Genomic DNA, 230,686 nt, shown 5'->3' with positions numbered 1-230,686 from the left:
ATCGACCACGTGCTCGTCACCCCGGGTTTCACCGGAAAGGACCAGGCCAACCCGGATGTCCCGTACTCCGACCACCGTCCGGTCGCGATCACCCTGGTCGCCGGGCCTTGATCGAGCTCCGCTGGGTAATGTCAGTCGCATGACGGGACAACCTGTACTGGTCTTCGACGGCGACTGCGGTTTCTGCACGACGAGCGTCCGGTTCGCCGAGCGCCGCGTCGGGGTGCGCGCCCGGGTCGTCCCCTGGCAGTTCGCGGACCTCCGGGCGCTGGGCGTGACCCGCGAGCGGGCCGAGCGCGAGGTGCTCTGGGTCGAGAACGGCCGGGTGTACGGCGGGGCGCAGGCGGTGGCCAGGCTGCTGATCTCCGCGGGTCTCCCGTGGAGCCCTCTGGGGCTCGTGCTGCGGATCCCGCCGTTCCGGTGGGTGGCCCGGGGGATCTACCGGCTCGTCGCCGCCAACCGTCACCGCCTGCCGGGCGGCACCCCCGCCTGCGCCCTGTCCTCGCGGCCCTCGCGGCCCTCGCGACCCTCGCACTCCGGGCCCGCCGGCTCCCCGGTGATCTCGGCCCCCGCGCCTTCGGAGCACCGATGAAGGGCGTCCTGCTCACCGGGTTCGAGCCACTCGACGGCGCCGGCAACCCGTCGTGGGAGGCGATCAGGCTCGTGCCCGGGGTGCGTACCGCGCTGCTTCCCTGTGCGTTCGGCGGGGCGCTGGAGCACCTGCGCGCGGCGGTGGCGGAGCACGATCCGGCGGTGGTCGTGTGCGTCGGGCAGGCCGGAGGGCGGCCGGACGTGACGGTGGAGCGGGTGGCCGTCAACCTCGACGACGCCCGCATCCCCGACTGCGCGGGACACCGGCCGATCGACGAGCCGGTGGTGCGCGGCGGCCCCGCCGCCTACTTCTCCACCCTGCCGGTGAAGGCGTGCGTGGCGGCCGCGCGGGCCGTCGGGGTCCCGGCGAGCGTCTCGCAGAGCGCCGGGACGTTCCTGTGCAACCACCTCTTCTACGGCCTCATGCACATGATCGCCACCGAGAGGCCGGCGATCCGCGGGGGGTTCGTGCACGTGCCGTTCAGCCCCGAACAGGTCCTGGACGACGCCAGGCCCTCCATGCCCGTCGCGGTGGTCGCCCAGGCGCTCACCGCGATCGCGACCACCGCCGTCTCGGTCTCCCTGGGCGGCGACCTCCGCCTGGTCGGCGGCTCCCTGCACTGAAGGCCCTTCGTGGTGGCCGGCCCCGGGGTCCGCGCCGGGGGTGACCTCCGCCCGGTCGCCGGCTCCTTCCGCTGGGAGCCGCCGACGGGGTGCCCGGTACCGGCCTGCCCGGTTCGGCCGTGCGGCCCCTCAGAGCGGCACGCCGTACACCGTGCGACGGCCCGCGAACTCGCTCACGCTCCACAGCGTCCTCCTGTCGCGGACGCAGGTCAGGTCCTCCGGGCCCACCGGGTAGGGCCGCCTGCGCACCGTGTCGCCGACCACGATCAGGGTGCCGTTCCCGGTGGAGCCCGCGGTCTGGCTGAGATACCAGGTGCCCTCGTGGGAGAGCGCGCCCTGGATCTTGCCCGCCGGCAGCGCGTGGGCGTCCACGGCCTTCACGACGCCGCCGGCGGGGGCGTTCAGGATTCCCGCCTCGGTCAGCGGCCAGCGGGCCACCCGTCCGACCGTGCCCGCGGTGTCGACGTACTCGCCGGAGATCAGGGTGTCGGGGGCGGTGCTGCGGTCGACGGCGGCGAAGGAGAAGCGGACGGTGCCGCTGGTGGTGGTCCAGGCGTCGGTCTGCGGCATCACGTACCGGTAGCCGAACGCCTCGTACACGTCGCCCTTCCTGCCGATGGTCTCCGTGCCGTCCCCGTCGATCTCGAAGATCTGCCGGGTGTCGAAGACCCGCAGGCCCCGGGTGGTGTCGGCGACGTACAGCAGGTCGCCGTACCAGGCGACGCCGCCGGCGTGGATGTTGATCGGCGCGATGTTCCCGTCGGCGCCGGCCCGGACGAGCAGGACGTGCCGGTAGCGGAGCGTCGCGGTGTTCAGGAAGCTCAGGCGCACGCCCCGCTCGGCCCCCGACTCCGGCGTGTGGTACCAGCTCACCACGAACGCGCTCCCGCCGATCCCGGCGTCGGAGGCGCAGGTCAGGCCCTGCGGGTACCACTCCCTGGTGGCGTTGTCCCCGGCGTCGAAGCTGTACCAGTCGACCGGTTTCGGCCTCATCGTGGCGAACGCCCCGGCGCCGGCCGGTCCCTTCCTGACCATGACGCGGTTGGCCCTGGCCAGGACGGTGTCGAGGGGTACCCGCTTGAGCTCCTTCTCCAGGATCTTGATCCCGGCCGCGAGGCCGCCACCGTCCCGTTTCAGCCCGAACGGCTCCGCCGACACGGCCTTCATCTGACTCATGAGGGGTCTCTCCCTGTCCGGTCCCGCCAGGATCGGCGGATCAAGATACGGAGTTCATGAGTATGCCGGTACTCAAATCCCTTTTGTAGTTAGAAAGGCCAGGTGTGGACGGGCTCCCCGGCCAGCGACAGCTCCCGGTACCGGCTCACCACGCGCGCCGCCGCGGCCTGGTCGCCGCCCTCGCGGGCCAGCGCCTCCCGCTGCCAGATGGCGCCGGTACGGCGGCGGACGACGCGTTCGCGCACGATGTCCAGCGCCCACCGGGTCTCGTCCGGGTCCACGCCCATCCTGTCGAGCCCGGCCTCGGCGACCGGGAGCAGATCCAGGGCGAGCCGCTCGGCCGGTATCTCCTCGCTCAGACCCGGCCAGCTCATCGGCGCGTTCAGACCGTGGATCGCGGCGCGGTAGAAGTTGCGGTAGGCCCCGGCGAAGGGGAACTCCTCCACCGGCCGGACGGCCAGGGCGGCGGTCAGCCCGAGCAGGAACGCGCTGTTGGCCGCCATGTCCGGCGCGCTCGGCCCCGCGGGCAGGGCGCGCATCTCCACCCGCAGGTGGCCTCCGTCACCGGGGTCGTAGACCGGCCGGTTCCACTGCCACACGGTGCCCTGGTGCAGCCGGAGCTCGGCCAGCGCGGGGACGCCGCCCGGCGCCTCCTCCACCGCCGAGGTCATCGGCAGCACCGGCTCGTAGTCGCGGACGCACGTCTCGAACATCTCCTCGATGCTCCGCACCCAGCCGGAACCGAACCCCACCCGGCGGTCTCTGCGGTCGAGCCGCTCCACGTCCCGGTCGTCGGCGGCCTCCTCGAACAGCGCGATCCTCGTCTCCTCCCACAGCCGCCTGCCCAGGAAACCGGGAGAGTTCCCGCTGACCGCGAGGACCGGGCCGATGGCCAGCTGGGCGGCGTTGTAGACGCGGGCGAAGTCGGTGGGGGTCGTGCGGAGATGGACCTGCCAGGAGGTGTTGGCGCTCTCCAGGATCACCCCCTCGACCTCCAGTTCCAGCAGCTCGACGCCCTCGACGCGCACCCGGAACGGCTCCGTGCGCAGCCGCCGCATGCCCCTGGCCAGCGCCCGGTAGCGGCCCTCGCCGCTCAGCGCCTCGTGGGTGAAGTCGAACTCGCTCAGCGACGGCAGGATCCCGATCGCCACGGCCTGCCCGCCCTGGGTGGCGGCCGCCGCGTCCACCACGGCCATGATCTCCCGCATCTCGCGCACCAGGGCGCTGAACGGCCGCCCGGCGATCGGCAGCGGGGTCAGGTTGGCCTCCAGGTTGAACCTGCCCAGCTCCAGCGTGAGCCGGCCGTCGTCCGCGGCGGCCTGCACCTCGTGGTTACGGGGAAGCGGCCGCCCCTCGGGGGTTATGAGGAACATCTCCAGCTCGGCTCCGATGGTCGCGGGACCGGCGCCGAAGCCAGGCCTCGCGAGCACCTCGCGGAGGGTGTCGAGCTGCTCCGCCAGTTTCGCCCTGAAACGGAGGAACTCCGCCTCGGAGTAGCGGTCCTTGTCGACTTTCTGCCCCATCACACCGTCCGATCCGTTGACCCTTGTGCCCTCCCTCTCTCCCAGGGTGCCCGTTCTAATCAGAACCTGCCGCCACCGGCGGCGCTCACGGGGTTGCCGGAGGTCGTACGGCCTCCGAGGCGGCCCGGGGCCGCCCGTCCGGACCGGCGCGTCGGCAGAATAGGCTCACCGGCCAGACGGGCCTGCCGGCGGAAGGCGCCGGGGGCCGGAGCGAGGGAGTGTGCGCGGATGCGAGCGGTGGTCTTCGACGCCTTCGGGGCCGAGCCGGAGGTCCGGGAGGTGCCCGCCCCCGAGCCTCCTCCCGGCGGAGCGGTGATCCGCGTGGAGGCCACCGGGCTGTGCCGGAGCGACTGGCACGGCTGGCAGGGCCACGACCCCGACATCCGGGTCCTCCCCCACGTGCCGGGGCACGAGCTCGCCGGGGTCGTCGAGGCGGTGGGTTCCGGCGTCGCCTCGTGGCGGCCCGGCGACCGCGTGACCGTCCCGTTCGTCTGCGCCTGCGGGTCCTGCGCGGCCTGCCTGTCCGGCGATCAGCAGGTCTGCGAGCGCCAGACCCAGCCGGGGTTCACCCACTGGGGTTCCTTCGCCGAGTACGTGGCCGTCCACCACGCGGACGTGAACCTGGTACGCCTCCCCGAGGAGATGGCCTTCGCCACCGCCGCCGGCCTGGGCTGCCGCTTCGCCACCTCGTACCGCGCCGTGACCGCCGTGGGCCGGGTGCGGCCGGACGAGTGGGTGGCCGTGCACGGCTGCGGCGGCGTGGGACTGTCCGCCGTCATGATCGCCGCCGCGGCCGGGGCCCGGGTGATCGCCGTGGACGTCTCGGCGGGCGCCCTGGAGCTGGCCAGGCGGTTCGGCGCCGTCGCCTGCGTCGGCGCCGAACCGCCCGAGGCCGACGTCGCCGCGCGTGTCAGGGAGCTGACCTCGGGCGGCGCCCACGTCTCCATCGACGCCCTCGGCGGTCCCGGGACGTGCGTGGCGTCGATCGAGAGCCTGCGCCGCCGGGGACGCCACGTCCAGATCGGCCTGCTGCCCGGGCTCACCCCGCTCCCGATGGGCCGGGTGATCGGCTACGAGCTCGAGCTCCTCGGCAGCCACGGCATGGCCGCCCATGCCTACCCGGCGATGCTGGAGGCCGTCGCCGACGGCACCCTGAGCCCGGACGCCCTGGTCACCCGCTCCATCGGCCTGGACGAGGCGGGAGCCGCGCTCGCCTCGATCGGCTCCGTCCCCGGGGTCACGATGATCCTGCCGTCCCGGAGCTGACGGGTCCACCGGGCCCTCGGTTCTCCGGGGGGTCAGGTCAGGCGGCGGACCTGGAGGCCGGCGCCCCACCTGCCGACGGCCTCGTCGTCGGCGAAGGCCAGGGCCCTGAGCATGTTCCCCCCGTCGCTGATCTCGACGTTGCGGCGCAGGCGCCGGCTCAGCGGCTCCGGCAGCTTGGTGGTGCTCGCCTCGATGGTGTCGCCGTAGAACGGGGCGAAGGCCACCCCGGCGAATCCTGTGCGGCGCAGCAGGGCCGGTACGGTCTCGGCCGAGTAGAACATCAGGTGGTTCTTCGTGAAGCCGTTCCAGCCGCTGCCGTACGCCTTGAGCTGCAGGGAGGCGGCGTTCACGGTGAGGACGAGCAGCACCCCGCCGGGGGCGAGCAGGGCGCGGAAGCGCCTGAAGTCGTCGAGCGGGCGAGGCAGGTGGGCCAGGACCGACCAGAGGGTGATGACGTCGAAGCCCCCCGCGGCGACCTCCGGGACGTCCTCGGGGGCCCCGAGGTGGGCCCTCGCGCCGGTGAGGCGCTCGTTGGCTGCGGCCACGGAGTCGGGTGAGAGGTCGATCCCGACCGCGTCGAAGCCGCGCTGCTCGGCGAGCTGCAGGAAGAGGCCGGTGCCGCAGCCGAAGTCGAGCAGCCTGCGCCCCTGCCCCGAGGAGAAGACGGGGCCGAAGGCGTCCATGGTCAGCCGGTAGCGCCGCTGCCGGTTGGCCGCGTACTTCCCGGTCAGGAAGCCGCTGTAGCCGGTGGCGTACAGGTCGCCCAGCCGGTCGGGCCGGATGTTGGGGTTGCGGTAGAGGAAGCCGCACGCCGGGCAGCGCACCACCCGGTAACTCCACCCCCGCCCGTCGCCGGCCGGCTGGAACATCGGCTGCTGGCGTGTCTCCCCGCACAGGTGGCAGGTGACGAACTCCTCGATCTCCCCCAGGGATATCCGTTCCCGGTAGTCCTGGAACCTCATGACGGGGGCCCGGCGAATTCTCAGGCGCCACTGGATCTCGCGGGCGAGCCTTTCCCCGGGGCGGACATAAACCCTCTGCCCCCAGGGGACCTGGTCGTAGCGGGAGCCGTACACGACCCGCGAGAACGTTCGTTTGACGGACACCACGGCCATCCCTTCACCAGGACCTTCCCGAAACGGAGGGTTCTTATCAAAAGTGACACGCCCCCATCAATGACTCAACCGTTGTTCCGTATCAGCACCTTCAGATATTCGAAGGGTCCGGACAAATAACTCCCTTCTCGAAAAGGACATAAAGCAATACGTATGCCATTCCTACCAGAGACGACATAGCGCTTTAAATGCCCTTATCAATGATTAAATGGGTGATAACGTGGTTGACCATGCGCCCAGAAGACCTCGCCCTGCTCAACGTCCCCGGCAGTGTCACGCTCCACGGCGACCTCCTCCTCGTCGACGTGGCCCGGCCCGACCCGGAGGCCGACGCCTACCGGGGAAGCCTGTGGCGGGTGCCGCCGGACGGTCCGCCCGTCCGGTTCACCTTCGGTGAGCGCGACAGCGCGCCGCGCATCTCCCCCGACGGCGCCTGGGTGGCCTTCCTGCGCGCCGGCGGCGACGGCGACGGCGCCCCGCAGCTGCACGTGATGCCCACCGGCGGCGGCGAGGCGAGACCGGTCACCGATCTGCCGCTGGGCGCGGGCGTCCCGGCCTGGGCGCCGGACTCGCGCCGGATCGCGTTCGTCGCCCGGGTCGCCGAGCCCGGCCGGTACGGCACCGAGGAGGGGGTGAGCGCCGCGGCCGAGGCGCCCCGCCGGATCACCGGACTGCGTCACCGGACCGAGGGGGTCGGCTTCACCTTCGACCGGCCGCAGAGCCTGTTCGTGGTCAACGCCCTCGCCGACGTCCCGCGGCCGGTACGGCTGACCGAGGGGCCCTACGACGTGGAGTCCCCCGCCTGGACGCGGGACGGCGAGCACGTGCTGGTCTCGGCCCCCCGCGACCTCGACGGCGAGAGCCTGCACACGGACGTGTACGCGGTCCCCTCCGGCGGGGGTGCCCCGATCCTCGCGGTGCGCAGCGACGGCTCCGCCGAGCATCCCGTCGCCCTGCCGGGAGGGGAGGTGCTCTATCTCGGTACGGAGTTCTCCGGCATCGACGCGGTCGCCCGCAACGCGGGCCTCTACCGCGCGCCGCTGCGGATCGGCGGTTCCGGCGAGGCGGCGGCCGGGACCCGGCTGACCGAGGAGGAGTCGGTGGACTGCGAGCCGCTGCCCCCCGTACCCCGGCAGGACGGCGTCCTGGTCGCGGTGCGGGTGCGCGGCGCGGTCGAGCTGCGCCTGGTCCCCGCCGGCGCCGTCGGCACGCCGCTGGAGAAGCTCGTCCTCGTCCTGGGTGAGCGGGCGCGCGTCAAGGCGTTCACCACCTGCGGAGAGCGGATCGTCGCGGTGCTGTCCACGCCCGCGAGCCCCGGCGAGGTGGTCACCCCCGACGGGGCGCTGACCGACTTCTCGGGCCCTCTTCCCGGGATCAGGCCGCTGCGCGAGATCACCGCCGTCTCCGCCGACGGCTACCCGGTTCACGGCTGGCTGGCCCTGCCCGAGGGCGACGGGCCGCACCCGGTCCTGCTGAACGTGCACGGCGGCCCGTTCCACCATCACGGGTGGGCGTTCCTGGACGAGACCCAGATATACGCGGGCGCCGGGTACGCGGTGGTCCTGCCCAACCCGCGCGGCTCCTGCGGGTACGGCCAGGCGCACGGCCGGTCGGTGGTCGGCGCGCTGGGCGGTGTGGACGCCGACGACGTGCTCGCCCTGCTGGACGCGGCGCTGGCCGATCCCGCGTGCGACGCCGAGCGGGTGGGCGTGATGGGCGGCTCCTACGGCGGCTTCATGACGAGCTGGCTGGCCGCCCGCCACGGGGAGCGGTTCAGGGCCGCCTGGAGCGAGCGCGCGGTCAACGCCTGGGACTCCTTCACCGGCTCCTCCGACATCGGCTGGTACTTCGCCGAGGCCTACTGCGGCCCCGACCCGGAGGCCCAGCGGGCGATGAGCCCGCTCTACCAGGCCGGCCGGATCACCCTGCCGTTCGCGGTGGTCCACTCCGAGGACGACCTCCGCTGCCCGGTCGAGCAGGCGCAGCGGATGTTCGTCGCGCTGCGCCGCAACGGCGTCCCCGCCGAGCTCCTGCTCTTCCCCGCCGGGGGACACGAGCTCACGCGCGGCGGCCGTCCGAGGCACCGCCTGCAGCGCTTCGAAGCCGTCCTGGAGTGGTGGTCGCGCCACCTGTCCTGACGTCGGCGCACGAGAGCCGGTGAGCCCGGGGCCCCGGGACCCGTGGGGCCGGGTCCCGGCGCCGGCCGGGACGAACAGGATCAGGCCAGGCAGGTCAGGGGCTTGCCACCGTTGTATTCGATCATCTCCAGCATCGCGGTGAACAGGTCGATCGGCTCACCCGGGGCCAGCCCGTCCAGCTCGGCGTAGGCCCGGTGCAGGTTGCCGACGATGCGCTCGGGGTCGAGCAGTCCCGCGTACTCCCCGAGGTCGGTCTCGCGCGCGGTCTCCAGCGGGGACAGCCCGGCCTGCCTGCCGCGTTCGGCGGTGGCGAGCACGAACCGCAGATAGCCCTGCACGTGGTCGATGATCTCCGGGCCGCACACCCCGCCGTGTCCCGGGACGATCGTCTCCGCGCCCAGCGCCCTGAGCTCGTCGAGCGCCGCGATGGACCCGGTCACCGAACCCATCATCACGAACGGCGTGCCGCCGTTGAACACCAGGTCACCGGAGAACAGCAGCGACCGCTCGGGGATCCACACGATCGAGTCGTTGGTCGTGTGGGCCGGGACGCCGATGTGCCGTACCTCGCAGCGCAGCTCGTCGGAGTGGACGGTCACCCCGTCGGTGTAGGTGAGGAACGGCGGACGGGCCTCCAGGTTGCCCCAGTCGACCTCGGTCCAGGCCAGCTTCAGGTAGTCGGGGATCCCCTCGGCGAGGATCATCTCCCTGGTCCGCTCGTGCCCGACGATCGTCGCCTCGGGGAAGGCGGAGTTGCCGAAGGTGTGGTCACCGTGGTGGTGGGTGTTGACCAGCGTCGTGACCGGCCGGTCGGTGACCGACCTGATGGCCTCGCGGTAGGCGAGCGTGCGGCGTTCGGTGGAGCAGGAGTCCACACTGATCACTCCGCGGCTGCCGACGAGGAAGCCCGTGTTGTTGATCCACCAGCTTCCGTCGGGCTGCAGGTAGGTGTAGATCCCGTCGGAGACCTCCTGGACGCGCGCCGGAGGCAGGGGATGGTCGTGTCGCGATGAACTCATACCTGGGATTGTCGGGCCTGTACCCACCACTAGTCATACCGAATGGGGTCTTTTGGGGTCTAAAGCCCGATTTCATCGGTAAAAATGCACGCTCGCCGCCCGGCCATCACGATCTTCGTACGGGCGGGGCGAGACAGGGCCCGGACGGTCGCACCTCGCCGGGACCGAAGGGCGGGAAGTACGGCTCGTCGAGGCGGATGACCCGGAAACCGACGTTCTCCGCGGCCCGGCTCAGCCGGATCCGACGTCCCCGCCCCCCGCCGCCGGGCCGGAGAAGGGCAGGGGACAGCACGGGCTGGTCGCGCAGGCCACCAGGTCGTCACACCCGGCCTCCATCGCCCGGACCAGCGACTCGCGGATCGACAGGAGATCGGCGATCTTCCGTTCCACCTCGGCCAGCTTGTCCCCCGCCCGCGCCCGCAGGCCGGTGTGCGCCGCGCCGTGACGGCGCCCGGCCACCTCGACGAGTTCCGACACCTCGTCCAGAGTGAACCCCAGGCGCTGCGCCACCTTGATCACCCGAAGCGCGGTCACCGTCTCCGGCGGATAGAGCCGGTGGCCGCCGTTGCTGCGCGGGGGCTCCTCCAGCAACCCGCGCCGGTGGTAGTAACGCAGCGTCTGCGCGCCGACCCCCGCCGCCTCCGCCACCTCCCCGGTGCGGAGCCACCCCCCGTTCACGAGGACACCCCCGGCGCCGCCGCGAGCGCCCGGGCCGACAGGCCGTCGAGCACCCCGCTGTGAACCGCGGGAACCTCCACGTCCAGCACCAGGTAGTCCCGGTCGCGGGTGAACGTGAAGGTGAAGAAGGAACAGCACGCCGTCTCCCGCGCCGCGAGGTCCCGGACGCTCTCCTCCAGCCGGTCCACCCGGTCCGTACGGTCGTGCGCCCGGGGGCCACCGCGCAGAGTGAGCCGCAGGCGAGTCGGGCTCACCCGCTCCAGCCCGTCCAGCGCCGAGGCGAACAACGCGTCGAACTCCGCCACCCGCAGGGGCCGCTCCCCGGTGGGAAGCACGCATTCAGCCGGTATCCACTCCATGAACCCTCCCGGGGCGAGGCGCCCGGCTCCGACGCGGGCGGCCCCACACCCCGACGGTAAGCCTGTACCGGGGTACCGGATGCAACCTGCGGATCACCGGCCCTCTCCGCGGCAGGGGGTCCAAAGGCGCAGTCACCCAGGTCCAGGAGGACGCGATGATGTACACCCATGCAGTACGTGACACCCACAAGCGTGTCGATCACGAGAATCCGCCATGCCCGACTCGCCGACGGTCTTCCCCGAAAGGATCTCGAAAGGTCCACAGGCATCACATGTCTGATCTTGATTGGCGGCGGCCGACGAGAGCATGATGCACACGCGTTTAACAAAAGGGCATCTCGGCGCCAAGCGGGAATCGTTCGGTTTCCCAAAAATCAACAAAGGCAAACCAGGAAAACTCAGCTTGCTTCATATCGATTACCCATGGAATAGACAATAGGTGTAAATGATATTTATTCATGACAATTCATACGATACCGTCGTTGTGTCGGCTTGAGTTGCCAAGTGATCAGCAGCGGCGACTCCCGACCTGAGAGGAGTGCCTATGCACGGTAAGCGACGCGTGGCCCTGCTTGGCCCCGCGCTTGTCGCCGGCCTGGTTCTCGGGGTGTCGGAAACCTCCCCGGCGTCGGCCGCTTCGAGTTCCGGGAAAACAGCGGCGGTCGTGATATCACCCGAAGTCACCGCCATCGACAGCGCCACCAAATGCAAGAGGTACAGAGGCCGAATCTGCTGCAAGAGGTACGGTCGCTGGACTTGCAAGAGGACGAGCAGAGAATGGCCGCGCGTAAAGACTCCTAGGTCAGAAGGCCGGGGTTCCTGGGAGCACTCAAGGGGATACGAAAGCTCGGACAGGGGTCACGGCCGTTCGCGGTAAGGGCCTCCAAGGGAAAGAGCACACGTAGAAAGCCGTTCGGGAGCGGCTCTGTTCGCTCTTTCCGTTGGCGAGCGGAGCCGCCGTCCCGACCCTCTCGGGTCAGACCTCCACGACACGAGGGGAGGACCAGCCACCCGTATGATCCCGACAGGACGCGTGGGGCGGTCATCGAGGAGGTCCTCCGGGCCCATGGCGCCATCGGTGTCGTCGGCGAGGTACGCCTGCCGGCAGGAGACACGCAGATCGAACGACACGCTGCGAGAATCGGTCATGAGCGGCAAGCCTACGATCATGAACTGACATTTCCTGGCACCGGACTCGCCGATGTCCCGCGATTGCCGCCGGTGTAAGAATCAAAACATGGCGGAACTCAACGGGACACCGGTGACCTCGGAAGCCTTGCAGTCGCTGGCCCTCCTCAACTACGGCCACTTCACGTCCATGCGTGTTCAGGATCAGCGAACAAAGGGACTTTCCCACCATCTGGATCGTCTCGCGAACGACTGCCGGCTCCTGTTCGACGTGAGCCTGGACAGGGAACGGGTTCGCGAATTCGTCCGGCACGCCGTCAGGGGGGAACGAGGGGCGTTCGTGGTCCGGGTGACCGTTTTCGACCCAGCTCTCGATCTTGGGCACCCCGTGTCCTCCGCGGAACCGAGCGTGCTGGTCACCACCCGGCCGGCCATGCCGCTGCCTCCCTCCCCGATTCGGGTGAGAACGGTCGGCCATCGGCGTGACCTGCCGGGGGTGAAGCACGTCGGACTACTGGGATCGCTGTGGCACCGGCGGCAGGTTCAGATGCGGGGATACGACGACGCGCTTTTCGTCGACGACGCCTCCTTCGTATCCGAAGGGGCGACGTGGAACATCGGATTCTTCGACGGGGAGCGAGTCGTCTGGCCGGACGCGGAAATGCTGCCGGGGATAACGATGAGACTGCTGGACCAGGTTCACGATGACACGACGACCGCACCGGTGAACATCCGCGACGTCCCCGTCATGCGGGCCGCGTTCGCCACGAACACGACGATAGGCGTGCGAGCGATCAGCGCCGTCGACGGAATGAACCTGGCCGACGACCATCCTGTTTTCGAGACACTCCGGAAAGAGTACGAGGAGATCCCGCCGGAACGGCTGTAGGGAGGCGAGAACGATCCCGGCCGTTCAGGTCGGCGGACTTTCACCTACAGCCGTACCGATCCCCGCCGGGACCGGCGGAGACCGGGACGAACCGGTTGAAGACAGCGGCCGTAGGGTGGAGTCCAGGGCATTGAAGATCCGGAGGTTTGACATGGAGTACGTGCGCCTGGGGTCCACCGGGATGAAGGTGTCGAGGGTCTGCCTTGGCATGATGAGCTACGGCGATCCCGCCAAATGGGGCGAGTGGGTGCTGGACGAGGCCGCCGCCGAGCCGATCGTGCGCCGGGCCGCCGACGCGGGGGTGACGTTCTTCGACACCGCCGACGTCTACTCCTTCGGCACCAGCGAGGAGGTCACCGGCCGCCTGCTCGCCAGGATCTTCCCCAGCAGGGACGACTACGTGCTGGCCACCAAGGTGTTCATGCCGATGGGCAAGGGCGTCAACGACGGCGGCCTGTCGCGCAAGCACATCCACTCCGCGATCGACGCCTCGCTGCGCCGCCTGGGCACCGACCACGTGGACCTCTACCAGATCCACCGCTGGGACCCCGACACGCCGATCGAGGAGACCATGGAGGCCCTGCACGACGTGGTCCGCGCGGGCAAGGCCCGCTACATCGGCGCCTCCAGCATGTACGCCTGGCAGTTCGCCAAGGCCCAGCACACCGCGGAGAAGCACGGCTGGACAAAGTTCGTGTCGATGCAGAATCATTACAATCTTCTTTACCGAGAAGAAGAGCGGGAGATGAACCCGCTCTGCCTCGACCAGGGCGTCGGGCTGATCCCGTGGAGCCCGCTGGCCCGGGGCCTGCTGGCCCGCGCCGGATCCGAGGAGAAGACCACCCGGGCGGGCAGCGACCCCCGCATCGAGTCCCTCTACGACGACGCAGACAACGACCGCCTGATCCTCGACCGGGTCGCCCAGGTGGCCAGGGAGCGCGAGGTCGCTCCCGCGCGGGTGGCGCTGGCGTGGCTGCTCCACCAGCCGGGCCTGTCGGCCCCGATCGTGGGCGCGACCAAGGACGTGCACGTGGACGACGCGGTCGCCGCGGTGGGCCTCTCCCTCACCGAGAAGGAGCTCGCCTTCCTCGCCGAGCCGTACCGCCCCCGGGTCGTCAAGCACTGACGTCTCCGGCCGGGCGGGGAAGGGCCCGTACCCCGGCGCTGAGGAATCCCGGCGCCCCACGATCCCGTCGCCTGACGGTTTCGGGACCCAACGGTCCCGGAACCGGGAAAGGCGGCCGGGTGTCAGGAGTCGGCGGGCAGTTCGAACTGGACGCAGGTCATGCCGCGCATGTCCAGCCATGCCCGTCCCTGCGCCCGTACGAGCCGGAAGACGACCTCCTCGCACCCGGGGCAGCGGGCCACCAGGCCCGGGGCGTGGGTGTAGAGGAGCGCCTCGGCCAGCGCGAGGGTCCGCGCGCAGCCGGAGCACCGGCCGGTGGCGGCGGTCAGGTCGACGGCGAACACGTCGCGCAGGGCTCCGCCCGCCGCGTTCCCGTCGAGGTGGTCCTGGCTCATCGTTGTCCTCCACTGGGGCCGAAGCGTTCCGTGCGGATCAGACGGGGGTCGTGCCCGGCGGAGACGAGCAGGGCCGCGGCGGTCTCGACGAAGCCGGTGGGCCCGCACACGAAGACGGCCGGTTCCCGCTCGGCGGGCCAGACGGCCTCGGAGAGCAGGGCGGCGTCGACCCGCGCGGGCGGGCGCTCCCAGCCGTCGGGCACCTCGCGCGTGTAGGCGTAGGTGACGTCCAGGCCGGAGCCGTCGGCGCTCTGGCGGTCCAGCTCGGCGCGGTAGAGGGCGGAGCGCGGCCCGCGCGCCGAGTACAGGAGCCGGAACGGCGTGCCGACCCCGGCCGAGGCGCGGGCGCGGATCATCGCCATGAGGGGGACGACCCCCGAGCCGCCCGCGACCAGCTGCACCGGCTCGGGCGTCTCGGGCCGCCAGACGAACCAGCCGCCGATCGGGCCGCGTACCTCCAGCGGGTCTCCCGGCGAGAGGACCCGCGCGAGGTACGGGGAGACCTCGCCGTCGGGCAGCAGCTCGACGGTGAGCTCCACGCGGTCCCCGTCGGCCGCCGAGGCGATGGAGTACGAGCGCTGCGTGGAGTAGCCGTCGGGGGCGGTGAGCCGTACGTCGACGTGCTGGCCGGCGAGGTGGCCGGGCCAGCCGGGGACGTCCAGGGTGATCGTGCGGGCTCCGGGGGTCTCGTCGCGCACGGCGGTGACCGTGGCGACCCTCCAGATCAGTCGCCCCAGTACCGTTGCTCGCGCCATGGGTCCCCATAGTTGTGGTAGCCGACGCCCTCCCAGAATCCCGGCTGGTCCTCGTCGAGGAGCCGGAGGCCGCGCACCCACTTGGCGCTCTTCCAGAGGTAGAGGTGCGGCACGAGCAGCCGGGCGGGCCCGCCGTGCTCGGGGGTGATGGGCTCGCCCTCGTAGCGGACGGCGATCCAGGCCCGGCCGTCGAGGAGGTCCTCCAGCGGGAGGTTGGTGGTGTAACCGCCGTAGGAGGTCGCCAGGGCGTACTCGGCGGACGTCTCCACGCCGTCGAGGAGGGTGTCCAGCGACACGCCCTCCCAGGTGGTGCCGAGCTTGGACCACTTGGTGACGCAGTGCAGGTCGACGGTGAACCGCTCCACGGGCAGGGCGTTGAGCTCCGCCCAGTTCCAGCGGACGACCTCGCCGGTCTCGGTGGTGACGCCGAGACTCCAGTCGTCGGTGGACACCAGGGGCGTGGGCCCGGCCGAGAGGACGGGGAAGTCCTCGGTGAGGTACTGCCCCGGCGGCAGGTCCGGGTTGCCGGTGCGGCGGCGGCCGAAGAATCCGGGCGAGACGATGCCGATGACGCCCACCTCCACTGTCCGGCAGATCACGACAGCCGCGACACGCCCCTCGAATCGATCACGAGCCGACGCGTCACGAGAACTAGATGAATCTCATCACATCCGGTCGCGTCTCACGTCACCAGGGCGGGGTCCGGCGGGTTTCCGCGCGCCGGTCCGGACCCCCGCGGGGCCGTGAAGGCCCGTGAGTTCGTCGAAGGCTCGCGCGGGACCCCTGACGGCCCGCGGCTCCCCCCTGTACGCCCGTTCGCGCGCGCGGCGGACGTGGCCCCTGCGCACGTACGCGGACACGGCGGGCACGGCGACCGGCTCCCCGGGGGTTCAGGTGCCCGAGGCGGCGATCACCTCGGAGACCAGGCGCGGGGAGGTGATCAGGCGGCTGTACTCGGGCTGGCGCAGCTCGCCACCCATGAACGGGTGGGGGTTGCGGTGCACGGCGGGGCTGGGCGCGTCGACCAGGGCCGCGAAGTGGATCTCGGAGGCTCCGGTCGCCTCGACCACGCGGTGCACGTTGCGGGGCGTGATGCCGCCGCCGGGCATGACGATCAGGTCGTCGCCCGCCCGCTCGACCAGGGAGGCGATCAGCGGTGCGCCCTCCAGGGCGGTGACGTCCTGGCCGGAGGTGAGAACCCGGTCGACGCCCAGGGAGGCGAGGGTGTCCAGGGCGGCGAACGGGTCGGCGGTCATGTCGAAGGCCCGGTGGAAGGTGACCGACAGGTCCCCGGCCGCGCCGATGAGGCGCTTGGCCACCTCGACGTCCACCTCGCCCGACGGCGTCAGCACCCCGATCACCACGCCCTGCGCGCCCGCGTCCCTGATCGTGGCCACGTCGCGCTCCATGGCCGCGACCTCGTACTCGTCGTAGATGAAGTCGCCGCCCCGGGGGCGGACGATCACGTGGACCCGGATCGCCGAGACCGCCGCGAGGGTCGCCTCGACGGTGCCGAGGGTCGGGGTCAGGCCTCCCTCGAAGAGGGCCGAGCACAGCTCGACGCGGTGCGCCCCGGCCTGCTCGGCCGCGAGCGCGCCCGCGGTGCTGTCAATGCAGATCTCATAGCTAAGACTCATTTTTCCTCCAAAGCATGGATTTCACCGACTGGTCGGCCTCCGCCCAGCACCGGAACGCTCGCGAAGTCCGCCGCTCCCGCGACGTCCCCGCCGGCCGCCCTGAGCGCGGCCAGCGCGATCGCGCTCGTGGCCCGCGGGCTCCCGTCGATGACCTTGACGGCCGCCGCGTGCCCGGTGGCGAGCGCGACGACGAGGACCCCCTCGGCCCCGCCCTTGGCCACCGCCCCCGGCAGCGCCCGCATCAGCGAGGTGTTCACGTGCCCGGTCCCGCCGACGTACTCGGGGTGCTCGCGCATCGCGTCGGCGACCGCGCGCGGCGGGGTTCCCGGCTCGGCGACGACCAGGGCCCGTACGGCCCGCGCCAGCCCGGTCAGCGACAGCCCGAACAGCGGGGCGCCGCACCCGTCGACGGCGACGTGGGCCGCCCTCTCCCCCGACAGTTCCTCGGTCACGGCACGCACCCGCCGCTGCAGGGGGTGGTCGGCGTCCAGGTAGGAGGCGGTCTCCCAGCCCGAGGCGGCGGACGCGGCGAGCATCGCGGCGTGCTTGCCCGAGCAGTTCATCCGCTCGCGCGAGGCTTTCAGGCCCGCCCGGATCAGCGTGTGCCGGGTGGCCTCGTCCTCCGGCCAGTCCTCGGGGCAGCCGAGGGCCTCGAAGCCGAGCCCGGCCCCGGCGAGGATGTCGGCGACCAGCCGCACGTGGAAGTCCTCGCCGGTGTGGCTGCCGGCGGCGATCGCCAGGCCGGGGCCGCGCAGGTCCGCCCCGGACAGCAGGCAGGCCAGCGCCTGGAACGGCTTGGCCGAGGAGCGCGGCAGCACCGGCGCGTCGACCGCTCCCCTGGCGACGGCCACGGCGCCGTCGGGCGCCAGGGCGACGGCGCTGCCGAAGTGCACGCTCTCCACGAATCCGGAGCGCACCACCTCCGCGAGCGGGACGAGTTCAGGCACGGGCGGGTCTCCTTCTGAGCCGTCGGGCCCCCGGGGTGTCGCGGGCGTCGAGGGTACGGGCGAGTTTGGACAGCGACGCGTTGACCACCAGGTAGATCAGCGCGACGACGATGTAGGTCTGGATGAGCAGGCCGTTGAAGGTCGCCAGGACCTTGCCGCTGTAGAGCAGTTCGGCGTAGCTGACCACGAAGCCCAGCGAGGTGTCCTTCAGCAGGCCGACCGACTGGCTCACGATCGAGGGCAGCACCCGCCGGGCCGCCTGCGGCAGCACGATCAGGCGCATGGTCTGGCCCTGGGTGAGCCCGACCGCGAGACCGGCCTCGCCCTGGCCGCGCTCCACGGACAGGATTCCGGCGCGGAAGATCTCCGCGAACGCCGCGGCGTTCGAGATCGCCAGCGGCACCACGAGCTTCCAGAACAGCGGCAGGTCGAGCCCGTAGCGGGGCAGCGCGAACAGCACGACGTAGACCAGCAGCAGCGCCGGGATGGTCCGCACGACCTCCACGTACGCGGCGGCGGGCACGCGGACCCACCTGCGCCGCGACAGCCGCCCGAGGGCGAGGGCGACCCCGGCCGCCATCGCGAGCGCGGCCGAGACGACGGCGGCGAGCGCGGTGGCCCACAGCCCGTTCAGCAGGTAGCGCCACATCGGCCAGGTCGCGTACGGCGACCAGCGGTCGGCGTCGAGCTGGCCGTTGGCGGCGAACTGGCGGAGCGCCAGCGCCAGCAGGGCGAGCACCGCGACCGCCCCCACCGCGGTCGCGATCCTTATCCTGCGGCGGGCGCGCGGCCCCGGCTGGTCGAAGAGGAGATTGCTCATCGGAGCACCGCCGTTCCGCCCGGAGCCGGGACACCTCTGTCGCCGGGAGGCAGATCGCTCACCGGACCACCACCAGCCGTCGTTCGAGCCGCCCGGTGACGAACCCGGCGCAGGCGGCGATCAGCGCGTAGGCCAGGCCCGCCCCGACGAAGATCGGGATGGGCTGCGCCTCCGCGAGGTTCACCCGGTTGGCCGCGGCGGTCAGGTCGACGACGCCGACCGCGGCGGCGAGCGAGGTGTTCATCGTCAGCGCGATGAAGATGTTGCCGACCGGCTGGATCACCGTGCGCAGCGCCTGCGGCAGGACCACGTGGCGCAGCGACTGGCCGAAGGTCAGCCCGAGCGCGCGGGCCGCCTCGCCCTGCCCGGCGGAGACCGCGTTGACGCCGGAGCGCAGGGCCTCGGCGATGTAGGCGGCCTCGTAGAGCGCGATGACGATCATGGCCGTCACCAGCAGGTCGGCCTTGAGTCCGATCTCGGGCAGGCCGAAGACGGCGAGCACCAGCAGCACCAGCAGCGGCAGGTTCTGGAAGGTCTCCACGTAGGCCGTGCCGATCCCGCGCAGGACGCCGACCGGGCTGACCCGCATGGCGGTGATCACCAGCCCCACGACCGCGGCGCCGGCGAAGGACGCCGCGGTCAGCTGGAGGGTCACGACCAGTCCCTGCCAGAACTCGGGCAGGTGGTCCAGGAGGGCGGACATCAGGACCCCGGCACCGATCCGATCTGCGGCGGGGCGGGAGCCTCACCCTGCACGACCGTGCCGAGGGAGTTCTTCCAGGTCTTCTGCCAGAGGCCGTCGGCCTGGATCTTCTTCAGCCAGTCGTTGACGAACTTCTTGAACTGTTCGTCACCGTGCTTGAGGCCGATGCCGTACGGGTCCTCGGTGAACGGGCTGCCGACGACCTGGACCGAGGGGTCCTTCTGCGCGTTGGCCACCAGGAGCGTCTCGTCCTGGACGTAGGCGTCGCCGCGTTCCTGCTTGAGGGCCTGCATGCACTCGGGGTCGCTGCCGAACGTCACGATCTTGGCCTGCGGGGCGAGCTTCTTGATCGCCGAGACGGCCGGGGTGTTGGCGCCGGCGATGACGGTCTTGCCGTTCAGGTCCTCGGGCTTGGCGATGCCCGTGGTGCCCTTCCTGACGGCGAGGCTCAGCCCGGAGGAGTAGTACGGCCCGGCGAAGGCGACCTGCTCGGCCCGCTCCGGGGTGATCGTGTAGGTCTGGAAGACGACGTCCACGGTGCCGTTGGAGAGCAGCGCCTCGCGGGTCTCCGAGGCCGAGTTGACGATCTTCACCTTGGGCTCGCCGATGATGTACTTGGCGAGCGCCTTGCCCATGTCCGCGTCGAACCCCTCGACCTCGCCGGTCGTCGGGTTCTGCTGCGACAGCAGCGGCGCGTCGAGCGACCCGCCGACGATCAGCTCGCCGCGCTGCTTGATCTTCTCCATCGTGGAGCCGGGCAGGATGTCCGCGGCGGCGGCGACCGGCGCCGAGGCGATCAGGTCGTTCCCCTTGGCCTCACCCGGTACGGCCGGGCTTCCCGAATCGGTACCGGCACAGGCCGAGAGGCCGAGCATGGACACAGCGGCGACAGCGGCCAGCCGCTTCATGGACACCATCGGGCCCACCATCCTTTTCGATCGATCTGATCAATGAGTGAGAACTTTGGCCAGGAAGTCCCTGGCCCTGTCTGTCTTGGGAGCCTCGAAGAAGGCGCCGGGCTCGCCCGTCTCGACGATCTGGCCCGCGTCCATGAAGACCACGCGGTCGGCGGCCCTGCGGGCGAAGCCCATCTCGTGGGTGACGACGACCATGGTCATGCCGTCGGCGGCGAGCCGGACCATCACGTCCAGCACCTCGCCGACCATCTCCGGGTCGAGCGCCGAGGTGGGCTCGTCGAAGAGCATCACCTTGGGCCGCATGGCCAGCGCGCGGGCGATGGCGGCCCGCTGCTGCTGCCCGCCGGACAGCTGAGCGGGCAGTTTTCCCGCCTGCTCGGCGATGCCGACGCGCTCCAGCAGCTTCCGCGCCGCCGCCTCGGCCTCGGCGCGGCTGTCGCCGCGGACCTTCATCGGCGCGAGCACGATGTTCTCCAGCACGGTCTTGTGCTGGAAAAGGTTGAACGACTGGAACACCATGCCGACGTCGGCCCGGAGCCGGGCCAGCTCGCGGCCCTCGACCGGGGCGGGCACGCCGTCGACGAGGATGTCCCCCGACCCGGCGGTCTCCAGCCGGTTGAGGCAGCGGCACAGCGTGGACTTGCCCGACCCCGAGGGGCCGACCACCACGACGACCTCGCCCCGCGCCACATCAAGGTCGATGTCGCGCAACACGTGGTGGTCGCCGAACCACTTGTTCAACCCTTTGACCTGAATCATTGCCATCTTCCTTCGAAATCGAAGATAAAGCGGAAGGTAACGGATGATTCTCACGCAAGTCAACACGTTGCCGTAGTAAGTACAGACGTGGTATTCCTCTAGTTCATGTCAGGCAAAGAGCGGCTGCTGGTGCGGGGAGCACAGGGTGACCTTCTGCGTCTCGTCGCCACCGGTCACGCCGAGTCGCGCGCCCAGCTGGCCCGCGTCTCCGGCCTGGCGGCGTCGAGCGTCTCCCTCCGCGTCGAGGAGCTGATCGACACCGGGCTCCTCGTCGAGGAGGGCTCGGGGACCTCCAGCGGCGGGCGGCGGCCCCGGCGGCTGCGGGTCAGCCCGACCGCCGGACTGCTCGCGGTGGCCGACCTCGGGGCGCACCACGCCCGCCTCGGCCTGCTCGACCTCAGCGGCGTCCCCCTCGTCGTCGAGGAGCGCGCCTGCGACATAGCGCTCGGCCCCGAGGCGACCCTCGACTGGATGGCCGCCGCGTTCGACGAGCTGCTGCTCTCCCACGGCCCGGCAGGCGTCCCGCTGCGCGGCGTCGGCACCGGCGTACCCGGCCCCGTCGACCCGGGCAGCGGCCGGGTGGTGTCCCCCTCGCGCATGCCCGGCTGGAACAACTTCCCCGTCGCCGAGCACCTCGGCGCGCACTACGACCTGCCCGTGCTCGTCGAGAACGACGCCAACCTCCTGGCCGTCGGCGAGGCCCGCTCGTGGCCGGGGTTCGACAACCTCATGGTGCTCAAGGCCGGCAGCGGCATAGGGTGCGGCGTGATCGTCGACGGCCGCCTGCACCGGGGCAGGGGCGCGGCCGGCGACATCAGCCACGTCCGGGTCAGGACCGACTCCTCCACCATGTGCTCGTGCGGCCACCCCGACTGCCTGGAGGCCTACGCGAGCGGCGCCGCGCTCATGGACGCCCTGTCCGGGCTCGGCATCGCGACGCGGCGCCCCGCCGACGTCGTCGCCCTGGTCGAGGACGGCGTGCCCGAGGCCACCGCCCTGGTCAGGAACGCGGGCCGCCTCATCGGCGAGGTGCTCACCGTCCTGGTCAACTTCCTCAACCCCGACGCCATCGTCGTCGGCGGCAGCCTCTCCACCGCCGAGCCGCTGATCTCCTCCATCCGCGCCGCCGTCTACGAGCGCTGCCTGCCCCTGGCCACCCGTGACCTGGAGATCGCCGTCACCCGGGGCGGCCCCGACGCCGCCCTCCTCGGCGCGGGCTCCCTCCTGCTGGACGCCGTCCTCAGCTGAGGGGCCACGGGCGGTACGCCCTGCTCAGGCGAGGGACCGCAGGCGGTACGCCCTCTTGCGAGGGACCACCGGCGGTACGGAGGAGGCGCGGCGGACCCCTTTACCCAACGGGGTTAAATGTGTCCTTTTAGCAGGTTTTACCACCAATAACGCCATATAGACCTATATGTGCGTAGATGAAAGGGAGGAAGGTACCAGCTCTGCCCGTGGATTGATCGACGGAGGATCCGATGGTTCGAATGATGATCATCCTGCTCGCCATCGTCATGGCCGCGATGGCCGGCACGGCCGGTGCCGCCGTCTCCCCCACCCCCCGGCCTGTCAGCCCGCAGGACTGGGAGTTCCTCATCAAGGCGCACCAGGGCAGCCTGGCCGAGATCGAGGCGGGCCTGGCCGTCAGGCGGAAGGCCGGCGAACAGGACGAGAAGGTCGGCCGGGCCGTTCGCGAACTGGGAGAGCAGCTCATCGTCGACCACATGAGACTCGACAGGCTCATCCAGCAGGTGGCCGGGGAGGTGGGCGTCAAGCTCCCCGACGAGCCCAGTGCGGCGCAGCGCAAGCAGCTCGAAGAGGTGATGGAGCTGGACGGAGCGGAGTTCGACAGGGCCTGGATCGACATGGAGATCGCCAGCCACCGCCACGGGGTCATCCTCGTGAGGCAGCAGGTGGAGAACAGCTCCGACCCCAGGATGAGGAAACTCGCCTTCGCCGTCGAGCAGGTCGTGCGGACCCACCTGAACATGTTCCTCCATGTCCAGGTGTCCCCCGCCCCCAGCCCCTCGGAGAGCTGAGGCGAGCCGAGACCCGTCCGCGGCCCGCCCTGGTCCGAGGGCGGGCGGGACCTGAGGAGCCTGTTCGAGGCGGGGCCTGTGCTAGACAGGGAGTCAATCAAAGGGAGCCCCATGGATCAGCTCAGCCTCGGAATCGTGTCACGATCACGCAAGGAGAACGAGCACCGGCTGGCGATCCACCCGCTGCACCTGGAGCGGATCGCCCCCGATCTCCGGGGGCGCGTCTACCTCGAACGCGGCTACGGCGAGCACTTCGGCGTCTCCGACGGGCAGCTGGCACCGTACGTCGCCGGCCTGCTCCCCCGGGAGCGGCTCCTCGCGGAGTGCGACGTCGTCCTGCTCCCCAAGCCGCTGGCCGAGGACCTCGAGGGGATGCGCGAGGGGCAGATCGTCTGGGGCTGGCCGCACTGCGTCCAGGACGAGAGGATGACCCAGCTCGCGATCGACCGGCGGCTGACGCTGATCGCCTTCGAGGCGATGAACCACTGGACCAGCGAGGGCGCGTTCAACCTGCACGTCTTCCACAAGAACAACGAGCTGGCGGGCTACTCCTCGGTCCTGCACGCCCTGGAGCTCATCGGGACGACGGGCGTCTACGGCCGGAGGCTGCGGGCGGTCGTCATCGGCTTCGGGGCGACGGGGCGCGGCGCGGTGACGGCGCTCAACGCGCACGGCGTGAACGACATCGATCTCCTCACCTTCCGGGACGTCACCGCGGTCGCCTCGCCGATCCACTCGGCGCGCATCGTGCGCTTCGAGCACGAGGCCGGCGACCCCAACCGCAGTTACGCGCTCACCGGGAGCGGGCGGGTACCGCTGGCGGCCTTCATCGCCGACCACGACATCGTCGTCAACTGCGTGCTGCAGGACACCGCCGCCCCGCTGATGTTCGCCGACGAGGGGGACCTGGCCGCCTTCGCGCCCGGCACCCTCGTCGTCGACGTGTCCTGTGACGAGGGGATGGGGTTCAGCTGGGCGCGGCCCACGACGTTCACGGACCCCATGTTCGAGGTGGGCGACAACGTCCACTACTACGGCGTCGACCACAGCCCGTCGTATCTGTGGGACTCGGCCACCTGGGAGATCAGCGAGGCCCTGCTGCCCCACCTGCGGACGGTGCTCGACGGCCGGGCGGCGTGGGACGCGGACGACACCATCCGGCGGGCCGTCGAGATCCGCGACGGCGTCGTCCAGAACCCCGCCGTCCTGTCCTTCCAGCACCGCTCGCCGGTTTACCCGTACCCGCGCGGGCAGAGCCCGGCCCCGGCACTCGCGGCCGGCGCTCAGCCGTGACCGGCTGAGCCCCCGGGCGGGGCGGTGGAGCCGCGTACCACCAGCTCGGTGGCGAGCTCGACGTGATGGGAGTCGACCCGTTCGCCCGCCGCCAGGCGCAGGGCCGTGCGTACCGCGACGCCGCCCATCTCCCGCAGCGGCTGGCGTACGGTCGTCAGCGGGGGCGAGGCCATCCGGGCGACCTGGGTGTCGTCGAAGCCGACGATGCTGAGGTCCTCGGGCACGCGCAGCCCCCGCGCCCTGGCCGCCTCCAGCACGCCGAGCGCGATGTCGTCGCAGCCGGTGAAGATGGCCGTGGGGGGCTCGGGCAGGTCGAACAGGGCCGCGCCGCCCGCGACCCCCTCCTGGTAGTGGAAGGGCCCCTCCCGCACGTGACTCGGGGGGACCGGGGCGCCCGCGGCCTCCATGGCCGCGCGGTAGCCGTGCAGCCGGGCCTGGTTGCAGGCGGCGGTGGCCGGTCCGCCGAGGTAGGCGATGCGCCGGTGTCCGAGCGCGAGCAGGTGCTGTGTCGCGGCCAGGCCCCCGGCGAAGTTCGTCGAGCCGACGCTGGTGACCCCCCTGGTCTGCGGCAGGTTCAGCGGGTCGATCACGACCAGGGGCAGGCCCGCGCGGGACAGGGCGGAGAGCTGCCCGGCGGTCAGATCGCTGGTGATGGCGATCACGGCCCGCCGTCCGGCCGTGGCCAGGCCGCGGGCCCAGGCTCCGGCGCGGTCGGCGGTCGTCCGGATGCTCACCACGATCGCCGCGTCGGCCTCGGCCCCGGCCCGCACCGCGCCCTGGACGATCTCGGTCGAGTACGGGTTGAGGTCGGCGTCGAGTTCCACCTCGATCGTGGCCGGCACGGCCGTGCCGCCCCGGTCGCCCCGGTCGCCCCGGCGGCGCTGCGGCGGCGCGACGTAGTCGTGCTGCTCCAGCAACGACTCCACGAGGGAGCGGGTCCCCGGGGAGACGTCACCCCGGCCGTTGAGCACCTTCGACACGGTCGCGATCGACACGCCCGCCGAGGCCGCGACCGTGGCCAGCGTGGCCCGTCTAGGACTGGCCGGCATCTGTTCCTCCCTGCTGTGTGGCGGAAGAGCCCGGTGCCGGTTCCACGTCCGCGCGGGTGACCAGCCGCCGGCCCACGCCGACGTGACGCAGCGGGCCGGTCAATCGTATGTGGCCCCGGCAGGGCAGGTCGGACGCCGACGCGCCGACGAACACCTCGAGATCCCCGGGTTCGACGACGCGCCGCAGGTCACGCCCGGTGAACGCGGTCCGGTCGGCGGGCACGGTGAAGGTCGCCACGGCGCTCGCGCCGGGCTCCAGCCTGACCCGGGCGAACCCGGTGAGCTGCCGCACCGGCCGGGTCACCTGGGCGAGCACGTCGCGCAGGTAGAGCTGGACGACCTCCTCACCCGCCCGGCCGCCGGTGTTGCGCACGCGCACCGACACGGTGAACTCGCCGTCGGTGGGCACCTCGGCGTCGCTGATCCTCAAGGAGTCGATCGCGAAGGTGGTGTACGAGGTGCCGTGCCCGAACGGGAACAGCGGGGTCGGGTCGAGGTTGCTGATGCCGTGGCTGTCGGCACCGAGCGGCGGCTGCAGGTAGGTGCCCGGCTGCCCGCCGGGGCCGCGCGGGATCTGCACCGGCAGCTTCCCGCTGGGCTGCACCCGGCCGGACAGGACCCCGGCGATGGCCGCCCCGCCCTCCTGGCCCGGCATGAACGACTGGACGAGCGCGGCGGCCGTCCCGGCCACGCCGCCCAGCGCGTACGGGCGGCCCGAGACGACGACCACCACGACCGGTGTGCCGGTGGCGGCCAGCTCGGCCAGCAGGTCCTCCTGCGCGCCGGGCAGCCGCAGGTCCTCGGCGTCGCAGCCCTCGCCCGAGGTGCCCAGCCCGAACATCCCCGCCAGGTCGCCGACGACGGCCACGCACACGTCGGCCTCGCGGGCCGCCCGGAGCGCGGCGGCGAAGCCGGAGCGGTCCTCGCCCCGCACGTCGCAGCCCCGCTCGTGGACCAGCTCGGCGCCGGGCAGCTCGGCCCGCAGCGCGTCGAGCAGGCTGGGCGCGGACACGCCGAGCCCGAGCCCCGGGTGACGGGGCAGCACGTGGTTGGGGAAGGCGTAGCAGCCCATGAACGTGCGCGGGTCGTCGGCGCAGGGGCCGACCACGGCCACCCTGCGCGGCTCGGGACGTCCCTCGCCGAGCAGCGGCAGCGCGGTGCCCGCGTCGAGCAGCACGATCGACCGCTCGGCCAGTTCCCCGGCCAGTGCCCGGTTGGCCGGCGAGTCCAGGTCCACGGCCCGCGCCCCGGCCACCGAGCTCTCCGGCGTCCAGTCCGGGTCCAGCAGCCCGAGCTCCACCTTCTGCGTGAGCAGGCGCCGGGCGGCCCGGTCGACCAGGGACTCCGGCAGCTCGCCCCGCCGCACCCGCTCGGCGAGGTGCCGGCCGAAGCCGAGCGTGTCGGGCAGCTCGACGTCGATGCCCGCGGTCAGCGCCTGCACCCCGGCCTCGTCGGTGTCCGCGGCGACCTGGTGCATCGTCGCCAGGAACGGGATCGCCCAGTAGTCCGACACCACCGTCCCGGTGAACCCCCACTCGTCGCGCAGCAGGTCGGTCAGCAGCCACGGGTCGGCCGCGGCGGGGACGCCGTCCAGGTCGGAGTAGGAGTTCATCACCGAACGCGCGCCGCCCTCGACGATGGCGGTCTCGAACGGCGGCAGGATCATGTCCATCAGCTCGCGCCGGCCCATCGGCACCGGCCCGTGGTTGCGGGCCGCCCGGGAGGCGGAGTAACCGGCGAAGTGCTTGAGCGTGGCGATGACCCCGGCGCCCTCCAGGCCGCGCACGTAGGCGGCGCCGAGCATCGCGACGAGGTACGGATCCTCGCCCATGGTCTCCTCGACCCGGCCCCAGCGGTAGTCGCGCACCACGTCCAGCACCGGCGACAGGCCCTGGTGGACGCCCACGGCGCGCATATCCCGCCCGATGGCGGCGGCCATCCGCTCCACCAGGTCCGGGTCGAACGTCGCGCCCCAGGCGATGGCCGCCGGGTAGACGGTCGCGCCGTAGGTGGTGAAACCGGTCAGGCACTCCTCGTGGACCAGCGCCGGGATGCCGAGCCGGGAGTGCCTCACCACCTCGGACTGCAGCCGCACCACCTCCGCGGCGCCCTCCGCCGCGGTCACCGGAGCGCTGCCGAACACCCGCGTCAGGTGGCCGAGCCCGTGGCGGATCGTCTCCTCGAAGGGCACCCGCCCCGAGGCCGCGAAGACGTCCTGCAGCGGGGCGACGTTCGCCGTGCCCTCGGACCTCTCCTCGGGCTCCCCGTCCCGGTCTGCCTGCATGGCGTTGCCGGGCCACCGGCTGCCGAGCTGGCCGATCTTCTCCTCCAGGGTCATCTCCGCGAGGAGGGCGTCGACCCGCTCGGCCACGGGAAGTGCCGGGTCCTGCCACGACCGGAGGGTCCGGCCGGTCGCGGGGGTCCCATCTAGCGCCGTCATCTGCTCTCCTCAAGAAAAACCCGCTCCGGCAACTTCTCGAAACATTTCGGTAAGTTGCGGTAGCTCTGCTCACATCCTGGCGCACCCGAGGTGACCAGGAAAGTCCCAGATGAGAGTACCCCAGGTCCTTCACATACCAAGCTCATGCCGACATGGAACCACCCCTTGACAGGTAGGTAGCTGAAATCTAAATTGACGTGCCACGCGGCCTGTTTCGGAAATGTTTCGACATGCTGGGCTCGGGGGGGACGGACGCCTGGTAGCAGAGGTGCCGATCCACGACCAGACGGCCACCGCCACTCATGTTTCACCTGAAGCCCCGCCCCGCCTCGGCATTCGACATACGGAGATCAGCGTGGAGTCAACGACACCATCCCGCCGCACCTTCCTCACCCTCTCCATGGGCATCCCCCTCAGCGCCGCGCTGGCGGCCTGCGGCACGTCCGGCCCCGCCCCGGCGGGCGGGGGCGCGACCAGCGGGAGCGGCGGGAACGCCGCGAACAAGGCCACCTACTGGTTCCTGTCGACCCAGCCGCAGGAGGGCGTGCGCACCAGGGCCGTGGAGCGCTTCAACAAGGCCAACCCCAACGGGCAGATCGAGTTCACGGCCATGCAGAACGACGCCTACAAGACGAAGATCAAGACGGCGATCGGGGCGGGCCAGGCGCCCACCATCATCTGGGGCTGGGGCGGCGGAACGCTGCGCACGTACGTGCAGGCCGGCCAGGTGGAGGACCTCACCCCGTGGTTCGAGCAGAACTCGGCGGTGAAGGACCGGCTGTTCGCCTCCTCCTTCGGGGCGGCCACGATCGACGGCAAGATCTACGCGATGCCGGCCGAGACCATGCAGCCCATCGTCCTGTTCTACAACAAGAAGATCTTCGACCAGGTCGGAGTGAAGCCGCCGGAGTCGTGGGGCGACATCATGGCCCTGGTCCCCAAGTTCAACGCCGCGGGCATCGCCCCGTTCTCGCTCGGCGGCCAGTCCCGCTGGACGAACATGATGTGGCTGGAGTTCCTCTTCGACCGCATCGGCGGCCCCGAGGTGTTCCAGGCCGTGTTCGACGCCAAGAAGGACGCCTGGTCCCACCCCGCCGCCCTCGACGCCCTGACCAAGATCCAGGAACTCGTCAAGGCGGACGGGTTCATCAAGGGCTTCTCCTCGATCACGGCCGACTCCAACGCCGACCAGGCACTGCTCTACACCGGCAAGGCCGCGATGATGCTGCACGGCGGCTGGACGTACGGCAGCATGTCGACCGACGGCGGCGACTTCGTCTCCGGCGGCAACCTCGGCTACATGAACTTCCCGCCGGTCGAGGGCGGCAAGGGCGACCCCGGCAACACCGTCGGCAACCCCGGCCAGTACCTGTCGATCTCCTCCAAGGCGACCCCCGAGCAGAAGGAGATCGCGAAGAAGTTCTTCGCGACCGCCGTGCTCAACGACGAGGACGTCAAGGAGTGGGCGGGCACCGGCGCGGTGCCGATCGTCAACGGCGCCGACAGCGCGTTCACCGGCGCCAAGGACGCGGACTTCCTGAATTTCGTCTACGGCATCGCCAGCAACGCCAAGTCCTTCGCCCAGTCCTGGGACCAGGCGCTCAGCCCCACCGCGGCCGAGGTGCTGCTGGACAACATCGCCAAGCTGTTCCAACTGTCGATCACGCCGCAGCAGTTCGTGTCCAACATGAACGCGGTCATCGGCAGTTGAGCGCGCTCGCCACCCCCGCTCGGAGAGGGACGCCGCCGGCCGCCGCGCGCAGGGCCCGCGGCGGCGTCCTGCCGTGGCTGGCCGTGCCGGCCCTGGTGATCTTCGTCGCCTTCGGGGTGATTCCGCTGGTCGGGGTCCTGTTCCTCAGCTTCACGTCCTGGGACGGACTCGGCGAGATCCAGATGTCCGGGTTCACGAGCTGGCGGGCCGTGCTCGCCGACCCCGGCCTCCCGCACGCGCTGTGGATAACGCTGCTGGTGATGGCCGTCTCCTGGGCGGTCCAGACCCCGATCAGCATCCTGATCGGGGTGTTCCTGGCCGGGCCGCAGCGCTACCGCTCGCTGCTGGCGGTGCTGTACTTCATCCCGCTGCTGCTCAGCTCGGCCGCCATCGCGATCGCCTACAAGGCGCTGCTCGACCCGAACTTCGGGCTCGGCGCCGGGCTGGGCATCGACCTGCTCGTGCAGGACTGGCTCGGCGATCCCGTCCTCGCCTTCAGCACCGTGATCTTCGTGGTGTCGTGGCAGTTCGTCCCCTTCCACTCGCTGATCTACCAGGGCGGCGTGCGGCAGATCCCGCGCTCCATGTACGAGGCCGCCGAGATAGACGGCGCGGGCCGCGTCCGCAAGTTCTTCAGCATCACGCTGCCGCAGCTCAAGTACACGATCATCACGTCCTCCACCCTCATGGTCGTCGGGTCCCTGACCTTCTTCGACCTGATCTTCGTGCTGACCGCGGGCGGTCCCGGCGACGCCACCCGGGTGCTCGCCCTGGACATGTACAAGCGCGGGTTCCAGGCCAACCTCATGGGACCGGCCAGTGCCATCGCCGTCATCCTCGTCCTCGTGGGCCTCGCCCTGGCGTTGCTCCTGCGCAGGCTCGGCGGCCGCGACGCCAACGCCAGCCAGATGGAAGGGGCCTGACCATGGGCGTGACCCAGACGACGAGGCCCAAGCGGGCCACCGCGGCCGGACCGGAGACCCACCGGCACCGGCGCCGGCCGCGGGCGGGCGGCGAAGCGCGGACCCGGGCGCTCGGCGAGCGCCCCAACTGGCTGGGCGGGGTCACGGGCTGGCTGTGGCTGGCGATCGTGATCGTGCCGATCTACTGGATCGTCATCACCAGCTTCAAGGCGCAGAGCAGCTACTACGCCACCAACCCGCTCGCGCCGCCCGCCGAGCCGACCCTCGACAACTACCGGCTGGTCGTCGAGTCCGACTTCCCGCTGTACTTCCTCAACAGCCTCATCGTCACCGTCGGCGCGGTCGTCCCGGCGGTCGCGGTCGCGTTCATGGCGGCGTACGCGATCGTCCGGGGCAGCACCGCCTTCCGCTTCCTGCGCGGGGTGAACGCGCTCTTCCTCATGGGCCTGGCCATCCCGTTGCAGGCGACCATCATCCCGATCTACCTGATCATCATCCGGCTGCGGCTCTACGACTCGCTGACGGGACTGATCCTCCCGTCGATCGCCTTCGCGATCCCGCTGTCGGTGCTGGTCCTGACCAACTTCATCCGTGACGTGCCCAAGGAGCTGTTCGAGTCGATGCGGCTGGACGGCGCGAGCGAGCTGGCGACACTCTGGCGCCTGGCGTTGCCGCTCACCATGCCGGCCGTGGTGACGGTGACGATCTACAACGCGCTGACGATCTGGAACGGGTTCCTGCTGCCGCTGATCCTCACCCAGAGTCCCGACAAGCGCACGCTGCCGCTCGCGCTGTGGACCTTCCAGGGGCAGTACAGCGTGAACGTGCCGGCGGTGCTCGCCTCCGTGGTGCTGACCACGCTCCCCATCCTGATCCTGTACGTGGTCGGCCGCCGCCAGCTGCTCAGCGGCCTGACGGCCGGTTTCAGCAAGTGACCGGTCACTCCCCGGCCAGGCCGGTGTGGGCGACGCCGCGAATGATCTGGCGCTGGAAGAACACGAAGACGACGAGCAGCGGCAGGCCGGCCAGCACCACGGAGGCCATGATCTGCGCGTAGCGCACGCCGAAGGTGCCCTGCACCACGTTGGCCAGTCCCACCGGCAGGGTCATCGTGTTCGGGTCGGTGGAGACCAGGAACGGCCAGAGGAAGTTGTTCCAGGTCGTGATGAACGTGAAGATCGCCACCGCGGCGAGCACCGGCCGCGAGAGCGGGAGCACGATGGTGAAGAACACCCGCCAGCGGCCGGCCCCGTCGACGAACGCGGCCTGTTCCAGCTCCGGCGGCACGGCCTGGAAGAACTTGTAGAGGATGTACACGATGACGGGCGCGGCGACCTGAGGCAGGATGATGCCCCACCAGGTGTCGACCAGTCCCAGCGCGACCATCTCGGCGAACAGCGGGGCGATCAGCACCTGCGGGGGAACGATGATCCCCGCGAGGATCACGGCGAGCAGCACGCGCCGCCCCCGGAACCGGGTGCGCGCGAAGCCGTAGGCCGCCATCGCCGAGAACAGCACGGTCATCACCGTCACGATGACCGCGGTGACGGTGGAGTTGATCGCCCACTTGACGAGGCCGCCGGTGCCCAGGACCAGCCGGTAGGCGTCAAGGGTGATCTCGCTGCCGACCCACTGCAGCGGGATCTTGTTGGTGTCGGCCTCGGGCTTGAGCGAGGTGGCGACCGCCCAGGCGAGGGGCGCGAGCCAGACCACGGCGAGCGCCCCGGTGACGGCGAGCAGGACCAGCTGGCCGGGGCCGAATCTCTTGGTCATCGGAGAGACTCCTCACGCTTGCGGAACAGCCGCAACTGCACCAGGGACACGGCGACGATCAGGACGAAAAGGATGTAGGAAACGGCCGAGGCGTAGCCGACGCGATACCCCATGAAGCCGATGTCGTAGGCGTACTCGATGATCGGGCGGGTGGAGTTCTCCGGGCCCCCGCCGGTCATCAGGTAGATCTGGTCGAAGACCTTCAGCGAGGCCAGCAGCTGCAGCACCACGATGAGGCCGGTGGTGCGGCGGAGCAGCGGCAGCGTGATCGAGCGCAGCTTGTGCCAGGCCGAGGCGCCGTCGATCGAGGCGGCCTCGTAGAGCTGCTCGGGGATGCTCTGCAGGGCGGCCAGGTAGAGCAGGAAGTTGAAGCCGACCGTCCACCAGACGGTGGTCATCACGACCGACCACATCGCCAGGTCCGGATCGCCCAGCCAGAGGATGTCGGTCCCGAACGTCCCGTTCAGCAGGCCGAAGCCGGGCTGGTAGATCATCTGCCGCCAGAGCAGCGCGACCACGGCGGAGGGCAGCAGGAACGGCGCGAAGAACGACAGCCGCCACAGCCAGCGCACGAAGCGCAGGTTGTGCACCAGCAGGGCGAACACCAGTCCCAGGACGACCAGGGGCACGGTGCTCAGCGCGGTGAACAGCACGGTGTTCCAGAGAGAGCGCCACATCCTGGGGTCGGCGAACGCCTCGGCGTAGTTGGCGAAACCGACGAACCCGGCGTTGGTGCCGGCGATGTTGACGCTGGACAGGCTCATCCTCAGGCCCAGCAGCAGCGGCCAGACGAGGAAGGCCACGTAGACCACGAGGAAGGGCGCGACGAACAGCAGCCCGTGCTGGGTCCAGCGGCGTCCCGTCCCGATCTTCGCGACCGGTGCGGCGGTGGCGGCGGGGGCTTCGACGCCGGTCGTCATCGGGGCTCCTCGGGGAAGGGGTTGGGGGTCTCCATGAGCCTGCGCAGGGCGGCCTTGGCCAGGGCCAGGCCCTGCTCGGGCGTCCGGGTTCCGCCGATCACCGGGGAGAACGCCTCACCGAACTCGATCCACAGCCTCGAGGCCGATCCGGTGAACCACACCTGCGGATCGAGCGCCACCTCGGTGATGACCGAGCGGTACTCCGACTGCGGGCTCAGCGCCAGGTACTCCGGCTCCTCCAGCGCGGGGAGGTACGCGGGCACGTGACCGGCCACCGCCCAGTCGGCGCTGTTCTTGACCAGGTAGGCGATGAACCGGTAGGTCTCCCGCTCGATCCGCGGATCGCGGTCGCGCTGGTGGGGCAGGACGAAGACGTGGCAGTCGCCCTGGGCCGAGGCTCCGCCGAAGACCGAGGGGAAGCGCGTCATGTTGAAGGGTGTCTTCGCCTGCTTGAAGGTCGTGATCTCCCAGTCGCCGTTCCACAGGAAGGCCGCGTCACCGCTCTGGAAGGCGGCGACCGACGACGCGTAGTCGGTGGTGGGGTCGCACAGTCCCTCCGCGCCCAGCGTGCGCATGAAGGACAGCGCCTCCAGCGCCTTGGCGTCGTCGATCGTGATCTGGGTGCCGTCGTCCGACAGGAGGGTGCCGCCGCTCTGGGGGTACAGCGACCACCACAACCGCCACGGCCCCACCGTCCCGAGGCCGAGCGCGTCGAAGGCCAGCGGGGGCTTGCCGCCGAGCGCCTCCTTGGCCTTGCGCAGCGACTCCAGCAACTGGTCGGCGCCCTTGGTCGCCAGCAGCTTGCCGTCGCCGCCGAGCAGCCCGGCACGGCCGCAGACGTCGGTGTTGTAGTACTGGACCATGGGGTGGGCGTCGAACGGCACCGCGTACAGCACTCCGTCGACGTGGGCGCGCTCCCAGATCGGGGGGCTGAAGTCCTCGGCCCGCAGGCCGTTCTCGGCGAGCAGGTCGAGGTTGATCGGGTCCAGGATCAGGCCGGGGCCGATGCCGGGCAGCCGGGCGAGGTGGAAGGTCGCGAGATCGGGGGAACGGCCTCCGGCTCCCGCCATAGCGACCTTGGTGTAGAAGGCCTCACCCCACTCGAGGACGTTCTCCTCGACGAACAGATCGGGGTTCTCCTTGGCGAACGCCCCGACCATCTCGTTCATGATGACCCCGTCGCTCGCGCCGAGGAAGTGCCAGTACCTGATGCGGGTCCGGGAGGAGCCCAGATCCACGGGGAGGGAGCATCCGGAGCCGAGGAACCCGAGGGCGAGGGCTCCGCCCAGCAGGTTCCTGCGGGTGATCCGGGACGGGGTCGGCGGAGTCCGGGGTGGGGTCGCTGGAATGTCGTCCACTGCTGTCTCCAGGGGGCGAGGCCGCGCCTCCCCTGACGAGCGCGGCCGGATGGATCTACGGGCGGATGAGACGGATCACGTTCCACGAGACGGCGGGCAGTGTGATCTGCAGGGTCCCGCCGTCGAGGCGGACCTCGGTGTTCGTGCGGGGCGCCACCGTGTCCGGGGCGTCGGCGGTGTTGCGGGCGTAGGGGTCGGGACCGGACAGCACCGTGGCCCCGGCGAGCGCCACCGGGCCGAGGGCACGCAGGTCGGCGGTGAGGGTGAGCGGCAGGTCGGTCGAGCGGTTGACGGCGAACAGCGTGGTGGCGCCGGTCTCCTCGTCGTGGGTGGCGACGGCGTCGAGGGCGGCGACCTGCCCGAACCTCGCGGTCTCGTGGGTGGGAGAGGCGGGCTCGACCCGCAGCACCTGGCCGGCCGCGTACCGGGAGGCCTGGGCGAACGGGTGGAAGGTGGTCTGCCTCCAGGCCCTGCCGCCCGGTTCGGTCATGATGGGGGCGATGACGTTGACCAGCTGGGCCAGGCAGGCGGACGTCACCCTGTCGCTGTGCCGCAGCAGCGAGATCAGCAGCCCGCCGAAGGCCACCGCGTCGGCCAGGTGGTAGTGGTCCTCGAGCAGCGGCGGGGCGACCGGCCAGTCGCGCGGCGGCTCGGCGTTCTGGAAGCGGGACAGGTACCAGACGTTCCACTCGTCGAACGAGATGTTGATCTTCTTCTTGCTCCTGAGCCGGGCGCCCACGCTGTCGGCCGTCGCCACCACCGCGTCGACGAAGTGGTCCATGTCCGCCGCCGAGGCGAGGAAGCTCGACAGGTCGCCGTCGTGCTCCTCGTAGTAGGCGTGGCAGGAGATGAAGTCCACCACGTCGTAGGTCTCCTCCAGCACGGTGGCCTCCCACGCGCCGAAGGTCGGCATGGCGGAACCGGAGCTCCCGCAGGCCACGAGTTCCAGGCTCGGGTCGATCATGCGCATGGCACGGGCGGTGCCGGCGGCGAGCCGCCCGTACTCGCGGGCGGTCATGTGGCCGATCTGCCACGGGCCGTCCATCTCGTTGCCCAGGCACCACATCCGGACGTCGTGCGGCCTCTTGGCACCGTGGGCGACCCGCAGGTCCGACAGGTGGGTCCCGGACTCGATGTTGCAGTACTCCAGCAGGTCCAGCGCCTCGGCGATGCCCCGGGTGCCGAGGTTGACGGCCATCATCGGCTCCACCCCGGCCTTGCGCGTCCAGGCGACGAACTCGTCCAGGCCGAACTCGTTGGTCTCGGTACTGTGCCAGGCCAGGTCGAGCCGCCGGGGCCGCCCGGCCCGGGGGCCGACGCCGTCCTCCCAGCGGTATCCGGACACGAAGTTCCCGCCGGGGTAGCGGGCCGTGGTGACGCCCAGCTCGCGGGTGAGCTCCAGCACGTCGCGCCGGAGGCCCTCCTCGTCGGCGGTGGGGTGACCGGGTTCGTAGAGGCCGGTGTAGACGCACCGGCCGAGGTGCTCGACGAACGTCCCGAAGGTGCGCCGGTGGACGGGGGCCACCCTGAACGCGGGGTCAAGGGTGAGGTGCGCGGACAGCACGAAGGTCTCCTCATGGGCGGCCCGCGCCGGCCTCCGGCGCGAGATCGCCAGGCTCGTGGATCAACGGGAAGTTGGGCGACTCCAGTTGTGAGCGTTAACACCAAAAAGGGCCAACCGTTACCTGGAGTGAGTGTTAACGCTCCCATCGTGGCGGGTCAAATCACGATCCGGTAACTACGAAAGATTCCCAGCTCATCGCACGTGCTGTCCGACCTGCCGATTTCACCTCCGCGCGCCGTGAACGATCCGCTCCGTCCCGGACACGCCAAGTGACCGGAACCCGACCCACGCCTCTCGTGCCCGAATAGAGGCAAGCGTTTACCGGGAAATCAGGGAAACCCTTGGGCTGCTGTTGACAGCGCTATCGAACGGGGTTCCGCTCAGGAACTGTTCCGAGTCCGGATCTCTGGGCGGAGCGGGGCCGGCGCTTCCTGCCGCAGCCCGGTCGTTTCCGCCCGTGGCGCGAAATCCTCCCGCGCTTCTCCATCCGCATCGGTAGGCTCGCAATGTCTACGAGGCGAGGGCGTGGAGAGAGCGATGCGGCCGGCGGCGGGTGACCCGTTGAGAATGTGCCCGGCCTGCGACTGCTGGGAATACGGCGGAGCTCCCGACTGCGCGCGTTGCGCCGCCCCCGTGGACGACATCGTCGAGGACACCTGGCGAGAGTTCTTGCGCGTGGAGATCGGCCCCGTTTCTCCCGGCGAGGAGAAGACCATCGGGGAAATGGTCGCCGATGAGCCTGACCGGCACGACTGGCGGGTCGTCGACGCGGCGCTCGACAGAATGGTGTGCCCGCGGTGCCACGGTGTTCTGAGCCGCGGGCCGGTCGGTTGCGGCCCCTGCGACCTCGCCCACGGCTTTCGCTACGTGGCGATCGAGACCGACCGGCCCGGAGTCCCCCGGTTGAACGAGCACGCGGTCCGCGTGAACGTCTCGGTCCTGCGCCGCCCCCACGCCGTCTCCGGCCCGGAACTACTGGCCCGCCGGCTGTTCCTGCCGATGCTGCTCGTGGGTGTCCTGCCGAGGACACAGGACGCCCAGAACTTCAGCGCGCAGGTCAAACAGGGTGCTGGTTACCGGGAGATGATGCCGAAGGTGCTCGCCATCATGAAGGCGGCCAACCATCCCTGCTAGGACTTGTACGGAATTCGATCTTTAGATGGGTTGAAGGTCTCGGATCCGCACGATGGCCTCCGGGATTCACCGTGATTGCAGCACCATGGACATGTAGGCCAGCAGGTCGGCACGGCGGCGGAACGGATCGCGATACAGCGGTGGGCCGCCGACCCTCAGGCGCAGCCCCTCCCGGATGATCCGGTGCCGGCGTTCGTCGAACACCTTCAGCGCGTACTCGCCCGCAGCCGTCTTGGAGGTGACCTCGCCCGCCGCGAGAGTTTGGTGGAGCCGGGTGACACCGAGCACCCCCCACGTGGTCTGGTAGCCGGTGAGAGCGGCCACTCCCCACAGCGACGCCGATCGGGAGCTGCGCTCGACCCAGCGCGTCCAGTAGCCGTCCAGGTTCTCCCGCGTCCGCTGGGCCAGGGTGTCCCAGTCGGTGTGGATCCCCAGCTCCGCGACCGCGGGCCCCCGCACCGCCACCCCGCCCTGGGCCAGCACGTGCCAGGTCACCAGATGCCGCTCGGACCTGCTCTCCTCCTCAAGACGCCACTCGTGCACGGCCGGCCCCGCCGGGGTCAGCTCAGGGTCGCGGCGCAGGTCGTCCCACGTGACGTAGAGACCGTCGAAGTACGGCTTCGCGTACCGGCTCTTCAACTCGGCATGCACCCTGCGCAGGATCCGCGCGTCAGGGGGAGCGCCGACCACGGCGACGAAGTCGATGTCGCTCTTGCCGGGCCGGTAGTCACCGAGGGCGATCGAGCCCTGCAGGTAGAGACCTTCGACCAGGCCCGGCGCGTACCGGTCGGCCAGCTCCAGGTAGGTCGCGCACATACGGGAGGGCATCTCGCCGAGGCTGTTCACCACTTTCGCACCTTAACCGCCGGGCAACGGATCGGACCTCGAAACGGACGCCACGACGATTCAGGAATGGGAGCCGGGGCGCCGCCCGCCGATGTCCCGGCGTGAGCCGGAGACGATCCTCTACGCTCTGCGCATGATCCACCGAGAGGAAGAGGGGACTTCCGTGGCGGAGGAACTGTCGAGGCTGACGGGCCTGCTGTACGAGATCGGCCTGCTCAAGCGCTACAAGCGCACGGGCTGGCTGGTCGCCGGGGTACGGGACCCCGAGAGCGTCGCCGACCACTCCTTCCGGACGGCGATCATCGCGAGCGTGATCACCGCGCTGGAGGGCGGCGACCCGGAGCGGGCGGCGTTCATGAGCCTGTTCCACGACACCCAGGAGACCCGGATCACCGACATCCACCACCTCGCCAGGCGCTACCTCACCGCGGCCTCCAACGAGGAGGTCACCGCCGACCAGGTACGCGGCGTCCCCGGGCCGGTGGCGCGGATGGTGAGCGGCGCGGTCGGCGAGTACGAGGAGAAGGCCAGCCTCGAGGCCGTCTGCGCCCGTGACGCCGACAAGCTGGAGTGCCTGATCCAGGCCATCGAGTACCGCGAGCAGGGACACCAGAACATGCAACCGTGGATCGACAGCTCACTCGCGGCGCTGAGGACACCCTCCGCCAAACGCCTCGCGGACGAGGCGCTCGGCACGGGCTCGCTGGAGTGGGTGAAACGCGTCCTCGACAACGAGGACCCGGACACCTGACATCGAACCGATCCCGGGTGACGAGACATCCCGTGGCCGACACCTGCGAGCCCGGTCAACGTCACTACGCGACGTCGGGCCGTGTCATCAGCGGCGACCGCAGATGCGACGCCAGGCTGGGGCCGGTCAGGGGCACGGTGTTCCACGTCGCCACCGCTGTCCCCGCCTCGGCGTCGACCACCAGCCGAACCCGGTGCGGGGTGGTGATGACGTAGAGCTCGGCGACGAACGTGTCGCCCCGCCAGGCGCCGGTCGCGACGACAGGGCGGCCGAGCGGCGAGCCTTCCCGCCATTCGCCGTGGCCGACCTCGACGTCGAGGAACGACCCGAATCGCAGCAGCCATCCACCGTCCACGGGATCGACGATCACCGTGGTTCCGTCGGGCAGAGCCGAATCCTCGGCGGAGGCGTCGAGTCTCGCCTTGACGGAACGCTCCGGGGCGGCCGAACCCGGCACCGGCGCGAACGACAGCCGCCGCAGCCGATCGGCGAGGACCTCGTCGTCCCGGGTGCTTCCCGCGTGGTCCGTGCCGGGCAGCAGGCACTCCCATATCGCGTCGAGCATTGCCTGTGCCTGCGTGTGGGCGCCGGTCACGGCGACCACGAGATCGTGCGACGGGACGACCACGCATTGCTGGCCGAAGGAGCCGTCACCGTGGTAACCGTGACGCGACATCCAGAACTGGTAGCCGTAACCGCAAAGGTAGTCGGCGTCCCCCGACCCGTCCTCGAATCGCAGCGTCTCGATGTGCCGTCTGGTCGCGAGCTCCACCCATTCGCGCGGGACGAGCCGCCGGTCGCCCCAAAGGCCTCCGCGCAGCAGCAGTTCGCCGAAGGCGGCGACGGCCTCGGTCGTGAGGTGCAGTCCGTGGAATCCGAAGGCGGCACCGCTCGCCACCCGGTCCCATTCGGCGTGGTCGACGCCCATCGGCGTGAAGAGGCGCTCGTCGAGCAGTTCCGGGAGGCCCCGGCCCGTGACCCGTTCCACCATCCGGGCCAGGACGAAGGTGGTCGGATTGTCGTAGGCGTGCCGTGTTCCCTCGGCCTCGGGAAACGGTACGCGCAGGAAGCCCTTCACCAGGTCGCCCGGTTCCAGGCGCCAGGCCTCGGCGAGGCTGTCCGTGCGGTGTCCGGCCGTCATGGACAGCAGGTGGTGAACGGTGAGGCGGCGTCCCCGCTCCGAGATGCCGGCCGGAACGTGGTCGGGCAACACGTCCACCACCCGATCGTCCAGCGAGAGCAGCCCGTCGGCGATCGCGAGCCCCACGGCGATCGAGGTGAACGACTTGGTCAGCGAGTAGAGAAGGTGCGGGCGCTCGGCCGAGTACGGCGCCCACCAGCCTTCGGCGACGACGTGACCGTGGCGTACGACCATGATGGAGTGACACTCGACGGATCGCGCTTCGAGCCGGTCCAGCAGCGCGGTGACCGCACGGGACGACATCCCCGAGGCGGCCGGTGTCGAGCGCGGCAGCAGGGCGCGCTGAGAAGGCATCCGGGCACCCTAACAAAACCGTCCGACCGAGTTACGAGACATGCCTCGGAGCCGCCGACTACGCGAGGCCCGCGCCGGGCGAACGCCGGTTCCCAGGGCTCTCGTTGCGATCCGACCCCGTTCGGCCCCGTTCCTGAGGGGCCGGCTGCGCCCGTCGGTCCAGGTGGAACCGATCTGAACGGGCAGGATCAGAACTGCCGACGCGGTTTGTTCTTCCCGCGCGACATCCAGTCGGTCATGACAGGAAGCGACCCAGAAGGTTCCGCTGGAGTGCGCCGCCTTAGGCTTGACGCATGCCGGGCTTTGAGATTGTCACGCATGTCATGGCGCCACCGGAACGAGTCTTCGACATCTCGCTGGACGTGGATGTCCACGCGGCATCAATGGTGGGATCTTCCGAGAAAGCGGTCGGAGGTGTGACCACCGGCGGCTTGAGACTAGGCGATACCGTTACATGGGGGGCGCGACACTTCGGCATCCGTTGGCGAATGACGTCTACGATCAGCGCCTACGATCGCCCTGCTCATTTCGTCGATGAGCAGGTGTCAGGACCTTTCGAGCACTGGTATCACGCTCACCATTTTCAGCCTTGCGGCCACGGCGGCACGGTGATGAGCGATGTCGTCGAATTCGCCGCGCCTCTCGGTCCTCTCGGAAGGATCGCCGAAATGCTGGCTCTCCGTCACTACATGCCGAAGTTGATCCGGGTTCGCAATCAGTACATCAAGCAGGTCGCCGAAGCCACGCTCACGGCTGATTGAGAATATCCCCGTTACCGGGGTGCAGAGGATATGCCGCGTGCAACGGGACCGCCGGCCCACGCTCCGGTGGTTACGACCCAGGACTCACCGTTGCCTCCGCGCGGGAACTCGTCGAAGCTCTCGCCGCCGCTCCAGCCACTGTGAGGTCCAGGGATCGGTGGCGTGCCGTCTACGTCGTCATGAAGCGGGTGTCTTACCCCGGAGGTGAGTCCGAGGTCTCGGGCAGTGGCGTCTTCCTTACACGCGACGACGCCGAAGACTTCCGAACCCTCGTCCAACAAAAAGTCACCGACTGCTGGATCGAGCAACTGCCGATCGCTGTCTGAGCGTCCGCGCGGGAGCAATGCTCAGAACCTGTGGATCGGCTCGGGAGCCTACCCTCCCGGGTGATCGGTTCGAAGGTCACCGAGTAGGCCGACGTCGGCACGTCGGCTGGGAGGGCACGCCCATGCTTGCCGTAGTCAATGCCGCTGGCACGGCGTCGAACGGTTCTTTGATCGATGAGATCGTCCGGGAGGGAGCAAGGCGGATGCCGGCCGCCGCCCTGGAGGCCGAGGTCAACTCCCATCTGGCCGGGTTGGCCGACGCTCGTGACGCCGATGGCCGTCGTCTGGTGGTGCGCAACGGGTTCCACGGCGAGCGGACGATAGCCACCTCGGCCGGATCGGTGCAGGTCAAGGCGCCTCACCTGGTCGCCCTGGCGCGTGCCGGAGCCCCCTTCGAACGTGACGAGGTCACCGCGGCATGACCGGCCATACCGAACGCCCGCTGCTCTTCCTCGACGTCGACGGGCCGCTTCTCCCGTTCGGCGAGGATCCGCAACGCGCACCGCGGGTTGCTGCACCGGACTCCCGCTTGGCGTGGCTCACCTCCGGGGTGGGGCGTCGGCTGGCGGCACTGCCCTGCGAACTCGTCTGGGCCACGACCTGGGAAGAGGAGGCGAACGCCGAGATAGCACCCCGGATCGGGCTGCCGCGACTGCCCGTCGTGAGCTGGCCGGAGCCAACCCGCCAGCATGAACGTGAGGACCAATGGTTCGGACTCTGCTGGAAGACCCGAACCTTGGTGAACTGGGCGGGCGGACGCCCGTTCGCCTGGGTCGACGACGAGATCACCGATGCCGACAGGGAGTGGGTCTCCGCGCACCATAGCGGCCGGGCTCTCCTCCACCACGTGGAGTCGTACCAGGGACTCGCCGACGAAGACTTCGCAGCCCTCGATCAATGGCTTCGAGCCCTGTGAATCACCCGCAATCCACAGGGTTTGCCAATCGCTCTCCACGCGGTCGCTCACCCGCTCGTCGCGATGACCGGGCTGTCCCGTCGCGCAACTCCGTTCGGTGAGAAGCGCTTGCAGGTTCCTCCAGTTCCACCGCGTACTGAAGGACGTTGTGGAAGACAGCCCGCTTACGCCGGATCGGGTTCGCAGCCGCCGCATCAACCCTGAGCCCGACAAGTCCCGACATCGCCTCCCAGCAGCGGCCCGTTCAAGACCTCCTGGGTCAACATGACACCGGTCAGTCGCGCCACGAGCATCAGGGCCCCGTCCACTCTCGGATGTCTGACGGTCCTCTCCTCATTGTCCTCGTCCGTCCCGTCTCCCGGCGCGTACGCAGGGTCGAAGCCCGCCTCCCTCATCAGGCTCACCAGCCGATCAGGATCGCTCCCGTACCGCCATGCGGGAATCATCGGGTTGAACGAGGTCACCACCTGCCCGTCAACCGCGTACGCGAAGCGATCGGCCGCGTAGTCATGCCGCAGAACCGACACGGCCTCCGACCCGGCCGACAGCGTTTTCACGGCGTCGAGCGCATCCCAGCCGGACTCCTCGATGAGCACGGCCCAATCGCCCAGACGGCCCGCCAGGAGCGTGTCGGGGAACAACCCCTCGTCGACCAGCTCCTCGTAGGTGAGTGGCCTGATGCTGCTTTCCTCGGCACCCACACGCCGAAGCGCCTCAGCCTCATCGAGCCCACGCACGAAGGTGAGGCACCACAGGTCGCCCAACCCGTGGTCATCGGCGAGCCAGGCGACATCGGCGTAACTGATCTCCACGTGTGTGCTCCCTGCGGATGCTCCGGATGTGCCGCCACGGTAACGCTCAGATCCGACAGCCACGCCACCCTTCAGGGCCCTACGACCTCGCGCGGCGTTCGCCTTGGTCGGGGCACCCGGGATCCGGGACGGACCGGCGGGCGAGGCGTACGCGTCCGCGCGGGTGAGGAGCCGGTTCGGGTCGCGGTCCGGCGCCGTCCCGTGCCGTTCCGGACGGACCGAGCGCGTCCGTTGGTCCGGGCCGAACCGATCGGGACGGGCAGGATCAGAGCTGCTGACACGGTTTGGCTAGCATCCATGCTTGCCGGACGGACACGATGGAGGACGGCGTGGTGATCGTGCAGCGGATCGTGATCCGGTGGACCAAGCAAGCGCGTGGCGCCGAGGAGGCCGCGCGCCGACGTGAGATTCCCTCGGCGTTCGAGCTGCCGCCGACGCCCGACGCGCCGCTGGTCGTCCACGATCTTCTCGCCGACGAGCGGACCGGATACGCGCCCACCGTCGCGGCCGACGGTCGTTCGTTCCCGGCGCAGCTCAACGGGCTGCGGTTCCAGCTGTCCGGAGCAGCGGTCGAAGTGAAGCGAACCCCGGTGTGGGCCGCGTACCCGACCAACCGTCACCCCGGCCGGGTGTTCCTGCTCCACCCGGGAGAGCGTGCGCGTTACCGGGCCAACTTCCGCTTCAGCGGCTACGGCACTCAGTGGTACTACGAGCAATGGACCGTCAACATCGCTCACGAGCCATGGCGGCGTGACCTTTTCCTGGCGGAGAAGGTAGACCATGACAAGGACGAGCGGGTTTCCTTGTACGGCGGGTACCGCTGACCCACGAGCGACATACCTCAGGACGCGTGAGCCGGCCAGATACCCGCGATACGCGCCGCCCCTGCCGGATCGACCGATCATCTCGGCCCCCATCCGTCTTTCGATCCGTAGGTTCAGGGGTCGGATCCCTGGCACCCCACTCCTGATGAATTGGGCGGACTTTCCGGATCCATGATCAGGAAACCTGCCCGAACTGCATTCACAGGCGCAAGGGGTGGGCCGCACACGCTTCAACCGGAATGTGGATCTCCGGGTGCGCGGGGTTGCCGTGAATTACCATGGAGGCGGCCGGTGGCCGTGAGGACCGGGAGGGCCCAGGATGGCGCTACAGGGAGTAGCCGTTCACGGCAGCGCACTGACGCTCTGTTCCGGGGAGTCCGCGGCGGAGGTCGCCGTCTTCAGGGATGAGCGGGGAGCCGTGCTGCGAGGGCGGCCCGGGGAGAACGCCTCAGTGCTGTTCGCGGTTCCGACGCTCACCGTGAAGCTGGGGCCGGACACCGGGGACAACTTCCGGTCACTGTTGCGGATGGTCTACGTGCTCTGGCGGGGAGAGGGGGCTCGGCCCACACGGGTGACCGTCAGTGACGGGCCGAACGTCGTGTACGTCGCGGACGTCGAGAATCTGGGCGAGAACGAGCACGACGGCGCGCTGCCGCCCGAATACGAGGAGAGCGATCCCGCGGACTTCGACATCGAGGCCGTGGTGCAGTCGAGCATGCGGCTGGGCGTCTCCCGGTGGCCCACCGCGCGCGCCGACGGGTCCAGCCCTTCGGTCCTGTGGGGCATCGCCATCCGGGTCGACGTGGTCTTCGAAGGCGCGGGCTCACCGGAGATCCTCTTCACCACGGCGGGGGCCGACTTCACCGTCCCCGATGAGTGATCGTCGCAGCCGGGGACCCGAGATCGGGTCGGTGACGGCCTCCGGCCGAGGCCTGGCCGTCGGCGCCAACTACGGGACCGTCCAGCAACTCTTCTTCCACGGCCAGTTTACGCGACTGCGCGACTCGACGGTCGCGCTCGACCCGCTCCCCAGCGACCTCCGGTTGCGCAATCCAACCGCCCCTGCCGACCCGCTCGGCATGTTCACCGGCCGGGGCTGGCTACTCGACCGGATCGACGCCTTCATCACACGGTGCGTCACCCGCGGGCACGGCGCCTACCTGCTCGTCGAGGCTGAAGCCGGGATGGGGAAGTCGGCCCTGGCCACCTATCTCGCGTTCGCCCGGGGATGGCCCACCCACGCGACGAGACTCGGCGTCGTCAGTCCCGAGGAGACTCGGACGAACCTGGCCGCCCAACTGATCGCCCGCTGGGGTCTGGCGGATCTGGCCCCCGAGGGGCTCCTCCCGACCGGCCACGACACGACCAGGTTCCTCTACAACTGCCTGATCGAGGCGGCCCGCCGCAGGGACACCGGCGAGCCGGGAATCCCGGTCGTCCTGGTCGTGGACGGGCTCGACGAGGCGCCGCCGCCGGAATCGGGCCAGATGCCCTTCGGCCTGCCCATGAGCCTGCCGCCGGGCACGGTCGTCATAGCGACGAGCAGGCCCGGAGTCCCGATCCCACGACGCCCGGGCCTCGAGGTGACCCGGATCAACGTGGAGAGCCAGTCCAACCGGGCCGACCTCATAGAGCATCTCGACCGGGTCACCCTGGGCGACCCGCTGGTCTCCGACGCGCTGGCCAAGGCGCGGGTCGACCGGGAGCGGTTCCGCCGGACCCTGGTGGAGCGCTCCGCCGGTGTGTGGATCTACGCGGTCTCCGTGCTGGACCAGATCCGGGACGGCGACCGTTCGCCTGCCGACGTGGCCGGGCTTCCGGATGGCCTCGCCGGCTACTACGCCGACAACATCGCCCACTGGCAGGCGCGACTCGCCGAACAGTGGGCGAGCATCGGCCTGCCGCTGCTCGCCACGGTCGCCGCGGTCCGCGACGCCCAGTCCGCCGCGACCCTCGCCGACTGGGCCGGGGTGCCACGGTCCGCTGCTCTCGCCCTGTTGAACGGCTCGTTCAAACCGTTTCTCGCGGTGCGTCCCGGCGGTGACCCGGACGTCTACACGATCCGCCACCAAAGTCTGCGCGACCTGTGTGAGGGACGGCTGCCGGCCGACACGCTCGACGACGGACTCCGCTTCCTCGGCCACGAACTGTCCGTGGCGACCCGCGAGGCCCACGAACGGATCATGCTGGCGCTGACTCCGCCCGGCTCCCCCGCCGATCGCGCCTGGCCCCGCGAGAACCGCTATCTAAGCGCCAACCTGGCCGAGCACGCCGCCGCGTGCGGACGCCTCGACGAGCTGGTCGGGGACCCCGAGTTCCTCCTGCTGTCGGGCGTCCCGGCGCTGCTGCGGCTGCGGCGGTCGCTGACGACGAGAGCCGGGCTGAAGGCGGTCTCCGCGCTGGAACTGGCCTCGAACTCCTGGGGTGAGCAGCACGACGACCAGCTGCACTGGATCGGCGTATCGGGCCGCAAACTTCGGGCTTCCGCGCTCGCCGACGCCGTCCACGCCAAGCTTCCGCGATCCTGGTATCCCGCCGACGCGGCGTGGTCGGGAACCAGCCATCGCGCGCTGTCCGGCCACACCAACCGGGTGACGGCGATGGCCCTGGTGCCGCGCGCGGACGGCACGTTCCTGCTCGCCTCGGCCGGTGAGGACCGCGTCGTCCGGCTGTGGGACCCCGAGACGGTCGCACCCGTCGCGACACTGACCGGCCACACCGGAGGCGTCACCGCACTGGTGGTGGTGCAGCGCATGGACGGCACGTCCCTGCTCGCCTCGGCCGGTGAGGACCGCGTCGTCCGGCTGTGGGACCCCGAGACGGTCGCACCCGTCGCGACACTGACCGGCCACACCGGAGGCGTCACCGCACTGGTGGTGGTGCAGCGCATGGACGGCACGTCCCTGCTCGCCTCGGCCGGTGAGGACCGCGTCGTCCGGCTGTGGGACCCCGAGACCGCCGCACCCGTCGCGACACTGACCGGCCACACCGGAGGCGTCACCACACTCGCGACCGTGCCTCGGCCGGACGGCACCGGCCTGATCGTCTCGGCCGGACTCGACCGTTCGGTGCGGCTCTGGGATCCCGAGACCGCTGAGCCGGTCGCCGTCCTGGGGGGGCACACGGGAAGGGTGACCGTGCTGGCCGCGCTTCGGAGGCCGGACGGCACCGCCTTCCTGGCCTCGGCGGGAGCCGACCGGACCATCCGCCTCTGGGACCTGGAGACGGTCACGCAGACCGCTGTCCTGACCGGTCACACCGACGGCGTCACCGCGCTGACGAGCGTCCCGCGGCTCGACGACGTCCCGCTGCTCGCCTCGGCGGGAGCCGATCGCACTGTCCGGCTCTGGAACCCCGGCACGGGCGAGCAGGTCGCGACGCTCACCGGCCACACCGGACGGATCCAGATGCTGACGACAATTCACCGGCTGGGCGGTGCCTGCCTGGTCGCCTCCGCCGGCACCGACCGGACGATCCGGCTGTGGAGTCCCGGCAACCCGAACTCCGTCGCCACCCTCACGGGGCACTCCGACAGCGTCGCCGTTCTCACCGAGGTGGAACGGCCCGACGGGACCCATCTCCTGGCGTCGGCGGGCGCCGACAAGGCGGTGCGCCTCTGGGATCCGGAGTCGATCGACCTGGCCACCCTGCTCAGCGGCCATACCGGCGGGATCGACGCCCTGACCGTCCTGACCGGGGTGGACGGCGCCCGGTTGCTGGCCTCCGGTGGCAACGACCGCACGGTCCGGGTGTGGAGCACCGGGCCCGTCGACGCGTTCGCCATCTGCTCCGGACACACCGGCAAGATCCGCGCGCTGGCGGCCGTCCCGGGGCCGGCGGGATCAGAACTGCTGGCCTCGACCGGCGACGATCGCACGGTCCGGCTCTGGAACCCTGGCACGGGCGAGCAGGTCGCGACGCTCACCGGCCACACCGGACGGGGAATGGCGCTGGCAGCCGTGCCCCGCGCGGGCGCCGGCGCCCTGCTCGCCTCGGCGAGCGGAGACCGCACGGTCCGGCTCTGGAACCCCGGCACGGGCGAGCAGGTCGCGGTCCTCACCGGGCACACGGGCGTCGTCACCACTCTCGCCGCGATCTCCGGGCCGGACGGTGGCGCCCTGCTGGCCTCGGGGGCGGAGGACCAGACGGTCCGGTTGTGGGACGCCGGGACCGCCGCACCCATCGCCGTCCTCAACGGCCACACCGGAAGGGTCACCGCGCTGACGGTGCTCACGCTGCCGAGCGGCGGGCGCGTGCTCGTCTCGGCGGCCAGCGACCGCTCGGTGCGCCTGTGGGACCCGGCGGCGGCCGCCGCGATCGCCGTGCTGACCGGTCACACCGACGGGCTCAACGCGCTGACCGTTGTGGAGCGAGCGGGTAGAGCCCCGCTGCTCGCCTCCGCGAGCGACGACCGCACGATCCGGCTGTGGGACCCCGAGAGCGCCCGTCCGGTCGCGGTCCTCACCGGCCACGCCGCCAGGGTGACCAGGCTGCTGACACTCCCCCGGCCGGACGAACCGCCGCTCGTGGTCTCGGCCTCCAGCGACCGGACCCTGCGCCTGTGGAACCCCGAGACCGCCGCACCGGTCGCCACGCTCACCGGCCACACTGGCGGGCCGAACGCGATGGCGACCCTCCCTGACGGCCACGGCGCCCCGCTTCTCGTTTCCGCCGGGGACGACGGAGTGATCATCGTCTGGCGGGGTTCTCGATGAACGGATCGTTGCCGACCCCGGAAAACCGCGCTGTACTGTTCTTCTGAAGGTCCGGCAAGGAGGCGGGATGTCGAGACAGTGGAAGGCCGCCTCGGGCGGCATCGTGGCGTTCATCGCGGCCGGTGTCGCGGGCGTGGCGGGCAATCAGCTCTCGGACTCTCCGCTGTGGGGCTGGCTCGGATTCGTGGGAGCCCTGCTCGTCGGAGCGGCTGCCACGGCCTGGATCGCGCTGAAGACCTCCGACGCCGGCCCCTCCCCGCAAGGCGCACCCTCGCAGGGCGACATGCGTGTGGGCACGGTGACGGCCTCGGACAGCGGAACGGCGATCGGCATCAACTTCGGCGAGGTCCGGACTTCGCGGCCGGATCCGGAGACGCCGCCGAACCCATGACCGCGCAGACCGTCGGCTCCGAGGTCCAGCACGCGACGGAGACGCTCACCATGGTCGGATGCGAGACCCCGCGGGCCGACGCCGAAGAGATCGTGGCCGCTGTCCTCGGGTGCGACACGGCCGGCCTGCATCTCGACGGTTACGTCTCCGGCGACGACGGCAGGCGTATCGCCGAGTACGTCGCGCGCAGGAGCGCCCGCGAGCCGCTGGCCTACATCACGGGCCGATGCCGGTACCGGGGGCTCGTGCTCTCTGTCGACTGCCGAGTCTGCGTCCCCCACCCGCAGAGCGGCCAGCTCGTGAACGTCGCGCTCCGGCTGCCGGCGGGCGCCCGCGTCCACGACGTGGGCACGGGAGCGGGGAACATCGCGCTCGCGATCAAAAACGAACGGCCCGACCTGACCGTGACCGGCTCTGACGTCTCCGCCGAGGCTGTCGGCGTCGCCCATGAGAACGCGGCGCGGCTGGCGCTGGACGTCGCCTTCATGGTCGCGGACGGGGTCCCCCCCGGCGACTACGACCTGATCGTCGCGGACCTCCCGTACGGAGACGACAGCGGGACTCTCGTCCCGCAGTCGCCCGAGAACCGGCACCAGCCGCAGGTCGCCCATTTCGGCGGCGCTCGCGGCCACGAGACCATCGCCGCCGTCGTCCGGAGAGTCCGTACGGGCACGGCTGTCGCCGTCCAGCACGCGGTCGGGCAGACCGACGAGGTGCGGGCGCTCCTCGCCGAGCCCGACACGTTCGGCGACGCCCGCTTCTCCGCCCGCTTCACCGTCGGCCGGGTCCGCTGAGGTGGCGGAGACGGCGGACATCCCCGGGCACCCCGGCGTCGTCATCGTCTCGCCGCATCTCGACGACGCCGTCCTCAGCGCCTGGAGCGTGCTCTCGGGGGCGACGCCCGTCCTGGTCGTCACCGTCTTCGCCGGCATCCCGGAGTCCGGGTTCGTCACCGATCTCGACCGCCGGCTGGGCGCCACCGATTCGGCGGAGAAGGTGCGGATCCGCCGCCGGAACGACGCGGCGATCCTCACCTCCGCAGGCGCCCGTCACGCGCATCTCGACCTGCTGGACGTCCAGTTCACGGCCTACGAGCGAGCGGACGTCCGGGCGCGCATCGCCGAACGCCCCTCCGACTTCGTCGAGCTCGTGGCAGGCGAGCCGGGAGCCTCCCCGGAATCGATCCTGGCGGGCCTCCGTCCCCACGTGGGGCCGGAGGCCGTCGTCTACGGGCCTGCCGGAATCGGCGGGCACCCCGACCACCGGGCTGTGAGCCGGGTGATGCTCGCGCTCGCTGGAGAGGTCCGGGAGCTCCGGCTCTACGCCGACAGCCCCTACTTCGTCAGGCACGGCCTTCCCAGCTGGATCGGCGGGGCGGACAACCCCGAGGCCGACCGGCTCGTCGCCCGGACGCTCGCAGAACTGGGCGTCGCCGGGGCCCGGCGGACGGTCACCGAACTGACACCACCCGAACTCGCGGCGAAGATGCGCGCGCTCCGCCGCTACACCACCGAGTTCCCCACGCTCGAAGCGCATTTCACCAGAGAGCCTGCCACCCCGGCCATGGCCGGATACGAAGTGTCCTGGAACGTCTCCCGCGAGTGAAAGCCGAGCCGGCAATGGTCCCTTCCTGGAGCCTGGTCGTCCCCGCACGCGATTCGGAACGAGACATCAAACATGTGGTGAGATGCGGCCGGAAGGCCGGCGCCCGGCAGATCGTCGTGGTGGAGAACGGCAGCGGCGACGCGACGGCCAGCCGGGCACGCGAGGCAGGCGCGACGGTCATCACCAGCACGCCGGGCAAGGGCCGCGCGGTGAAGGCGGGCCTGCGGTACGTGGAGCGGTTCGGCCACGACGCCGTCGTCACCTCCGACGCCGACCTCTGGGCGCTCGACTCCGATCTGCTCAAGCGGACGGCCGAGGCGGCTGCGGTGACGCCCGTTCGCGGCGAATGGGACCGGCCCGGCCGTGCGGGCGCCCTGCTCCTCCCGCTGATGGAGGAGTCCGGCATCGACACGGGAGGCGTCTCCCCCGCCGCCCTCCTGTCGGGCCTGGCCGGATACCCGATGCCGTTCCCCCTCCCCCTCGACACCCTCCCCGACGACTACGGCTGGGACCTCGCCACCGCCCTCGACCTCCTGGCCGCAGGCCGGCCGATCCGGACCGTCCCGGCGGGCCCCCGCCTCCACCGCCCCGGCGACGAATCCCGCATTTCGACGATAATGATTGACTTGGCTCAGGTCTGCGTTGCCCGCTCCCGCCTCGGCGACCAGATCCTGGATTGAGACGAGGCTTCGGGTGAACCGCTTCCGAACTCATCACAGGGGCTTGAACCAGGAGTTCTCCGGAGCGGCTGCGCAGCTCGGTGATACGCGTTCGTCGGCCCGCCGGAGTGGGTGACACGTCCTCAGCGGAGGGTGGGGCACCCGCTGCTCACCGGCACCACGCCCGTCCGGTTCGCCCGGGTACCAACGGTCATCCCGAAAGTGGCAGGTATTCGAACCAGTCGAAGGCGGCCGTGCTGGTGCTCGGGTGGCCGTTGGAGGAGGCGTAGAGGCCGATCATGGCGCCGGTGAAGCCTCCGGCGACGGTCGAGCCGAGGACGCGACCGTCCACCGGGGCCGCGAGGTCGGTCCACTCGCCGGGGCGCAGCGCGTAGCGGGCCTGGTAGTCCTGGCCGTGGGCCTCCACGCCCAGCCACAGCGGGCCGGACGGGACGACGTCGGCGCGGGCCAGGAGGGTGTCCGTGCCGCCGGAGCGGCGGGTGAGTTCCAGGCCGTGCGCGGTGAGGACGAGCGTGATGTGGAAGTCGTCGTTCTGGAACAGGACGAGCCCGGCGCACTCCTCCCCCCGCGGGCGGAACTCCATCACCGTGTGGGCCGCGAAGGCGATGTGCTGCTGCCGCCGGGCGACCAGGCTGGGCGCGGCCCGCTCGCGCAGGGTCTGCGGTCGCAGCCGCAGGGTGAGACGGCTGCCGGCCAGGTTCCAGTACGGTTCGCGGGGCGTGCGCAGGTGGTTCCACACCGGTGCGAGGCGCGGGGCGTCGAAGTGGTCACAGGCGGGGGTGGCGGGCCAGCGGCGCGCGGGGGTCGAGGGGGCCTGCGCGTACGGTTCGACCTGGTCGAAGACCGGCCAGTCGTCCTCCCAGCGGACGCGGGTGAGGAAGGTCTCGCGGCCCAGGTTGTAGCCCTTGGAGGCGCGGACGGCGGCCGTCGTGGACTGGTCGCCGGCGGATCCACCACGGGAGTCGCCGTCCGGGAAGCCGACGGATCCGGTGTGGGGACGACCCTCAGTGGGAACGGCGGGAGCGGCGGGAGCGAGAGGAGCGGGGAGAGCGCCGTAGGGGCGGGTGGCGAGGAGGACCGACCACCACTCGCCCTCCGCGTTCCGGACCAGGTCGGGGTGGCCGACGCTGGTGATGGGGTGGCGCAGCCCGAGGTGGCGGTGGGTGAGAACGGGGTTGCGCGGGTTGCCCAGGTAGGGACCGGTGATCCGCTCGGCTCTCGCGACCATCACGGCGTGGTCCTCGGCGGTGCCGCCCTCCGAGGTGAGCAGGTAGTAGAAGGCGCCGATCCGGTAGATGTGCGGGCCCTCGCACCAGACGCCGCCGCGCTGCGCCGCCTCCCAGATCACGTGTTCCTCGCCGAGCAGCTTGAGCGTGGCCGGGTCGAACTCGCGCAGCCAGATCTCGCTGTCGCCGTCGTAGCGCCCGTCGTCCCTCGGCCGGGTGCCGGTCATCCAGGCGCGACCGTCGTCGTCGAAGAACAGCGAGGGGTCGAAGCCCCGGGTTTCGGGGAACCACACCGGCTCGCTCCACGGCCCGGCCGGGTCGGTCGCGGTGACCAGGAAGTTGCCCGGCTCGTCCATCAACGTGGTGATCATGTAGAAGACGCCCTCGTGGTGCCGGATGGTGGGGGCGTAGATGCCGCCGGACGGCCGTACGCCGTCCAGGTCGAGCTGGGACGGCCGGTCCAGGACGTGGCCGAGCTGCCGCCAGTGCACGAGGTCGCGGCTGTGGAAGATCGGTACTCCGGGGAACCACTCGAAGGACGAGGTGACGAGGTAGTGGTCCTCGCCCACCCGGCACACCGAGGGGTCGGGGTGGAAGCCGGGGATGACGGGGTTGGTGTACACGAGACTCCCTTGGTGTCCGAATCTTCCTTCGAGGGTCCCGGTGACTCGGGGCGGGGTCGGCGTGGCGGACGTGTCAGGGACCTGCCCCGGGCCTTCGAGCGTCACGGAGGTTCCCCGGAGACGGGTGATCCTCCGAACCCGGGTTCCCGGAAAGGGGTGCCGGACCCCCACCCCCCTGAAGGCCGGGCCCGGCACCCCCCGGAGCCAGGCCCTGTCCCCCCGAAGGAGGACGGACCCGGCAGCATGGCGGTCGTGTCTACCTGGCGAGCCGGAGCACCTCCCGCCTCGACGTGTCGACGTGGCTCCGCCCGGCCGGGTCGCTCCAGGTCGCGGCCGTGCGGGTGGTGCCCGTGGCGTCGTCGGCCTGGACGGTGCGCATCTTCCCTGGGCTCCTCGGTCAGGTAGGTAGGAGTGGAACCCGCCTCAGGCGCCGCGCAGGTTCTCGGCGAGCAGGTCGAGCAGCGGCTGTCGCCGGACGCAGCGGGCGAGGGCGAAGGAGTCGGCCAGGGCGGTCAGTTCCTCGTCGGAGCAGCCGCGCAGCAGCTCCGCGTACTCGGGAAGCAGCGCCTGCGCGATGAGGATGTGCCGGATCAGGTCGTCGGTCTGGTAACGGGCGCCCCACGGGTAGGGGTCCCAGGACGGGAACTCGGTCTCCATCAGCCGGTGCAGCGGGGCCAGCTCGCTCGCCGACTCCTCCATCGTCGAGCCCCACCGGTCGGCGCCCAGCCGCCCCTTCTTGGCGATGAAGTCGCCGAACCGGCTCATGTACGGCTCACCGGCGCTGACCAGGCCCTGCAGCCCGACGTCCTTGTAGGTCCACAGCGACCAGCCGGCCTCGTAGGAGTCGAAGATCTCCAGCTGGTCGCGGAGGATCTGGTAGCGCTGCCGGTCGATCTCCGGGTCCCCGGTGTAGACGGGCCCGAACTCGCCGACCCAGATGGGGGTGCCGGTCTCGCGCTGGAAGACGGTCCGCCGCTCGAAGGATCGCTCCAGCTGCTCCCGGTCCACCCACTCGCCGCGGGTGTGGCCGGGGTAGGGGCCGCCGTGCGCGAACCCGGCCAGGGCGTAGTCGTGGCAGACGAAGACCGTGTTCTCGTACACCTCACGGAAGATCGAGAAGTCGGTGGAGTAGGTGTTGCCGTCCAGGAACAGCACGTGCTTCGGGTCGACGGCGCGGACGGCCTTGACCAGGCGGTCGTAGAAGGGGCCGACGACCCGCCCGCTCCGGTCACCCGGCTCGTTGATCGGGTTGTATCCGGCCACCCAGGGGTTGTCCCGGTACCGGTCGGCCACGACCTCCCACAGATGGACGGCGCGGTCCTGGAAGTGCCGATGCTGCCAGAACGCGGCGACGTGGGTGGGGTTGTCGGAGTGCCAGTGCTGGTTCTGCGCGCCGGGCAGGGCGTGCAGGTCGATGACGCTGTGGATGCCGTGCTCGGCGAGCAGGCCGATCACCCGGTCCAGGTGGCGGAAGCCGTGCTCGACGATCTCGAAGGGGCGGTCGTCGGACTCCAGGTGGCGGTAGTTGATCGGGATGCGGACGCAGTTGGTGCCGAGCCCGGCGAGCAGCGCGGCGTCGTCCGCCCCGAAGAACGAGGTGAGCAACCGGTCGAAGAACAGCTCGGCCCGGTCCTCCCCCAGGACCTCCCGGACGGCCTCGCGCATCGCGGACTCGTTGGCCGGGTAGCCGGTGATGAAGTTCTCCATGTTCAGCCAGCCCCCGAGGCCCACTCCACGCAGCCGTACCGGGGTGCCGGCCGAATCGACGAGACGCGATCCGGCGACACTCAGGGTCATGGTGTCTCACTCTCTACTCAGGCGATGAGATTCGGGTCAGCCCTTGGTGGCACCGGCGGTGAGGCCGCTGATCAACTGACGCTCGGCGACGGCGTAGAAGGCCAGAGCGGGCACCATCGCGACGATGACGTAGGCCAGGACCCTGGCGATGTCCGTCATGTACTCCCCCTGGAACTGCTGGACGCCGAGCGGCAGGGTCCACAGGCTGGGGTCGTTGAAGACCACCAGCGGAAGGAAGAAGTTGTTCCAGCTCGCCACGAGCGCCAGCACCGAGACGGTGGCCAGGGCGGGCTTGGCGATCGGCAGCAGCACCCGCCAGAAGAAGCCGAAGGAGGTGCAGCCGTCGATGATGGCGGCCTCCTCGATCTCCCTGGGGATGGACCGGAAGAACGTCCGCAGGATGATCACGGTGAGCGGAAGGCCGAACGCGGCCTGCGGCAGGATCACCCCGAGCGGGTTGTCCAGCAGGCCGAACGTGCGCAGCAGGACGAACAGCGGCAGGATCGCCACCGCGAACGGGAACATCAGCCCGATGGCGAACAGCGTGAACAGGAACTCCCGGCCCCGGAAGGCGAACCGGGCGAACGCGAAGGCGGCCATCGCCGACAGCCCCACGACCAGCACGGTGGTCGCGACCGCGATGAACAGGCTGTTGAGGAGCTGGCGCCAGAACGCGCCGGAGACGATCACGTCGGTGTAGTTGTCGGTGACCCACGGGGAGGGCAGGCCCAGCGGGTTGGTCGACAGCTGGCCGGAGGTCTTGAAACCGCCGAGCAGCCCGTACAGGAAGGGGATGACGATGAAGACGGCCGCCACCCAGATGACCGCGTGGATCGGGAACGTGCGGAGCCGGGCGATCATCGGCGGTCCCCCATGGTGGTGCTGGCCCCCTCCAGGTCCCGGCGCAGGACGAACCGCTGGTAACCGAGAGCGAAGACGAGACTGATCACGAACATGACGACGCTGATCGCGCTGGAGTAGCCGATCTGGGATCGTTTGAAGCCGTACTCGAACATGCTGACGGCCATGGTCTCCGAGGCGTGCGACGGACCGCCGCCGGTGAGGATCCAGACCAGGTCGAAGAGCTGGATCGTGCCGATGACGGACAGGAACGCGCTGACCCGGATGGTGGGGCCGAGCAGCGGCAGGGTCACGTGGCGGAACACGTTCCAGCCACCGGCGCCGTCGATCCTCGCCGCCTCGCTCAGCTCCTTGGGGATGCCCTGCAGTCCGGCCAGATAGATGATCATGTGGAATCCGAAGTACTTCCAGGTGATCACCAGGAACAGCGAGAACATCACGGTGTCGGGCTCGGACAGCCAGGTCCAGGGCTCCATCCCCCAGGAGACCAGCAGCTGGTTGGCCATGCCCGTCTCGGGCGACAGGATCATCGAGAACAGCACGCCGATGATCGCCTCGGAGAGCATGTACGGCGCGAAGAACAGCAGGCGGTAGAAGGCCCGCCCGCGGATCCGCTGGTTCAGCATCACCGCCAGGCCCAGCGAGAGCGGCAGCTGCACCAACAGGCCCAGCACGATCAGGATGGCGCCGTTGCGCAGGTCGCCGGCGAAGATGTCGCTCTGGAACAGCCGGGTGAAGTTGTCCAGGCCGATGAAGTTGCTCGGCGGGCCGATGCCGTTCCACTTGAAGAGGCTGGTGTAGCCGGCCACCAGGATCGGCAGCAGCACCAGGAGCGCGAACAGGATCAGCGCGGGGAGCACGAACAGGATCGCGGTGACCCAGCCGCGACCTCGGCGAGAGCCGCCCCGCCCCCGCCCCGCGGCGGGCCGATCGGGGTGAGGGGCCGGACGTGCGTCCGGCCCTGTCGTCGTCGTCACCGTTTTCATACCGGGCGGCTACTCCGACTCCGACTTGGCCGTCTCGGTGATGGCCTGGACGACCTCCTCCGGCGTCTTGGTGCCCCCGATCAGCTCGGCCACGACGTCGTTGACCTCCTGGCCGACGGCCGGCGGGTACTCCTGGTCGAGGTAGAGCTGGAAGCCGCTCGCCGCCGCGAGGGTCTCGGAGACCGTCTTGATGTGGGGGTCGGTGACGGCCGCCTCCTCACCCGTCTTGAGCACGGGCAGGACTCCTCCGGCCTTCACGGCCTTGCTGTGGTTCTCCGGCTTGAGCGCGAACTTCAGGAAGTCCAGCGCCGCCGGCGGGGCGTTGACGCTCACGGCGAGGCCGCCCCCGCCGCCGAACGCGTCGCCCGCGGCGCCCTTGCCCCCCTCCACCGCCGGGAAGGGGAAGAAGCCGAGGTCGTCGCCGAGGCCCTTGCCGGAGTCCTTCTGCACCGACGGGGCCCACTGGCCCATCAGCTCCATGGCGGCCTTGCCGTTCGACACGTTCGCGGACTGGCCGTCGGGGGTGGAGTAGTCGGCGCCCAGGAAGCCCTTCTGGAACGGCTGGAGGTCGACGAGTTCCTTGAGTTTCTGCCCGGCGGCGACGAAGTCGGGACCGGTGAAGTCGTTGGTGGTGCCGGCCTGCTTGAGCGCGTCCAGCCCGGCCACCCGCATGGCCAGATAGGCCCAGTAGTAGTGGCCGGGCCACTTGGCCTTGCCCGCGAGGGCGATCGGGGTGGTCCCGCTCGCCTTCAGCTTCTTGACCGCGTCCAGGTACTCGGTCCAGGTGGCGGGCGGGGTGGTGATTCCGGCCTTCTTGAACAGCGCCTTGTTGTACCAGAAGCCGACCATGCCGATGTCGATGGGCAGCCCGTAGGTCTTGCCGTCGAACTGGTAGGCGGCCAGGGCCGCCGGGGTGATGCCGCCGATGACGTCACCGGCCTCGGACGACAGGTCCTTCACCAGGCCCGCGTCGATGTGCTGCTTCAGGACGCCGCCACCCCAGGTGGAGTACAAATCGGGTGCCTTGCCCGACTGGGTGAGCGTGGCGAGCTTCGGCTTGTAGGAATCGTTCTCGATGGAGATGTTCTTGATCGTCACGTTCGGGTGGGCCGCCTGGTATTCCTTGATGGCATTGGCCCAGAACGTCTTCATGGGATCCGCCGTCGCCAGGTTCCAGAACTCGAAGGTGACCTTCTCCGAGCCGGTGCTCGCGCCTGCCTGGGCCCCCTCGCCGTCTCCGCTCGTACTGCAGGCTCCGAGAAGCAGAGCGGATGCCGCCAGAGCCACCACGCCTCGCCGACTCAGCATGGATATCCCCTTTCGGGAGTTTGCTTGAAATTTTCACATATTCCCCGAATATTTCGTGATCCGGAGAATAGGTAAACTCGTGGTTACGCGTCAATAGCCCCGTGGTAGTGATCCCGGACCGTGAGAACCACCTCCCCGGGAAAGCCTCCGAAAGGTTTCAGTTAGTATTCGCCGCATGCCAACCAAGCCGCGCGTGACGATCGCCCTGATCGCCGAGGAGGCCGGGGTCTCCGCGCCCACGGTCTCGAAAGTCATCAACGGTCGGCCCGAGGTCGCGTCCGAGACCAGGCAGCGGATCGAGCACCTGCTGCACAAGCACGGCTACCGGCGCAGGACCGGTCAGGGCGACGCCCCCGTCGGCCTGGTCGACCTGGTCTTCACCGAGATCGAGAGCCCGTGGGCGATGGAGCTGGTGCGCGGCGTGGAGACCGCCGCCCGCGAGGTCGACGCCGGGGTGGTCGTCTCGGTCCTGCACAGCCACGCGGGACCCGGCAGGGACTGGGTGGAGCGGATCGCCGCCCGGCGCACCGACGGGGCCATCCTGGTCGGCTCCCGGATCAGCGCCGACCAGCACGGCCAGCTGGCCGCCAGGTCCATCCCGTTCGTGGTGGTGGACCCGGAGGGCGAGCCGCCGCCCGGGGTCGCCTCGGTCGGCGCCACCAACTGGAACGGCGGCCTGGCCGCCACCCGGCACCTGCTGGAGCTGGGCCACCGCAGGATCGGGATGATCGGCGGCCCCGCCGACATGCTGTGCAGCCGGGCCCGCGTCGACGGCTACCGGGCGGCGCTGGAGACCGCGGGGATCGCGGTGGACGCGGCGCTCATCAGGTACGGCGACTTCCTGGTCGGCTCGGGCCGCGACCACGGCCACGCCCTGCTGTCCCTGGACGAGCCGCCCACCGCGATCTTCGCCGGCAGCGACATGCAGGCGTTCGGCGTCTTCGAGGCGGTCAGGCAGCGCGGCCTGCGGGTCCCGGACGACCTGTCCGTGGTGGGCTTCGACGACCTGCCGCTGGCACGTTCCGCGTGGCCTCCGCTCACCACCGTGCGCCAGCCGCTCCAGGAGATGGCGGCGCTGGCCACCCGGATGGTGCTCGGCCTCGACCGCGGCGGGCACGAGCCCCGGCGGGTGGAGCTGGCCACCGACCTCCTCGTCCGCGAGAGCACCGCCCGCCCGGCCGGCTGACCGCCCCGCGGCCCCGCCGCATCCGGCAGCCGCCTGCCCGGCGATACCGTCCGACCGGCCCCGCCCGGCGACCCCGCCCGCGCCGCGAGGGGCTGTTGACGACCGCTCTCGAAACATTTACGGTACTTGTCACGAAATGTCTCGGTAATCTTGTGAAACTTTCGGAAAGCGGGTTTCCGCATGTCTCGACGTCACAGGGCACTGCTGACACCGGTCCTCGTACTTCCTCTCCTCGGGTTCAGCCCTGCCCCTGCGGAAAGCGCTTCCCATGTTCGGGTGGACCATCACGGCGTTCTCCAGCGGATCGACGGCTTCGGCTTCTCGCAGGCGTTCCGGCGTAACGAGCTGGTCCGCGCGCTGCCCGCCGCCAAGCAGCGGGAGATCCTCGACCTGTGGCTCAGCCCGGAGAGGGGCGCCGGGCTCAGCATCCTGCGCCTGGGCATCGGCTCCTCCCCCGCCGGCAGCCCGTACGACCTGATGACCTCCATCCAGCCCGAGGACCCCGGCGGGCCGGGCGCGCCCCCGAAGTACGTCTGGGACGGCGACGACGGCGGCCAGGTCTGGCTGGCCAAGGAGGCCAGGCGCTACGGCGTGACCCGTTTCTACGCCGACGCCTGGAGCGCCCCCGGCTACATGAAGGACAACGGTTCCGACAGCAACGGCGGGAAGCTGCTCCCCGAATGGCGGCAGGCGTACGCGAACTACCTGGTCCAGTACGCGAAGTTCTACGCCACCGAGGGCATCAGGATCACCGACATCGGGTTCACCAACGAACCCGACCTCACCGTCTCGTACGCCTCGATGCGGTTCACCCCCCAGGAGGCCGCCGAGTTCGTCAAGGTGCTCGGCCCCACCGCGGCCCGTACCGGGCTCAAGGTGATCTGCTGCGACGCCGCCGGCTGGTCCCAGCAGCGCGAGTACACCGCCGCCATCGAGGCCGACCCCGTCGCGCGGCGGTGGGTCGCCACGCACGCCGGGCACCCCTACGTCAGCCCGGTGGACGGCCCGCTGCCCACCGACCGGCCCGTGTGGATGTCGGAGTGGTCGCCCAACGGGACCACCTGGAACGAGGCGTGGGACGACGGCAGCGGCTACGACGGCTTCGCGGTCGCCCAGCAGATCCACGACTCGCTCACCCTGGGCAGGGCGAACGGCTACGTCTTCTGGTTCGGCGCCTCGCGCGGCACCACCCGGGGACTGATCCAGATCGACGAGGCCACCGCGACCTACCGCGTCTCCAAACGCCTGTGGGCGCTGGCCGCCTACAGCCGCTTCGTCCGCCCCGGCGCGGTCCGGCTCTCCGTCGCCTCTGCCGACCCCGCGCTGAAGGTCACCGCCTTCCGCAACGCCGGGGGCTCGGAGGTCGTCGAGATCCTCAACACCTCCACCGCCCCCGTCACCACCAAGATCACCACCCGGCCTGGCCGGGCCACCGCCTACCTGACCGACGCCGAGCACTCGCTCGCCGCCACCCCGCTCCCCGGGCTGAGATCCGGCAGGACCCTCACCCTCGCCCCGCGTTCCCTGACGACGGTGGTCGTACGGTGACGCACCCGCCCGCGGGCGGTCTCCGGGCCTCCGGTCGCGCATCGTGCTCCCCGCGACCGGAGGCCGGGAGCTCGCCCGAGCCGTCCGGACCGCCCGGACGGCCCGGACGGCCCGGTTCCGGGTCGTCCACCTCCGGCCCCTCTGAGACGGAAGGACCGAGATGATCCGGGTGGCGATCGTGGGCACCGGCGGCATCGCGGGGATCTGCCACCTGCCCGCGCTGCGCGCCCAGGCGCACCGGGCGCGGGTGGTGGCCGCCACGGACGTGGACGAGGCGCGGGTCAGGGCGTTCTGCGCCGAGCACGCGATCCCGGGGGCGTACACCTCCCTGGAGGCGATGCTCGACGCGGAGCGGCCCGACCTCGTCCACCTGTGCACCCCTCCGCACCTGCACGCCGCCCAGGCGGTGACCTGCCTGAAGGCGGGCGCCTGGGTGTGGACCGAGAAACCCGTCTGCCTGTCGCTGGCCGAGTACGACCTGATCGCGGCGGCCGAGGGGCCCGGCCACGCCTCGGTCGTCTCCCAGCACCGGTTCGGCTCCGGCGCGCGGCACCTGCGCGCCCTCGCCCCCGAGCTGGGCCGCCCGCTCGTCGCGCTCTGCGTGACCACCTGGTACCGCGACCACGCCTACTTCGACGTGCCCTGGCGCGGCCGGTGGGAGACCGAGGGCGGCGGCCCCACGATGGGGCACGGCATCCACCAGATGGACCTGATGCTGTCGGTCCTCGGCGACTGGTCGGAGATCCGCGCGATGACCGGCACGCTGGACCGCCGGATCGAGACCGAGGACGTCTCGATGGCCGCCGTCCGCTTCGACTCCGGCGCGATGGCCTCGGTGGTCAACAGCGTGCTGTCCCGTCGCGAGGAGAGCTACCTGCGCTTCGACTACACCGAGGCGACCGTGGAGCTGCGCCACCTGTACGGCTACCGCAACGCCGACTGGACCTCCACCTCGGCGCGCTGGAACCCTCCCGAGGACCTGCCGAGCTCGCACGAGGCGCAGCTGGCGGAGCTGCTGGACGCCTACGAGCGCGGCGAGCGACCGCCCATGAGCGGCCCCGAGGGGCGCCAGGCGCTCGAACTGATCACCGGCCTGTACGCGTCGGCGTTCACCGGCCGGCCCGTGCTCCGCTCCGACCTCACCCCCGACCATCCCTTCTACCACCGGCTGGACGGAAACGCATGGAGCTGACCTTCACCGAGCGCGGCGTCGAGATCCTGCGCTACGTCTACCTTCCGGAGACCCCGGTCTTCGAGTCGCCCAAGCCGTACTTCCACCCGATCAGGACCCTGGCCGGAGACGTGGTCAGCACCTTCCGCCCGCACGACCACCGCTGGCACAAGGGCCTGCAGATGACCGTCTCGGACCTGTCGGGGGAGAACTTCTGGGGCGGCGGCAGCTACGTCCGCGAGGCCGCCGGGTACGTGGACCTGCCGAACAACGGGACCATGCGGCACGAGGAGTTCCTCTCCCCCGGCGTGGAGCGCCTGACCTGGCACACCCAGGGCGGCGAGCACTGGGTGGACGAGGTGCGGACCTTCGAGGTGCGGGACGTGCTGGACGACTCCTGGGCGCTGGAGCTGTCCACCTCGATCACCAACGTGCGCGGCGAGGACCTGGTCTTCGGCAGCCCCACCACCAACGGCCGCCCGATGGCCGGGTACTGCGGCCTGTTCTGGCGCGGGCCCCGCTCCTTCGAGCACGGGGAGGTGATCGCGGAGAGCGGCGAGGGACCGGAGATGATGGGCGGGGAGTCGGCGTGGCTGGCCTACACCGGCCACCACGACGAGGTGGACCGCTCGTCCACCCTGCTGTTCCAAAGTGCCCTGCCCACCGTCTGGTTCGTCCGCACGACACCGTTCGCGGCCGTCAACCCGTCCATCGCGTTCCACCGCGAGATGGTCCTGCCGCCCGGCGCGACGCTGCGCCTGAGCTATCGGATGGTCGTGGCCACCGGCGCGTGGGACCGTCCCCGGCTGGAGGCGTACGTCAAGGAGCACCCGTACCCGGAACCGGCGTGACCGGCCCGGCGCCGCGCGGCGTCCGGCGGAGATGCCCGGCGGAGATGTTCGGCAGGAGTGAGGAGCACCCGTGTTCGGCACAGGCGTGAGCGATCTGACCGTCTACGACTGGCCCACCGAGGACGGCCTGCGCGGAGGTTCGCCCCACCTGCACACGCTGTGCGCGGAGGCGTACGCCGTGGTGGCCGGTTCCGGCAGCGTGCAGACCCTGACCTGGAACGGGTACGAGGAGACGGCGCTGGCTCCCGGCTCCGTCGTCCGCTTCACCCCCGGCACGGTCCACCGCCTGGTCAACGGCGGCGGCCTGCGCATCGTGGTCCTCATGCAGAACAGCGGCCTGCCCGAGGCCGGGGACGCCGTCCTGACCTTCCCTCCCGACGTCCTCGCCGACCCCGCCCGGTACGCCGCCGCCGCGGGCTCGGCCCCGCGCGAGCGCCGCGACCTGGCCGTCGAGGGGTTCCTGCGGCTGCGCGCCGAGGGCCGCACGGGCTTCGCCGCCTTCCTGGAGGCCGCCGCCGGAATCGTCGCCCCCCGCCTGGACGCCTTCGAGTCCCGCTGGCGCGAGGGCCCGCTGCGCGCCGCCGAGACGACGGGCGCCCAGCTGGCCGCGCTGCGCGGCGGCGACCTCGCCCACCTGCGTGAGGCCGCGGTCACCCGGGTGCCCGCCGTACCCCGCGACGGCATGTGCGGCCACCTGATGACCTACCCGGCGGACTTTCAGGACCTCCCCGACCGGGGCGGGGCCTGAGGGAGCCGGGGGGCGTGGCACCGGGCGGCGCGGCGGCGCGCGCCGCCCGGTGCCACATGACGGCCGCGACCGGGAAATGTCGGTGCGATCTTCTAGGCTGGGGACATGGCACGAGCTAACGATGACGTCGCCGCCGCCCTGGAGGAGTACGCCGAGCTGTTCGCGATGAACGGCGGCGACGCGTTCCGGGTCCGCAGCTACCAGAAGGCCGCCAGGGCGATCGCGGGGTTCCCCGACGACATCACGACCGTGCCCGTGCGGAGCGTGTCCGGGGTGGGCGAGGCGATCGCCAAGAAGGTCGAGGAATACCTGGAGCGGGGCAGCTTCCGGCAGCTCGACGACCTGCGGGAGAAGGTCCCCCAGGGGGTGCGCCGGCTGACCCGGGTGACCTCGCTCGGGCCGAAGAAGGCCGTCTTCCTCTTCCAGGAGCTGGGCATCGACTCCCCCGAGGCCCTGGTTAAGGCCATCGGCGAGGGGCGCCTCGACGGCGTCAAGGGCTTCGGCGCCAAGACCGTGGAGAACCTCCTCAAAGGTGTCGAGCACCTGGCCGAGCACAGCGCCAGGATGCACACCGGGACCGCGATGGACCTCGCGGAGCGGGTCATCGCCTCGCTGCCGGGCGCCGAGCGGATCGCCTACGCCGGGTCGCTGCGCCGGATGAAGGACACCGTCGGCGACATCGACGTCCTCGTGGTCGGCCCCGAGTCGCTGATGGACGACTTCAAGGCCCAGCCCTACGTCGCGGAGGTCGTCGCCTCCGGGGAGAAGAAGACCTCGATCCGCACCGCCCAGGGCGTCCAGGTCGACCTGCGCCTGGTCCCCGCCGAGTCGTGGGGCGCCGCGATGATGTACTTCACCGGTTCCAAGGAGCACACCGTGCACCTGCGGGAGATCATCGTGAAGAAGGGCTGGAAGCTGTCGGAGTACGGCCTGTTCGACGGCGACCGGGTGATCGCGGCCGCGACCGAGGAGGAGGTCTTCGAGGCGCTCGGCATGGAGTGGATCCCGCCGACCCTGCGCGAGGACGGCGGCGAGATCGCCGCCGCGCTCAAGCACGAGCTGCCCGAGCTGGTCACCGTCGAGGATCTCAAGGGCGACCTGCACACCCACACCGACCTCACCGACGGCATCGCCTCCCTCGAGGACATGGTCGCCGCCGCCGCGGCCCGCGGTTACTCCTACTACGCGGTGACCGACCACGCGCCCGACCTGGCGATGCACCGGATGAAGCTGGAAAAGGCCCTGGAGCAGCGCGAGCGCATCCACGCGCTGCAGAAGAGGTATCCGAAGATGCGGCTGCTGCACGGCAGCGAGCTGAACATCGCCCCCGACGGCTCGGTCGACTGGCCGGCCGAGGTGCTGGAGGGCTTCGACGTGTGCGTGGCCAGCGTCCACTCGCACTTCAACCAGTCACGCGCGGAGATGACCCGGCGGTTCGTCGCCGCCTGCGAGAACCCCCACGTGCACATCATCGGCCATCCGACCACCCGCAGGATCGGCATCCGCCCGCCGGTGGACGCCGACTGGGACGAGGTGTTCCGCGCCGCGGCCCGCACCGGCACCGCGATGGAGATCGACTCCTTCCCCGACCGTTCCGACCTCCCCGCCGACCTGGTGCGGCTCGCGCACCACCACGGCGTGAAGTTCTCCGTCGACAGTGACGCCCACGCGGTCCCGCACCTCGACAACCAGCGGTTCGGCATCGGCGTCGCCCAACGCGGGTGGCTCACCACCGACGACGTGATCAACACCTGGCCGCTGAAGCGGCTGCTGGCCTTCCTCGGCCGCTGAGGCGACGACAGGGGGCGAGGGCGTGTCACCCTCGCTTCTTACCTAGTTATTTGGTAGGAAATACATGTAAAATGGGCGGCGCCGGACGCCCACGGACGGGTATCGCCTTCGGAAAAGATCGCCGGTATCACCCTGTCCGGAAGGCATGCCTACCGTGTGAAATGGGAAGGTTACGGAAAGTGATGATCGGCGGGCCTCCGCACCTCGCCAGAGAAAACACCCGAAAGACGCCGGAGGTCCTACGGAGGAAACGAGAGGGAAACGCGCCGACGTGATGATGGCAACACGTGTTCTCCGATTTCTCGCATTTTCCGCCAGGAGGCCCGACCGATGCGCCAGCTGACCGCGCTCGACGCGCAGTTCCTTCACGCCGAGTCGGCGACCACGGCGGCCCATGTCGCGGGACTGGCCATCCTCGACCCCGCCTGCTCCAGCCTCGGGGCCGTCACCCGCGAGTGCCTGGTCCGGCTGCTGCGCGAGCGGCTGCACCTGGCCCCGGCGCTGAGGCTGCGCCTGGCCACCGTGCCGTTCGGCCTCGACCGGCCGTATTGGACGGAAGACCCCGATCTCGACGTCGCCGGCCACGTCCACGAGGTGACCCTCGCCGGCCCCGGCGACGACGCCCAGCTCGCCGAGAAGGTGGCCAGGATCCACGAGCGGCATCTCGACCGGGACCGCCCGCTGTGGGAGATGCACCTCATCCAGGGCCTGACCGGAGGCCGCGTCGCCCTGTACGCCAAGGTCCACCACTGCGCCATCGACGGGGTGTCGGGGGCGGAGCTGCTCGCGGCGCTGCTGGACCTGACACCCGAACCCCGTGCCGTCGAGCGGCCCGCGCCCGAACCCCGGACCACCGCCCCCGGCCTGGCCGGCATGCTCGCCGGCGCCGTGGCCAGGACGGTGCTCCAGCCCGCCAGGACGCTGTACTCGCTGGGCCGCATGGCGGCCGAGCTCGACACGATGCCGCTGACCTCGGCGCTGCCCGGCGCCCGGCAGGTGGCCGCCGCCACCCGGCTGATCGCGGGAAGGGAGACCGAACCGCCAGAGGCGCCCATGCTGACCGCGCCGCGCACCCCGTTCAACGGCCCGATCGGCGCCGAGCGGCGCTTCTCCTACGGGTCGATCCCGCTCGCGGACGTCAAGCGGGTGGCCAGGAGCGCGGGGGCCAGCGTCAACGACGTGGTCATGACGCTGTGCGCCTCGGCGCTGCGCGCGTGGCTGCGCGAGCACGACGCGCTGCCCGACCGGCCGCTGATCGCCGCGGTCCCGGTCGCGGTCCGCACCGCGAGCGCGCGGGAGGTGGTCGGCAACCAGATCTCCGTCATGGTCACCCCGATCCCGACCGACCTGGCCTGTCCCCGCGAGCGCCTGCGCGTCATGGCGGGCACGATGCTCAGCGCCAAGCGGCGCTTCGCCGGCGCCCCCACGGCCTGGCTGGGCGAGCTGTCGTCGATGCTGCCCTCGGCCGTCACCGCGCTGGCGACCTCCGCGGTGTTCCGGCTGGCCTCGATCGTGCTGCCGCCGATCAACCTGATCGTCTCGAACGTGCCGGGGCCGCAGCTCCCGCTGTACCTGTGCGGGGCCAGGGTGCTCGCCTACCACCCCATGTCGGTGCTCACCGACGTGAGCGGCGGGGTCAACATCACCTGCTTCTCCTACGACGGCTCGCTCGACTTCGGCATCCTGTCCTGCCCGGACCGGGTGGCCGACGTGTGGCGGCTCATGGGCCACCTGCGGGAGGCCATGGACGAGCTGATGGAGCAGGTCGAGCCGCCCCCGGCCGGGCGGATCGACCCGGTGGAACCGCCCGTGCCGGCCAGGGAGATGGCACCCGTCTGAGAGCGGGGCGGCCGGCGGGGGCGTCTCCCGGAGAATCACCGCCGATGTCCCGCAACCGCGCGATTGGTCAAGAAATAGAGTTGGCCCATGAGCTTTTCTGAGCTGAACCTGTTCCCTCTCTGCCTCGGTGGCAACGTATTCGGCTGGACCGCCGACCGGGACGACTCGTTCGCCGTCCTGGACGCCTACGCCGAGGCGGGCGGAAACCTCGTCGACACCGCGGACGTCTACTCCGCGTGGGCTCCCGGGCACGTCGGCGGGGAGTCGGAGACCGTGATCGGCGAGTGGATGGCCTCTCGCCGCAACCGCGACCGGATCGTGGTGGCGACCAAAGTGGGCTCGCTGAGCGGCCGCGCCGGACTGTCGGCGGCCAACATCCGCGCGGCGGCCGAGGACTCGCTCCGGCGGCTCCGCACGGACTACATCGACCTGTACTGGGCCCACATCGACGACGCGGCCACCCCCCTGGAGGAGACCCTCGGCGCGTTCGACGAGCTGGTCACCGAGGGCAAGGTACGCAACATCGGCGCCTCGAACTACAGCGCCGAGCGGCTGGCGGAGGCGCTGTCGATCTCCGAGGAGGCCGGCCTGGCGCGGTACGGGGTGCTGCAGCAGCACTACAACCTGCTCGAGCGCGGCTACGAGGGGGCGCTGCGCGACGTGGTGACCGAGGCGGGGCTGACCAGCACCCCGTACTTCGGCCTGGCCCGCGGCTTCCTGACCGGCAAGTACCGTCCGGGCACCACCGTGGACAGCCCGCGCGCGGGCCAGGCGGCGAGGTACCTGGAGACGGAGCGCGGCCCGCGGGTGCTCGACGCCCTGGACAAGGTGGCCGCCTCCCACGGCGCCGTGCCGGCCACCGTCGCGCTCGCCTGGCTGGCCGCCCAGCCCACGGTGGCCGCGCCGATCGCCAGCGCCCGCAACGTCGAGCAGCTCCGGCCGCTGCTCGCGGTCGCCGACATGACGCTGTCGCAGGACGAGCTGGCCCTGCTGGACGAGGCGTCCCGCTAGGGACGACCGGCGCCCGCCGGGCGCGCATGACGACGGGGCCCGGCCGCGACGCGGCCGGGCCCCGGGTCCCCGCACTCCGCACACGGTTCGTACGGGGGGTCACAGTACGGGGGGCACGGTAGGGGTTTAGTGCGGGGTGGCCTTCTCGGCACCGATGCCGGTGAGCGAGCGGACCTCGATCTCGGCGTACTTCTCCGCGTTGTACTCCTTGCTGAGGCGGGCACCGATGAACCCGGCCAGGAAGCCGATCGGGATCGAGACGATGCCGGGGTTGCTCAGCGGGAACCAGGCGAAGTTCGCGTCGGGGAACAGCGCGGTGGCGCTGCCCGAGACGACCGGCGAGAAGATGACCAGGACCAGCGCGGAGACCAGGCCGCCGTAGATGGCCGAGACCGCGCCCGCCGTGTTGAACTTCTTCCAGAACAGGCTGTAGAGGATCGCGGGCAGGTTGCCCGAGGCCGCCACGGCGAAGGCGAGCGCGACCAGGAAGGCCACGTTCTGGCCCTGGGCGAGGATGCCGAGCCCGATCGCGACCGCGCCGATGACGAAGGCCGAGATCCTGGCGACCAGGACCTCCTCCTTGTCGGTGACGTTGCCGCGCTTGAACACGTGCGCGTACAGGTCGTGGGCGAAGGAGGAGCTCGACGCCAGCGTCAGGCCGGCGACGACCGCCAGGATCGTGGCGAAGGCGACCGCCGCGATGATGGCCAGCAGGACGGTGCCGCCCACGTCGCCGAAGATGGCCTTGCCGACCGCCTCGGCGAGCATCGGCGCCGCCGTGTTGCCCGCCTTGTCCTGCGCCACGATCGCCTTGCCGCCGACCAGGGCCGCCGCGCCGAAGCCGAGCACGAGGGTGAGCAGGTAGAAGGTGCCGATGATGCCGATGCCCCACAGGACCGACTTGCGGGCCTCCCTCGCGGTGGGGACCGTGTAGAAGCGGATCAGGATGTGCGGAAGGCCGGCGGTGCCGAGGACCAGCGCCAGGCCCAGGCTGATCAGGTCGATCTTGCCCGCGAGGCCCTGCGCCTCGGTGCCGTACTTCAGGCCCGGCTCCAGGAAGGCCGCGCCCTTGCCGCTCTGGGTGGCGGCCTCGCCGAGCAGGCCGGACAGGTTGAAGCCGTAGTGGCCGAGCACCAGCAGGGTGACCAGGGTCGCGCCGCCCATGAGCAGCACGGCCTTGACGATCTGCACCCAGGTGGTGCCCTTCATGCCGCCGACGACCACATAGACGATCATCAGGATGCCGACGCCGACGATCGTGAGCGCCTTGCCCGTCGGCGAGGTGACACCGAGCAGCAGGCCGACCAGCGCGCCCGCGCCGACCATCTGGGCCAGCAGGTAGAAGATCGACACCGTGATGGTGGAGACGCCCGCCGCCGTGCGGACCGGGCGGGGGCTCATCCGGAAGGCCAGCACGTCGGCCATGGTGAACTTGCCGGAGTTGCGCATCAGCTCGGCGACCAGCAGCAGCGCCACCAGCCAGGCGACCAGGAAGCCGATCGAGTACAGGAAGCCGTCGTAGCCCGACAGGGCGATGATTCCGGCGATGCCCAGGAAGCTCGCGGCCGACATGTAGTCGCCGCCGATGGCGAGGCCGTTCTGCACGCCGCTGAAGGACCGGCCACCGGCGTAGTAGTCGGTGGCGTCCTTGGTGTTGCGGCTGGCCCAGAAGGTGATGCCCAGCGTTCCCGCGACGAAGAGCAGGAACAGGATCGTGGAGAGGGTCTGGTGGCTCATTCGGTCTTCCCCTCGACCCCGTGGCGGATCTCGTCCGCCAGCGGGTCAAGCTTCTTCTCGGCGAAACGGGAGTAGGCCCAGGCGATGCCGAACGTCGACACGAACTGGAGCAGACCGAAGATCAGCGCCACGTTGATGTTGCCGAAAACCTTCGTGCCCATGAAGTCGCGCCCCCAGGCGGACAGGACGACGTACAGCAGGTACCAGGCGAGGAACGCCGCGGTCATCGGGAACGCCCAGGCCCGGAAACGCCTCTTCAACTCCTGGAATCGTGCGTCGGTCTGAATTTCTTCGTAGACCGACGAATCATGTTGCCTGGCGGTCACAGGACCTCCCAAAATGTGATCTGGATCACGGACAACGTAGGGGTGGACGCTACCCCTGGAGGAGACCCGCACGCGCTCTCTTCGCCGAGGCGCCGCCGCGTCGCGTTCAGTTGGATCGGGCTTGCGGTGAAAGGTCCGTCTCGTACGACGAACGGTTCCCGCAGGGGCCCGATCTCACCACGGCCCGCCCCGCAGGGCGTAAACGCCGGCGCAGCAGACCGTCAGGCCGACCACCGCCAGCAGCAGGCGGTGGTCGACGAGCGACACCAGCACGGCTCCGCCGAGCAGGGACAGCAGCTGGGTGAACCCGGTGAGCGACTCCAGGGCGGTGGAGACCCGGCCGACGAGGTGAGCCGGGCTGCGGCGCTGCACCAGGGTCGTCCTGGCCACCCCCTCCAGGGTCAGCCCGGCGCCCGCCACCGTCATCGCCCCCAGCACGACCGTCTCCGCGGGGATCACCCAGCACAGGACCGCCACGCCGTACAGGCCGATGCCCGTGCCGATCGCGAAGAGCTCGCCCCGGCGCGCGATCACCGTGGAACTGCGCAGCCCCCCGGCGATCGCGCCGAGGCCCATCGCCGTCGAGGTGAACGCGGTGAACTCCGGCGACCTGGCGAGACCGTGCTCGATGACCGCGAAGATCAGCGATTCGGCGGCCCCGGCCACCGAGAACATCAGGCAGAGCGCCACGGTCGCGCGACGCAGCGTCGGATCGGCGGAGAGGTAGCGGGCCCCGGCCCAGAACTCCTCGCGCCAGCGCCCCGAGGGGTCCGGCGAGACGCGCGGCAGGGGCTCCGGCGCGGGGAGCATCGCGAAGACCGCCGCGGCGACCAGGAAAGTGATCATGTCGAACAGCACGAGCGCGCCGAGCCCGAAGGCGGTGTAGACGGCCACGCCCAGCAGCGGCCCGAACAGGCGCAGTCCCTGCCGGGTGGTCTGCAGGGCCCCGTTGGCCTCGGCCAGCAGGTGCTCGGGCAGGATGACCTTGAGCAGCCCGCCGAGCGCGGAGAAGATCACCGCGTACGAGCAGCCCATGGCCGCGGACACCGGGTAGATCAGCCAGACCGTGTCCGGCCCGGTGACCGCGACCAGCGGGGCGAGCGAGACGCCCGACAGCACGCAGGTGACGATCAGGAGCCTCCTGCGGTCCACCCGGTCGATCAGGTATCCGAAGAGGGGCGAGAAGCACAGGGGCAGGATGAAGAAGAACAGAGTCAGCCCGGCCGCGGCGTCGGAACCGGTGAGACTCTTGGCCAGGATCCCGGGTACCAGCAGCAGCGAGGCGTCGCCCAGCAGGCTGACGGCCATCCCGAAGTAGACGAGCCGGAACCGGGGCCGGCGCAGGACCTCCGGCATCACCGCTGACCGGCGCACCGGTGTGCCGGCCGGCTCTCATGTGGCACGGCGGCGCACCGATGTGCCACCCGGCTCCCGCACGGTACGGCGGTGGGCCGGTGCGCCGGCCGGCTCCCGGGCGGCACGGCGGGCCGATGTGCCACCCGGCTCCCGGGTAGCACGGCAGTGGCGTCGCCGACCTCGGCGAGCGCCTCATCACCGGAGCCGGCGAGTACCAAACCTAGTCAGAACAACCGAAATATCGGCCCATAAGCGTCATTCCGTCACAGCTCGCCGGAGCCGTCAAGAGGACCGGGGCCGCCAGTCACCCCGGTCCAGATTGAGGATCTCGGGGGTGTGCAGGCGCACCATCGTGCGCGCCACGTTCGGCGGGATGCGCCCCGGCGTCAGCAACGAGACCACCACCATGACGAGGAAGGCGATCGGCACCGTCCACGCGGCGGGCTGGGCCAGCAGAGCACCGACCAGGCCGGTGTGCGGCCCCCCGCCGATCGTCATCAGCACCGCGCCGCAGGCCAGGCCGCCACCGGCGAGCAACCCGGCCATCGCGCCGACGGGGGTGAGCCGCCGCCACCAGATGCCCAGCACCAGCAGCGGGCAGAAGGAGGAGGCCGCCACCGCGAACGCCAGGCCGACGACGTCGGCGACCGGCAGCGAGCGGGCGAAGGCCGCCAGCCCCAGCGGAACGATCACCGCCAGCACCGCCGCCGCCCGGAACGACCGCACCCCGCCCTTGAGGATGTCCTGCCCGATGACCCCGGCGACCGAGACCGTCAGCCCCGAGGAGGTCGACAGGAACGCCGCGAACGCCCCGGCCGTCACCAGCGCCGTCAGCAGATCCCCGGCCACGCCGCCGATCAGCCGCCCGGGCAGCGACAGGACCACCGTGTCACTGCCCTCCAGCTCCGGGACGTAGATCCGGCCCAGCGCGCCGTACACCGCCGGCAGCAGGTAGAAGGCGCCGAGCAGCGACAGGACCACCAGCGTCGTACGGCGCGCCGCCCGGCCGTCGGGATTGGTGTAGAAGCGGACCAGCACGTGCGGCAGCCCCATGGTGCCCAGGAACGTGGCCAGGATCAGCGAGTAGGTCGAGTAGAGGCCGTACTCCCTGCCGGTCGACAGCGGCAGCGCCCACGTGGCCGCGTCCTGCGCGCTCAGCCCCGGCGAGCCGTCGCCGCGCCACGCCAGCAGCAGGAACACCAGCGGCACGGCCAGGGCGGTGAGCTTCAGCCAGTACTGGAAGGCCTGCACGAACGTGATCGACCGCATGCCGCCGGACATGACGTTCACCGCGACCACGGCCGCCACCAGCAGGCCCCCCGCCCATTCGGGAGCACCGGTGATGGCCCGCAGGACCAGGCCCGCGCTCTGGAACTGCGGCATCAGGTACAGCCAGCCGATCAGCACGACCAGCACCCCGGCCATCCGCCGCACCGCCATCGACTCCAGCCGCGCCTCGGCGAAGTCGGGCAGCGTGTACGCGCCCGAGCGGCGCAACGGCGCGGAGACCAGCACGAGCAGCACCAGATAGCCGCCCGTCCAGCCGACCGGCAGCCACAGCATGTCGGCGCCGTAGGTGAGGATCAGCCCGGCGATGCCCAGGAAACTCGCGGCCGACAGGTACTCCCCGCCGATGGCGGAGGCGTTCCACAACGGGGAGACCGTGCGGGAGGCGACGTAGAAGTCGGAGGTGGTCCGCGACAGCCTGATCCCGAACGCGCCGATCAGCACCGCCGCCAGCACCACCAGCACCACCGCCGTCACACCGTACGCGGTGCTCATCCGACGCCTCCCCCGACGTCTTCCATGCCGTCTCCCTTGACGTCCTCTTCGACGTCCTCTTCGACGTCCTCTTCGACGTCCTCTTTGACGCCTCCCGTGACGTCTCCCGTCGCGAAGGCCTCAGGTTCCGGCCGGGAGATCTCGGGCTCCGGCCCCGGAACGGTCCGCCGCCTGGTCAACGGGCCCTGTCCACCAGTTCGGCGAAGTGCCGCTCGTTGCGTTCCGCCTGCCGGACGTAGAGCCAGGCGCCGACCACGAACGCCGGGTAGATCAGACCACCCAGCACCGCCCAGGGCAGCGGGATCCCCAGCACGTGGACCGCGCGCAACTCCGGCACCAGCAGGAACATCAGGGGCAACCCCGCCACCACGCACCCCAGCACCGTGCAGACGAACAGGGCCAGGCGGAACTGGGTACGGACCAGCGAGCGCATGTACACCTCGCCCAGACGGGTCTGCTCGTCGATCTCGCGGGTGACCGGGTATCGGGGGTGGCGAGGCGCCATCGTGCGAGGGCTGGTCACCACCTCGCGCCGCGGACGCTCATCCCTGCGCGACCGCTCGGCGTCCTTACGCGGCCGGTCGGCGTCCCTGCGCGACCGGTCCGCATCCCTGCGCGTCCGGTCGGCGATCCACCGGCGCGGCTCGGCCCCCTCACCGGGCTCTGCGTCACGGCTCATTCGGACCTTCCCCTGCGCGCCCTGCGAACCAGGAGGTCGCGCAGCTCGCGGGTGTGGCGGCGGCTGACCGGGATCTCGGTCTCGCCGATGCGGACCACGCACCGGCCCGAGTCGATGTGCAACTCGTCGATGTGCTTGACCGCGACCAGATGGCTGCGATGCACCCGTACGAACCCCGCGGAGGACCAGCGCTCCTCCAGCGTGGCCAGCGAGATGCGCACGAGATGGCTGCCCCCCGCGGTGTGCAGGCGGGCGTAGTCGCCCTGCGCCTCCACGTACCGGACCTCGGTACTGGCCACGAACCGGGTGACACCGCCGAGCTCCACCGGAATGGTGTCGGGGTCGGCGCGGCCCGCCCCCTCGCTCTCCGGCAGCTCCGCGGAGACGAACACCCTGCGGATCGCCTCGGCCAGCCGCTCCGGCCGTACCGGCTTGAGCAGATAGTCCTCGGCCTTGATCTCGAAGGCGTCGACCGCGTGCTCCTCGTAGGCCGTCACGAAGACCACCCGGGGCGGGTTGGCGAACTGGGAGAGCAACCGGCCGAGCACCACCCCGTCCAGGCCGCGCATCCGGATGTCGAGGAAGACCGCGTCGATCGGCCGCCCGTCGGCGATCGCCCGGTCCAGGACGCGGAGCGCGGCGGCCCCGTCCCTGGCCAGGGAGACCTCTTCGATACGGGGGTCGTCCCGGAGCAGGTAGGCCAGGTCCTCCAGCGCGGGAAGCTCGTCGTCCACCGCAAGGACGCGCAGGCCGGTCACGGTCACTCCTCCAGATCGTTCACGAGGGAATTTCTAGAGGGTGATGAATCAGACATCGCCTGTCAACTTTTCGGTAGGGGGAAAGGTTCGGACCAGGCGCGGGCTCAACGGGCGGAGACACCCGGATGGTACTTGGGCAGACGGACGCTGACCTTCGTTCCCGCCCCCTTGGCCGTCTCCGCCACCAGGCCGTACTCGTCACCGTAGACCTGGCGCAACCGCTCGTCCACGTTGACCAGCCCCACTCCCCCGGCCCCCGAGCGCTCGTCGGCGTCACCGGCCAGGATGCGGCGCAGGCGGTCGGGCTCCATGCCGACGCCGTCGTCCTCCACGCTGATCCGGCACTCGGCCCCGGCGTCCTCGGCGACGATCGAGATGCGCCCGACCCCGGGCTTGCTCTCCAGCCCGTGCTGGACCGCGTTCTCCACCAGGGGCTGCAGGCACAGGAACGGCACCGCGACCGCGAGCACCTCGGGGGCGATGCGCAGCGTCACCTGGAGCTGATCGCCGAAGCGGGCCCGCTCCAAGGTGAGGTAGCGGTCGATGGAACGCAGCTCCTCGGCCAGCGTGGTGAACTCCCCGTGCCTCCGGAAGGAGTACCGGGTGAAGTCGGCGAACTCCAGCAGCAACTCACGGGACCGGTCGGGGTCGGAACGGACGAAGCTGGCGATGGTCGTCAACGAGTTGTAGATGAAGTGCGGGGAGATCTGCGCGCGCAGCGCCCGGACCTCGGCCTCCATCAGACGCGTCCTCGACCGGTCCAGCTCGGCCAGCTCCAGCTGCGAGTCGACCCAGTTCGCGACCTCGTGGGCGGCCCTCACCAGACCCGCCGAGGCGTGCCCGCCGTACGAGGCGAGAGAGCCCACCACCCTGCCGTCGGTGGTGAGCGGCACCACCACGGCGAACCTGATCGGGCACTCGGGAAGGTCGCACGAGACGACCTCGGGGCCCAGGACCCGGGTCCGGCCCCCGGCGAGCGTCTTGGCGGCGTGGGCGAACGCCTCGCGGGCGTGGTGGTCGCCCTCACCGTCGTAGACCAGCAGCCGCTCCTCGTCCGTGATCGCCAGCGCCGGGGAGCCCAGCAGCTCCCGAAGATGGCGGGACGCCTTCTGCGCCCCCGCCTCGGTCAGCCCCGCCCGCAGCGGCGGCGCGGCCAGGGAGGCGGTGTGCAGGGTCTCGAACGTGGCCCGCTCCGCGGGGCTGCTGCCCAGCTCCCTGCGCCCGCGCAGCACCCGCCACAGCACCAGGGCGGGTACGCCGACCAGGGCGGCGACCAGCAACACGGCAACGAGGGGTTCCACGCTCCGGACCTTATACGCCCGGCCACGCCCGCGCCTCACCCATCGGGATCACACCCTCTTTCCACATCGGAACGGGGTTGAACAGGATCTTCCATGCGGTGCGAGGTGCTCTGGACACGAGAGGAACACCCGGCCAAGCCCCTTTACATTGTAGATCAAGATGATGCGCCACCCTGCGGGCGGAGACGGCCGGACGCTCATCGCCGAGCCCCGTGCCCGGCCGGTGAAACCGGTGCCGGAACGTGGGCGGGACGGTTCTCAGGGCCGCTCGGTCCCCACCGGCAGGGCCTCGCGGATGCGGCGGGCGTAGGACTCGGCCTCGGCGGGGTCCTCGTATTTCGTACGGGGCCAGAAGAAGCCGCGCAGGCCGTCCTTGCGGTTGCGGGGAACGATGTGGGTGTGCAGGTGCGGGACGCTCTGGCTGATCCGGTTGTTCATCGCGACGAACGTACCGGCCGCCTCCAGGCCCCGCTCGACGGCGGCGGAGAGGGCGCGGACGCGCTCGAAGAACGGGCCGACCATCGGTACCGGCAGGTCCGCCAGCGTCTCGACGTGGGTCCGCGGGACCACGAGGACGTGGCCCCTGAAGACCGGCCGCGTGTCCAGGAAGGCGGCGGCCACGCCGTCGGAGAGGACGACGTGGGCCGGTCGCTCCCCGGCCGCGATGGCACAGAACAGACAGCCCTCACCTGGTACCACTTCGGAAACCGGCATCACGTCAGGATAGGAGACGCCGGGCGGCCCGCACGATCCCTCGGCGGCGTGAGAGCGGGGCCGTGTCACCGGGCACCGCCGGATGTCACCGGGCGTCACCGGGCGTCACCAACCGAGCTTGGCCGCGCCCGAGATGAGGGACCTCGCGATGACCATCCGCTGGATGTCGTTGGTGCCCTCGCCGATGGCCATCAGGGGCGCGTCCCGGTAGAGGCGTTCGAGGACGAACTCCTGCGAGTAGCCGTAGCCGCCGTGGATCCGCATCGCCTCCGTGGTGGCGCGCAGCGCGACCTCGGAGGCGAAGTACTTGGCCATCGCGGCCTCGGAGTTCACCGCGCCGCTCTCGGAGCGGACCGCCGCCCAGTAGGTCAGCAGCCGGGCCGCCTGGATGTCGGTGGCCATGTCGGCGAGCTTGAGCTGGATGGCCTGGAAGTCCGCGATGGGCCGCCCGAAGGCGTGGCGCTCGCGCGAGTAGCTCAGCGCGGCGTCGTAGGCGCACTGGGACAGGCCGACCGCGCGGGCGGCGATGTTGATCCGGCCGAGCTCCAGGGCCGACAGGGCCTGCTGCATGCCCCGCCCCTCGGTCCCGCCGAGCAGCGCCGACACCGGGACGCGCACGTCCTGCAGCACGATCTCACAGGTCTCGGGGCCCTTGTAACCGAGCTTGGGCAGGTCGCGGCTGACGGTGTACCCGGGGGTTCCTGCCTCGACCAGGAGCAGGGACATGCCGCGGTGCGCGGGGTCGGTGACGGAGGTCTTGACCAGGACGGGCATCGGGTCGGCGTGCCTGGCGTTGGTGATCCACGTCTTGGTGCCGTTGATCACGTAGTGGTCGCCGTCGCGGACGGCCCGCGTCTGGATGCCCTGCAGGTCGGTGCCCGCCGCGGGCTCGGTCAGCGCGATGCCGGTACGGCGGGCGCCGGTGGCCAGGTCCGGCAGGTAGGCGTCCTTCTGCTCCCCGGTGCCGTACCTGGCGATCATCCAGGCGGCCAGGGAGTGCGAGCCGAGCACCCCGGCCACGCCCATCCATCCGCGGGCGATCTCCTCGAAGACCAGGGCGAACGACACCCGGTCCAGGGCGAGCCCGCCGTACTCCTCGGGGATCGTGATCCCGAACAGCCCCATCTCCTTGAAGCCCTCGACGATCTCCGTGGGGTAGCGGCCGGCCCGCTCCCACTCGGAGGCGACCGGCACGATCTCCTTGTCGACGAACTCCCGCAGGGTCCGGCGGAACAGCTGCTGCTCCTCGTCGAGCTCGAAGTCCATCACGGGGTCCTTTCCGCGAAGCGGCCGTCAGGGGGTGAGCGGACCGGTCCTGGCCCGCGGGAAGTAGTTCTTGTCCTGCGGCGCGTCGCGGCGGTAGACCATCACCGCGCGGCGCCAGGACATGACCTCGTCGCCGTCCTGGTTGAGGCCGCGGGTCTTGCAGGTGACGATCCCGGCGTAGGGCCGCGACCGCGACTCCCGCTTGTCCAGCACGATCGACTCCGCGTACAGGGTGTCGCCCAGGAAGACCGGGTGGGTCAGCCTGATCTCGTCCCAGCCGAGGTTCATCAGGGCGGTCTGGCTGACGTCGATCACCGAGATGCCGAGCACGATCGCCACGGACAGACCGGAGTTGACGATGATCTTCCCGACCGGGGCGCGCTCGGCGAAGTGGGCGTTGAAGTGATTCTGGTTGGTGTTCATCGTCAGCAGGGTGAACCAGGTGTTGTCGGCCTCGCTGATCGTGCGGCCGAGCGGGTGCTGGTAGACGTCGCCGACGACGAAGTCCTCGTAGTACCGGCCGAGGCCGGGTTCGTGCACGGTCACGGTCTCTCCCCTGGACGCCGGGACCTCGACGCTAATCGTCCGGTGTTTCGGCGGTCAATGACCTGCTCCGTGCCGGTTTCCGGGTAGGCCGATACGGCCGGTCGGCGAGGCCGCCCCGGTCACCCGGCGATCGCGGGGGAACGCCGCCGTCAGGGCAGGCGCCCGCGGAGGAACGCCGAGGCGACCTCCACCACCCGCCGGGCCTGGAAGTCCATCGCCTCCAGCTGCACGTCGCCGGGCGGGATGGTGCCGTTGTCGGAGGTGTGGCTGGTGCCGTAGGGGTTGCCGGCCCGGAACTGGACGGGGTCCGCGTAGCCGGGCGGCACGATGATCGCCCCCCAGTGGTAGAAGGTGTTGTTCATCGCGAGGATCGTGCTCTCCTGCCCGCCGTGGGCCGTCGAGCTCGCGGTGAACGACGAGACGATCTTGTTGACCAGCAGGCCCTGGGCCCACAGCCGGCCGGTGGTGTCGATGAACTGCCTCATCTGGGCGGTGGGGTTGCCGTAGCGGGTGGGCGTGCCGAACAGGAGCACGTCGGCCCACTCCAGGTCCTCCAGCGAGGCCTCCACGACGTACTGGGTGGCCGCGGCGTGGGCGGCCCAGCCCTCGCTGGACGCGATGGCCTCGGCCGGCGCGAGCTCCCTGACCTTGCGCAGGCGGACCTCGGCACCGGCCTTCTCCGCCGCGACGGCGGCCGCCTTGGCCAGCGCGAAGACCGTACCCGTGGCCGAGTAGTAGATGACGGCGGCGTTGACGACCGGTTCGGTCAGGACCTCTTCGATCGCCGCGTCCCCGGTCAGGGCCTCTTCGGTCACGGCCTCACATCCCTCCGGGTGCCCTTTCGGGATCGTCCTGCCGGAACGTGCCCGACCATCCCCTGAAGAACCCGTCCTGCCCTGCAAAGACTCCTTGACCTGGGTGATCGCGGAATGCGCGGGACCGCCGCGCGCCGGGCCCCGCGGGGCTAGCATTCACGCTGATCGAGATGCCGAGATCGCGAGAAGAGGCCCCGTGGAGCAGATCCCCTACGACGAGTGGCGCGCGAGTGCCGTCGATCCCGCCTTCAGCGAGTGGATGCGCTCGCTGAGCGAGCCGGAGTGGACGGCGGTGGTGAGCCACCCGTTCGCCGCCGCGATCACCCGGGGTGACGTCCCCGACGACGACATGCGCCGCTACCTGGTCCAGGACTTCCAGTTCGTCGACTCCTTCACCGCCCTGCTCGGGGCGGCCGTGGCCTGCGCGGACAGCTTCGAGTCGCGGGTGCCGTTCGGCCAGTTCCTGGGCGAGATCGCCACCACCGAGGAGCTGACGTACTTCCACCGGGCCCTCGCCGCCCTCGGCGCCACCCCCGCCGAGATGACCTCCCCGGAGCTGGAGCCGGTCACGGTGGACTTCCGCGCCCTGATGGACGAGGCCAGGACCAGCCTGGACTACCCGCTCGTCCTGGCGGTGCTGTGCGTGGCCGAATGGTCCTATCTCGGCTGGGCCTCCCGCGCCGAGGAGCCGCTTCCTGACAACTTCGTGCACCGCGAGTGGATCGAGCTGCACGAGGGCCCGGCCTTCCGCGCCTGGGTGCACTTCCTGCGCGACGAGCTGGACCGGCTGGGCCCCGGGCTGGACGAGGAGGGACGGCTGCGCGTGCTCGACTTCTTCCGCCGCGCCGTACGGCTGGAGCTGCGCTTCTTCGACATGGCCGCCGGTTCCTGACCCCTCGCCCCCGGACCGGGCACGTCGGACGGCCGCCCGCTTCCACCTCCGGGACGGGACCTCTCAGTCCCGGTCCCCCTCGGGGGCGGGAGCGGGGGCCTGGCCCTGATAGACGCCTCCGGCGCCCACCTGGGCGGCGTGGACCTCCTCGTCCGGGGCGTACAGGCGGATCTGGACGCCGTCGGGGTCGGCGAAGCCCATCGCGTGGCCCGCGGAGGCCCGGAAGACCGGGCTGTGCGGGACGCCGAGACCGTCGAGACGGGCGACCCAGTCGTCGAGCCCCTCGCGGGTGACCTGGAGCGCGAAGGGGTCGGCGTCGAAGAGCACCCTGGCCAGGTCGGGGTTCTCACGCAGCGCGATCTGGAAGGCCGCGCCGGGGACCGTGAAGCTCATGCCCCTGATCACGCCGTCCTCGTCCTGGAAGCTGGTGTGGTGCTCCAGCCCCAGGACCCGTTCGTACCAGGAACGGCTCCGCTCCAGGTCGCTCACCCAGATCTTGAGGTGGTGCACACCGGTCAGTACGGCGTTCAACTCGTCTCCTCAGGGTGCCTGCGTCGTCGTGACGGTCGTGGTGAAACGGTGCTCGCAGAATCTCTCCCGCGCCTGCGCCCGGCTGAAACCGCGCTCGGACTCCTCCCTGTCGAGTCCTTCGAAGCTGTCGAAGCCGAGCCTGGCCGCGGCCTTGGCCTCGGTGCCGGGCGCGAGGCGGGTCGTGAAGACGATCCGCCCCCGGTGCGGGACGTGGCTTCCGGCGGCACACCAGACGCCGTCGGAGCGCTCGCGGCAGCGCAGGACGGAGCTCCGCCCGCCGGCGCCGTCGAGCAGCACCGCCCGGACGCCTCCCCGCGCGCCCTCGGGGAAGCGGCCCCCCACCCAGAAGGCGCCCCAGTAGGGGGCGAAGGAGGGGGTCCAGGTCATGGAGTAGTCGAGGGTGTAGGAGACCCGGCCCTGCGAATCGGGGCGCGGTGCGGCCCCGGCCGTCAGCTCGATGCCGATCAGCGGCTCGCCCTGGCACTTCCTGGCGGCGGTGACGCAGCTGGCCTGGGCCTGCGGCAGCGGGGACAGGGCGGCCGCGATGAGGGCGAGGCCCGCGGCGACCCCGAGAGCACGGCGCATGAGATCTCCTGTGTCCTGCCCCGAGAATCGTGTCCTGCCCCGAGAACATCGTGTCCTGCCCGAGAACGCTACATGCGCACGCCTCCGCGCGCGTCCGAGATCAGCATAGTTCGCCCTTCCGGGCCGCAAACGGGTACCCGGCGGGGACATCGGTCACGGGAAGGTCCGGGTGGGCGGAGAGGAGGGGGTCCGCCGCCCACCCGGAAACGGTCAGATTACCCCGACAGACATGAGTTTGGCTCGCTTGCACGCACAGGCATCGGCCGGATCTCCGGTGACCTCCCCGTTCCACCGGCACCCGGTCAGCCTTCGCCGGGACCGGGAAGGGGGCCGTCCTCCTCCTCCGCCTCGTCCCTGGGCTCGGCGTACGGCTCGCTCTCGGGCGGATGGCCTCCGGCGATCTGGCGTTCCCGCATGAGTTCGGCGTCGAACTCGGCGCCCAGCAGGATCGCCATGTTGGACAGCCACAGCCAGATCAGGAACACCGCGACGGCGCCGAGCGTGCCGTAGGTCTTGTCGTAGGAGCCGAAGTTGGCGACGTAGGCCGCGAACCCGGCGGAGACGACGACCCAGAGCAGCACCGCCAGCAGCCCGCCGGGGCTGATCCAGCGGAATCCCGGCTGGCGGACGTTGGGCGCCGCCCAGTAGAGCAGCATCACCAGGCCCGCGGCGATCAGCACCAGGACCGGCCACTTGGCGTACCCCCAGACGGTGACCGCGGTCTGCCCGACTCCCAGGGCCTCGCCCGCCAGCTCGGCGAGCCTTCCCGTGAAGGTGACGGCCACCGCCGCGGCGGCCATCAGGACGACGACCACCAGCGTCAGCCCGACCCTGAGCGGGGTCAGCTTCCACAGGGGGCGTCCCTCCCGGATGTCGTAAATCGCGTTTCCGGCCCTGATGAAGGCGGCGATGTAGCCGGAGGCCGACCAGAGGGCGACCAGCAGGCCGACGATCGCCAGGAGGCCCCTCGTGCCGCCACTGCCCCGCACCTGTTCGACCTGGTCCCTCACCAGTTGCGTGACGTCGCCGGGGGCGAGCGCCGCGACCTGGGCCAGGATCGTGGAGATCACGTCCTGGCCGACCAGGCCGAGCACGGACACCAGCACGATCAGGCCGGGGAAGATCGACAGCACCGCGTAGTAGGTGAGGGCCGCGGCCCAGTCGGGCAGGCCGTCCCGCTGGAACTCCAGGACGGTCCGTTTGAGGACCCCCCACCATGCCCCCCGGGGCAGTTCCGAGGGAGTCTCGGGGACAAGGGCGAGCCGCCCCCGCGAATCGCCGGGGGCGGCCCTGCCGGTGCTGCCGGTCATCTACTTCTTCTTGCCTCGCCGCAGCACGCGGAAGACGACCAGGACGAGCGCGGCGACCGCCGCGATCGTCACCACCGGGCGCTTGCCCGCCTCGGTCGTGACCCTGTTCGCCGCGTCCTTGATCTCGACGGGAGTCACTTCCTTGACCCGGCCGACGACCTCGGGGGCCGCCTCCCTCACCCGCCCGACCATCTCGGGAGCCGCCACCTTGACCCGCTCCACCATCTCGGTGGCCGTGGTGGCGGTCGCCGCCCCCGCCTTGCGCAGGTCGTCGCCCACCTGAGCGGCGGTCTCCTGGAAACGGCCCTTGACGTCGGTCTTGTGCACCAGTGCCTCCACTGTTTCGCCCAGTTCGCGGCGGGCGTCCTCGATGTCCCGCCGCACGCTCTCCGTGTCGTTCCCGTCGTCTCCGACGGTCTTGCCGTCCCCCCTCACGCCGCCGGTGGCACCGGTGTCGGCGTACGGGGTGGTCGTCGCCGCAGTGTCCGGGGCGGCGGCGAGCGCCGCGCCCTCCGGGAGCCGGGGCGTGCCGTCACGCTCGGACCCGGTGACGCCGAGGTCCTCGCGGGGCGTGCCGTCCGGCTGGTTCGGCGGGATGTTCAGCGATCCGCTCTCGTCCGGCGTTATCGGCTCGTCGACGCCCTTCCTGCGGGATCCGGTGGTTCCGGCCACGGCCTGGGGCCGCTCGGGTCCGCCCGGGTCTGTCTCAGTCATCGGTGCGCCCTCTCTTTCACCGCGTCGATGTCGTCCTTGACGCTCTCGATGGTCCGTTCGGGGGTCGGCGGGGCGGCCTCGGCGACCTGGCGCTTGCCGAAGAACCCGAGCGCGCCGGCCATGACCAGCAGCACCCCGCCCACGAGCGCGGCCGCCGCCCACGGGGGCATGACCTGCGCGAGAAGCAGGATCACCGCGGCGACCAGGGCACCGGCCCCGAACAGGGCCACCACTCCCGCCCCGCCGAACAACCCCGCGCCGATTCCCGCGTGCTTGCCCTTCTCCGTCAGCTCGGCCTTGGCCAGGCGCAGCTCGTCCCTGACGAGACGCGAGACCTGCTCCGACATCTGCCGGATCAGCTCGGACGTCGGCAGTGATTCCTTGGTGTTGGTCATGGGCTGCCTCCTCCCCTACAGGAAAGGACGTCTACCCTCTCCTCCCCCGGCAAACATGGGCCTCGCTGCGATGATCACAGGGGGATGCGGGGACGACACCGTGCCGTGTCGCGCGGCGAACCACTCCCCGGCCCGCGTTTCGCACACCTTCGGGCCCGGGGGCTCACGACCGGCCGCCGGCCGTGCCGCGGCCCCCGTTACCGTTTCACCGACCGTTCGCGAGACGACCATGACGAACAGCGTGCTCACCGGCGGCACCCGGGGCATCGGCCTCGGCACGGCACGGCAGGGGCGTTCCTGGAGCGTGGGACACGTCGATCACGCCTCGCGGCCGGGACTACGCCATGATCATAGGGAGGCCCGCGTGTCCCAGTGGTGGAAAAGTAGAGGTACGGGCGAAGATGAGCCTCTTGGGATGGTGCGTGGCACGATGAGCGCGATCAGAAAGGCGGCACGCTAGAGATGGCACAGATCGTCGGCGGCGGAAGCCCGGTCAACGACGCCGAGCGACGGGTCATCGCGCATCTGCGAGACAACGCCCCGGACGACTGGCTGCTGCTGCACAACATCGAGGTGCCCCGCGGGGACGACACCTTCGAGGTGGACGTGATCGTCCTGACCGGTCACTCGCTCTGCGTCATCGACGTCAAGGGCACCCGCGGCCGGATCGAGGTCGCGGGAACCCGCTGGTTCCCGCAGCGGCGGGAGGCGTTCGGCTCTCCCGTCGCCAAGCTGCGCGGCAACGGGCGCGCGCTCAAGGGCCTGCTCACCCAGGAGCGCCGCGAGCTGGACCGGGTCTACGTCGACAGCCTCGTGGTGCTCACCGGGACCGACGCGGAGCTGGTCGACCCCGCCGGCCGCGACTCGCGGCACGTCACCGACCTCGCCGGGCTGATCGGCACGCTGGGCGACGCCTCCCGCGTCAGGCGCGGCCACACCACGGACACCGCGCCGTACGGCACCGCGATCATCGAGGCGCTCAACGGGAGCGTGCGGCGCTCCACGGCGCCGCCGCGCTTCGGCAGCTGGGTGGTGGAGGAGCAGCTGGGCGGCGACAACCGGGTCACCGAGTACCGCGCGATCAACGCGACGGTCCCGGGCAGCGAGACGGTCCTGCTGCGCGTCTACCGGGCCGACCCGCTGGCCGAGGAGGAACCGAGGGCGGCCGAGCGACGGCTGATCACCAACGCCTACCAGGCCCTCACCAGGATTCCCCCGCACCCGTGCGTGGTGCGGGCCCGTGACTTCTTCGCCATCGACGACGAGAGCCGGTTCGTGCTGGTCCTCGACGACGTGCACGGACAGGCGCTGCACCTTCACCTCACCGCCTCCCCGTCCACCCTCTCCACCGCCGCCCGGCTGGACGTGGTGGAGGACATGCTGCTGGGCCTGGCCCACGTGCACGCCAACAACGTGATCCACCGGGCGCTCAGCCCCGCGTGCGTGCTGGTGACCGAGGAGGGCCGGGCCATGCTCACCGGGTTCGACTACGCCAAGCCGGGCCCCCGCGCGCACACCGTGGCCAGCGAGCTGCCCAACGTCCTCGACACCCATTACGCGGCTCCCGAGTGCCAGGCCATGCCGGAGCGGATGACGGCCGCCTCCGACGTGTACGCGGCCGGGGTGATCGCCTTCCGGCTGCTGACCGGGAGGCTTCCCCCGATCACCCCCGACGCCGAGCCCGCCTCCGGCGAGGCGCCCGTGGAGGTCCCCGTGGAGGTCATGGACCTGCTGCGGCGGATGCGCGACCACGCGACGAACAAGCGTCCCGGCGCGGCCGAGGCCCTGGCCGACCTGCGGCGGATACGGCGGCCCCGCCCGCCGGAGCCCGCCGTGCCGGACCTTCGTCCCCAGGACCTCCGGCCGCGGCACCTCGGCCACCCGCAGGTTCCGGCCATTCGGGAGGTCGTCCCCGAGTTCCCCGGCGTCCCCGAGATCCCTGAGATCCCTGAGATCCCCGCCACGGAGGGCGCCGGCGTGGCGGACACCGGGCGGCCGGAGGATCGCGGGCCGGAACACCACCCGCGGGACGCCGGCCCGCGGGCACCCGCGCGGCACGAGGACGAGCACCACGAGGGCCTGCCGGCGCCGGAGCCGCTGCTCGACAGGCTCCGGACGAGATTCCGGCGTATCACTGGAAAACAGCCGTAAAGATTTACCAGAAAGTAGACGCGAACCGGCCGCCCGCCCGGCCGACGGCCGTGCGGGGGCCGGGCCCGGGCTCTCGGCCGGGGCCCTGGCGCGCCGCCGGGCGGCGGGGTCAGTGGCGGGTGTGGCCGCCCCGGAAGCGGGCAAGGAGCCCGCGCAGCTTCTGCTGGTTGCGCGGGTCGCGGGCCATCGTCTTGGCCTTCTCCATGTGCCGCTGTCCCTGCGGGGTGCGCAGATAGTTTCGAATCCGATCCATCAGCGATGCCATGGTGTCCTCCATCTGTCGGAAACCTCCGACTACCCGCTGAGACCGGTTCCAATCACCGCCGCACCCGGCTCCCCGGGGCCGCACCGGGCTCAGGAGTCGACGAAATCGTCCGGGACCATCACCCGCAGGCCGTTGGGAACGGTGCGGATCATGATGGGGGTCATCAGGCGGACCTCACCGTCGACGTCGGCGGCCATCGGCGGGTCGGTCTCCAGGTACATCTCGCGCCCCACCACGAAGGGGCCTCCCGCCAGGCTGCGCCAGCGGCCGCTGCCGGCGCGGACCATGGTCTCCAGCAGCAGGCGCAGGCGCTTGCCCGAGCCGAGCTGGTACGCGACCAGGCGGCCGTTGTCGATGCTGATGTCCCTGGCGACCTGCCAGCCGCCGTGGAAGCGGCCGTTGGCGATGTTGAGCTGGTGGGTGAGCAGCTCGTGGCGGCGTCCGTCCACGGTGAGGAAGGCCCGGAACGGCTGGTGGCGCGGGAGGATCGTCAGGGCCGTGAGCGGGTAGGCCGCGCGGCCGAGCAGACGCTTCACCCCGTGCCGCACCTTGCCCGCCACCTCCACGGAGACCCCGAAACTGGCCAGGTTGGCGAACTCGCGGTCTCCGGCGACGCCCAGGTCGATGTCGGCGACCTTCCCGGTGCGCAGGACCCGGATGGCTCCGGCGAGGTCGAGGGGGACGCCGAGGCTGCGGACGAAGTTGTTGGTGGTGCCCAGGGGCAGCACGCCCAGGGCGACGTCGCGGTGGGCGACGTGCTTGACGGCGGCGCTGAGCGTGCCGTCGCCGCCGCCCACGACGAGCAGGTCGGGCTCGTCGGCCAGGGCCTCCTCCAGGGTGGCGCGCAGGCGCTTGGTGTCGACCACCGGCAGGAAGCGGATCGAGCCGAACCCCTCGGCCCGCAGCGCGCGGACCACGGCGGAATAGTGGCGCCGGCCGCGGCGCGAGCGCGTGTTGACGACCACGCAGACCCTGCCCTTGGTCCGGATGGCCTCGGTGTGCTCGGCCTTGCTTCGAAGCTCTCCCACGCTGCCCCTATCCGATCGGGTGGTTGCCCGTTCAAATGGTAGGGCCCCGCCGTCGGTGACGGCGGGGCCCCGGGGCCCGTGGGCCCTCATCCGCCCGCTGGGCGGGGTGATCTACTCCTTGGGCGGGGTGACCTGCACGATCGCGCCGAGATCGCCCGGGAACGGGGTGACCAGCTTGAGCTTCACGCCCAGCGCCTTGCCCTCGTCACCGGGGTTGCCGGAGCCGAGGACGTGGCCGTTGCCCATGTCGGTCCCGTACAGCTCGGTGGCCGGGGTGCCGTCGGCGTTGACGACCCGGGTGCTGTAGGGCTGGTCGCCCTTGGAGGGGACGACCGTGGAGGCGTCGAAGTCGCGGTAGAACAGGCTGGTGCCGCGCGCCTCGAACCCGGGGTACCAGGTCTTGGCGTCGGTGAACTCGGAGACGCCCTTCTGCGCGGCCACCTTGGTGCAGTACTCGCTGAAGGGCTCGCCCGGCCCCTCGAAGCACTCGGTGAAGGGGTAGGTCTTGGAGAAGGAGAAGGCGGCGTTCGAGGTCTGCACGCGGCCGTTCATGTTCTTGAGCGTGGTGGGGTCCTTCTCGGCCGCCGCGCCGGTCCGCCGCAGCGGGTCGAAGTGGGAGTCGACGAGGAGCAGGCTGCCCTTGGAACCGATGCTCGGCGCCAGTTCGAGGTTGTTGGCCAGCGAGTTGTTGGTGTAGTTCGAGTCGCGGAACCACACGAGCAGGCCGGGGGCGTTGTACTTGACCTTCTCCACCTTCCACGCGCCCTCACGCGAGTAGTTGGTGGTGTAGGTGTACTGCAGGCCCTTGTCGAACCCGTCGAAGTTGCGCCACTCGGCCAGGTAGAACCGGGAGACCTCGCGCTTGCCGTCGTTGACGACCCAGCCCGCGCCGGTGGTGCCGTTGAAGGTGCCGCGGCCGGCCGTCCAGCCGGTGGCGCCGCTCTCCAGGTCGTCGCTCCAGACGGTCTCGGCGCCGTTGGTGAGCGCGAAGTCGTCGACGTGCCAGCCGCGCGGGGTGAAGGCGGCGTCGGTGTTGTAGGTCAGGCGCAGCTTGACGGTCGTGCCGGCGAACGGGGCCAGGTCGACGTAGTCGTGCCGCCAGCCGTCGGTGTTGCCGGTGAGGCCGTACTTCTTGCCGCCGAACGCCGCGAGGTTCTTGTTGGGGTCGGTGTAGCCGTCGTCGGTGGAGACCAGGGCGCCGCCCTCGGTGTAGACCTTCTGCTGGGCCCAGGTGGTGCCGCCGTCAGTGGAGATCTCGACGAAGCCGTAGTCCCAGTCCTCCTCGATCTCGTAGTTGTTCCACATCCAGAACTTCAGGTCGGTCCCGGCGGGCACCTGGACGTCACGGCCGATCTTGACGTTGGCCCACTCCTGGTCGAAGTTCGACCAGAACGTCTTGGTGCCGCTGTGCGGCTCGACCATCGTGACCGGGGCACTGGTCAGGTTCACCCTGACGCCGTCCTGGGTGAGCTTGGGCGTGCGCGAGGCCTGGCCGATCGTCACGAGGCCGGCGCGGTCGCCGGGGTTGAAGACCTTGGGGTTGGCCCAGCCGAGGATCCACTTGCTCCAGATGCTCATGTGGGAGGGCATCGACTGGAAGATCGGGCCGCTGTGCGAGCCGCTGGACATGAGGTCCCAGAAGTCGACGGCCGAGGAGGCCTGGCCGCTGGTGTCGTAGAGGTCCGGCAGGCCCAGGTCGTGGCCGTACTCGTGCGCGAAGACGCCGACGCCGGAGTCCTCGGGCTGCACGATGTAGTTGGAGATCTTCACGTTCTTACCGGGCACCTGGTAGCCGCCGGCCACCGCGCTGGAGTGCGCCCAGATCGCGTAGGTGCCCTCGGCGCCGCCGTCGGAGGACTTGTCCTTGCCCGCGTGGACCAGGACCAGGTGGTCGACCACGCCGTCGGGCTCGGCGAAGTTGCCGTCGCCGTCGGCGTCACCGACGTCCTCGATGTCGTAGTCGGCCCAGGGGAAGTCCGGGTCGGTGGCGACCAGGGTGTTGACCGCGTCGATGGCGAGCTGGCCGGCCCCGAGCGGGTTGTCCGGGTGGCCGCTCATGTCCTGCACCGGCTGGCCGCAGGCGCGCGCGCCGTAGTAGGCCTCGGAGTGCGGGACCTTGATCCACGGGCTGGCCTGCCCGGTGACCGTGTAGGCGCCCTTGGACATCTCCTCGTACATGTTCTTCATGGTGTGGCCGGAGATGTCGATGCCCTTGCGGCCGTCCCGGGGGTCGGTCAGGTCGGTGCGGACGCGCTGGGTGATGCCCTGCTTGGTGTAGAGCATCTTGTTGAAGTGGTCGGGGCTGAAGTCGGGCACCCAGAAGCTGTTGTTGTCCTTGTGGGACAGCGTGGCCGGGTTGGGGATCTTGTTGTGCAGCGGGCCGTTGAGCAGCGTGCCCGCCGGCTCGGTGACGCACTCGGCCGGGTCCTCGCTGTTCACGTCGGCCGGGCGGGAGAAGCCGGAGAAGTCGTCGTCGGCCTTGTCGTTGAACTCCACCAGCAGCGTGAGGAGCTTGGCCGTCTTGACGGTCTTCGACTTCTTGAAGAGGAAGTCCGCCGGGTTGGTCCCCGTCCTGATCGCCTGGGCCTCACGGGCCGCCAGCACCCGCGCGGCGACGGGGTTGCCCGCGGAGTACTTCTCGGCGATCTTCTTGGACGGGCTGACCTTGCGCGCCTTCGCCGACGGCACGGCCGGGTCGTCGACCTCCGGCTCGTCCCTGGGGGGCGCGTAGTTGATGTAGTAGTCGGCCGCGGTCGGCTGGTACCGCGCGACCGAGGTGTCGCTCTCGGCCGACGCACCGCCCACGGCCAGTCCCGTGACGGCCAGGCCGAGCACGGGGACTATCGCGAGGAAACGCCTGCCGGCGCCTCCTCTGCTGACTCTGCCGGACAACGTGTCCCCTTCCCTGCGCCCGGGTTGGCCGGACGCGTCCCACTCACCGGCCCGCCGTATGAGCGCGCCGAACCGGGAGATTAGACGAGAAGGTAAAGTTAGAGTCAAGAGCCCAAATGATGTTGTGAAACTGCAATAAAGCATGTTTTGTCCGGAGAAGGCATGTTGGGACAGGCCGTACAGTCCAACGTGTGACCGCTATCTCCGAACTCGTCGCAGCGCTCGCACCGGAGAAGGTGCTGACCGATCCCGACGTCACCGACTCCTACGCGCGGGACCGCACCTTCCTGGAGCCGGGGAGACCCCTCGCCGTGGTGCTGGCGCACACCAGGGACGACGTCGTCGCCGTGATGAGGTGGGCCACCGAGCACCGGGTGCCGGTGGTGCCCAGGGGTGCCGGGACCGGCCTGGCGGGCGGGGCGACCGCCGTCGAGGGATGCGTCGTGCTGGCGCTGCACAAGATGGCGGCCATCAGGGAGCTGTCCCCCGCCGACGAGACGGCCGTGGTCGAGCCGGGCGTCATCACCGCCGACCTGGACCGGGCCGCCCGCGAGCACGGGCTGATGTACGCCCCCGACCCCTCCTCGTACGAGATCTCCACCATCGGCGGCAACCTGGCCACCAACGCGGGCGGGCTGCGGTGCGTGAAGTACGGCGTGACCCGTGACTCGGCGATGGGCCTGGAGGTCGTGCTCGCGGACGGGCGGGTGATCAACACCGGCCGGCGCACCGTGAAGGGCGTGACGGGGTACGACCTGACCGGGCTGTTCGTCGGCTCCGAGGGGACGCTCGGGGTCATCACCGCGGCGACGGTACGGCTGCGCAGGGCCCCGTCGGTCTACCCGGCGACGATCGCGGCCGAGTTCACCTCCCTCAGGGACGCCGCCGCCGCCGTCTCGGCGATCATCGCGGCCGGCTGCCAGCCGTCGCTGATGGAGATGCTCGACCGCAACACGCTCAAGGCCATCGACGACTGGCGCAACATCGGGCTGGAGGAGTCGACCCGGGCGATGCTGATCGCGCAGTCGGACGCGGTGGACGGCCCCGCGGTCTCCGAGCGCATGGCCGAGCTCTGCACCGCCAACGGCGCGGCCTTCGTGGCGGTGTCGTCGTCGGCGCAGGAGGCCGAGGAGCTGATCGGGGTCCGGCGGATGGCCTACCAGGCCAAGGAGCGGCTGGGAAAGTGCCTGGTGGAGGACGTGTGCGTGCCGCGTTCCCTGCTGCCGCAGATGATCGAGAAGATCGAGGCGATCGCGGTCAGGCACGACGTGCTGATCACCACGGTCGCCCACGCGGGCGACGGCAACCTGCACCCGGTCTTCATCTTCGACCACGCCCTGACCGAGCCGCCGCCGCAGGTGTGGGCTGCGGCCGACGAGCTCTTCAGGGAGACCCTGGAGATGGGCGGCACGCTCACCGGCGAGCACGGCGTCGGGCTGCTGAAACGGCGCTGGCTGGCGCTGGAGACCGGGCCGGTCACCGAGGAGATCCATCACGGGATCAAGAAGGTCTTCGACCCGCTCGGCATCCTCAACCCCGGCAAGGCCATCTGAGCGGGTTTCCGCGCCGCGGCAGATCTCTATCGGCACTCACGCTGGTAGCGTTCTGCCTCACATAAAACAATTTTTCGGGATTTGTTCGGGGTTCGTTTCGGGGGAACACATGACAGAGCCGCTCACCGGGGAGGATCCACCGCGGCTGGGCTCGTTCGAGCTGATCGGACGGCTCGGCGAGGGTGGCCAGGGGGTCGTCTACCTCGGGCGGGGGCCCGGGGGCGAGCAGGTCGCCGTCAAGCTCCTGCACCACGGGCTGACCGGCGATCCCGAGGCCAGGGCCCGCTTCCTGCGCGAGGTGTCGGTCGCGCAGCGGGTGGCCCGGTTCTGCACCGCGGCCGTGCTGCACGCCGACCTCGCCGGCAGCCGCCCGTACATCGTGAGCGAGTACGTCCCGGGACCGTCCCTGCGCCTGCTGGTCGACCGGGAGGGGCCCCGGCGCGGCGCCTCCCTGGAGCGCCTCGCCGTCAGTACGGCCACCGCGCTGTCGGCGATCCACCGCGCGGGCATCCTGCACCGCGACTTCAAGCCCGCCAACGTGCTGATGGGCCCCGAGGGCCCGGTGGTGATCGACTTCGGCATCGCCAGGGCGCTGGACTCGCCGGGGATGACGGCGACCGGGGTGGCGATGGGGACCCCGTCCTACCTCGCGCCCGAGCAGCTCGGCCCCGGCGAGGTGACGCCCGCGGCCGACGTGTTCGCCTGGGGCGTCACGATGGTCTTCGCCGCGACCGGCACGCCCGCGTTCGGCCAGGACTCCATCGCCGTCGTGATCAACCGGATCCTGAACGCGCAGCCCGAACTGGGCCCGCTGGAGGGGCCGCTGCGTGACCTGGTCGCGGCCTGCCTGTCCAAGGACCCGGCCCGGCGCCCCACCGCCGAGCAGCTCGTCAGCCACCTGATGGGCTCGGGTCCCACCACCCCGGTCCCGCGCCCGGCCGCCTTCCCCCTCCCCGCTACCGGTTCCGCGCCCGGCCCCGCTATCGGCCCCGGACCGGAGCAGAGCGGATCACGACGGAACAGCCGGGAGCCCGGCGGGAGGAAGGCGCCCCGGCCGGTGGGGCTCCTGCTCGCCGGGGTGGCGGTGGTGGCCGCGCTCGGCGTGGCCGCCGGGACCGTGGCGCTCCTCCAGGACGACGGTAAGGCCGCGGCGGCGCGACCGGTGGCGACCTCCGCCGTGTCGGAGGCCGCGGATCAGGAGCCGACGCTCATCCCCGACGTCGTGGAGGAATCTCCCCAGCCCTCGGAGCCGGCCCCGGAGGAGGAGACCGAGACGGTCGCCGCGATCACGCCCCATCCGTCCCGGCGCACCTCCCAGCCGGCCGGGGATCCGTACCCCGCCACGGGGAAGCCGACGCCGAAGCCGAGCGGATCCCCCTCGCCGACCCCCAGGCCGACGGCCACCACCGCCAAGCCGACCCCGTCCGCGAAGCCGACGACCACGCCGCGGCCGAGCGGCACCCCCAAGCCCTCGTCGTCTCCGAGTCCGACCTCCAAGCCCACCACCGCGAAACCGACGGTGCAGCCCACCGCCACCCCGAGCCAGAGGCCCAACCCCTACACGGCCACCGGCGTCTGCGGGAGCGGCTACAAGGTGGTCGCCTCCAGGGCCCTGGGCCGCGCGGCGACCGTCCATCTCCTCTACAACACCGCCCAGGGCAGGAACTGCGTCGTCACCATGTCCAGGTACGTGTTCCCCTCCAAGATCGCGATGAACGCGATCCTCCAGGTGAAGGGCGGCTCCACCGCGAGCAACTCCGGCAGGTTCACCGTCTACGCGGGCCCCGTACGGCTTCCCGCCGCCGGGAAGTGCGTCATCTGGGGCGGCTCGCACGGGTCACTGTCGTGGAAGAGCGGCTGGAGCCACTGCGGCTGAGCACGGGCGAGTGTCGCACGTTTCATCGCTTCTCATTGCCTGTCATGTCTTCCAGAGCATGTCGGAACAGATGCGGTGCTTGGCTGAGAAACGGATAGATCCTCAGGAATCCGAGCATGCGGCGGAATGCATCGCCTGCAGTTCGAGTAGGAGATCACTTCCGATGCCGGACCCTTCCCACAATGCTGTCAATGTCATGCGAGCCGTCTCCATATCGTCACCGGTAAGTCTTGTTCCGCGCCAGATCGCGTAGTCGTAGAGCGTGTACAGGTCCAGGTACCGCCGCTGTGGCGCGATGGCCTGATAGGAGGGAGCAGTCATAAGAGAGATCGACCGCTCGCGTGTACGCCCCCAGGGTCGACGGGGATCGGTATCGACAAAGGGCGGGTCCTCACGCCGGTCGATGTCGCCGTAGTAGTACATGAGGTAGCCACGGTTCCACGCGCGCCATTGGGCAGAGGCCCTCGACTCGGCCACGAACCGTTCGAGTCCCTGCCCGTCCCCCAGATGGCACAATCCCCAGAGCAGTGACTGTTGGAGAAACATGTCCTCCTCGCCGGCCACCAGGCGGCGAAGTGACGCTCGCGCGTCGGAGGCGACTCGAGACAACAGGTAGGCGATGAGATTGCCGACGGTCCGGGTCCGCGCCGACCTCCGACCGAACTGCTTGCTCTCTTGATAAGCACTTTCCAGCGCCCGACTGAGATCTGGAATATTCGCCAGGCGTAGCTCGTCGACCAAGAAGTGACGGATCTCAGGTGTGAGGTCGAAGCTGAGGCTTTGCGCGAGGTGCGTAGCCGAACCTTTCATGACCGACTGGGAAACCTCGTCCAGGTAGTGACAGGCGACGAGATACTCGAAGAATGAGTAGTGGACGAATCTTCCCCAAACCCGGCCAGCCACCCGCCATTCATCGCAGATGTGGCCGAGTGCCCGCGCGACGCAGCGAGGCTGGGCACCGAGTTCGGTGGCCACAAGGGCAGTAACCGCGCCCACGCTGAACCGCTCCTCGGACAGCAGTGCTTTGGAGAAGATTACCCAGGCGGCTTCGGTCCAGATCTCCTTCGGTTGCGATGACTGGCGACATCCTGCGGCGGCAAGCGCGATTTCGCTAGTCGTTCCAAGTTTGTCGATATATTCGGCGTAAAGCGTGGAGACGGTTGTGACCGTATCCATACCCGATTGCCCCAGGAACGTGAGCATTCTGGCAAATAGTGGGCGATTAACCATCTGAGTAAGAACGGGAGACTCTCTGATCTCGCCGAGTATCGCGTTCGAGTCGAGAAATCTGGCGATTACCAGCCGGTTGACAAAATCGGCGAACTGTCGATCCAATGTCCACGCGTCGATGGAGAAAATAGAGTCGAATGTGTCGCTCTCCATCGTCTTCGCCAGATTGTCCTCAAACTCTCTGCGCCGACACGTAATGACCAGCGTAAAAGCTTCTCTGAGCCGATTCAGCAGCATGAAGAAGTCGGCTGAAGAGTCGAACTCCGAAAGCGTCTCATCGAGTCCGTCTATGAGCAGAATTGGTCGACCTGTGTACTCGTCCAGAGCACCCCCCAGCGCGAGGGCGAGGTCCGTCCGTGCCGCTTTCCCATCAACGGCGTCGGGAAGCTCTGAGACCCTTATCGCGATTGCGGGGACCCGTTCCCGCAATCGTTGAAGAAGGGCGTACGCCGCGACGCTCTTGCCGCTGCCCGGCTCGCCGAGGATAAGGACCGATCGCTGCGCCGTGATCTCTCCCACTAAATGGTCGACCCCGACGCCGGCCAGATCGCGTGCCTGATCGGTGAACGATGCCGGGACGTAGACACCGCGACCATGCAACTGGGCGATGCTTAAGTCCAAAGGGTAGGCCGTGCGCCGAGCGCCCAAGCGACGAGCCGACCGTTCCGATGCTCGCCACAGCAGTTGCTCCGCCGATGCCTCAGGCGTTTGAAATGCAGACTGCGATCCGCTCTGCCCATGACTTGGCCTCGGTGGATCCGCGCGCTCTCTAATTACATGGTCGGCGAATATCTGCCCGTCGGGAACAACCGCGATGTCCGTCCTGAAATCCGCGTTATGTGGTGTCCAGCGCCTCGGCCATATCCGTAGCCCGATGCGCTGATCAGCACCGACGAATATTGAGCCGACGGAATACCCATAACTGTTCGTGCCTGCCCGGCCCGCGCTGTCGTACTCGTGTACGGCACCCGCCACGACGCGGATGAGTGCGCTGCCACCACCGCCGCTTCCCCGCTCGGAGTTGCCATCGTGAACGTGACCGTAAAGATGGATGTCGACCGACCGGCGAATACGTGCCGCGATCGGGTCACGGTCCCGCAACCAGTCGACAGGATGATGTGTCACGAGGATTAGCACGTCATGCTGGTCCGAAGCGCCTTTCAGGGTTCCGAACTGTGTCAGGCCGAGCTGTAGCCGCTGGAAGTCGTCGTCATCCTGGGAGAGCAGGGCACTGTTGGCGCCGGAAATGCGTACCCTCAGATCATCTCTCGCCTCGATCAGGGTGGTCCAGTAGCCCAGACCAACGGACTCTCCTGTGCCAACGCACTCGCCAAAGTTCTGTGCGAACGCCAAGTAGTTCGACATGCGAGCGCTGAAACGGAGGCGATCATGGCCGCGATCACTGGCGAGAGCATCATCTATCGGCCGATGTGGGGAGCGTAGTTCATCGAGCCAACGCCGGACGTCGTCGTCGCGCGCTATGCTGCGATTGATGTCGTGGTTTCCAGGAACCACTAGAATCGCATCGTTGGCTAGACCAAGTAGGGCTCCCAGCTTGGTGAGGAAGGCGGTCGCTTCATCATACTCTCCGGTGCTCAACGAGCCACCCGAGAATGCTATGTCTCCGCTGACTATTATTTGGTCAACGGGGGGAACTCTGTCGCGCATCCGTCGGATATCGTCCACCAGTGCGTCCAACACATCGTTGCGCTCGGCCGCCCCATGTCCGCCACCGGCCCCGAAATGAATGTCGGACAGATGTATCCAGGTGAGCTTGAACTCGTTGCGGGAAAGCTGAATGCTATTCACTATAGTCGAACTCTCGAAGGCGTCGGCGTACCTCGATACTAAAAAAGCATTGGGTAATGAGGTCGCGGTGTTTGATTCCGGTTTCGGTCAGTGTGACAAGATCATCATTGATGTGGCATAAACCCAGTGATGCCAGCGTTGAGAACTCTCTTTCGAACACAGACAAGGGATCGACACCGAAAAGATCGGCAAACCAGCGACGGTCCAGGGACTGAACATTGAGTGCCACCGCTTTCTGCATCCGCTCTTCGTCGGACATGAGGTAACCATCGGTTACAGGCCACCTGCCGGTGCTGACGGCATCCGCGTACAGATCGAGCGCCCCACGCCTGTCGCGTACCGAATATCCGTTCCGGAAGTCGAGTTCCCATAGATAGCTGCGTGCGCCCGCCCCGAATCCGAGGATGTTCTGCATACCCCAGTGATTGACCTTCTGCAAATATCCGCCGCCACCCTTGACCCACCTCACATGTGTTTCCCGGCGGTAGCCGGCATCTCGCAGAATCTGGTCGGCCATGTCGAAGCGCCGATGGAGGACCCGGCCGTCGATCTGATCGTAACCGCGTCGCTGATAGCCGGTAAACGGGCGCAGCGTAAGGGCGTACGCGCAGATCGTCGGTGGCCCCACACCGACGATCTGCCGGACGGAAGCACACCAGTTTTCATCGGTCTGGTGCTGTAGGCCGTAGATGAGGTCGACGCAGACATTAGAGAAGCCGACAGCGAGAGCTTCCTCAAGTAATCGAAGACCAGCCGCTTCGCCACGTCTGCGCCCGATGTGGATCACTTCTCGCTCAACCATCGACTGATAACCCAAATTAATCCTATTAATGCCCGCGGACTGTAATTCATGGAGCTTCCCGGCGTCAACAGTCGACGGATCAACCTCAAGTGCGGCTTCTGGGGGGATCTGGCCGGGCGTGCTGGAGAAGTGTTCAAGAAGCGTAGTGATGAGCTGCTCGATCTGTTTGGCTGTCAATATGGACGGCGTGCCACCCCCCAGATAGAGCGTCTGTATCCGCTTCTTGCCGGACAGAGGTATATACTTCTCCGCTTCCATCAGCACAGCGTCGACATACCCTTGGAGATCGCGCCGGAGGTCGTTGGTCGTGTAGAGATTGCAGAAGCTGCAGATCTGACGACAGAAAGGCACGTGAACGTACAGGTTCAGATCGTCGAATCGAGCCAGAGACGCCTCGACCAGTCCACTGAATGAGCCGATGGTATCTGACTCGAACGGACGGTAGGTCTGGCGCGGCGGATACATGTATAGGTAATCAGCGTGCGTCTCGGCGTTGATGAGCCGAGTCAGATCTTCGATGGTTGCCTGTTCCAAAAAGACTCGCACTATGCCGAACCTCCGCCCATCCGGTTAAAATACGGTATTAGATATATATCCGTCCCGATGTAACCTCCTCGAGAAAGTTGTGGGTGTTCGGCGAGAGCTCGTCGGCTATCTGGCTGAGTTGCGTCAAGCTCAGATACTCGCAGCGGTCGTGCGTGGCGGGTTCCTGCACCGCAGGGGTGCCGTCAATGATCTGGGCGAGAAACCATGTATAGACCATCATGTAGCCGTCTTCGTCAAAAGATCGGGTTCCGAGTTCCCTAAGAATCTCGACTTCGACGCCCATCTCTTCGCGAACCTCGCGTATAGCCGTCTTGACCGCGTCCTCATTTAGGTCCAGCTTTCCGCCCGGAATCTCCCACTGCTGTCGCTTAACGGTGTTTCGGTGCAGGAATAGGATCTCGCCGTCGGCGTTGGGGATCACGCATCCTGCGAGCTGCAGCTGGTCCATATGCTTCCTTTCAATTGGATATTTTCATTGCTCCGGGACCCCCGAACGGCCCCATCGCATATTGTCAGCGTTTCCCATGATGCGTGTCGCCGGGGAGGCGCTCCAACACGCTGGCCATTAGCGACCGGTGGAACGTGGAGATCCCCTGCCGTGCGGACTCGATCGTTGGCTCCGCAATCAGGTCCGAATTGTCAACGATAAGATCAAAAACTGATCGGTCGGACCGGATGTCCACCTCCAGCAGGGGCTGGAAACGCCGTGCGGTCGACGCATCTTTGTCATCGATCAGCCTTCGGCAGTCGTCCAGCGAGAGGAAAGGGCCGTACGGCTCTTGGGAGACGCGCGCCTTCATCGCGCGAGACTCTTGGCTTGACTCGATCCACACCCGCAGACAGGAAACGCTACCGGTCAGCCAGGGAAGCGACCATGAGTCGAACACCGTGTTGGTGCGTGTCCGAAATGCACTGACCAGCAACTTGTTGACATCGCTGTCGACGGGTTGGCGGTCGCGCCGGTCCTCGATCTCCTGCATTCGAGTCACCCACAGGCTGTTGTCGGGATCATGCTCGATCTCGAGTTGTGCCAGCATCAGCCGACTGGCGGAAACATAGTCGAAACTGAGCCGCCGCGCCAACAGTAAGGCGTGCGTCGTCTTGCCTGCCGCCGTCAAGCCTGAAACGACTATGTTCACCATGACTCAGCCTCCTGCGGCTACCTTGGCAGCCGGTCGGCGAATGAAGACGGGACGTCCCGTTGAGTTTCTGTCCCCTCAAGGTGGCCACAGGTCATCGCAACCTCGGGCCGCGTCCAAGATCCGACGGATGAGAAGACCATCTCGAGATAATCTCCTATTTAAGCAGAAATCGCATCTTTGCAATAGAAGCGTCATCCATTCCTGTTTGGATGCAGCTTTTCGGCGGACGACGAAGATCCCCAACCCATGAAGCGGCGTTGTTCGATCCCTTCGTCGTCTGCTCGATCAACACCGCGTCGGCCAGGCGGCAGGCCATGGGAGATACCAGCGAGACCAGCCCCTGTCAGATGAACAGCCCAGGGTTCGATGGAGACTCTGATGCACCCCGGCTTCTGTGGAGTTGATTTGATTGACTCACATGCACAAGATCCGTATGTCTCCACGCGGGACGTCGACGCGCCGCGCCTATGTCCTGCAGCACCCGGGTCGCTCTGACGGGGCGTTGATCACCGACGACACCCGAGCGATCAAACGGAGCGGCGAGGACCTGTTCGGCCTGACCCGATGACCACGTCCGCAAACGGATGCCCCGGCACCGGCGCGTGACCACAGCCATAATCGCCCTGGCCTTCCTGTGCTTCCATCCGAGCCGGCCTGCCCATCGACCTCGCAACCGCCCCTGCGCCTCTATAGCGCCTCAGAGCACTCTGATCATAACTTTTCAGACACCCCCGAAAACTCCGTCATAAAGACCAAAATCACCTTTAATCACATATATACAGATAGGTCCTAAAACGTCTTTATTGCATGCAAAATTCCACACTCTCAGACCGTGTTCGTCGAACACATTTCGAGAACGTTTTCGAATCCTTCGTGGAAGATTAACAGTTCGAAAATGTCGGAGGTTCATCTACCGTAAGCGGATACCCTTCGGCGAGTGGCGACTTGTGCTGATCACACAAGATGGGTAGGACATGGAGCTGGATGACGCGAAGGATTTTCCGGCGGAGGCACGAGCGCGACTGGACCTTTATCGGTATGCGACCGCCGACAAGCACGCCCATGAGTACGTGGCGCTGATGCGGCTCTTCACCAACACCTTGCTCACGGATTTGTCAGCCACGGAGGCCGCCACGCTGCTGGAGGAGGCCGGGATCACGCTGTCGGCGGACGACGTCGAAGACCGATGCCGGCGACTCGAGTCATGGGGAAATCTGGTCCGGTCGGTGCGCGACGCCCGGGTGGCGACCGTCTCGGAGTGGCTGCGCTCCCGTTCCCGATATCAGGTCTCGAAACTCGGCGGCAGGGCACACCGGCAGGTCGAGGAGCTGCTATCCGCGACCGACGGAGCGCGAGAAGTGGCCCGTGAGCTGCTCGGGAGCACAGCCGAGATCCTCGACCACATCCTGGCGCGACTCTCGGACGGCCGGCGGATGGACGCCGAAGCGCTGGCCGCCGATGTGACCACCGTCTTCAACAACCAGCGATTTTTCACCGAAAGCGTGCGAGATTTCTACGCTTATCTTCATCAAGTCATGTCCCGATATGACCTGGCGGGAGCCGAGTACGCGGCGTTCAAGACCCTGCTCCTCGAATACGTCGACCTCATATCAGCCGATGTCGCCCGGCACGCGCCCGCGGTCGCCGACCGGCTGGACAGAATACTTCCCGATCTTGACCGGCTTCTCGCGGTGCTCGCCGCGCTTCCTGGACTAACCGGTCCTGATGGTAGCCCGGCCGAGCGCTCGCCTGGCCGGACTGCCGCCGAGTGGACCGAGCTGGCCGCGTGGTACGGCAGGGACGGCCGCTCGGGGCCCGCCCAGCTGCGCGCGGCAGCGGAGCAGGCACTCGGCCAGCTCCTCGCGAACGCGAAGCGCATGCTGGCCGCCGCGGGCACCGGAGTGTCCAGACGTGCCGATCTCCTTCGTCTCGCGACATGGTTCGCCGAGGCCGACACCGAGGAGGCGCACCGTATCTTCGCGGCGGCGTTCGGCGCCTACCCCTCCCGGCACCTGCTCATGGGCCCTGACGAGGTCGGCGGCCGGGCCACGGCGAGCACCTCGTGGTGGGACGCCGACCCGGTCGACGTACCGGTATCGCTGCGGGAACGCGGCGACCGCACGGCACGGGGGCGCACGGCACGCGTTCCCGACCCGGGTCTCGACCGTGAGCGGCTGCTGGCGGAAGCGGACGAGGAGGTCGCCCGCAAGGCCGGGGCGGCGGCCGAGCTCATCGCCGTGGGAGACCTGAGCGAGGCCAGGATCACCCGTGCGGCCTGCGAGCTGTTGCTGGACAAGCTCTCCGATCTGCTGGCCGTCACACCGGATCTGACCGGTTCGGTCACGTCCGTGGACACAGACCTGGACCTGGCTCTGGTCGTCGTACCCCGCCCAGGAGGCGTAACCCGCGTGTACTCCGATGACGGCCGGCTCACCGTCCATGATCTGGGCCTGAGCGTCACCTCGCTCACCGACGTCGCCATGTCCGACGACGACCAGACGGGAACCGAGGGATGACGATCGCAGCCCATGACGCCGACGAGCGACGCGTCGCCGCCCGTGCTCTTCTCGCCGACCCCGTGCTCACCGCGCATCGGCACCCCGAACAGCTCGCCCTCGTACGCAAGCACTCCGGCGCGCTCAAGTCGACCTTCGCCAGGTTGCTGGGCTATGCCCTGGTGGTCGAGACCGGTTTCGCCCGGCTGGTCAAGGCGCCGCTGTCGCCCGACGCCCCGGTCCGCCCCGCTCGCCGCCACTCCGGCGGTGAGTTCACGCCACGGACCTACGCCTATCTCGCCCTGGTCTGTGCCGGTCTGCTGGCGTCGGATGTGGGGGAACAGGTCCTGGTGTCGCAGCTCGTGGAGCAGATCCGGGCGGACGCCGCCACCACGGGCATCACGATCGACGACACACTCGCCGAACGACGCGACCTCGTCGCCGCGATCGACTTCCTGCTCGCCTGGGGCGTGCTGACGGAGACGGACGGAAGCGTGGTGGCATGGGGTGAGCGCCGCGAGGAGGCGTTGCTGACCGTCAACCGGAGCCTGCTGCCACACCTGGTCGCGCGCCCCCTCTACCCGCTCGCGCGCCCCGAACTCCTGTGGGCCGACGATCCGAACGTGCCCGACCAGCCCCGTCGTTCCCTCCGTCGCAAGCTGGTGGAGAACCCGGTGGTGCATCGCGGGGATCTCAGTGAGGCGGAGCGCGACGTGCTGAGCAGGGAGCGCACCGAGCTCACCCGCGTTCTGGACGAGAGTTTCGGCCTGGGGCTCGAAGTCAGGGCGGAGGGCGCTCTCGCGTACGACGCGGACGAACGACTCACCGATGTCGCCTTCCCCGGTACCGGAACCGTGCGGCAGGCCGCGCTGCTCCTCCTCGACGCGCTCATCGAGGTTCTCGAACCGAAGGCCGCCGGGCAGGTGATCCTCGACGGCCGGACCATGACAGGCGTGCTCGCGCCGTGGCCGGTCGTCGACGACAGGCTGGGCGAGCTCGCGCTCCGCCACGCCAAAGCGTGGCGGAGCGACATCGTGAACGATCCGATCCGCTTCCGGGACGAGGTCGTTCACCTGCTGGCGTCCGTGGGCCTGGCCACCGTCGTGACCGAGGGAGTGGTCGTCCATCCGGCCGCCGCCCGTTACCGGCCCAGCGTACGAGACGTGTCGGCCACGACACGCGCCAGGCGGCGGCTCGGCGCCGACCCGCGGGAAATGCAGGACCCGTTGTTCACGGACGAGACCGGAGAGACGGCATGACCACCATGGATCGTACGAGTCCGATCTCCGTGATCGACAGGTCCGCAGGCCTTGAGCAGACCCCGCCACAACACCATCCGCATCGGTGGCGCCTGCATCGGGCAGGAATGATCAACGTCTGGCACTACTACGAGACCGAGTTTTCCTTCTCCGGCGGACGCCTGGTGCTGCGAGGCACCAACGGTTCGGGGAAGTCCAGGGCCCTGGAAATGCTCCTGCCCTTCCTCCTCGACGGTGACCGCCGCAGGATGGACGCGACCGGATCCGGCCGCGTGCGCCTCGAAGACCTGATGCGCGCCGGTGGGCAGGAGCAGCCCAACCGGCTCGGCTACCTCTGGCTGGAACTCGTCCGCCACGGAGAAGGCGGGAAAACCTCGGACGGGACGACAGAGCCGGAGTACATCACGCTGGGCTCACTTGTCCGGTTCGCGAGATCCACCGGTGAGGCGAAAGCGTGGTATTTCACCACACCATGTCGAGTCGGACACGATCTGATCCTGCTCGGCGACGACCGTACCCCGCTGTCGCGTGAGGGGCTGGCCGAGGCGATAGGCGCGGATCGCATCGCCGACTCACCGGATGTCCATCGTGAACGCGTCCGCGCCACGGTCTTCGGGCTGACGGGCGATTCGGGCAAGGAGCGTTTCGCCGGTCTGCTCCAGTTGCTGCGGACACTTCGGGCGCCGGATGTCGGTAATCGGATCGACGAGGGCAGGCTGCCGCAGATTCTGGCCGACGCGTTGCCGCCGCCCGGTGAGGCCGCGCTGTCGCGAGCGGGCGAGCAGCTCGACGGTCTTTCGGAGACGCGCGCCGCTCAGCAGAGGCTGGAGACGGCGTACCGGGCGGTCTCCGGATTCCTCGACATCTACCGGCGGTACGCCGTGGGTGTCCTGAGCGAGACCGCCGAGGCCGCCCAGGCAGCCGCCACCGCCGTCCGGAAGGTCGAACGGCGTGCTGAAAAGCTGCGCGGCGAGCATGTGCTGCTGACCGAGCAGCACACGCAGGCGGAGGCCAAGACAGCGGAGCTGGCGACCGACGAGGAGGAGTTGCGCAGGAGCGTCGAGGGCATCCGCGCCTCGAAGGCGTACGGCGCCGTCCGTGATCTCGACGAGCGGGAGCGCAGGGTCCAGGCGCTCGGGGGTACCGCCGAGTTGGCGATCCAGATGGCGATCGCCGCCCGGATCGACGAGGCGGGCAAGGTGGCGGGAGCCGACGAGCGTGCCCGCGAGGCCGTCGAGGCGGCCCGCATCGCCGCGGAGGCCATCGAGGAGACGCGGGATCCATTGCTGGGCGCCGGGGTACACGCCACCATGCCCGGTGTCGCCTGCGTCATGACCGACGGCGAAGCGGATGCCATGGAAATGGTCAGGCTCGGTCTGCACACCGAACCCGAGCCGCTCACCCGCCCGGTCCCGGCGCGCCTGGAGACGACCCCCTCGGACCTGGACGGCGCCGTTGACCAGGTGAACAAGGTCTCCCACACGGCGAAACAACGTGGCGCGCACGCGGGCACGCGCCTGGAGCAGGCGCGCCGTCTCGACAAACAGGCACGCGATGTTGAATTCGCTGACAGGAAAGCCTCCGAGGTCGAACAGCGGCTGGCCGACGCCGTGACGGAGGCGGAGGGGGAGGAAAGGGCCAGAGACGCCGCCGCGCTCGCCCTCGCGCGCGACTGGACGGCCTGGATAACCGGTGAGCCGACCCGGACGTTGCTGAGCGGCGTCGATTGGGCCGCGACCGCTCTCCGGCCGGTGCTCGACGACACCGGCGCGCTCGTCGGCGACGACACGATGGATCTGCTCACCGCGCTCGACCACGTGGTGAGGCCGGCTGCCGACGCGGTTCACGACCGGCTCTCCCGTGCTCTCGCCATGCTCGACTCCGAGGACCGGGCGGACAGGGAACGACGGCAGGCGCTGGAGGACGAGCGGAAGGGGTTGCTCGCCGCGCGCGATCCGGATCCGCCCCTGCCGCACTGGACGCGCCCGGTGTCCGGCGACGAGGTGCCGTTGTGGCGTGCCGTCGACTTCGCCGCCCAGCTGGACGAGGGGCAACGCGCGGGTCTTGAGGGCGCCCTGCTCGCCTCGGGACTGCTGACGGCCACGATCACGGACAGCGGTCTCGCGGCCCCGGACGGCCGGCTCCTGCTGCGCGCCACCGGCCCTCTGGCCGCGAATCCGCTGAGCGACGCGCTGGTCGTCGAGGCCGTGTCCGCGCTTCCGGCGGAACTGGTGCGCAATGTGCTCGACCGCGTCGCGCTGGGCGATCAGGGCCATCCCACCTGGGTGGACACCGAGGGTTCCTGGGGCAACGGTCCCCTCACCGGTCGCCACCGGACGGCGACGGCCCGGCACATCGGCGCAGCCGCCAGGGCTGCCGCCCGGGCCGCCCGGCTCACCGAGATCGACGCCTCGCTCGCCGCCCTGGCCGATGCCGCCGAGAATCGAGCCCTTCGGCGGCAGGCGCTGCACGACGAACGCGACGCGCTCGACTCTCACCTGCGCACCGCGCCGACAAGCGAGTCGGTCCGGTCGGCCCACACGCTGACGGTCGCCGCGCGGCAGCGGGTGAAGAAAGTCGAGCCGATGTGCCACGAAGCGCGCAAGGCCGCCGTCGACCTCCGCCGGGAGTGGACCGCCGCCCTCGCCGCGCACCGGGCGGCATGTGTCGAATTCGACCTGCCGACCGCCAGTGACGAGCTCTCCGCGGTGCGGGACGGGCTCCGGGACGCCGTACGCCTGTGCAGGACAGCCGGGCAGCGACTGGCAGAGCTGCGCGACCGTGTCGGCCTGCACGCGAATGCCGTGGCCGGAGCGCGGGAGGCTCGGCGGCCACGGCACGATGCCGAGGTGGCCGCCGCCGAGAAGTGGGGCACGTGGCACGGGGAGGCCGCGGAGCTGGCCGCGATCAGGGAGACCATGGGCGCCACGGCCGAGCGGGCACGAGCCGATCTGCACTCCGCCGAGGCGGGGCTGGCGGCGTGCCGTCGTGAACTGGAATCCACCCGCAAGTGCGCCGCCGAGCTTGCGGGGCGGAAGGGCAAGGCTGAAGCCGAGGCGCGGTTGGCTCGGGAGGACGCCCAGCGGGAGCATGCCCTGCTCAGCAAGGCGGCGGAGAGGCTTCTCACCCGGCTGGCGCTCCCCGGAGTGGCGGCGGCCGCGACCGGGCAACCTCGTTTCCATGTCCCGTCGACGCACATCGATCCCCCCAACGTCGAGGCGGCCGTCGGGGTCGTGATGGCCGCGCTGGACAGGCGCGGTCAGGTCGCCGATGAGAACGCGCTGATCCGTGCCCAGCAGATAGTGGAACGCGAACTCGCCGGCGGCTTCGACGTCATCCCCACGGTGCGGGACGGCGTCCGGTTGACGGCGATCGCCGACGCGGCCGGCCAGCGTTCGCTGCCGGAGGCCGCCGCCGATCTCCATCACCAGTGCGAAGCGGGGCGGTCGGCGCTGAGCGACCGCGAACGACGCGTCTTCACCGAGTTCATTCTCGGTGGCGTCGCCGAGGAACTCCGGCAGCGGCTCAAGCAGGCCAAGGAGTTGATCCAGGCCATGAACGTGAGCCTGGCCGGCATCAGCACCAGCCATGGCATCGGGGTCAAGTTGCGCTGGAACCTCTCCGAGGCCGCGGGCCCCACCGTCGCCCGGATCCGCGCGCTCGTCGCCACGGCCGGCGACGTACGCTCCCCCGAGCAAGAGAACGAGCTGACCGAGCTGCTCAACGCTCGCGTCAGCGAGGAGTTCGCCACGGATCCGACCGCGGGATACGCGACCCACCTGAAGGCGGCGCTGGACTACCGGTCGTGGCATGAGATGGAGGTCGTCATCACGGGCCCCGAGCAGGGGCGGGAGCGGAAGATCAGCCGACGGGCCAAACTGAGCCAGGGAGAGATCCGGTTCGTGTCGTACGTGACGTTGTTCGCCGCGGCCGACGCCTACCTGTCCGGCCTGCCGGACACGGCCCGTGCGCTCCGGCTCATCCTGCTCGACGACGCCTTCGCCAAGGTCGACAACCCCACGATCGGAGAGCTGATGGGTCTGCTCGTCCGGCTCGACCTGGACTTCGCGATGACCGGCCACGCGCTGTGGGGCTTCTATCCGCAGGTTCCCTCGCTGGACTGCTACGAGATCCGGCGCGGGGAGGGCACCGCCGCGGTGACCACCCACATCCACTGGGACGGCCACAATCGTCATCTGCGACCCGCCCGGTGAGCCCACCCGTCGAGCCCCGGCTGCCGGAACGCACCCGGCGCTACCTCGCCGATGCCTGCCTCGCTCCCCTGTGGACGGCCGTACGCGGCAAGCTGGAGCGCGGCAGGCTCGCCGTGGCGGGAACGGTCACCGTGACGCTCGACGAGAACGGCGCCGACCGGCTGTCCGGCCTGCTCGGCAGGCCCGTCGCCGCGGGCCGGATCCGCGTCTCCCTCACCGCGCTCGACGAGGCCCTCCGGTCCTCTGCGGCGGCCGCGGGTCTGGTCACGGTCGTCGCGCAGCTCACCGGGGACGGTCTTGTGGATCGAGCGGCGATCAGAGAGAGGGCACACGCCTCGTGGGCCGACGTATGGGCGCGACTGGACGCCGCGCTGGCGGCTGCCGGAGCCGTGCGGACACATTGGGCCCCGGCGTTCGTCGAAGGCATACGTCGCTCGGGACTGCTGACCCGGGCCGGTGTCGACACCGCAGCCGTGGCGGTCACCCAATTCGCGGCCGTGCTCGCCGAACTCTCGGCATCAGGTGATTTCGGCAGCCCGGCTACGCGAGGCACCGGATGGGAGATCGCGGAGCTGGCCGGCCGCTGTCTCGGCGACGCGCACGGCCTCGACGACGGCAGGCTCCCCGGCTCACTCGTGTTGCGTGCGGCCGCCGCCGCGTTCGGCGTCGCCGTACCGGAGACGGCCGAGGAACGGCGCGACCTGTGGGCGCGGCTGGGAGTCGCTACCGACCTGGTGTCGGGCACCGTCCTCGTCTGGTCCCTGCGGCCACCGGGGAGCGATCCCTGGTCGGCGATGATGCGGGACCGCGCCGACATGGAGCTGGTCACGCACCTGACCCTGCACGAACTCCGCGGCGCGGCGGCGGAAGCCCGGCTCGCCGCCCCCGGCACGCACGTGTTCGCGTGCGAGAATCCGCAGGTCCTGCAGGCGGCGGCGAGGGCGCGCATAGCCGCCCCCATTGTCTGCCCGGCGGGCAATCCGTCCGTCGCGGGCTGGGTGGCGTTGCGGCGGCTCGTGGACGCGGGTGTGATCGTTCGCTATCACGGTGACTTCGACTGGCCCGGGGTCGCGATCGCGGCCCGCATGTTCGCGGCCGGTCTGAAGCCGTGGCGGATGGGCGCCGACGACTACCGGGATGCCGTGGCCACGCTCCCGCCGGACGCGAGGCTCGCTCTGACCGGCTCGCCGAACCCGACGCCGTGGGATCCGGTCCTTGAGGACACGATGCGCCGCCGAAACTCCGCCGTCCATGAGGAGATGCTGCTGTCGACCTTGCTCACCGATTTGCGCGCGTACGAGGCGGCTCCATCGGCCCTCCCATCGTGAGCGACGGTTCCGGTGCGGGGATGCGTCACGGCCGGTCACGGTACGGCTCGTGATCGCCCGGTGGACACGACGGGTTGCACAACACGTCCACCCAGACGTCGGTGACCGGCGCAGTGATCCGCTCGACGACGTCGGCCGGGATCGCGTCGTCCACGAGGTCGACCCAGATCGCGCGTACGGCGGCGGCCAGAGTGACGATGCAGGTGCCGCAGCGTACGCAGACGCGCACGTCGTCCGGCATGTCCAGGACGGACAGCGGGCCGCTCACCGGGATCCCGGCTCCACGCAGACGAACCAGACGGTCTTGCCCTGCGGCGCGGACTCGACGCCCCACCGGTCGGCGTAGGCCGCGACGATCGCCAGTCCGCGCCCGTGTTCTGAGTCCGGTCCTGCCAGAAGCGGGCTCGGCCACACGATGCTGTGGTCGGTGACCTCCCCGCACACGATTCGCCCGTGCCGGTGCAGCGAGAGCGTGATCGGCGCCCTCCCGTGCACGACCGCGTTGCTCACCAGCTCGGACACGACCATGGTCACGTCCTCCGCCACGGCGGAGATGCCCCAGGCGACAAGGGCTTCACGCGCCAGCCGACGCACGGCGCCGACCACTTCAAGATCGGCGGGCAGATCCCAGTACGCCTCCCGGCTGTTCTTGTCGTCTCTTACAGGGGGTGGAGGGATGAAGCTAGGGTTCTTCATGGGTCAGAGGGCTCCGAGTTCCTGATCCAGTCCTCGGGCTGGTGGTTGCGTCACCATGCCCGAGGACGCCAACGCTCGTGTCGTCACTGCTACTTGCCGGCTAATCGTCAGGCGGGTGCAAGCATGTCAATTAGCGACACATGCAGCGAAAGCGAAGATTTGACGCTTTTTCTGGCTACTCGCCTACCAGATAAACCGGCTTAAAACTCCTCAAGCTGCCTATCGCATCAACCTTCAGCGCCGTAACACCCACTCTCCGTCACCGGAAAGGCTAGCCTCATGATGGCCTCGAATACCTCGGAACGGCAATACCCAAAATCAACAAAGCCCAGTAAGCGCTATGTACCAATTTCCGTAAAAAGCAGGGGAGAAGATGAAACATGGCATACAGCCCAACAGTTAGGCGAAGGCGTCTTTCCAATGCCTTGCGTCAGTTCCGCGAATCCGCCGGCCTCGACTCCAAGGAGGCCGCACGGCGGCTTGGGTGGCAACCCAGCAAAGTGACCCGGATAGAACGGGACGAGTGGCGGCGCCCGACCATCAACGATGTCATGGACCTGCTCGACGTCTACGGCGTGACGGACGAAGCCAGACGGCAGGCCATCATCACCCTGGCACGAGAGAGCCGCCGACGTGGATGGTGGGAGGAGGAGTTCAAGGACATCCTGGGTGGGGCACTCGTCGGCCTGGAATGGGAGGCCTCGGAGATCCAGACCTTCGAGGCGACACTGATTCCCGGCCTGCTTCAAACCGCCGACTATGCCATGGCGGTTTTCAGGGGCGGCCAGGTGATGGGAACCGGCGACAACGAACGTCTGACCGAGGCACGCCTGGCTCGTCAACGACTCCTGGACCGCGAGGACCCACCGACCTTCTGGGCGGTGATCGACGAGGCCGCACTCCGCAAGCAGGTCGGCGGCATCGCCGTCATGCGCGACCAACTCCACAATCTGTGCCGGGTAGCCGAACGCGGGAACGTCGGCATCCAGGTGCTCCCGGATGCGGTCGGTGCGCACACCTCCATGACCGGCGGGTTCACGATCCTCGACTACCAGACCTCTGAGGATCCGAGCATCGTCTATGTGGAGGTCGGCGCAGCCGGTGATCTCTTTCTGGAGAAGCCGGAGGATGTGGCTCACTATCGGAAAAGCTACGGCTACCTCCGCGCATCCGCGCTGAGCGCGGACGCGTCAGTGACGTACATTGAAAATCTGGCCAAAAACCTTAAGTGAGGGAGAAAGTCATGGATCATACCCAGTCCGATCTCACCTGGCGCAAAGCCTCCCTCAGCTCGGCAGAGGGACAGAACTGCGTCGAGGTCGCGGCACTCCCCGGCGGAGGCCAGGCCGTACGGGACTCCAAGAACCCCACCGGTCCCGTCCTGAAATTCACCCAGAGCCAATGGAATACCTTCATCAACGACGTCAAGGACGGCGAGTTCGACTAGCGAGACCGCTACACGGGCGCGACCACGAGGAGTCGCCGAGCCAGAGCTTCCACCTCGGCGAGCAGCCCGGCCGGTGGCTGGTCGAGTTCGAGTGCGTGCTGGTGAATGGTGATGCGGGCATTCCGGACGCGGTGAGACGCGTGCGGGGCATTCCCCTTGGCGTAGACGAGGTGACCTTCCGGTAGGCCAAGCGCCGTGCAATAGGCGAGCATCTGGTAGAGGTCCGCGTCCGGGAAACCCTCTGGCTTCTCCGCCTTGTACTTGGCATCGGCCACGGCGAGCGGCTTGTTGTCGTCGGCGTACCAGACGAAGTCGGGAATCATCCGGATCGCCTGATGTTCGTCGAGGTGATGGGTGGCCTGGAGCACGCAGTGGCCACCGCTGTCGGCAAGCGCTTCGCGGAGGGCGACGGTGACGAAGTCCTCGAAAACCCTGGGCATGTCGAAGAGGAAGCCGTTCACGGTGACATCACCGGGCCTGTGCTCGACGGAGGCCCCCCGCAGGACGAGCTCGGCCAACCGCAAGGCGTTCCGGTAGCGGGCGTTGAGCCGGGTAGGCCGCCACCTGGGCAGTTCCTGACCGCGTCCGAGCACGGTGACGTCGGCCAGCCGGACGCGGAGTCGCAACAGCCTGCCGCGCACGTCGGTGGGAATGCCGCCGGGCAGGCGACAGAGCCGTTCGCAGGCGGCACGGAGGAGCTGGTTCTCGGCGATGTCGGAGGTGTACTCGTCGTGGGCGATCTCCAGTGCGATGAGCCTGCCGTGATGTCTGCGGATCTGCTTCGCCTCGCGGATACGGCCACGTACGACGAGGGAAGTCTCTTCGATGTTGCGGTAGCCCTGGAGCAATCCCTGACGCAGGGCCGTCTGCGCCTGCCGCTCGAAGAGACGGGCGAGCGCGGGCAGCTCCGGCTCCTCCTCCAATTGCACCTCCTCGTTTCGCCACCCCTTGGCGCTGAGGCTGTAGCCGAGGAGGAACAGGAGCCTGGCGATGGGCACCTTGGGCGTGATCCGCACGGTGACCGCCTCACCGCCGGGCACGGCGACCGTGGCCACACCGACCTTGCCCCCGGCCCTCACCCGCCACCGCCCTTGGCCGTACGGGTCGGGAGCGGCCTCGCCCAGGCGCGAGGTCGCGAGTGCCCGGCCGGCCGCGTCGTCGAGCGGGACCGAGCTTGCTGCGCCGTACTCGGTGAGCTCGATGACCGTCATGACGGGCCGAGCCCACCGGTCCCCGTGGAGGGCGCGAGGGCTGGGCGCAGCGAGCTCAGTCCGTAGCGCTGCTCGATGTTCACACCTTCCCCGTAGTGGTGTTCCTCCAGGAGCGGCAGGATCTTGGTACGCCAGGTGCGTTCGAGCCCGCCCTCGCGGTAGACACTCTTCTTCATCAGGTAGGAGGGCCCCACCCTGAAGTCCGGGTCAGCGATGCGGAAGTTGAGCGCGTCGGGGAGGTCGGCGGGCTCGGTGTCCCGTTCCTCGCGCGCGAGCCATCGGCGGAGCAGACCGCTGGTCGGCTCGGTCCGGGGTGAGAGCTCGACGAAGGCGAAGCGGCGGCGCATGGCGGCGTCCACGAGTGCGATGGAGCGGTCGACGGTGTTCATCGTGCCGATGACGAACAGGTTCGGCGGCAATGCGAAGTCATCGCCGGAATAGGTGAGCCGTACCGACCGGTTGCGGTATTCCAGCAGGAAGTACAGCTCGCCGAAGACCTTCGCCAGGTTGGCCCGGTTAATCTCGTCGATGAGGAGGAAGTGCGGGATGTGCCGGTTGCCCTAAGCCGAACCTGGTCACCGTCATCCAGAGAGCACTGGCAAACGGGCCCATTGGGGCTGATGACCTGCTCGTCACGATCCATCAGGCCGGACTGCGGCGAATCGATTCCGGGGCACTCTGGGAGATCTGCGCCACCCACTGCCTCGCCGATCTTCGTGACGGCATGTGGGTGCCGCGAGGATGGACACCTGCACCTGCCGTGCAGACTCGCCCTCGGGAGTCCGTCGAGGAGCGGGCCGCCGCGGAGGCGACCCGCCTGGCCATGTCGCTCGGCCTGCCCGCGCACGAGCCTCTGCCGCCCGCCGGTCCCATGTCGCCCAAGTGGCCCGAATCGGCCAGAAAGGCGGCGGCCGCGCTTCGTCACGAATTGACGGCCGTCTCCAACCGCCGGGTCCAGACCGATGTCCCGCTGATCGCAGTCGCGGGCGCGGCAGTGCCAGGAGGCAGTCTGAGGCGTTTCGAGGCGCAGGGCGAGATCGGCGCCTCCGAGGGCGCATCAGCCACGCTGATCATCGAGAATCAGCAGTTTCAGGTGGAGGTCGTGTCGGTGTTCGGCAGCGTGGTCACGCTGTCGACGCCACCCGGGGAGCTCCCCTGGCCCGGCGCCGCGTCGAGGAAGGCCGTCGACTGCGTGAATGTCGCAAAGACCTCAACGCTTTCAAGCAGCGGGAGCTGAACCGAACCGAGGAGACCGAGCGGCTGCGGTTGGAGACACAGATCGCCGAGTTGCAGGCGCTCCTGCGTGAGCTGGACGGCAGGCTCAGGCAGGTCCGGCGCCAGGTCTGCCGGGAGGCCACCGTGGTGGCCGCCACCGCTCACCAGCTCGCGCTGGAGACCCTCAAAAACCTCAGCTTCGACGTGGTTGTCCTCGACGAGGCGAGCATGACCACGGCCGCGCTCTCCATGCTCGTCGCCGGAGCAGGTAGCGGGCACAGGCCCGTTTGCTGGAGTCGCTTCTACCAGAGGATCACCTGGAGGACTGGGCGGCCTCCACGGTCCACCGCTTCCAGGGCGGCGAAAGAGACATCGTCATCTACGACACCGTCGACACCGGCCGTGGCGTCTCACCGCTCAACCGCTGGTTCACCGAGAGCCACGCCGGCAGCGAGGGCGCCCGCCTGCTCAACGTGGCGGCCAGCCGGGCACGTGACCACCTCGTGGTGATCGGCGCGCTGGACGCCCTGCACCACCGGTCCGCCGCCTCTCGTGACCCGGTGTGGACGTTCTTCGCCCACCTCGTCGACACCGCGGCACAGATGCCGTGGCAGGTGGCGGCCTCTACCGGGATGACCGAGCTCATTGATGAGGACCTCGTGGAACGGCTGCGGGCCGACATCAAACGAGCCGCGACGGTCGACATGTGGCTGCCACACGGTTCCCATCACGCTCTGCCGTTGCTCCTTCCCGAGCTCACCTCCGTCCACGGTGACGGCTCGGAAGCGGTGACGATCTGGATGGAGCCGGAGCGGGACGGCTACCTGTCCGTCGAAGCCCTCCAGGCCCGGCGAGAGGGGGTCAACATCCGGCCCTGTCTGCCCATCCTCGAATCCAGTGCCATCATCGGCGACGTCGTCCGGTCCTCATCGGCATCTCTCCTCGGGAAGGAACCGGGGCTCGTGCTCCGCACCGAGCACCGTGCCTTCGCCGGCGCCGCGCGCCGGGCCCAGCGGCGGCGCCCCGGCGCGGGAGCCCCGGGAAGCGGGCAACTCGGTGACGACTGCGGCCGGTGCCGCCGGATGCTGATCCGCTACGAGCAGGACCGTCGCGGCAGGACCGGTCTCCGTTACGAGTGTGCGGCCTGTGGGGCATAGCACCGAATTCGCAATTCGCGTCGACGGTGCGTCAGATCCGGCGCAGGCGGCGGATCGGCGGGATGAGCAGGAGCGCGGCGCAGACGGCGGCGGTGACGCCGGTCGAGACGAACAGCAGGTCCCGGGGTTCGACGATCGAGGAGACCGGGCCGACGAGGGCCTGGCCCACGGCGACGCCCGAGACCGAGCCGGCGACCTCGTAGGCGGTCACCCGGTTGAGGACGTCCGGGGCCACCTGCGTCTGGACGCTCGTCGACCACATCACCGACCAGAACGCCCAGGCGGCGCCGCCGAGCAGATGTCCCGCCATCAGCGGGAGAAGCGGGAGCTCCAGGGCGACCGACAGCGGGATGCAGGTGAAGCCGGTCAGGGCGACCGCGCCCGCGGCCAGGGGGCGGGCGGGGCGGAAGCGGATCGCGACCAGGCCGCCGATCACGGTGCCGGTGCCGAGGGCGGCCATCGCCCAGCCGTAGGCGGCCTCGCCCAGGCGGTCGCCGATCAGCCGGGAGCCGAGCGGGATGTAGGGGCCGAAGACGAACATGCCGAAGAAGACCCAGACCAGGATCACCGACCACATCCAGCTGCGGGAGCGGAACTCCGTCCAGCCGCGCCGCAGGTCGAGCAGGACCGTCGAGGACTCCCCGGCCCCGGTGGCGGGGGCGAGCCTGATCAGGGCCAGGCAGAGGCCGCTGACCAGGAAGGTGGCCGCGTCGAGGGCGTAGACGGCGCCCGCGCCGGTCAGCGCCATCAGCAGTCCGGCCAGGACCGGGCCGCCGAGCTGGGTGGCCGCGTCAGCGATCTTGAGGGTGCCGTTGGCCCGCTGGGGGTCCTTCGCGACCAGCGGGACCATGCCGTTGACGCCGGGCTGGAACATCGCGGCGGCCGTACCGGACAGCGCGGAGGCGACTATCAGCAGCCACAGCGACGGGGTGCCGGTGAAGAACGCGACGGCGAGCGCGCCCTGGGTGACGATCCGCACCAGGTCCGCGCCGACCATCATGGCGCGTGCGCCGATCCGGTCGGAGAAGACCCCGCCGAACAGAACGAACAGCACGAAGGGCGCCGTCCAGACGGCGAGAACGTACCCCACGCCCGAGACCCCGTAGACGGCGCCGACCGCCAGTGCCGTCGCGACCGGCATCATGGCGTCGCCCAGCAGCGACACCACCCGGGCGGCGAAATAGAAGGAGAAATCCCTGGTCCAGAGCGCGGGCGGAACGCTCGGGGCATCCTCACGATCGAGAATCGCGGTCATGTGACGAACTCCATGACCACTCATTCTGGATATCAGCGCATATCCCCACAGACGTCCTGAATGACATTATTAGGTACATTCTTGCCATGAGGCATCGCGTGGTCGCCCTGGTCGGCCCCACACAGGAGATGTACCCGGTGACCTGCGCGTCCGCCGTGTTCGGCTACCACGGTCCCGACATCCCCCAGCACTACGACTTCCGGCTCTGCGCCGAGCGGCCCGGCCCGATCCCGACCACGCTGGGCGCCGACATCGTCGTCCACGACGGCCTGGAGGCCCTGACGGAGGCCGACACGATCCTCATCGCGGGCTGGTGCCCAGGGCCGGACGTCTCCGCCGACCTCGGCGCGACGGTCCTGGCCGCCCACGGCCGCGGCGCGCGGATCGTCGGGATCTGCGCGGGCGTCCACGTCCCGGCGAGCCTGGGCCTGCTGGACGGCCGCGGCGCCGCGGCCCACTGGGAGCTGACCCACGAGCTGGGACGGCTCTACCCGAGGGTCCGCGCCGACGCGACCGTCCTGTACCTCGACCACGGCGACGTCGCGACGGCGGGCGCCACGGCCACCACCGTCGACCTGTGCCTCAACCAGGTCAGGCGCGAGCACGGCGCGGCCCTCGCCATGCGGATCGGCCGGCAGCTGTCGGCGGCCCCGCATCGGGAGGGCCGCCAGCGTCAGTACCCCGCGCCGCCGACGACCGGGCCGGTCCCCGACTCCCTCGCCCCGCTCCTCGACTGGATAACCGCCAATCTCGACCGGCCGCTGACCCTGGAGGACATGGCGGCCCGGTCGGGGATGTCGGCGCGCACCCTCAGCCGCCACTTCACCGAGCAGCTCGGCATCTCCCCCGGTCGCTGGCTGCTCGACCGGCGCATCGCCGGCACCCGCGCCCTGCTTGAGGAGACCGACCTTCCGGTGGAGACGATCGCCCGGCGCGTCGGCCTGTCCTCGGCGGTCAACCTGCGCCGCCGTTTCCACAAGGCGCTGAGCACCACCCCGGCCGCCTACCGGCGTTCCTTCCGCTGACCGGCGCCCGGCGGCGCTGCCGCGCGCAGGGCCGCGAACCACGCCGCCACCGCTGTCAGACGCCGGAGGCTTGGAGGGGGGCGGTCTCCTCCCTGGCGGTCCAGAGCCGTGCGGACATCCACGCGATGCCCACGGCCGCGATCACCAGGCCGGCCAGATAGACCGGTACGGGCACCAGGTTCCTGAGCGAGCCCGGGATCATGCCGGCGGCGTAGAGCGCGATCGCGGCGGCCGGGAGGGCACCCGAGCGCAGGGCCGCGACGCTGAAGGTCAGGACTCCCGCGATCAGCACGACCGAGGTGACGAGGAACGCCCGTCCGGTGCCCCCGGCCAGCAGCCCGTCGATCGTGGGCCTGCCCAGCAGCGGAAAGACGAAGTGCAGCGTGTACTCGATCGCGAACGCCCCGGCCAGGCCGGCCGAGTTGAGCAGGTAGCCGATGAGGCCGAGCCTGCCGGCCGTACCGCGTATCAGTAAGTAGAGGCCGGTGATCGCGAAGAGGCCGGCGAGCGCGCCGAACGGTGCGATGGCATGGGTGAGCGCGGTCTCCGGCAGCGCGCCCGCGCGGCGCAGGATGTTGACCAGCAACAGCACGGCGCAGACGAGGCCGGCCGCCCCGGTGGCCCGGTAGAGAGCTGATTGACGCATGGGGATACTCCATTCCTGTCGGTCATGACGCTCGTCATCGTGCGCGTTGCCGGCCACAAAGTTGAGTGGGTGCGTGAAGACGTAAGCACCCCGAAAGAGGGACGTAAGCACCCTGAAAGAACCGGGCCGACCGCGCCGCGAAAGGAGACCGGCTGGAACAGATGCCCCATCGGCGGAGCACCGTCCGGCGTCCGACACTTCGCGTCGACGACGGCTTCGGGCCGTCCGTCGCGATGAACGAGGATGTCGGGCCCGAAGACCACTCGCCTCCGCTGAAGTGGGGCTCCGGAAAGGAATGGTTCAGCCGGGTCCGTGGCCACCGGGCTCCGGGCGGCCGTCGAATCGTGGAACGCGGGAGCCCCGGAAGGCTCACCCGGTGACGCCGGACCCGTCGCGCACGCGCCGTACGAGGTCGCCGGCGGCCTCCGGCCAGCGGGCGTGGTCGAAGGCGAAACCCGCTTCGAGCAGGCGGCCGGGGACGACCCGGCGGCTCTTCAGCAGGAGTTCGGTGTCCGAGCGCAGCGCGAACGCGCCGAGCTCGGCCATCCACCTCGTCGCGGGCAGGCCGATCCGAACACCCCACGCGGCGCGCAGCACGCGCATGAACGTACGCTGCGGCAGAGGATCGGGGGCGGCGAGGTTCACCGGCCCGGCGAGGTCGTCCCGGCCGGCCAGGAACTCGACGGCGCGGACGAAGTCGCGATCGTGGATCCAGGACACGTACTGCGCGCCGCCCGCGATCGGGCCGCCGAGGCCGAGCCGCGCCATCCGCAGCAGGACGTCGAAGACGCCGCCGCGATCGGGACTCATCACCATGGCGGCGCGCAGGGCGACCTTGCGCGTGTGCGGGATCTCGGCTCGCTCCTGCGCCCGCTCCCACTCCTTCGCGATCTCGACGCTGCGGGCCCAGTAGCCGGGGACGCCGGGTTCGGTGCCGCCGAGCACGCCGGTCGCCTCGTCGTTGGGCGCGTCGAAGCGGTGGGCGTAGACGGTGGCGGTGCTCATCTGCAACCAGACCCGGGGAGGCCGCGCGGCGGCCGCGATCGCCTCGCCCACGACCCGGGTGGAGCGCACGCGCGAGTCCATCATGGCCCTCAGGTTGGCGGCGGTGTAACGGCAGTTGACGCTGCGCCCGGCCAGGTTGACCACGATGTCGCTACCGTCGATCTCCCGTGCCCAGGGTCCCACGGTCTCCCCGTCCCAGCGGACCTCACGCTCACGCACCGGCCGCCTGGTCAGCACCACGACGTCATGCCTCGCGGCCGTCAGCGCACGATCCAGGATCGCGCCCACCTGACCGCTTCCTCCGGGTATCACTATCTTCATCGGACTCCCCAGAACGTGTGAGACCACCGTAGTACAGTGCGCTGAACGCGTTCAAAAGAGGGTCGCCCTCCACGCCGGGGAATGCTCGGCGCACCTCTGAGCCCGCGGAGGCGAACGGCCGGCGGCCTTCGCCGCCGGGCGCTGATTCGCTACGGGCAAAACCGGTCTCCGTTGTGAGAAATGTCGGCGATCACGGCTACGGTCCCGATCATGACCAATGCGGTGCAGGCGTACGCGTACGCCGGACCCTCCACGCTCACCGCCGGGCGGCTGGCCCTGTCCACCTCGGGCGGACGTACGGTACGCGGCCCGCTGAGCCGTCCCCGGTTCTTCAGCGGCCTGCTGACCGAGGCCGCCCCGGCCGCGGCCGGGCTGCTCGCCGTCGCGAACGTGGCGCAGGCCCGTTACGACCGCCCGGTCCCGACCTTCTCCCGCGACCCGGTGGTGACCTGCAACGGCGACCGGCTCCGCTTCGAGTCGTTCTCCGCCTGCGGCGGCGTCTACGCCCGCCTCGACGTGCTGGAACGCGCCCTCGACGGAGAGGTGGTCGACCTGGGCACCACCAACGTCGACGTCAACGGCCCGCTGCGCGAGGCGCTGGCCCGCGTCGGCGCCGACCTGGTCGGCGCGCTGCTCGCCTTCGAGCCGAGAGTGGAGCCCGACCTGCTCGCCGAGCGCTCCGGTCTCGACGCGTCCCGGGTGCGGGCCGCGCTGACCCAGCTCGGCGCGGCCGGCCGGGTGGGCTACGACACCGCCGAGGCCGGTTACTTCCACCGCGAGCTGCCCTACGACCGCGACAGGGTCGCCGCGATGAACCCGCGCGCCAGGGCCGCCCGCGAGCTGGCCGGCGGCGGGGCGGTACGGCTCGACGGGCCCGGCCGGGCCCTGGTGACCTCCGGCGACCAGGTACGCGAGGTACGCGGCACCGCCTGTACCTGCCCGTGGTGGGCCAGGCACCAAGGGCGACGAGGACCGTGCAAGCACGTGCTCGCCGTACAGATCATGAGGGGAGCCCGGACGTGAGCGCGTGGGACGACGTACGCGACCTGATCGACAAGAGCGACGCCGACGGCGTCGCGAAGCTGGTCGTGACCCTGGACGACGCCGCCAGGCGCGAGGTCGCCAAGCGGCTGCCGGGGCATCTCAAGGAGATCCGGCTCTATCTCGACCCCTGGCGCGGCGCCGGGGAGCGGGCCGAGGCGCTGCGCGCGGCGGGCGCCGGCACGATCGCCGCCGCGGCCTCCGTCGCGTCCTGGCTCACCCGGCGCGGCCTGGTCGGCTCCCGCGAGACGGTGGACGACACCGATCGGCTGCTCGGCCTGGTCGGCGCCCGCCCGCACGCGTGGCAGGCCGAGCTGGCGGCGCGGCTGGCGGAGAAGCTCCGCGGGAGCGACCCGAGTTACGAGCTGACCGCGTCCCTGATCCACCGGACGGGTATCGAGCCGCCGGCCGACGACGGCTTCGTCGTGGGCTGGGTGTCGGCGGCGCTCGGCCGCGGGCGGGTGGCCGAGGTGCTGGCCGCCGACCCGCTGCTGGACGCGCTCCTGCCGCGGATCTTTCACGCCCAGGGAGTCGGCGAGGCCCTGCAGTGGGACGGTGACCCCACCTCCGGCCACACCTGGCTGGGCGGGCTTCGCACGCTGGCCGCCGGCGGCCGGGTCGACCGCGCGATGCTGCTGGACGGGTGCGTCGGCCGGTTCCTGCGCGGCGGCACCGCGCTGGAGCTGCGCTTCTTCGTCCGCCTGCACCAGGCGCTCGAACCCACCCCCGCCGAGGTCGGGTCCCGGGCCCGCGACTACCTGCGGCTGCTGCCGTCCGCGCCCGGCACGGTCGCCGAGCTCGCCCTGGGTCACCTGCGCGAGCTGCCCGGCATACCGCCCGGTGACTTCGCCGAGGCCGTCGAGGCGCTGATGTACCGGCCGGAGAAGAAGCTCGTGCGCGCCGCCCTCTCCTGGATCGACCGGTCCGTGCGGCCGGCGCCCGAGTACGCCGAGGCGGCGGCCGCGGCCCTGGCGACGGCCTTCGCTCACGAGGCCTCCGACGTGCAGGAACGCGCCGTTCGGCTCGCCGTCAAGCACGCCGCGCACCTGGACCCGGCGCCGCTCCGCGACGCGGCCGGCGCCCTGCCCGCCGATCTGCGAGCGCTCCTCGGCGTCGGGGAGCGGCCCGGCGAGAAGGAGGAGGAGGGGCCCGCCCTCCTCGTCGTCCCGGGGCTCCCCCGAGTCGAGTTCCCGCCGCCCATCACCACGGCGGCCGAGCTCGGCGCGGAGTTCGCCCGGCTCGCGGCCGACCCCTACAGTCAGCTCGACCGGCTGGAGACCGAACGGCTGATGGCAGGGCTGGTCGAGCTCACCCACCGGGACCGCGAGGCCGTGCGGGCGGCCCTGACTCCGGTGCCGGTCCGCGAATGGGGATGGAGCGAGAACGACAACCCGCTGGCGTGGCTGTGGGCGGCCATGCAGGCCGTCGCCTCTCCGTCGGCGCCGTCATCCGCGCCCCGTTTTCCGGGGCTCGGCCATATCTCGGTGCCGCACGTGCTGACCCTGCGCCGGGTGGCCGAGCTCGTCACCGCGGCGCGGGCGGACGCCCTGCCGCCGGTGCTGCTGGCCACCCCGACGAGCGCCGACGGCCATGTGGACCCGGCCGAGCTCCTCGCCCGTCTCGAACGGCTGCAAGCCGTGGGTATGGACCCGCCGGACGCCGACCTGCAGCAGGCGTTGCTGCGGATCCCCCGGCGGGTCGACGCCGAGGTCGCCGCGAGGGCCGCCGGGCTCACCACTTCAGCCGGGCGGCTCGTGGCGCGATGGATGTCCGGGGAGGGGCTGGCCGATCCCGTGGTGACGGTCCGGTACAGCTACGTCGTGGGCGCCTCCCGCCGCTGGTTCGACGAGGGGGAGCAGCCGCTGTACTGCTCCAACCCGCGTGCGGCCTCGTTCGTCGCGGCCTCACCGGCCGGGCTCGACCTGGTCGACCCGCTGTGCCGCGATCCCGAGACCTACGTTCACAACCGCGGCGGGTACATGAGCTGGTGGGCCGGGGTCATGCCCTCCCATCGCGAGGTCATCGCGGCCCACGTGCTGCCGTTCTTCGACTGGGACTGGCCGGAGAACAGTCCCGGGCTGCCGATCCTCCACGATCTCGCGCGGGCGGACGGCCCCCTCGGCCCCGCCTTCGCGACCATGCTGGCCTTCCACCTGAACAACGCGGACCCCGCCGAGCGTACGGCGGCCCTGGACCTGCTCCTCGTCCTCGCCGCGGCCGGCGACCTGCCCGCCGCCGACCTGGGAGACCAGCTCGGCCGCCTGGTCGGAAACGACATGGCGACGCTGAGCCGCGTCATCCCGTCGCTGACCGAGGCGGAACGGGCGGGCGCGGGCGCGCAGGTGTGGCGGACCGTCGCGGCGGCCCTTCCGCACGTGCTGCCCGCCGACGGGGAACGGCCGCCCAGCGGCCTGGCCGACCTCATCGCGCTCGGTGTCAGGACCGCTCCCCCCGGCGACACCACGCGGATTCCCGGCCTGGCCGCGATCGCCGCGCGCGGCGGGTCGAGCCGGATGGTCCGCGAGGCGCTCCGCCTCACCCGGCTGCTCTCCCCCTGACGAGGTGAACCCTCCCCCGGGGGACGACGCCCCGGGGACGGCGTACCGGCCGCTCGGTCGCCGGGGGCTCACCACCCGCCGACCGGGACCGGGGGCGGGCCGCCGGGTGGCCGGTCGTTTTGTGAACGTCAAGCAGGTGTCAACCGGTTTGCGGAACTGTGGTGCTTTTCAACCAGAGGCGACCATGAGGAGACCGACACCGATGGACACGAACGAGGCGGCCGTGCCCCCCGCGCAGGGCGGACGACCGCCGATTCTGCCGCCCCGGCCTGGCAGGGGGCTGATCGCCGCTCTGGCGGTCTCCGGGATCTGTGTCCTGATCGCCATGGGCATCGTCCTGGCGAACGGGGGCACCGCCGGTTTCGGCGTCTCGTTCGCCCTGGGGCTGGCACCGCTGCCGATCCTGCTCGCCGCCGTGCTCGCGCTCGACCGGCTGGAGCCCGAACCCCGGCTGAACCTGCTCTTCGCGTTCGCCTGGGGAGCCGGTATCGCGGTGGTCCTCGGCGTCGTCCTGGGGCTGGGCGGCACGACGGTGCTGGTGCGGGCCTTCGAGGTGGGCGAGCAGGCGGCGGATGACATCACCACGGTGGTGGTGGCCCCCGTGGTCGAGGAGGCGCTCAAGGGCGCCGCGCTCCTGTGGCTGATCTGGCGGTGCAGGCGCGAGATCAACGGCCCGACCGACGGCATCATCTACGCGTCCATGGTCGGCCTGGGGTTCGCCACGGTGGAGAACATGATCTACTACTCCGCCGAGTTCACCGAGGCGGGCACGCAGGGGGCGGTGGACCTCTTCGTGCTGCGGGGGCTGGTCTCGCCGCTCGGGCATCCCCTCTTCACCTCGATGATCGGGCTCGGCGTCGCCTACGCGGTCACCGCGCGCCGCAGGGGCGCCTTCCTGGCCGTCCCGCTGGGCTACCTCGGCGCCGTACTCCTGCACGGCCTGTGGAACGGGTCCGCGACGCTGGGGGCGCTGCCCGCCCTCGGGGCCGTCTACCTCCTGGAGCTGGTCGTCATCTGCGCGCTCGTCGTCGTCACCGTACGGGAGCGGCGGCGGCTGGCGGCCATGATGGGCGTGTACCTGCCCGCCTACCTGCCGACCGGCCTGGTCACGCCGCACGACATCGGCATGCTCGGCTCGCTGGGCACCCGAAGGCAGGCCCGCCGGTGGGCCAGGAAGATCAGGGCGGGCCGCGCGATGTCCGACTACCAGCAGGCCGCGACCGAGCTGGTCATGCTGCATCAGCGCGCCGAGCGCGACGGCACCGACCCCGGGGAGCTCGCCGCCGAGCGCGACGCCCTGCTGGCGGTCATGGCGCGGTCGCGGGAGAGCTTCGCGCCGCGCTTCCCGTCACAGCCACAGCCCGCGTAGGACGGCGTACGAGCTCACCGGCCCACCTCCCCGGCCGCCGCGAGGTCACCGAACGCCTGGCGGAGAGAGGTACGCCCCTGGCGGGGGCGCCGGTTGTGGGCTACCGTACTTGACGTGATCGTCAAGTCTGAGACCCTCGGCAGCCGGGGGCGGCGCACCCGGGCGGCGCTCGTCCAGGCGGGGCGGGAGGCGTTCGAGGAGCGGGGCTACGACGCCGTGCGCGTCGACGACGTCTGCGCCCGCGCCGGGGTCTCGCACGGCACCTTCTACACCTACTTCGGCTCGCGCGAGGAGCTGTTCCGCGAGGTGGCGGCGACCGTGGTGGGCGAGATGTTCACCGCCAGCGTGGTCGGGCCGGCCGCCCCCGGCGACCCGTACGCCCGCATCGAGGCCGCCAACCTGCTCTACCTGCGCGCGTGGGCCGCCAACTCCCGGCTGGTACGGATGCTGGAGCAGGTCGCGGTCACCGACGAGAGCTTCCGCGGCCTCCTGCTCGAGCTGCGCGAGGTCTTCGTGCGGAGGGGCGCGGAGGGGCTGCGGCGCCTGCAGGAGCAGGGGCTGGCCGACCCGTCGCTGGATCCCCGGCTGACCGCCGTGATGCTGGGCGGGATGGTCGAGCACTTCGCCCACGTCTGGCTGGACCTCGGCGAACACGCCGACGAGCGGACCGCCGTCGCGACGCTCTCCACGCTCTGGGCCCGGGCCATCGGCCTGACACCGGCTCCGGCGGGGGGCCCCGCGCCGGTACGAACACCGTCGTCGCCGTCACAAGCACAAGCACCGACGCCGACGAGCCGGATCGTCGATGTGACGTCCGTGTCAACCAAGGGAGCGGGTTCATGAGCCGCCTGGACACCTCCGGTGACGACTACCTGGCGCGGCGCGAGGCGATGCTCGCCAAGCTGGCCGAGCTCGACGCCGAGCACGCCAGGGCCGTGGCGGGCGGCGGCGGGAAGTACGTCGACCGGCACCGAGCGCGGGGCAAGCTCCTGGCCAGAGAGCGGATCGAGCTGCTCGTCGATCCCGACTCGGCGTTCCTGGAGCTCTCGCCGCTGGCGGCCTGGGGCAGCGACTTCCCCGTCGGGGCGAGCGTGGTCACCGGGATCGGGGTGGTCGAGGGTGTCGAGTGCGTGCTCGTCGCCAACGACCCGACCGTGCGGGGCGGCTCGTCCAACCCGTGGACGATGCGCAAGACGCTCAGGGCGGCCGACATCGCCCTCGAGAACCGGCTGCCGCTGATCAACCTGGTGGAGTCGGGCGGGGCCGACCTGCCGACCCAGAAGGAGATCTTCATCCCCGGCGGCCGGATCTTCCGCGACCTGACCCGCCTGTCGGCGGCCGGGATCCCCACGATCGCCCTGGTCTTCGGCAACTCCACGGCCGGTGGGGCGTACGTGCCGGGGATGAGCGACCACGTGGTCATGGTCAAGGAGCGCGCGAAGGTCTTTCTCGGCGGGCCGCCGCTGGTCAAGATGGCCACCGGGGAGGAGGCCGACGACGAGTCGCTGGGTGGTGCCGAGATGCACGCGCGTGTCAGCGGCCTGGCCGACTACCTCGCCGCCGACGAGCACGACGCGCTGCGGATCGGGCGGCGGATCGTCAGGGGCCTGAACCGGCGCGGGTCCGGCGTCTCCCCCGGCGCCGTGCGCGAGCCGCTGTACGACGAGGACGAGCTGCTGGGCATCGTGCCGGAGGACCTGAAGATCCCGTTCGACCCGCGCGAGGTGATCGCGCGGGTGGTGGACGGCAGCGAGTTCGACGAGTTCAAGCCCCTGTACGGCGGGAGCCTGGTGACCGGGTGGGCCCGCCTGCACGGCCATCCGATCGGGATCCTGGCCAACGCCCGGGGCGTGCTGTTCAGCGAGGAGGCGCAGAAGGCGGCGCAGTTCATCCAGCTCGCCAACCAGGTCCGCGTCCCGCTGGTCTTCCTGCAGAACACCACCGGCTACATGGTCGGCAAGGACTACGAGCAGGGCGGCATCATCAAGCACGGCGCCATGATGATCAACGCGGTGTCCAACTCGTCCGTCCCGCACATCACGATCGTCATGGGCGCCTCGTACGGGGCGGGCAACTACGGGATGTGCGGCAGGGCCTACGACCCCCGATTCCTGTTCACCTGGCCCAGCGCCAAGTCGGCCGTGATGGGGCCAGCCCAGCTCGCCGGGGTGCTGTCCATCGTCGGCCGGGCCGCCGCCCAGGCGCGCGGCCAGGTCTACGACGAGGAGGGCGACGCGGCGATGCGGCAGCTGGTCGAGGCCCAGATCGAGGCCGAGTCGCTGCCGTTCTTCCTGTCCGGCCGCCTCTACGACGACGGCGTGATCGACCCCCGCGACACCCGGACGGTCCTGGGCCTGTGCCTGTCCGCCGTCGGCGACACCGTCGACAAAGCCGCCTTCGACAACGACACCGCCCCGCGGCCCTCGGGCTTCGGCGTCTTCCGGATGTGACCATGCCCATGCCCATGACCATGCCCGTCCCGCCGATCCGCCGCCTGCTCGTCGCCAACCGGGGTGAGATCGCCCGCCGCGTCTTCCGTACCTGCCGCGACCTCGGCATCGAGACCGTCGCGGTCTTCTCCGACGCCGACGCGGACGCGCCGCACGTGGCCGAGGCCGACCACGCCGTACGGCTGGGCGGGGTCAGGCCCGCCGACACCTACCTGTCGGTGGAGAAGGTCATCGAAGCGGCCCGCGCGTCGGGCGCCGACGCGGTCCATCCCGGGTACGGCTTCCTGTCGGAGAACGCCGCCTTCGCGCGGGCCGTACCGGAGGCCGGGCTGACCTGGGTCGGCCCTCCGGCCGGGGCCGTCGCCGCGATGGGCTCCAAGATCGAGGCCAAGGCGCTGATGGCCGGGGCCGGGGTCCCGGTGCTGCCGGGTTTCGTCGCGGGACCCGGCTACTCGGCGGACGACCTGGAAGGCGACCTGGACGCCGTGTTCACCCGGATGGGCGGGACGGCCTCCGGATGGGCCGTACCCCTGCTGGTGAAGGCGTCGGCCGGTGGCGGCGGGCGCGGGATGCGCGTCGTGCGGCTCACCGACGACCTGCCCGAGGCGGTCGAGTCGGCGCGCCGGGAGGCGGCGTCGGCGTTCGGGGACGGCACGGTGTTCGTCGAGCCCCTGCTGGAGGGCGCCCGGCACATCGAGGTGCAGATCCTGGCCGACGGGCACGGGACGGTGTGGGCGCTGGGCGAGCGGGAGTGCTCGATCCAGCGGCGGCACCAGAAGGTGGTCGAGGAGACCCCGTCCCCGGCGATCTCCCCCGCGATGCGGGCGCGGCTCCTCGACGCGGCGGTCACCGCCGCGCGGGCCATCGGCTACGTCGGCGCCGGGACCGTCGAGTTCCTCGTCAGGGACGAGACGGTCGCCTTCCTGGAGATGAACACCCGCCTGCAGGTGGAGCACCCGGTGACCGAGTGCGTCCACGGCGTCGACCTCGTCGAGTGGCAGCTGCGGATCGCCGAGGGCGCCCGGCTCCCCGCGTCGCCGCCCGAACCGTCCGGGCACGCCGTCGAGGTGCGCCTGTACGCCGAGGACCCGGCCCGCGACTGGCTTCCGCAGAGCGGCGTCCTGCACCGCTTCGAGGTTCCCGGGGTGGACGCCCGCTTCGCGCCCGTACCCGGCGGGCGCCACGGGCTGCGGCTGGACTCCGGCGTCGAGGACGGCTCGGAGATCGGCGTCCACTACGACCCGATGCTCGCCAAGGTCGTCTCGTACGGCGCGAGCCGCCCCGACGCCGTGCGCAGGCTGGCCGCCGCGCTGGCGGGCGCGAGGATCCACGGCCTCGTCACCAACCGGGACCTGCTGGTCGAGGTCCTGCGCCACCCGGCGTTCCTGGCCGGGGACACCCACACCGGTTTCCTGGAGGAGCACGGGCTCACCGGGTCCCCCGCGCCCGGCCGGGAACGGCCGGAGCTCGCGCGCCTGTCCGCCCTCGCCGCCGCGCTCGCGGGGGCGGCGGCCAACCGGGCGGCGGCGACCGTGCAGGCGGGACTGCCGAGCGGGTGGCGCAACGTGGTGTCGCAGCCGCAGCGCGCCGCCTTCGCGGAGGCCGAGATCTCGTACCGGATCACCAGGGACGGCCTGCGGGCGGAGGGGTTTCCCGATACGGTCCTGGTCGGTGCGACGCCCTCGCTCGTGGTGCTGGAGACCTCGGGCGTGCGGCACCGGTTCGCCGTCGCCCGCTACGACGACGTGACGCACGTGGACTCCCCCCTCGGTTCCGTACGGCTCACCCCGCTGCCCCGCCTGCCGGAACCGGTGGAACACGTGCTGCCCGGCTCCCTGGTGGCGCCCATGCCCGGTACGGTGCTGCGGGTCGACGTCAAGGCCGGCGAGACCGTCGGGGCGGGGCAGGTGGTCGTGGTGCTCGAGGCCATGAAGATGGAGCACCGGATCGCCGCGCCCGCGCCGGGCACGGTGGCGGCGGTGAACGTGACGCCGGGCCGCCAGGTCGAGGCGGGGGCCGTGCTGGCCGTGATCGAGGAGCAGACGTGACCGCCTCCCCCGGTTCCCGGGAGCCGGGAGGGGGTCTCGACGACGGAAGGACCGAGATGAAGAGCGACGGGGGCTGGCCGGTGGAACGCCTGGTGCGCAGGGAGGTGTCCGGCGGGGTGGCGACGATCACCCTCGACTCCCCCCGCAACCGCAACGCGCTGTCGGTGCGGCTGCTGGGCGACCTGGAGGACCGGCTCAACTGGGCGCTGGCCGAGGAGAGCGTCCGGGTGATCGTGCTCACCGGGACCGGGCCGGTGTTCTGCGCGGGCGCCGACCTGAAGGAGCAGCGGGTCGCGCCGGGCGGCGCGCACGAGGCGCCGGTGACCGCGTCGTTCCCGGAGATCATGAGCCTGATCTGGGAGAGCCCGAAGCCGGTCGTCTGCAGGCTGAACGGCACGGCGCGGGCCGGGGGGCTCGGCCTGGTGGCGGCGTGCGACTTCGCGATCGCCCCCGACTCCGCGTCGTTCGCGTTCAGCGAGGTGCGGCTCGGCGTGGTGCCCGCGATGATCTCGGTGACCGTGCTGCGGCGGCTCGACCCGCGCGCCGCCGCCGAGTACCTGCTCACCGGTGAGACGTTCGACGCCGCCCGCGCCGCGGAGATCGGGCTGCTCACCCGCGCCGTGCCCGAGGAGGAGCTGGACGCGACCGTCGCCCACTACACCGGCATGCTGCTGCGCGGCGGCCCCGAGGCTCTCGCCCTCACCAAGCAGCTGGTGCGGACCGTGCCCGGACTGAGCGTCGAGGAGGGCATGCGCCAGATGGCCGAGCTGTCCGCGCGGCGGTTCACCTCCGCCGAGGGGCAGGAGGGGATCGCCGCCTTCATGGAGAAGCGGCCCGCGTCGTGGATCCCCGCGCCGGAGGCGAGCTGATGCCGTACGGCGAAGCGGGGGCGCGCGGCGAAGCGTCCGTGGCGTCCGTGGCGTCCGTGGCGTCCGTGGCGTCCCGGCCCGAGGAGGGCTGATGCTGCGCGTCGCCAACTGCTCCGGCTTCTACGGTGACCGGCTGTCGGCCGCCAGGGAGATGGTGGAGGGCGGCCCCATCGACGTGCTCACCGGCGACTGGCTCGCCGAGCTGACCATGCTGATCCTGGCCGGGAACCGGATGAAGGGCCGCCCCGGCTACGCGCCGACCTTCCTCAAGCAGCTGGAGGAGGTCCTCGGGACGTGCCTGGAGCGGGGCGTCAGGATCGTCTCCAACGCGGGCGGGCTGGATCCTGCCGGGTGCGCCGAGGCCGTACGCGAGCTGGCCGGGCGCCTCGGGCTGCCGGTGAGGGTCGCCCACGTCGCCGGCGACGACCTGACCGGCCACGACCTGGGCGGCGCCCCCAACGCGGACACCGGCGAGCCGCTGCCCGCCCCCGCCCTGACCGCCAACGCCTACCTGGGAGGCCGCCCGATCGCCGCCGCCCTGTCGGCCGGGGCGGACGTGGTGGTGACCGGCCGCGTCACGGACGCCGCCCTGGTCACCGGGCCGGGAATCTGGCGGTACGGGTGGGGCCCTGACGACCTCGACGCGCTGGCCGGTTCGGTGGTCGCCGGGCACGTCATCGAGTGCGGCTGCCAGGCGACCGGCGGCAACTACGCGTTCTTCGGCGAGGTGCCCGACCCGGCGCGCTGCGGGTTCCCGCTGGTGGAGCTGGAGGCCGACGGATCCAGCGTGGTCACCAAGCACCCGGGGACCGGGGGGCTGGTCTCGGTGGGCACGGTCACCGCGCAGCTGCTGTACGAGATCGGGTCGCCCCGCTACCTCGGGCCCGACGTGGTCGCGCGCTTCGACACGATCCGGCTGGAGCAGGAGGGCCCCGACCGGGTCCGCGTCTCGGGGGTGCGCGGCGAGGCCCCTCCCGGCACGCTCAAGGTCGCCGTCAACTACCTGGCGGGCTACCGCAACACGATGACGCTCGTCCTGACCGGCCTGGACATCGAGGCCAAGGCCCGGCTGGCCGAGGAGGCCATCTGGTCGCGGGTGCCGAAGGAGTCGTTCGACGAGGTCCACGTGGAGCTCACACCGCTCGCCGGGACCGCCCTGCTGCGCGTCACCGTGATGGACGCCGACCGGCGGAGGGCGGGGCGCGCCTTCTCCTCGGCCGTGGTCGAGACCGGCCTGGCGAGCTATCCCGGCTTCTACGGCCTCACCCCGCCCGGAGACGCCTCGCCGTACGGGGTCTACTGGCCCACGCTCGTCCCGGCGGAGACGGTGCGGGCCCGCGTCTGGCTCGACGGCCGCGAGCTCGCCGCCGTACCCGGCACAGGCGGCGCACCCGGCGCACGTGACCTGTCCGAAGTGTCCGGCACACCGGATGTGACGACCGCGCGGGTGGCGAGCGGCGGCGAGACCGCGGGCCACGGGGGCGACACCGACACCGACACAGACGCCGACACCGCCCCGCACGACGAGCGCGGCGACGGTGAGACCGCGCGGGTCGCGCTGGGCGCGATCGTGGGCGCCCGCTCGGGGGACAAGGGCGGCAACGCCAACCTGGGGGTCTGGGTCCGTACGGCGGAGCAGTTCGGGTGGCTGGAGGGCTACCTGACGGTCGAACGCCTGGCGGGACTCCTGCCGTTCACCGCCGGCCTGAAGGTCGAGCGCTTCGAGCTGCCCAACCTGCTCGCCCTCAACTTCGTCGTGCACGGCCTTCTCGGCCGGGGCGTGGCCGCGAGTCCCCGTCTCGACGCCCAGGCCAAGGCCCTCGGGGAGGAACTCCGCGCCGGGCTCGCCGACATCCCGCGACGCCTCCTCTGAGCCGACATCCCGCGACGCCTCCTCTGAGCCGACATCCCGCGACGCCTCCTCTGACTCGCCGGCGCGACTCCGGTCCGCCGCCACGACGGCGCTCGCATCGATCCTCCGTCTCGCCGGGGAGGGGTCGCCTCATCCGCGCAGACCCGCCAGGGGCACCGAGAGCACGACGGGCGCCTACCTTGACGCGATGGACGCCATCCCGCTGGGCTCCCCCGCGCCGAGGACGCCCCCGCGACGCGTCCTCGCCGCGCTCGGGCCGCGGATGCTCGCCCTGGCCGCCGAGCGGACCCTCGGCGCCCACCCCTACTTCGTGCCGGTGGAGCACACCCACCGGGCGAGGGAGATCATGGGTCCCGGCGCCTTCCTCGCGGTCGAGCAGGCCGTCGTGCTGGACACCGACCTCACGAGGGCCCGCGAGGTCGCCAGAGGACACCTGGGTCCCTACATCGGCATGGCCGCCCACCAGATCGCCAGCCTGCGCAGGCTGGGCTTCGGCGACGACGACCTGGCGGACGGCGGGAGCGACCGCCTGGTCGACGCGATCGTCGCCTACGGGGACGCCGACGTCATCGCCGGGCGCGTCCGGGCCCACCTGGACGCGGGCGCGGACCACGTGTGCCTGCAGGTCCTGACCGCCACCCCCGCGGCGCTCCCCATGCGTGAGTGGCGCGAACTGTCCGCCCTGGCCACGGCCGGCTGACCACGGCCCGCCGGGCGGGTCATCACCCGGCCGGTGCGCCGCGAGCACGTGGGCGACGAGCCGGAAAAGCCCACCCGATGTCCGGAAACGGGTTCTCGCGGCGCGGGCGCCGCCTCCGCCGACGCGGACGCCGTTCCCGCCGGAGCGGGAGACTATTGACCGTCGCGAACGGGAATCATAGATTCGCCCCACCTAGAACATCATTCGGTCAAGGAGGGCGCATGACGTCCACGCACATCGACGTCACCGCGATCGACTTCGACGTGCTCGGTGCGTGGATGGACGCGCGGGGGCTGCCGGAAGGGCCGTTCGAGCGGGTCGCGCCGGTGACGGGCGGGACGCAGAACGTCATGGTGCGCTTCGAGCGGGGCGGGGCGTCGTACGTGCTGCGCAGGCCGCCGTTGCACCCGCGCGCCAGGAGCAACGAGGTGCTCCGCCGGGAGGCGAGGGTGCTCGCGGTCCTGCGCGACACGCCGGTGGCGGCGCCGCGCCTGGTCGCGGCCTGCACCGACGAGAGCGTCATGGGCGCGGTCTTCTACCTGATGGAGCCGGTCCGGGGGTTCAACGCCACCGTCGAGCTGCCCGAGCCGCACGCCGGCGACCCCGCGATCCGGCACCGGATGGGACTGGAGGCGGCCTCGGCGCTGGCCGACCTCGGGCGGGTGGACCACGGCGCGCTCGACGGGTTCGGCCGCCCCGAGGGGTTCCTGGAGCGGCAGGTGCCCCGCTGGATGGGCGAGCTGGACGGCTACGGAGCCCTGGAGGGATATCCGGGACCCGACATCCCGGGGCTGGCGGAGACCGCGGGCTGGCTGGAGCGCAACCGGCCGAAGGAGTTCACCCCGGGGATCATGCACGGCGACTACCACCTGGCCAACCTCATGTTCGCCTGCGACGGGCCCCGGGTGGCCGCGATCGTCGACTGGGAGATGTGCACGGTGGGCGACCCGCTGCTGGACCTGGGATGGCTGCTGGCCACCTGGCCGGCCCCCGACGGCGTGGGGGTGATCTCCGGCGGGGTCACCGGGCTGGCCACGGCCGCCGAGCTCGTCAACTGCTACGCGGCCCTGTCCGACCGGGATCTGTCGGCCGTCGACTGGTACGCGGTGATGGCCTGCTTCAAGCTCGGCATCGTCCTGGAGGGCACGCACGCCCGCGCCTGCGCGGGCAAGGCTCCCAAGGAGATCGGGGACCTGCTCCACGCCACCACGCTGAACCTGTTCGCCCGCGCCCGGACGTTCATGTGACATGCGATGGAATCGGCGTCGGCGCTCCCGGCCGGCGCCCGGCCGCGGCCCGGCGGGACGATGCCGTGGTCGACGGCCGAGGCGCGGGCGGTGCCCGCACGAGCGGGGAAAACTTGACTGCTCGTTCCAGATAAGGCTAGCTTGGACGACATGGCACGGGTGAGGGAGTTCGACACGGAGGCCGCGCTGGAAGCGGCGATGTTCGTCTTCCGGCACAAGGGCTACGAGGGCACCTCGGTGCAGGACCTGGTCGACGCCACCGGGGTGGGCCGCGGCTCCCTCTACGCGGCGTTCGGCAGCAAGGAGGGCGTGTATCAGGCGGTGCTGGACCGCTACCGGGAGCGGTACGCGCTCCCCCTGGTCGATCTGCTGCGCAGCGGCACCCCGGCACGGGAGCTGATCCGCGACATCCTGGTCGACCTGGTGGAGACCATCCTGCGGGACGGGCGTGAGCAGACCTGCCTGATCGTCAGCGCCGCGACCGAGCGGCTGTGCCACGACCCCGAGGTGTCCGCGCGGGTGGGGGCGACGACCTCGCTGCTGGAGGACGAGCTGACCGAGGCGATCAGAGCGGCCCAGAACCGCGGTGAGCCGGTCGGCGTCCGTGATCCCCGCGACTCGGCGAGGTTCCTCATGACCCTCATCCACGGGTTACGTGTCACGGGGGCGATCAACCCCGACCGCCGGTACCTGATGAGCGTCGTGGAGGCGGCCCTGGGCTGCCTCGACTGATGTTTTCACGGCCCGAATCTGTAACGATCATTCAAGATATTCGCCGTCGGTGGACAGGAAGAGACGACATCGGCACACCCCGTTCGCCACAGGCGGCCGGGCATCACCCTAGGAGCATCATGAACATCGGCGTCGGCATCATCGGGGCGAGCACCGGCGGCTGGGCCGCCATCAGCCACGTTCCCGCGCTCAAGGCCCTCCCGGGCTACGAGTTGCGCGCCATCAGCACGTCACGCCGCACGTCCGCCGACCTGGCCGCCAAGGAGTTCGACGTCCCGGCGGCCTTCGACGACCCCGCGGACCTGATCGCCCACCCCGGAGTGGATCTGGTGGTGGTGTCGGTCAAGGTGCCCCACCACCACGCGCTGATCTCCGCGGCGCTGGCGGCGGGGAAGATGGTCTACAGCGAGTGGCCCCTCGGCGTCGGCACCGACGAGGCGGCCGACCTGGCCACCCGGGCCGAGGCCGCGGGGGTCCGCACGGTGATCGGGCTGCAGGGCGGCTTCCTTCCGGCGATCCGCCACACCCGTGACCTGGTCGCGGACGGCTACGTCGGGAAGGTGCTCGGCACGACACTGGTCGGATCGGGCCTGGCCTGGGGCCCCGTGACCGACCGTGCGCACGCCTACCTCTACGACGCCGCCGCCGGCGCGACGCCCCTGACCGCGTCGGCGCTGCACGCCCTGGAGGCGGTGAACGCCGTGCTCGGCGAGCTCACGACCGTCTCGGCCAACCTGGTCACCAGCCTCACGCAAGCACAGGTGATCGACGACGGCTCCACCATCCCGGTGACGGTGGCCGACCAGGTGTCCGTCACGGGCACCTTCCGCGGCGGTGCCGCCCTCTCGCTGTTCTACCGGGGCGGCGTCTCCCGCGGCGACAACTTCCACTGGGAGATCAACGGCACCGACGGCGACCTCGTCCTGACCGCGCCCGGCGTCAACGGCAACCTCCAGGCGCTGGACCTGCGACTGCGGGGAGGCCGGGGCGACGCCCAGGCGCTCGCCGACATCGCCCTGCCCGACAGCCTCTTCCATCCGGTCCCGCGCGACCTGCCCGCGACGGCGCAGGGCGTGGCCCAGGTGTACGCGCGCTTCGCCCGGGATCTGCGCGAGGGCACGCACACCGTGCCCGGCTTCGACCACGCGCTGCGGCGGCACCGGCTCGTCGACACGATCGAGCGGGCCTCCCGCACGGGAACCGCCCAGACTCCGGCCCCGGCGTAGGGGCGCCGCCCGGGCGTCCTCCGTCGCGGGAACACCTCGCCCATCAGGTCCGCCGGGTTGTTCCCGGCCTGCGCCTCAGCACCCCCTGCCCCCTGCTCCGGCACCGGTCCGCCCCCTTGAAACCTTCATGCAACCTTTCGCGCCCCAGGATTGCTCGCAATTGCTTCAAGAATGTGGTTCGGGGAAGGATTCAGTCATGCGTCTCCGGTTTCTTGGCTCCACCTCCGAGGCGGGGGCCTGTCCCTCCCTCTACGAGACCGACCGCGGGACCATCGTGGTGCAGGGCCTCCGGGTGACCGACGCGGCGGCGCTGGCCGATCTGCGCCACGTCCTGGACGGCGAAACCGCCGTCGAGGTACCGCGCGAGCTTCTCGTGGACATCGCGCGCCGAGTACTTTCTGTAAATGTTGGTCACGATTAGGAGTGCTCTCTGGCTTGATCCACATTCTCGGGTCTAGCGTCGTGCGCACCATGCGGGAGGTGACGTGGGCACGCTGGGAGCACAGGCGGACGGCGGCCGCGCCATCCGGCTCGCGCGAACGGCCGAGGAGATCGTGTGACCGGGTTCCAGCAGGCCAGAACCGAACTCGGGGTGCGGCTACGGCACCTGCGTGAGGCCGCCCACCTGTCGGGCAAGGAGCTGGCCGAGCGGTTGAGATGGCAGGCGTCCAAGGTCTCCCGGATCGAGAACGCCCGCCAGACCGCGACCGAGGACGACGTCACCCGGTGGGCGCAGGCCGTGGACGCCTCCCCCGAGATCGCCGGGGAGCTGGTGGAGCAGGCCGCGAGCCTCCTGGGCCGCCAGGACTCCTGGCGGCAGCGGCACCGCAGCGGGCTGGCGGCGCTCCAGGAGGACATCCGCGACGTGGAGGCGCGGACTACCCAGCTACGGGTGTTCGAGCCCGGCGTGATCATCGGGCTGCTGCAGACCACCGAGTACGCCAGGAGCATCTTCACCCGGATCAAGCGCCTCTACCAGGCGCCCGACGAGATCGACGCGGCCATCCGGGTGCGCATGCAGCGCCAGGACATCCTCTACGACCAGAGCAAGCGGTTCAGGTTCGTCATGCCGGAGGCGGCGCTGCGCCACCGGCTCGCCCCGCTGGACGTGATGCGCGGGCAGCTCGACCGGTTGCTGGCGGTGACGGCGCTGCCGAACGTGGAGTTCGGCGTGATCCCCTTCGAGGCGTCCCTGCCCTCGGCGCTGCTCAACGGCTTCTGGATGTACGACGACGACCACGTGGCGGTGCCGACCAGGACGAGGGACCTGCTGCTGCGCGACCCGGAGGACGTCGCCTTCTACGCGCGCACCTTCGAGGAACTCTGCGAGGTCGCGGCCTTCAGGGAGGGCGCCAGATCGGTGATCGTCCGAGTACTCAGCGATTTCTCCGGACAATCAGCCGACCAAACACCGCAATTGCTTGATTAGCATCCCAAGATCGTGCAATTCTCTGTCGAGACGGAGGTGACGCACGATGCTGGACACGCTGTCTTGTCTCGAGAGACTCGTTGCCGCGATACGACTGCACGCCGACCTTTCCGTGCAACGGATCTCGTTCGGCGATCCCGCCTACGTCTACGTCCGCAACCGCTTCAGCAGCACCCTGGCCGAGACCGTGACCTGCTCCCCGGACGGCGGCTTCATCACGTCGTGGGGTTACCGGCTCGGCAGCAGCGAGAACATCGACGACGCCGCGGCCCGGCTGGCCTTCCTGCTCGCCGCCCTGCCCACCCCCCGGGCCTGACCGCCCGGACACGCCGCGACGGCCGGAAGCCGGACGAGGCTTCCCTCCTCTCAGGTCCGCGTGGTGTAACGGGCGGGTGTGGTGCCGACGTGCCGGGTGAAGTGCCGGGTCAGGTGCGCCTGGTCGTGGAAGCCCACGCTCGTGGCCACCTCGGCCGGCCGCCGGCCGCTCAGCAGGGCCCGGCGCGCGTGTTCGACGCGTCTGCCCGTGAGGTAGGCGTGCGGCGGCAGGCCGTAGGTCTGCTTGAAGCACCGGATCAGGTGGGTCGGGTGAGCGTGCAGGACGGCGGCGGCCTCCTGCAGTGACAGGCCCTCCCGGACGCGCGCGTCCAGCAGTTCACGCAGCCCGGCGGCCAGGCGGTGCGCCTCACGGCCGGGTGTGCGAGGCCGCGACGCCTCGAGATGGAACCGCAGCCGCTCCGCGACGAACGACAGGCGTGATCCGGCCTCGAACTCCTCCCCCGGCCGGCCGAGGGCGGCGTGCAGCCGGTGGATGCGGTGACGCAGGAGCGGATCGGCGACGATCGGAGCGTCCACCGCCCTGCCTGTCAGGTGTTCCGGAAGCACGCCGGTGTCCAGGTAGAGGACTTTCTTGCGGAAGCCGGCGGGGGTGACGGTCCTGCCGTCGTGCGGGACACCCGGCGGCAGGAGCACGACGGCGGCGGCGGGGTCGGCGGCGCCGTGCCGGTGACGATCCAGCCCGAAGTCGACCGCCCCGGCATCGAGGATCATGAGATCCCACGTGTCGTGCGTATGGGCCGGGTAGGCGTGGTCGGTGAAGTGCGCGTGGAAGACCTCGGCGATGCCGGCGACAGGCGGCCGCCACGCCCTGATCGTCGGCGGCGGTCGGCGGGCGGTCATGCCAGAAACGTACAAGACGGACGGCCTGCGCGTGGGCCACGCTCGTCACATCGGCCACCGCCCCGGCCGGGGCGGTCCTGTTCGAAAGGTGGCAGCGAGTTGTCCGTTTCCCTGGATCCCGTCAACATCGTCCGCGCGCTGGACCGGTTCGGCGAGTTGTGGACGCAGAAGAAGATCGCCGACCTCAACGACTACGAGATCAAGCTCGCCAAGCTCAAGGGGGAGTTCGTCTGGCACACCCACCCGGAGACCGACGAGCTGTTCCTGGTCATCAGCGGCCGGCTCACCATCCGGCTCGGAGAGGGGGACGTCGTCCTCGGGCCCGGCGAACTGTACGTGGTGCCCCGCGGTGTCGAGCACTGCCCGGTGGCCGAGGAGGAGACGGCCATCCTGCTCGTGGAGCCCGCCGGCACGCTCAACACCGGTGACGCGGGAGGTCCGATGTCCAAGGCAGCCGAATCCCTCGGCTAGGGCCGCGAGGCCACGGTCCTCGTCGCCGTGACCGGCCTCGACGCGGGTCCTAGGAGGACTCGGCCGGCGCGTCGGGGAAGTCGGAGAGGGCGAGGCCGACCTCTCGGGCGGCGGCGACCCGGGCGTGGTGGAGCATCCTGCTCCGCGACATGTTGCCGGTGTGCAGGGTGTACCGGACCACGAGACCGTCGAGCATGCCGTCGATCCGCTCGGCCGAGCCCAGGGGGTCGTCGCAGGTGAACTCGCCCGAGGCAACGCCGTCGGAGATCACCTGGCTGAGAATCTCGATCCAGGCGCCCTCCAGCTCCAGCAGGATGGTGCGGACGTGCTCCTCGCGCACCCCGACGGCCCAGGCGTCGACCCAGAGGATCCAGCTCTGGTCGGAGCGGGAGGCCGGGATGTAGAAGCGCAGGACCCGGTCGAGGAGCTGGACGGCGGTGCCGGGGCCCGCGACGATCTCCTTCAGCCGCTGGATCTCGGAGTCGCTGGTGCTGCGGAGCATCTCGGTGATGAGATCGTCCTTGGTGGCGAAATGGTAGTGGATCAGCCCACCGCTCACGTTCGTCGCCCTGGCGATGTCGGCGACGCGGGTGCTGGCCAGCCCGCGCTCCAGCACGACCCGCCTGGCGGCTTCAAGGAGCTCCGCTCGGCGCTGGTCGGCCTGGTCGGCGCGGCTGCTGCGCGCTCCTCCTCCGCTGTGCACGGCGCAAGACTACAGCAGCGTGGGGTCACCGCCCCACTACTCCTGATTGGCCAATCAGTCAATAGTTTCGCCCCGGTCTCACCGGCCGTATCCGGTCACCGTACGAGCGGCTCACGCGCCCGCGGCGGGGGACCGGGTGGGAGAGCCGGGCAGGCGGAGGCGGGCGAGGGTGCCACCCCCGGCGGCGTTCTCCAGGTTCACCTCTCCCCCGGCGTCGCGCACGGCCTTGGCCACGATGGCCAGCCCCAGTCCCGAGCCGGGCATGCTGCGGGCCGAGGACGACCGCCAGAACCGGTCGAACACGTACGGCAGCTCCTCCTCCGGGATGCCGGGGCCGTGGTCCCTGACAGTCAGCTCGCCGTCACGCAGCCGCACGCTCACCGGATCGGCCCGGTCCGCCGAGAACTTCACCGCGTTGTCCAGCAGGTTCACCACGGCCCGCTCCAGGGCGGCCTGGTCGCCGCGCAGGTACCAGGGACTCAGCTCCACCTCGACCGCGGTGTCGGGGGCGCGCAGCCGGGCCCTGCGCACGGCCGCCTCGACGGCGTCGTGGAAGGCGACCTCGACGTGCGGCTCGTGCTCGTCCTCCGAGCGCGAGAGCTGGAGCAGGTCCCCGACGAGCGTGGACATCTCCTCGAACTGGGCCTTGAGGTTGGCCAGCAGCCTGCGCTTGGGAGCGGCGTCGAGGGGGCGTCCGGCGTTCTCGCTGCGCAGCAGCAGGTCGATGTTGGTGCGCAGGCTGGTGAGCGGGGTGCGCAGCTCGTGCCCCGCGTCGGCGATCAGCCGTCGCTGGCGCTCGCGGGACCCGGCCAGCGCGGTGGTCATCGCGTTGAAGGAGACGCCGAGCCTGGCGATCTCGTCGGTGCCCTCGACCGGGATCCTGGTGTCGAGGTCCTCGGTCCTGGCGACGTACTCGACGGCCTCGGTCAGGCGGCCGACGGGACGCAGCGCCGTACGGGAGACGAGCAGCCCGGCGGAGGCGGCGCCGAGCACGCCGAGCGCGGTGACCCCCGCGAGGATCCAGGCGAGCGCGGCGAGGGTGGAGCGGACCTCCTCCAGGGACCGGGACTCCATGACCGCGAGACCCGGGCGGACGTTCCTCGTCATCACCCGGACCTCCTCGCCCCCGTCGGTCACGCCGTTCCTCAACGCCCGCCCGCCCAGGGGGCCGTGGGTCAGGGCCAGGTCCGCCGGGGTGACCCTGACGGGGGTGGAACCCGCCACGCACCTCCCGCCGTCGGCGTAGACCAGCTGGATGGGCGGCAGGCGGGACGGCAGCCTGCGACCGGCGATCTCTCCCCGGTCTCCCGGGACCCCCGGGACTCCCTGCCCTCGCGGCCCCCCCGGACAGTACGGCCCGATCCACTCCATGCCCTGCGGCCGTCCCTCCAGCGAACCGTCCACCTGCCGCAGCAGCTCGGCCCGCACGACGAACCAGCACAGCGCCGCGCACACCGCGATCGCCAGCGCCACGGCCGCCGCCACCAGCAGGGTCAGCCGGGAGCGCAGGGAGCGGCGACCGTTCACGCGGAGGCCCGCAGCACGTAGCCGACGCCCCGGACGGTGTGGATCAGCCGGGGGCGCCCGCCGATCTCGGTCTTGCGGCGCAGGTACATGACGTAGACGTCGAGGGAGTTGGAGGACGGCTCGAAGTCGAAGCCCCACACCTCGCCGAGGATCTGCTCGCGGGTGAGCACCTGGCGGGGGTGGACCATGAGCAGCTCCAGCAGCAGGTACTCGGTGCGGGTCAGCTCCAGCGGCTCGCCGGCCCGGGTGACCTCGCGGCCGGCGACGTCCATCCGCAGGTCGCCGAAAGTCAGGACCGCGTCGTCCTCGGCCGCGGGCGCGCTCAGGGCGCCGCGCCGCAGCAGCGCCCTGACGCGCGCCAGCAGCTCGTCCAGCTCGAACGGCTTGACCAGGTAGTCGTCGGCCCCCGCGTCCAGGCCCGACACCCGGTCGCCCACGGCGTCGCGGGCGGTGAGCATGAGCACCGGCAGGTGGTTGCCCGCCGCCCTGAGCCTGCGGCAGGCGGTCAGCCCGTCCAGCCGGGGCATCATGACGTCGAGCAGGACCAGCTCGTACGGCTCCCGGTCGATCGCCTCCAGCGCCGCCCGGCCGTCCGAGGCCAGGCCGACCCGGTAGCCCTCGAACTCCAGGCTGCTCTGCAACGCCTCCCTGAGCGCGGGCTCGTCGTCCACGACCAGCACCCGCGCCGCCTCACCCTCGGCCATGGCCTCCACGGTAGACGCCCATCATGAGAGCCGGATGAACGTCTCAGGCGAGCAGCGCCATGGCGGCGTTGTGGCCGGGGATGCCGCTGACGCCGCCGCCGCGCCGGGCGCCCGCGCCGCAGAGCAGGACGCGCTCGAAGGCGGTCTCCACCCCCCACCGCCCCGGCTCCCCGTACGGCCAGGACAGGTCGCGGTGGAAGATGTGCCCGCCGGGCAGGCCCGCCTCGGTCTCCAGGTCGACCGGGGTCTTCGCCTCCAGGCAGGGCCTGCCGTCGGGGGCGCGCAGCAGGCAGTCCTCGACGGGCTCGGCGAGCACCGCGTTCATCGAGGCGAGCGTGGCGCGCAGCGCGGCCTCGTGCGCCCCCGCCGGGTCCTCCCGGAACAGCCTGGCGGGCATGTGCAGGCCGAACAGCGTCATCGTGTGGGCTCCGGCCTCGCGCAGTTCCGGGCCGAGGATGGAGGGGTCGGTCAGCGAGTGGCAGTAGACCTCGGCCGGGGGCAGCGAGGGGATCCGCCCGGCCGACGCCTCCGCGTACGCGCGGGCGAGCTGGTCGCGGCCCTCGTTGATGTGGAACGTGCCGCTGAACGCCGCCGCGGGGTCCACGCCGGGGTCGCGCAGGCGCGGCAGCCTCGAGAGCACCATGTTGACCTTGAGCTGGGCCCCCTCCGGGACGGGCCCGGCCCCTCCGAGCAGCCGGGCGAGCACGGCGGGCGGCACGTTGGCCAGGATCCGCTCGCCCGTCACCGTGTGCTCCCCGTCCGCGTCGCGGAAGGCGACCTCGCCCGAGGGGTCGACCGCGAGGACCTCGGCGCCGGTCAGGATCTCCGCCCCTGCGGCGCGGGCGGCGCCGGCGAGCGCGCCGGACACCGCGCCCATGCCGCCGACGGGGACGTTCCAGTCGCCGGTCCCGTCGCCGATCACGTGGTAGAGGAGGCAGCGGTTGGCCAGCAGGCCGGGGTCCGAGGGGTCGGCGAAGGTGCCGATGAGGGCGTCGGTGAGGACCACGCCGCGCACGGTGTCGTCGGCGAACCGCTCGTCCACCACCTCGCCGACCGGCCGCTCGAACAGGTCGCGCCAGGCCTCCTCGCCGACGAGGTTCCGCATCGCCGCCCGGTCGGCGAGGGGTTCCAGCAGCGTCGGCGCGACCCGCTCGGCCACGTCGGCGGTCATCCCGTAGAAGCGCCGCCACGCCTCCAGCTCGCCGTCGCCCCCGGTGACCCCGGCGAAGGACGCCGCGGTCCGCGCGGCGTCGCCGTTGTCGACCAGCAGCCCGGTCTCCCCCACCGGCGTGTACGAGGCGTACCGGCGGCGGCGCAGTGCGATCTTGAGGCCCAGGTCGGCGACGACCTTCGAGGGCAGCAGGCTGACCAGGTACGAGTAGCGCGAGAGCCGGGCGTCGACCCCGGGGAACGCCCGCGCCGACACGGCGAGCCCGCCGACGTGACCGAGGCGTTCCAGGACGAGGACGCGCCGTCCGGCGCGGGCGAGGTAGGCGGCGGCGACCAGGCCGTTGTGGCCGCCTCCGACGATCACGGCTTCGTAGCGAGAGCGGAGCACGAGACTTCCCGGTGAGGTGAGGTCTTCCCGATGAGGGGAGGTGAGGGGACGCGGGGCCGGGACCGCGGCCGTCAGAGACCCGTCTGCCAGTGCGGCTCGGGACAGAGCACGCTCGGCGTCTCGACCATCACCATGTGCCTCACCATATCCCGAATTCCCGAAATATCGCCGTACTGGCGGCCATAAGCGCAGCCGCACGCGCTCCACCGCCCCCACCCGCCGGCAACCGCACACGCCCCGCCGCCCTACCCGCCGGCACACCCGCCGGCAGCCGCACGCGCCCCCGACCGCACCGCGCGACCGCCCGGATCACCGCCCCTCGCGGGCGGCGGAGAGGGTGATCGTGAGGAGGGTGGCGGCGGGGCCGGTGGGGGCACGGCCCTCGCGCCAGACCGCCCGCAGCCGGCGCGTGAGGTCGATGTCCCTCGTGGGCACCTCGACCAGGCGGCCGGTGGCCAGCTCGGCCTCCACCGCGTAACCGCTGAGCACGGCGGGGGCGGCGCCCTCACGGGCGGCGCCCTTGACCGCGGCGTTGGAACCGAGCTCCAGCTTCGGGGCGGCGACGTCGTGGCCGGTGAGCGCGAGGTCCAGCGTCTCGCGGGTGCCCGACCCCCGCTCGCGGACGACCAGCGGGGTGGCGGCCAGTTCGGCGGCGAGCAGCGGGGTGCGGCGGCGCGCCCACGGGTGCCCCGGCGCGACCACCACCACGAGCCTGTCGGTGGCCACCACCCGCGACACCAGCCCGGCCGGGACCGAGGGCCCCTCCACGAACCCCAGCTCGATCTTCCCGCCGATCAGCCTCGCCACCTCGGCCGAGTTCTGCACGTCCAGGCCGACCTGGACCTGGGGCTCGCGGTCCTGGAGCTCCCCCAGCCAGCGCGGCAGCAGGTACTCGGCCACCGTCATGCTGGCGGCGATGTGCAGGTGCGCGGCCCGGCCGTGCCGTACCGCCTCCGCCCCCCGCATGAGCTCCTCCGCCGCCGCCAGCACCTGCGCGGCCCAGGCCGAGACCATCACGCCCTGCGGGGTGAGGGTGGACCCGCGCGGGGTGCGTTCCAGCAGTGGCAGCCCGAGGCGGCGTTCCAGCAGCGAGATGCGCTTGCTCACCGACGGCTGCGCGACGCCCGCGGCCCGGGCCGCCTGGCCGAGGCTGCCCAGGCGTTCCACGTCGACGAGCAGGCGCAGGGATTCGAGGTCGGGCAGCTCGCTCATAGCGCCAGGCTATGACCTTCCAGGGAGGTGATGGCTACCGGCCTCCGCGCGCCGCGCCGACACTCGGGGGATGCCCGCCTCCCCCTCCCCGCTCACGCGTTCTCCCGGCTCCGCCGCGCGCACTCCTCAGGCACCCGTACGACCGGCGCCGGCACCGAGACCCGGAGTGCTCGCGGCACTCGGAGCGCTCGCGCCGGGGCTCGGGGCCGCGGCCGTCGCGGTGGTCCTGGCGACGGCCGCGACCAGGGTCGTTCCCGGGGTGAGCGCCGCCGTGGTCGCGGTGGTCCTCGGGGTCGCGCTCACCAACCTCGGCGGCCTGCACCGGTCGCTGGCCCCCGGGCTCGGGTTCGCCGCCCGCCGGGTGCTGCGCCTGGCGATCGTGCTGCTCGGCCTGCAGATCGCGCTGCCGGAACTGCTGGCGCTCGGCTGGCGGGCGCTGGCGGTGGTCGCCGTGGGGACCGGCGTCACGTTCGCCGCGACGCGGTGGATCGGAGGCCGCGTCGGGGTGAGCCCGCGCAGGTCCCTGCTGATCGCGACCGGCGTGTCCGTCTGCGGGGCCGCGGCCGTGGCCGCCATGCACGAGGTCGCGGAGAGCGACGACGACGACGTGGCGGCCGCGGTGAGCGTGGTCGTCCTGTACGGCAGCGTCTCGATCGTCACGCTGCCCCTGCTCGCGGGGGCGCTGGGGCTGACCCCGCACCAGCTGGGCCTGTGGGCCGGGGCCTCGGTCCACGAGGTCGCGCAGGTGGCGGCGATCGGCGCGGCGGCCGGGGCGGGGGTGCTGGTGAGCGCGGTGGCCGTCAAGCTGGCCCGGGTCGTCCTGCTCGCCCCGATCGTCGGGCTCACCTCCGTCTCCCTGCGCCGTGCCGCGGCCTTCCCGCGCCGTACCGCGGCGGAACGTCCCGAGGCCGGGCGGGCGGCGCGACGCCCGCCGGTGGTGCCGCTGTTCGTCGCCGGGTTCGTCGCGGCCGTGGCGGCGCGGAGCCTGGGCGTGGTGCCGTCCGGGATCACCCGGGTGGTCCCCGATCTGACGGCGGTGCTGCTCGCGGCGGCGCTCTTCGCCCTGGGCACCGGTGTCGACCTGCGGAGGCTCGTGCGGGGTGGGCGGTCGCTGCTCCTGGGCGGGATCGCCACGGTCATCATCGGCGGGATCTCACTGTTCGGAGTGCTGGTCATTGGCTGATCTTTAAGTGGACGTCTCCCCGCAACCGCCGTAACGTGCTCTTTTTGGGGAAGACGGTGTCGTTTACACCGTTCCAAAAGCAAGCAATGATTACGACCTCGGACAAGGAGACAGAACCAGCTCATGCGTACCACCCGACAGTCCCTCTCCGGCATGCTCCGCCCCTCCAGCGAGGTGGCCGAGGCGCTGGAGCAGGGCGCCCCGATCGTGGCGCTGGAGTCCACGATCATCTCCCACGGCCTGCCCCAGCCCCGCAACCTCGAGGTCGCGGTGGAGCTGGAGCAGATCGTCCGGGAGGCCGGGGCGGTGCCCGCGACGATCGCGGTGCTGGACGGCGTGGCGCGCATCGGCCTCGACAAGAGCGAGCTGGAGCGCGTCGCCGGTGAGCGGGGGCTGCGCAAGCTGGGCTTCCGCGACCTGCCCGCCGCCGCCGCGCTCGGGGCGAGCGGGGCGACCACGGTCTCCGCCACCTCGTTCCTGGCCGCCAGGGCGGGCATCCGGATCTTCGCCACCGGCGGTCTCGGCGGCGTGCACCGCGGGTGGACCGAGAGCCAGGACGAGTCGGCCGACCTCGACATGCTGAGCCGGACCCGCATCACCGTGGTCTGCGCGGGCGTGAAGTCGATCCTGGACGTCCCGGCCACCCTGCAGCGGCTGGAGACGCGCGGCGTCACGATCGCGGGGTTCCGCACCGACGAGTTCCCCGGCTTCTACCTGCACTCCTCGGGTGAGCCGGTCGACTGGCGGATCGAGACCCCGGACGAGGCCGCGGGCATCATGCGGGCCCAGGACGCGCTCGGCGGCCCGGAGACCGCGCTGATCGTCGCCAACCCGGTGCCGCTGCCCGAACAGCTCGACCCCGAGCTGCACGACCGGGTCCTCGCCGGGGCCCTCGCCGAGGCGGAGCGGCGGCAGATCACCGGTCAGGCCATCACCCCGTTCCTGCTGGGCTACCTGGTGCGCGGCACCGACGGCGCCTCGCTCGAGGCGAACCTGGCCGCGGTGCGGGGCAACGCCCGCGTCGCCGGGCAGATCGCGGCCTCCTGGAGCCGGGGAGACTGAGGACACCGTGGCCGGAACGGGTCTGCTGGTCATCGGCGACGTGGTGACCGACGTCGTCGCACTTCACGGTGGGTCCGCCAGGAGCGGCCTGGCCGTCGGGACGGACACCGTCGCCGACATCGTGCTGCGCCCCGGAGGGTCGGGGGCCAACACGGCCTCCTGGGCCGCCCGGCTGGGCGCCGACGTGCGGATCCTGACCCGGGCCGGCTTCGACACCGCCGACTGGCACGCCGCCGAGCTACGGCGATTCGGGGTACGGCCGCACCTGCGGGTCGACCCCGACCGGCCCACCGCGGTGGTGATCGCCATGGTCGACGTGACCGGGGAGCGATCCATGCTCACCAACAGGGGCGCGGGCGGGCACATCGGCACGGGCGACTGGGACGAGAGCCTGCTCGACGGGGTGGGTCATCTCCACCTGTCCGGGTACACGCTGTTCGCCGAGCCGGGGCTCCAGCTTTCCCGGCTCGCCATGGCCGAGGCGTCCCGGCGCGGCGTCTCGATCAGCGTGGACCCGGCCTCGACCGGTTTCCTGCGCTCGTTCGGCGTCGAGCGGTTCGTCCAGGAGACCCTGACCGCCCAGCTGATCATCCCCAACCTGGACGAGGCACTGCTGCTCACCGGCGAGGCCACCGCCGAGGGGGCGGCCGAGAGCCTGAGCCTCCGCTACGGCGCGGCGGCGGTGAAGCTCGGATCCCGCGGCGCGTTGATGGCCAGGGACGGAAAGTTGGCCGCTCGGGTTCCCGCGCTCACCACCGAAGTGGTTGACTCCATTGGGGCGGGGGACGCGTTCGCCGCCGGGCTGCTCACGGCCCTGCTGAGCGGGGCCGGGGACGAGGCCGCGCTGGACGCCGGACGCCGCGCCGGGGCGGAGGCCGTGACGGTCCTGGGCGGACGTCCACGTGTCCTTCCGTCTGATTTGGGTACCAAGGAGCTTTACCCTCTTAACACCAATTGATAGCTTGCGGCGTAAGCTGCACCATTAGCCACACGCGTCACTTTGGGGAGGTTACGGTCCGCCGATGGATGCCGAGTCATCGATCTGCCTGAGTGATCTGGTCCCGGCCCTGCGCTGGAGCCGCCCCCAGCAGGTCGCCGAAGCCCTGGCCGACCCCCGGCTGCCCGCCGGCTGGTGGTCGTCGGTCACCTTGCCCAAGGCCCTCGGCGCCGCGGGGCTCGACTGGGTCTGCGACCGGCTGGCCCGGCTATCGCTGTCACGCTGGGACCATCTGCCGTTGAGCGACGTGCTGCCCGCGCTGCACGTCCACACGGTCGACCCGACCCTGCCCGGCTGGCCGGAGCCCGCGCGCTCGGCCATCGCCGGCCTGGGCGGCTGGAACCGCCTGCGCCGCCTGACCGCGGGAGACCTGAGCGGGCCCGCGACGTCCTCCCCCGAGATCGTGGTCACCGCCGTGTTCCGCGAGGTGCTCAGCCGCATCCCGGGGATCGCCGAGCACGCCGCGCCGGCCCCCGTCCACGCGCAGGTCCCGCTCCAGGAGCGGGTCCAGAACCCGGCGCAGACACCCGCGCCGCAGGCCCCCGCGCCGCAGATCCCCGCCCAGCCGTCGGCGCCACCGTCGGCGCCACCGTCACCGCAGGAGCAGCGGCAGGCGCCGGTCCCCGAACCGGCCGCACCGGAGCCGGTCGCTCCCGGCCCGCAGGCCCTTCTCAGCGACTACCCGCTGGTCCGCCTGGTCGACAACATGTTCAGGGACTGGAGCCCGCTGGAGCGCGCGGTCGCCGTCGAACGGCTCTTCGCGGTCGACCCGATCAGCCTGCGCGCGCTCGCGCACAAGCTGAACGCCGACCGCGACGCGCTCTCGGCGGCCCAGCGCGCCGCCGAGGAACGCATCCTGCTCTGGCTGCGCTCCTCGGAGTCCGCGCCGCTCACCGGGCACATGTTCGGGCTGACCGAGTGGCTGGGCTCCGCCGCCACCAAGGACCAGCTCATCGGCGCCGACCCCGCGCACCCGATCGAGGTCCCCACCCTGCGGACCCCGCTGTGGAGGGTGCTGGTCACGCTCATGCCCGACCGGCGGCTCCAGGACGACTGGCTCGTCGTGGGCGACCTGGGCGGCCTGCGCGAACGGACCCGTCAGCTCCTGGCGGGCAAACCGATCGACAGCGACGCGCTCAGGCTCATGGAGCACCAGCTCGGCATCCGGTCCCACTCGGTCCAGGCCTGGCTGGACGCCCTCGCCGCGAGCGCCACGCAGGAGGCGGCCCCCCAGGAGAGCGCCACCGAGGCGGTCAGGCAGCTGCCGCGCCGCACCCCGGGGGCGAACGGCCACCACCACCACCGTGGCGGGCAGCCGATCCCTCAGGTGAACACCGGCGCCATCGATCCCCGCGCCGCCCTGGCCACACTGTCGGCCCTGGCGAGCGGGAACTCCAGGCCGCATCTGATCACCAGCCAGCGGGTCCCGCTGCACCCGCCCGCGAGCCCGTCGTCCGACCCGACCCGCTGGCAGCGCATCGAGGTGACCAGCGACCACCTGCGGGGCGGCCCGGTGGCCGTGCCCGAGGGGTACGCCACCCAGCTGGGCATGCGTCCCGGCACGCTGCTGTCGGTCACCGGCCCCGGCGACAACGCGGTGGTCCTGGTCTGGCGGGACCATCCCGTCTTCGACTCCCTGCAGCCCGTCCTGATGCGCCTGAACGCCCGCCCGGGCGACCAGGTCTACGTCACCGTGGACGGCTACCGCCTGGACGCCCAGCTGCCCGCGTGATTCCGGCCCCTTTCCCTCAGGACCGTTTCCACGGTCCGGGGGAAGGGGACAGGTCCGCGCCGGAGGGCGAGCCGCGAGGATGTGGCCGGGAACGCCACGAGTGGTCCGGGCACCGGGCGACCGGCCTGAATCGCTCCGACGCCGGGCGGCGGTGACCACCGGGGCGAGGTTTCCGGCGGCGACTTCCGAATGCCGCTTTCCAGACGCGGAAATGGCCGACCATTCCCGGCTGCTCTTTTTCGGCGCTATGCTCTTGGGACTCAAGTGACTTGGTAACACCAGTGTGACCTGTTTTGCCGGACAGGCTCGCACTGTTGCCGATTCCTGCGGCTTCTTGTCAAGAAATTGTCATCGTTCGCCTAACAACGGGAGTCTGTATAGCTCTCTCCCTGAATTGCCTTGTGAGGTGTTCCCTAGAACGCGGACGGGGACGGTGGGCGACCAGGTCGCACCAGGGCCCGGGATCAGAGAGCGACGTCGAGCTAGCCGATGATAAGAATCGCCCGCGTCTGGCTGGGGATGACGTTCTCGACCGTGGGGTCACGAGCCGTGAGCGTCGCCTATCCCCTCCTGGCATTGGCACTGACCGGTTCTCCGGTGCAGGCGGGCTGGACCAGTTTCGCCCTGACCTTCCCGATCCTGGTCTTCTACATTCCGGCGGGTGTCCTGGCGGACCGGGTGGATCCGCGTTCGCTCATGCTCCTCACCGAGACCCTGCGAGGACTGACCGTCCTCAGCGTCTTCCTCGCCCTCGTCCTCGGCCGTCCGTCGCTGCCCCACCTCCTGGTGGCGGCCTTCCTCGAAGGCACGCTGTGGGTGGTCTACTCACTGGCGGAGACCGCGCTGATCTCGTCCCTCGTCCCGAGGAACCAGGCCTCCATCGTGATGGCCAGGAGCGAGACGATCTCACACATCGCGGTGCTGGCCGGCAGGCCGCTCGGAGGATGGCTCTTCGGGGTCATGCACGCGATGTCCTTCGCGGTGAACGCGGCGCTGTTCTTCCTCGCCCTCCTCTCTCCCCTCAGCGTGGCGGCCGGGAAGGGGAAGGGCCGGCCGCTGTCGCACGCGCTCCGCGAGCTGGTGGCCGGGGTGCGGAGCCTGGCGGGACGGCACCTGCTGCGGGAGATAGCCGACGGCTTCAAGGAACTCTCCCGGCACCCGTTCCTGCGCAAGGCCATGGCCCTGACCATGGTCACCAACCTGATGATCAACGCACTCATCATGATCTTCATTGCCGGGTCGGCGAACCTGCCCTCGTACCAGGTCGGCCTGGTCCTGGCCGCCGGGGGCATGGGCGGTGTGGCGGGATCGGGCCTGGCCCCCTACCTCAGGCTCGAGCCGAGAAACTTCACGCTCTTCGCCCAGCTGTGGATATGGGTGCTGGCGCTCCTCATCGCGGCGTACGGGGAGGGCCCGCTCTTCTTCGGGCTCGCGATACTGCTGACCGGGTGCACCGGGGCGCTCAGCAACGTGGCCATCAGGACCTTCGAGGTCGACACCGTCGACCAGGGCAAGCTCGGGCGGGTGATGAGCGTACACCGGCTCGTCGCGCACGGCGCCGTGTGCGTCGCCGCCCCGCTCGGCGGGATCCTGGTCGCCGTGTTCGGTATCCGGGTGGCGGCCGTCATCCTGACCTTCGTGATGTTCGTCATCGCCACAGTGGTGACGTTCGCGTCACTGCTGCGTCTCCACGCGCGGCTGGGTCTCGCCGGGACGGCCAGGAGGGTCAGGGCGACCGGTGCCCAGGTGGGCGCGCGGATGCTCACGACCGGGCGAGCAGCCGATCCGCTTCCGCCGCGAGATGGGCAGGCAGGCCGGGCGCTCGCGCCGCCCTCGCCCTCCGGGCCAGATCTGCCGCCGACGTGGCGTCACCGGCCAGGGCGTGAACCCGGGCGGCGTACAGCAACGCCGGACCGTGATCTCCCGCCTCGGCCGGCACGGCCCTGATCTCCCGTTCCGCCTCGGGGAGACGCCCCAGGAGGGCGAGCGCGAGAGCGTGGGCGGCCCGGGTGGACGGCCACTGCAGCGGCCGGACCCGGTCGAGGTCACGCAGCGCCGCCTCCGCCCGGCCGAGGCCGGCGAGGATCTCGCCCCGCGCTCGCAACGCCTCGGTGATGTTCCCCTCCCTGCCCAGGACGTCGTTGAGAACGTCGCGCGCAGCGTCGGGATGGCCGTCGTACCAGAGCGCCCAGGCGAGCTCGGTCTCGATGTTCGGGTCGTCGGGCACCCGGCGTATCGCCGAGTACAGTTCCCGGACCGCGGCCGAGGGGCGTCCCTGGGCCAGCCGCAACCGGCCGACCCCGGCGAGAAGGCCGCCGACGGCCGAGGTCGCCCCCAGCGTCTCGAAGTGGACCGCGGCGGTGCGGTAGTGGAAGACGGCCTTCTCGAAGTCCTCCCGCCGGTGCGCGACGTTGCCGAGGAAGGACTCGATCTCCGCCCGCATCCTGGTGTTGTCCCCGCACCGCGCCAGCGCCTCCTCGGCCTGCTTCGCGGCCAGGGCGAACTCCCCGTCGCGGAAGGAGAGCTCGGCGGCCCGCAGGTAGTCGTCGGGAAGGGAGCGGCTCTCGGCCCGCGCGACGACGACGTGGTCGTTCTGCAGGATCGGCTGGATGAGGCGCTCGTGCGACAACTCGCACCATCGCGTGCCGGCCTTGATGTCCTCGCGCAGGATGTGGCGGTCGACCAGCGCCCTGACCACCGCGTTCGGCATGCCCGCGGTGACGGTCTCCCCCTGGTAGACGACCTCGCGGGTGCCGAGCTCGGTGATCAGGCAGCGGCGCAGCCAGCTCCTGAGCTCGGCGACGTCATCGCCGAAGTGGTCGCGGGCCACCTCGGCGATCATCCGTTCGAAGAAGTCGGTGAGCGACCGGTCGGCGTTGGCGAACCTGCGGACGTGGTCGGAGGAGATGACCCGCACGTCCTCGGGCAGCGAGCGCCACATGGCCGAGCACACGACCTGCAGTTGGACGGGCTCGACCGCCTTGGCGTCGGCGACGACCTCCTCGCCGAGCGCCCTGCCGACCCTGATCATGCGCAGGTCGTCCACCAGGCCCCGCGCCGCGCCGGGGGCGAACGAGCGTCCCGTCCCCTCCAGCGGCCCCTCGGTCGCCCGGACCGCGGCGGCCGTGTCGAGGGCGGTCAGCGAGAACCGGTTCCTGGCCATGCCCGCCAGTTTCGGCTCGTGGGGGAGGATCGAGGCGAGGTGGTCCTCCCTGATCGAGACGAGGAGGCGCAGGTTCGGATCGTCGTCCAGCGCCTCGACGAGCTGGCTGATGAACCACTCCCGGTACGGCTGGCGGTGGGCGAAGTCACCGAAGAGCTCCTCCGCCTGGTCGATCGCGGCCAGGGTGAGGACCGGGTCACCGTACGGGTCCTGGCGGGGCGGGCGCCGGCTCAGGAACTCGCGGATCGTCAGCCCGGCCAGCCGGGTGGGCGTCTCCGAGGGGGACCACGACGACAGCAGCGCGAACACGTGCGGGTTGTGCCGCGAGAGCGCGGCGGACGGGAAGGGCGAGCCGTGCGACACCCGGCCTATCGGCAGGATGTCGGTCCTGCCCGCGTCCAGCAGCGGGAGCACCCCGGCCTGGATCAGCGAGGTCTTGCCCACCCCGGACGGCCCGTACAGCACGGTCAGGCGCCCGGCCTGCCACAGGTCGGAGACCTCGCAGGCCTCCCTGTCGCGGCCGAAGAACTTGGAACCGTCCTCGCGGCGAAAGGCCCGCAGCCCGACGTACGGCTGGCCGTCCACGTCGATCCGGTCTCGGTCGGGGCTCGCGTCAGGGGTCACGGTACCGGTCCCATCCGCCGGCGCAGCTCACGGCAGAACTCCTCCGCCGTCCCCCAGAAGATGGAGATCCGCCAGTCTTCGTAGTATCTGGCCAGCTGGCGCTGGACTTCCAGCACGTCCGCCTTCGTGCTGGCGAGAGAAGGGGCGAGCTGGACGCTCACGTGCCTGCGGCGGTTGATCCCGGGAACGGCTTTCAACAGCCCGTGGAAGAGCACCCGGAACGTCCAGTCCTGCAGGCTGTAGCCGATGAACAGCAGGGGTCTCCTGGTCAGCGCCGCGAGGATGGAGGTGGGCAGCATCCGCTGGCCGCCCGCGACGCCGTCCACCGCGAGGTTGGTGAGGAACTCCAGGTAGTCGTCCTCGGCCAGCACGATCGACGCCGGATCCTGCAGATTTCCGTGCAGGTGGTAGATGAGCGGGGCATCGGGCCTGGGATTCCAGCCCGCCTCGCTGCTGAACAGCTCCTCCGCGTAGGCCAGCCCTTTGTTCCACGGGCAGACGGCCACGTTCGGCCTTTTTCCCACCGCTTCGAGCGAGCGCAGGATGAAGTCGTCGTAGTTCGTCGTCAGGTACACCGGGAGCGGAAAGCTCGCGAGCAGGCCGTGCGGCTCCAGGGGGTCCAGGAAGTCGGGCGCGCCCCCGGCATCGAGCTCGTCGCAGATGCGCCTCTTCACATATACGGAATCCCCGTATCTCATCACCGCGAACTGCGTCACCCGGGGGAGATCATGATCGTCCTCGAAGGGATAGTCCCATCGGCGTGCCATGTCGCGGCTCAGCGCCGTCCCCGTCGGCAGAGTCCCCACGCACGCCCCGGATCCCAGAAAGGGCGTGCAGTCTCCGCTGTTCAACTGGTCGAGCAGGCGCTCCCACTCGGCCTCCCCCATGTCGTGCACGCAGGGCACCGCCTCACGGACAAGAGGTCCAATCAGGTCATGGACTCGATGCCGTACGACTCTATTGGCATGGTCAATCCCCCCCGCGCGGGAAGGCACCCCTCGTATCGCCGACGCGACCGGAGTGGACGAATGATTCACGACCACCTTTCTGCCGCAACCCGCGTGAAACGGCAAGGTGATTCCTCAGATCGAACTCGTGAATCCCGCCGTCGGCTCCGCCGTCTCCAGCAGCAGCGGCTCCAGCATCCTCCGCAGCCAGGCCTCGTCGACCTCCGTGAGCCTCTCCAGGGAGAGGCCCTCAAGGTCGACGAGACCGTCCGACCTTGAATTGTCATCGCGCATGCGTGCTCCCATTCGTGTCGCGTCGCATCCGGTCTGGCCCGGACCGAGATTGCGGATGTCCCAAAAGCGTAATGCGACACCGCTTCCGAAAATCACCGGGCCGTGTTTTTCCTCAATGTGATTCTGTAATACCCCACTCTTCGAATCAACCTTTAGGATGACCGTACGATCCCTTTGGCTAGAAAAAGGCGGAGGCCCGAGGTGGTGGAGCTTTCACACGCGGCGAACACGGTGCCGGAACGACAGCCCGAGGTCTGGGAGAAGGTGCCCCCCCGCAACAGGAACTTCACCGGGCGAGACGACATGCTCGTCAAGCTCCGCCAGGGCATCAGCACCGTCACCGCCGTCGTGCCCCAGCCCCAGGCGCTGCAGGGGTGGGGCGGTGTCGGCAAGACCCACCTGGCCATCGAGTACGCCCACCGCTACCGGTCGCACTACGACCTCGTCTGGTGGATCCCCTCCGACCAGCGCGTGCTGGTGCCGTCCGCGCTGGCGGCGATGGCGCCCCACCTGGGCCTGCCGCCGGCCTCGGCCACCGGCGTCGAGGAGGCCGCCGAGGCGGTGCGCAGGACGCTGCAGAGCGGCACCCCCTACCGGCGCTGGCTGCTGATCTTCGACAACGCCGAGGAACCGGGGCAGGTCCAGGAGTTCATCCCGCGCGGGCCGGGCCACGTCCTGATCACCTCGCGCAACCCCAAGTGGGAGGACCACTTCGAGACCCTCCAGGTCGACGTCTTCACCCGCGAGGAGAGCGTGGCGTTCCTGAAGAAGCGCCTGCGCCGGGAGGTCCCCGACGGCGACGCCTCGCGGCTGGCCGAGCAGCTCGGCGACCTTCCCCTGGCCCTGGAGCAGGCCGGCGCGCTGCAGTACGAGACCGGCATGTCGGTCGACGAGTACCTGGAGCAGCTCGACGAGCAGGCGAGCAGGCTGCTGGGGGCGAACAGGGCGCCGGGATACCCGTTGTCGATGACGGCGGCCTGGAAGGTGTCGGTGTCGCTTCTGGAGGATCGCCTCCCCGAGGCCATCACACTCCTGCGGTGCTGCGCCTTCTTCGGCCCCGAGCCCATTCCCCGCGACGTCTTCCGCAGGGGAAACAAGGCCGTCGTCCCCCGGCTCGGCAAGATCCTGTCCGATCCGATCCTGCTCGCCACGGCGCTGAGCGAGCTGAGGCGCTTCGCGCTGGCCAGGATCGAGCCCGCCACCCGCACCATCCAGGTCCACCGCCTGATCCAGGCCCTCCTGCGCGACGACCTGCCGGAGGAGGACCAGGCGGAGATCCGGCACGAGGTGCACGTGCTGCTGGCCGGCAGCGCCCCGAACGATCCCGACGAGAGCGCCAGGTGGCGCCGTTTCGAGGAGCTGGTCGCCCACGTCACCCCCTCCGGCCTGGAGGAGTGCACCGATCCCACCGTCAGGCAGTTCGCCCTCAACGTCACCCGTTATCTCTACATATCGGGCAACTACCAGTCGGCCCGCGCCTTCCTTGAGAGCTTCGCCAAGAGGTGGACCGAGGTCAGCGGGGCGAGGCATCCGGACGTGCTCGTCGCGCACAAGCACCTGGGCAACGTGCTGCGAGGACTCGGCCAGTACTCCGCAGCGTACGAGACCGACCACCGGACCCTCGACGACATGCGCGAGGTCTTCGGCCCCGGCCACGACGAGACGCTCCTGACGACCAACGGCTACGGGGCGTCCCTGCGGGCGCGCGGCGACTTCATCGCCGCCAGGAGACTGGACGAGGAGTCCCGGGCGGCCCACGTCGCCAGCCGGGGCGCCGACCATCCGTCCACCCTGCGCGTGCTCAACAACCTGGCCCTCGACTACGCCCTCACCAGCGACTACACGCAGGCGCGACGCCTGCACCAGGAGACGTACCTGGAGATGAGCGACGCGGTGGGGGGCATCGGCAGGACCATTCTGCTGCTGTCGTGGAACGGCCTGGCCAGGGCCGTGCGGCTCTGCGGCGACTACACCGAGGCGTGCGACCTGGGCGAGGAGGCCTACGCCTACGGCGTCCAGGAGCTGACACTCGACCATCACGCCACGCTGCTGACGGCGAAGGACCTGTCCATCGCCAAGCGGCGCTCGGGAGAGGTGGCCGAGGCGCTGGACCTCGCGCGCGACACGCACACCCGCCTGCAGCGGCTCTTCGGGGACGAGCACCCCGACACGATGGCGGCCGCGATCAACCTCTCCAACGCCCTGCGAACCGTCGGTGACCTCGACGAGGCGTTCGCGACGGCCGACAGGACGGTCGCCCTCTACCCCCGGGTGTTCGGCGAGGAGCACCCCTACAGCCTCGCCTGCGGCGGCAACCTGGCGATCCTGCATCGCCTGCGAGGCGATGTCGCGACGGCCAGACGCCTGAACGAGCGGGCGGTGAAGGGCCTGGTCGCCAAGGTCGGCCAGGAGCACCACTACCCGCTGACGTGCGCCATCAGCCTCCAGGCGGATCTCGCGGCGATGGGAGAGGCCGCCCAGGCGTGCGCGCTCGGCGGGGAGACGCTCGCCCGGCTGCGGGCCCTCTTCGGCGAGAACCACTTCCTGAGCCTGTCCTGCGCCAGCAACCTCGTCCTCGACCTGAGGGCCGCCGGCGAGAAGCGGGAGGCCGAGATCCTGCACGAGGACACGATGCGGCGGTACGAACGCCCGCTGGAGGCCGGCCACCCCGACGCGCTCCTCGCGAGCGAGGGCCGCCGCATCGACTGCGACTTCGACCCCCCGCCGATCTGACCGCCGATCCGCCCCGTCTAGTCCGCCCGGAACCGGGGGTTGCGCCTCTTCCACGCGTCGAGGTGGTGCTCGGCCTCGCGGAAGGCCTGGCTCTCCGCGGCGGCGTCCACCGGTTCCGCGGCGCACTCCTCCAGCGTCTTCCTCATCCGGGCCACGAACTCCTCCCCGCGCTCGTTCAGGCCCCCACCGGCCAGCAGCGTGCCGGTGACCGCGTAGGCGGCCCGTCTCCAGCGGGCGAGCTCCACCCGCGCCCGGAAGGCCTCCTCGTCCCGCTCGAACCGGTGCTGCCTCCGCCAGAACTCCGCCACCCCGAGATAGGCGTACGACCCCTGCAGCAGGCCGTAGACGGGGCGCGGGTCGTCCCGCCAGGGTGCGTAGTAGCGCCTGCCGTCGTCCGGCAGGGTCAGCGGGATCACCTCGGTCAGCGCGGTGAGCTTGGCGTGCTGGATCTCGTGCGCGAACGTGGCGGCGAGTCCCACGCCGTGCCACGGGTCCGACATGGCGATGGTCCCGAACGTCTCGCGCGAGGAGGCGCTGTTCTGTCCCCTCTCCGGCGCCTTGACGGGGGTGAGCACCGACACCGCGGAGCTCACCTCCTCCGCCACGGTCCCGTGGTGGGCGGCCAGGACACGCCATGCCTCCTGCGTGTGCGTCTCCCACGCGCGAAGCCGCTCGCGCCCCAGTCGCGGCTCCATGACATCCTCCGCCGACCACCGGTACGGGTCGAGGTCGTCGACGACCAGGTCGAATCCCGTGGTCACCCGGAGCGTGTGCAGCGCCTGCCAGCCGGGCCGGTCGCCGGAGGGGTGGACACGGACCGTCAGGCCGCAGGCGTCGAGTTCGGCACCGTCCCCGTCCGGCCTCACCGTGACGTCGGCCGCGTCTCCCGCGCCGCCGGGCAGGACGAGGCGCCCCAGGGACGGCAGCATGATCGCGCCGTCGCGGACGGGCAGCCGGACGCGGCAGGCGGTCCGCGCCCGCACCGCGGCCACCGCGGCCAGCGCGCCCAGTTGCGCGGGGTCGTCGCGCGTGCCGTTCCCGCTCCTCAGGGACCGGTAGGTCCGCCACGCCCACGCCCCCACCGCCGGGTAGCGCAGCACGCGCTCGACCTCCTCGCCCGCCTCCCCCTCCAGGTCCGCCAGGAGGTCGTAGGCACGCGCCGCCAGGGCGGCGCCGGGGTGCCCCGCCGATCGCGCCTCGGTCGCGACACCGCGTACCAGCAGCCTGTTCTTGACGCGCTGGACCGCGCTCAGCTCGGCCACGGCCTCGGCTCCCCCCTCACCGGCCGCCAGCGTGAGAACCGTCGTGCCGGACACTCCCTGAGAACCGAGCCTCATCGACTTCCCTTCAGCCGGGCGACATCTCTCGCGAAGCTTGTACGAATGTGGGTGATCAGCCGGTAGAGGTCCGGACAGTAGACCGAGGGCCCCTTGAAACCGGCGGCCTCGCTGTACCTGTGCGCGTACAACCCGCCGCCGCAGACCGAACGGATGTCGCAGGCCAGGCAGACGGGAGCCAGCGCGAGCTCGCCGATCTGCCGGGCGGCCATGGCGGGGTGCCTGAGCGCGGCGTCGAAAGAGTCGCGGAGCAGATGCAGGCGCGTCGCGGCCGCCCCGTGGTAGCTGGACTTCAGGATGTCCGACTGCTCGATGCTGCCGTCGGTCTCCACGACGGCCATCCGGGCGGGAGAGAGTCCCACCGTCTCGCTGCGCGAGGCGCCTCCCGCCAGCAGGCGCATGATCTCGCGGAACAGCCGGATCTCCGTCTGGTCGGCGGCCGAGCCGTACCACCGGTCGAAGATCGGTATCAGCCAGTCGGCGTACGGCGTCGCCTCCGCCCCCGGGAGGCGGTACGGCGGCGGGGTCGACCAGTTGCCGTGCGGGAGCAGGAAGTCGACGGCCGGCGGGTCGAAGTCGAGGAGCGCCTCGTAGGTCGCCAGCGGATCGTTGCGGACGTCGATGGTGCACAGCAGGCCGCTGAACAGGTGGTGGAAGGGGCCGGTGGTCAGCCTGCGGAGCGAGTCCGCGACGATCGCGTGGCTTCCCCTGCCGTCCGCGTAGCGCCTGTGCCGGTCGTGGCCTTCGGCGTAGCCGTCCATGCTCACCCCGACGCGGATCTCCAGGCTGTCGAAGAGCCGCAGATAGGTCTCGTCCAGGCGCAGCCCGTTGGTCTGCACACCGACGCGGACGCGGGTCCCGACGTCGGCGGCGGCCCCCCTGATGGCGCGCACGGCGTGGGAGATGAGATCGGGTCCGGCCAGCAGGGGCTCTCCTCCGTGCAGGATGACCTCGACCTCGGCCAGTTCGTGGGCGAGAGCGTGCTCGGCGATGCGCCTGGCCGTGCAGTCGACGATCGCCTCCGACATGCGCCGCGGCTGGGCCCTCCAGGACTGGTCCGCCATCTCGTAGATGTAGCAGTGGCGGCAGGCGAGGTCACATCTGCTGTGGATCTTCAGGATGAACTGCCGGAAAGCCGCTGGCCGCCACCCCGAGTCCAGCAATTCCCCGACATCGAGCGTCGCGGGGAAGACGCTCTGGGGTGAGGGGATTATGGGGTCAGGTTTCTCAGGCAAACGTGGCACACCTCTCTTGCGCCATTCCCTATCTGGCATGAGTTTGCCCCAATAGTCAAGTTTCAGCCTCGATAATACGTACCCTTCCCCGACATGATCACTGGTTTTCCCCTCAGCCTGGAACGGCGACCGGCCATCATCTATCGTGTAAACATCTTTCGGGCGTCACATAACGTGGTCTCAACAGGGGGCTGATCAGCGATGCACGAGTGGCCGTCGACTCTCGATGTCGGAGAGCTGATGGCAGGCGGCTGGCGGCCGACTCCGTTCAGGCAGTTCATCCTGAAGATCCACAGCAGGTGCGATCTTGCCTGCAAATATTGCTACATGTACGAAATGGCTGACTCCTCGTGGCAGAGCCGACCGAAACAAATGTCACGGGAAATCTTCGCCGCCACAGCCGCGAGAATCGCCCAGCACGCCCACCGCCACAACCTGGCCGACGTGGAGCTCATCCTGCACGGGGGAGAGCCCCTGCTCGCCGGTCACGACGCGATCCGCGAACTCGTCACGCTGGTCCGCTCGGCGGTCGGCCCCGGCACCAGGACCGCGGTCGGCCTGCAGACGAACGGCACCCTGCTCGACCTGCCCTACCTGCGGCTCTTCGACGAGCTGGGCGTCCGGGTCGGGGTGAGCCTCGACGGCGACGAGACGATGCACGACCGCGGCCGCCGCCGCGCCAACGGCCAGGGAAGCCACGCCGACGTCCTGCGCGCCCTCGGCCTGCTGGGCTCCCCCGCCTTCAGGCACCTCTTCAACGGCCTGCTGTGCACCGTCGACCTCAGAAACGACCCGATCGGGGCCTACGAGGCGCTCCTCGACTTCGACCCGCCGGCCGTCGACTTCCTGCTCCCGCACGGCAACTGGTCGGCGCCGCCTCCGGGCCGGGCCCCGGACACCGAGGCGACGCCGTACGCCGACTGGCTGATCCCGGTCTTCGACCGGTGGTACGCCGCGCCGCGGCGGCCCACCCTGGTCCGGATGTTCGGCGAGATCATCCACCTGCTGCTCGGCGGTTCGTCGTCGAGCGAGCAGATCGGCCTGTCTCCGGCGGCCATGGTGGTCGTGGAGACGGACGGCGGCATCGAGCAGTCCGACTTCCTGAAGTCGGCCTACCAGGGGGCCCCGGAAACCGGGCTGCACGTGACGCGCGACTCCTTCGACGACGCCCTGCTGCTTCCCTCGATCGCCGCCCGCCAGATCGGCGAGCTGGCCCTCTCCCCCACCTGCCGGGCGTGCCCGGTGTCCCGGATCTGCGGTGGGGGCCTCTACGCCCACCGCTACCGCTCCGGTCACGGTTTCGCCAACCCCTCCGTCTACTCCCCCGACCTCCTCCGTCTCATCGGGCACATCAAGAAAACGGTCGAAGCCGACCTTTCGGCCCGATCGAAACGGCAGGGGAAGGGCACGATGCACCTACGTGAGCACCGGATCGCGGCCGGGACGTTCTCGGAACTCGCCGGCGGCGGTGGAGGCACCACCGCGGTCGCCGAACTCTCCGCGGCACAGCACAGCAAGCACGTCCTCCTCGTACGCGGGGTGCTGGAGACCGCACGGGCGAGTGGCCATCCCGACGGCGCCGCCACCCGCCGCGCCTACGACCTGCTCGCCACCGTCCAGCGCCGCCACCCCGAGATCGTCAACGCCGTCCTCCGTCACCCGTCAGTGGGCGCCTGGGCGCGCCGGACGGTCAAGATGCTCGACGCCGGCGACGGCGCCGCGGCTCCGGGACAGCTCGCGGCACTCGCCGCCGCCGCGGCCATCCGTTCGGGCACCACCTGTGAGATCGACGTGCCGGCGGTGGAAGGAGTGGTCACACTGCCGTCACTGGGCCAGGCGATCCTGCCGCCGACCGTCTCGGCGGTCACGGTCGAGTGCGCCGCCGACGACACCGAGATCGCGGCGGCCGGGACCATCGTCCGGATTCCCCGCGACCCACGCCGGGACGCCCCGGGGTGGAGGGGGCTGCGGTCGCTGTCCAGCGAGACGGACGGCATGTCGCTCCACCTGGTCATCGACGACCTCGACCCCTACCGGATGCCGGAGACGACCAACATCGGCGGGCGTCTCACCGAGGCCGAGACGGAGCAATGGCAGTCGACGCTGCACCAGGCCTGGGATCTGCTGGTGCGCCACCACCGGATCGTGGCCGAGGAGGTGGCCACGGCGATCACGGTTCTCACGCCGCTGACCGCGCCCGCCAGGGGCCAGTCGAGCTCGTCCTCGCGGGAGACCTTCGGCTGCGTGGCCCTGTCGACGCCGCCGGACGCCTCCACCCTCGCGATCACGCTGACCCACGAGACGCAGCACGCGAAACTCTCTGCCCTGCTCGACATCGTCCCCCTGACCCTGCCCGACGACGGCTCCCGCCACTACGCCCCCTGGCGCGAGGATCCCCGCCCCGTTCCGGGACTGCTCCAGGGGGCGTACGCCTTCCTGGGGGTAACCGGCTTCTGGAGGCGTCACCGTCACCTGGTGACGGGAGAGGAGGCCGTGCGTGCGGGCGCGGAATTCTTCCGGTGGCGCGAGGCGACGCGCCTGGTCACCGGCACCCTCCTCGGCAGCGGCCGGCTGACCTCCGAAGGCGAGGCCTTCACGGCCGGGATGGCACGGCGGCTCGACGACTGGTCGCGGGAGGGCGTGCCGGCCCGTGCCGAGACCCTGGGCCGCGAACGGGCCGACGAGCACCGCGCGCGCTGGCACGAACGCAACGGCTAGCCGGCGGGGAAGCCCTCCGCCTCGGGCGGCAGGCCGGATTCTCAGGGGGCAGGCGAAGTCTCAGGGGGCAGGCGGAAGTCTCAGAGCGCGGGCGGGTCGAAGTCGAAGTCGAGCCGCTCCCCTCTCAACGCCACCTTCACGTCGGGGTGTTCGTTGCCGAGCACCTGCCCGTAACGCTTGAAGGTGTCCTCCTCCAGCACGTCCGCCTTCTCGGAGACGCCCTCGGCGCGCAGGTCCACGACCAGGTTCGCGGCACAGGCGAGGGTCAGCGGGTGCGCCACCCCCAGGAGCTGCCGCAGCTGGGTCAGGGTGTCCTCGCCCAGTCGTCTGGCCTCGGCGGCGTCACCCTGTGCGGCGAGGTCGCTGGCGAGGTTGATCACGCAGGTGAGGGAGTAGTGGTGCTCCCTGCCCAGCTTGCGGTCGAAGCCGTCCAGGGATGCGCGATCAAGGCGTTTCGCCTCCTCGATCTCACCGTTGACGCGCAGCAGCAGGGCCAGGTTCATGTCGCATCCGTACTTGAAAGGATGATCGTCGCCGTACATCCGCGGATAGCGGTCCGTGGTGTCCCGCAGCAGTTCCAGCGCCTCGGCGACCTCCCCCCTGGTGCGCTGCGCGTTGGCCAGGCACAGGGCCGCCGCGAGCGTGTCGGGGTGGTCTCGGCCGAAGATGCGCTCCTCGCGGTCGAAGGTCCGCTGGGCGATCTCGAAGGCCTCGTCGACCAGACCTGCCCGGCGTTTGGCGATGGAGAGGTCCTTCGCCGCGCGCAGGGTCCAGGGATGGTCCGCGCCCAGCTCCCGGACACCGAACTCGTAGGCGTCCTCGCCGAGATCGCACGCCTCGAAGTAGTCGCCCCTGAGCCGGACGATGCGGGCGAGGCCGTTCCACGACACGAGGACGTCCTGCTTGCTCGACCTCGACTCCGGGAGGCTGTGCACGATGTACGCCTTCTCCTGCAGGACGCGCGCCTGGGCGTAGTCGCCGAGCAGCAGGTAGTCGATGGAGAGGTTGTTCATGGCGCGCAGTGTCCGGCGGTGCCCCGGCCCGAAGACGCTCTCGTGCCGGCGCAGCGACTCCTCGTCATGCTCCAGCGCGGCGGCGAAGTCGCCTCGCGTTCGAAGATCGCCGCCATGGCTGTTGGTCAGCAGGAGGGTCTCCTGGTGATCCTCGCCGAGCAGGGCGCGCATGCGCGCGAGGGTGACCTGGTTGAGCTCGTACGAGGCCTGGTAGTCGCCGAGTTCGCGCAGGACGACGCCGAGATGGCGCTGCGCCGAGAGTACGTGCTGATCATCGTCGCCGCTGTCGGCCCGCCATCTCTCGATGAAACGGCGGACGAGGTCGCTGGCCAGCTGGTATCCCCCCGACGAGTAGAGGTAACGCACGATGTCAAGGGCGAAACCGCGAATCCGGGGATCGTCGCTCGTCTCCACCCTGGCGGGGATCACATGGTCCAGCAGCTCCGCGTAGCGCGGCCAGAAGACGTTGTTGTCGGGGGAGGGCGGTGCCGCCGCGGCCAGCAGGACGTGCACCTCGCGGCGGAAGGCGACGTGCCTCTCCGCGCTCAGCTCACCGCGCAGGAGTGCCTGAACCAGCCGGTGCACCTGCATGGTCCGGCTCTCGGAGTCGATGCGCGCCAGGGCGTAACGCCCCAGCTCCCTGATCGCCTTGCTCAGCAGGATCGGATTGGCGAGCAGCCCGTGGAGGTGTGATTCGGCCGCGAAATCCTCGGGAAGGGCTCCGAACACGTCGCGGGGGATGGGCTCCGGCCCGAAGAACGCGCAGCACCGCAGGAGTTCCACCGCCTCGGGCAGCTTCGCCTCGAGTTGCGACACGGAGAGCGACCACGCGGCCGTCATGGAGAGCGGATAGTCGGAGGCCTTGTTCGCGTCGAGCAGCTGGGTGGTCTGCTCCTCGAGGAGCCGGAGATATTCCTCCATGGACATGCCCGTCTCGGCCTGGAGTGCCCCGGCCTGCTCCAGTGCCAGCGGGAGATCGCCCAGTTCCTCGGCCAGCCGGTTGGCGTCTTCGGGGCTGACCGTTCCCGGCAACCGCTTGCGGAGGAACGCCACGCTCTCGGCGCGGCTGAAGACGTCGACGGGAACCGTGTCCACCACTCCCTGCCAGGAATGGTTGCGCGAGGTGATCAGCACGTGTCCCGGGCCGCGGGGGACGATCTCGTTGATGTCCTCCGGCTGCTCGGCGTTATCGAAGATCAACAGCCATTTCGCGTACGGCTCCCCTCGCCGCAACGCGTCGAGCACGGCCACGGACGCGTCCTCGATCCCCGTCACCGCGGAGGAGGGCAGGCCCAGATGCGGCGCCAGGGCCGCCAGCGAGGACCGCACCAGCATGGGCTGGTCCGCCGGGATCCACCAGACCAGTTCGTACTCGTGGCGAAACCGGTAGGCGTACTCGATCGCGACATGGGTCTTGCCGACGCCGCCGAATCCGTGCAGCGCGTGGGGCACGACGGCGGTCACATCGGCCGTGACCCCGCTGTGCAGTTTTTCGAGCAGGTCCTCGCGACCGGTGAAGTTCTTGTTCTGCTGGGGCACCTTGCCCCAGATCTGGGGCTGGCGCCCCGGCATCCGGGAAATTCCCGACTGAGAAATGGACATGTCACGGTCTCCGCTCGCCCGATTCGAGTTCAGACTAGACGTTCGACGCGGCAAAGCGGATAAACGAAGGGGGCAGAGTCTCATGACGGCCTGCCGAACCTCTCATATTTCCCAAAACCCCCAGACACCCTCTCCGGAACCGCCCGTTACCAAGGGTGCCCGCTTGGGCATGAACACGACGAGGTGAACGAGCGGCAGGCAGGGAGAATCAAGGAGGATTCCCTCCAAGAGCACGAAGGAGACCGCATGGGCGAGGAAGTCACCCCGGCGACCGCTGATTTCGGCAATGGCCTGATCGATGTGACCGGGTTGTGTTTGGCCGACCTCGATCGGATTGGCCAGTCAAGCCTCGACTTCGCATTACGTCGAATAGTCGATGAGCTGGACGCGGGACCGGTGGCCGGATTCAACGCGACTATATGACAGCCTTGGTTTTGGCGCTTTCGCGTGCGACATTGGAGTACAAGCCAGACACTCTTTGTCAACAGCGATGGTGGAAACGTGGACGATGTCGACTGGGAACGTTTGATCGACCAGCTCGGCAGGGGTGACTGCGCCCCTTTTCTCGGAGCGGGAGCCTGTGCCGGCACCCTTCCCACCGGCACCGTCCTCAGCAACCGGTACGCCCTCCACTACGGCTATCCGTTCACCGACGCGGGCGACCTGGCCCGCGTGATGCAGTACGGCGAGGCCGTGGTGCGCGATCCGGTCGACCTCAAGGAGACGGTCTGCGGTCACCTGCGCTCGCACGGGCGGCCTCCCACGGGTGATCCCGGGGAGCCGCACCGGCTGCTGGCCGGTTTCCCGGTGACGACGTTCCTCACGACGAACTACGACGACTTCCTGGCCGAGGCGTTGCGGGCGGAGGGCAAGGAGCCCCACGTGGCCGTCTCCCCCTGGTGGGACACCGACCCGGCCGCGGCCCCCTTTCTGCCGGAGCCGACGGTGGAACGGCCCGTCGTCTACCATCTGCACGGAAACTGGGCGGAGCCCGCGTCGCTGGTGCTGACCGAGGCCGACTACCTGACGTACCTCGTCAACATGGTGGACGCCGTCGCCACCGACGGGCGGCACCCGCTGCCGACCCCGATCCTGCGGGCGATGACCACCAGGCCGCTGTTGTTCGTGGGCTACAGCCTGCAGGACTGGACGTTCCGGGTGCTGTTTCACGGCCTGGTGCGCAACACACCCCGCAGCAACAAGCGGCGGCATGTGAGCGTGCAGCTCATGCCCGAGGTCAACGGGTCGGCGGGCGGCGCCAAGGCCGCCGAGGCCGCCGAGGACAAGGCCAGACGCTACATCACCCACTATCTCGACCGCTGGAACATCTCGATCTTCCTGGGGACCGCCTCGGAGTTCTGCGCGGAACTCCAGCGGAGAATGGGACGGATGCCATGACGACCCCGACGCGCGGCGGTGACGGGACCATCCGGCCGTACGTGGGGCTGCGCCCCTACGACCGGAGCGAGCACGCGCTGTTCTTCGGGCGGGAGCGCGAGGCCCGCGACATCGCCACCATCTGGCAGGCCACGGGCCTCACCGTGCTGTTCGGGGCGTCGGGGGTCGGCAAGACGTCCCTTCTCCACGCGGGTGTCCTGCCGCGCGTGGAGCCCGAGCGCGCCGACGTCCTGCCCGTCGCCCGCGTGTCGCCCCGCGGCATCACCGCACTGCGCCCGAGGGTGACCGGCAACCCCTACGTGCTGGCGCTGCTGTCGGCCTGGGCGCCGGACCGCCCGCTGCCCGCGCTGGCCGGGATGACGGTCTCGGACCTCCTGGCGGAACGCCCGGAACGCGTCGACAGGTACGGCGACCCCGTCCCCGTCCTGGTCGCCGTCGACCAGGCGGAGGAGCTGTTCGGCGGCCCGCTCGACCTGGAGGAGGAACGCCACGGGCTCCTGCGCCAGCTGGCGAGTGCGGTGGAGGACCACGACGGCCTCCACCTGCTGCTGTCGCTGCGCGAGGAGTATCTGGCCTCCGTCCTGCCGCACGAGCGCCCGCTGGGCCGGGGCTCGCGGGCGCGGTTCCAGCTGCTGCCGCTCACCCGCGCAGCGGCGCTCGACGCCACCACGAGGCCGCTCGAGGGCACCGGCCGGCTCTTCGCCCCCGGTGCCGCGGAACGGCTCGTCGACGACCTGCGCACCGTCCCGATCTCCAACGACGAGGGACAGACCACCACGCTGACCCTGAACACCGTCGAACCGGTCCAGCTGCAGGTCGTCTGCTCCGCGCTGTGGGAGTCGCTGCCCTCCGGCCTGCGGGAGATCAGCGTGGAGCACGTGAACCTGCACGTGAACGTCGACCGGTTCCTGACCGGCTTCTGCGATCGGATGCTCGCGCGCGTCTCGGCCGAGTCCGGCGTCACCTCGAGCGAGATCCGCTCCTGGTTGCGCAGGACCTTCGTCACCGAGCACGGGACGCGCAACACCGTCTACGAGGGCCTGCACGAGACGGCCGGCATGCCGAACGCCGTCGCCAAGGCGCTGGAGGACTCCCACATCCTGCGGGGCGAGCACCGGCTGGGAATCCGCTGGTACGAGCTGCAGCACGACCGCCTCATCGGCTCGGTGCGCCAGTCGCGGCACCCGGCGGCCTACCTCGACGACGCGAGGCTGGCCCTGGCCAGACAGGGCTGGGAGACGGCCCGCGGCCTCGCGGAGGAGGCCGTCCGCGCCTCGGGGAGCGGCGAGACCTGGGTGCGCGCCGAAGCCCTGCTGATCCTGGGAGAGGTGGCGTCGGCGGAAGGTGAGGCGGAGAGCGCGCTGAGCCGGTTCGAGGAGGCGGCCGGCATGTTCGCGACGCTCCAGCGGTTCAACGGGGTGGCCTCCGCGCTGACCGGGGAGGGACGGCTCTGGCTGTCGCAGGGACACCACGACAGGGCTGTCGAGCGGCTGCGCGCCGCCCTGTCCTGGGTTCCCAACGACCTGCCCGCGCATCTGGCGCTCGGGCAGGCCCTGTGGCACCTGGGACAGCCGCGCGCCGCCCTCGCCCTGCTCAACGGGGCCGTGGCGCTCGCGGACGAGCCCCCCGCCGAGGCGCTCGCGCTGCGCGGCGAGATCCTGGCCGACCTGGGAAAGGCCGCGGAGGCCCTGCGCGACCTGGACCTCGTCCGCAGGCACCAGCGGCCGTCCACGATCGCCGCCAGGGCGCTGGCCCTCGCCCTGGAGCGGCGGTTCGACGCCGCCCAGCAGGAGATCCTCGACGCGCTCGCCGACGGGTCCGACAGCGGTCCCGTCCTGGTGCGGGCCGCGCGCGTCCACGCCCTGCTGGGAGGGGCCGCGACGGCGGAGAGACTGGCCTCGCGGGCACTCGGCACGGTCACTCCTGGACTTCCGCCGCATCTGCGCAAGCAGGCCGAGGAGCTCCTGCGGAGAACGGCGTGACGTCGTCGCGCCTCGCCGCCTCCCACATGTGGTCGAACTGGTTCAGCCAGTAGGCGAACCAGCGCTCGTCGCGACCTCGGGTCAGCTCCAGGTGCATGCGCGAGGAGGTCGACGCGTTGTGATAGCCGTGGATCTCCACGATGACACGGCCCCTGGGGGTTTCCGGGTCGACGAGCACGAGGCTGAATCCCGGGTTGTAGGAAAGAAGCCGGTATTCGAACTCGCCCGCCGTTTTCCATCCGCTCATCAGCCGGAGGCGTTCCATCGTGCTGTCCAGCGCGGCGGGGAGCCGTTGCACGGGAAACTCGATCGAATCGTCCAGCTGCTTCGCGGCCTGCCGCACGGCCACCTTCTCCAGGGGGTCGAGAATGACGATCCTGACATTTCCCCGTTCCCGCGCGAGCACCGTGTTGCGCATGAGCTCGCAGGTCTGCGCCGACAGCAGGTTTACCGCGGACGGCGCGAAAACGCGCACGTCGCGCGCCTGGGCGAGCAACGACGACAGCGGCACCACGTCGTACACGGAACGGTCGTGCAGAAGGCCGGCCGGCGACTCGGCCGGCTCCGCGGGCAGGGTGATCCGGTAGAGGAGCAATCCGACTCCGGAGAACAGGACCGCCCATCTGAGGTCGACGTCCAGCTTTTCAGCGAAGATCGAGAGAAAGGCGAAAGCGAAGAGGACGACCGTGAGAGCGTACGCGTCGATGTGCTGCCGAGCCTTGAGATCCCTGCCGATTCTTTGGAGCGAACGCACGCCGACCCCCAGCTCTTCGGGCACTGTCGAAATAGCTATGCATAGCTATGCCCATTGTCCGGGGTGGGATCTCGTGATTTTCGATCTCGTGAATTCCGGTCGGCCGGGCCCTCCGGTTGTGGAAAGACCCGGCATCCGTAATCCCGGTCTCCGGCCGCACCCGCGCGGCCCGCGCCCGCCCTGGCCGGCTTGGTTCGTGACCGGCCGGATCGGCGACCGGCTAGACGGCGGCCAGCTGGCGGCGGCGCTGCCAGAGGGCGTCGACGGCGAGGGCCCCGCCGCCGCTGAAGGCGACGGCCAGGGTGCCGGCGGCGAGGGCGAGGACGAACTCGTAGCCGCCCTCCCCCACCGAGAAGCCGTTGGCGAGGTGGACGAAGACGAGGGCGCCGAGCATGTTGAGCGTGAGCAGGAGGCCGAACACGGGCAGGGCCGCGCCCAGGATGAGCGCGATGCCGCCGACGACCTCGAGGACGGCGACCGCCGGTGCGGCGACGGCCGCGAGCGGGATCCCCGCGGACTCGAAGAACCCGGCGGTCTTGTCCAGTCCTGTCAGGAACTTCTGCGCGCCGTGGACCAAGAAGATCACGCCGAGGGCGATCCGCGCCAGCAGAAGGGCGTAGGGCCGTACCTGGTCAAGCATGATGACTCCTCTTGTCATTCGAATTTGTACAAACCATAGCGGTTAGTTCAAATTTGAACAACCCGTACAATACTCCGGTGAGCGACACGAAATGGCTCAATGAGAGCGAGATGGCCGCATGGATGGCCTATGTGGCCGCGACGCACCTCCTGGAGCGCCGTGTCGAGGACCAGCTGAAAGCCGACTCGGATCTGACTCACGCCCAGTACGAGATCCTGGCGAAACTCTCCCAGCAGCCCGGCGGGCAGCTGCGGATGACCGAGCTGGCCAACCGGCTGATCGTTTCGAAAAGCGGCCTCACCTACCAGATCGGGCAGCTGGAGCGGAGGGGGCTCGTCACGCGGGCGGCGTGCCCGTCGGACGAGCGGGGCGTGCTGGCCGTGCTCACCGAGGAGGGCGCGCGCTGCCTGGAGCGGACCGCGCCGGGGCACGTGGCCGTCGTGCGCGCCTTCCTGATCGACCGGCTCACCCCCGAGGAGGTCGAGACCATGCGGCAGATCATGACGAAGGCCACCGCGGCCATGAAGGCGGCACCGGCGGGCCCGCTGCGCACCCGTCGCCCGGGCAAAAGCCCAGGGTAACGCACGGAACGAACCCGAGGGAGCGGTTCTCCCTTTCGGCCACGGAACCGCGGCGAAGACGGAAGAATCCGGTACGGCTCGCGCGGGGGGCATACCGCGCGAGCCGTACCGGATCACGGCCGCACCACCGGGTCAGGCGGCGGTGCAGCTGACCGAGGAGGGCGCACCGTTGCTCCCCGACCAGTTACCGGTGAACCCGAAGGACGCCGAGGCGCCCGGGGAGAGGTTGCCGTTGTGCGACACGTTCCGCACCGAGACGCTCGCGCCGCTCTGGGTGTGCTGCCCGTTCCAGAGCTGGGTGATGCTCTGGCCGTTGGGGAAGGACCAGCTCACCGTCCAGCCCGTGATGGCCGCGGTGCCGCTGCTCCGCACGGTCACCTCGGCCTGGAAGCCGCCCTGCCAGGAGCCGGCCGGATTGTAGGCGGCCGTGCAGGCCTTGCCCACGCCCGGCGTCGGAGTCGGGGTCGGGGTCACGGTGGGCGTCGGGGTGGGATTCGGGGTGACGGGCGGGGCCGCCATGGCCAGGTCGTAGGCGCGCTGCGGGACGAACTGCCCGGCCCCGGCGATGCAGCCGTCGGCCTCGCCCGGCAGCTTGATCCACAGGAAGGCGTCGATCATCGAGTCGCCGGTGGCGTTGGTGCTCGGCGTGCCGATCGCCCGGCCGCCCGGGTCGCACCACTCGCTACCCTGCGGGCCGTTGCCGTTGCGGCTGGTGTCGATCACCGCGCGGAGCCGGGAGACCCCGGTGGCGGAGATGACGCTCTTGGCGTACGCGATCTCGGTGGAGCTCCACCGGTAGTTGGAGACGTTCAGGGAGATGCCGTCGGCGCTGTTCGCCACGTCCGCGGCCCTCAGGCGGGCGCCGGCCTCCGACGGTGACAGCCATCCCGAGTGCCCGATGTCGAAGTAGACCTTGGCCGAGGACGAGGCGGCCCTCAGCTTCTTGCCGGCGTACGCCATGGAGGCGTTGGTCTCCTGCTGCTGGGAGGAGCTCATGCAGTTGGTCATGATCGGGAGCACATCGGGCTCCAGGATGATCGACGCCGGGCGTCCCTGGAGACCGGCGGCCACCTCGTCGACCCACTGCCGGTAGGCCGTGTGGTTGGGCGCGCCACCCGTGCTCGCGCCGCTGCAGTCACGGTTGGGGATGTTGTAGACGACGAGGATGGGGATCTTGCCCGCTCCCTGCGCCGCTCCGACGAACGCCGACACCTGCCCGCGCACGGTGGAGGTGTTGGTGGTGGTGAACCATCGTGCCTGCGGCACGGCGGCGATCCGGTCGCGGATGACCGGCGCCCTGAAGTCTCCGGGGTTGGCCGCGACCCACTTGGCGGCACCGGTCTCAGGATCGACGTAGAACGGGGAGTCGGCGGCGGACGCGCCGGAGGCGACGGCGACCGCGGCACCTGACATGATCACCAGAGCCGCGCAGAGCGTGGCCAGAATCGATCTTCTTGGCATGGAACGGCTCCTTCAAGGGAGGCATGGGAGCGCTCCCACCCTAGGTGTCACACCCCTCCCTGACGTAGGGGACACAGGCGCCGCCTCACACCGTTACACGCTGACCTGTGCGAACACCCTGGTGTGCGTTGAAAGTTTCACTACCTCGGGCCCCCCGGCATCGGGCACGGCGGTCCCGTCGATCGGCGGGGAAGAATCCGCGGGGCGGCGGCGGCCCGGCCGAGGCCGCCCCGAAGCCCCGTGGCCCCAAACTCGCCGCCCCGAAAATCCATGATCCCGGGCCCGCGGTCCCGAAGAGCCGTGGTCCCGGGCCCGCCGTCCCGGAGGCCATGGCCTGGAGGCCCGCGGTCTGGAACCCTGGTCTCCTATGGCCCGGGCATTTGACACCTTTTCTCCTCCTCGTGGCGCCCCCGACCGGCCGCGTGTCGGATTCGCTCCTCCCCTCGCGGGCCGCCCGGCTCGGTCGCGGGCCGGGCGACCGCGGCGGTGAGGGTTTCCAGGACGGCACGGACCGCACCCGGCAGGGCACGGGCGACGGTGGGGACGTGGTTCGCGGGCAGGCTCCCCGCGCCCGGGGGGAGATGGCCCGCGACGAGGCGTTCGCGCGTCGCCGACGTGCTTCTCGCGCTGGGCGTGTGGGCGGTGTACGTCACTCTGGGCGTCCTCCAGGACAGGTTCGGCACGCGAGAGCTCCCCCTCCTGGCATTCGCGTTCTTCACCGTCTCGTCGGCGGCCCTGGTGTGGTGGCGGCGCCGGCCGATCACCGTGGTGGCCGTCACCGTGGTCTGCGACTGCGTGATCGTCGTGTCGACGGGCTGGCAGGGGTACGGCCTGCAGGCGATGCTGGCCCTGTACGCGGCGGGCAGGTACGGCGCGGCCCGGCACGCCTGGGTCGCGGCCGTGGCGGTGGGCCTGTTCTACCCGGCGGTGTCGACGGCCGTCCAGCTCGTCACCGGAGCCGGACGCCGGGACTCCGGCTCCCTCGGGGTGTTCGTCCCGCTGCTGCTCGTCGGGCTGGGCAGGCTGGTGTGGCTGCGCCGGGAGACCGTCCGCAGGAGGCAGGCCGAACTCGCCGAGGAGATCGTACGGGCCGAGCGCCGCCACATCTCCCGCGAGCTGCACGACGTGGTCGCCCACAACATCAGCACGATGCAGATCCTGATGGGGGCGGCGCGCACGACCATGGCCCGCGATCCCGCCGGGGCCGAGGCCGCCCTGCTCAGCGCCGAGCGCGCCGGGCGGGAGGCGATGGCGGAGATGCGGCAGTTGCTGCACGTGCTGCGCGCCGACCGGGTGGACGGCCCGGCCGGCCCGGGGGCCACCCCCGTGGACGGCGACTCCCCCACCGGCGCGGTAACCGGCTTCCCCGGGAAGGCGGCTCCTCCCGGTGGACCGGGCTCTCCCGGTGAGACGGGTCCTCGCGGTGGGACGGGCTCTCCCGGTGGGACGGGCTCTCCCGCCCGCAGGGCCGCGGCCCTGCCCTCGCTGGTCAGCCGGGCCCGCGAGGCGGATCAGCCCGCCGTCCTGGAGGTGACCGGCACCCCCGGCAGGCTGCCCGCCGCGGTCGACCACGCCGTCTACCGCATCGTCCAGGAGTCGCTGACCAACGCGCGCAAGCACGCCGGAAACGTCCCGGTGAGGGTGCGGGTCGAGTACGAGCCCGCCGCGGTCGAGGTGGAGGTGGTCGACGACGGACCCGGGACGGCCGCTGCCGGGAAGAGGTACGAAGGCCACTCCGGTGGAGGTTTCGGGCTGGGCGGCATGGCCGAACGTGTGGCACTCTGCGGTGGGCGGCTGGAGACGGGTCCCCTGCCGGGCGGGGGCTTCCGGGTCCACGCGCGGTTGCCTCTCCCGGTCCTGGGAACGGACGGACGGCGAGACGCCGGCGAAGGGCCGGCCGAACGGGAAGCGGCCGAACGCCCCCCGGTCGCGGGCAGGCCGATCGAGCGGGAAGCGGCGGAACGGGAAACCACCGGACAGGAAGAACCCGGACGGAAACCCGCCGAGCGGGAGGGGGAGACATGATCAGGGTGCTGGTCGTCGACGACCACGCGCTGGTGCGCTCCGGCTTCCGGATGATCCTGAACGCCCAGGACGACCTCTGCGTGGTGGGAGAGGCGGGCGACGGCGAGGAGGCACTCGCCCTCGCCCGCGACCTGCTGCCCGACGTGGTGCTGATGGACCTGCACATGCCGGAGGCCGACGGCGTCACCGCCACCGGGCGGATCACCGCCGAACTGCCCGGCGTGCGCGTGCTCGCGCTGAGCACCTTCGACCTGGACGAGTACGTCGTCGATGCCCTGCGCGCCGGGGCCTCGGGCTTCCTGCCCAAGGACGTCTCCCCCGAGGAGCTGCTGGAGGGGGTGCGGGTGGTGCACCGCGGCGACTCGGTCGTCGCGCCGCGGCTGCTGACCCGGCTGATCGGCACCTTCGTCCGCGCCGTACGGCCCCGGCCCGCGACGATGCCGCCGGAGCTCGCCGGTCTGACCGACCGCGAGCGGGAGGTGCTGGTCCTCATCGCGCGCGGGCGGTCGAACCCGGAGATCGCCGAAACGCTCGACGTGGCGGCCTCCACCGTGAAGAACCACGTGACCAGCCTGTTCGCCAAACTCGGCGTCCGCGACCGCGCCCAGGCCGTGGTCATCGCCTACGAGGCGGGCTTCGTCACCCCGGGCACCACCGGCTGACCCCTCCGGCGCCTCCCCCGGGCACCGGCCGCCCCCTCCGGCCACCTCTCCCGGGCACCGCCCGGCTCCCGGCCGGGTCCTCGTACCCGTCTGGGACCGTACTCCCAGACGGGGGCGCGACCGGTGCCCGGCTCCCAGGCGGGAAACCGTTCCCGATGGTGAAAGACGGGGCCCGGTCGTGAACGAGCCTGGAAACATGAACGCGAACCAGCGATCCATCACACGCCGGGCCGCCACGGCGCTCGTCACGACGGGAACCTGCGGGACGCTTCTCCTCTCGCTCCTCACCGCCCCGGACGCCGCCGCCCGTGGCCACGGCACGTCCTCCGCCGCAGCACGGACCGCGACCGGAGAGTCGACCGGAGAGGCCGGAAGGAGCGCGGGCGGGCGGCATCCGTGCGCCGCCGCGAGGACCCGCTGCGACGGGGAGATACGGGTTCCGCTCGACTGGGGCGACCCGGCCTCGGAGCGGATCACGGTGGCGTTCGCCTGGCTGCCCAGGAAGGACACCTCCCGCCCGGCGTCCGGGACCGTGCTGGCCAATCCGGGCGGGCCGCTGCCGGCGCTCCCCGCGGTGCCGTCCCTGGCCGAGGGCCTGGGACCGGTGCTCGACCGGCACAACCTGCTGGTGGTCGAGCCGCGCGGGCTGGGGAAGTCCGCCCCGCTGCTCTGCCCGGGGCTCGACCTGGTGGTCCGGGAGACCGTCAAGGCCTGCGCCGCCCGCCTCGGTCCTCGTACCCGGTTCTTCACCGCCGACCAGGCCGTCACCGACATGGACGCCGTCCGCGACGCCCTGGGCGTGCCGAAGGTGACGTTCTACGGCATCTCGTACGGCACCCTGTTCGCCCAGGCGTACGCCACCCGCCACCCGGGCAGCCTCTCCGGGGTGCTGCTCGACAGCATCATGCCCACGGGCGAGGACGGCTACGTGGCCGAGCGCATCCGCAAGCGCGCCGACCTGCTCGACGTGGCCTGCGACCCCTCACGCGCCTGCCGCCGCCTGCCGGGCGATCCCTCCGACGCCTTCTCGAAGCTGGTGCGGCGGCTGCGCGCCCACCCCGATCCGGAGATCCGGCTGTCGTCGCTCGCGCGCCTGCCGGACTTCCTCTTCATCCCGGTGGCCGGCCGCGAGGGAGGCGCGGCCGTCGCCGCCTACCTGGACGGCGACCCGCTCCCGCTGCGCCGCCTCGTGCGGATGGTCGACGGAGCGCCGAGCCAGCCGCTGCGCGCGGCGGAGCTGGCGGGCCTGCTCTCCTACGTGTGCGCCGACACCACCTTCCCGTTCGAGCGCGCCGCTCCGGCGGACGAGCGGCGACGCCGGCTGGACCGCCACTACGACGGTGAACGCCCGTTCAGGCCGTTCACCGTCGCCGAGCTGGGCGGGCCTCCCGCCGGCACGCAGGACTTCTGCGTCGACTGGCCGACGCCCCGCACCAGCCCGCCCGTGCCGCCGGGCGCCGGGCACCCCCGGGTGCCGGTCCTGGCCCTGGGAGGGGACTTCGACTCGACCACCCCGGCGGAGGCGGCCGCGGTGACCCGGCGCTTCCCGGACTCCACCTTCTCCCGGGTACGCTTCGCCGGCCACAACCTCACCACGGGCGCCCAGGTGAACGAGTGCGTCCGCGGCGCGACGCGCGCCTTCCTCTCCGACCCGGCCGCCTTCGACGGCGAGCCCCGCTGCGACGAGGCGAACTACCGTGCCCTCGGCTCCTTTCCCCGGACCGTGGCGCAGGTGCCCCCGGCACGCGGCACCACCCTGGACGCCGAGGAGCGGCGGATCCTCGCGGCCGCCTTCGCCACCGCCACCGACGCAACCGCCAGGCGCAACCCTCTCAGGTCCCCGTTCTGGCTGCCGGCCACGCAGGAGGGCCTGCGCGGTGGCCGGCTGACGTTCGACGACAGGGCCGGCACCGTCCGACTGCGGGACGTCCGCTTCGTCGGCGACCTCACGGTGAACGGCGAGGTCCGGCTGGGCAGCGGTGCCACGGCCCGGCTGACCGTCACCGGCGACGGCGGATCGCACGCGCTGGAGCTGTCGTGGAAGGCGTTCCTGGCCGAGGACGACACCGCCGTCTCCGGCACCTTCGCGGGCCGCGGCTTCACCGCGACGGTCCCCGCGCACTGACGCCCCGGCCCGGCCGGGCGGCCCGGCCCCTCGCGGGGGCCGGGCCGCTCTTCGGCACGACCGCGGTAGCCGGTATCGGCGGGACGGGAGGCGAGGAGAAGGCAGGCCACGAGCGGCCGTGCTCCCCCCGCACTCCCTCCTCGCCTCCGCTCACCGGCCGGCCGTCTCAGGCGGCCGGTTCACCCATCGGGATCGTCGCGGCCGCAGCGACCGCCGCCGCAGCACGCGCGGTCCGTGGTTTCCCGGCCGTCGGCGTCGGTGACCGTCTCGAAAACGAACTCCGGCGTCTCGTCCTCGCGAGTGATGTCATCGTTCACGATGTTTCTCCCTCCAGGAGCGCCTGCCGAGGCAGGGCAGGGTGACGACCCGATGCCGGGCCGGTTTCCCCGCGTACGGCACACCGGGTGCGCCGGGCGCGGAGGATCGGTGGCGACACCCGCGAGGGGTCGCGCCCCGGTCGCGGGGCGGGGGCCGACGACGGCGGCCGGGGATCCGGGAATCCGGACGGACATCTCGTCCGGCGCGGCCCGTCGCGGGAGGGTGGCGGCCTGCCGTGATACCGCGAAGGCGGGCGCGGACCCTCCCTGCGGGCGGCGCGTGCGGGTCAGGATCGCGGCCACACCAGACCGGCCAGTGCCAGCTCGGCGAGCGTCTCCGCGGCGCGGGCGCGGTCACCGCCCACCGCGGCGATCACCTGGTCGGCGTCGCGGGTACCGTCACAGCCGGCCAGCAGCATGGCGGTGCCCTCACCGATCCGGTAGGCCCGCACGACGGGCGCCCGCCAGCGGCGCTGCAACAGCACCCGCGTCCGCACGGCGGGCAGCTCGCCGATCGGCGGCCCCGCGGTGACGTCGTGGGTGTAGGTCTCGACCCGGGCGGCGGCCGACAGCCGGAGCGCCCCGGCAGGCGTCCGGCGGCCCGGGCCCGCCACGGCGGAGGCGCGGGCGGCCAGCGCGGCGTCCCGGTCGTGAACCAGCGCGGCGCGCGCCAGCTCGTAACGGGCGTAGGCGGTCAGCCGAGGTGTCGCGTGGACCGCCAGCCAGGCCGTCAGCCGTTCGGACTCCCCCATCCCGAACGGCCGCTCCACCGGCTGCGGGCGGCATACCGCACCGCGGGTGAACTCCTCCCACAGGGCACGGTGACCGCCGGTGAGCTCGGCGACCGTGTCCGGCAGGCAGGCGGTGACCGCCGACCGCAGCTTGCCCCGCACGCCGTCGTGCGTCACCCGGTAGCCGTCGGGCGCGGCACCGCTCAGCATGGCCAGCTCGGCGTCGCTCAGCTCGTACCGGCGCTGCAGCCTCACCGGGTCCTCGCGCAGCAGCGCGGACTCCGCCTCGCAGGTCAGCATCGCCGCGAGCGCGTCCTGCACGCCCATCACGCGCCTCCCGCCGTTCGCGCCGCCACTCGCCCGCCGTCCGGACCGCCCGCGCGGGAGCGCAGCACGGTTCGCGCGCGGTCGATCTCGGCCAGCAGGTCGCCGAAGTCGTCGGGGAAGTTCTGGTCGCGTTCGACCAGCGTGGCGTTGACGTGCGTGCGCGAGACCAGCTCCGCCAGCAGGTCCCACACCCGGGCCGGGATCGCGGCACCGTGGCTGTCGAGGGACAGCCGCCCACCGTCGCCGTCACCGTCACCGTCGACGCCGCCGGCCAGGTGCACCTGGACGACCCGCTCGACCGGGATGGTGTCGAGGAACCCCAGCGGGTCGAAGCCGTGGTTGCGCGCGTTGATGTCGAGATTGGCCAGATCCAGCAGCAGGCCGCACTCGCAGTGCTCCATCACCTCGGTGATGAACTGCGCCTCGGTCAGCGGGGTGGCCAGGTCCACGTAGTAGGTGATGTTCTCCAGCAGGAACGGCCGGCCCACCGCCTCCTGCACCCGCCGCGCCCTGCGCCCCAGCCGCCGGGCGACCTCCCGGGTCCGCGGCAGCGGCACCAGCAGCCCCACGTCGACCCTGTCGGTACGGGTGAAGCACAGGTGGTCGCTGAACCACGGCGCGCCGATGTCCGCCACCAGCGCGGCCAGCGCCTCCACGTACGCCCCGTCCGGCTCCCGCTCCGAGCCGATGGACAGTTCCACCCCGTGCGGCACGACCGGGAACCGGCGGACCAGCTCCCCCAGCCGCTCGCGCTCGTCGGCCGGGGCGAACAGGTAGCGCTCGGTGATCACTTCCAGCCAGTCGATCCGGCCGGCGTGCGCCTCGATCGCCTCGGCCAGCTCCACGCGATGTCCCAGGCCGGACCCCAGTGCGGGCAACCCTGTCAGCATGCGGTTCTCCCATCACTTCACAGTGATGTTCACGACAGTGATGTTCACGGGCACTGCGCAACGGCTGTACCCCGCAACGTGCCCGGCGGTATCGGAGCCACGCCGGGACGCCACGTCAAACTTCCACAAAGCGGCGGCCCGGCCGCACGGTCTTCGGTGGGGACGAGGTTCGTGTGGGCCGGAAAGCCCCGGCTCCCGCGCGATCGGTGTCCCGGTGCCCGTTGCCGGAAAACAGGGATATAAGCCAAGATCAATGGGTTGATCCGCCGCGGCACGCGCCGCGGCCCACCGTCGAAGGGTAGACAAGTGATCAGGTCGGTTCCGAAGATGGTCGCCGTGACGGCCCTGGCCGCCGGTGTTCTCGCGGCAAACCCGGCATACACGGCGTACGCGGCCTCCGCCCCCTACACTCCCGAGGGCGTCTGCGGGGCGGGGTTCACCCGGGTGAAGGACGGCGTCCGTCCCCTCAAGTCCGGACGTGACACCTTCGGCCACGTCTACCTCATGTACAACCGCAGCACCGGTTACAACTGCGTGGTCAGCATCAAGACCGCCTTCTACCGGACCGCCACCTACACCACCGCCACCCTGACGGTGCGGGGCAGCAGGCCGAAGACCGACGCGGGCAAGTTCAAGTACTACGCCGGGCCGGTCAAGGTGAAGGCCCGCGGCAAGTGCGTCTCGTACTGGGGCAGCACCCGGGACACCCGCCTGGACTACGCCGAGGCGACCGGCGGCCGCAAAGCCTTCGGCAACTGCGGATAGGAGACCCCGGGCGCCGGGCCGCCCTGCCCGTACCGGGGAAAGACCCTCGCCGGCGCAAGCGGTTCGCCACCCTGCGGAAGGAGGGCCTTCATCCGAACCAGCCCTCCTCCGTCCCCGGTATCCGCAGGTCAGAGGCCGCTCAGGCCGAGCTCTCTGGCGATGAGCATCCGCTGGACCTCGCTGGTGCCCTCGCCGATCTCCAGGATCTTGGCGTCGCGGTAGAAGCGGCCGACCGGGTACTCGTTCATGAACCCGTACCCGCCGAAGATCTGGGTGGCGTCGCGGGCGTTGTCCATGGCGGCGTCGCCGGCGACGAGCTTGGCGATGGCGGCCTCCTTCTTGAACGGCTCGCCGGCGAGCATCTTCTCCGCCGCGTGGTGGTAGGCCAGGCGGGCGGTGTGGGTGCGGACCTCCATGTCGGCGATCTTGAACTGGATGGCCTGGTAGTGGCCGATGGGGTGGCCGAACGCCCGGCGCTCGCGGACGTAGCGCAGCGACTCGTCCACGCAGCCCTGGGCCAGGCCGGTGGACAGGGCGGCGATGGCGACGCGGCCCTCGTCGAGGGTCTGCAGGAACTGCGCGTAGCCGCGCCCGCGCTCGCCGAGCAGGTTCCCCGCCGGGACGCGGCAGTCGTCGAAGGAGAGCTCGCGGGTGTCGGAGCAGTTCCAGCCCACCTTGGAGTACTTCTTCGACACGGTGAGGCCGGGGGTGCCGGACGGCACCAGAATGGTGGAGATCTCCTTCTTCCCCCCGGCCGGTTCGCCGGTGATCGCGGCCACTCCGATGACGCCGGTGATGTCGGTGCCGGAGTTGGTGATGAACGCCTTCGTACCGTTGATCACCCACTCGTCTCCGTCCAGCACGGCGGTGGTCCGCATGCCGCCGGGCACGTCGGAGCCGCCGCCGGGCTCGGTGAGCCCGAAGGCGCCGAGCATCTCGCCCGACGTCAGCCTGGGCAGCCACTCGGCGCGCTGCTCGGGCGTGCCGAACCGGTAGATCGGCATCGCGCCCAGCGACACCGCGGCCTCGACGGTGATCGACACGCTGGAGTCGACCCTGGCCAGCTCCTCCAGGACCAGGCAGAGCGCGAAGTAGTCACCGCCCATGCCGCCGTGCTCCTCGGGGATCGGCAGCCCGAACAGGCCCATCGCCCCCATCTGCCGCACGATGTCGTAGGGGAACTGCTCGCGCTCGTAGAGGTCCCCGATCACCGGGGCCACCACGTCGCGGGCGAACGCCTCGACGGTCTTGCGAAGCTCCTCGTACTCCTCGGTCAGCTTGGGCATGATCACTCCTCGGCGTTCTCTGCGGTGGTGCGGGACGGGTTCTCGCCCAGGGCCTGGACGACCCGCGATGGGCTGGGGCGGCCGAGCCTCGCGGCCAGCCAGGTGCTGGTATCCACCAGCGAGGAGAGGTCCAGCCCGGTCTCGACGCCGAGGCCGTGCAGCATCCAGACCAGGTCCTCGGTGGCGAGGTTGCCGGTGGCGCTCTCGGCGTACGGGCAGCCGCCGATGCCGCCGGTGGAGGCGTCGACGACGGTCACCCCCTCGCGCAGGGCGGTGAGGGTGTTGGCCAGGGCCTGGCCATAAGTGTCGTGGAAGTGCACCGCGAGCCGGGAGGGGCCGCCGAAGGCCTCGATCAGCGCGGCGACGTGGCCGGGGGTGCCGACACCGATGGTGTCGCCGAGCGACAGCTCGAAGCAGCCCAGGTCGAGGAGCCTGCGCCCGACGGAGACGACCTGGGCGACGGGCGTCGGACCCTCCCACGGGTCGCCGAAGCACATCGAGACGTACGCCCTGACCTTCAGGCCGTGGGCCAGCGCCCGTGCGACGACCGGCTCGAACATCTCGAACTGTGACTCCAGCGTCCGGTTGAGGTTCCTGCCGGCGAAGGTCTCGGTGGCGCTGGCGAAGATCGCGATCTCGTCGACGCCGTGCTCGAGCGCGCGGTCGAGGCCGCGCTCGTTGGGGACGAGGACCGGGTAGCGCACGCCGGGAACCCGTTCCATGCCCGCCAGCAGCTCCGCGGCGTCGGCGAGCTGGGGCACCCACTTCGGGTGCACGAAGCTGGTGGCCTCGATCACGCGGTGTCCCGCGGCGGCCAGCCGGGCGATGAACTCGGCCTTGACCTCGACGGGAACCACCGCGGCCTCGTTCTGCAGCCCGTCGCGCGGCCCGACCTCGTAGATCGTGACCCGCTCGGGCAGCCCCGCCGCCCGGACCCGCTGTGGCTCGCGCATCATGCCCCCCTCACCGGTTCGCGCCGCACGGCCGGACGGGCCGCCGGTGTCGCGACCTCGGCGACCCATCCGGCCGTGACCTCTCCGTCGCCGTGCCTCACGGCCCATCTGACCGCCCGCGTCGCGATCTCCCCGCGTTCCCGTACGGCCTCCGCGACCGGCGCGGAGACCGTCACGGCTCCTCCTCGCGGACCACGGCCAGCACGGCGTCCATGGCGACCGCCTGGCCGGCCCGGACCCGCAGCTCGGCGACGATCCCGCCGATCGGCGCGGTCACGGTGTGCTCCATCTTCATCGCCTCCACGATGAGCAGCGGCTGCCCCTCGGCGACCCGCTCCCGGAGACCCGCCTTCACCACGAGGACGGTGCCCGGCATCGGGCTGCGGACCTGCCCGTCCCCCGGGCCGCCCGCGCCGGTCCGGTCGCCGGGGTCGCCCAGGTGGCGGCGGGTGAGCACCCAGGCGTCGCCGTCGCGGCCGAGCCAGATCGTGTCGCCGCCGTCGCCGTCCCTGGCGACGACATAGCGCCTCGCGGTCTCGCCGAGGGTGACGAGCAGGTCGTCGCCCTCCCCGGCCAGCCGCGCCCGCACGACGTCGGCTTCGGGCAGGCGGATCTCGGCTCCCGAGGCGGGCAGGCCGCGGACCCTGAGCTCGCGGACGCCGTCACGGGTCTCCAGCCGGTAGACGGTCCAGGCCGCCTCGCCCAGCCGCCAGCCGTCGGGGACGTCCCACGGGTCGGCGGGCATGCCGGCGGGCACGTGCTCGCGGTGCAGGACCAGGGCGGCGGCGGCCAGGACGTCGTCGGGGACGGAGGGAACGCCGTCGCGGGGGACCAGCTCGCCGAGGTGCCGCTCCACGAGGCCGGTGTCGAGGTCTCCGGCGACCACGGCGGGGTGACCGATCAGGGCCCGCAGGAAGGCGATGTTGGTGGGCACCCCGAGCACGGCCGTGGCCGCGAGCGCGCCGTCGAGCCGCCGCAGGGCGGCCGCCCTGTCGGGCCCCCAGGCGATGACCTTCGACAGCATCGGGTCGTAGTCGCTGCCGACCAGGCCGCCGGCCATCAGACCCGAGTCGACCCGCACCCCCGGCGGCTCGCGCAGCGCGAGGACCCGGCCGCCGGTCGGCAGGAAGCCCCGGGAGGGGTCCTCGGCGTAGACGCGGGCCTCGACGGCGTGGCCGTCGAGGCGCACCTCGTCCTGGGTGAGCGGGAGGGGCTCGCCGGCGGCGACCCTGAGCTGGAGCTCGACCAGGTCCAGGCCGGTGACCAGCTCGGTGACGGGGTGCTCGACCTGCAGGCGGGTGTTCATCTCCATGAAGTAGTAGTCGCCGGTCGCGCCCTGGACGATGAACTCGACCGTCCCGGCGCCGGTGTAGCCGACGGACCTGGCGGCCTCGACCGCCGCCGCGCCCATGGCGGCCCTGGTCGCGGCGTCGAGGAGCGGGGACGGCGCCTCCTCCACGATCTTCTGGTGCCGCCGCTGCAGGCTGCACTCGCGCTCGCCCAGGTGGATGACGCCGCCGTACGCGTCGGCCATCACCTGGATCTCGATGTGCCGGGGGTTCTCCACGAACCGCTCGATCAGCAGGGTCGCGTCGCCGAACGCGGCGGCGGCCGTGCGCCGGGCGGAGGCGAGTGCCTCAGGCAGCTCCGCCGCGGAGCGCACGAGCACCATGCCCTTGCCCCCGCCGCCCGCCGAGGGCTTGATCAGCGCGGGGAAGCCGACCCGTATGGCCGCCTCGGCCAGGTCGTCGCCGGGCTCGGCGCCGCCGGGGACGACGGGGACGCCGGCCGCGGAGACGGTGGCCTTGGCCCGGATCTTGTCGCCCATCGCCTCCACGGCCTCCGGCGGCGGGCCGACGAAGACGAGCCCGGCCTGCGCGCAGCTCCGGGCGAAGGCCGCGTTCTCGGCGAGGAAGCCGTATCCGGGGTGCACCGCCTGGGCGCCGGTCGCCGCCGCGGCGGCGAGGATGCCGTCGATGTCGAGGTAACCGCCGGGAAGCCGCACCGCGACATCGGCCTCGCGGACGTGCCGCGCCCCGGCGTCGGCGTCGCTGTGGACGGCGACGGAGCGGATGCCCAGCCTCCTGAGGGTGCGGGTGATCCGCAGGGCGATCTCGCCGCGGTTGGCGACGAGGACGGTGTCGAACATCCGGCCCCCGCGGGGTGGCGGCGCGTGGGTCGGGGAAACCGACGAGGTGGAGTGGGTCATGGGTGCGGTCACATCCGGAAGACGCCGTAGCCGACGGGTTCGAGGGGGGCGTTGGCCGAGGCGGACAGGGCCAGGCCCAGGACGGTACGGGTGTCGAGGGGGTCGATGACCCCGTCGTCCCAGAGGCGGGCGGTGGAGTAGTAGGGGTTGCCCTGCTCCTCGTACTGCGCGCGGATGGCGTCGGGATCGGCGTCGCCCACCGTGGACAGGACGTTGGCGGCCTGCTCGCCGCCCATCACCGAGATGCGGGCCCCCGGCCACATCCACAGGAACCGGGGCGAGTAGGCGCGCCCGGCCATCGCGTAGTTGCCGGCCCCGAACGAGCCGCCGACGACCACGGTGAACTTGGGCACCCTGGCGCAGGCGACGGCGGTGACCATCTTCGCGCCGTGCTTGGCGATGCCGCCCGCCTCGTACGCCCTGCCGACCATGAACCCGCTGATGTTCTGCAGGAACACCAGCGGGATGTTACGCCGGTCGCACAGCTCGATGAAGTGGGCGCCCTTGAGCGCCGACTCGCCGAACAGGATGCCGTTGTTGGCGACGATCCCGACGGGGTGGCCGTGGATGTGGGCGAACCCGGTGACGAGCGTGGCACCGTACTCGGCCTTGAACTCGCCGAACCTGCTGCCGTCGACGATCCGGGCGATGATCTCACGGACGTCGTACGGCGTGCGGGTGTCGGCGGGGACGATGCCGTACAGGTCGCGGGGGTCGTGCGCGGGCTCCTCGGAGAGCGCGCGCTCCCAGGGGGAGGGCGTGCGCGGCGCGAGGGTGGAGACGATGTCGCGGACGATCCGCAGCGCGTGACGGTCGTCGTCGGCGAGGTGGTCGGTGACGCCGCTGACGCGGGCGTGCAGGTCGCCGCCGCCCAGCTCCTCGGCGCTGACCTCCTCGCCGGTGGCGGCCTTCACCAGCGGCGGGCCGCCGAGGAAGATCGTGCCCTGGTTGCGGACGATCACCGCCTCGTCGCTCATCGCCGGGACGTACGCGCCGCCCGCCGTGCAGGAGCCGAGGACCGCGGCGATCTGCGGGATGCCGCGCGCCGACATGGTGGCCTGGTTGTAGAAGATCCGGCCGAAGTGCTCGCGGTCGGGGAAGACCTCGTCCTGCCTGGGCAGGAACGCGCCCCCCGAGTCGACGAGGTAGACGCACGGCAGGTTGTTGTGGAGGGCGACCTCCTGGGCCCGCAGGTGCTTCTTGACGGTGATCGGGTAGTAGGTGCCGCCCTTGACGGTGGCGTCGTTGGCGACGACGACGCACTCGCGCCCGGAGACGCGGCCCACCCCGGTGATGATCCCGGCGGCGGGGGCCGCGTCGCCGTACATCCCGTTGGCGGCCAGCTGGGAGAGCTCCAGGAAGCGCGAGCCCGGGTCGAGCAGGGAGTCGACGCGGTCGCGGGGCAGCAGCTTGCCCCGGGAGACGTGCCGGGCGCGCGACCTCTCCGGGCCGCCCAGGCCCGCCGCGGCGACGCGTTCCCTGAGGTCGGCGACGAGGCGCTCGTTGACCTCGGCGTTGCGCTTGAACCCCTCGCCACCCGGGTCGCAGGCGCTTCGCAGCACCGGCCAGCCACTCATCCGAGCCTCCCCGTCCGGCCTGCCCGGCCTGTCTGATCCGCCCGGCTTCGCCGCCGCTGGGTCACCGGTCATCAACTCCATCGCAGATGTTAGTCATCATTAACGTTACCGTCTACCATGCGAGGGGTGACGACTGCTCAGCCTTCCACCCGCAACCGCGGCTCACGACGCGCGGAGATCCTGGACGCCGCGGCGGAGCTGTTCGCCGCGCGCGGTTTCCACGGCGTCTCGATCGAGGACATCGGCGGCGCGGTCGGCACCTCGGGCCCGGCCCTCTACCGGCACTTCAGCGGCAAGGAGGCCCTGCTCGCGGAGATGCTGCTGGACGTCAGCGAGCGCCTGCACACCTCGGGCGCGCGCCGCGTGACCGAGGCCGCCGACGCGGAGCAGGCACTGGACGCCCTGCTCGGCTGCCAGATCGAGTTCGCGCTCAGCCATCCGGCGCTGATCACCGTGCACGACAGGGAGCTGGGCAACGTCCCCGAGCCCGCCCGGCGGCGAATCCGCCGGCTCCAGCGTCTGTACGTCGAGGAGTGGGTCACCGTGCTGAGCGAGCTCTACCCGGGACGCCCGCAGGCCGGGCTGCGCGCCGCGACCCACGCCGTCTTCGGGCTGCTCAACTCCACCCCGCACAGCGCGGGCGAGCTGCCGCCCGCGGCGATGGCCGAGCTGCTGCGCGGCATGGCCCGTGCGGCGCTGGCCGCCGCCCAGGGTTAGGAAGCACTAACTCCTGACGAGGCGTTCCCATCGCGGGGACGGGTGCCACGCCTGCGAGGGGGTCACCACGACCGTGCACGGCGCCTCGCGCAGCATCACCTGGCAGACCGGGCCGATGGCGGGATCCAGCGGGTCGTCCCGCTCCCGGTCGGCGACCACCAGCAGGTCCGAACGGTCGGCCGCGTGGCGGAGCACCTCGATGTGGGAGCGGGTCTCGATCAGGCTCTCCACCTCGACCGTGGGGTACTTCTCCTCCCACACCGCGACGTTGGTGTTGAAGCGGACGGCCGCCTGCCTGGTGTCGTGGGCGTTCTCGGGGCAGAGGCAGATGATCAGTAGCGCCGCCCTGCGCAGCCTCGCCTCGTCGAAGGCGATGCCCAGCTCCGGCGAGTCGAGACCGGGATCCTCCACCGCGATCGCCACGCGGCCGGCGCGCGGATGGCCGGACCGCCTGACGACGGCCACCGGGCAGTGGGCGTGCGCGGCGACCTCGACGGTCGAGCCGATCCGCAGCTCGTCGGGACCGCCGGCGCCACGCGGGCCGATCGCGATCAGTTCCGCGACGCCCGACAGGCCCACCAGGGCCGCGGCCGGTGTCCCCTCCACCAGCTGCCCGCGCACCCTCACCCTGGGCGCCAGCTCGCGCACCATCGTCAGCCCGCTGTCGAGGACGCGCATGCCCATACGGCGTACGACCTCGGTGGTCTCGGGGGCGAGGGAGAGCCTGGGGTAGGGCCACTGCCAGGCGTGACAGACGAGCAGCGGGAGAAATCTCAGGCGGGCCTCCTCGACGGCCCACCGCAGGGCCAGCCGGCTCTCCGCCGAGCCGTCGAATCCGGCGACCACCGGTCGCCCGTCGTCCTGTACCGGCATCACGGCTCCTCTCCCCCGTCACTCCTTTCCATCCTTCTCCGATCTGTCTGCCGGGAAGGGTGTGCTTTTCCAAGACTCTTCGTGTTTTGCGGCCCGTATCGGCAAAGACGCCTTCTCCCGCCCGAGGGGCGGCGGGAGGGCGCCCATAAGCGGGAGGGCGCTCATAACCGGTCAGGGCCGGAACACGGGCCGCCCGGGCCCGCAGGAGCGGTACGGCGGCCGGTCACCTGCACGGCCGCCGGTCTGTCACCGGCATGTCACCGGCACAGGGCGGTCACGGGCCTGAACATCGGATCACCGGCACGAACCGGTCACAGGCAGGACCCCGCCGCCACGACGGCGGTCGGCGTGCAGAGCACGCTCGCCCAGGCGGCGACGGCCGACGTGACCGCGAGCGGGGTGCCCGGCGCGGCGAATATCACCGGAGCCGGCGCGACCGGGACCGGCGGGACGACCACGGGCGGCACGACGTCGACCGGCGGGGTGCCTTCGACCGGCGGGACGGTGCCGGGCGGGACGGCGTCGACCGGCGGAGTGGTGCCGGGCGGGACGCCGTCGACCGGCGGGACGGCGTCGGGCGGGGCGGTGTCGACCGGCGGGGTGGCGCCGGGCGGCAGCTGCTCGTCCGGCGGCGGCGGGGTCCCGGGCACCCCGGTCGTGGGCGCCGGGGCGGTCCCCGACACCGGGGCGGGCGGGGGCGGTGTCTCGGCCGAGGATGACAGCGCGGACATCGACGCGGCCCCCGGCACCGGTGCGCTTCCGGGCGCCGGTGCGCTCCAGGCGGCCGGTGCGGCCGGTGCGGGCGGGGCCGGTATCCCGGGCACCGGCGTGTCGCCGGAAAGCGCCGGGACGGGCGACGCCGTATCCAAAAACGGCACGGCGGCGTGGGCGGCGGCCGGCAGCATGACGGCCGCCCCCACCGCCCCGGTGAGAATCAGTTTTCCAAGCATGTGCGCCTCCACTGATGTGACCGATGTGACTGGTGTGATGGACGTGAACTCCGAAGATGCTGGCAGCCGCTGTGTCCGCGGATGGCAAAGACACCCCCCTGGGGAAGTCCGCAAGGGGAACGGCTTGTGGCAACAGGGACGCGAGATGCCCGGAGATCGCAACACAGGACCCGGAAACGAATGTGCTCCCACCGTTCGGGGCTTCCGCCCCTTGTGCTGGTCAGACCCGGCATGAGGGTTCCGGTTCATTCATCGGGCGGATCGGTGAAAACAGCCCTGACAAGCCGTCATGAATAATAGTTAAATATGATCGGCCCGCGAGTCCGTACGCATCAAAGATGTCAAGGTTGAGGACGGCATCCATCCATGGGGGACATAATCGGGCTGTGGCGCGCGACACTGTTGAGACCCATTTCACCGAGGCCGTGACCGCCCTTTCCCCCGGGGCGCCGCGCGATCCCGGCCTGCCCGTGCGGGAGGGCACGACCCTGACGGGCGCCCGCTGCCGCGAGCTGTTCGAGTTCCAGCTCGGCAGCAGGCTGCTGGACGTCACCGCCCGCTGGCTGCGCGAGCAGGGCCAGGGCTTCTACACCATCGGCTCGGCCGGCCACGAGGGCAACGCCGCGGTCGCCGCCGCGCTGCGCGCCACCGACCCCGCCCTCCTGCACTACCGGTCCGGCGCCTTCTACCTGACCCGGTCGGCGATGGCGGGCCGGCTGCCCGAGGAGGGGCTGCGCGACGTGCTGCTCGGCCTGACCGCCTCGGTCGAGGAGCCGATGGCGGGCGGGCGGCACAAGGTCTTCGGCCACCCCGACCTGGCGGTGATCCCGCAGACCTCCACGATCTCCAGCCACCTGCCCCGCGCGGTGGGCGTGGCCTTCGCCATCGAGCGCGCCCGCCAGCTCGGCCTGCCGGGGCCGTGGCCCGCCGACGCGATCGCGACGTGCAGTTTCGGTGACGCCTCGATGAACCACGCCAGCGCCCTGTCGGGCCTCAACACGGCCGCCTACGGCTCGTACCAGAAGCTGGCGCTGCCGATCCTGTTCGTCTGCGAGGACAACGGCCTGGGCATCAGCGTGCGCACGCCCGACGGCTGGGTCAGGGCCGCCCACCACCCGCTGATGAGGTATTTCGAGGCCGACGGCTGCGATCTCGCCGACGTCCACGACGTTGCGCTGGCCGCCGCCGACCATGTCCGCGCGCACCGCGCCCCCGCCCTGCTGCGCGTCGGCACCGTCCGGCTGATGGGCCACGCGGGCTCGGACGTGGAGCTGTCCTACCGGACCAAGCGGGAGATCGACGCCGACCTGGAGCGCGACCCGCTCGTGGCGACCGCCAGGCTGCTCGTCGAGGCCGGCCTGACCACCCCCGACGAGCTGCTGCTCCGGTACGAGACGACGCGCGAGCACCTGTTCAAGATGGCGATGGAGAGCTCCCGGCGACCCCGGCTGGTCTCCGCCTTCGACATCGTGGAGCCGCTGGCCCCGCGCACTCCCGCGGCCGTCGCCGCGGCCAGCACCGGGGCGGCGGCCCCGGAGTCCAGGGCGAGGGCCTTCGCCGGCAGGCTCCCGGAGCAGGAGGGCCCGCTCACCTTCTCCCAGTCCGTCAACCGCACCCTCGCCGACTCCCTGGCCGCCCACCCCGACGTGCTGGTCTTCGGTGAGGACGTGGCACGCAAGGGCGGCGTCTACGGTGTCACGCGCGGCCTGCAGAAGCGCTTCGGCCCCGGCCGGGTGTTCGACACCCACCTGGACGAGCAGGCCGTGCTCGGCCTCGCGCTCGGCTCCGGGGTCTCCGGCCTGTTGCCGGTGCCCGAGATCCAGTATCTGGCGTACCTGCACAACGCCCTGGACCAGATCCGGGGCGAGGCCGCGACGCTGCAGTTCTTCTCCCAGGGGGCCTTCCGCAACCCGATGGTGGTGCGCGTCGCCTCCTACGCCTACCAGAAGGGCTTCGGCGGCCACTTCCACAACGACAACTCCGTCGCCGCGCTGCGCGACATCCCGGGCCTGGTCGTGGCCTCCCCCGCCCGGCCCGACGACGCCGCCTCGATGCTGCGCACCTGCCTGGCCGCCGCCCGCGTCGACGGCAGCGTCTGCGTCTTCCTCGAGCCCATCGCCCTGTACAACACCCGCGACATGTTCGAGGAGGGCGACAGCGGCTGGCTCGCCCCGTACGCTCCCCCGGCCCGATGGGCGGAGACGCACATCCCGATCGGGCGGGCCCGCAGCTACGGCGACGGCCGCGACCTGACCATCGTGACCTTCGGCAACGGCCTGCGGATGAGCCTGCGCGCCGCGGTGAGGCTCACCGCCGAGGGGCACGGCTGCCGGGTCCTGGACCTGCGCTGGCTCTCCCCCCTTCCGGTGGAGGATCTGATGCGGGCCGCCGAGCTGACCGGCAAGGTGCTGATCGCCGACGAGACCCGCCGCACCGGGGGCGTCTCGGAGAGCATCGTCGCCGAGCTGCTCGACGCGGGTTTCACCGGCAGGATCGCCCGGGTGACCTCCTCGGACAGCTTCATCCCGCTGGGCGAGGCGGCCAGGCACGTGCTGCTGTCGGAGGCCGAGATCGAGGCGGCCGCCCGCAAGTTGCTCGGCTGACCCACCCCTCGGTCCGGAATCCCGGAATCGACCCCGCCTCCTCAGCGGAACGTGTTCAATTGGTCGCATGCCGTCACGGACCATGGCCCCGGCCCGTCGGCAGGCCGACCCTCCGTTTCCCCCCCGAGTAGGAGGTAGCATGCCCGACGTGGCGACCCGGAGCACCGTTCAGCGCGTGACGGATCTGGAGGCCTGGGCCTTCAGGACCGGCAAGGACCTGGCGGACATCAAGGAGACACTGCACGATCTTCCCAAGATCATCCGCGAGGAGGTCATGACCTACACCGCGCCGATGTTCGAAGAGATCATGAACCGGATGGCCACCAAGGAGGATCTCCTCGCGCTCTCCACCAAGGTGGACGGCCTGGAGACCAAGGTCGATGGCCTGGAGACCAAGGTCGACGGCCTTGACGCCAAGGTCGACGGCCTTGAGGTGAAGATGGACACCCGGATGGCGTCCTTCGAAGGCCGGATGAAGTCCCTCGAAGGCCGCATGGAGTCCTTCGAAGGCCGCATGGAGTCCTTCGAAAGCCGGATGGAGTCCTTCGAAGGCCGGATGGGCTCTGTGGAAGGCCGGATGGACTCCATGGAGGGCAAGCTGGACCTGATCCTGGCCAAGCTCAGCTGATCTTCGCCGTGAGCCCCGGGCCGGCGGTCCGGGGCTCACGGCGGTGTCAGAGCCAGTCGCGGCGTTTGAACACCAGATAGAGCGTGAGGCAGACGCCCGCCATGAGCAGGACCGCGAAGGGATAGCCCCACTTCCAGTGGATCTCGGGCATCACGTCGAAGTTCATGCCGTAGATGGTGCCGACGAGAGTGGGGGCGAACAGGATCGCGGCCCAGGCGGAGATCCGCTTGACCTCCTCGTTCTGGGCGTTGCTCGCCTCGGTGAGGTTGGTCATGTGCTCGTTCTGGGCCTGGGCGACCATGGTCGAGTTGACCACGAGGATGTCGTGGAGCATCTGGCGGAAGCCGCTGACCCGCTCGGCGACGGTGATCGCGTGGTCGGCCACGTCCCGCAGGTATCTCTGCAGCTCCTGGTCCACCCCGTACTTGGCGGCCCCCGCGATGAAACCCTCGATCATGCCGAGGAGCGGCTGGGTGGCCCGCTGGAACTCGATCACCTCGCGCGACAGCTCGTAGATGCGGCGGGAGACCCCGGGCTCGTTGCCGAAGACCTGGACCTCGATCTCGTCGATGTCGTTCTGCAGGCCGGCGACCACGGGGGCGTAGCCGTCCACGACCGCGTCGAGGATGGCGTAGAGCACCGCCTGCGGGCCCTGGCCGAGCAGCTCGGGGTCGTGCTGCATGCGGCGGCGGACCTGCGACAGGTCGGGCGCCTCGCTGTGCCGTACGGTGATCACGAAGTTCGGGCCGACGAAGACGTGCAGCTCGCCGAAGTCGACCTCCTCGGCCTCGTCGAGGTAGCGGGCCGGGCGGAGCACCACGAACAGGGTGTCGCCGTAGCGGTCGGCCTTGGGCCGCTGGTGGGCGACGATGGCGTCCTCGACCGCCAGCTCGTGCAGGTCGAACTCCTCGGCGACGTTGAGGATGACACCGTCCTCCGGCCGGTAGAAGCCGATCCAGGCCATGCTGTCGGGAGTGTTCTTCAGTCGTTCGAAGGCCTCGGGCAGCGACTCGGGAGTGGCGGTGCGACGGCCGTTGACGTAGATCGCGTTGTCGATGACGCGCGAGCGGGGCGGGACCGGCCGCCCGTCGCCGACGGACCTGGGGTCCATCGACCGCTCGGGAGACTCCCGGCCGGTGCCGGGACGCCCGCGCATCAGGCTCCGCAGGCCCCGCATTCGCCGGTCGGTCACGCGTCTCTCCTCATCGGGCGCTCATGAACTCCTGCAGCGACCGCATCGCGGTGGTGCGGATCTTCGCCCTGAGCATCGGGGTCCAGCCGAGGACGATACCGACCGGCCGGCCCATCGCCATCTTGGACCAGCGCTTGAGGTCGAAGTCGTCGTGGTGCCGGACGATCAGGCCGTCCTCGAAGCGGAAGAGGGCGTCGACCTCGTTGACGACCTTCCTGCCCGTCTTGCCGAAGGTGTAACGGCCGGTCCAGTGTGCCGTTCCCTCGTGCGGGCGGGCGGTGATGTCGCGGACGGTCACGTCGAGGTCGGCGCTGCGGCCGAGCAGCATCCGCCACATGCCCATCACCCTGTCGCGTCCTTCGAGCTCCTGGAAGACGGGGTCACCGAAGGTGACGTCGGGGTGGTAGCAGAGCTCCATCGCGTCGGCGTCGCGGCGCGCGAAGGCTTCGTAGAACGTCTTGATGAGCTCGGCGTTCCGATCGTTCACGAGTTTCTCCCGGTCATCAACATCCTGCCGACCGAGTGTAGTGCGCGGAAAGGTCGAGGAGATTGTCCGCGTTGTCCCAGCACACCGCGCGGAGCCAGCCGTCGCCGAGCCCGAGCCGGTCGAGCGCGTGGAGCTGGTGGGCGTACGGGTGGGGGATGTTCGGGAAGTCGCTGCCGAGCAGGATCTTGCCGGCCAGGCCGAGGTCGCGCAGGCGCGGCAGGAGGCGTTCGGGAAACGGCATGCCGCGCTCGGCGAAGTCGGTGAAGGTCATCGTGGTGTCGAGCCGCACGTTCGGGAAGGTCTCGGCCAGCTCGAAGAACTCGTCGTACTCCGGCATGCCGAGGTGCGCGACGATCATCGGCAGGGCCGGGTGGCGGTCCAGCACCCCGCCGATCGGCCCCGGCCCCGTGTGGCGGCCGGGCAGCGGGATCGAGCTGGCGTGCACGACGACGGGCACGCCCCGCTCGGCCAGCAGCCCCCACACCTCGTCGATCTCCTTGAACCGGGGGTCGAAGTCGCCGACCTGGAGGTGGACCTTGAAGATCCGCGCCCCTCGGCCGAGCGCGTCCCGGACGTAGCCGAGAGCTCCAGGTTCGGGGTAGAAGGTGGCCGAGGGGAGACATCCCGGGGTACGGCCGGCGAAGTCGAGCGTCCATTCGTTGAGGCTCTCGGCCATGCCCGGCCGGTGCGCGTAGGCCAGGGCGGAGAAGACCCTCACCCCGAGTGCCCGCAGCCTGGCGACCCGTTCCCCGGCGGGCAGCCGGTAGTGGATCGGCCACCCTTTCCCCATCAGGGGGCTGCCATGCTCGAAATGGTGCCAGACTCGACGTTCCATCCGCTCCGGTAGGAAGTGGACGTGCACGTCCGCCAGGCCGGGCAGGCCCAGCCCTCGCCACCAGGCGGGGACGCCCGCGTCCGCGAGTTCCGGAATCATGTTCGGCACGGTTCCGACTTTATCGCCAGCACACCGGCAGTCGTGGGACGCTTTGCTCTCACGCCGCGAAGGAGAAACGAGCGTTGTCCGACCTCTGGGTGACCCTGACCTCGACCCGTTCCGGACCGCCCCTGTGGGTCGTGCTGCTGTCCGCCCTGGCCGCGCTGGGCGTGGTGTCGTGGTCCACCTCGTGGCAGCTGTCACGAGGGCTGATCACCATCGCCCACGAGGGCGGGCACGCGCTGGTGGCCCTGCTCACCCGGCGCAAGCTGGAGGGCATCCGGCTGCACTCCGACACCTCGGGCGTGACCCTGACCAGGGGAAAGCCCCGGGGGTTCGGCATGATCCTGACCGCCGCCGCCGGATACGTCGCCCCCTCCCTACTGGGACTGGGCGGGGCGTGGTTGACCGCCTCCGGCTACGTGGCGGTGCTGATCACGATGGTGATCGGGCTGCTGTTCTGCATGCTGCTGCTGATCCGCAACCTGTTCGGCGTGGTGAGCCTGCTGGCCACCGGAGGTGCCATCTTCGCCTTCACCTGGTACGCCGCGCCCGACATGGACGCGATCCTGGCCTACCTGGCCGTGTGGTTCCTGCTGCTGGGAGGCGTACGGCCGATCGTGGAGCTCCAGCGCAAGCGGCGTCGCCACCAGGCGCCCGACTCCGACGCCGACCAGCTCGCCAGGCTGACCTTCCTGCCCGGCGGGTTCTGGGTGTTCCTGTTCCTGGTGGTGGCGGGCGCGTGCCTGGTGGCCGGGTCCTACCTGCTGCTCCCCCGGGCGTTCGCACTGCTCTGAACGGTTCCGCCCCGGCCAGGTCCGCCCCGCTGTCGCTTCCGTCGTCATGTTCTCCGTCGTCGCCGTCGTCGCCGTCGTCTCCGTCGTCGCCGTCCGGGGCCGCCCCTGCGGCGGCCCTCATCACGACGACGCGGGGGAGGGAGCGAAATCGGCAAGGGCGCGGAACCACGTTCAACGGTCACTCGCCGTAACGGGCCGTCGCCATGCCATGGCTTCGGGAGATCCGATCGCGTCCGGTCACCACGGCCGTCCGTCCGGGCGGCGTGCCCGGAACGGGAGCGTGGCACCCCGGCGTGTCCACTTCTCCGAGATTCGCCTAGTTGTGCGATTCATATCATAATGTTGGGGTAATTATCAGGCACTTACCCCTCGCATGGTTACGCCCCGTAACCGCACCTCTGAATTGACGCTCAGATAATTTTTCGAGTTTATCATCGGGAATATCACTTCTCCTGCGAGAGGCGTTCCATGCCCCACCCCGCTTACCTCGTCGGAGCGGCCGGGGCGGGCGTCCTGCTGGTCTCGCTGAGCGTGACGCTCGTGCTCCTCCGGCGGCTCAGGCGGTTTCGCGCCGAGCGGGAGAGGGCGCTCACCAGAGCGTACGAGGGGTTCGCCCGCGACATGCACGACATCGTGGGGCACTGGCTCTGGCTGGCGTCCATCAAGGGAGAGCTGGCCCATCGCAGGGCGAACGGCGACGCGCGCCTGCGCGAGGACCTGGAAGAGGTGCTGCGGGCGGTGCGACAGGCCGCGCACGCCGTGCGGAACGTGTCGGAGGCCCGTCACCGGCTGTCGTTCTCCGGCGAGGCCGCGCGGGCCAGGACCCTGATGGAGGGCTTCGGGGCCTACTGCTCGGTCCGGGTGGACGTGAACGAGCTTCCCGAGGCCGTGAGCGCCACGCTGGGCGCCGTGGTCCGCGAGGGCGTGACGAACATGCTGCGGCACAGCCAGGTGAAGCGGTGCGCGATCGAACTGGTCGAGCACGACGGCCGGCTGCGCCTGACCGTCGTCAACGACGGGGCTCCCCGGCGGGAGGCGCACTCCGTCGGCAGCGGCGTGGGCAACCTGACCCACCGCGTGGGCGAGCTGGGCGGCACGGTGCGGGCGGTCGGCGGCGCGGACGGGTGGTTCACCCTGATGGCCGAGGTTCCTGGTAATTTTTCCGAATAACCTTCACGTCCGCCGCGAAAGCGCAGGTAGCGCACACCTTCACGGTCGACACTGTGAGTTTCGCATATACGAGTGGTTTAATTTGTAACTAGTGGTTTCTCGGGTTATCCGTAATTCTCTCTTCTGGAAGACAGCAGGGGAGAATGCCGTGGATGACCAGTATGAACTTTATTGCCTGGCGGACCCGCTTTTTTATGACACGCTTGACGGCCGCCGGGGGGACCACCCCGATTTCGCGCTCGCTGCCCGGGACGTCCCGGACGGCTGGCAGCACCAGGCGACCGACACCTGGATGCACTACGCGCCGCTCGCCGGCCGCACCCCCGCCCAGGGCTGGAAGATCCACGTCTCCGCCCGCGCCGAGGACGCCGACCGCGCCATAGAGGCGGTCTGGGACTACTGCGTCCCCCGCGACATCGCGTTCAAGTTCCTGCGCAGCCTGCCGGTCATGACCATGCTGAACTCCAAGGCCGCCCCCCGCGGCGCCAGCGGGAAGCTCGTGACGATCTACCCGGTGGACGAGGCGCAGCTGGAGCTCACGCTCAAGGAGCTCGACGAGCTGCTCAGAGGCGTCGAGGGGCCGTACATCCTCAGCGATCTGCGCTACGGCCAGGGCCCGCTCTTCGTGCGGTACGGCGGTTTCGCCGGACGGCGCTGCCTGGCCGACAACGGCGAGCTGGTGCTGGCCATCGAGGACGGTGAGGGGCGGCTCGTCCCCGACGTGCGGGAACCCGCCTTCGGCGTGCCGTCCTGGGTGACGCTGCCCGCCTTCCTCGAACCCCACGTGGCCGCCCGCAACGCGGTCACCACCGAGGGACTGCCGTACCGGGTCGAGAGCGTCATGCAGTTCTCCAACGGCGGCGGCGTCTACCTGGGAGAGGACCTGCGCACCGGGGAGCGGGTCGTGCTGAAGGAGGCCCGCCCGCACGCCGGCCTGGACGCCGCCGGCCGGGACGCGGTGGCGCGGCTGGCGCACGAGCGCGACATGCTGGAGCGCCTGGCCGGGCTGGACGCGGTGCCCGCGCTGATCGACTACTTCACCCTGGGCGGGCACCACTTCCTGGTCGAGGAGTTCGTCGACGGCAACCCGCTCCAGCGGCAGCTCGTGCACAAGTACCCGCTGACCAGGGCGACCTGCGACGACAAGGCCATCGCCGAGTACACCGGCTGGGTGCTCGACATGCTCCCCAAGGTGCGCCGGGCGGTGGAGTCCCTGCACGGGCGCGGGGTGGTCTTCGGCGACCTGCACCCCAACAACATCCTCGTGACCGAGGACGGCCGCCTGGCACTGATCGACTACGAGGTGGCGACCCTCATCGAGGACCGCGGCCGCGCCGCGCTCGCCCATCCGGCGTTCGGCGCGCCGGCCGACCGGCAGGGCGTCGACGTCGACCTGTACGCCCTCGCCTGCCTCTGCCTCGGACTGTTCGCCCCGCAGCTCACCATCATGCTGCCGCTCGACCGCGCCAAGGTGACCGACCTGGCCAGGCTCATCGGCGAGACCTTCCCCGTACCGCGCGAGGTGCTCGACGAGGCGGTCCTGACCGTCACGGGCCCCGAGCCCGCGGCGGCCACGCCGTACCCGAAGCCGGGGCTCGACGACTGGCCCCGGCTCAGGGAGGCGATGACCCGGGCCATCCTGGCGAGCGCCACCCCCGAGCGCGAGGACCGGCTCTTCCCCGGCGACGTCGCCCAGTTCCAGCCCGGCGGGGGCGTCAACCTCGCGTACGGCGCGGCGGGGGTGCTCTACGCGCTGGCCGCCACCGGAGCCGAGCGCCGTCCCGAGTACGAGGACTGGCTGCGCGCCAGGGCGCTGGCCCCCGCCCCGGGGACGGGGATCGGGTTCTACGACGGCCTGCACGGCGTGGCCTACGTCCTCGACCTGCTCGGGCACCGCCAGGACGCGATCGACACCGCCGACCTATGCCTGCGCCAGAAGTGGGAGTCGCTGGAGCTCGGGCTGTTCAGCGGCCTGGCCGGCATGGGCCTGAACCTTCTCCACCTGGGCGGGACCACCGGCGAGCGGACCTTCACCGAGGTGGCCCTGCAGATCACCGGCATCTGCTCCGACAGGCTGGGCGGGCCCGACGACGTGCCGGAGGTCAGCGGCGGCGCCAACCCCCGGGCCGGGCTGATGTACGGCTCCTCCGGACCCGCCCTCCTCTTCCTGCACGCCTACGAGCGCACCGGCGACGCGTCGCTGCTCGAGCGGGCGGCCGTGGCGCTCCGGCAGGACCTGCGGCGCTGCGTCACCGGCGAGGACGGCACCCTCCAGGTCGACCAGGGCTGGCGCACGCTGCCCTACCTGGACGAGGGGTCGGTGGGCATCGGCCTGGTCCTCGCCCGCTACCTGACCCACCGCGAGGACGCGGACTTCCGCGCCGCGCTCGACGGCTGCCGGCGCGTCACCCGGGGACGCTACTTCGTGCAGTCCGGCCTGTTCACCGGCCGGAGCGGCATGATCGGCGGGCTCGGCTGGGGCCTGGGGCCCGAACCGAACGCCCTCCACACCGGCCACACAGACCTGGCCGAGCAGCTCCGCGGGCTGGACTGGCACGCGCTGCCCCACGGCGGCGGGCTGGCCTTCCCCGGCAACCAGCTGCTCAGGCTTTCCATGGACTTCGCGACCGGTACGGCCGGAGTCCTGTTCGCGATGAGCGCCGTGCTGCACGACCGGCCGGTGTTCCTCCCCTTCATCGAGCCGCCCGGCGGCACGAGCGCCCCGGCAGGGGTGTCCGCGCACGGATCCGCCGGGTGGTTTGGCCCCCACGACACATCGACATCGAAGGAGGTGTAACGACATGGTTCTTCTCGACCTGCAGTCCCTGGAGGCCCCCACCGGCGGCGGTGGTGGCGGCGGCGGCAGCACTCTCACGGTCCTGGGCTGCGCGTCCGGCAAGCCCAGCAACCTGAGCGTCGTCCTCTGCCACTAGGCACCCGGTTCTCCCTATATCGGTTCCCACCAGAAGTGAGGCAATCCCATGGTCCTTCTCGACCTGCAGTCCCTGGAGACCCCCGACGGCGGCGGCCACGGCGGTGGCGGCGGCAGCACCCTCACGGTCCTGGGCTGCGCGTCCGGCAAGCCCAGCAACCTGAGCCTCCTGCTCTGCCACTAGTTCCTCCCGTTCCACACGATCCAGAACCCGTAGAACCCCGTAGAAACGGAGCAACTCCCATGGTCCTTCTCGACCTGCAGTCCCTGGAGACCCCCACCGGCGGCGGTGGCGGCGGTGGCGGCAGCACCCTGACGGTTCTCGGCTGCGCGTCCGGCAAGCCCAGCAACCTGAGCGTCGTGCTCTGCCACTAGTGAGACCCCGTGCCCGGGACGGCCAGCGACGGCGGCCGTCCCGGGCACTCCCGTTCCGGGAGGGTCCGGTACGCCGAGGACGCCGGGAGACCGGGGAGGTCCGCGGCGTCCAGGACGTTCGGGGCGTCGGGAACATCGGGGAAGTTCGCGAAGTCGGGGAAGTTCGGTAAGTCGGGAAGGTTCGGGGAGGAGCCAACGTGCGGGCAGCGGACCGGCTGGTGGCCGACACCGTGCGGCGTAGCGGACCCTGGCTGGCCGTCCTCGCGGTCACCTCCGTCCTGGGCGCGTTCGCGCAGCTCGCGCTCCCGCTCGTGCTGGGCAGGACGGTCGACGAGCTCGTGGCCGGTACGAGTGGCGGCACCGGCGCGGCGACCTGGCTCGGTGCCTGCGCCGCCGCCGTGATCCTGACCGTGCTCTGCGACACCCTCGGCGTCTGGGCCGCCGGATCGAGCGGCGCGCGCTCCTCGGCCTGGCTCAGGAACCGGGTCGTACGGAACGTGCTCGGTGTCGGGCCGGTGATCACCCGCCGGTTCCCCGAGGGGGACCTGGTCACCCGGATGGGCCTGAACACCGAGGAGATCGGGCGCGCCCCCGAGTCGATCGTCACCGGGGCCGCGCTGGTCATCCCCACCGCGGGCGGCGTGGTGGCCCTCACCCTCATCGACCCCCTGCTGACCGTGACGCTGGTCGCCGGGCTCGTCCTCATCGCGCTCGTCCTGCGAGCCTTCCTCACCGTGAGCACCTCCATAGCGGGCGACTACCAGGCGGCGCAGAGCGACATCGCCGCCCGCCTGGTCGACGCCCTCGCCGGGGCCCGTACGATCGCCGCGGCCGGCACCGCCGACCAGGAGCGGGCGCGGGTGCTCACCGCTCTGCCCCGGCTGCGCGGGCACGCCATGGACATGTGGCGGGCCAACGCGCGGGCCGGCGTGCAGGCGGGAGCGGTGGTCCCGCTGCTGGAGGTGGCCGTGCTCGGGGTGGGCGGGCTGCGCCTGGCCGCCGGCGACCTCACGGCCGGAGAGCTGTACGCCGCCGCCCGCTACGTCGTGCTCGGCGCCGGTCTCGGCTCGGCGCTGGGCTACGTCGGCCGCCTGGCCAGGGCGCGGGCCGCCGCGGCCAGGGTGGAGGAGCTGACCGCCGAGAGCCCGCGAGCCTACGGCACGCGCCCGCTGCCTCCCGGTCCCGGCACGCTCGAGCTGCGCGGCGTCGACGCGGGCGGCCTGCGCGACGTCGATCTCGTCATCCCCGGCGGGCAGGCGGTGGCCGTGGTCGGCCGCTCGGGGGCGGGCAAGTCCCTGCTCGCCGCGGTCGCCGGGCGGCTGGTCGACCCGCGGCACGGCACGGTCCTCCTCGACGGCGTGCCGTTGCCCGACCTCTCCCGCGAGGCGCTGCGCCATGCCGTCGGGTACGCCTTCGAGCGTCCCGCGCTGCTCGGCGACACCGTCGGCGCCGCCGTCGCCCTGGGTCTCGACGCTCCCGCCGCCACCCCCGGCACCGGCCGCCACGGCGCCTCCGGCCGCGGCCGTCGCGGCACCCGTACCGGCACCGGGTCCGGCCACCGGCACGACGACCGGGACGGCCGGGCGGACGGGAGGGACGAGGTCGTGCGGGCGGCGGCGCGGGCGGCCCGCGCCGACACCTTCGTCCGGCGGCTTCCCCTGGGGTACGACACGCCGCTGGAGGAGGCGCCCATGTCCGGCGGTGAGCGGCAGCGGCTCGGCCTGGCCCGCGCCTTCGCGCAGGGATGGCGCCTGCTCGTCCTGGACGACGCCACCTCCAGTTTGGACACCGTCACCGAACGCCAGGTCGCCCGCGCGCTCTCCAGGGAGCTGCGCGACCGCACGCGCCTGATCGTGACCCACCGGGTGGCGACCGCCGCGGCGGCCGACCGGGTGATCTGGCTGGACGACGGCCGGGTGCGCGCGTGCGGCGGGCACCGGGCGCTGTGGGCCGACCCGGCCTACCGCGCCGTCTTCCAGGCGGACACGTCCTCCCCGGACGACGCGTCCTTCCCGCCGGGCGCCTCCTCCCCGGCGGGCGCGTCGTTCCAGGCGGGCACCTCCTTCCGGGCGGGCACGTCGTGAGCCCTCCGGACGGGCACGTCGTCAACAGGCCCCTGCGGCGGGCGCTCAGGAGGGACCCGTACCAGCTGGTCAGGCTCGCGGGCTGGTCCGTCGCGGAGACGGCGCCCTCCCTGGTCATCGGCCTGGCCATCGCGCGGGCGATCGACGACGGCTTCGGCGCGGGACGCCCCGCGACCGGGTTCGCCTGGCTGGCGCTGCTCGGCGGCGCGTGGCTGCTGGCCGCGGTCGGCGCGCGGCAGGTGGTGATGGCCGTCGCCGCGATCGTGGAGCCGTTCCGCGAGGAACTGCTCGCGCACGTCGTCGACGACGCGCTGCGCCACTCGGTCATGTCCGGACGGGGACCGGGGGCGGCCGCGGTGGCCCGCTCCAACCTGCAGGTCGAGCTGGCCCGCGACGCCTTCGCCTCGGTCATCACGGTGGTCAGGTCGTTCGCGTTCACCGTGGTGAGCGTCATGCTCGGGCTGGCGACCCTCGTGCCCGAGGTGCTCGCGCTGGTGCTGCCCCCCTTCGTCGCGGGACTTGTCATCTTCCTGCTGTCGCTGCGCGCCCTGGCCAGGCGGCAGCGGGACTTCATCCTGGCCGACGAGCGCACCGCCGGGTCGCTGGCCACCATGGTGGGCGGGCTGCGCGACATCACCGCCTGCCGGGCCGAGGAGCGGGTGGCGGGCGACGTCGGCCTGCGGGTGGCCGAACAGGCCCGCGCGGCCCGGTCGCTGGCGCGGGTGACCGCGCTGCGCACGCTGTCGCTGGCGGTGGGCGGCTGGCTGCCGGTGCTGCTGGTGCTGGCCGGGACCCCCTGGCTGGTGGGTGAGGGCGCGGGCGCCGGGGTGATCCTGGGCGCCCTGGCCTACGTCACGCAGTCGCTGACGCCCGCGCTCGGCAACCTCGTGGAGGGGCTGGGCATCAACGGGGTCCGGCTGCGGGTGGCGCTCGGCCGGCTGCTGCGCGACGGCGACCCGCCCGTACGGGCGTGCGGGCGGATCGCGGCGCGGGACGGCGGCGACGGCGGGGCCGGGGCGGCCGAGCTGCGCGGCGTGACGTTCGCGTACGGCCCGCACGCGGAACCGGTGATCGACGGCCTGGACCTGTCGGTCCCCGAGGGGGACCACATCGCGGTCGTGGGCCCCAGCGGCATCGGCAAGTCCACGCTCGCCGCGCTCCTGACCGGTGTGCTCGCGCCGGGGGCGGGCCAGGTCCTGGTGTGCGGGGTGCCCGCCGACCGGCTCGACCCCGCCGACCGGGTGCTCATCCCGCAGGAGGCGTACGTCTTCCGCGGCTCCCTGCTGGAGAACCTGACCTATCTGGCCGACGCCTCGCCGGAGGCGGTGGACGACGCGGTGGCCGCGGTCGGCCTGACGAACCTGGTGGCGCGGCTGGGCGGCTACTCCACCGAGATCCACTCGGGGCTGCTGTCGCCCGCCGAACGGCAACTGGTCGCCCTGGCCCGCGCCTATCTCGCCCCGGCCCGGCTGGTGATCCTCGACGAGGCGACGTGTCACCTGGACCCGGCGGCCGAGGCCCGCGCCGAGGAGGCGTTCGCCCGCCGGGGCGGCACGCTCCTCGTCATCGCCCACCGGCTGACCTCCGCCCTGCGGGCCCGGCGGGTCCTCGTCATGGACGGCACCAGCGTCCGGCTGGGCACGCACGAGGAGATGCTCGCCGCCTCCCCGCTCTACGCCGACCTGGCCGGGCAGTGGGACCCTTCGAGCGCGCAGGAGCTGGTGCCGTGACGTCCTCACCGCGTTTCCCGTCCAGAGCCCGAGCTCTCCACATCGAAGGAAGCCGATGATCTACCCTCCCGCCGAGCGGCAACCGATCGTCGACCACCTCCACGGCCACGCCGTGCCCGACCCGTACCGGTGGCTGGAGGATCCGGACAGCCCGGAGACCCGGAGCTGGACGGCCGCCCAGGAGGAACTCTGGCGCGAGCACGCGGGCACGCTGCCGGGCCGCCACCTGTGGCACTCGCGGGTGGCCGCGCTGACCGGGGCCGGGACGGTCGGCACGCCGATGTGGCGCGGCGGCAGCCGGTTCTTCCTGCGCCGTACGGCCTCACAGGAGCACGCGGTCCTCTACCGCACCGGCCCCGACGGGGTGGAGGAGACGTTGCTCGACCCGATGGAGCTCGACCCGAGCGGGCTGACCACGCTCGACCACTGGCAGCCCGACCTGGACGGCAGGCTGGTGGCGTACCAGGTGTCCAGGAGCGGGGACGAGCGCTCGGAACTGCGGGTCATGGACGTCACCACCCGCCGGGTGGTGGACGGCCCGATCGACCGCTGCCGGTACGCGCCCGTGGCGTGGCTGCCCGACGGGAAGGCGTTCTTCTACGTCCGCTCCCGCCAGGTATGTCTGCACCGGCTCGGCACCCCCGCCGAGGCCGACGCCGTGATCATGGGTGAGGAGCGCTCGTACGGGCTGGGGATCAGCTACAACGGCCGCTGGCTGACGGTCTCGGCGATGGCGGGCGACGGCAACGACCTCTGGCTGGCCGACCTGTCGTCCTCCTCCCCCGAGCGCCCCGACCTGCGGGTGATCCAGCGGGGGGCGGGCGCGGTGACGGCGCCCGCCGTCGGTCGCGACGGGCGCCTGTACCTGCTCACCACCCTGGACGCGCCGCGGGGGCGGCTGTGCGTGGCCGACCCGGCGCGGCCGGGCCCCGAGCACTGGGTCGGTCTGGTCGACGAGGATCCGGAGGCGGTGATCGGTGAGTTCGCGATCGCCGGGCAGACGCTCCTCGTCGGCTGGACCCGGCACGCGGTCGGCGAGATCAGCGTCCACGACCTGGCGACCGGGAAACGGCGCGGTTCGGTGCCGCTGCCCGGCCTCGGTTCCGCGGGGGGGATGACCACCCGCCCCGAGGGCGGCCACGAGGTCTGGTTCACCTACACCGACAGCGTCACGCCCGCGGGGGTGCACCACTACGACACGCGCACCGGGCGGACGTCGCTGTGGAGCGCCGCGCCCGGCGCCGTGGAGGTGCCGAGGCTCGAGGCCCGACAGCTGGTCTGCGCCTCCGCGGACGGCACGCCGGTGCGGATGGTCGTGCTGGCCCGCCCGGGCTCGGGCCCCAGGCCCACGATCCTGTACGGCTACGGCGGGTTCGGGCTCTCGCTCGCGCCGTCGTACTCCAGCTACATCCTGCCCTGGGTCGAGGCGGGCGGGGTCTTCGCCCTCGCCCAGCTGCGCGGCGGCGGCGAGGAGGGGGCGGCCTGGCACCGCGACGGCATGCTGGAGCGCAAGCAGAACGTCTTCGACGACTTTGCCGCGGCGGCCGAGAAACTCGTCTCGGACGGCTGGACCACCCCCGCGCGGCTGGGCGCGTGCGGCGAGTCGAACGGCGGGCTGCTGGTGGGCGCCGCGCTGACGCAGCGCCCCGACCTGTTCGCCGCCGCCGTCTGCTCGGCGCCGCTGCTCGACATGGTCAGGTACGAGCGGTCGGGGCTCGGCCCGGTGTGGCGTTCGGAGTACGGTTCGGCCGACGACCCCGAGCAGCTGGGTTGGCTGCTGGGCTACTCCCCCTACCACCGGGTCGTCGACGGCGTCGACTACCCCGCGACGCTGCTGACCACGTTCGGCGGCGACTCCCGGGTCGACCCCATGCACGCGCGCAAGATGTGCGCGGCGCTGCAGGCGGCGACGTCGGGCTCGCGGCCGATCCTGCTGCGCCACGAGGGCGACGTCGGCCACGGCTCCCGCTCGGCGGGCCGCGCCGTCGACCTGGCCGCCGACATGCTCGCCTTCCTCGCCGCCCACACCGGCCTGGACGCCGGTACGTGAGGGCCTCTCAGGCTTCCAAGCAGTTAGGCGTCGGTGTCCTTGGGGTGGCGCGTCGAGGCGTAGACGAGGTGGACAGTGCGCCGGGACTCGTCGACGAGGTAACGCACGCGACCGCCCGCGGTGACCTCGTACTCCCACTGCGGGTATTCGCGACCGCCCAGAGTCCCGGCGGCGAGACGGCCTCGCAGACGGTGCTGCCGATCTGGGTCGTCCTGCGACAGCGGAGCGTCACGCAGCGCCTCGAAACAGCGCCGGGTGTTGCCCGCGGCCTCGGCGCACAGATCGGCCCACCCCTTGGCCGCCTCACTGGTGGCGAACCGCAGGTGCCACTCGTCACCGATCGGCGGCGGGGCCACCGCGTCGCCACGCTTGGGACTCACGGCGCGATCACCTCACCGTGATCGTCATCGGGCAGCGCGCGGGTGAGCTGTGCGGTCAGCGAGGGGTCGGCGAGGACGCGGGCGGTGGCACGCCATTCGACGATGAGCCGGTGCAGGGTGGCGTGGACGTCCAGCTCGACCGCGTCGCGTGTGGCGTCGACCAGTTCCTGGACGAACTCCCTCTTCTCCTCCAGGGAAAGGTGTCTCACCCAGGGGAAGACCGTGGGCAGGGCGTGCAGGACGGCGCGGGTGCCCTCGTCGCTGGCGAGGAGGGCCGCGACCATACGGGCCGCGATGTCCGCGGTCTCCTCTCTCTGCCGGTCATGCCGTGCGGTGGAGATGAACAGGTCTTCTCCGTCTCGACGCTTCACATGCACCCGGTGAACGCGATCAAGGGTCTCGGCGACTCGCTTGGAGTGCTTTGACAGGTCGGAGAACGGGACGGTCGGCGTAACCATGCCACATGGTACTTCGGAACGTGTTCCGAAGTACAGCGGACCGTTCAGCGAGCCCATGTCACGCTCGGCGGGCCCGGCTTCCTCCGATGAGATGGAAGCACCCTGGCCTTCAAGGTCACGCTCGGGCCGGAATCTCCTGAGGTCCGCGCCAGTCCACCTACGCCGCGACCAGACAGTAGATCGGCATCGGCCCGCTCGCCCTGTTCGACAGGGAGCCGCACCCCGACTTCGTCGGCTACCCGAGGGAGTGGGGCTGGTCCGTCATGGTTCACACGCCCTTCGACTTCGCCCGCCACCACAGTTGTGGCCCACTCCCCGAGCCGAACGACACTCTGTCGAGCGACCGCTGGATGTGCATCGACAAATCCGGCACACCCAACGGCGCATCCCCGTAGTCAATACGAGAATGCAGGACGTTCCAGCCCGGGTGATCTTCGCCGCGTACGCCTCGTTAAGCACCGGACCCGGGACCGGCGGCGAGGCCTGTCATCGCCGCCGGTCCTGGCGTCAGAGGTGCTGGCGGTGGTCGAGGAAGGCCGGCGCCCACGGTTGTGGGGGAAGGTGGACACCGGCCTTCCGGGGCGGTCCGTCGTCCTGCACGGGGGCACTCGGACACGGACCGGTCTTGGCGGGCAGCACGAAACCAATGGCCTTGCCGAGAGTCGCGGTGGCGCACATCCTGGTCGGGTACACCCAACAGCGGCCTGCCGACAGCGCATGCACCAACAACAGGCCCCGGCCGCGCTCCTCAAACAAGCTCAAATCGGGTTCGTCACCGCAGGCGCGCAGCTGATCAAGGGTGGCGGAGACGCCTTTGAGGTTGCGATCGGCGTCGACCACCTCGCACCACGACGGCTCACCGTCCACGAAGACGATGCGCAGCTCGAAGGGGGGCCGGCCGTGCTCTTCGGCGTTGGCAGCGAGTTCGGCCACGGCATTCTCTGCGTCGTCGATTTCCTGGTGGTCGCCTCCAGCCCGTGAAAGCACCTCGCGGATGACCGAGCGGGCACGGCGCGAAGCCGTACCGGCCTGAAGGACACGTACGAGGACTTGGTAACCACCGAGAGGTTTCCAGTCGTCGATTCGAGTGTCGGCGTCGAGCATCCAATGCGGGACCACGTCGCACCTCCCCATGTCCGGGTGAAGATCACCGTCAGGCGTTACACTTAGCGCGATCAATTTCTTACTTAGAGTTTCCTAACGGTGAGCCGCTGCCCAGAGGGGCGGTGTTGCCGCACCGTTGCGGCAACGCTCGAAGGGAGCCCCGCCATGGAGTCCGGTCCGATCAGCGCGGCGGCGAACATGTTCGGAATGGTCCTGCGACATCTGCGCGGGCAGGCGAAAATGTCGCTGCGCGAACTCGGCAAGCTGGCGCTGTACGACTACACGCGCCTTTCCCGGGCGGAGAACGGCGAGATCCTCATCCCACTGGAGCAGGTCCGGCAGCTCGATCGCCTACTCAACGCACAGGGAATGCTGATCTCGTTACGCGAAGCGATCAGCTGTGACACCACAACGAGATCAATCGCTCCGCCCGGTGGCGCCTCCAACGACGGACCGGTCATGCTGGAGTTGCGAACGCCTGACGGAGGGAGCGTCCACGTGACCATGTCGCGACGCGAGTTCGCCCAGCTGCTCGCCACCGGTGCGCTCTCTTCAGTCCTTCCCGGGACCGTCGACATTGCCCAGACCGAACGGATCGCCCGCGCGATCGAGCAACCCACCCGGGTTGACGCTGACGTCATCGACTACTTCCGCCGCCTGCTGGCAGAGCACTACACCGCCGACAAGATGCTCGGCCCCCGGCTGCTGCTCCGGCCGTTGATGGCACACATCGAGGTGCTGAACGAGCTGCGACGCGGCGCACGGTCAGCGAACGTGGAGCCGCTCTTCCAGATCCTCGCCCAGTACGGGGAGATGGCCGGTTGGCTGCACCAGGACATCGGCAATCTTGACGCGGCACGGCACTGGTCGCGTCTCGCGGCCGAATGGGCACAGTGCGCCGGTGACCTTCAGATGGCCGCTTACCTACTCGTCCGTGAATCCAATATTGCCTGCCTCACCGACGACCCGGCAGCCGTCGTTCAGTTGGCCACGGCCGCCCGCCGCTCCCCTGGCCCGCTCGACCCGAAACTCCGCGCACTGGCCGGCCAGCAGCAGGCTCGCGGACACGCCATGCTCGGCGAGTATGACCGCTGCTTCGCCCTCCTGGACGAGGCCGCCGATCTCCTGAACGACCATCCACACGTCAGCGATCCGAACGCGCCGGTCTACCTGCACCACTATGACCTGGACACGCTCTGTGAGCAGAGCGCGGTCTGCCACCGCGCCGCCGGACGCGCGGACACGGCTGTCACCCTCCTGGAGAACAGGATCGCCGCAACGGGCGAGCACCTCACCCGGGACCGTGGACACCTCACCGCAAAACTCGCCCTCGCCGTCTCACAGGCCAGCCAGCCCGACCCGAGCCGAGCCACCCACCTGGGACTCACCGCACTCACCATCGCCCGCCAGACCGACTCGGCACGGATCATGCGCGAGCTGCATACCCTGGACAACGAGCTTCAGAACCACTGGCCCGCCCACAGGGAAGCCCGCACCCTACATGATGCGTTGAAAGCTGTCTGAGCCCTCATCGGGCGACCTCCCCGCGGCTTTCGAACCGCTCCTTGCAGACCGAAGAAGACACGTACCGGGGCCAGCTCTACAGACAGCTACTCAACCGCACCTAACAGCAATTATTGGTTGTGAATAGCATAAACAACTGCTTTACTTGCACCTGGCATCAACCGAGGAATAGCTCGAAGCAACCTTTCCGATGCTGAGATTGAAGCTTCATCTATGTAACGCTCGACGTGATATGGCGACTAACTCTTTAGCCTGTGCAGCACGGCGCCTCCATCGCTCTCTGGCCTTGACGGACACGGTGTAACGACATGTCACAGATCGGTAGCCTCGGTTCATCTACTCGGACACAGCCATCCGAACTCCTCGACGTTCTTGAAACCGAGTGGAAGCCCCGGCTTCGGGGCGTCTCGCTCATCACTGAGGTCGAAGTGAGTGAGAAGACCCTTGCCGAAGCCGCAGCAGCCCTGGGTGAGACATACCGCTTCAAGGTCAACAAAGGGCGGTTCCAGACGCTGTTCGACCGCTGGCCCGGATGCGTAGCGGTCACTCTGTCCGGGGTAGCCGCCACGGACTACCACCAGGGCACCTTCTGGCCACACTGGTGGAAAGCCTCCGGCCACCCGCACGGCACTCTCCAGGACCAGAAGGCGTGGGGCGACGGCTTCCTTCGCGCGCTGAAGACCTTCGGGCTGCCCACCTTCTCCGAGATGCATCTGAAGTACGTCGGTCCGATTGTGATGCACGCGGGCATTCCGACCTTCTGCCTGGAGGACTTCTTCCGGCTCCTTCTGCAGCGACGTGCTCTGGACCCCTCGCTGGACGCAGAAGCGCTGCTCACCTGGGCCGTCGGCCGCGAGCATCGGCTCAACAGCCTGGACGAGCCGGCCCGGCGGTTCATCCGCCACGGCACCGACTACGCCGTGGATGTCCTCGACCGCTGCTTCGACTTGTTAGACCGACTCCATTCCTCCGATCCCGACCTGGACGCTCTTGGCCTGCCTACTCGGTTCGTCGAGGAGGTTCGGCGCCTCGACAGCCAAGGCAAGCTCGAACTGCGGCGACACGGATCGGCCGAGGTGAAGCGGAGCCGTACCGAACGACCTCGGCTGAGCCTCGATCCTTTCGGGCAGGGCGTCCAGGTGGCGCTTTCTCCCGTCGGAGACGCCCCCGACGGAACGGCGCGCTGGAACGTGACAGTCGACGGGCTGCAGAACATCGTTCGCAGCCGGTCACTCTGGGTGGGCACCGCTGAGGGCGCGCCCAGCACGACGTTCGCGGTGATCCAGCCCACCAGAAGGGCGCAGGTCTCGCTGTACGGCTCCACCCACGAGGTTGAGCTGGAGATCGTGGATCCGGCCGACCCGCTCTTGGTCTTCACCGAGGACGGCAGGCACCTTCCCAGTCATCTGGCTCTTCCGCCAGACACCGTCTGGCTGCTCCACCCGGCTAGCCAGGAGCCGGTCGCCGACGTCGCACCGCGGGTGATCGCTGAGAGCCCACTGCCCATTGGTTGGGACGGCTGGCGGCTGATGTTGGTCTCGTTGGAGGGCACGACCTGGCTGGGCCTGGATGGCGGTGCTCGTCACCCCGTGCGCGGACACAGCAAGCCGCGCGTCGTGACCGGTGCGCCCATCACCGGGGTGACTACCCCGTACGGCTCCGCCGTGTTCGCCGAACTCCCATCGATCTGGCTGCCCGCCGAGCGGGAGGCCAACTGGCTGGTCGACATCCGCCCGGCCGGCGGTGGCCGCAGTGTCTTTACCGGGACCTTCACCGTCGACGAGCCCACCGAGATCTCGCAGGAGTTGTGGGCGACGCTGTCCCGGCCGGTTCTCGGCGCCTTCGAGATCACGGTTCGAGGTCCCATTGGCCGCAACACGCGCCGTTCAATCGTCATCGCCGAAAGCCTCACCTCCCGGTGCACTCCCCAGATCCGCCTATTTGGCCACGGAGGACTGGCCTCAGGGGAGGCAAAGCTGACCACCGGTCCCGGTATGAGGGTAGAACCGGCTGTGCTCGCGTTCACCTCTCGCGAGCACGAACACGTCATAACCTGCAGCACCGATCGGGACATCGAACCGTTCATCGTCACCCCGCCGCACATGAGGGTGCTGGTCGAGGAGATCGAGCAAAGCCCTCGCTGGCATGCGGGACCCTTACGCCTGGTGACCGAGGAGGTAGAGAACCTTGAGTCCCTCCGCGTCGAAATCCCCGGTGTCGATCGGCTTCCGCCAATCGAGATCCTGGTCGGCGGCGTGTCGATACAGGAAGTGTCCCCGTCTGGTCGAGGCCGCTATCACCTCAAGCGCGCCGGTGACACGTTGAAGACCCATCACAGCGCCGATCTCATCCTGCCGTTCCTGGGCCGCGCACTGCCCGTCGCCGCCGTCCGACCGTCCAAGCTCGCTTCAGCGATCACCTACCACGGAGATCGGCTGATGCTGGAGAACGGTGTCTGGATCGATGGCCTGACGGCCGGGATCTATCTGACGACCGCCCCTTGGCGGGAGGCCGAAATCCTGCCGGTGGAGAAAGACTGCTCGGTCCTCCTCCCCGCGCATCTAGTCGACGCCGGACGGATGCACGTACGGCTCGCCATCCAAGATCCCTGGCTCTGGGAGGAATGGCCGCGCTGGCCCCACCCTCGCGATACCTTCACCTGCGAAGCTCCCGGCCGTTACGGCGGAGCAGATGGGGAGGAGGCCGCAGTCTCCGGCTATCTCGCCGGGACGAACGACCTCCCCTCAGAGGTCTCCAAGCTGGACCGGCTCTGGACGATCGTCGATCTGGCCAACCGCATCGACTACCCGTCCGCCAGGCGCCGGATCGAGGAGACCGGAGTCGTCCTGCGACGACACCCCTCGGCGATTCAGTTGCTCCCGCAGGCGGCGTTGCCGCCCGACCGGGCCATCGTCGCCCTGATCACCACGGGCCTCGCCGCCGCTCCGGTGCACGAATACCAGGAGTCCGACGTCTCCTTATGGCGTAAGTCCCCGGCGATCGCGGCGCTGCTCACCAGCTCTACGCTGCCCACCCAGGCAACCGAGGAGTCCGAACTGCTCGCGAGCATCGAGGCCCAGTGCGGTGAGACGGCTGTTTTGCTGCTCAGCGGGCAGGAGGATCCGTATGCCGAGGTCGGCAGGTTCGGCCCCGAGGCCGAATGGATGGCGCGGCAGAGTCCCGAAGAGCTTGAAAGCTTGTGGAGCGCGGCCCGTGTCGTGCCTTCCGCCTTGCTCGACGCGGACACCCGCGTCGCCGCCGCCCGGCAACTGTTCGACAAGCGCACCAGCTACGACGCACGTGACGTGGCTGACCATGCCGCTCGCGTGCTCCGCGAGGCCATGAGCATCAGGCTCACTGACTACCGAGGGCTGGAGCGCCACATCGAGGCCCGCTGCCATCCACGCCGCCGCGACGGCTGGCTGACGCTACCGGCGCTGTCCATCGCGTTCGCGCTGATAGCCAGGATCTCCGCCCGAGGGCACAAGGGTTGCCGCCACCTGGAAAAAGAGTTCCGTCCGCTCTGGCGGGCCTTATCGAAGGTCTCGCCAGATTTGACCACGATTGACCTCGTACTCGCGGAGCTTCTCATCGCCGGCCATGCCAATGGAACCGCCCAGTAGAGCTTGGCTCTGCTGACCACATGCGTGCGGTTAGCATTTATGGCCACGCTTACTTGACACTGTTCGCATCAATATGGAGCACTCATTGCTCAACATCCCCTCACAGGCAGAGCTGGTCGCGGCCGAGCTTGAGCGCCGTGCTCGAAAACGGGCGGCAAGGTCTGGAGCAATCGCTGTGGACCCTGTGATGGAAGGCTGGGCTCGTCTCGGAATCCAAGCAGCGGATACCGTCATCACCATCCGTCAGTCTCTGGCCGGGCTTCTTCGGGACATCCCCAACGCAGAGCGCGACTACCACGATGTCATCAGCCGATCCATAGAAGAGATCCCTGACCCGACCCTGCCTTCAGCGTTGAGGACAGCTCTCACCGACCTCGACCCGACCCAACTCGTCACGCATCTCCGACGGCTGCTCGAGGCCGGCATCCCCTGGATGAGCGAACGAGGTATCCGGCGGGTAGCGCTTCTCGCGGCACCCCGCCCACAGTTCGGCACCGTGCGCCCGCTCGATCCGGCCTCGCTGGAGGGCGACATCTACTGGCGCCTCTACCTCGCTGTCCTGGGTCATCCTGCCCAGGTGAATCCGGAAGAGGTCATCCCGATCATCTCCCGGCTCCCGATGCCGATTGTGGACGATCTCATCGACATGGGAGTGATGGGCCAAGACGACAAACCATGGGACTACCGCAAAGACAGACACGAAGCAATTTATCTGCGTGCGCGTCTTGCGCCCTTATCGATCTCCCACACCGACGCGGAGCATCTCGGCTGGCAGGAGAGCATGGCTCGACATGCTTTCCTCAACGGAGAAGCCGTCACCGGTGACGAGGTGCTGGAGAAACTGAGCGACCTCTATGCCGGAATCACGGACGGTCTCTTCGATCTGCGGGCCGCGCTGCCGCCTGCCCAGCGGACGCTGCTCAACGAGATCCTGGAAGGCGCCCGGGGCGGCTGGTGGCCGGAGCACATCACCGCGGACCGGGGACTCTGGCGCCTCCTCGTCGAGCAGTGGGCCGCGTCAGTCCGCGATGACGACGAGCAGCGAGGATCCATGGCATCCCGCGGATCCGAGTTGATCAACGCCACACACAGCGAGTTTCATGCCTGGTACGCGTTCTGTGCCGCTTACGACTTGATCCTGGCGGGCCGGATCGATCGGGCCGAGAAGCAGGCCGAAAGCCTGGCGAAGGCGAACGACGTTTCTCCTTCGCTCCGAGCTGAGATCAGCAATTTGTTGGCTTACCTTGCTCAGCGACCCGATGTCCGAAAACACGAGAACCTTGAAAAATCCATAAAACTCCTGTCCGACATTGTCAAGACTTCTCCGGCGGCCGAAGCCAACCTTGCACTGATCCGCGAACGGAGTGTGACATCCACAAACAATCGCGAATTTTGGGAGAACCCTTATTTCATGCTGGGGGTTCCTCATGGTGATCTAAACTGGAATGAGCGCTGGCGTGAATTAAGTTTAAATTACCGTGATGACATTGACACACTTTCTATATTAAATGATGCTTGGAAACGAATATCAAGTGCCGAAAAGTTCGGCACCCCCTTCTTTGTTCTTCCGCTGGACCCATCTATCTTCAACTTCCCCAAAGAACGCTCCTTAGCACTACTTCCCCCGCTTCAGCCGCTTCTTCGTCAAACCACAACAGGCCAAGAGGACCTACAATTTATAAAATCCCTTTCAGCCCCCGACCTACTCATAGACTTCATTGACAGCCAAACTCTGCGAACGGTCGAAAATGAGAAAAGAAGCATCTCGCCCTAAAGGTGCAGGAAAACCCGCTAATACAGAGAAAAAAAATAAACCCACCCCCGGCATGATCGAAGAGATTAGAAATAAACTAGAGTCGGAGCTGTCTGTAAAAATCCGCAAAGAAGTCCGCCAAGAGTTAAGTCGAGAGCTACGCGCCGCGGAGCGTAGCAGAATTGAAATGCGAGTTCGAGCGGAGCTGAATCAGCATTTCAAGATTGAAATAGAAACGCTTAGGGCTGAACTGAAGTCAAAATTACTAGACCCCGCCTATTTGCTCTCGGAATTCACCAAGCAAACCGCCAAAATCCTAGAAGGTCACAGAGAGGGGAGCACACCGTCCCGCCAACAGATTTCAACAACTGTACGGCAGGCGATTCTAGAGGTTTTACATACAAGAAAAACACACCTTTCGCAGCTCATCGAATTGGACAAACTCCTTCACGTTGGAGCAACAAGGAAAGTGATCGTAGGTCGAGTTTCCAACTGGATGACGCAAGCCGGGATGCGTCGAATTGACACGCCCGAAAATCTGGAATATTTCGTTTTGCAGGGCGATGACGATGGTGATGAGTTCGTGGCAGTAATGTCTCCTGCTTATGTCGACGCACTTACTGGGCAGATCATTCAACCAGGCCAGGTGAAGTTCGTCACGAATAATCACCAACACTCCAGGGGACAAAAACCCGTGCGGAGAAGCGACGTACAGAAGAACGTCACGGCCGACCAGGAGTAGGCATGGCTACCGGCATCGACTTCGGAACGACAAATTCGGTCGTCGCACAATGGAATGGCATAGAGGTTGAGGTGCTCGATCTTGATATCGATCACTTAGATTCAGATTGGTTCTATCCATCATTTGAAAGTCTCTTCCCTTCAGTAGCCGGACAGAGCGCGCTTCGCCCAGGAATACTCTACGGCTGGGAAGCAAAGCTTCGATCCCAGCATGTCATCGAAGCTTGCAAGCGCATGCTCAAAAGTGAAGGCGGCCTACAAATAGGTGCCCGTCGCTTCCCAGCCACCACTGTAGCCGCCGGTGTCTTCTCGGCTATGCGTGAACGAGCTCGGAGCCGCCTTACTGAGATTGACAGCTCAGTAATCACTGTGCCCGCAAATGCAAAGGGCGGCGCTCGCTTCCGCACGCGCGCCGCAGCCACTGCGGCAGGTATTCAGGTTAAAGCGCTCCTCAACGAACCCACCGCAGCCGCGCTTGCTTACACTCACTACATCCAACAAAACGGCACGATCATGGTATTCGATTGGGGCGGTGGAACCATCGATGTCACCGTCCTAGAACACATTGATGGCTTCTTCCACGAGAAAGCTTCACGAGGCATAACCCAACTCGGCGGCATCGAGATAGACGAGAGGATTCGCGACCTCATCATCCGTAAGAACGGCAGAGTTCCGGAGCTCAGCACGGCCGAAGAACGAAATTTCGCACTTGCAGTGGAGCGCACCAAGATCCGCCTCTCTGTGGAAGAGTCAGTACTGGTCAACGTTGGTTCGCGAACTGTTCAGGTAACCCGGGATGAGATCGAAAGCGTGATTGGAGATCTAGTAGAACGCGCGCTGCAGCCTATCCGGATGTGTCTGAATGACCTCGGAATAGACCCGATCGAGATTGACGACATCCTCATGATTGGCGGCACCAGCCAGATGCCGTGTGTCCGGCAGGCGGTCGAACGGCTCATGGACGACGAGACCGTGGACCCGAGGCTGTGCGAGCCGATGACGGCGGTTGCCCGTGGCGCAGCACTGGCCGCAGCAATCTTTGATCGCGAGATCGACAGCGTGTTGCGGGTTTCTTCCATGTATGCGCTTGGCACCAGCACCACGGACAAGAAAACCGGTAAAAAAGTCTTCAGCACCATCGTCCCCGAGCGCTCACCTCTTCCGATCATTCGCGAGAAGAGCTACACGCCGATCGATGACTTCCGTCCTCGCCTTTCCATCCCGGTCTGGGAAGCCGATCCTGAGAAGCCCCTGGATGACGAGGAGAATTTCCAGCTCACCACCTTGCGACTGGAATATCCGCGGCCACTCCCCCGTGAGGAAGCCGAATTTCTGCTCAAGTACACCTACACGGACGACGGACTGCTCAAGGTCAAGGCCACGCTGGCCAAGACCTGCGAGGTGGTTCTCGACCAGGAGGTGAAGGAATTCACCCACGGCGGCTCACTCTCTCCGGAGGAGATCAAACTGCAGCTCCGCGAGCTCAGCCTCACACCGCCGTTGCGAGTCTCCCCTTCCCCCTTGCCCTCAGCCTTCCCGCAGTTCAGTGCCGCCCAATCCGCTCCCCTCCAGCAGGTCAACCTCGCTCCAGAGACGGCCACTCCTACGCCGCCAACTTCCAGCCCGAGATTCGTGATCGACGGATCCAACATCGCCTGGCTCCGTACTCCCTTAACTCGCGGTGAGCGGCCCAGCCTCGCGCAGCTCGTCGAGGCGATCACCGCTCTGAAGAACGAGCACCCCGGCGCCTCGGTCGACGTGTTCGTCGATCCCGCTCTTCGACACCAACTTGATGAAGCCGAGCGTCCTGCGCTGCAGCAGGCCATTAGCCATGGCGAATTCATCCAGGTCGCGGCCGGAACGCATGGTAAAGCGGATCGCGCGGTGGTCGAACTGGCCACGCGAAAGAACGCGACCATCGTCACCAATGACAACTACGCCGAGCAGCAGGCGGACTTTCCTTGGCTGTTCGACAAAGACCGCGTACTGGGAATCCAGTACGCGGGTGGCATCTGGATGTTCCTGCCCAGGACACCACTCCGTCCGCGACGGCCCAACGTGAACGGACGCTGACCCCCTTCCTCGCCCTCCCCGGAGTGAACTGTGGACCCGCTCAAAACCAGTGCGCTCATCACCGACACCTATCGGCGTTATCTGCGGTCGATTCTGCCTGTGCGGGATCCGCAGATCGCCGAAGCGTTGGCAGCGGAGATCGCGGACAGTCCGATGCTCACCAAGGGGCCGTTGCTCGAAGCGACGCCGCCTTATCGGACCGGGGCCACGCTCCGTGAGCTGATCACCGCCGGGGTGCTGGGCGAGGAATTCGCCATGCTCGGCGGGCCCGCCCTACCGCTGGATCGCCCTCTTTATCTGCACCAGGAGCGGGCGCTACGCAAAGCGGTGGCCGGACGAAATCTGGTCGTGGCGACCGGCACAGGCTCGGGTAAGACCGAGAGTTTTCTGCTGCCGATCCTCAACACCCTGACGAAGGAGCACACCAACGGCGAGCTCGGCCCGGGCGTGCGGGCGCTCCTGCTTTACCCGATGAACGCCCTCGCCAACGACCAGTTAAAGCGGCTCCGCCAACTACTAGCCACCGTGCCGTACATCACCTTCGGCCGCTACACCGGCGACACCCCCGAGCAGACTCTCAAGGGGGGCGCCCAGTTCGAGGAGCTCAACCCCGGACAGCGGCGGCTTCCGAACGAGCTGCTCAGTCGTGAGGAGATGCGCGCCAACCCTCCGCACATCCTGCTCACGAACTACGCGATGCTGGAATACCTGCTGCTCCGCCCGGCCGACATGGACCTATTCGAGGGCGAGCACGGCGGGCACTGGCGGTTCATCGCACTCGACGAGGCCCATGTCTACGACGGAGCAAAGGCCGAGGAACTCGGCATGCTGTTGCGCCGCCTGCACGATCGGGTGGCTCCTTTGCAGCGGCTCCAGTGCATCGCCACCAGTGCCACGGTGGGAGACCAGCCGCCCCCGGTCATGGACTTCGCCCGGAAGCTGTTCAACGTCGACTTCGAATGGGTGGACGGCGACGAGAGCCGCAAGGATCTCGTCAGCGCGACCAGGATGGACATGCCCGAGGGCCCGTTCTGGGGACCGCTGTCGGCCCGGGACTACCGGGAACTGGCCCAAAGCGAGGACCTCGGCGAGGAGCTGTGCTGGCGCGCGGCCTCGGCGGGCGCGGATTTTACCGACGCCGGTACGGCCCTCGCCCACGAGCACGCGATGGCCGCCCTCCGCAACGCCCTCCTGGCAGGACCTCAGTCTTTCGACAAGCTCGCCCAGCTGATCTTCGGCGGTCAGGACGACCCGGCGGGTGGCCTCTCCGCGCTGGTGCAGGTCGGCAGCCAGGTGCAGGACCGATCGGGCTCTTCGGTACTTTCGGCCCGCTACCATCTGTTCGCCCGCGCGACCGAGGGTGCGTTCACCTGCCTCACGAGCGCCGGTCCGCACGTCTCCCTGGGCAGACACGAGGTCTGTATCTCCTGCAGCGGCGCCATGTTCGAGCTCGCCGGTTGCAAGCGCTGTGGCGCGGTCCATCTCATCGGTTCGGTGGAGATGTCCGCGGGCGGCACGGTCTTCACGCCCCGGATCAAGCACAAGGACTCCCGCACCTGGCTGCTGCTCGGTGACTCTCCCGAGGTTGTCGACGAGGACGAGGTAACGCTGGAGGCTGGCCCCGAGATCGACGCTCAGGACGCTCACCTGTGTCCCCGATGTGGCGCGCTGCACGCGGCGGCGCCGCTGGTCTGCGGATATGGCGGCTGCCAGGAGACCCGGCTTCGCCCGGTCAGGAAGCTGAACACAAAGGCCAGCTCACCCACCGGCTGTCATGCCTGCGGCGCCCGGGGAGCCGGTCAGATCAGGCAGTTCGAGAGTGGGAACGACGCCGCAGCGGCCGTACTGGCCACCGCCCTCTACCAGGACCTGTCTCCCGCACCCGACGAGGAGACGGCCGATCAACCGGGTGGTGGTCGCAAGCTGCTGACGTTCAGTGACAGCCGCCAGCAGGCTGCCTTCTTCGCGCCCTACCTGGAGAACAGCTACACGAACCTGCAGCGACGGCGCCTGGTGCTGGATGGCCTGCGCCGGGCGACCAGGGACGACGACCGGGTGCCCGTCGAGGACCTGGTGCATCACGTGACCGTGGCCGCCACGAAGGCAGGCGTCTTCCAACGCAAGGACAGTAAACAGACGAAGCTGCGCGCCGTCTCCCTCTGGGTGATGCACGAGCTGGTCGCCCTCGACGACCGCCAATCCCTGGAGGGCCGGGGCCTGATCCGGGTCGACCTGGAGCGAGATCCGCGATGGAGACTCCCTCCGGCGTTTCTCTCCCTGGGGCTCTCGGAAGAGGAGGTCTGGACACTGCTGGGCGAGCTCACACGCTCACTCCGCACCCAGGGGGCGATCACCATGCCCGAGGAGGTCGATCCCGGCGATGAGGCCTTCGACCCGCGCCGGGGCCCCATCTACGTACGCGGTGATGGTTCAGAGCCCAAGCTGAAAGTGCTGAGCTGGGTGCCGACCCGAGGGGGCAACCGGCGGCTCGATTACCTCCAGCGGGTGCTCTCCGCGGCAGGCTTCACCGAGGATCCGCGGCGGGTGCTCATGAAGTGCTGGGAGTTCCTGACCGTGCTCAGGGAGGGCTGGCTGCCCAAGGATCAGGTTCCCCGGATCGGGGTGGTCCACCAGGTGGATCACCGCAGCCTGAGGCTCACCCCGGCCACCGAGATGTACCGATGCGACCTCTGCCGGCGTATCACCACGGTGGCGGTACGCGGTATCTGCCCCACGCTGAAGTGCGAGGGCAGCCTCCAGGAGTGGGCGGCCGACGACCTCGACCACTACCGGGCGCTCTACCAGAGCATGACGCCCATCCCGCTGGTCGCGCAGGAACACACTGCCCAGTGGACCGGTAACGAGGCCGCCGACATCCAGCAGCGGTTCCTGCGCGGCGAGGTGAATGTGCTGTCCTGCTCGACGACGTTCGAACTCGGCGTCGACGTGGGCGAGCTGCAGACGGTCATGCTGCGCAACATGCCGCCGACCACGGCCAACTACATCCAGCGGGCCGGCCGGGCTGGGCGACGCGCCGACTCCGCAGCGCTGGTGGTGACCTACGCCCAGCGCCGCTCGCACGACCTGTCCCGCTACCAGGAACCCGAGACCATGATCGCGGGCAAGGTGCGCGCGCCGTACGTGCCGCTGGGCAACGAGCGGATCGACCGCAGGCACGCGCACTCGGTGGCGATCGCGGCGTTCTTCCGGCACGCCAAAGCGACCAGCGGGGAGATCTGGCGTACGGCTGGTGAGTTCTTCCGGGCCGCCGACGGCGGGGATGCGCCCTGCACCCGAGTCGCGTACTTCCTCACCCCCGTACCCGAGGAGATCACCGCGTCCCTTCGCCGGATCCTGCCGACCTCGGTACAGGCGGAGATAGGCGTGGAGTCGGGAGCCTGGGCGAGCGAGTTGTGCATCCACCTGGAGAAGGTCCGGCAGGAAATGGCTCAGGACATCGACATCTTCGAACAACGCATCGAGGAGTACGTGGCGGGCAAGAAGTTCGCTCAGGCAGACCGTTACCAGCGGACTATCAACACCATCACCCGGCGCAACCTGATCGGCTTCCTGGCCAACCGGAACGTGCTGCCCAAGTACGGCTTCCCTGTCGACGTCGTCGAGCTGCGTACCGCGCACTGTGACAGCTCCGTCGGAGCGAGGCTGGCGCTGGACCGCGACCTGTCCAGCGCGATCTACGAGTACGCGCCCGGCTCCGAAGTGGTCGCCGGAGGCGTGCTGTGGCGGTCGGCCGGCCTTTACCGGCTGCCCGGCCGAGATCTGATCAGCAACCACTACTACGTGTGCAAGCAGTGCCAGCACTTCCGGCAGGGCGGCGAGAAGCTCGATCCGGTCTGTCCAGCCTGCGGCACCGTCGCTGATTTCCAGGCTCGCGAGTACTACGAGCCGGAGTTCGGCTTCGTCGCCGATTACAAGACGGCGAAACCCGGTACGGCCCCGCCGAAGACCTCCTGGAACGGCGCCACTCATGTGGTGTCGCTCGCGGACGACCCCATCAGGCGACTCTGGCGTTCGTCAGGTGGATTGGCTGTGATGTGCCGGTCCGGCTCACGCGGCAAGATGATCGCGCTCGCCGAGGGTCCGACCGGCAGCGGCTATCTGATCTGCGACTGGTGCGGCTGGGCCACCCCCAACTTCGGCAAGGGAAAAAAGGCCACCGCTCACCTGCACCCGATGCGGCAGTCGGAGTGCACGGGCACGCTGCGCTGGCGCTCTTTGGCGCACAGCTACGAGACCGACATCATGGAACTGCGGCTGGAGTCCCTGTCGCTGTCCGGGCCGCAGTGGATCTCCACCTTGTACGCCCTACTCGAAGGGGCCGCCGACGGGCTGGAGATCAGCAGGGGCGACATCGACGGTGCCGTCCATCCCGGGCACGACGGCCAGACCGGCCTGGTGGTCTACGACGCCGTGCCGGGCGGAGCGGGCTCGGTGACGCGGATCGCCGACTCGCTGGACGTCGTCGTGGAGACCGCGCTGAAGCGGATGTCCAGCTGCGACTGCGGTGAGGAGACCTCTTGCTACGGGTGCCTGCGCAACCGGCGCAACGAGCGCAGCCACGACATGCTCCGCCGCGGTGAGGCCGTCAAGGTCCTCGAACTCCTGGCCGGAGACGGCCCGCTCAAGGCCGAGGACTGAGTTTTCCTGCTTATTTAATTGTTGTGTGTCTATTACATGTGAGGTAGCGTTTTCCACAGGCTATGCCTTACCAAACCTTGTGGCAGTGTTCGCCAGAGCCTTCTGGCGATATTCGTGCTGGTCAGCGAGAGATGCGCTCCGGTCGTTCGCGAACGGAGCGCATTTTCCTTCCCATCAGTGGTGTTGTGTGCTAGAACCTACCTTTTGCGGTAATTGAAGAAAAAAGGGAAGGGATGTCTGGATTTAATCGCTGGCAGGGTCCACGGTCGACGTTTCCCTGGGAGGAAGAGGCCCTCAAGCACATCCGTGACCGGATGCCGGACGCGGAGCCGTACCGGGCCTGGCAGACCTTCACCTTCACCGCGCAGTCCGGCCACCCCCGTGAGGTCGACCTGCTCATCGCGACCCCCGGCGGGCTCTATCTGGTGGAGATCAAGAGCCACCCCGGAAAGGTCGTCAACCAGGGCAGCACCTGGCTGTTCAGCTCCGATCGGGTCCGTTCCATCGAGAACCCGCTCGAGCTCACCAACCAGAAGTGCAAGGAGCTCAAGAGCCAGCTCGAATGGGCGAAAGCGCAGCTCGGCCTGCACAGCCTGCGCATTCCCTATGTCGCACCCGCGGTATTCCTGTCCGACCCTGCGTTGGAAAGCCGTCTGGACGACGTTCAGCGGCTCAATGTCTACGGGCGTGACGACAAGGCCACCGGCCTGCCCGGTATCTGGAAAGACTTGCTCGGCCTGCCTCCGCGCAGCGGACGCAATCGCGTTGACCCGACGTTCTCCCGCAAGTTGCCCGAGCTGCTGGAGAAGATCGGGGTCGCCGCCCTGCGCAGACACCGCAAGGTCGGACAGTGGGAGCTGGCACCCAGGTCGCTGGAGACCGGGCCTACCTGGGAGGACTACCTCGCCGAGAACATGGCGCTGGCGGGCCAGCACCGGCGGGTGCGCATCTACCTGTCGGAGCTGCGCGCCACCGCCGAGGAACGTGAGGCCACCCGCAGGGCCGCCCGCCGCGAGTACCTCGTCCTGCAGGGCATCGACCACCCCGGCATCCTCAAGGCTCTCGACTTCAGCGACGAGCATGACGCCGGTCCCGCTGTGTTGTTCCCACACAAGCCCGGCTGGCTGCGCCTGGACCACTACATGGCCGAGTACGGCGCGCAGCTCAACGTGGACACCCGGCTGGACATGATCCGGCAGCTCGCTGAAGCTCTCGACCACGCCCATCGGCGGCATCTATTCCACCGGACACTGGCGGCGCGTAGCGTCTGGGTGGAGTTCCACGCTCAAGGGCGCTACCCGAAGCTGATGGTCGCCGACTGGCAGGCCGCCCTGCTGACCCACAGCACCTCGCCCGCCCGGCAGACTCTCACCCAGCACGCGGCGCCCGCGCTGGCCGCGCACATCGAGAAGGCCGCCCAGGCATACCTCGCGCCGGAGTTCATCCAGCCGCAGGCCGAGAGTGTGCCGCTGGACGTGTTCGGCCTCGGTGCCTGCGCCTACCTGATCCTGACCGGCCAGGCACCCGCCGAGGGACGTGGCGAGCTGCTGAAGCGCCTCGCCGAGCGCAACGGCCTGGTGCCCAGCGCGGTCGCCGACTCGATGGACCCGCTGATCGACGAGCTGGTCAGGGACGCCACCCGGCCCGAGGTCTGCGATCGTGTCGAGACGGTCCGCGCCCTGCTGCACCGTCTCGACCTGGTCGAGGAGCGGCTCACCGCCCCCGAGGAGGAGGACCCGCTCCAGGCGGCCCGTGGCGCGGTCATCGGCGAATGGAAGATCCTCGGCACCTTGGGCAAGGGCTCCACGGCCCGCGCGCTGCTCGCCGAGCGCACCGTGAAGAAGTCGATCCAGCAGGCGGTGCTCAAGGTCGGGCTCAACGACGCGGCCATCCCCCGGCTGGAGCGCGAGGCGGCGGTCCTGCGCAAGCTGCGCGACTCACGCGTCGTCCGGCTGATCGAGGGTCCCCGCCAGCTCGGCGGGCGCACCCTCATCGTGCTCGACCGGGCCGGCGAGACCACCCTCTCCGAGTATCTGAGCAGCGACGGCCGACTCTCCATCGAGGAATTGGAACGTTACGGCAACGACCTGTTCGCCGCCGTCGCCTTCCTCCAGGAGGAGAAGGTACGGCACCGCGACCTCAAGCCGGACAACCTCGCGATCCGCACGTTGCCCAACCGGCAGAAGCGTCTGGTGCTGTTCGACTTCTCCCTCGCCGACGCCGACGAGAGAGCTGTCACCGCGGGCACCCCGCCCTATCTGGACCCGTTCGTCGGCTCCGACCGGCGTCCGATCTATGACGACCACGCCGAGCGGTACGCGCTCGCCGTCACCCTGCACGAGATGGCCAGTGCCGAGCACCCCTCCTGGGGGGATGGTGCGACCGAGCCGAAGCTGCTCGCCCCGTCCGAGACGATGCCGCAACTCGCCGAGGACCGATTCGACGCCCAGATCCGCGAGGGCCTGGTCGCGTTCTTCACCACCGCCCTGGCCAGAGACGCGGGCAAGCGCTTCCGCACCCTGCTGGAGATGCGGGACGCCTGGCGGGACGTCTTCCGCGCCTTGGAGGACGCCCGCCCGCTGAGCACGACCACCACCGGGCACGACGAGGCGGCCGACCCTGTCGAGGCCCGCGACCGAGCTGCCGAGGCGGCCGACGAGCGGACCCCGCTGGCCGCAGCCGGGCTCACCCCGAAGGCGCTCTCGGTCGCTCTGAACGATCTCGGCGCCGAAACGGTCGGCCAGCTCATCAGGATCCCCGGCACCCGGGTCCAGCGTCTGCGCGGTGTAGGTGTCGCCCCCCGTAACGAGCTGCTCAAGCGGGCCCGAGAGTGGCGTCGCCGGTTCCAGATCACCGAGCTGGCCCAGGCCAGCGCCACCGTCAAACGGACAGGCGGGTCCGAGGAGACTCCCAGGCCGAAGGCCGAGGAGTACGGCGCGCTCAACCTCGACGACATCGTCAGCCGTCTGGTGCCCAAGGCACCCAAAGCCAGAACAGGTGACCCAGCCGATGCCGCCGGCAACGGCGACAACGCGGTCCGGGCCGTGCTGCTCACGCTGGCGTTGCCCGGCCTGGACGGCAGCCCGTCCCCGGTCAAGCCGTGGGCTCCACAGAAGGAGATCGCCGGCCTGCTCGGGGTCTCGCCCAGCTACGTGGCGCATCTGGTCGGCAAGGCCCGCGAGCGCTGGGCCAAGGAACCGACCGTCACCGCGCTCCGCCGCGAGCTGCTCGACATCCTCGCCGAGCATGGCCGGGTCATGGAAGTCTCCGAGCTGACCACCGAACTGTTGGCCCACCGAGGCTCCGCCCTGGACGGTACGACCGCACGCCTCGCCCTGGCGGGGGCCGCGGTACGGGTCGCGATCGAGACCGAGGAGCGGCTGGAGAACCCCCGGTTGCTCAAGCGGCGCAAGGGCGCTCGGGTGCTGGTCGCCCTCGTCGCCGAGGACGACCCGACGCTGCCCAGCGACGCCCAACTCCTGGACTACGCGCTGCTGCTCGGTGCGAAGGCCGACGAGCTGTCCCGCCGGGATCCGCTGCCGGTGACCGCCGCCGCGCTGCGGGCGCTGCGCGGCGTGGCCGCCCCCGAGGGCATGCCGCCACTGCCCGACACTCGCCTGGTCTCCCTTGCCGCCGCCGCCTCCGCCCACGCGGCGGTGACCCCCCGGTTCGAGATCTATCCTGTCGATCTTGAACCCCTCCGGGCCGTACGACTGGCGCAGGTTGGTGGCATGCTGTCGGCCGCGATCAGGCCGGAGGAGCTGCGGGAGCGGGTCCTGTCCCGGCTTCCCGCGCTGAACGACTTCCCCGATCATGCCGGGGGGCTACGCAAGGTCCTCAAGAATGCCGGACTCTCCGTCGAGATCGACACGGACGGTCACTACTACGTCCCCTCAGCGACCCTCGCCACCCGTGTCCCGAGCACCACCACCCGCACCGCGACCGGCCTGCCCGGCTCCCTGCCTCCGGCGGGGGCGATCTCCCGGCTCGCCACGGTGGCCGAGCGCGGCGGCTTTCTCGTCATCAAGGCCAGAATCGACCGGGCGGCGCTGCTGCCCGACCTGCTCGGCGCGCTGCCCGACCTACCGGTCTCCCGGGTGAACGTGACAGAGGAGTTCGTCACCGCGCTCCGCGAGGTGCGCGACCAGTGGGGCGTGCCCGAGTGGCCGGACGTGCTGTCCACCGACACCCCCGACGCGCCCCCCGAGGACCAGGTCGGCCTGGCCGACATGACCACCGAGGCGTTCGCGCTGGTCGAGCAGCGGATCAAGGCCCTGGAAGGGGTCGTGCTGCTGCATGACGCCACCCCGCTCTCCCAGCGAGGCCGGGAGGCGAAGGCCGTCTCCCGGTACGCCGGAGGACCCGAGCTGCTGGCCAGGCTCGCCGACGCCGCCCGCACCGCCGGGGAGAGCCCGCACGGCGTCTGGCTACTCGCCCCGATGGCCGATCCGCGCGAGCGGGCCCGGCTCGACGGCCAGGCGATCCCGGTGATCCCCGGTGGCAACGAGGAACTGGCCCTGTCCCGCGAGGTGGTGGACTCCCTGCCCACCGCCCTTTCCGCAACCCCCCGGAGAGCTTCGTGATCAATCGTACGACTCTGCTGGCCGACCTCCGCAAGCAGGTCGGCACGCTGGAGGGCGACCTGCGGACCTGCGCCACCGAGGATGCCCTAGTGCATGAGCGGCTGGAGGCGGAGTGGGAGGCGGCCCGGACCGCCTCGCGTACGGCGGCGACGTTCGAGGAGTGGCGGGAGGGGCGGATCACCCAGGCGGCGGTGGCCTGGGTGCTGGGCACCGTGTTCCTGCGGTTCTGCGAGGACAACCGGCTGATCGACTTGCCGTATCTGGCGGGCCCCGGTGAGCGGCTGGACATCGCCCAGGAGCGGCAGGGCGACTTCTTCAAGGCGCACCCTGAGAAGACCGACCGGGATTGGATCCTGGCCGGGTTCAACGCGATGGCGGCCTCCCCGGTGGTGGCGGGGCTGTTCGACTTCGAGCACAACCCGATGTGGATGATCGCCCGGCCCGCCGTCGAGGACGAGAAGCTGCTGCCCGCCGATGCCCGGTGGCACGCCGCCGCCACTCGGCTGGCCGGGCCTTCGCATCCGGTGGCGCAGTCGTTGCTGGCATTCTGGCGAGCCACCAACGCCGACCGGCAGATCGTCCATGACTTCACCAACGAAGACACCCGGTTCCTGGGCGACCTGTATCAGGACCTGTCTGAGCACGCCAAGAAGACGTACGCGCTTCTTCAGACGCCGGAGTTCGTCGAGGAGTTCATCCTCGACTACACGCTGACGCCTGCACTGGACGAGTTCCGCGAGGATTTTCTCAATGAGAAGTTCCGGCTGATCGACCCGACCTGCGGGTCCGGGCACTTCCTACTGGGGGCGTTCAAGCGGATCCTCGCCCAGTGGGAGCAAGAGGCTCCGGGTGCCGACCGCTGGGATCTGATCCGGCGAACGCTGATGTCAGTGCACGGCATCGACAAGAACCCGTTCGCCTCGGCCGTCGCCCGCTTCCGCCTCCTGATCGCCGCCCTCCAGGCGGGAAATATCTCGTCGCTGACCAAGGCTCCCGAGTTTCCTATCAATATCGCGGTCGGGGACACCCTGCTTTTCCGCCACGAACGTAAGGGGCAGGGAGGTATCCCCGAACTCGATGCCTTCCTGTTTGCCACCGAGGACGTGAGTGAGTACGTCCAGCGCTGCGACATCCTCGCCCCCGAGTCCTATCAAGTGGTCGTCGGCAACCCGCCTTACATTACAGTCAAGGACAAGACCGAGAGCGAACGCTACCGGCAGCACTATGAGACCTGCGCCGGAACCTACGCGCTCTCGATCCCATTCGCGGAACGCTTCTTCGACCTAGCAACCTCCGGCGGCGACAACCGTCGCGGCGCCGGTTACGTTGGCCAGATCACCGCGAACTCGTTCATGAAGCGCGAGTTCGGCAAGAAGCTGATCGAAGAATTCTTTGCCACGAAAGTCGAATTGACCCATGTCATCGACACCTCGGGGGCTTATATCCCCGGCCACGGCACGCCAACGGTGATCATCATTGGCCGAAATCAGGAACCGGCACCTAGCGGCACAGTTCGCGCCATTCTTGGGATCCGCGGCGAGCCCATCCAGCCGGAAAATCCAGCACGAGGCAAGGTCTGGCAGGCTATCGTCCACCAAGTCGATGACGCCGACAGCGAGAGCGACTGGGTTAGCGCAAGCGACCTTACACGCCAAACTCTTTTTCCCCATCCGTGGAGTCTCAGCGGTGGAGGCTCAGCGGAACTCGTAGCTCACCTACACAGCCATAGCTTTCACACATTGCAAGCTTCAGTGAAACTCATCGGCCGAACAGCTCACACTGGCGCCGATGAATCTTACTTCGCCCCAAGGAATACCTGGTTTCGCTTCCACGTTGGTCCGGAAACAATTAAACCTTTGGTTGAAGGTCTTGCACTCCGAGATTGGTATCTTAGCCCGGAGAGCGAGGCTCTATTTCCGTATGACGAACATCTTCATGCAAGCCTTGATGATATCGAGCTTGCGCGTTTATTATGGCGGACTCGATGCCTTCTCAGACTGCGACGCGAACCTGGAGGAACTCACGAGGAAATCGGGCTTACTTGGTACGAGTGGAGCCGGTGGCATCCGGAGCGCTACACCGTTCCTTTGGGCATTGCCTTTCCATTTGTAGCGACGCATAACCATTTCGTGCTCGACCGAGGCGGAAAGGTCTTCAAACAGACAGCACCGGTGATCAAGCTACCGAAAGGTGCGACGGAGGACGAGCATCTGGAACTACTGGGAGTGCTCAACAGCTCAACCGCGTGCTTCTGGCTAAAGCAGGTGAGTTATCCCAAAGGTGGCGATCCTATGGGGGGTGAAGGAGCTCGTGTTAGCGCGGAGTCCTGGTCAGATCGATATGAATTTACTGGGACCAAGGTGCAAGAATTCCCACTGCCTGCCGTATTGCCCTTAAAGCTCGGTCAGGAGCTAGACCAGCTTGCCCATGGCTTAGGCCAAGTTGAGCCGTCAGCTGCCTGCGCGCAAGCCGTACCAACCCGTGCCCGACTAGACGCGGCACAGCTCGAACACACCAAGCTTCGTAGCCGGATGGTCACGCTACAAGAAGAGTTGGACTGGGAGGTCTACCGGCTCTATGAGCTTATCGACGATAATGAGGCCGCTGAGCTGTGCTTCAAGGTGGAAAGCGTACCGGAGTTGAATCTTGGCGAGCGTGCCTTCGAGATCGTCCTCGCCCGGAAGATGGCCGATCCGGAATTCAAAACACAGTGGTTCGCGCGACATGGCTCCACGCCGATCACCGAGATCCCCGCGCACTGGCCCGAGGACTACAAGCGGGTCGTTCAGAAACGCATCGAGATCATCGATAAACGGCGAGACATCGCGCTTATAGAGCGTCCCGAGTGTAAGCGCCGCTGGATGTCCGAATCCTGGGAGAAGAAGGAGCGCGAGGCCCTCACCACCTGGCTGTTAGACCGATCTGAGGCCAGAGAGCTGTGGTTCACTGCGGATGAGTTCGGTAATGACCAGCCTCGGCCGATGACCGTGCACCGGCTGGCCGACAAGCTCCGTGCTGACGCTGACGTGGTGAGCGTGGCCCGTCTTCTCAAGGGGCCGGATGCCGACCTGGCCGACGTCCTGGTCGAGATCGTCGCCGACGAGCATGTGCCCTACCTCGCCGCGCTCCGCTACAAGGACACCGGCCTGCGCAAGCGCGCCCAATGGGAGCGGACCTGGGATCTCCAGCGGGAGGAGGATGCCACCGGCGAGCGGCTCAACATCCCGGTCCCGCCGAAGTACACCGGCACCGACTTCCGCAAGGCCGGCTACTGGCGTAACCGCGGCAAGCTCGACGTACCCAAGGAGCGTTTCATCTCCTACGAGAACGCCGGTTCCGAGTCCGACCGGAGCCTGCTGCTCGGCTGGGCGGGCTGGGACCAACGCGAGCAGGGCTACGCGCTGATGACGCTGATCGAGGAGCGGACCACCCACGACCTGTGGGAGGCCGAAAAGCTCACCCCGCTGATCGCCGGGCTGAGCGAGGTGCTGCCCTGGGTGAAGCAGTGGCATTCCGACATCGACCCGGAGCACGGCGACTCCTGGGCCAACGCCCTCACCGGCTACCTGGAGGGCCAGCAGCTCAGGTACGACCTGACCGACGAGAACCTGAAGGCGTGGCGCCCGGCACCGACCGGCCGCGGGCGGAAGAAGGCATGACGCGATGACGAAGCTGCTGCGCGACCTGATCGACATCCCGGAGCGGGTGCTCGCCGGGGACTTCGTGCTCAAGCTGACCGACGGGATCAACCACGCCGACCGTACGGTCCTGGAGTACGTGGTGACCCCGCAGCTCGCGGAGGTCTTCGAGGAGGCTCTTGGCATCATCAAGACCGCGGTCGAGACCAACAGCTCGCACGGTGCCTACCTGAACGGCTCGTTCGGTTCCGGCAAGAGCCACTTCATGGCCGTGCTGCACGCCCTGCTGCAGGGCAACCCCGAGGCTCGGGGCAAGGACGAGCTGGTCCCGATCGTCGCCAAACATGACTCATGGCTGAAGGGCCGGAAGTTCCTGCTCGTGCCGTATCACCTGATCGGCTCGACCACGCTGGCCAGCGCAGTCCTCGGTGGCTACGTCAGCCATGTCGCCAGGATCCACCCGGACAAGCCGCCTGCGGCGGTCTACCGGGACGACGCGCTGCTCGACGACGCCCGTGAGCTGCGGACCACGATGGGCGACGAGGGCTTCATCGCCGAGCTGCCGGTCGGACAGGGCAAGTTCCGGCGAGGAAGCTGGAACGCCACTCTCCTCGACCATGCCTTCGCCGCCCCTGCGAGCGACAAGGAACGGCGGAGGCTGGTCAGCGACCTGCTCGCCGGTCCGTTCAAGCGGTACGCTGGCGCGGTGCGGGGCAACGCCGAGTCCTACATCGACCTGGACCAGGGCCTGTCGGTGATCTCCACGCACGCCAAGGAGGTGCTCGGCTACGACGCGGTCGTGCTGCTCCTGGACGAGCTGGTGCTCTGGCTGGCCGGACGGCTCGGGGACGACGCCTTCGTCCGCAAGGAGGCGCAGAACGTTTCCAAGCTGGTCGAGTCCGCGGAGAACGAGCGGCCGGCACCCATCATCAGCTTCGTGCCACGCCAGCGCGACCTGCGCGACCTGGTCGGCCGGGACATCGCGGGTGCGCAGACGGCCAGTTTGTTCGACACGCTCAAATACTGGGACGGCCGCTTCCAGCCCCTCACCCTGGCCGATCGGAACATTCGGGAGATCATCAAGCGGCGCCTGCTCAGGACCAAGAGCGCCGAGGCCGAGGCCGTGCTGGATGCCGCCTTCGAGCGCACCACCCGGACCAACGCGCAGGTGTGGGACGTGCTGCTGGACGCCCAGGGCGGCGGCGCGACCCGGGACGACTTCCGCGCCACCTACCCGTTCAGCCCGGCCTTCCTTGCCGCGATGATCGACATCTCCGGGGCGCTACAGCGGGAGCGGAGCGCGCTCAAGCTCACCCAGCAACTCCTCGTCGACCATCGGGACACGCTGGAGGTCGGGCAGCTCATGCCGCTCGGCGCGATCTACGACGTGCTGGCCGCCGGCGGCGACAAGCCGTTCAGCGACAAGCTGCGTGAGGAGTTCGACCAGGCCAAGCGGTTCTACGTCGAGCGGCTCCGGCCGCACCTGTTGCAGAAGCACAACCTGGCCGAGGACGCCGAGCCGACCCGGCTCTTCCGCGCCGACGACCTGGTGGTCAAGACGCTGCTGCTGGCCGCGCTGGTGCCGCACGTGCCCGCGCTGCGCAACCTCACCGCGAGTCGCCTGGCGGCGCTCAACCACGGCTCCGTCATCTCCATGATTCCCAACGGGGAACGCAACCAGGTCGCCAAGACTCTGCGCGAGCTGGCCTCGGTCTTCGGCGAGATCCGGGTCTCCGGGGCCGACGACCCCGTGGTGGAGATGGCGCTGATCGGCATTGACACCCAGGGGATCATCGGTCAGGCCCGGCACGTGGACGATTCGGCGAGCAAGCGGCGGCTGCTCCAGGACATGCTCTGGGCGGAGCTGAAGGTCAGCGGAAGCGGCCAGTTCGAGTCCCGTAGGGAGGTCACCTGGCGGGGCACCCGCCGTACGGTCGAGGTGGTGTTCGCGAACGTCCGCGACCCCGAGCGGCTGGACAGTCGCCAGTTCGAGGCGAGCGAGCCGGGCGCACTGCGAATCATCGTCGACTACCCGTTTGACGAGGGGAACTTCGGCCCGGCCGACGACCGCAACCGCCTGCTGCGGATCCGTGCCGAGCAGCCCAGCCCGGACACCGCGGGCTGGCTGCCGCACTTCCTCTCCACCGAGCGGCTGAGCGACCTGGGCGACCTCGTCGTCATCAACCACGTCTTGGAGGACGACAACCTCAAGGAGTATGCGAGCCACCTCACCGAGGAGGACCGCCACCACGCCCGCAACCAGCTCAAGAGCCGCCAGAGCGCGCTCGAAACCAAGCTGA

General features: G+C 70.2%; 187 protein-coding genes and 4 pseudogenes (2 of these 191 only partly in view). 99 read left to right on the top strand and 92 right to left on the bottom strand.

Annotation, left to right across the window (positions count from 1 at the left end; genetic code table 11):
• The 3 genes in view from ACTOQ3_RS06250 to pcp are tightly spaced (at most 28 nt apart) and all read left to right on the top strand, a layout consistent with a single transcriptional unit that may run on beyond the window.
• Window positions 1-111, top strand: partial view of an endonuclease/exonuclease/phosphatase family protein gene (locus tag ACTOQ3_RS06250; RefSeq protein WP_440082457.1) — the 3' portion only. The gene continues 1,743 nt to the left of window position 1, outside the view; only the last 111 of its 1,854 coding nucleotides appear in the window; its start codon lies off the left edge, out of view; its stop codon occupies window positions 109-111.
• A 28-nt stretch (window positions 112-139) separates the two neighbouring features.
• On the top strand, window positions 140-592 hold the full coding sequence (locus ACTOQ3_RS06245; RefSeq protein ID WP_440082456.1) for a thiol-disulfide oxidoreductase DCC family protein: 453 nt from the start codon (window positions 140-142) through the stop codon (window positions 590-592).
• Window positions 589-1,215 carry a pyroglutamyl-peptidase I gene (gene pcp / locus ACTOQ3_RS06240; RefSeq protein ID WP_440082455.1) on the top strand — a complete coding sequence of 209 codons (627 nt, stop codon included), beginning with the start codon at window positions 589-591 and terminating at the stop codon, window positions 1,213-1,215. Before ACTOQ3_RS06245 ends, pcp begins: the two co-directional genes overlap by 4 nt.
• Window positions 1,216-1,344: 129 nt before the next feature.
• Here the strand turns inward: pcp and ACTOQ3_RS06235 are convergent, their stop codons facing one another.
• Together ACTOQ3_RS06235 and ACTOQ3_RS06230 are read right to left on the bottom strand one after the other, a co-directional pair.
• The gene (locus ACTOQ3_RS06235; protein WP_440082454.1) at window positions 1,345-2,391 is read right to left on the bottom strand and encodes a hypothetical protein; all 1,047 of its coding nucleotides are present in this window, start codon (window positions 2,389-2,391) and stop codon (window positions 1,345-1,347) included.
• Window positions 2,392-2,480: 89 nt separating this feature from the next.
• Window positions 2,481-3,914 (bottom strand): glutamate--cysteine ligase, encoded by a 1,434-nt coding sequence (locus ACTOQ3_RS06230; RefSeq protein WP_440082453.1) that lies wholly within the window; start codon window positions 3,912-3,914, stop codon window positions 2,481-2,483.
• 228 nt (window positions 3,915-4,142) lie between these two features.
• Here ACTOQ3_RS06230 and ACTOQ3_RS06225 point away from each other — a divergent pair, with 228 nt between their 5' ends.
• Window positions 4,143-5,180: an alcohol dehydrogenase catalytic domain-containing protein gene (locus ACTOQ3_RS06225; protein WP_440082452.1), complete on the top strand. Its 1,038-nt coding sequence runs from the start codon at window positions 4,143-4,145 to the stop codon at window positions 5,178-5,180.
• Between the two features lie 32 nt (window positions 5,181-5,212).
• On the opposite strand, the gene ACTOQ3_RS06220 is transcribed toward ACTOQ3_RS06225, so the two are convergent.
• A complete protein-coding gene (locus ACTOQ3_RS06220; protein ID WP_440082451.1) occupies window positions 5,213-6,286 on the bottom strand; it encodes a class I SAM-dependent methyltransferase in 1,074 nt (357 codons plus the stop codon).
• 239 nt (window positions 6,287-6,525) lie between these two features.
• Here ACTOQ3_RS06220 and ACTOQ3_RS06215 point away from each other — a divergent pair, with 239 nt between their 5' ends.
• Window positions 6,526-8,433 (top strand): S9 family peptidase, encoded by a 1,908-nt coding sequence (locus ACTOQ3_RS06215; protein ID WP_440082450.1) that lies wholly within the window; start codon window positions 6,526-6,528, stop codon window positions 8,431-8,433.
• Window positions 8,434-8,513: 80 nt separating this feature from the next.
• On the opposite strand, the gene ACTOQ3_RS06210 is transcribed toward ACTOQ3_RS06215, so the two are convergent.
• The 3 genes from ACTOQ3_RS06210 to ACTOQ3_RS06200 all read right to left on the bottom strand — a co-directional run bounded on the left by ACTOQ3_RS06210 (window position 8,514) and on the right by ACTOQ3_RS06200 (window position 10,489).
• Window positions 8,514-9,452: an MBL fold metallo-hydrolase gene (locus ACTOQ3_RS06210; RefSeq protein ID WP_440082449.1), complete on the bottom strand. Its 939-nt coding sequence runs from the start codon at window positions 9,450-9,452 to the stop codon at window positions 8,514-8,516.
• A 231-nt stretch (window positions 9,453-9,683) separates the two neighbouring features.
• A complete protein-coding gene (locus ACTOQ3_RS06205) occupies window positions 9,684-10,130 on the bottom strand; it encodes a MerR family transcriptional regulator (RefSeq protein WP_440082448.1) in 447 nt (148 codons plus the stop codon).
• Window positions 10,127-10,489 (bottom strand): hypothetical protein, encoded by a 363-nt coding sequence (locus ACTOQ3_RS06200; RefSeq protein ID WP_440082447.1) that lies wholly within the window; start codon window positions 10,487-10,489, stop codon window positions 10,127-10,129. Before ACTOQ3_RS06200 ends, ACTOQ3_RS06205 begins: the two co-directional genes overlap by 4 nt.
• A gap of 1,237 nt (window positions 10,490-11,726) precedes the next feature.
• Between ACTOQ3_RS06200 and ACTOQ3_RS06195 the strand changes: the two genes are divergently transcribed.
• Both ACTOQ3_RS06195 and ACTOQ3_RS06190 read left to right on the top strand, forming a co-directional pair.
• Window positions 11,727-12,506 carry an aminotransferase class IV family protein gene (locus tag ACTOQ3_RS06195; RefSeq protein WP_440082446.1) on the top strand — a complete coding sequence of 260 codons (780 nt, stop codon included), beginning with the start codon at window positions 11,727-11,729 and terminating at the stop codon, window positions 12,504-12,506.
• 151 nt (window positions 12,507-12,657) lie between these two features.
• Complete coding sequence (locus tag ACTOQ3_RS06190) at window positions 12,658-13,632, top strand: aldo/keto reductase (RefSeq protein ID WP_440082445.1); 975 nt, start codon at window positions 12,658-12,660, stop codon at window positions 13,630-13,632.
• A gap of 122 nt (window positions 13,633-13,754) precedes the next feature.
• On the opposite strand, the gene ACTOQ3_RS06185 is transcribed toward ACTOQ3_RS06190, so the two are convergent.
• The 9 genes from ACTOQ3_RS06185 to ACTOQ3_RS06145 form a co-directional block, all read right to left on the bottom strand.
• Entirely contained in the window at window positions 13,755-14,027 is a 273-nt protein-coding gene (locus tag ACTOQ3_RS06185; protein ID WP_440082444.1) for a DUF6510 family protein, read from the bottom strand.
• On the bottom strand, window positions 14,024-14,782 hold the full coding sequence (locus ACTOQ3_RS06180) for a ferredoxin reductase (protein WP_440082443.1): 759 nt from the start codon (window positions 14,780-14,782) through the stop codon (window positions 14,024-14,026). The genes ACTOQ3_RS06185 and ACTOQ3_RS06180 overlap by 4 nt, the downstream gene beginning before the upstream one ends.
• Window positions 14,752-15,351, bottom strand: a complete 600-nt coding sequence (locus ACTOQ3_RS06175; RefSeq protein ID WP_440082567.1) for a sulfite oxidase-like oxidoreductase — start codon at window positions 15,349-15,351, stop codon at window positions 14,752-14,754. The genes ACTOQ3_RS06180 and ACTOQ3_RS06175 overlap by 31 nt, the downstream gene beginning before the upstream one ends.
• Before the next feature lie 321 nt (window positions 15,352-15,672).
• On the bottom strand, window positions 15,673-16,419 hold the full coding sequence (locus ACTOQ3_RS06170) for a copper homeostasis protein CutC (RefSeq protein WP_440082442.1): 747 nt from the start codon (window positions 16,417-16,419) through the stop codon (window positions 15,673-15,675).
• Window positions 16,416-17,366 carry an asparaginase gene (locus ACTOQ3_RS06165; RefSeq protein WP_440082441.1) on the bottom strand — a complete coding sequence of 317 codons (951 nt, stop codon included), beginning with the start codon at window positions 17,364-17,366 and terminating at the stop codon, window positions 16,416-16,418. Before ACTOQ3_RS06165 ends, ACTOQ3_RS06170 begins: the two co-directional genes overlap by 4 nt.
• Window positions 17,359-18,186, bottom strand: coding sequence for an amino acid ABC transporter permease (locus tag ACTOQ3_RS06160; RefSeq protein WP_440082440.1), 828 nt, complete (start codon window positions 18,184-18,186; stop codon window positions 17,359-17,361). Before ACTOQ3_RS06160 ends, ACTOQ3_RS06165 begins: the two co-directional genes overlap by 8 nt.
• A 58-nt stretch (window positions 18,187-18,244) precedes the next feature.
• Complete coding sequence (locus ACTOQ3_RS06155) at window positions 18,245-18,889, bottom strand: amino acid ABC transporter permease (protein ID WP_362684240.1); 645 nt, start codon at window positions 18,887-18,889, stop codon at window positions 18,245-18,247.
• On the bottom strand, window positions 18,889-19,806 hold the full coding sequence (locus tag ACTOQ3_RS06150) for a glutamate ABC transporter substrate-binding protein (RefSeq protein WP_440082439.1): 918 nt from the start codon (window positions 19,804-19,806) through the stop codon (window positions 18,889-18,891). Before ACTOQ3_RS06150 ends, ACTOQ3_RS06155 begins: the two co-directional genes overlap by 1 nt.
• 30 nt (window positions 19,807-19,836) lie before the next feature.
• Window positions 19,837-20,565 (bottom strand): amino acid ABC transporter ATP-binding protein, encoded by a 729-nt coding sequence (locus ACTOQ3_RS06145; RefSeq protein ID WP_440082438.1) that lies wholly within the window; start codon window positions 20,563-20,565, stop codon window positions 19,837-19,839.
• A gap of 105 nt (window positions 20,566-20,670) precedes the next feature.
• On the opposite strand from ACTOQ3_RS06145, the gene ACTOQ3_RS06140 reads away from it, so the two are divergent.
• From ACTOQ3_RS06140 to ACTOQ3_RS06130, 3 genes are all read left to right on the top strand, one after another.
• Window positions 20,671-21,813, top strand: coding sequence for an ROK family protein (locus ACTOQ3_RS06140; protein WP_440082437.1), 1,143 nt, complete (start codon window positions 20,671-20,673; stop codon window positions 21,811-21,813).
• Window positions 21,814-22,043: 230 nt separating this feature from the next.
• Window positions 22,044-22,604 carry a DUF4142 domain-containing protein gene (locus tag ACTOQ3_RS06135; protein ID WP_440082436.1) on the top strand — a complete coding sequence of 187 codons (561 nt, stop codon included), beginning with the start codon at window positions 22,044-22,046 and terminating at the stop codon, window positions 22,602-22,604.
• A gap of 111 nt (window positions 22,605-22,715) precedes the next feature.
• The gene (locus ACTOQ3_RS06130) at window positions 22,716-23,897 is read left to right on the top strand and encodes a N(5)-(carboxyethyl)ornithine synthase (protein ID WP_440082435.1); all 1,182 of its coding nucleotides are present in this window, start codon (window positions 22,716-22,718) and stop codon (window positions 23,895-23,897) included.
• On the opposite strand, the gene ACTOQ3_RS06125 is transcribed toward ACTOQ3_RS06130, so the two are convergent.
• Both ACTOQ3_RS06125 and ACTOQ3_RS06120 read right to left on the bottom strand, forming a co-directional pair.
• Window positions 23,888-24,946: a LacI family DNA-binding transcriptional regulator gene (locus ACTOQ3_RS06125; protein WP_440082434.1), complete on the bottom strand. Its 1,059-nt coding sequence runs from the start codon at window positions 24,944-24,946 to the stop codon at window positions 23,888-23,890. The genes ACTOQ3_RS06130 and ACTOQ3_RS06125 overlap by 10 nt on opposite strands.
• Entirely contained in the window at window positions 24,930-27,386 is a 2,457-nt protein-coding gene (locus ACTOQ3_RS06120; protein ID WP_440082433.1) for a glycoside hydrolase family 3 N-terminal domain-containing protein, read from the bottom strand. Before ACTOQ3_RS06120 ends, ACTOQ3_RS06125 begins: the two co-directional genes overlap by 17 nt.
• 355 nt (window positions 27,387-27,741) lie before the next feature.
• On the opposite strand from ACTOQ3_RS06120, the gene ACTOQ3_RS06115 reads away from it, so the two are divergent.
• Genes ACTOQ3_RS06115 through ACTOQ3_RS06105 form a run of 3 tightly spaced genes read left to right on the top strand, consistent with a single transcriptional unit; the run spans window position 27,742 to window position 30,955 of the window.
• Window positions 27,742-29,097: an extracellular solute-binding protein gene (locus ACTOQ3_RS06115; protein ID WP_440082432.1), complete on the top strand. Its 1,356-nt coding sequence runs from the start codon at window positions 27,742-27,744 to the stop codon at window positions 29,095-29,097.
• Window positions 29,094-30,020, top strand: a complete 927-nt coding sequence (locus tag ACTOQ3_RS06110; protein ID WP_440082431.1) for a carbohydrate ABC transporter permease — start codon at window positions 29,094-29,096, stop codon at window positions 30,018-30,020. Before ACTOQ3_RS06115 ends, ACTOQ3_RS06110 begins: the two co-directional genes overlap by 4 nt.
• A 2-nt stretch (window positions 30,021-30,022) precedes the next feature.
• Window positions 30,023-30,955 (top strand): carbohydrate ABC transporter permease, encoded by a 933-nt coding sequence (locus ACTOQ3_RS06105; RefSeq protein ID WP_440082430.1) that lies wholly within the window; start codon window positions 30,023-30,025, stop codon window positions 30,953-30,955.
• A gap of 4 nt (window positions 30,956-30,959) precedes the next feature.
• Here ACTOQ3_RS06105 and ACTOQ3_RS06100 read toward each other — a convergent pair whose 3' ends face one another.
• From ACTOQ3_RS06100 to arfA, 4 genes are read right to left on the bottom strand one after another with little or no spacing between them, the layout of a single operon-like run.
• Window positions 30,960-31,793, bottom strand: coding sequence for a carbohydrate ABC transporter permease (locus tag ACTOQ3_RS06100; RefSeq protein WP_440082429.1), 834 nt, complete (start codon window positions 31,791-31,793; stop codon window positions 30,960-30,962).
• Window positions 31,790-32,713, bottom strand: coding sequence for a carbohydrate ABC transporter permease (locus tag ACTOQ3_RS06095; RefSeq protein ID WP_440082428.1), 924 nt, complete (start codon window positions 32,711-32,713; stop codon window positions 31,790-31,792). Before ACTOQ3_RS06095 ends, ACTOQ3_RS06100 begins: the two co-directional genes overlap by 4 nt.
• Window positions 32,710-34,071, bottom strand: coding sequence for an extracellular solute-binding protein (locus ACTOQ3_RS06090; RefSeq protein WP_440082427.1), 1,362 nt, complete (start codon window positions 34,069-34,071; stop codon window positions 32,710-32,712). Before ACTOQ3_RS06090 ends, ACTOQ3_RS06095 begins: the two co-directional genes overlap by 4 nt.
• Window positions 34,072-34,126: 55 nt before the next feature.
• Entirely contained in the window at window positions 34,127-35,635 is a 1,509-nt protein-coding gene (gene arfA / locus ACTOQ3_RS06085; RefSeq protein WP_440082426.1) for an arabinosylfuranosidase ArfA, read from the bottom strand.
• A gap of 633 nt (window positions 35,636-36,268) precedes the next feature.
• Between arfA and ACTOQ3_RS06080 the strand changes: the two genes are divergently transcribed.
• Window positions 36,269-36,769, top strand: a complete 501-nt coding sequence (locus tag ACTOQ3_RS06080; RefSeq protein WP_440082425.1) for a hypothetical protein — start codon at window positions 36,269-36,271, stop codon at window positions 36,767-36,769.
• A gap of 66 nt (window positions 36,770-36,835) precedes the next feature.
• Here the strand turns inward: ACTOQ3_RS06080 and ACTOQ3_RS06075 are convergent, their stop codons facing one another.
• Window positions 36,836-37,618 (bottom strand): nucleotidyltransferase domain-containing protein, encoded by a 783-nt coding sequence (locus tag ACTOQ3_RS06075; protein ID WP_440082424.1) that lies wholly within the window; start codon window positions 37,616-37,618, stop codon window positions 36,836-36,838.
• 130 nt (window positions 37,619-37,748) lie between these two features.
• Here ACTOQ3_RS06075 and ACTOQ3_RS06070 point away from each other — a divergent pair, with 130 nt between their 5' ends.
• Window positions 37,749-38,366, top strand: coding sequence for an HD domain-containing protein (locus tag ACTOQ3_RS06070; protein ID WP_440082423.1), 618 nt, complete (start codon window positions 37,749-37,751; stop codon window positions 38,364-38,366).
• 64 nt (window positions 38,367-38,430) lie between these two features.
• Here ACTOQ3_RS06070 and ACTOQ3_RS06065 read toward each other — a convergent pair whose 3' ends face one another.
• Window positions 38,431-39,861 (bottom strand): serine hydrolase domain-containing protein, encoded by a 1,431-nt coding sequence (locus ACTOQ3_RS06065; RefSeq protein WP_440082422.1) that lies wholly within the window; start codon window positions 39,859-39,861, stop codon window positions 38,431-38,433.
• Window positions 39,862-40,154: 293 nt separating this feature from the next.
• Here ACTOQ3_RS06065 and ACTOQ3_RS06060 point away from each other — a divergent pair, with 293 nt between their 5' ends.
• From ACTOQ3_RS06060 to ACTOQ3_RS06050, 3 genes and pseudogenes are all read left to right on the top strand, one after another.
• A complete protein-coding gene (locus ACTOQ3_RS06060; RefSeq protein ID WP_440082421.1) occupies window positions 40,155-40,622 on the top strand; it encodes an SRPBCC family protein in 468 nt (155 codons plus the stop codon).
• Window positions 40,623-41,070: 448 nt separating this feature from the next.
• Window positions 41,071-41,313: pseudogene (locus tag ACTOQ3_RS06055) on the top strand (IS256 family transposase); the annotation flags it as partial.
• 53 nt (window positions 41,314-41,366) lie between these two features.
• On the top strand, window positions 41,367-41,864 hold the full coding sequence (locus ACTOQ3_RS06050) for an HAD domain-containing protein (RefSeq protein ID WP_440082420.1): 498 nt from the start codon (window positions 41,367-41,369) through the stop codon (window positions 41,862-41,864).
• A gap of 194 nt (window positions 41,865-42,058) precedes the next feature.
• Here the strand turns inward: ACTOQ3_RS06050 and ACTOQ3_RS06045 are convergent, their stop codons facing one another.
• Complete coding sequence (locus ACTOQ3_RS06045) at window positions 42,059-42,676, bottom strand: DUF6461 domain-containing protein (protein ID WP_440082419.1); 618 nt, start codon at window positions 42,674-42,676, stop codon at window positions 42,059-42,061.
• A 329-nt stretch (window positions 42,677-43,005) separates the two neighbouring features.
• Between ACTOQ3_RS06045 and ACTOQ3_RS06040 the strand changes: the two genes are divergently transcribed.
• From ACTOQ3_RS06040 to ACTOQ3_RS06010, 7 genes are all read left to right on the top strand, one after another.
• A complete protein-coding gene (locus tag ACTOQ3_RS06040) occupies window positions 43,006-43,500 on the top strand; it encodes a hypothetical protein (RefSeq protein ID WP_440082418.1) in 495 nt (164 codons plus the stop codon).
• Window positions 43,501-43,819: 319 nt separating this feature from the next.
• A complete protein-coding gene (locus tag ACTOQ3_RS06035; RefSeq protein WP_440082417.1) occupies window positions 43,820-44,380 on the top strand; it encodes a hypothetical protein in 561 nt (186 codons plus the stop codon).
• The gene (locus tag ACTOQ3_RS06030) at window positions 44,373-48,215 is read left to right on the top strand and encodes a hypothetical protein (protein ID WP_440082416.1); all 3,843 of its coding nucleotides are present in this window, start codon (window positions 44,373-44,375) and stop codon (window positions 48,213-48,215) included. The genes ACTOQ3_RS06035 and ACTOQ3_RS06030 overlap by 8 nt, the downstream gene beginning before the upstream one ends.
• Before the next feature lie 67 nt (window positions 48,216-48,282).
• Window positions 48,283-48,606: a hypothetical protein gene (locus tag ACTOQ3_RS06025; RefSeq protein WP_440082415.1), complete on the top strand. Its 324-nt coding sequence runs from the start codon at window positions 48,283-48,285 to the stop codon at window positions 48,604-48,606.
• The gene (locus ACTOQ3_RS06020) at window positions 48,603-49,400 is read left to right on the top strand and encodes a N5-glutamine methyltransferase family protein (protein WP_440082414.1); all 798 of its coding nucleotides are present in this window, start codon (window positions 48,603-48,605) and stop codon (window positions 49,398-49,400) included. The genes ACTOQ3_RS06025 and ACTOQ3_RS06020 overlap by 4 nt, the downstream gene beginning before the upstream one ends.
• Window position 49,401: 1 nt before the next feature.
• A complete protein-coding gene (locus ACTOQ3_RS06015) occupies window positions 49,402-50,211 on the top strand; it encodes a PIG-L deacetylase family protein (protein ID WP_440082413.1) in 810 nt (269 codons plus the stop codon).
• 14 nt (window positions 50,212-50,225) lie between these two features.
• Window positions 50,226-50,891, top strand: a complete 666-nt coding sequence (locus tag ACTOQ3_RS06010; protein ID WP_440082412.1) for a glycosyltransferase — start codon at window positions 50,226-50,228, stop codon at window positions 50,889-50,891.
• 190 nt (window positions 50,892-51,081) lie between these two features.
• Here ACTOQ3_RS06010 and ACTOQ3_RS06005 read toward each other — a convergent pair whose 3' ends face one another.
• From ACTOQ3_RS06005 to ACTOQ3_RS05980, 6 genes are all read right to left on the bottom strand, one after another.
• A complete protein-coding gene (locus ACTOQ3_RS06005; RefSeq protein ID WP_440082411.1) occupies window positions 51,082-52,740 on the bottom strand; it encodes a glycoside hydrolase family 43 protein in 1,659 nt (552 codons plus the stop codon).
• Window positions 52,741-52,996: 256 nt separating this feature from the next.
• Window positions 52,997-53,119, bottom strand: a complete 123-nt coding sequence (locus ACTOQ3_RS06000; protein ID WP_440082410.1) for a hypothetical protein — start codon at window positions 53,117-53,119, stop codon at window positions 52,997-52,999.
• 44 nt (window positions 53,120-53,163) lie between these two features.
• Window positions 53,164-54,537, bottom strand: a complete 1,374-nt coding sequence (locus ACTOQ3_RS05995; RefSeq protein ID WP_440082409.1) for a glycoside hydrolase family 5 protein — start codon at window positions 54,535-54,537, stop codon at window positions 53,164-53,166.
• A 36-nt stretch (window positions 54,538-54,573) separates the two neighbouring features.
• The gene (locus tag ACTOQ3_RS05990) at window positions 54,574-55,398 is read right to left on the bottom strand and encodes a carbohydrate ABC transporter permease (protein ID WP_440082408.1); all 825 of its coding nucleotides are present in this window, start codon (window positions 55,396-55,398) and stop codon (window positions 54,574-54,576) included.
• Window positions 55,395-56,258, bottom strand: coding sequence for a carbohydrate ABC transporter permease (locus ACTOQ3_RS05985; protein ID WP_440082407.1), 864 nt, complete (start codon window positions 56,256-56,258; stop codon window positions 55,395-55,397). The genes ACTOQ3_RS05990 and ACTOQ3_RS05985 overlap by 4 nt, the downstream gene beginning before the upstream one ends.
• 135 nt (window positions 56,259-56,393) lie before the next feature.
• Window positions 56,394-57,692 carry an extracellular solute-binding protein gene (locus tag ACTOQ3_RS05980; protein WP_440082406.1) on the bottom strand — a complete coding sequence of 433 codons (1,299 nt, stop codon included), beginning with the start codon at window positions 57,690-57,692 and terminating at the stop codon, window positions 56,394-56,396.
• 175 nt (window positions 57,693-57,867) lie between these two features.
• Between ACTOQ3_RS05980 and ACTOQ3_RS05975 the strand changes: the two genes are divergently transcribed.
• The 8 genes from ACTOQ3_RS05975 (at window position 57,868) to ACTOQ3_RS05940 (ending at window position 67,837) form a co-directional block, all read left to right on the top strand.
• A complete protein-coding gene (locus ACTOQ3_RS05975) occupies window positions 57,868-58,878 on the top strand; it encodes a LacI family DNA-binding transcriptional regulator (RefSeq protein WP_440082405.1) in 1,011 nt (336 codons plus the stop codon).
• 276 nt (window positions 58,879-59,154) lie between these two features.
• The gene (locus ACTOQ3_RS05970) at window positions 59,155-60,426 is read left to right on the top strand and encodes a glycoside hydrolase family 30 protein (protein ID WP_440082404.1); all 1,272 of its coding nucleotides are present in this window, start codon (window positions 59,155-59,157) and stop codon (window positions 60,424-60,426) included.
• Window positions 60,427-60,586: 160 nt separating this feature from the next.
• On the top strand, window positions 60,587-61,618 hold the full coding sequence (locus ACTOQ3_RS05965) for a Gfo/Idh/MocA family protein (RefSeq protein WP_440082403.1): 1,032 nt from the start codon (window positions 60,587-60,589) through the stop codon (window positions 61,616-61,618).
• Window positions 61,609-62,448 (top strand): PmoA family protein, encoded by an 840-nt coding sequence (locus ACTOQ3_RS05960; protein WP_440082402.1) that lies wholly within the window; start codon window positions 61,609-61,611, stop codon window positions 62,446-62,448. Before ACTOQ3_RS05965 ends, ACTOQ3_RS05960 begins: the two co-directional genes overlap by 10 nt.
• Window positions 62,449-62,518: 70 nt before the next feature.
• Complete coding sequence (locus ACTOQ3_RS05955) at window positions 62,519-63,196, top strand: cupin domain-containing protein (RefSeq protein ID WP_440082401.1); 678 nt, start codon at window positions 62,519-62,521, stop codon at window positions 63,194-63,196.
• 105 nt (window positions 63,197-63,301) lie between these two features.
• Window positions 63,302-64,987, top strand: a complete 1,686-nt coding sequence (gene polX / locus ACTOQ3_RS05950) for a DNA polymerase/3'-5' exonuclease PolX (RefSeq protein WP_440082400.1) — start codon at window positions 63,302-63,304, stop codon at window positions 64,985-64,987.
• 330 nt (window positions 64,988-65,317) lie between these two features.
• Entirely contained in the window at window positions 65,318-66,826 is a 1,509-nt protein-coding gene (locus tag ACTOQ3_RS05945; protein ID WP_440082399.1) for a WS/DGAT/MGAT family O-acyltransferase, read from the top strand.
• 87 nt (window positions 66,827-66,913) lie between these two features.
• A complete protein-coding gene (locus ACTOQ3_RS05940) occupies window positions 66,914-67,837 on the top strand; it encodes an aldo/keto reductase (RefSeq protein ID WP_440082398.1) in 924 nt (307 codons plus the stop codon).
• 126 nt (window positions 67,838-67,963) lie between these two features.
• On the opposite strand, the gene ACTOQ3_RS05935 is transcribed toward ACTOQ3_RS05940, so the two are convergent.
• The 12 genes from ACTOQ3_RS05935 to wrbA all read right to left on the bottom strand — a co-directional run bounded on the left by ACTOQ3_RS05935 (window position 67,964) and on the right by wrbA (window position 79,117).
• Complete coding sequence (locus ACTOQ3_RS05935) at window positions 67,964-69,574, bottom strand: solute symporter family protein (RefSeq protein WP_440082397.1); 1,611 nt, start codon at window positions 69,572-69,574, stop codon at window positions 67,964-67,966.
• Complete coding sequence (locus ACTOQ3_RS05930) at window positions 69,571-69,900, bottom strand: DUF485 domain-containing protein (protein ID WP_440082396.1); 330 nt, start codon at window positions 69,898-69,900, stop codon at window positions 69,571-69,573. Before ACTOQ3_RS05930 ends, ACTOQ3_RS05935 begins: the two co-directional genes overlap by 4 nt.
• Window positions 69,901-70,074: 174 nt before the next feature.
• Window positions 70,075-71,256: an MFS transporter gene (locus ACTOQ3_RS05925; protein WP_440082395.1), complete on the bottom strand. Its 1,182-nt coding sequence runs from the start codon at window positions 71,254-71,256 to the stop codon at window positions 70,075-70,077.
• Between the two features lie 282 nt (window positions 71,257-71,538).
• Window positions 71,539-73,038: a sodium/solute symporter gene (locus tag ACTOQ3_RS05920; RefSeq protein ID WP_440082394.1), complete on the bottom strand. Its 1,500-nt coding sequence runs from the start codon at window positions 73,036-73,038 to the stop codon at window positions 71,539-71,541.
• A complete protein-coding gene (locus ACTOQ3_RS05915) occupies window positions 73,035-73,217 on the bottom strand; it encodes a hypothetical protein (RefSeq protein WP_440082393.1) in 183 nt (60 codons plus the stop codon). The genes ACTOQ3_RS05920 and ACTOQ3_RS05915 overlap by 4 nt, the downstream gene beginning before the upstream one ends.
• Window positions 73,214-73,717, bottom strand: a complete 504-nt coding sequence (locus tag ACTOQ3_RS05910; RefSeq protein ID WP_440082392.1) for a hypothetical protein — start codon at window positions 73,715-73,717, stop codon at window positions 73,214-73,216. Before ACTOQ3_RS05910 ends, ACTOQ3_RS05915 begins: the two co-directional genes overlap by 4 nt.
• Window positions 73,714-74,475, bottom strand: a complete 762-nt coding sequence (locus tag ACTOQ3_RS05905; protein ID WP_362693257.1) for a LytR/AlgR family response regulator transcription factor — start codon at window positions 74,473-74,475, stop codon at window positions 73,714-73,716. Before ACTOQ3_RS05905 ends, ACTOQ3_RS05910 begins: the two co-directional genes overlap by 4 nt.
• Before the next feature lie 104 nt (window positions 74,476-74,579).
• Window positions 74,580-75,776 carry a sensor histidine kinase gene (locus ACTOQ3_RS05900; protein ID WP_440082391.1) on the bottom strand — a complete coding sequence of 399 codons (1,197 nt, stop codon included), beginning with the start codon at window positions 75,774-75,776 and terminating at the stop codon, window positions 74,580-74,582.
• Between the two features lie 258 nt (window positions 75,777-76,034).
• On the bottom strand, window positions 76,035-76,490 hold the full coding sequence (locus tag ACTOQ3_RS05895; RefSeq protein WP_440082390.1) for an HIT family protein: 456 nt from the start codon (window positions 76,488-76,490) through the stop codon (window positions 76,035-76,037).
• A gap of 105 nt (window positions 76,491-76,595) precedes the next feature.
• Window positions 76,596-77,756, bottom strand: a complete 1,161-nt coding sequence (locus ACTOQ3_RS05890; protein ID WP_440082389.1) for an acyl-CoA dehydrogenase family protein — start codon at window positions 77,754-77,756, stop codon at window positions 76,596-76,598.
• A 27-nt stretch (window positions 77,757-77,783) separates the two neighbouring features.
• Window positions 77,784-78,302 carry a MaoC family dehydratase gene (locus ACTOQ3_RS05885; RefSeq protein ID WP_362693245.1) on the bottom strand — a complete coding sequence of 173 codons (519 nt, stop codon included), beginning with the start codon at window positions 78,300-78,302 and terminating at the stop codon, window positions 77,784-77,786.
• A gap of 149 nt (window positions 78,303-78,451) precedes the next feature.
• A complete protein-coding gene (gene wrbA / locus ACTOQ3_RS05880) occupies window positions 78,452-79,117 on the bottom strand; it encodes an NAD(P)H:quinone oxidoreductase (protein ID WP_440082388.1) in 666 nt (221 codons plus the stop codon).
• Window positions 79,118-79,313: 196 nt separating this feature from the next.
• Here wrbA and ACTOQ3_RS05875 point away from each other — a divergent pair, with 196 nt between their 5' ends.
• The gene (locus ACTOQ3_RS05875) at window positions 79,314-80,009 is read left to right on the top strand and encodes a TenA family protein (RefSeq protein WP_440082387.1); all 696 of its coding nucleotides are present in this window, start codon (window positions 79,314-79,316) and stop codon (window positions 80,007-80,009) included.
• A gap of 63 nt (window positions 80,010-80,072) precedes the next feature.
• Here ACTOQ3_RS05875 and ACTOQ3_RS05870 read toward each other — a convergent pair whose 3' ends face one another.
• From ACTOQ3_RS05870 to ACTOQ3_RS05850, 5 genes are all read right to left on the bottom strand, one after another.
• Window positions 80,073-80,540 (bottom strand): VOC family protein, encoded by a 468-nt coding sequence (locus tag ACTOQ3_RS05870; protein WP_440082386.1) that lies wholly within the window; start codon window positions 80,538-80,540, stop codon window positions 80,073-80,075.
• A 9-nt stretch (window positions 80,541-80,549) separates the two neighbouring features.
• Entirely contained in the window at window positions 80,550-81,125 is a 576-nt protein-coding gene (locus ACTOQ3_RS05865; RefSeq protein ID WP_440082385.1) for a hypothetical protein, read from the bottom strand.
• A gap of 302 nt (window positions 81,126-81,427) precedes the next feature.
• Window positions 81,428-82,435 carry a YihY/virulence factor BrkB family protein gene (locus ACTOQ3_RS05860; protein WP_440082384.1) on the bottom strand — a complete coding sequence of 336 codons (1,008 nt, stop codon included), beginning with the start codon at window positions 82,433-82,435 and terminating at the stop codon, window positions 81,428-81,430.
• A complete protein-coding gene (locus tag ACTOQ3_RS05855) occupies window positions 82,436-83,149 on the bottom strand; it encodes a DUF3618 domain-containing protein (RefSeq protein ID WP_440082383.1) in 714 nt (237 codons plus the stop codon).
• Complete coding sequence (locus ACTOQ3_RS05850; RefSeq protein WP_440082382.1) at window positions 83,146-83,544, bottom strand: phage holin family protein; 399 nt, start codon at window positions 83,542-83,544, stop codon at window positions 83,146-83,148. Before ACTOQ3_RS05850 ends, ACTOQ3_RS05855 begins: the two co-directional genes overlap by 4 nt.
• A 462-nt stretch (window positions 83,545-84,006) precedes the next feature.
• On the opposite strand from ACTOQ3_RS05850, the gene mads6 reads away from it, so the two are divergent.
• Complete coding sequence (gene mads6 / locus ACTOQ3_RS05845) at window positions 84,007-85,695, top strand: methylation-associated defense system protein kinase MAD6 (RefSeq protein ID WP_440082381.1); 1,689 nt, start codon at window positions 84,007-84,009, stop codon at window positions 85,693-85,695.
• A gap of 109 nt (window positions 85,696-85,804) precedes the next feature.
• Here the strand turns inward: mads6 and ACTOQ3_RS05840 are convergent, their stop codons facing one another.
• The 3 genes from ACTOQ3_RS05840 to ACTOQ3_RS05830 all read right to left on the bottom strand — a co-directional run bounded on the left by ACTOQ3_RS05840 (window position 85,805) and on the right by ACTOQ3_RS05830 (window position 89,880).
• A complete protein-coding gene (locus ACTOQ3_RS05840) occupies window positions 85,805-85,948 on the bottom strand; it encodes a hypothetical protein (protein ID WP_440082380.1) in 144 nt (47 codons plus the stop codon).
• Window positions 85,949-86,049: 101 nt separating this feature from the next.
• Window positions 86,050-86,988: a diacylglycerol/lipid kinase family protein gene (locus tag ACTOQ3_RS05835; RefSeq protein WP_440082379.1), complete on the bottom strand. Its 939-nt coding sequence runs from the start codon at window positions 86,986-86,988 to the stop codon at window positions 86,050-86,052.
• A 111-nt stretch (window positions 86,989-87,099) separates the two neighbouring features.
• Window positions 87,100-89,880 carry an immune inhibitor A domain-containing protein gene (locus tag ACTOQ3_RS05830; protein WP_440082378.1) on the bottom strand — a complete coding sequence of 927 codons (2,781 nt, stop codon included), beginning with the start codon at window positions 89,878-89,880 and terminating at the stop codon, window positions 87,100-87,102.
• A gap of 191 nt (window positions 89,881-90,071) precedes the next feature.
• Here ACTOQ3_RS05830 and ACTOQ3_RS05825 point away from each other — a divergent pair, with 191 nt between their 5' ends.
• A complete protein-coding gene (locus ACTOQ3_RS05825) occupies window positions 90,072-91,433 on the top strand; it encodes an FAD-binding oxidoreductase (protein WP_440082377.1) in 1,362 nt (453 codons plus the stop codon).
• Window positions 91,434-91,542: 109 nt separating this feature from the next.
• Entirely contained in the window at window positions 91,543-93,309 is a 1,767-nt protein-coding gene (locus ACTOQ3_RS05820) for a protein kinase domain-containing protein (protein WP_440082376.1), read from the top strand.
• 102 nt (window positions 93,310-93,411) lie between these two features.
• On the opposite strand, the gene ACTOQ3_RS05815 is transcribed toward ACTOQ3_RS05820, so the two are convergent.
• The 4 genes from ACTOQ3_RS05815 to ACTOQ3_RS05800 all read right to left on the bottom strand — a co-directional run bounded on the left by ACTOQ3_RS05815 (window position 93,412) and on the right by ACTOQ3_RS05800 (window position 98,838).
• Complete coding sequence (locus ACTOQ3_RS05815) at window positions 93,412-96,348, bottom strand: metallophosphoesterase (protein WP_440082375.1); 2,937 nt, start codon at window positions 96,346-96,348, stop codon at window positions 93,412-93,414.
• A complete protein-coding gene (locus ACTOQ3_RS05810) occupies window positions 96,341-97,696 on the bottom strand; it encodes a coproporphyrinogen-III oxidase family protein (RefSeq protein ID WP_440082374.1) in 1,356 nt (451 codons plus the stop codon). The genes ACTOQ3_RS05815 and ACTOQ3_RS05810 overlap by 8 nt, the downstream gene beginning before the upstream one ends.
• Before the next feature lie 37 nt (window positions 97,697-97,733).
• Window positions 97,734-98,144 carry an NUDIX hydrolase gene (locus ACTOQ3_RS05805; protein WP_440082373.1) on the bottom strand — a complete coding sequence of 137 codons (411 nt, stop codon included), beginning with the start codon at window positions 98,142-98,144 and terminating at the stop codon, window positions 97,734-97,736.
• A gap of 64 nt (window positions 98,145-98,208) precedes the next feature.
• The gene (locus ACTOQ3_RS05800) at window positions 98,209-98,838 is read right to left on the bottom strand and encodes a cytidylate kinase family protein (protein WP_440082372.1); all 630 of its coding nucleotides are present in this window, start codon (window positions 98,836-98,838) and stop codon (window positions 98,209-98,211) included.
• A 974-nt stretch (window positions 98,839-99,812) separates the two neighbouring features.
• Between ACTOQ3_RS05800 and ACTOQ3_RS05795 the strand changes: the two genes are divergently transcribed.
• From ACTOQ3_RS05795 to ACTOQ3_RS05780, 4 genes are read left to right on the top strand one after another with little or no spacing between them, the layout of a single operon-like run.
• A complete protein-coding gene (locus ACTOQ3_RS05795) occupies window positions 99,813-101,354 on the top strand; it encodes a DUF2397 domain-containing protein (RefSeq protein ID WP_440082371.1) in 1,542 nt (513 codons plus the stop codon).
• Window positions 101,351-102,592 (top strand): TIGR02678 family protein, encoded by a 1,242-nt coding sequence (locus ACTOQ3_RS05790; protein WP_440082370.1) that lies wholly within the window; start codon window positions 101,351-101,353, stop codon window positions 102,590-102,592. The genes ACTOQ3_RS05795 and ACTOQ3_RS05790 overlap by 4 nt, the downstream gene beginning before the upstream one ends.
• Window positions 102,589-106,806 carry a TIGR02680 family protein gene (locus ACTOQ3_RS05785; protein WP_440082369.1) on the top strand — a complete coding sequence of 1,406 codons (4,218 nt, stop codon included), beginning with the start codon at window positions 102,589-102,591 and terminating at the stop codon, window positions 106,804-106,806. The genes ACTOQ3_RS05790 and ACTOQ3_RS05785 overlap by 4 nt, the downstream gene beginning before the upstream one ends.
• On the top strand, window positions 106,803-108,134 hold the full coding sequence (locus ACTOQ3_RS05780) for a TIGR02679 family protein (RefSeq protein ID WP_440082368.1): 1,332 nt from the start codon (window positions 106,803-106,805) through the stop codon (window positions 108,132-108,134). Before ACTOQ3_RS05785 ends, ACTOQ3_RS05780 begins: the two co-directional genes overlap by 4 nt.
• A 25-nt stretch (window positions 108,135-108,159) precedes the next feature.
• Here ACTOQ3_RS05780 and ACTOQ3_RS05775 read toward each other — a convergent pair whose 3' ends face one another.
• Together ACTOQ3_RS05775 and ACTOQ3_RS05770 are read right to left on the bottom strand one after the other, a co-directional pair.
• On the bottom strand, window positions 108,160-108,402 hold the full coding sequence (locus ACTOQ3_RS05775) for a hypothetical protein (RefSeq protein ID WP_440082367.1): 243 nt from the start codon (window positions 108,400-108,402) through the stop codon (window positions 108,160-108,162).
• Complete coding sequence (locus ACTOQ3_RS05770; protein WP_440082366.1) at window positions 108,399-108,830, bottom strand: ATP-binding protein; 432 nt, start codon at window positions 108,828-108,830, stop codon at window positions 108,399-108,401. The genes ACTOQ3_RS05775 and ACTOQ3_RS05770 overlap by 4 nt, the downstream gene beginning before the upstream one ends.
• 380 nt (window positions 108,831-109,210) lie before the next feature.
• Between ACTOQ3_RS05770 and ACTOQ3_RS05765 the strand changes: the two genes are divergently transcribed.
• Both ACTOQ3_RS05765 and ACTOQ3_RS05760 read left to right on the top strand, forming a co-directional pair.
• Entirely contained in the window at window positions 109,211-110,062 is an 852-nt protein-coding gene (locus ACTOQ3_RS05765) for a helix-turn-helix domain-containing protein (RefSeq protein ID WP_440082365.1), read from the top strand.
• 11 nt (window positions 110,063-110,073) lie between these two features.
• The gene (locus ACTOQ3_RS05760; RefSeq protein WP_440082364.1) at window positions 110,074-110,277 is read left to right on the top strand and encodes a DUF397 domain-containing protein; all 204 of its coding nucleotides are present in this window, start codon (window positions 110,074-110,076) and stop codon (window positions 110,275-110,277) included.
• An 8-nt stretch (window positions 110,278-110,285) separates the two neighbouring features.
• On the opposite strand, the gene ACTOQ3_RS05755 is transcribed toward ACTOQ3_RS05760, so the two are convergent.
• On the bottom strand, window positions 110,286-111,488 hold the full coding sequence (locus tag ACTOQ3_RS05755; protein WP_440082363.1) for an McrC family protein: 1,203 nt from the start codon (window positions 111,486-111,488) through the stop codon (window positions 110,286-110,288).
• A complete protein-coding gene (locus ACTOQ3_RS05750; RefSeq protein ID WP_440082566.1) occupies window positions 111,485-112,018 on the bottom strand; it encodes an AAA family ATPase in 534 nt (177 codons plus the stop codon). Before ACTOQ3_RS05750 ends, ACTOQ3_RS05755 begins: the two co-directional genes overlap by 4 nt.
• Window positions 112,019-112,311: 293 nt before the next feature.
• Here ACTOQ3_RS05750 and ACTOQ3_RS05745 point away from each other — a divergent pair, with 293 nt between their 5' ends.
• From ACTOQ3_RS05745 to ACTOQ3_RS05735, 3 genes and pseudogenes are all read left to right on the top strand, one after another.
• Window positions 112,312-112,725, top strand: a complete 414-nt coding sequence (locus ACTOQ3_RS05745; RefSeq protein ID WP_440082571.1) for a hypothetical protein — start codon at window positions 112,312-112,314, stop codon at window positions 112,723-112,725.
• Window positions 112,644-112,886: pseudogene (locus tag ACTOQ3_RS05740) on the top strand (hypothetical protein); the annotation flags it as partial. The gene ACTOQ3_RS05745 and the pseudogene ACTOQ3_RS05740, both read left to right, overlap by 82 nt.
• A 101-nt stretch (window positions 112,887-112,987) precedes the next feature.
• Window positions 112,988-113,860, top strand: a pseudogene (locus tag ACTOQ3_RS05735) (AAA domain-containing protein); the annotation flags it as partial.
• Between the two features lie 31 nt (window positions 113,861-113,891).
• On the opposite strand, the gene ACTOQ3_RS05730 reads toward ACTOQ3_RS05735, so the two are convergent.
• Window positions 113,892-115,115 carry an MFS transporter gene (locus ACTOQ3_RS05730; protein WP_440082362.1) on the bottom strand — a complete coding sequence of 408 codons (1,224 nt, stop codon included), beginning with the start codon at window positions 115,113-115,115 and terminating at the stop codon, window positions 113,892-113,894.
• Between the two features lie 86 nt (window positions 115,116-115,201).
• On the opposite strand from ACTOQ3_RS05730, the gene ACTOQ3_RS05725 reads away from it, so the two are divergent.
• Window positions 115,202-116,140 carry a GlxA family transcriptional regulator gene (locus tag ACTOQ3_RS05725; RefSeq protein WP_440082361.1) on the top strand — a complete coding sequence of 313 codons (939 nt, stop codon included), beginning with the start codon at window positions 115,202-115,204 and terminating at the stop codon, window positions 116,138-116,140.
• A 55-nt stretch (window positions 116,141-116,195) separates the two neighbouring features.
• On the opposite strand, the gene ACTOQ3_RS05720 is transcribed toward ACTOQ3_RS05725, so the two are convergent.
• Window positions 116,196-116,786: a hypothetical protein gene (locus ACTOQ3_RS05720; RefSeq protein WP_440082360.1), complete on the bottom strand. Its 591-nt coding sequence runs from the start codon at window positions 116,784-116,786 to the stop codon at window positions 116,196-116,198.
• A 369-nt stretch (window positions 116,787-117,155) separates the two neighbouring features.
• A complete protein-coding gene (locus ACTOQ3_RS05715; RefSeq protein ID WP_440082359.1) occupies window positions 117,156-118,112 on the bottom strand; it encodes an epimerase in 957 nt (318 codons plus the stop codon).
• Window positions 118,113-118,322: 210 nt separating this feature from the next.
• On the opposite strand from ACTOQ3_RS05715, the gene ACTOQ3_RS05710 reads away from it, so the two are divergent.
• From ACTOQ3_RS05710 to ACTOQ3_RS05640, 15 genes are all read left to right on the top strand, one after another.
• Window positions 118,323-119,135: an SWIM zinc finger family protein gene (locus tag ACTOQ3_RS05710; RefSeq protein WP_440082358.1), complete on the top strand. Its 813-nt coding sequence runs from the start codon at window positions 118,323-118,325 to the stop codon at window positions 119,133-119,135.
• Window positions 119,132-121,711 carry a DUF7824 domain-containing protein gene (locus ACTOQ3_RS05705; protein WP_440082357.1) on the top strand — a complete coding sequence of 860 codons (2,580 nt, stop codon included), beginning with the start codon at window positions 119,132-119,134 and terminating at the stop codon, window positions 121,709-121,711. Before ACTOQ3_RS05710 ends, ACTOQ3_RS05705 begins: the two co-directional genes overlap by 4 nt.
• A gap of 202 nt (window positions 121,712-121,913) precedes the next feature.
• The gene (locus ACTOQ3_RS05700; RefSeq protein WP_440082356.1) at window positions 121,914-123,080 is read left to right on the top strand and encodes a PrsW family intramembrane metalloprotease; all 1,167 of its coding nucleotides are present in this window, start codon (window positions 121,914-121,916) and stop codon (window positions 123,078-123,080) included.
• Between the two features lie 114 nt (window positions 123,081-123,194).
• On the top strand, window positions 123,195-123,923 hold the full coding sequence (locus ACTOQ3_RS05695) for a TetR/AcrR family transcriptional regulator (protein WP_440082355.1): 729 nt from the start codon (window positions 123,195-123,197) through the stop codon (window positions 123,921-123,923).
• A complete protein-coding gene (locus ACTOQ3_RS05690; RefSeq protein ID WP_440082354.1) occupies window positions 123,920-125,530 on the top strand; it encodes an acyl-CoA carboxylase subunit beta in 1,611 nt (536 codons plus the stop codon). Before ACTOQ3_RS05695 ends, ACTOQ3_RS05690 begins: the two co-directional genes overlap by 4 nt.
• Before the next feature lie 8 nt (window positions 125,531-125,538).
• On the top strand, window positions 125,539-127,578 hold the full coding sequence (locus ACTOQ3_RS05685; RefSeq protein ID WP_440082565.1) for an acetyl/propionyl/methylcrotonyl-CoA carboxylase subunit alpha: 2,040 nt from the start codon (window positions 125,539-125,541) through the stop codon (window positions 127,576-127,578).
• Window positions 127,579-127,634: 56 nt separating this feature from the next.
• Window positions 127,635-128,447 (top strand): enoyl-CoA hydratase-related protein, encoded by an 813-nt coding sequence (locus ACTOQ3_RS05680; protein WP_440082564.1) that lies wholly within the window; start codon window positions 127,635-127,637, stop codon window positions 128,445-128,447.
• Window positions 128,448-128,538: 91 nt separating this feature from the next.
• Window positions 128,539-130,320 (top strand): acyclic terpene utilization AtuA family protein, encoded by a 1,782-nt coding sequence (locus ACTOQ3_RS05675; RefSeq protein ID WP_440082353.1) that lies wholly within the window; start codon window positions 128,539-128,541, stop codon window positions 130,318-130,320.
• A 187-nt stretch (window positions 130,321-130,507) separates the two neighbouring features.
• A complete protein-coding gene (locus tag ACTOQ3_RS05670) occupies window positions 130,508-131,020 on the top strand; it encodes a hypothetical protein (RefSeq protein ID WP_440082352.1) in 513 nt (170 codons plus the stop codon).
• Window positions 131,021-131,241: 221 nt separating this feature from the next.
• Window positions 131,242-132,267 carry a phosphotransferase family protein gene (locus tag ACTOQ3_RS05665; protein WP_440082351.1) on the top strand — a complete coding sequence of 342 codons (1,026 nt, stop codon included), beginning with the start codon at window positions 131,242-131,244 and terminating at the stop codon, window positions 132,265-132,267.
• Window positions 132,268-132,417: 150 nt separating this feature from the next.
• Window positions 132,418-132,999, top strand: coding sequence for a TetR/AcrR family transcriptional regulator (locus ACTOQ3_RS05660; protein ID WP_440082350.1), 582 nt, complete (start codon window positions 132,418-132,420; stop codon window positions 132,997-132,999).
• 119 nt (window positions 133,000-133,118) lie between these two features.
• Complete coding sequence (locus ACTOQ3_RS05655) at window positions 133,119-134,225, top strand: Gfo/Idh/MocA family protein (RefSeq protein WP_440082349.1); 1,107 nt, start codon at window positions 133,119-133,121, stop codon at window positions 134,223-134,225.
• Window positions 134,226-134,421: 196 nt separating this feature from the next.
• Window positions 134,422-134,646 (top strand): hypothetical protein, encoded by a 225-nt coding sequence (locus ACTOQ3_RS05650; RefSeq protein ID WP_440082348.1) that lies wholly within the window; start codon window positions 134,422-134,424, stop codon window positions 134,644-134,646.
• 135 nt (window positions 134,647-134,781) lie between these two features.
• A complete protein-coding gene (locus ACTOQ3_RS05645; RefSeq protein ID WP_440082347.1) occupies window positions 134,782-135,654 on the top strand; it encodes a helix-turn-helix domain-containing protein in 873 nt (290 codons plus the stop codon).
• Window positions 135,655-135,700: 46 nt separating this feature from the next.
• Window positions 135,701-135,970 (top strand): hypothetical protein, encoded by a 270-nt coding sequence (locus tag ACTOQ3_RS05640; protein ID WP_440082346.1) that lies wholly within the window; start codon window positions 135,701-135,703, stop codon window positions 135,968-135,970.
• A 50-nt stretch (window positions 135,971-136,020) separates the two neighbouring features.
• Here the strand turns inward: ACTOQ3_RS05640 and ACTOQ3_RS05635 are convergent, their stop codons facing one another.
• A complete protein-coding gene (locus ACTOQ3_RS05635) occupies window positions 136,021-136,830 on the bottom strand; it encodes an AraC family transcriptional regulator (RefSeq protein ID WP_440082344.1) in 810 nt (269 codons plus the stop codon).
• Between the two features lie 99 nt (window positions 136,831-136,929).
• Between ACTOQ3_RS05635 and ACTOQ3_RS05630 the strand changes: the two genes are divergently transcribed.
• Window positions 136,930-137,301: a cupin domain-containing protein gene (locus tag ACTOQ3_RS05630; RefSeq protein WP_440082343.1), complete on the top strand. Its 372-nt coding sequence runs from the start codon at window positions 136,930-136,932 to the stop codon at window positions 137,299-137,301.
• Window positions 137,302-137,350: 49 nt separating this feature from the next.
• On the opposite strand, the gene ACTOQ3_RS05625 is transcribed toward ACTOQ3_RS05630, so the two are convergent.
• The 5 genes from ACTOQ3_RS05625 to ACTOQ3_RS05605 all read right to left on the bottom strand — a co-directional run bounded on the left by ACTOQ3_RS05625 (window position 137,351) and on the right by ACTOQ3_RS05605 (window position 143,005).
• Window positions 137,351-138,004 (bottom strand): TetR/AcrR family transcriptional regulator, encoded by a 654-nt coding sequence (locus ACTOQ3_RS05625; protein WP_440082342.1) that lies wholly within the window; start codon window positions 138,002-138,004, stop codon window positions 137,351-137,353.
• 111 nt (window positions 138,005-138,115) lie between these two features.
• Window positions 138,116-139,531 carry a sensor histidine kinase gene (locus ACTOQ3_RS05620; protein WP_440082340.1) on the bottom strand — a complete coding sequence of 472 codons (1,416 nt, stop codon included), beginning with the start codon at window positions 139,529-139,531 and terminating at the stop codon, window positions 138,116-138,118.
• Window positions 139,528-140,235, bottom strand: coding sequence for a response regulator transcription factor (locus ACTOQ3_RS05615; RefSeq protein WP_440082338.1), 708 nt, complete (start codon window positions 140,233-140,235; stop codon window positions 139,528-139,530). Before ACTOQ3_RS05615 ends, ACTOQ3_RS05620 begins: the two co-directional genes overlap by 4 nt.
• A gap of 43 nt (window positions 140,236-140,278) precedes the next feature.
• Window positions 140,279-141,793 (bottom strand): phytoene desaturase family protein, encoded by a 1,515-nt coding sequence (locus ACTOQ3_RS05610; protein ID WP_440082337.1) that lies wholly within the window; start codon window positions 141,791-141,793, stop codon window positions 140,279-140,281.
• Window positions 141,794-142,102: 309 nt separating this feature from the next.
• Entirely contained in the window at window positions 142,103-143,005 is a 903-nt protein-coding gene (locus ACTOQ3_RS05605; protein ID WP_440082335.1) for a LysR family transcriptional regulator, read from the bottom strand.
• 166 nt (window positions 143,006-143,171) lie between these two features.
• Between ACTOQ3_RS05605 and ACTOQ3_RS05600 the strand changes: the two genes are divergently transcribed.
• The 5 genes and pseudogenes from ACTOQ3_RS05600 to ACTOQ3_RS05580 all read left to right on the top strand — a co-directional run.
• The gene (locus tag ACTOQ3_RS05600; protein ID WP_440082334.1) at window positions 143,172-144,188 is read left to right on the top strand and encodes a YeiH family protein; all 1,017 of its coding nucleotides are present in this window, start codon (window positions 143,172-143,174) and stop codon (window positions 144,186-144,188) included.
• Between the two features lie 123 nt (window positions 144,189-144,311).
• Complete coding sequence (locus tag ACTOQ3_RS05595; protein WP_440063699.1) at window positions 144,312-145,250, top strand: pseudouridine-5'-phosphate glycosidase; 939 nt, start codon at window positions 144,312-144,314, stop codon at window positions 145,248-145,250.
• A gap of 7 nt (window positions 145,251-145,257) precedes the next feature.
• A complete protein-coding gene (locus ACTOQ3_RS05590; protein WP_440082333.1) occupies window positions 145,258-146,208 on the top strand; it encodes a carbohydrate kinase family protein in 951 nt (316 codons plus the stop codon).
• 64 nt (window positions 146,209-146,272) lie between these two features.
• Window positions 146,273-147,979: a hypothetical protein gene (locus ACTOQ3_RS05585; RefSeq protein WP_440082332.1), complete on the top strand. Its 1,707-nt coding sequence runs from the start codon at window positions 146,273-146,275 to the stop codon at window positions 147,977-147,979.
• Window positions 147,980-148,468: 489 nt separating this feature from the next.
• Window positions 148,469-149,647 (top strand): annotated as a pseudogene (locus ACTOQ3_RS05580) (MFS transporter); the annotation flags it as partial.
• A gap of 94 nt (window positions 149,648-149,741) precedes the next feature.
• Here the strand turns inward: ACTOQ3_RS05580 and ACTOQ3_RS05575 are convergent.
• The 3 genes from ACTOQ3_RS05575 to ACTOQ3_RS05565 all read right to left on the bottom strand — a co-directional run bounded on the left by ACTOQ3_RS05575 (window position 149,742) and on the right by ACTOQ3_RS05565 (window position 153,007).
• On the bottom strand, window positions 149,742-151,766 hold the full coding sequence (locus ACTOQ3_RS05575; RefSeq protein WP_440082331.1) for an nSTAND1 domain-containing NTPase: 2,025 nt from the start codon (window positions 151,764-151,766) through the stop codon (window positions 149,742-149,744).
• Window positions 151,763-152,653, bottom strand: coding sequence for an SIR2 family NAD-dependent protein deacylase (locus ACTOQ3_RS05570; protein ID WP_440082563.1), 891 nt, complete (start codon window positions 152,651-152,653; stop codon window positions 151,763-151,765). The genes ACTOQ3_RS05575 and ACTOQ3_RS05570 overlap by 4 nt, the downstream gene beginning before the upstream one ends.
• Before the next feature lie 195 nt (window positions 152,654-152,848).
• On the bottom strand, window positions 152,849-153,007 hold the full coding sequence (locus tag ACTOQ3_RS05565; protein WP_362693074.1) for a hypothetical protein: 159 nt from the start codon (window positions 153,005-153,007) through the stop codon (window positions 152,849-152,851).
• Between the two features lie 201 nt (window positions 153,008-153,208).
• Here ACTOQ3_RS05565 and fxsT (ACTOQ3_RS05560) point away from each other — a divergent pair, with 201 nt between their 5' ends.
• Window positions 153,209-155,740 (top strand): FxSxx-COOH system tetratricopeptide repeat protein, encoded by a 2,532-nt coding sequence (fxsT, locus tag ACTOQ3_RS05560; protein ID WP_440082329.1) that lies wholly within the window; start codon window positions 153,209-153,211, stop codon window positions 155,738-155,740.
• A 17-nt stretch (window positions 155,741-155,757) separates the two neighbouring features.
• Here fxsT (ACTOQ3_RS05560) and ACTOQ3_RS05555 read toward each other — a convergent pair whose 3' ends face one another.
• Window positions 155,758-157,077 (bottom strand): HEXXH motif domain-containing protein, encoded by a 1,320-nt coding sequence (locus ACTOQ3_RS05555; protein ID WP_440082328.1) that lies wholly within the window; start codon window positions 157,075-157,077, stop codon window positions 155,758-155,760.
• Window positions 157,074-158,312, bottom strand: a complete 1,239-nt coding sequence (locus tag ACTOQ3_RS05550; RefSeq protein WP_440082327.1) for an FxsB family cyclophane-forming radical SAM/SPASM peptide maturase — start codon at window positions 158,310-158,312, stop codon at window positions 157,074-157,076. Before ACTOQ3_RS05550 ends, ACTOQ3_RS05555 begins: the two co-directional genes overlap by 4 nt.
• Before the next feature lie 201 nt (window positions 158,313-158,513).
• On the opposite strand from ACTOQ3_RS05550, the gene ACTOQ3_RS05545 reads away from it, so the two are divergent.
• Entirely contained in the window at window positions 158,514-161,030 is a 2,517-nt protein-coding gene (locus tag ACTOQ3_RS05545; protein WP_440082326.1) for an FxsB family cyclophane-forming radical SAM/SPASM peptide maturase, read from the top strand.
• An 80-nt stretch (window positions 161,031-161,110) separates the two neighbouring features.
• Here the strand turns inward: ACTOQ3_RS05545 and fxsT (ACTOQ3_RS05540) are convergent, their stop codons facing one another.
• Window positions 161,111-163,645, bottom strand: coding sequence for an FxSxx-COOH system tetratricopeptide repeat protein (gene fxsT / locus ACTOQ3_RS05540; RefSeq protein ID WP_440082324.1), 2,535 nt, complete (start codon window positions 163,643-163,645; stop codon window positions 161,111-161,113).
• Window positions 163,646-163,891: 246 nt separating this feature from the next.
• On the opposite strand from fxsT (ACTOQ3_RS05540), the gene ACTOQ3_RS05535 reads away from it, so the two are divergent.
• The 3 genes from ACTOQ3_RS05535 (at window position 163,892) to ACTOQ3_RS05525 (ending at window position 167,025) form a co-directional block, all read left to right on the top strand.
• Window positions 163,892-164,068 (top strand): hypothetical protein, encoded by a 177-nt coding sequence (locus tag ACTOQ3_RS05535; RefSeq protein WP_440082323.1) that lies wholly within the window; start codon window positions 163,892-163,894, stop codon window positions 164,066-164,068.
• A gap of 78 nt (window positions 164,069-164,146) precedes the next feature.
• Complete coding sequence (locus ACTOQ3_RS05530) at window positions 164,147-165,043, top strand: SIR2 family NAD-dependent protein deacylase (RefSeq protein ID WP_440082322.1); 897 nt, start codon at window positions 164,147-164,149, stop codon at window positions 165,041-165,043.
• Window positions 165,040-167,025, top strand: a complete 1,986-nt coding sequence (locus tag ACTOQ3_RS05525) for a tetratricopeptide repeat protein (RefSeq protein ID WP_440082320.1) — start codon at window positions 165,040-165,042, stop codon at window positions 167,023-167,025. The genes ACTOQ3_RS05530 and ACTOQ3_RS05525 overlap by 4 nt, the downstream gene beginning before the upstream one ends.
• On the opposite strand, the gene ACTOQ3_RS05520 is transcribed toward ACTOQ3_RS05525, so the two are convergent.
• Together ACTOQ3_RS05520 and ACTOQ3_RS05515 are read right to left on the bottom strand one after the other, a co-directional pair.
• Entirely contained in the window at window positions 166,961-167,803 is an 843-nt protein-coding gene (locus ACTOQ3_RS05520) for a hypothetical protein (protein ID WP_440082319.1), read from the bottom strand. The two genes, ACTOQ3_RS05525 and ACTOQ3_RS05520, sit on opposite strands and share 65 nt — an antisense overlap.
• 196 nt (window positions 167,804-167,999) lie before the next feature.
• On the bottom strand, window positions 168,000-168,419 hold the full coding sequence (locus tag ACTOQ3_RS05515; protein WP_440082318.1) for a DoxX family protein: 420 nt from the start codon (window positions 168,417-168,419) through the stop codon (window positions 168,000-168,002).
• Between the two features lie 77 nt (window positions 168,420-168,496).
• On the opposite strand from ACTOQ3_RS05515, the gene ACTOQ3_RS05510 reads away from it, so the two are divergent.
• The gene (locus ACTOQ3_RS05510) at window positions 168,497-169,000 is read left to right on the top strand and encodes a MarR family winged helix-turn-helix transcriptional regulator (RefSeq protein WP_440082317.1); all 504 of its coding nucleotides are present in this window, start codon (window positions 168,497-168,499) and stop codon (window positions 168,998-169,000) included.
• Window positions 169,001-169,132: 132 nt separating this feature from the next.
• On the opposite strand, the gene ACTOQ3_RS05505 is transcribed toward ACTOQ3_RS05510, so the two are convergent.
• Window positions 169,133-170,461, bottom strand: a complete 1,329-nt coding sequence (locus tag ACTOQ3_RS05505; RefSeq protein WP_440082316.1) for a glycoside hydrolase family 6 protein — start codon at window positions 170,459-170,461, stop codon at window positions 169,133-169,135.
• A 615-nt stretch (window positions 170,462-171,076) separates the two neighbouring features.
• Here ACTOQ3_RS05505 and ACTOQ3_RS05500 point away from each other — a divergent pair.
• The 3 genes from ACTOQ3_RS05500 to ACTOQ3_RS05490 all read left to right on the top strand — a co-directional run bounded on the left by ACTOQ3_RS05500 (window position 171,077) and on the right by ACTOQ3_RS05490 (window position 175,273).
• Window positions 171,077-172,486, top strand: coding sequence for a sensor histidine kinase (locus ACTOQ3_RS05500; RefSeq protein WP_440082315.1), 1,410 nt, complete (start codon window positions 171,077-171,079; stop codon window positions 172,484-172,486).
• Window positions 172,483-173,148, top strand: coding sequence for a response regulator (locus ACTOQ3_RS05495; RefSeq protein ID WP_440082314.1), 666 nt, complete (start codon window positions 172,483-172,485; stop codon window positions 173,146-173,148). Before ACTOQ3_RS05500 ends, ACTOQ3_RS05495 begins: the two co-directional genes overlap by 4 nt.
• Before the next feature lie 196 nt (window positions 173,149-173,344).
• The gene (locus ACTOQ3_RS05490; protein WP_440082313.1) at window positions 173,345-175,273 is read left to right on the top strand and encodes an alpha/beta fold hydrolase; all 1,929 of its coding nucleotides are present in this window, start codon (window positions 173,345-173,347) and stop codon (window positions 175,271-175,273) included.
• Window positions 175,274-175,452: 179 nt separating this feature from the next.
• Here the strand turns inward: ACTOQ3_RS05490 and ACTOQ3_RS05485 are convergent, their stop codons facing one another.
• The 3 genes from ACTOQ3_RS05485 to ACTOQ3_RS05475 form a co-directional block, all read right to left on the bottom strand.
• The gene (locus ACTOQ3_RS05485; protein ID WP_440082312.1) at window positions 175,453-175,590 is read right to left on the bottom strand and encodes a hypothetical protein; all 138 of its coding nucleotides are present in this window, start codon (window positions 175,588-175,590) and stop codon (window positions 175,453-175,455) included.
• Window positions 175,591-175,877: 287 nt separating this feature from the next.
• On the bottom strand, window positions 175,878-176,648 hold the full coding sequence (locus ACTOQ3_RS05480; protein ID WP_440082311.1) for a hypothetical protein: 771 nt from the start codon (window positions 176,646-176,648) through the stop codon (window positions 175,878-175,880).
• Window positions 176,648-177,538, bottom strand: coding sequence for a DUF692 domain-containing protein (locus ACTOQ3_RS05475; protein ID WP_440082310.1), 891 nt, complete (start codon window positions 177,536-177,538; stop codon window positions 176,648-176,650). Before ACTOQ3_RS05475 ends, ACTOQ3_RS05480 begins: the two co-directional genes overlap by 1 nt.
• A 306-nt stretch (window positions 177,539-177,844) precedes the next feature.
• Between ACTOQ3_RS05475 and ACTOQ3_RS05470 the strand changes: the two genes are divergently transcribed.
• Window positions 177,845-178,303: a hypothetical protein gene (locus ACTOQ3_RS05470; protein ID WP_440082309.1), complete on the top strand. Its 459-nt coding sequence runs from the start codon at window positions 177,845-177,847 to the stop codon at window positions 178,301-178,303.
• Between the two features lie 128 nt (window positions 178,304-178,431).
• Here the strand turns inward: ACTOQ3_RS05470 and ACTOQ3_RS05465 are convergent, their stop codons facing one another.
• From ACTOQ3_RS05465 to ACTOQ3_RS05445, 5 genes are all read right to left on the bottom strand, one after another.
• The gene (locus tag ACTOQ3_RS05465) at window positions 178,432-179,589 is read right to left on the bottom strand and encodes an acyl-CoA dehydrogenase family protein (protein WP_440082308.1); all 1,158 of its coding nucleotides are present in this window, start codon (window positions 179,587-179,589) and stop codon (window positions 178,432-178,434) included.
• 2 nt (window positions 179,590-179,591) lie between these two features.
• Entirely contained in the window at window positions 179,592-180,545 is a 954-nt protein-coding gene (locus ACTOQ3_RS05460) for a hydroxymethylglutaryl-CoA lyase (RefSeq protein WP_440082307.1), read from the bottom strand.
• Window positions 180,542-180,718: a hypothetical protein gene (locus tag ACTOQ3_RS05455; protein ID WP_440082305.1), complete on the bottom strand. Its 177-nt coding sequence runs from the start codon at window positions 180,716-180,718 to the stop codon at window positions 180,542-180,544. Before ACTOQ3_RS05455 ends, ACTOQ3_RS05460 begins: the two co-directional genes overlap by 4 nt.
• On the bottom strand, window positions 180,715-182,691 hold the full coding sequence (locus ACTOQ3_RS05450; RefSeq protein WP_440082304.1) for an acetyl/propionyl/methylcrotonyl-CoA carboxylase subunit alpha: 1,977 nt from the start codon (window positions 182,689-182,691) through the stop codon (window positions 180,715-180,717). The genes ACTOQ3_RS05455 and ACTOQ3_RS05450 overlap by 4 nt, the downstream gene beginning before the upstream one ends.
• Window positions 182,692-182,759: 68 nt before the next feature.
• A complete protein-coding gene (locus ACTOQ3_RS05445; protein ID WP_440082303.1) occupies window positions 182,760-184,328 on the bottom strand; it encodes a carboxyl transferase domain-containing protein in 1,569 nt (522 codons plus the stop codon).
• Between the two features lie 117 nt (window positions 184,329-184,445).
• Between ACTOQ3_RS05445 and ACTOQ3_RS05440 the strand changes: the two genes are divergently transcribed.
• Window positions 184,446-185,045: an SACE_7040 family transcriptional regulator gene (locus ACTOQ3_RS05440; protein ID WP_440082302.1), complete on the top strand. Its 600-nt coding sequence runs from the start codon at window positions 184,446-184,448 to the stop codon at window positions 185,043-185,045.
• Window positions 185,046-185,051: 6 nt separating this feature from the next.
• Here ACTOQ3_RS05440 and ACTOQ3_RS05435 read toward each other — a convergent pair whose 3' ends face one another.
• Both ACTOQ3_RS05435 and ACTOQ3_RS05430 read right to left on the bottom strand, forming a co-directional pair.
• On the bottom strand, window positions 185,052-185,918 hold the full coding sequence (locus ACTOQ3_RS05435) for a universal stress protein (protein ID WP_440082301.1): 867 nt from the start codon (window positions 185,916-185,918) through the stop codon (window positions 185,052-185,054).
• 311 nt (window positions 185,919-186,229) lie between these two features.
• Window positions 186,230-186,868 (bottom strand): hypothetical protein, encoded by a 639-nt coding sequence (locus ACTOQ3_RS05430; RefSeq protein ID WP_440082300.1) that lies wholly within the window; start codon window positions 186,866-186,868, stop codon window positions 186,230-186,232.
• A gap of 386 nt (window positions 186,869-187,254) precedes the next feature.
• On the opposite strand from ACTOQ3_RS05430, the gene ACTOQ3_RS05425 reads away from it, so the two are divergent.
• Both ACTOQ3_RS05425 and ACTOQ3_RS05420 read left to right on the top strand, forming a co-directional pair.
• On the top strand, window positions 187,255-189,471 hold the full coding sequence (locus ACTOQ3_RS05425) for a thiamine pyrophosphate-dependent enzyme (protein ID WP_440082299.1): 2,217 nt from the start codon (window positions 187,255-187,257) through the stop codon (window positions 189,469-189,471).
• Between the two features lie 139 nt (window positions 189,472-189,610).
• On the top strand, window positions 189,611-190,099 hold the full coding sequence (locus ACTOQ3_RS05420; protein WP_440082298.1) for a hypothetical protein: 489 nt from the start codon (window positions 189,611-189,613) through the stop codon (window positions 190,097-190,099).
• A 46-nt stretch (window positions 190,100-190,145) separates the two neighbouring features.
• On the opposite strand, the gene ACTOQ3_RS05415 is transcribed toward ACTOQ3_RS05420, so the two are convergent.
• Genes ACTOQ3_RS05415 through ACTOQ3_RS05405 form a run of 3 tightly spaced genes read right to left on the bottom strand, consistent with a single transcriptional unit; the run spans window position 190,146 to window position 192,712 of the window.
• Window positions 190,146-191,291, bottom strand: a complete 1,146-nt coding sequence (locus ACTOQ3_RS05415; protein WP_440082297.1) for a magnesium and cobalt transport protein CorA — start codon at window positions 191,289-191,291, stop codon at window positions 190,146-190,148.
• 10 nt (window positions 191,292-191,301) lie between these two features.
• Window positions 191,302-191,778 carry a nuclear transport factor 2 family protein gene (locus ACTOQ3_RS05410; RefSeq protein WP_440082296.1) on the bottom strand — a complete coding sequence of 159 codons (477 nt, stop codon included), beginning with the start codon at window positions 191,776-191,778 and terminating at the stop codon, window positions 191,302-191,304.
• Window positions 191,779-191,794: 16 nt separating this feature from the next.
• Window positions 191,795-192,712, bottom strand: coding sequence for an amidohydrolase family protein (locus ACTOQ3_RS05405; RefSeq protein WP_440082562.1), 918 nt, complete (start codon window positions 192,710-192,712; stop codon window positions 191,795-191,797).
• An 83-nt stretch (window positions 192,713-192,795) separates the two neighbouring features.
• On the opposite strand from ACTOQ3_RS05405, the gene ACTOQ3_RS05400 reads away from it, so the two are divergent.
• From ACTOQ3_RS05400 to ACTOQ3_RS05360, 9 genes are all read left to right on the top strand, one after another.
• Complete coding sequence (locus ACTOQ3_RS05400) at window positions 192,796-193,509, top strand: M50 family metallopeptidase (protein WP_440082295.1); 714 nt, start codon at window positions 192,796-192,798, stop codon at window positions 193,507-193,509.
• 468 nt (window positions 193,510-193,977) lie between these two features.
• The gene (locus tag ACTOQ3_RS05395; protein ID WP_440082294.1) at window positions 193,978-194,679 is read left to right on the top strand and encodes a sensor histidine kinase; all 702 of its coding nucleotides are present in this window, start codon (window positions 193,978-193,980) and stop codon (window positions 194,677-194,679) included.
• Window positions 194,680-194,827: 148 nt separating this feature from the next.
• Window positions 194,828-197,476 (top strand): class III lanthionine synthetase LanKC, encoded by a 2,649-nt coding sequence (gene lanKC / locus ACTOQ3_RS05390; RefSeq protein ID WP_440082293.1) that lies wholly within the window; start codon window positions 194,828-194,830, stop codon window positions 197,474-197,476.
• A gap of 4 nt (window positions 197,477-197,480) precedes the next feature.
• Complete coding sequence (locus ACTOQ3_RS05385) at window positions 197,481-197,612, top strand: SapB/AmfS family lanthipeptide (protein WP_440082292.1); 132 nt, start codon at window positions 197,481-197,483, stop codon at window positions 197,610-197,612.
• 48 nt (window positions 197,613-197,660) lie between these two features.
• Window positions 197,661-197,795, top strand: coding sequence for a SapB/AmfS family lanthipeptide (locus ACTOQ3_RS05380; protein WP_440082291.1), 135 nt, complete (start codon window positions 197,661-197,663; stop codon window positions 197,793-197,795).
• Window positions 197,796-197,854: 59 nt separating this feature from the next.
• A complete protein-coding gene (locus tag ACTOQ3_RS05375) occupies window positions 197,855-197,986 on the top strand; it encodes a SapB/AmfS family lanthipeptide (protein ID WP_440082290.1) in 132 nt (43 codons plus the stop codon).
• A gap of 197 nt (window positions 197,987-198,183) precedes the next feature.
• Window positions 198,184-200,070 carry an ABC transporter ATP-binding protein gene (locus ACTOQ3_RS05370; protein ID WP_440082289.1) on the top strand — a complete coding sequence of 629 codons (1,887 nt, stop codon included), beginning with the start codon at window positions 198,184-198,186 and terminating at the stop codon, window positions 200,068-200,070.
• Window positions 200,067-201,800, top strand: a complete 1,734-nt coding sequence (locus ACTOQ3_RS05365) for an ATP-binding cassette domain-containing protein (protein WP_440082288.1) — start codon at window positions 200,067-200,069, stop codon at window positions 201,798-201,800. The genes ACTOQ3_RS05370 and ACTOQ3_RS05365 overlap by 4 nt, the downstream gene beginning before the upstream one ends.
• A 55-nt stretch (window positions 201,801-201,855) precedes the next feature.
• On the top strand, window positions 201,856-203,850 hold the full coding sequence (locus ACTOQ3_RS05360; RefSeq protein ID WP_440082287.1) for a prolyl oligopeptidase family serine peptidase: 1,995 nt from the start codon (window positions 201,856-201,858) through the stop codon (window positions 203,848-203,850).
• Window positions 203,851-203,873: 23 nt separating this feature from the next.
• On the opposite strand, the gene ACTOQ3_RS05355 is transcribed toward ACTOQ3_RS05360, so the two are convergent.
• The 3 genes from ACTOQ3_RS05355 to ACTOQ3_RS05345 form a co-directional block, all read right to left on the bottom strand.
• Window positions 203,874-204,230 carry a hypothetical protein gene (locus ACTOQ3_RS05355; protein ID WP_362845074.1) on the bottom strand — a complete coding sequence of 119 codons (357 nt, stop codon included), beginning with the start codon at window positions 204,228-204,230 and terminating at the stop codon, window positions 203,874-203,876.
• Window positions 204,227-204,601, bottom strand: coding sequence for a hypothetical protein (locus ACTOQ3_RS05350; RefSeq protein WP_440082286.1), 375 nt, complete (start codon window positions 204,599-204,601; stop codon window positions 204,227-204,229). Before ACTOQ3_RS05350 ends, ACTOQ3_RS05355 begins: the two co-directional genes overlap by 4 nt.
• Before the next feature lie 594 nt (window positions 204,602-205,195).
• Window positions 205,196-205,792: an ATP-binding protein gene (locus tag ACTOQ3_RS05345; RefSeq protein ID WP_440082285.1), complete on the bottom strand. Its 597-nt coding sequence runs from the start codon at window positions 205,790-205,792 to the stop codon at window positions 205,196-205,198.
• A 165-nt stretch (window positions 205,793-205,957) separates the two neighbouring features.
• Here ACTOQ3_RS05345 and ACTOQ3_RS05340 point away from each other — a divergent pair, with 165 nt between their 5' ends.
• The 9 genes from ACTOQ3_RS05340 to ACTOQ3_RS05300 all read left to right on the top strand — a co-directional run.
• On the top strand, window positions 205,958-207,316 hold the full coding sequence (locus tag ACTOQ3_RS05340) for a helix-turn-helix domain-containing protein (RefSeq protein ID WP_440082284.1): 1,359 nt from the start codon (window positions 205,958-205,960) through the stop codon (window positions 207,314-207,316).
• Between the two features lie 428 nt (window positions 207,317-207,744).
• A complete protein-coding gene (locus tag ACTOQ3_RS05335) occupies window positions 207,745-210,939 on the top strand; it encodes a hypothetical protein (protein ID WP_440082283.1) in 3,195 nt (1,064 codons plus the stop codon).
• An 85-nt stretch (window positions 210,940-211,024) separates the two neighbouring features.
• Window positions 211,025-212,713 (top strand): hypothetical protein, encoded by a 1,689-nt coding sequence (locus tag ACTOQ3_RS05330; RefSeq protein ID WP_440082282.1) that lies wholly within the window; start codon window positions 211,025-211,027, stop codon window positions 212,711-212,713.
• A complete protein-coding gene (locus ACTOQ3_RS05325) occupies window positions 212,688-213,434 on the top strand; it encodes a hypothetical protein (protein ID WP_440082281.1) in 747 nt (248 codons plus the stop codon). The genes ACTOQ3_RS05330 and ACTOQ3_RS05325 overlap by 26 nt, the downstream gene beginning before the upstream one ends.
• A 2-nt stretch (window positions 213,435-213,436) precedes the next feature.
• Entirely contained in the window at window positions 213,437-215,506 is a 2,070-nt protein-coding gene (locus tag ACTOQ3_RS05320) for an Hsp70 family protein (protein ID WP_440082280.1), read from the top strand.
• A gap of 30 nt (window positions 215,507-215,536) precedes the next feature.
• A complete protein-coding gene (locus ACTOQ3_RS05315; protein WP_440082279.1) occupies window positions 215,537-220,165 on the top strand; it encodes a DEAD/DEAH box helicase in 4,629 nt (1,542 codons plus the stop codon).
• A gap of 233 nt (window positions 220,166-220,398) precedes the next feature.
• The gene (gene pglW, locus ACTOQ3_RS05310; RefSeq protein WP_440082278.1) at window positions 220,399-224,748 is read left to right on the top strand and encodes a BREX system serine/threonine kinase PglW; all 4,350 of its coding nucleotides are present in this window, start codon (window positions 220,399-220,401) and stop codon (window positions 224,746-224,748) included.
• Entirely contained in the window at window positions 224,745-228,407 is a 3,663-nt protein-coding gene (gene pglX / locus ACTOQ3_RS05305) for a BREX-2 system adenine-specific DNA-methyltransferase PglX (protein WP_440082277.1), read from the top strand. The genes pglW and pglX overlap by 4 nt, the downstream gene beginning before the upstream one ends.
• Before the next feature lie 4 nt (window positions 228,408-228,411).
• On the top strand, window positions 228,412-230,686 hold the 5' portion of the coding sequence (locus ACTOQ3_RS05300) for a phage resistance protein (protein ID WP_440082276.1). 1,427 nt of this gene lie beyond the right edge of the window; only the first 2,275 of its 3,702 coding nucleotides appear in the window; its start codon is at window positions 228,412-228,414; the stop codon falls past the right edge of the window.

The sequence above is a fragment of the Streptosporangium sp. LJ11 genome (assembly GCF_051918945.1).
GTDB lineage: Bacteria > Actinomycetota > Actinomycetes > Streptosporangiales > Streptosporangiaceae > Streptosporangium.
Note: the sequence above shows the minus strand (reverse complement) of the source record. Positions and strands in the feature narration are given on the sequence as shown.

Excerpts from the sequence above, each read along its gene's own strand:
- ACTOQ3_RS05860 (WP_440082384.1), bottom strand. The coding sequence starts at position 82,435 with ATGACCGGCAGCACCGGCAGGGCCGCCCCCGGCGATTCGCGGGGGCGG.
- ACTOQ3_RS05685 (WP_440082565.1), top strand. The coding sequence starts at position 125,539 with ATGCCCATGACCATGCCCGTCCCGCCGATCCGCCGCCTGCTCGTCGCC.
- ACTOQ3_RS05725 (WP_440082361.1), top strand. The coding sequence starts at position 115,202 with ATGAGGCATCGCGTGGTCGCCCTGGTCGGCCCCACACAGGAGATGTAC.
- ACTOQ3_RS06160 (WP_440082440.1), bottom strand. The coding sequence starts at position 18,186 with ATGAGCAATCTCCTCTTCGACCAGCCGGGGCCGCGCGCCCGCCGCAGG.
- ACTOQ3_RS06065 (WP_440082422.1), bottom strand. The coding sequence starts at position 39,861 with ATGCCTTCTCAGCGCGCCCTGCTGCCGCGCTCGACACCGGCCGCCTCG.
- ACTOQ3_RS05675 (WP_440082353.1), top strand. The coding sequence starts at position 128,539 with ATGCTGCGCGTCGCCAACTGCTCCGGCTTCTACGGTGACCGGCTGTCG.
- ACTOQ3_RS05325 (WP_440082281.1), top strand. The coding sequence starts at position 212,688 with ATGAGAAAAGAAGCATCTCGCCCTAAAGGTGCAGGAAAACCCGCTAAT.
- ACTOQ3_RS06050 (WP_440082420.1), top strand. The coding sequence starts at position 41,367 with ATGACCGGCCATACCGAACGCCCGCTGCTCTTCCTCGACGTCGACGGG.
- ACTOQ3_RS06035 (WP_440082417.1), top strand. The coding sequence starts at position 43,820 with ATGGCGCTACAGGGAGTAGCCGTTCACGGCAGCGCACTGACGCTCTGT.
- ACTOQ3_RS05960 (WP_440082402.1), top strand. The coding sequence starts at position 61,609 with ATGGAGCTGACCTTCACCGAGCGCGGCGTCGAGATCCTGCGCTACGTC.
- ACTOQ3_RS06105 (WP_440082430.1), top strand. The coding sequence starts at position 30,023 with ATGGGCGTGACCCAGACGACGAGGCCCAAGCGGGCCACCGCGGCCGGA.
- ACTOQ3_RS05670 (WP_440082352.1), top strand. The coding sequence starts at position 130,508 with ATGGACGCCATCCCGCTGGGCTCCCCCGCGCCGAGGACGCCCCCGCGA.
- ACTOQ3_RS06095 (WP_440082428.1), bottom strand. The coding sequence starts at position 32,713 with ATGACGACCGGCGTCGAAGCCCCCGCCGCCACCGCCGCACCGGTCGCG.
- ACTOQ3_RS05665 (WP_440082351.1), top strand. The coding sequence starts at position 131,242 with ATGACGTCCACGCACATCGACGTCACCGCGATCGACTTCGACGTGCTC.
- ACTOQ3_RS05945 (WP_440082399.1), top strand. The coding sequence starts at position 65,318 with ATGCGCCAGCTGACCGCGCTCGACGCGCAGTTCCTTCACGCCGAGTCG.
- pcp (WP_440082455.1), top strand. The coding sequence starts at position 589 with ATGAAGGGCGTCCTGCTCACCGGGTTCGAGCCACTCGACGGCGCCGGC.
- ACTOQ3_RS05615 (WP_440082338.1), bottom strand. The coding sequence starts at position 140,235 with ATGGCCGAGGGTGAGGCGGCGCGGGTGCTGGTCGTGGACGACGAGCCC.
- ACTOQ3_RS06155 (WP_362684240.1), bottom strand. The coding sequence starts at position 18,889 with ATGTCCGCCCTCCTGGACCACCTGCCCGAGTTCTGGCAGGGACTGGTC.
- ACTOQ3_RS05765 (WP_440082365.1), top strand. The coding sequence starts at position 109,211 with ATGGCATACAGCCCAACAGTTAGGCGAAGGCGTCTTTCCAATGCCTTG.
- ACTOQ3_RS05450 (WP_440082304.1), bottom strand. The coding sequence starts at position 182,691 with ATGTTCGACACCGTCCTCGTCGCCAACCGCGGCGAGATCGCCCTGCGG.
- ACTOQ3_RS05490 (WP_440082313.1), top strand. The coding sequence starts at position 173,345 with ATGAACGCGAACCAGCGATCCATCACACGCCGGGCCGCCACGGCGCTC.
- ACTOQ3_RS05655 (WP_440082349.1), top strand. The coding sequence starts at position 133,119 with ATGAACATCGGCGTCGGCATCATCGGGGCGAGCACCGGCGGCTGGGCC.
- ACTOQ3_RS06200 (WP_440082447.1), bottom strand. The coding sequence starts at position 10,489 with ATGGAGTGGATACCGGCTGAATGCGTGCTTCCCACCGGGGAGCGGCCC.
- ACTOQ3_RS05690 (WP_440082354.1), top strand. The coding sequence starts at position 123,920 with ATGAGCCGCCTGGACACCTCCGGTGACGACTACCTGGCGCGGCGCGAG.
- ACTOQ3_RS05435 (WP_440082301.1), bottom strand. The coding sequence starts at position 185,918 with ATGCCGGTACAGGACGACGGGCGACCGGTGGTCGCCGGATTCGACGGC.
- ACTOQ3_RS05660 (WP_440082350.1), top strand. The coding sequence starts at position 132,418 with ATGGCACGGGTGAGGGAGTTCGACACGGAGGCCGCGCTGGAAGCGGCG.
- ACTOQ3_RS05565 (WP_362693074.1), bottom strand. The coding sequence starts at position 153,007 with ATGCGCGATGACAATTCAAGGTCGGACGGTCTCGTCGACCTTGAGGGC.
- ACTOQ3_RS05755 (WP_440082363.1), bottom strand. The coding sequence starts at position 111,488 with ATGACGGTCATCGAGCTCACCGAGTACGGCGCAGCAAGCTCGGTCCCG.
- ACTOQ3_RS05555 (WP_440082328.1), bottom strand. The coding sequence starts at position 157,077 with ATGAGGCTCGGTTCTCAGGGAGTGTCCGGCACGACGGTTCTCACGCTG.
- ACTOQ3_RS06230 (WP_440082453.1), bottom strand. The coding sequence starts at position 3,914 with ATGGGGCAGAAAGTCGACAAGGACCGCTACTCCGAGGCGGAGTTCCTC.
- ACTOQ3_RS05420 (WP_440082298.1), top strand. The coding sequence starts at position 189,611 with ATGCCCGACGTGGCGACCCGGAGCACCGTTCAGCGCGTGACGGATCTG.
- ACTOQ3_RS05840 (WP_440082380.1), bottom strand. The coding sequence starts at position 85,948 with ATGGATCGGATTCGAAACTATCTGCGCACCCCGCAGGGACAGCGGCAC.
- ACTOQ3_RS05680 (WP_440082564.1), top strand. The coding sequence starts at position 127,635 with ATGAAGAGCGACGGGGGCTGGCCGGTGGAACGCCTGGTGCGCAGGGAG.
- ACTOQ3_RS06215 (WP_440082450.1), top strand. The coding sequence starts at position 6,526 with ATGCGCCCAGAAGACCTCGCCCTGCTCAACGTCCCCGGCAGTGTCACG.
- ACTOQ3_RS05715 (WP_440082359.1), bottom strand. The coding sequence starts at position 118,112 with ATGAAGATAGTGATACCCGGAGGAAGCGGTCAGGTGGGCGCGATCCTG.
- ACTOQ3_RS05935 (WP_440082397.1), bottom strand. The coding sequence starts at position 69,574 with ATGAGCCACCAGACCCTCTCCACGATCCTGTTCCTGCTCTTCGTCGCG.
- ACTOQ3_RS05320 (WP_440082280.1), top strand. The coding sequence starts at position 213,437 with ATGGCTACCGGCATCGACTTCGGAACGACAAATTCGGTCGTCGCACAA.
- ACTOQ3_RS05375 (WP_440082290.1), top strand. The coding sequence starts at position 197,855 with ATGGTCCTTCTCGACCTGCAGTCCCTGGAGACCCCCACCGGCGGCGGT.
- ACTOQ3_RS06100 (WP_440082429.1), bottom strand. The coding sequence starts at position 31,793 with ATGACCAAGAGATTCGGCCCCGGCCAGCTGGTCCTGCTCGCCGTCACC.
- ACTOQ3_RS05940 (WP_440082398.1), top strand. The coding sequence starts at position 66,914 with ATGAGCTTTTCTGAGCTGAACCTGTTCCCTCTCTGCCTCGGTGGCAAC.
- ACTOQ3_RS05865 (WP_440082385.1), bottom strand. The coding sequence starts at position 81,125 with ATGCGCCGTGCTCTCGGGGTCGCCGCGGGCCTCGCCCTCATCGCGGCC.
- ACTOQ3_RS05495 (WP_440082314.1), top strand. The coding sequence starts at position 172,483 with ATGATCAGGGTGCTGGTCGTCGACGACCACGCGCTGGTGCGCTCCGGC.
- ACTOQ3_RS06130 (WP_440082435.1), top strand. The coding sequence starts at position 22,716 with ATGGATCAGCTCAGCCTCGGAATCGTGTCACGATCACGCAAGGAGAAC.
- fxsT (WP_440082324.1), bottom strand. The coding sequence starts at position 163,645 with ATGTCCATTTCTCAGTCGGGAATTTCCCGGATGCCGGGGCGCCAGCCC.
- ACTOQ3_RS06170 (WP_440082442.1), bottom strand. The coding sequence starts at position 16,419 with ATGAGTCTTAGCTATGAGATCTGCATTGACAGCACCGCGGGCGCGCTC.
- ACTOQ3_RS06120 (WP_440082433.1), bottom strand. The coding sequence starts at position 27,386 with ATGACGGCGCTAGATGGGACCCCCGCGACCGGCCGGACCCTCCGGTCG.
- ACTOQ3_RS05925 (WP_440082395.1), bottom strand. The coding sequence starts at position 71,256 with ATGCCGGAGGTCCTGCGCCGGCCCCGGTTCCGGCTCGTCTACTTCGGG.
- ACTOQ3_RS06190 (WP_440082445.1), top strand. The coding sequence starts at position 12,658 with ATGGAGTACGTGCGCCTGGGGTCCACCGGGATGAAGGTGTCGAGGGTC.
- ACTOQ3_RS06235 (WP_440082454.1), bottom strand. The coding sequence starts at position 2,391 with ATGAGTCAGATGAAGGCCGTGTCGGCGGAGCCGTTCGGGCTGAAACGG.
- ACTOQ3_RS05585 (WP_440082332.1), top strand. The coding sequence starts at position 146,273 with ATGGATGCCGAGTCATCGATCTGCCTGAGTGATCTGGTCCCGGCCCTG.
- ACTOQ3_RS05895 (WP_440082390.1), bottom strand. The coding sequence starts at position 76,490 with ATGCCGGTTTCCGAAGTGGTACCAGGTGAGGGCTGTCTGTTCTGTGCC.
- ACTOQ3_RS05380 (WP_440082291.1), top strand. The coding sequence starts at position 197,661 with ATGGTCCTTCTCGACCTGCAGTCCCTGGAGACCCCCGACGGCGGCGGC.
- ACTOQ3_RS05790 (WP_440082370.1), top strand. The coding sequence starts at position 101,351 with ATGACGATCGCAGCCCATGACGCCGACGAGCGACGCGTCGCCGCCCGT.
- ACTOQ3_RS05430 (WP_440082300.1), bottom strand. The coding sequence starts at position 186,868 with ATGCTTGGAAAACTGATTCTCACCGGGGCGGTGGGGGCGGCCGTCATG.
- ACTOQ3_RS05820 (WP_440082376.1), top strand. The coding sequence starts at position 91,543 with ATGACAGAGCCGCTCACCGGGGAGGATCCACCGCGGCTGGGCTCGTTC.
- ACTOQ3_RS05850 (WP_440082382.1), bottom strand. The coding sequence starts at position 83,544 with ATGACCAACACCAAGGAATCACTGCCGACGTCCGAGCTGATCCGGCAG.
- ACTOQ3_RS05785 (WP_440082369.1), top strand. The coding sequence starts at position 102,589 with ATGACCACCATGGATCGTACGAGTCCGATCTCCGTGATCGACAGGTCC.
- ACTOQ3_RS05990 (WP_440082408.1), bottom strand. The coding sequence starts at position 55,398 with ATGATCGCCCGGCTCCGCACGTTCCCGATCCACGCGGTCATCTGGGTG.
- ACTOQ3_RS05635 (WP_440082344.1), bottom strand. The coding sequence starts at position 136,830 with ATGACCGCCCGCCGACCGCCGCCGACGATCAGGGCGTGGCGGCCGCCT.
- ACTOQ3_RS05650 (WP_440082348.1), top strand. The coding sequence starts at position 134,422 with ATGCGTCTCCGGTTTCTTGGCTCCACCTCCGAGGCGGGGGCCTGTCCC.
- ACTOQ3_RS05760 (WP_440082364.1), top strand. The coding sequence starts at position 110,074 with ATGGATCATACCCAGTCCGATCTCACCTGGCGCAAAGCCTCCCTCAGC.
- ACTOQ3_RS05525 (WP_440082320.1), top strand. The coding sequence starts at position 165,040 with ATGACGACCCCGACGCGCGGCGGTGACGGGACCATCCGGCCGTACGTG.
- ACTOQ3_RS06140 (WP_440082437.1), top strand. The coding sequence starts at position 20,671 with ATGTCAGGCAAAGAGCGGCTGCTGGTGCGGGGAGCACAGGGTGACCTT.
- ACTOQ3_RS05995 (WP_440082409.1), bottom strand. The coding sequence starts at position 54,537 with ATGACCCTGAGTGTCGCCGGATCGCGTCTCGTCGATTCGGCCGGCACC.
- ACTOQ3_RS05710 (WP_440082358.1), top strand. The coding sequence starts at position 118,323 with ATGACCAATGCGGTGCAGGCGTACGCGTACGCCGGACCCTCCACGCTC.
- ACTOQ3_RS06195 (WP_440082446.1), top strand. The coding sequence starts at position 11,727 with ATGGCGGAACTCAACGGGACACCGGTGACCTCGGAAGCCTTGCAGTCG.
- ACTOQ3_RS05480 (WP_440082311.1), bottom strand. The coding sequence starts at position 176,648 with ATGGGCGTGCAGGACGCGCTCGCGGCGATGCTGACCTGCGAGGCGGAG.
- ACTOQ3_RS06150 (WP_440082439.1), bottom strand. The coding sequence starts at position 19,806 with ATGGTGTCCATGAAGCGGCTGGCCGCTGTCGCCGCTGTGTCCATGCTC.
- ACTOQ3_RS05440 (WP_440082302.1), top strand. The coding sequence starts at position 184,446 with ATGCGAGGGGTGACGACTGCTCAGCCTTCCACCCGCAACCGCGGCTCA.
- ACTOQ3_RS05920 (WP_440082394.1), bottom strand. The coding sequence starts at position 73,038 with ATGAGCACCGCGTACGGTGTGACGGCGGTGGTGCTGGTGGTGCTGGCG.
- ACTOQ3_RS05805 (WP_440082373.1), bottom strand. The coding sequence starts at position 98,144 with ATGGACCAGCTGCAGCTCGCAGGATGCGTGATCCCCAACGCCGACGGC.
- ACTOQ3_RS05910 (WP_440082392.1), bottom strand. The coding sequence starts at position 73,717 with ATGAGCCGTGACGCAGAGCCCGGTGAGGGGGCCGAGCCGCGCCGGTGG.
- ACTOQ3_RS06180 (WP_440082443.1), bottom strand. The coding sequence starts at position 14,782 with ATGGCGCGAGCAACGGTACTGGGGCGACTGATCTGGAGGGTCGCCACG.
- ACTOQ3_RS06025 (WP_440082415.1), top strand. The coding sequence starts at position 48,283 with ATGTCGAGACAGTGGAAGGCCGCCTCGGGCGGCATCGTGGCGTTCATC.
- ACTOQ3_RS05505 (WP_440082316.1), bottom strand. The coding sequence starts at position 170,461 with ATGCCAAGAAGATCGATTCTGGCCACGCTCTGCGCGGCTCTGGTGATC.
- ACTOQ3_RS06210 (WP_440082449.1), bottom strand. The coding sequence starts at position 9,452 with ATGAGTTCATCGCGACACGACCATCCCCTGCCTCCGGCGCGCGTCCAG.
- ACTOQ3_RS06125 (WP_440082434.1), bottom strand. The coding sequence starts at position 24,946 with ATGCCGGCCAGTCCTAGACGGGCCACGCTGGCCACGGTCGCGGCCTCG.
- ACTOQ3_RS06245 (WP_440082456.1), top strand. The coding sequence starts at position 140 with ATGACGGGACAACCTGTACTGGTCTTCGACGGCGACTGCGGTTTCTGC.
- ACTOQ3_RS06010 (WP_440082412.1), top strand. The coding sequence starts at position 50,226 with ATGGTCCCTTCCTGGAGCCTGGTCGTCCCCGCACGCGATTCGGAACGA.
- ACTOQ3_RS05345 (WP_440082285.1), bottom strand. The coding sequence starts at position 205,792 with ATGCTCGACGCCGACACTCGAATCGACGACTGGAAACCTCTCGGTGGT.
- ACTOQ3_RS05385 (WP_440082292.1), top strand. The coding sequence starts at position 197,481 with ATGGTTCTTCTCGACCTGCAGTCCCTGGAGGCCCCCACCGGCGGCGGT.
- ACTOQ3_RS05800 (WP_440082372.1), bottom strand. The coding sequence starts at position 98,838 with ATGGTGAACATAGTCGTTTCAGGCTTGACGGCGGCAGGCAAGACGACG.
- ACTOQ3_RS05535 (WP_440082323.1), top strand. The coding sequence starts at position 163,892 with ATGGGCGAGGAAGTCACCCCGGCGACCGCTGATTTCGGCAATGGCCTG.
- ACTOQ3_RS06060 (WP_440082421.1), top strand. The coding sequence starts at position 40,155 with ATGCCGGGCTTTGAGATTGTCACGCATGTCATGGCGCCACCGGAACGA.
- polX (WP_440082400.1), top strand. The coding sequence starts at position 63,302 with ATGGCACGAGCTAACGATGACGTCGCCGCCGCCCTGGAGGAGTACGCC.
- ACTOQ3_RS05890 (WP_440082389.1), bottom strand. The coding sequence starts at position 77,756 with ATGGACTTCGAGCTCGACGAGGAGCAGCAGCTGTTCCGCCGGACCCTG.
- ACTOQ3_RS05855 (WP_440082383.1), bottom strand. The coding sequence starts at position 83,149 with ATGACTGAGACAGACCCGGGCGGACCCGAGCGGCCCCAGGCCGTGGCC.
- ACTOQ3_RS05465 (WP_440082308.1), bottom strand. The coding sequence starts at position 179,589 with ATGCCCAAGCTGACCGAGGAGTACGAGGAGCTTCGCAAGACCGTCGAG.
- ACTOQ3_RS06020 (WP_440082414.1), top strand. The coding sequence starts at position 48,603 with ATGACCGCGCAGACCGTCGGCTCCGAGGTCCAGCACGCGACGGAGACG.
- pglW (WP_440082278.1), top strand. The coding sequence starts at position 220,399 with ATGTCTGGATTTAATCGCTGGCAGGGTCCACGGTCGACGTTTCCCTGG.
- ACTOQ3_RS05730 (WP_440082362.1), bottom strand. The coding sequence starts at position 115,115 with ATGACCGCGATTCTCGATCGTGAGGATGCCCCGAGCGTTCCGCCCGCG.
- ACTOQ3_RS05545 (WP_440082326.1), top strand. The coding sequence starts at position 158,514 with ATGCACGAGTGGCCGTCGACTCTCGATGTCGGAGAGCTGATGGCAGGC.
- ACTOQ3_RS06000 (WP_440082410.1), bottom strand. The coding sequence starts at position 53,119 with ATGCGCACCGTCCAGGCCGACGACGCCACGGGCACCACCCGCACGGCC.
- ACTOQ3_RS05340 (WP_440082284.1), top strand. The coding sequence starts at position 205,958 with ATGGAGTCCGGTCCGATCAGCGCGGCGGCGAACATGTTCGGAATGGTC.
- ACTOQ3_RS05770 (WP_440082366.1), bottom strand. The coding sequence starts at position 108,830 with ATGAAGAACCCTAGCTTCATCCCTCCACCCCCTGTAAGAGACGACAAG.
- mads6 (WP_440082381.1), top strand. The coding sequence starts at position 84,007 with ATGGCACAGATCGTCGGCGGCGGAAGCCCGGTCAACGACGCCGAGCGA.
- ACTOQ3_RS05460 (WP_440082307.1), bottom strand. The coding sequence starts at position 180,545 with ATGATGCGCGAGCCACAGCGGGTCCGGGCGGCGGGGCTGCCCGAGCGG.
- ACTOQ3_RS05475 (WP_440082310.1), bottom strand. The coding sequence starts at position 177,538 with ATGCTGACAGGGTTGCCCGCACTGGGGTCCGGCCTGGGACATCGCGTG.
- ACTOQ3_RS05395 (WP_440082294.1), top strand. The coding sequence starts at position 193,978 with ATGCCCCACCCCGCTTACCTCGTCGGAGCGGCCGGGGCGGGCGTCCTG.
- ACTOQ3_RS05595 (WP_440063699.1), top strand. The coding sequence starts at position 144,312 with ATGCGTACCACCCGACAGTCCCTCTCCGGCATGCTCCGCCCCTCCAGC.
- ACTOQ3_RS05980 (WP_440082406.1), bottom strand. The coding sequence starts at position 57,692 with ATGCTGAGTCGGCGAGGCGTGGTGGCTCTGGCGGCATCCGCTCTGCTT.
- ACTOQ3_RS05720 (WP_440082360.1), bottom strand. The coding sequence starts at position 116,786 with ATGCGTCAATCAGCTCTCTACCGGGCCACCGGGGCGGCCGGCCTCGTC.
- ACTOQ3_RS06185 (WP_440082444.1), bottom strand. The coding sequence starts at position 14,027 with ATGAGCCAGGACCACCTCGACGGGAACGCGGCGGGCGGAGCCCTGCGC.
- ACTOQ3_RS05360 (WP_440082287.1), top strand. The coding sequence starts at position 201,856 with ATGATCTACCCTCCCGCCGAGCGGCAACCGATCGTCGACCACCTCCAC.
- ACTOQ3_RS06135 (WP_440082436.1), top strand. The coding sequence starts at position 22,044 with ATGGTTCGAATGATGATCATCCTGCTCGCCATCGTCATGGCCGCGATG.
- ACTOQ3_RS05445 (WP_440082303.1), bottom strand. The coding sequence starts at position 184,328 with ATGAGTGGCTGGCCGGTGCTGCGAAGCGCCTGCGACCCGGGTGGCGAG.
- ACTOQ3_RS05405 (WP_440082562.1), bottom strand. The coding sequence starts at position 192,712 with ATGATTCCGGAACTCGCGGACGCGGGCGTCCCCGCCTGGTGGCGAGGG.
- ACTOQ3_RS05795 (WP_440082371.1), top strand. The coding sequence starts at position 99,813 with ATGGAGCTGGATGACGCGAAGGATTTTCCGGCGGAGGCACGAGCGCGA.
- ACTOQ3_RS05700 (WP_440082356.1), top strand. The coding sequence starts at position 121,914 with ATGGACACGAACGAGGCGGCCGTGCCCCCCGCGCAGGGCGGACGACCG.
- ACTOQ3_RS05515 (WP_440082318.1), bottom strand. The coding sequence starts at position 168,419 with ATGCTTGACCAGGTACGGCCCTACGCCCTTCTGCTGGCGCGGATCGCC.
- ACTOQ3_RS05570 (WP_440082563.1), bottom strand. The coding sequence starts at position 152,653 with ATGGGGGAGGCCGAGTGGGAGCGCCTGCTCGACCAGTTGAACAGCGGA.
- ACTOQ3_RS06145 (WP_440082438.1), bottom strand. The coding sequence starts at position 20,565 with ATGATTCAGGTCAAAGGGTTGAACAAGTGGTTCGGCGACCACCACGTG.
- ACTOQ3_RS05965 (WP_440082403.1), top strand. The coding sequence starts at position 60,587 with ATGATCCGGGTGGCGATCGTGGGCACCGGCGGCATCGCGGGGATCTGC.
- ACTOQ3_RS05605 (WP_440082335.1), bottom strand. The coding sequence starts at position 143,005 with ATGAGCGAGCTGCCCGACCTCGAATCCCTGCGCCTGCTCGTCGACGTG.
- ACTOQ3_RS06070 (WP_440082423.1), top strand. The coding sequence starts at position 37,749 with ATGATCCACCGAGAGGAAGAGGGGACTTCCGTGGCGGAGGAACTGTCG.
- ACTOQ3_RS06030 (WP_440082416.1), top strand. The coding sequence starts at position 44,373 with ATGAGTGATCGTCGCAGCCGGGGACCCGAGATCGGGTCGGTGACGGCC.
- ACTOQ3_RS05975 (WP_440082405.1), top strand. The coding sequence starts at position 57,868 with ATGCCAACCAAGCCGCGCGTGACGATCGCCCTGATCGCCGAGGAGGCC.
- ACTOQ3_RS06225 (WP_440082452.1), top strand. The coding sequence starts at position 4,143 with ATGCGAGCGGTGGTCTTCGACGCCTTCGGGGCCGAGCCGGAGGTCCGG.
- ACTOQ3_RS05640 (WP_440082346.1), top strand. The coding sequence starts at position 135,701 with ATGCTGGACACGCTGTCTTGTCTCGAGAGACTCGTTGCCGCGATACGA.
- ACTOQ3_RS05745 (WP_440082571.1), top strand. The coding sequence starts at position 112,312 with ATGTCGCTCGGCCTGCCCGCGCACGAGCCTCTGCCGCCCGCCGGTCCC.